Source organism: Paraburkholderia fungorum (genome assembly GCF_046026025.1).
GTDB classification, from domain to species: domain Bacteria; phylum Pseudomonadota; class Gammaproteobacteria; order Burkholderiales; family Burkholderiaceae; genus Paraburkholderia; species Paraburkholderia fungorum_E.
Genome location: NZ_JAQQFL010000014.1, coordinates 1 through 198,972 on the forward strand (window position 1 = coordinate 1; position 198,972 = coordinate 198,972).

The 198,972-nt window shown below is 62.6% G+C and carries 161 protein-coding genes; 46 read left to right on the forward strand and 115 right to left on the reverse strand.

What is annotated here, in order from left to right:
* Positions 1-695 precede the first annotated feature (695 nt).
* The 3 genes from PQR67_RS16905 to PQR67_RS16915 all read right to left on the reverse strand — a co-directional run bounded on the left by PQR67_RS16905 (position 696) and on the right by PQR67_RS16915 (position 3,318).
* Complete coding sequence (locus PQR67_RS16905) at positions 696-1,160, reverse strand: hypothetical protein (protein WP_408461305.1); 465 nt, start codon at positions 1,158-1,160, stop codon at positions 696-698.
* A 109-nt stretch (positions 1,161-1,269) separates the two neighbouring features.
* Positions 1,270-1,827, reverse strand: coding sequence for a peroxiredoxin (locus PQR67_RS16910; RefSeq protein ID WP_408461308.1), 558 nt, complete (start codon positions 1,825-1,827; stop codon positions 1,270-1,272).
* 156 nt (positions 1,828-1,983) lie between these two features.
* Complete coding sequence (locus PQR67_RS16915) at positions 1,984-3,318, reverse strand: EAL and HDOD domain-containing protein (RefSeq protein ID WP_408461311.1); 1,335 nt, start codon at positions 3,316-3,318, stop codon at positions 1,984-1,986.
* A 296-nt stretch (positions 3,319-3,614) separates the two neighbouring features.
* On the opposite strand from PQR67_RS16915, the gene PQR67_RS16920 reads away from it, so the two are divergent.
* The gene (locus PQR67_RS16920; protein WP_408461314.1) at positions 3,615-5,429 is read left to right on the forward strand and encodes a putative bifunctional diguanylate cyclase/phosphodiesterase; all 1,815 of its coding nucleotides are present in this window, start codon (positions 3,615-3,617) and stop codon (positions 5,427-5,429) included.
* Positions 5,430-5,520: 91 nt separating this feature from the next.
* Entirely contained in the window at positions 5,521-6,978 is a 1,458-nt protein-coding gene (locus tag PQR67_RS16925; RefSeq protein ID WP_408461316.1) for an HDOD domain-containing protein, read from the forward strand.
* 147 nt (positions 6,979-7,125) lie between these two features.
* On the opposite strand, the gene PQR67_RS16930 is transcribed toward PQR67_RS16925, so the two are convergent.
* Positions 7,126-8,499, reverse strand: a complete 1,374-nt coding sequence (locus PQR67_RS16930; protein WP_408461319.1) for an EAL and HDOD domain-containing protein — start codon at positions 8,497-8,499, stop codon at positions 7,126-7,128.
* Between the two features lie 288 nt (positions 8,500-8,787).
* Between PQR67_RS16930 and PQR67_RS16935 the strand changes: the two genes are divergently transcribed.
* The gene (locus PQR67_RS16935) at positions 8,788-9,546 is read left to right on the forward strand and encodes an acetoacetate decarboxylase (RefSeq protein WP_408461321.1); all 759 of its coding nucleotides are present in this window, start codon (positions 8,788-8,790) and stop codon (positions 9,544-9,546) included.
* A 184-nt stretch (positions 9,547-9,730) separates the two neighbouring features.
* Here PQR67_RS16935 and PQR67_RS16940 read toward each other — a convergent pair whose 3' ends face one another.
* On the reverse strand, positions 9,731-10,525 hold the full coding sequence (locus tag PQR67_RS16940; protein ID WP_408461324.1) for an ABC transporter substrate-binding protein: 795 nt from the start codon (positions 10,523-10,525) through the stop codon (positions 9,731-9,733).
* A 257-nt stretch (positions 10,526-10,782) separates the two neighbouring features.
* The gene (locus tag PQR67_RS16945) at positions 10,783-11,691 is read right to left on the reverse strand and encodes a LysR family transcriptional regulator (RefSeq protein ID WP_408461327.1); all 909 of its coding nucleotides are present in this window, start codon (positions 11,689-11,691) and stop codon (positions 10,783-10,785) included.
* Positions 11,692-11,819: 128 nt separating this feature from the next.
* On the opposite strand from PQR67_RS16945, the gene gstA reads away from it, so the two are divergent.
* Positions 11,820-12,440 carry a glutathione transferase GstA gene (gene gstA / locus PQR67_RS16950; protein WP_408461330.1) on the forward strand — a complete coding sequence of 207 codons (621 nt, stop codon included), beginning with the start codon at positions 11,820-11,822 and terminating at the stop codon, positions 12,438-12,440.
* A 71-nt stretch (positions 12,441-12,511) separates the two neighbouring features.
* Here the strand turns inward: gstA and astE are convergent, their stop codons facing one another.
* The 14 genes from astE to PQR67_RS17020 all read right to left on the reverse strand — a co-directional run bounded on the left by astE (position 12,512) and on the right by PQR67_RS17020 (position 28,874).
* Complete coding sequence (gene astE / locus PQR67_RS16955; protein WP_408461333.1) at positions 12,512-13,594, reverse strand: succinylglutamate desuccinylase; 1,083 nt, start codon at positions 13,592-13,594, stop codon at positions 12,512-12,514.
* Positions 13,578-14,918 (reverse strand): N-succinylarginine dihydrolase, encoded by a 1,341-nt coding sequence (astB, locus tag PQR67_RS16960; protein WP_408461336.1) that lies wholly within the window; start codon positions 14,916-14,918, stop codon positions 13,578-13,580. Before astB ends, astE begins: the two co-directional genes overlap by 17 nt.
* Positions 14,919-14,927: 9 nt before the next feature.
* Positions 14,928-16,391, reverse strand: a complete 1,464-nt coding sequence (astD, locus tag PQR67_RS16965) for a succinylglutamate-semialdehyde dehydrogenase (RefSeq protein ID WP_408461339.1) — start codon at positions 16,389-16,391, stop codon at positions 14,928-14,930.
* Positions 16,392-16,393: 2 nt separating this feature from the next.
* Positions 16,394-17,431: an arginine N-succinyltransferase gene (astA, locus tag PQR67_RS16970; RefSeq protein ID WP_408461342.1), complete on the reverse strand. Its 1,038-nt coding sequence runs from the start codon at positions 17,429-17,431 to the stop codon at positions 16,394-16,396.
* On the reverse strand, positions 17,428-18,486 hold the full coding sequence (aruF, locus tag PQR67_RS16975) for an arginine/ornithine succinyltransferase subunit alpha (RefSeq protein WP_408461710.1): 1,059 nt from the start codon (positions 18,484-18,486) through the stop codon (positions 17,428-17,430). Before aruF ends, astA begins: the two co-directional genes overlap by 4 nt.
* 55 nt (positions 18,487-18,541) lie before the next feature.
* Positions 18,542-19,777: an aspartate aminotransferase family protein gene (locus tag PQR67_RS16980; protein WP_408461345.1), complete on the reverse strand. Its 1,236-nt coding sequence runs from the start codon at positions 19,775-19,777 to the stop codon at positions 18,542-18,544.
* Positions 19,778-19,998: 221 nt separating this feature from the next.
* Positions 19,999-21,048: a GlxA family transcriptional regulator gene (locus PQR67_RS16985; protein WP_408461348.1), complete on the reverse strand. Its 1,050-nt coding sequence runs from the start codon at positions 21,046-21,048 to the stop codon at positions 19,999-20,001.
* Between the two features lie 37 nt (positions 21,049-21,085).
* On the reverse strand, positions 21,086-21,877 hold the full coding sequence (locus PQR67_RS16990) for an ABC transporter ATP-binding protein (RefSeq protein WP_120343244.1): 792 nt from the start codon (positions 21,875-21,877) through the stop codon (positions 21,086-21,088).
* 79 nt (positions 21,878-21,956) lie between these two features.
* On the reverse strand, positions 21,957-22,670 hold the full coding sequence (locus tag PQR67_RS16995) for an ABC transporter permease (protein ID WP_408461352.1): 714 nt from the start codon (positions 22,668-22,670) through the stop codon (positions 21,957-21,959).
* 4 nt (positions 22,671-22,674) lie between these two features.
* Positions 22,675-23,364 carry an ABC transporter permease gene (locus PQR67_RS17000; RefSeq protein WP_120343413.1) on the reverse strand — a complete coding sequence of 230 codons (690 nt, stop codon included), beginning with the start codon at positions 23,362-23,364 and terminating at the stop codon, positions 22,675-22,677.
* Positions 23,365-24,486: 1,122 nt separating this feature from the next.
* Positions 24,487-25,440 carry a patatin-like phospholipase family protein gene (locus tag PQR67_RS17005; RefSeq protein ID WP_408461355.1) on the reverse strand — a complete coding sequence of 318 codons (954 nt, stop codon included), beginning with the start codon at positions 25,438-25,440 and terminating at the stop codon, positions 24,487-24,489.
* A 19-nt stretch (positions 25,441-25,459) separates the two neighbouring features.
* Entirely contained in the window at positions 25,460-26,011 is a 552-nt protein-coding gene (gene bamE, locus PQR67_RS17010; protein WP_408461358.1) for an outer membrane protein assembly factor BamE domain-containing protein, read from the reverse strand.
* Between the two features lie 639 nt (positions 26,012-26,650).
* The gene (locus PQR67_RS17015; RefSeq protein WP_408461361.1) at positions 26,651-27,841 is read right to left on the reverse strand and encodes an acyl-CoA dehydrogenase family protein; all 1,191 of its coding nucleotides are present in this window, start codon (positions 27,839-27,841) and stop codon (positions 26,651-26,653) included.
* Positions 27,842-27,869: 28 nt separating this feature from the next.
* On the reverse strand, positions 27,870-28,874 hold the full coding sequence (locus PQR67_RS17020) for an ABC transporter substrate-binding protein (protein WP_408461364.1): 1,005 nt from the start codon (positions 28,872-28,874) through the stop codon (positions 27,870-27,872).
* Between the two features lie 197 nt (positions 28,875-29,071).
* Between PQR67_RS17020 and PQR67_RS17025 the strand changes: the two genes are divergently transcribed.
* Complete coding sequence (locus tag PQR67_RS17025) at positions 29,072-29,983, forward strand: LysR family transcriptional regulator (RefSeq protein WP_408461367.1); 912 nt, start codon at positions 29,072-29,074, stop codon at positions 29,981-29,983.
* A gap of 45 nt (positions 29,984-30,028) precedes the next feature.
* On the opposite strand, the gene PQR67_RS17030 is transcribed toward PQR67_RS17025, so the two are convergent.
* The 5 genes from PQR67_RS17030 to PQR67_RS17050 form a co-directional block, all read right to left on the reverse strand.
* The gene (locus tag PQR67_RS17030) at positions 30,029-31,630 is read right to left on the reverse strand and encodes a rhodanese-related sulfurtransferase (protein ID WP_408461370.1); all 1,602 of its coding nucleotides are present in this window, start codon (positions 31,628-31,630) and stop codon (positions 30,029-30,031) included.
* Positions 31,627-32,235 carry a cysteine dioxygenase family protein gene (locus PQR67_RS17035; RefSeq protein ID WP_408461373.1) on the reverse strand — a complete coding sequence of 203 codons (609 nt, stop codon included), beginning with the start codon at positions 32,233-32,235 and terminating at the stop codon, positions 31,627-31,629. Before PQR67_RS17035 ends, PQR67_RS17030 begins: the two co-directional genes overlap by 4 nt.
* Positions 32,236-32,318: 83 nt before the next feature.
* Positions 32,319-33,371 (reverse strand): ABC transporter substrate-binding protein, encoded by a 1,053-nt coding sequence (locus PQR67_RS17040; RefSeq protein ID WP_408461376.1) that lies wholly within the window; start codon positions 33,369-33,371, stop codon positions 32,319-32,321.
* A 13-nt stretch (positions 33,372-33,384) separates the two neighbouring features.
* Positions 33,385-34,248, reverse strand: a complete 864-nt coding sequence (locus PQR67_RS17045) for a class II aldolase/adducin family protein (protein WP_408461379.1) — start codon at positions 34,246-34,248, stop codon at positions 33,385-33,387.
* A gap of 11 nt (positions 34,249-34,259) precedes the next feature.
* Positions 34,260-35,339 (reverse strand): LLM class flavin-dependent oxidoreductase, encoded by a 1,080-nt coding sequence (locus PQR67_RS17050; RefSeq protein ID WP_408461382.1) that lies wholly within the window; start codon positions 35,337-35,339, stop codon positions 34,260-34,262.
* 1,132 nt (positions 35,340-36,471) lie between these two features.
* Between PQR67_RS17050 and PQR67_RS17055 the strand changes: the two genes are divergently transcribed.
* A complete protein-coding gene (locus PQR67_RS17055; protein ID WP_408461385.1) occupies positions 36,472-37,467 on the forward strand; it encodes an LLM class flavin-dependent oxidoreductase in 996 nt (331 codons plus the stop codon).
* Between the two features lie 181 nt (positions 37,468-37,648).
* Here PQR67_RS17055 and PQR67_RS17060 read toward each other — a convergent pair whose 3' ends face one another.
* On the reverse strand, positions 37,649-38,785 hold the full coding sequence (locus PQR67_RS17060; protein ID WP_408461388.1) for an alpha/beta fold hydrolase: 1,137 nt from the start codon (positions 38,783-38,785) through the stop codon (positions 37,649-37,651).
* 511 nt (positions 38,786-39,296) lie between these two features.
* Between PQR67_RS17060 and glgC the strand changes: the two genes are divergently transcribed.
* The 6 genes from glgC to PQR67_RS17090 all read left to right on the forward strand — a co-directional run bounded on the left by glgC (position 39,297) and on the right by PQR67_RS17090 (position 45,537).
* Positions 39,297-40,562, forward strand: a complete 1,266-nt coding sequence (glgC, locus tag PQR67_RS17065) for a glucose-1-phosphate adenylyltransferase (RefSeq protein WP_408461391.1) — start codon at positions 39,297-39,299, stop codon at positions 40,560-40,562.
* A 154-nt stretch (positions 40,563-40,716) separates the two neighbouring features.
* Positions 40,717-42,177 (forward strand): glycogen synthase GlgA, encoded by a 1,461-nt coding sequence (glgA, locus tag PQR67_RS17070; RefSeq protein WP_408461394.1) that lies wholly within the window; start codon positions 40,717-40,719, stop codon positions 42,175-42,177.
* Positions 42,178-42,400: 223 nt separating this feature from the next.
* Positions 42,401-43,267 carry a pyridoxal kinase PdxY gene (pdxY, locus tag PQR67_RS17075; protein ID WP_408461397.1) on the forward strand — a complete coding sequence of 289 codons (867 nt, stop codon included), beginning with the start codon at positions 42,401-42,403 and terminating at the stop codon, positions 43,265-43,267.
* Between the two features lie 228 nt (positions 43,268-43,495).
* On the forward strand, positions 43,496-43,957 hold the full coding sequence (locus PQR67_RS17080) for a hypothetical protein (protein WP_408461400.1): 462 nt from the start codon (positions 43,496-43,498) through the stop codon (positions 43,955-43,957).
* Between the two features lie 222 nt (positions 43,958-44,179).
* Positions 44,180-44,311, forward strand: a complete 132-nt coding sequence (locus tag PQR67_RS17085; RefSeq protein WP_408461403.1) for a hypothetical protein — start codon at positions 44,180-44,182, stop codon at positions 44,309-44,311.
* Between the two features lie 74 nt (positions 44,312-44,385).
* Positions 44,386-45,537: a branched-chain amino acid ABC transporter substrate-binding protein gene (locus PQR67_RS17090; RefSeq protein WP_408461406.1), complete on the forward strand. Its 1,152-nt coding sequence runs from the start codon at positions 44,386-44,388 to the stop codon at positions 45,535-45,537.
* A 115-nt stretch (positions 45,538-45,652) separates the two neighbouring features.
* Here PQR67_RS17090 and PQR67_RS17095 read toward each other — a convergent pair whose 3' ends face one another.
* The gene (locus tag PQR67_RS17095) at positions 45,653-47,587 is read right to left on the reverse strand and encodes a DUF3857 domain-containing transglutaminase family protein (protein WP_408461409.1); all 1,935 of its coding nucleotides are present in this window, start codon (positions 47,585-47,587) and stop codon (positions 45,653-45,655) included.
* On the reverse strand, positions 47,584-48,483 hold the full coding sequence (locus PQR67_RS17100; RefSeq protein WP_408461412.1) for a helix-turn-helix transcriptional regulator: 900 nt from the start codon (positions 48,481-48,483) through the stop codon (positions 47,584-47,586). The genes PQR67_RS17095 and PQR67_RS17100 overlap by 4 nt, the downstream gene beginning before the upstream one ends.
* Positions 48,484-48,592: 109 nt before the next feature.
* Here PQR67_RS17100 and PQR67_RS17105 point away from each other — a divergent pair, with 109 nt between their 5' ends.
* On the forward strand, positions 48,593-49,141 hold the full coding sequence (locus tag PQR67_RS17105) for a hypothetical protein (protein ID WP_408461415.1): 549 nt from the start codon (positions 48,593-48,595) through the stop codon (positions 49,139-49,141).
* 32 nt (positions 49,142-49,173) lie between these two features.
* On the opposite strand, the gene PQR67_RS17110 is transcribed toward PQR67_RS17105, so the two are convergent.
* Complete coding sequence (locus PQR67_RS17110; protein ID WP_408461418.1) at positions 49,174-49,839, reverse strand: hypothetical protein; 666 nt, start codon at positions 49,837-49,839, stop codon at positions 49,174-49,176.
* Between the two features lie 315 nt (positions 49,840-50,154).
* On the opposite strand from PQR67_RS17110, the gene PQR67_RS17115 reads away from it, so the two are divergent.
* Positions 50,155-50,289 (forward strand): hypothetical protein, encoded by a 135-nt coding sequence (locus PQR67_RS17115; protein ID WP_408461421.1) that lies wholly within the window; start codon positions 50,155-50,157, stop codon positions 50,287-50,289.
* Between the two features lie 313 nt (positions 50,290-50,602).
* Here the strand turns inward: PQR67_RS17115 and hutG are convergent, their stop codons facing one another.
* From hutG to hutH, 7 genes are all read right to left on the reverse strand, one after another.
* Positions 50,603-51,424 (reverse strand): N-formylglutamate deformylase, encoded by an 822-nt coding sequence (gene hutG / locus PQR67_RS17120; RefSeq protein ID WP_408461424.1) that lies wholly within the window; start codon positions 51,422-51,424, stop codon positions 50,603-50,605.
* Positions 51,425-51,546: 122 nt separating this feature from the next.
* Positions 51,547-52,932, reverse strand: a complete 1,386-nt coding sequence (locus tag PQR67_RS17125) for a formimidoylglutamate deiminase (RefSeq protein ID WP_408461427.1) — start codon at positions 52,930-52,932, stop codon at positions 51,547-51,549.
* A 10-nt stretch (positions 52,933-52,942) separates the two neighbouring features.
* Entirely contained in the window at positions 52,943-54,166 is a 1,224-nt protein-coding gene (gene hutI / locus PQR67_RS17130) for an imidazolonepropionase (protein WP_408461430.1), read from the reverse strand.
* Between the two features lie 143 nt (positions 54,167-54,309).
* Positions 54,310-54,939, reverse strand: coding sequence for a HutD/Ves family protein (locus PQR67_RS17135; RefSeq protein WP_408461433.1), 630 nt, complete (start codon positions 54,937-54,939; stop codon positions 54,310-54,312).
* A 2-nt stretch (positions 54,940-54,941) separates the two neighbouring features.
* Positions 54,942-56,630, reverse strand: coding sequence for a urocanate hydratase (hutU, locus tag PQR67_RS17140; protein WP_408461436.1), 1,689 nt, complete (start codon positions 56,628-56,630; stop codon positions 54,942-54,944).
* 69 nt (positions 56,631-56,699) lie between these two features.
* Positions 56,700-57,395 carry a histidine utilization transcriptional repressor HutC gene (hutC, locus tag PQR67_RS17145; protein ID WP_408461439.1) on the reverse strand — a complete coding sequence of 232 codons (696 nt, stop codon included), beginning with the start codon at positions 57,393-57,395 and terminating at the stop codon, positions 56,700-56,702.
* Between the two features lie 37 nt (positions 57,396-57,432).
* Positions 57,433-58,956 (reverse strand): histidine ammonia-lyase, encoded by a 1,524-nt coding sequence (hutH, locus tag PQR67_RS17150; protein ID WP_408461442.1) that lies wholly within the window; start codon positions 58,954-58,956, stop codon positions 57,433-57,435.
* A gap of 584 nt (positions 58,957-59,540) precedes the next feature.
* Between hutH and PQR67_RS17155 the strand changes: the two genes are divergently transcribed.
* Together PQR67_RS17155 and PQR67_RS17160 are read left to right on the forward strand one after the other, a co-directional pair.
* A complete protein-coding gene (locus tag PQR67_RS17155) occupies positions 59,541-60,437 on the forward strand; it encodes an NAD-dependent epimerase/dehydratase family protein (RefSeq protein WP_408461444.1) in 897 nt (298 codons plus the stop codon).
* 170 nt (positions 60,438-60,607) lie between these two features.
* Complete coding sequence (locus PQR67_RS17160; protein WP_408461447.1) at positions 60,608-60,790, forward strand: hypothetical protein; 183 nt, start codon at positions 60,608-60,610, stop codon at positions 60,788-60,790.
* 48 nt (positions 60,791-60,838) lie between these two features.
* On the opposite strand, the gene PQR67_RS17165 is transcribed toward PQR67_RS17160, so the two are convergent.
* Both PQR67_RS17165 and PQR67_RS17170 read right to left on the reverse strand, forming a co-directional pair.
* On the reverse strand, positions 60,839-62,206 hold the full coding sequence (locus PQR67_RS17165; protein ID WP_408461450.1) for an APC family permease: 1,368 nt from the start codon (positions 62,204-62,206) through the stop codon (positions 60,839-60,841).
* Between the two features lie 235 nt (positions 62,207-62,441).
* Positions 62,442-63,278, reverse strand: coding sequence for a carbon-nitrogen hydrolase family protein (locus PQR67_RS17170; RefSeq protein ID WP_408461452.1), 837 nt, complete (start codon positions 63,276-63,278; stop codon positions 62,442-62,444).
* A 141-nt stretch (positions 63,279-63,419) separates the two neighbouring features.
* Here PQR67_RS17170 and PQR67_RS17175 point away from each other — a divergent pair, with 141 nt between their 5' ends.
* Positions 63,420-64,277 carry a helix-turn-helix transcriptional regulator gene (locus tag PQR67_RS17175; RefSeq protein WP_408461455.1) on the forward strand — a complete coding sequence of 286 codons (858 nt, stop codon included), beginning with the start codon at positions 63,420-63,422 and terminating at the stop codon, positions 64,275-64,277.
* Between the two features lie 64 nt (positions 64,278-64,341).
* Here PQR67_RS17175 and PQR67_RS17180 read toward each other — a convergent pair whose 3' ends face one another.
* The 4 genes from PQR67_RS17180 to PQR67_RS17195 form a co-directional block, all read right to left on the reverse strand.
* Positions 64,342-65,076, reverse strand: coding sequence for a DUF899 domain-containing protein (locus PQR67_RS17180; RefSeq protein WP_408461458.1), 735 nt, complete (start codon positions 65,074-65,076; stop codon positions 64,342-64,344).
* Between the two features lie 43 nt (positions 65,077-65,119).
* On the reverse strand, positions 65,120-65,287 hold the full coding sequence (locus PQR67_RS17185) for a hypothetical protein (RefSeq protein WP_408461461.1): 168 nt from the start codon (positions 65,285-65,287) through the stop codon (positions 65,120-65,122).
* Positions 65,284-65,709 carry an ArsR/SmtB family transcription factor gene (locus PQR67_RS17190; protein WP_408461464.1) on the reverse strand — a complete coding sequence of 142 codons (426 nt, stop codon included), beginning with the start codon at positions 65,707-65,709 and terminating at the stop codon, positions 65,284-65,286. Before PQR67_RS17190 ends, PQR67_RS17185 begins: the two co-directional genes overlap by 4 nt.
* Positions 65,710-65,960: 251 nt before the next feature.
* On the reverse strand, positions 65,961-67,343 hold the full coding sequence (locus tag PQR67_RS17195) for an NCS2 family permease (protein ID WP_120347684.1): 1,383 nt from the start codon (positions 67,341-67,343) through the stop codon (positions 65,961-65,963).
* Between the two features lie 529 nt (positions 67,344-67,872).
* Here PQR67_RS17195 and PQR67_RS17200 point away from each other — a divergent pair.
* Together PQR67_RS17200 and PQR67_RS17205 are read left to right on the forward strand one after the other, a co-directional pair.
* Positions 67,873-68,838 (forward strand): PRC-barrel domain-containing protein, encoded by a 966-nt coding sequence (locus PQR67_RS17200; protein ID WP_408461713.1) that lies wholly within the window; start codon positions 67,873-67,875, stop codon positions 68,836-68,838.
* Positions 68,835-70,088, forward strand: coding sequence for an MFS transporter (locus PQR67_RS17205; RefSeq protein WP_408461467.1), 1,254 nt, complete (start codon positions 68,835-68,837; stop codon positions 70,086-70,088). Before PQR67_RS17200 ends, PQR67_RS17205 begins: the two co-directional genes overlap by 4 nt.
* 1,049 nt (positions 70,089-71,137) lie before the next feature.
* Here the strand turns inward: PQR67_RS17205 and PQR67_RS17210 are convergent.
* Positions 71,138-72,493 (reverse strand): MFS transporter, encoded by a 1,356-nt coding sequence (locus tag PQR67_RS17210; RefSeq protein ID WP_408461470.1) that lies wholly within the window; start codon positions 72,491-72,493, stop codon positions 71,138-71,140.
* A 67-nt stretch (positions 72,494-72,560) separates the two neighbouring features.
* Complete coding sequence (locus PQR67_RS17215; RefSeq protein WP_408461473.1) at positions 72,561-73,733, reverse strand: M20 aminoacylase family protein; 1,173 nt, start codon at positions 73,731-73,733, stop codon at positions 72,561-72,563.
* Between the two features lie 118 nt (positions 73,734-73,851).
* Here PQR67_RS17215 and PQR67_RS17220 point away from each other — a divergent pair, with 118 nt between their 5' ends.
* Together PQR67_RS17220 and PQR67_RS17225 are read left to right on the forward strand one after the other, a co-directional pair.
* Complete coding sequence (locus tag PQR67_RS17220; protein ID WP_408461476.1) at positions 73,852-74,802, forward strand: LysR family transcriptional regulator; 951 nt, start codon at positions 73,852-73,854, stop codon at positions 74,800-74,802.
* A 178-nt stretch (positions 74,803-74,980) separates the two neighbouring features.
* Entirely contained in the window at positions 74,981-76,318 is a 1,338-nt protein-coding gene (locus PQR67_RS17225) for an ATP-binding protein (RefSeq protein ID WP_408461479.1), read from the forward strand.
* A gap of 19 nt (positions 76,319-76,337) precedes the next feature.
* Here PQR67_RS17225 and PQR67_RS17230 read toward each other — a convergent pair whose 3' ends face one another.
* On the reverse strand, positions 76,338-76,796 hold the full coding sequence (locus tag PQR67_RS17230; protein WP_408461482.1) for a hypothetical protein: 459 nt from the start codon (positions 76,794-76,796) through the stop codon (positions 76,338-76,340).
* Positions 76,797-76,886: 90 nt separating this feature from the next.
* The gene (locus PQR67_RS17235) at positions 76,887-78,344 is read right to left on the reverse strand and encodes an aldehyde dehydrogenase family protein (protein WP_408461484.1); all 1,458 of its coding nucleotides are present in this window, start codon (positions 78,342-78,344) and stop codon (positions 76,887-76,889) included.
* Between the two features lie 210 nt (positions 78,345-78,554).
* Here PQR67_RS17235 and PQR67_RS17240 point away from each other — a divergent pair, with 210 nt between their 5' ends.
* Positions 78,555-78,926, forward strand: a complete 372-nt coding sequence (locus PQR67_RS17240) for a cupin domain-containing protein (protein ID WP_408461487.1) — start codon at positions 78,555-78,557, stop codon at positions 78,924-78,926.
* A 116-nt stretch (positions 78,927-79,042) separates the two neighbouring features.
* On the opposite strand, the gene PQR67_RS17245 is transcribed toward PQR67_RS17240, so the two are convergent.
* The 3 genes from PQR67_RS17245 to PQR67_RS17255 all read right to left on the reverse strand — a co-directional run bounded on the left by PQR67_RS17245 (position 79,043) and on the right by PQR67_RS17255 (position 83,561).
* Positions 79,043-80,434 (reverse strand): NAD(P)/FAD-dependent oxidoreductase, encoded by a 1,392-nt coding sequence (locus tag PQR67_RS17245; RefSeq protein ID WP_408461489.1) that lies wholly within the window; start codon positions 80,432-80,434, stop codon positions 79,043-79,045.
* A 112-nt stretch (positions 80,435-80,546) separates the two neighbouring features.
* The gene (locus PQR67_RS17250) at positions 80,547-82,229 is read right to left on the reverse strand and encodes a purine-cytosine permease family protein (RefSeq protein WP_408461492.1); all 1,683 of its coding nucleotides are present in this window, start codon (positions 82,227-82,229) and stop codon (positions 80,547-80,549) included.
* Between the two features lie 363 nt (positions 82,230-82,592).
* Positions 82,593-83,561, reverse strand: a complete 969-nt coding sequence (locus PQR67_RS17255; RefSeq protein WP_408461495.1) for a LysR family transcriptional regulator — start codon at positions 83,559-83,561, stop codon at positions 82,593-82,595.
* A 227-nt stretch (positions 83,562-83,788) separates the two neighbouring features.
* Between PQR67_RS17255 and PQR67_RS17260 the strand changes: the two genes are divergently transcribed.
* Positions 83,789-85,147: an NAD(P)/FAD-dependent oxidoreductase gene (locus PQR67_RS17260; RefSeq protein ID WP_408461716.1), complete on the forward strand. Its 1,359-nt coding sequence runs from the start codon at positions 83,789-83,791 to the stop codon at positions 85,145-85,147.
* A gap of 73 nt (positions 85,148-85,220) precedes the next feature.
* On the opposite strand, the gene PQR67_RS17265 is transcribed toward PQR67_RS17260, so the two are convergent.
* A complete protein-coding gene (locus PQR67_RS17265; protein WP_408461498.1) occupies positions 85,221-86,114 on the reverse strand; it encodes a LysR family transcriptional regulator ArgP in 894 nt (297 codons plus the stop codon).
* 97 nt (positions 86,115-86,211) lie between these two features.
* On the opposite strand from PQR67_RS17265, the gene PQR67_RS17270 reads away from it, so the two are divergent.
* A complete protein-coding gene (locus tag PQR67_RS17270; RefSeq protein WP_408461501.1) occupies positions 86,212-86,838 on the forward strand; it encodes a LysE/ArgO family amino acid transporter in 627 nt (208 codons plus the stop codon).
* A 75-nt stretch (positions 86,839-86,913) separates the two neighbouring features.
* Here the strand turns inward: PQR67_RS17270 and PQR67_RS17275 are convergent, their stop codons facing one another.
* The 17 genes from PQR67_RS17275 to PQR67_RS17355 all read right to left on the reverse strand — a co-directional run bounded on the left by PQR67_RS17275 (position 86,914) and on the right by PQR67_RS17355 (position 109,434).
* Positions 86,914-87,813, reverse strand: a complete 900-nt coding sequence (locus PQR67_RS17275) for an alpha-amylase family protein (protein ID WP_408461503.1) — start codon at positions 87,811-87,813, stop codon at positions 86,914-86,916.
* A complete protein-coding gene (locus PQR67_RS17280; RefSeq protein ID WP_408461505.1) occupies positions 87,806-89,305 on the reverse strand; it encodes a D-alanine--poly(phosphoribitol) ligase in 1,500 nt (499 codons plus the stop codon). The genes PQR67_RS17275 and PQR67_RS17280 overlap by 8 nt, the downstream gene beginning before the upstream one ends.
* A 7-nt stretch (positions 89,306-89,312) precedes the next feature.
* Positions 89,313-89,549 (reverse strand): acyl carrier protein, encoded by a 237-nt coding sequence (locus tag PQR67_RS17285; protein ID WP_408461508.1) that lies wholly within the window; start codon positions 89,547-89,549, stop codon positions 89,313-89,315.
* 33 nt (positions 89,550-89,582) lie between these two features.
* Positions 89,583-91,256: an MBOAT family O-acyltransferase gene (locus PQR67_RS17290; RefSeq protein WP_408461510.1), complete on the reverse strand. Its 1,674-nt coding sequence runs from the start codon at positions 91,254-91,256 to the stop codon at positions 89,583-89,585.
* A gap of 5 nt (positions 91,257-91,261) precedes the next feature.
* Positions 91,262-92,545, reverse strand: coding sequence for an alginate O-acetyltransferase AlgX-related protein (locus tag PQR67_RS17295; RefSeq protein ID WP_408461513.1), 1,284 nt, complete (start codon positions 92,543-92,545; stop codon positions 91,262-91,264).
* The gene (locus PQR67_RS17300) at positions 92,545-93,573 is read right to left on the reverse strand and encodes an alginate O-acetyltransferase AlgX-related protein (RefSeq protein ID WP_408461516.1); all 1,029 of its coding nucleotides are present in this window, start codon (positions 93,571-93,573) and stop codon (positions 92,545-92,547) included. Before PQR67_RS17300 ends, PQR67_RS17295 begins: the two co-directional genes overlap by 1 nt.
* 111 nt (positions 93,574-93,684) lie before the next feature.
* Positions 93,685-94,398: a cell division protein FtsQ gene (locus PQR67_RS17305; protein WP_408461518.1), complete on the reverse strand. Its 714-nt coding sequence runs from the start codon at positions 94,396-94,398 to the stop codon at positions 93,685-93,687.
* A gap of 15 nt (positions 94,399-94,413) precedes the next feature.
* Positions 94,414-97,014, reverse strand: coding sequence for an NfrA family protein (locus PQR67_RS17310; RefSeq protein WP_408461521.1), 2,601 nt, complete (start codon positions 97,012-97,014; stop codon positions 94,414-94,416).
* Entirely contained in the window at positions 97,011-99,236 is a 2,226-nt protein-coding gene (locus tag PQR67_RS17315; protein ID WP_408461524.1) for a glycosyl transferase family protein, read from the reverse strand. Before PQR67_RS17315 ends, PQR67_RS17310 begins: the two co-directional genes overlap by 4 nt.
* Positions 99,233-101,437 carry a cellulose synthase gene (locus PQR67_RS17320; protein ID WP_408461527.1) on the reverse strand — a complete coding sequence of 735 codons (2,205 nt, stop codon included), beginning with the start codon at positions 101,435-101,437 and terminating at the stop codon, positions 99,233-99,235. Before PQR67_RS17320 ends, PQR67_RS17315 begins: the two co-directional genes overlap by 4 nt.
* A 148-nt stretch (positions 101,438-101,585) precedes the next feature.
* Positions 101,586-102,779 carry a non-hydrolyzing UDP-N-acetylglucosamine 2-epimerase gene (gene wecB / locus PQR67_RS17325; protein WP_408461529.1) on the reverse strand — a complete coding sequence of 398 codons (1,194 nt, stop codon included), beginning with the start codon at positions 102,777-102,779 and terminating at the stop codon, positions 101,586-101,588.
* A gap of 541 nt (positions 102,780-103,320) precedes the next feature.
* The gene (locus PQR67_RS17330) at positions 103,321-103,818 is read right to left on the reverse strand and encodes a 2-thiouracil desulfurase family protein (protein ID WP_408461718.1); all 498 of its coding nucleotides are present in this window, start codon (positions 103,816-103,818) and stop codon (positions 103,321-103,323) included.
* 1,107 nt (positions 103,819-104,925) lie between these two features.
* Positions 104,926-105,777 (reverse strand): ABC transporter ATP-binding protein, encoded by an 852-nt coding sequence (locus PQR67_RS17335; RefSeq protein ID WP_408461532.1) that lies wholly within the window; start codon positions 105,775-105,777, stop codon positions 104,926-104,928.
* On the reverse strand, positions 105,777-106,520 hold the full coding sequence (locus PQR67_RS17340; RefSeq protein ID WP_408461535.1) for an ABC transporter permease: 744 nt from the start codon (positions 106,518-106,520) through the stop codon (positions 105,777-105,779). Before PQR67_RS17340 ends, PQR67_RS17335 begins: the two co-directional genes overlap by 1 nt.
* A 12-nt stretch (positions 106,521-106,532) precedes the next feature.
* A complete protein-coding gene (locus tag PQR67_RS17345; RefSeq protein ID WP_408461538.1) occupies positions 106,533-107,150 on the reverse strand; it encodes a VOC family protein in 618 nt (205 codons plus the stop codon).
* Positions 107,151-107,418: 268 nt separating this feature from the next.
* The gene (locus PQR67_RS17350) at positions 107,419-108,456 is read right to left on the reverse strand and encodes an ABC transporter substrate-binding protein (protein WP_408461541.1); all 1,038 of its coding nucleotides are present in this window, start codon (positions 108,454-108,456) and stop codon (positions 107,419-107,421) included.
* 57 nt (positions 108,457-108,513) lie between these two features.
* On the reverse strand, positions 108,514-109,434 hold the full coding sequence (locus PQR67_RS17355; protein ID WP_408461544.1) for a fumarylacetoacetate hydrolase family protein: 921 nt from the start codon (positions 109,432-109,434) through the stop codon (positions 108,514-108,516).
* Between the two features lie 253 nt (positions 109,435-109,687).
* Between PQR67_RS17355 and PQR67_RS17360 the strand changes: the two genes are divergently transcribed.
* A complete protein-coding gene (locus tag PQR67_RS17360; protein WP_028646313.1) occupies positions 109,688-110,347 on the forward strand; it encodes a GntR family transcriptional regulator in 660 nt (219 codons plus the stop codon).
* A 110-nt stretch (positions 110,348-110,457) separates the two neighbouring features.
* Here the strand turns inward: PQR67_RS17360 and PQR67_RS17365 are convergent, their stop codons facing one another.
* Both PQR67_RS17365 and PQR67_RS17370 read right to left on the reverse strand, forming a co-directional pair.
* Positions 110,458-111,405 carry a dihydrodipicolinate synthase family protein gene (locus tag PQR67_RS17365; RefSeq protein ID WP_408461547.1) on the reverse strand — a complete coding sequence of 316 codons (948 nt, stop codon included), beginning with the start codon at positions 111,403-111,405 and terminating at the stop codon, positions 110,458-110,460.
* 51 nt (positions 111,406-111,456) lie between these two features.
* Positions 111,457-112,413: an alpha/beta hydrolase gene (locus PQR67_RS17370; RefSeq protein ID WP_408461720.1), complete on the reverse strand. Its 957-nt coding sequence runs from the start codon at positions 112,411-112,413 to the stop codon at positions 111,457-111,459.
* A gap of 248 nt (positions 112,414-112,661) precedes the next feature.
* On the opposite strand from PQR67_RS17370, the gene PQR67_RS17375 reads away from it, so the two are divergent.
* The 6 genes from PQR67_RS17375 to PQR67_RS17400 all read left to right on the forward strand — a co-directional run bounded on the left by PQR67_RS17375 (position 112,662) and on the right by PQR67_RS17400 (position 118,749).
* Entirely contained in the window at positions 112,662-113,081 is a 420-nt protein-coding gene (locus PQR67_RS17375; RefSeq protein WP_408461550.1) for a VOC family protein, read from the forward strand.
* The gene (locus tag PQR67_RS17380) at positions 113,078-114,040 is read left to right on the forward strand and encodes a 2-hydroxyacid dehydrogenase (protein ID WP_408461553.1); all 963 of its coding nucleotides are present in this window, start codon (positions 113,078-113,080) and stop codon (positions 114,038-114,040) included. The genes PQR67_RS17375 and PQR67_RS17380 overlap by 4 nt, the downstream gene beginning before the upstream one ends.
* Positions 114,041-114,230: 190 nt before the next feature.
* Positions 114,231-115,256, forward strand: coding sequence for a porin (locus PQR67_RS17385; RefSeq protein WP_408461555.1), 1,026 nt, complete (start codon positions 114,231-114,233; stop codon positions 115,254-115,256).
* A gap of 201 nt (positions 115,257-115,457) precedes the next feature.
* Positions 115,458-116,498, forward strand: coding sequence for a porin (locus PQR67_RS17390; RefSeq protein ID WP_408461558.1), 1,041 nt, complete (start codon positions 115,458-115,460; stop codon positions 116,496-116,498).
* A gap of 19 nt (positions 116,499-116,517) precedes the next feature.
* Positions 116,518-118,311, forward strand: coding sequence for an LVIVD repeat-containing protein (locus PQR67_RS17395; protein WP_408461561.1), 1,794 nt, complete (start codon positions 116,518-116,520; stop codon positions 118,309-118,311).
* 99 nt (positions 118,312-118,410) lie between these two features.
* The gene (locus PQR67_RS17400; RefSeq protein WP_408461723.1) at positions 118,411-118,749 is read left to right on the forward strand and encodes a c-type cytochrome; all 339 of its coding nucleotides are present in this window, start codon (positions 118,411-118,413) and stop codon (positions 118,747-118,749) included.
* An 802-nt stretch (positions 118,750-119,551) separates the two neighbouring features.
* On the opposite strand, the gene PQR67_RS17405 is transcribed toward PQR67_RS17400, so the two are convergent.
* The 11 genes from PQR67_RS17405 to PQR67_RS17455 all read right to left on the reverse strand — a co-directional run bounded on the left by PQR67_RS17405 (position 119,552) and on the right by PQR67_RS17455 (position 131,392).
* Positions 119,552-120,952 carry an amino acid permease gene (locus tag PQR67_RS17405; protein WP_408461564.1) on the reverse strand — a complete coding sequence of 467 codons (1,401 nt, stop codon included), beginning with the start codon at positions 120,950-120,952 and terminating at the stop codon, positions 119,552-119,554.
* Between the two features lie 163 nt (positions 120,953-121,115).
* Positions 121,116-122,345, reverse strand: coding sequence for a kynureninase (gene kynU / locus PQR67_RS17410; protein WP_408461566.1), 1,230 nt, complete (start codon positions 122,343-122,345; stop codon positions 121,116-121,118).
* A gap of 56 nt (positions 122,346-122,401) precedes the next feature.
* The gene (locus PQR67_RS17415; protein WP_408461569.1) at positions 122,402-123,424 is read right to left on the reverse strand and encodes an amidohydrolase family protein; all 1,023 of its coding nucleotides are present in this window, start codon (positions 123,422-123,424) and stop codon (positions 122,402-122,404) included.
* Between the two features lie 15 nt (positions 123,425-123,439).
* Entirely contained in the window at positions 123,440-123,964 is a 525-nt protein-coding gene (locus tag PQR67_RS17420) for a 3-hydroxyanthranilate 3,4-dioxygenase (protein ID WP_408461572.1), read from the reverse strand.
* Between the two features lie 32 nt (positions 123,965-123,996).
* Entirely contained in the window at positions 123,997-124,428 is a 432-nt protein-coding gene (locus PQR67_RS17425; RefSeq protein ID WP_201075509.1) for a RidA family protein, read from the reverse strand.
* Positions 124,425-125,198 (reverse strand): 2-keto-4-pentenoate hydratase, encoded by a 774-nt coding sequence (locus PQR67_RS17430; protein ID WP_408461575.1) that lies wholly within the window; start codon positions 125,196-125,198, stop codon positions 124,425-124,427. Before PQR67_RS17430 ends, PQR67_RS17425 begins: the two co-directional genes overlap by 4 nt.
* Positions 125,195-126,238: a 4-hydroxy-2-oxovalerate aldolase gene (dmpG, locus tag PQR67_RS17435; protein ID WP_408461578.1), complete on the reverse strand. Its 1,044-nt coding sequence runs from the start codon at positions 126,236-126,238 to the stop codon at positions 125,195-125,197. Before dmpG ends, PQR67_RS17430 begins: the two co-directional genes overlap by 4 nt.
* Positions 126,239-126,264: 26 nt before the next feature.
* Positions 126,265-127,209 carry an acetaldehyde dehydrogenase (acetylating) gene (locus PQR67_RS17440; protein WP_408461581.1) on the reverse strand — a complete coding sequence of 315 codons (945 nt, stop codon included), beginning with the start codon at positions 127,207-127,209 and terminating at the stop codon, positions 126,265-126,267.
* A gap of 11 nt (positions 127,210-127,220) precedes the next feature.
* Positions 127,221-128,042 (reverse strand): 2-keto-4-pentenoate hydratase, encoded by an 822-nt coding sequence (gene mhpD, locus PQR67_RS17445; RefSeq protein WP_408461584.1) that lies wholly within the window; start codon positions 128,040-128,042, stop codon positions 127,221-127,223.
* A complete protein-coding gene (locus PQR67_RS17450; RefSeq protein WP_408461587.1) occupies positions 128,039-129,529 on the reverse strand; it encodes a 2-hydroxymuconic semialdehyde dehydrogenase in 1,491 nt (496 codons plus the stop codon). Before PQR67_RS17450 ends, mhpD begins: the two co-directional genes overlap by 4 nt.
* 900 nt (positions 129,530-130,429) lie before the next feature.
* On the reverse strand, positions 130,430-131,392 hold the full coding sequence (locus tag PQR67_RS17455) for a LysR substrate-binding domain-containing protein (RefSeq protein WP_408461590.1): 963 nt from the start codon (positions 131,390-131,392) through the stop codon (positions 130,430-130,432).
* 204 nt (positions 131,393-131,596) lie between these two features.
* Between PQR67_RS17455 and PQR67_RS17460 the strand changes: the two genes are divergently transcribed.
* Positions 131,597-131,758 carry a DUF1328 domain-containing protein gene (locus tag PQR67_RS17460; RefSeq protein ID WP_035551387.1) on the forward strand — a complete coding sequence of 54 codons (162 nt, stop codon included), beginning with the start codon at positions 131,597-131,599 and terminating at the stop codon, positions 131,756-131,758.
* A 131-nt stretch (positions 131,759-131,889) separates the two neighbouring features.
* On the opposite strand, the gene PQR67_RS17465 is transcribed toward PQR67_RS17460, so the two are convergent.
* Both PQR67_RS17465 and PQR67_RS17470 read right to left on the reverse strand, forming a co-directional pair.
* On the reverse strand, positions 131,890-132,519 hold the full coding sequence (locus PQR67_RS17465; protein WP_408461592.1) for a GNAT family N-acetyltransferase: 630 nt from the start codon (positions 132,517-132,519) through the stop codon (positions 131,890-131,892).
* 146 nt (positions 132,520-132,665) lie between these two features.
* The gene (locus PQR67_RS17470) at positions 132,666-133,568 is read right to left on the reverse strand and encodes a LysR substrate-binding domain-containing protein (RefSeq protein WP_408461595.1); all 903 of its coding nucleotides are present in this window, start codon (positions 133,566-133,568) and stop codon (positions 132,666-132,668) included.
* A gap of 102 nt (positions 133,569-133,670) precedes the next feature.
* Between PQR67_RS17470 and PQR67_RS17475 the strand changes: the two genes are divergently transcribed.
* Complete coding sequence (locus PQR67_RS17475; protein WP_408461597.1) at positions 133,671-134,561, forward strand: EamA family transporter; 891 nt, start codon at positions 133,671-133,673, stop codon at positions 134,559-134,561.
* Positions 134,562-134,590: 29 nt separating this feature from the next.
* Here PQR67_RS17475 and rfbC read toward each other — a convergent pair whose 3' ends face one another.
* Both rfbC and PQR67_RS17485 read right to left on the reverse strand, forming a co-directional pair.
* The gene (rfbC, locus tag PQR67_RS17480) at positions 134,591-135,142 is read right to left on the reverse strand and encodes a dTDP-4-dehydrorhamnose 3,5-epimerase (RefSeq protein ID WP_408461725.1); all 552 of its coding nucleotides are present in this window, start codon (positions 135,140-135,142) and stop codon (positions 134,591-134,593) included.
* 54 nt (positions 135,143-135,196) lie between these two features.
* Positions 135,197-136,192 (reverse strand): GlxA family transcriptional regulator, encoded by a 996-nt coding sequence (locus tag PQR67_RS17485; protein WP_408461599.1) that lies wholly within the window; start codon positions 136,190-136,192, stop codon positions 135,197-135,199.
* Positions 136,193-136,955: 763 nt separating this feature from the next.
* Between PQR67_RS17485 and PQR67_RS17490 the strand changes: the two genes are divergently transcribed.
* From PQR67_RS17490 to PQR67_RS17515, 6 genes are all read left to right on the forward strand, one after another.
* Entirely contained in the window at positions 136,956-137,330 is a 375-nt protein-coding gene (locus PQR67_RS17490; RefSeq protein ID WP_408461601.1) for a hypothetical protein, read from the forward strand.
* A gap of 355 nt (positions 137,331-137,685) precedes the next feature.
* Entirely contained in the window at positions 137,686-138,609 is a 924-nt protein-coding gene (locus PQR67_RS17495; protein ID WP_120347792.1) for a LysR family transcriptional regulator, read from the forward strand.
* Positions 138,610-138,625: 16 nt separating this feature from the next.
* Positions 138,626-139,300 (forward strand): response regulator transcription factor, encoded by a 675-nt coding sequence (locus tag PQR67_RS17500; protein WP_408461603.1) that lies wholly within the window; start codon positions 138,626-138,628, stop codon positions 139,298-139,300.
* Positions 139,301-139,549: 249 nt separating this feature from the next.
* Positions 139,550-142,831, forward strand: coding sequence for an efflux RND transporter permease subunit (locus PQR67_RS17505; protein ID WP_408461605.1), 3,282 nt, complete (start codon positions 139,550-139,552; stop codon positions 142,829-142,831).
* Positions 142,821-144,035, forward strand: a complete 1,215-nt coding sequence (locus PQR67_RS17510; protein ID WP_408461607.1) for an efflux RND transporter periplasmic adaptor subunit — start codon at positions 142,821-142,823, stop codon at positions 144,033-144,035. Before PQR67_RS17505 ends, PQR67_RS17510 begins: the two co-directional genes overlap by 11 nt.
* Positions 144,028-145,518 (forward strand): efflux transporter outer membrane subunit, encoded by a 1,491-nt coding sequence (locus PQR67_RS17515; protein ID WP_408461609.1) that lies wholly within the window; start codon positions 144,028-144,030, stop codon positions 145,516-145,518. Before PQR67_RS17510 ends, PQR67_RS17515 begins: the two co-directional genes overlap by 8 nt.
* A gap of 106 nt (positions 145,519-145,624) precedes the next feature.
* On the opposite strand, the gene PQR67_RS17520 is transcribed toward PQR67_RS17515, so the two are convergent.
* Complete coding sequence (locus PQR67_RS17520; RefSeq protein WP_408461611.1) at positions 145,625-146,803, reverse strand: porin; 1,179 nt, start codon at positions 146,801-146,803, stop codon at positions 145,625-145,627.
* A gap of 326 nt (positions 146,804-147,129) precedes the next feature.
* On the opposite strand from PQR67_RS17520, the gene PQR67_RS17525 reads away from it, so the two are divergent.
* Entirely contained in the window at positions 147,130-147,405 is a 276-nt protein-coding gene (locus PQR67_RS17525) for a DUF4148 domain-containing protein (protein ID WP_408461614.1), read from the forward strand.
* Positions 147,406-147,710: 305 nt separating this feature from the next.
* Here the strand turns inward: PQR67_RS17525 and PQR67_RS17530 are convergent, their stop codons facing one another.
* The 4 genes from PQR67_RS17530 to PQR67_RS17545 all read right to left on the reverse strand — a co-directional run bounded on the left by PQR67_RS17530 (position 147,711) and on the right by PQR67_RS17545 (position 152,591).
* Positions 147,711-148,814: a porin gene (locus PQR67_RS17530; RefSeq protein ID WP_408461617.1), complete on the reverse strand. Its 1,104-nt coding sequence runs from the start codon at positions 148,812-148,814 to the stop codon at positions 147,711-147,713.
* A 942-nt stretch (positions 148,815-149,756) separates the two neighbouring features.
* Positions 149,757-150,467, reverse strand: a complete 711-nt coding sequence (locus PQR67_RS17535; protein WP_408461620.1) for a response regulator transcription factor — start codon at positions 150,465-150,467, stop codon at positions 149,757-149,759.
* A 35-nt stretch (positions 150,468-150,502) separates the two neighbouring features.
* A complete protein-coding gene (locus tag PQR67_RS17540; protein WP_408461623.1) occupies positions 150,503-151,900 on the reverse strand; it encodes a HAMP domain-containing sensor histidine kinase in 1,398 nt (465 codons plus the stop codon).
* Between the two features lie 13 nt (positions 151,901-151,913).
* Positions 151,914-152,591: a response regulator transcription factor gene (locus PQR67_RS17545; protein WP_408461727.1), complete on the reverse strand. Its 678-nt coding sequence runs from the start codon at positions 152,589-152,591 to the stop codon at positions 151,914-151,916.
* Positions 152,592-152,949: 358 nt separating this feature from the next.
* Here PQR67_RS17545 and PQR67_RS17550 point away from each other — a divergent pair, with 358 nt between their 5' ends.
* Entirely contained in the window at positions 152,950-153,300 is a 351-nt protein-coding gene (locus PQR67_RS17550) for a DUF4148 domain-containing protein (RefSeq protein WP_408461626.1), read from the forward strand.
* A 57-nt stretch (positions 153,301-153,357) separates the two neighbouring features.
* Here PQR67_RS17550 and PQR67_RS17555 read toward each other — a convergent pair whose 3' ends face one another.
* From PQR67_RS17555 to PQR67_RS17655, 21 genes are all read right to left on the reverse strand, one after another.
* A complete protein-coding gene (locus PQR67_RS17555) occupies positions 153,358-156,558 on the reverse strand; it encodes a multidrug efflux RND transporter permease subunit (RefSeq protein ID WP_408461628.1) in 3,201 nt (1,066 codons plus the stop codon).
* A gap of 12 nt (positions 156,559-156,570) precedes the next feature.
* Complete coding sequence (locus PQR67_RS17560) at positions 156,571-157,119, reverse strand: GNAT family N-acetyltransferase (protein WP_408461631.1); 549 nt, start codon at positions 157,117-157,119, stop codon at positions 156,571-156,573.
* A gap of 4 nt (positions 157,120-157,123) precedes the next feature.
* A complete protein-coding gene (locus PQR67_RS17565; RefSeq protein WP_408461634.1) occupies positions 157,124-157,726 on the reverse strand; it encodes a GNAT family N-acetyltransferase in 603 nt (200 codons plus the stop codon).
* Between the two features lie 4 nt (positions 157,727-157,730).
* Positions 157,731-159,092 carry a TldD/PmbA family protein gene (locus PQR67_RS17570; RefSeq protein ID WP_408461637.1) on the reverse strand — a complete coding sequence of 454 codons (1,362 nt, stop codon included), beginning with the start codon at positions 159,090-159,092 and terminating at the stop codon, positions 157,731-157,733.
* Complete coding sequence (locus tag PQR67_RS17575; RefSeq protein WP_408461639.1) at positions 159,092-160,528, reverse strand: TldD/PmbA family protein; 1,437 nt, start codon at positions 160,526-160,528, stop codon at positions 159,092-159,094. Before PQR67_RS17575 ends, PQR67_RS17570 begins: the two co-directional genes overlap by 1 nt.
* The gene (locus PQR67_RS17580) at positions 160,521-162,182 is read right to left on the reverse strand and encodes an ABC transporter ATP-binding protein (RefSeq protein ID WP_408461641.1); all 1,662 of its coding nucleotides are present in this window, start codon (positions 162,180-162,182) and stop codon (positions 160,521-160,523) included. Before PQR67_RS17580 ends, PQR67_RS17575 begins: the two co-directional genes overlap by 8 nt.
* The gene (locus PQR67_RS17585; RefSeq protein ID WP_408461644.1) at positions 162,179-163,294 is read right to left on the reverse strand and encodes an ABC transporter permease; all 1,116 of its coding nucleotides are present in this window, start codon (positions 163,292-163,294) and stop codon (positions 162,179-162,181) included. Before PQR67_RS17585 ends, PQR67_RS17580 begins: the two co-directional genes overlap by 4 nt.
* Complete coding sequence (locus PQR67_RS17590) at positions 163,248-164,300, reverse strand: microcin C ABC transporter permease YejB (protein WP_408461646.1); 1,053 nt, start codon at positions 164,298-164,300, stop codon at positions 163,248-163,250. Before PQR67_RS17590 ends, PQR67_RS17585 begins: the two co-directional genes overlap by 47 nt.
* An 8-nt stretch (positions 164,301-164,308) precedes the next feature.
* Positions 164,309-166,231, reverse strand: coding sequence for an extracellular solute-binding protein (locus PQR67_RS17595; RefSeq protein ID WP_408461647.1), 1,923 nt, complete (start codon positions 166,229-166,231; stop codon positions 164,309-164,311).
* Between the two features lie 260 nt (positions 166,232-166,491).
* On the reverse strand, positions 166,492-169,281 hold the full coding sequence (locus PQR67_RS17600; protein WP_408461650.1) for a TonB-dependent receptor: 2,790 nt from the start codon (positions 169,279-169,281) through the stop codon (positions 166,492-166,494).
* 377 nt (positions 169,282-169,658) lie between these two features.
* Positions 169,659-170,234: a helix-turn-helix domain-containing protein gene (locus tag PQR67_RS17605; protein ID WP_408461653.1), complete on the reverse strand. Its 576-nt coding sequence runs from the start codon at positions 170,232-170,234 to the stop codon at positions 169,659-169,661.
* A 174-nt stretch (positions 170,235-170,408) separates the two neighbouring features.
* Positions 170,409-171,614, reverse strand: a complete 1,206-nt coding sequence (locus PQR67_RS17610; protein ID WP_408461656.1) for a tetratricopeptide repeat protein — start codon at positions 171,612-171,614, stop codon at positions 170,409-170,411.
* Positions 171,615-171,623: 9 nt separating this feature from the next.
* Positions 171,624-172,052: an ExbD/TolR family protein gene (locus tag PQR67_RS17615; protein ID WP_408461659.1), complete on the reverse strand. Its 429-nt coding sequence runs from the start codon at positions 172,050-172,052 to the stop codon at positions 171,624-171,626.
* Between the two features lie 9 nt (positions 172,053-172,061).
* Entirely contained in the window at positions 172,062-172,484 is a 423-nt protein-coding gene (locus PQR67_RS17620) for an ExbD/TolR family protein (RefSeq protein WP_408461662.1), read from the reverse strand.
* A 12-nt stretch (positions 172,485-172,496) separates the two neighbouring features.
* Positions 172,497-173,402: a MotA/TolQ/ExbB proton channel family protein gene (locus tag PQR67_RS17625; RefSeq protein WP_408461665.1), complete on the reverse strand. Its 906-nt coding sequence runs from the start codon at positions 173,400-173,402 to the stop codon at positions 172,497-172,499.
* Positions 173,403-173,479: 77 nt separating this feature from the next.
* On the reverse strand, positions 173,480-174,142 hold the full coding sequence (locus PQR67_RS17630; RefSeq protein WP_408461730.1) for an energy transducer TonB: 663 nt from the start codon (positions 174,140-174,142) through the stop codon (positions 173,480-173,482).
* A gap of 1,024 nt (positions 174,143-175,166) precedes the next feature.
* Complete coding sequence (uvrA, locus tag PQR67_RS17635) at positions 175,167-181,073, reverse strand: excinuclease ABC subunit UvrA (RefSeq protein WP_408461668.1); 5,907 nt, start codon at positions 181,071-181,073, stop codon at positions 175,167-175,169.
* A 338-nt stretch (positions 181,074-181,411) separates the two neighbouring features.
* Positions 181,412-182,962 carry a cysteate racemase gene (gene cuyB, locus PQR67_RS17640; RefSeq protein ID WP_408461671.1) on the reverse strand — a complete coding sequence of 517 codons (1,551 nt, stop codon included), beginning with the start codon at positions 182,960-182,962 and terminating at the stop codon, positions 181,412-181,414.
* Positions 182,963-183,067: 105 nt separating this feature from the next.
* Positions 183,068-184,387 carry an MFS transporter gene (locus PQR67_RS17645; protein ID WP_408461674.1) on the reverse strand — a complete coding sequence of 440 codons (1,320 nt, stop codon included), beginning with the start codon at positions 184,385-184,387 and terminating at the stop codon, positions 183,068-183,070.
* A gap of 76 nt (positions 184,388-184,463) precedes the next feature.
* The gene (locus PQR67_RS17650; RefSeq protein WP_408461733.1) at positions 184,464-185,651 is read right to left on the reverse strand and encodes a CaiB/BaiF CoA transferase family protein; all 1,188 of its coding nucleotides are present in this window, start codon (positions 185,649-185,651) and stop codon (positions 184,464-184,466) included.
* A gap of 29 nt (positions 185,652-185,680) precedes the next feature.
* On the reverse strand, positions 185,681-187,447 hold the full coding sequence (locus PQR67_RS17655) for an acyl-CoA dehydrogenase family protein (RefSeq protein ID WP_408461677.1): 1,767 nt from the start codon (positions 187,445-187,447) through the stop codon (positions 185,681-185,683).
* A gap of 109 nt (positions 187,448-187,556) precedes the next feature.
* Here PQR67_RS17655 and PQR67_RS17660 point away from each other — a divergent pair, with 109 nt between their 5' ends.
* Entirely contained in the window at positions 187,557-188,429 is an 873-nt protein-coding gene (locus PQR67_RS17660; RefSeq protein WP_408461680.1) for a LysR family transcriptional regulator, read from the forward strand.
* Positions 188,430-189,174: 745 nt separating this feature from the next.
* Here PQR67_RS17660 and PQR67_RS17665 read toward each other — a convergent pair.
* Positions 189,175-189,480 carry a single-stranded DNA-binding protein gene (locus PQR67_RS17665; protein WP_408461683.1) on the reverse strand — a complete coding sequence of 102 codons (306 nt, stop codon included), beginning with the start codon at positions 189,478-189,480 and terminating at the stop codon, positions 189,175-189,177.
* Between the two features lie 175 nt (positions 189,481-189,655).
* Positions 189,656-190,552, reverse strand: a complete 897-nt coding sequence (locus PQR67_RS17670) for a LysR family transcriptional regulator (RefSeq protein WP_408461686.1) — start codon at positions 190,550-190,552, stop codon at positions 189,656-189,658.
* Positions 190,553-190,770: 218 nt separating this feature from the next.
* Between PQR67_RS17670 and PQR67_RS17675 the strand changes: the two genes are divergently transcribed.
* From PQR67_RS17675 to PQR67_RS17685, 3 genes are all read left to right on the forward strand, one after another.
* Positions 190,771-191,514 carry an SDR family oxidoreductase gene (locus PQR67_RS17675; protein WP_408461689.1) on the forward strand — a complete coding sequence of 248 codons (744 nt, stop codon included), beginning with the start codon at positions 190,771-190,773 and terminating at the stop codon, positions 191,512-191,514.
* 84 nt (positions 191,515-191,598) lie between these two features.
* Entirely contained in the window at positions 191,599-192,495 is an 897-nt protein-coding gene (locus PQR67_RS17680; protein ID WP_408461692.1) for an SDR family oxidoreductase, read from the forward strand.
* Between the two features lie 85 nt (positions 192,496-192,580).
* Entirely contained in the window at positions 192,581-193,135 is a 555-nt protein-coding gene (locus PQR67_RS17685) for a cyclic nucleotide-binding domain-containing protein (protein WP_408461695.1), read from the forward strand.
* A 72-nt stretch (positions 193,136-193,207) separates the two neighbouring features.
* Here the strand turns inward: PQR67_RS17685 and PQR67_RS17690 are convergent, their stop codons facing one another.
* From PQR67_RS17690 to PQR67_RS17700, 3 genes are all read right to left on the reverse strand, one after another.
* Positions 193,208-194,233 carry an aldo/keto reductase gene (locus tag PQR67_RS17690; RefSeq protein ID WP_408461698.1) on the reverse strand — a complete coding sequence of 342 codons (1,026 nt, stop codon included), beginning with the start codon at positions 194,231-194,233 and terminating at the stop codon, positions 193,208-193,210.
* 67 nt (positions 194,234-194,300) lie between these two features.
* Positions 194,301-196,010 carry a tetratricopeptide repeat protein gene (locus PQR67_RS17695; RefSeq protein ID WP_408461701.1) on the reverse strand — a complete coding sequence of 570 codons (1,710 nt, stop codon included), beginning with the start codon at positions 196,008-196,010 and terminating at the stop codon, positions 194,301-194,303.
* 305 nt (positions 196,011-196,315) lie between these two features.
* Positions 196,316-196,864 (reverse strand): DUF4142 domain-containing protein, encoded by a 549-nt coding sequence (locus tag PQR67_RS17700; protein WP_408461704.1) that lies wholly within the window; start codon positions 196,862-196,864, stop codon positions 196,316-196,318.
* A 403-nt stretch (positions 196,865-197,267) separates the two neighbouring features.
* Between PQR67_RS17700 and PQR67_RS17705 the strand changes: the two genes are divergently transcribed.
* Positions 197,268-198,251 (forward strand): chemotaxis protein CheV, encoded by a 984-nt coding sequence (locus PQR67_RS17705; protein WP_408461707.1) that lies wholly within the window; start codon positions 197,268-197,270, stop codon positions 198,249-198,251.
* Positions 198,252-198,972 lie beyond the last annotated feature (721 nt).

Sequence of the window (198,972 nt, forward strand, 5' to 3'; positions counted from 1 at the left end):
CTCTTAAGCGGGTCCCCCGCGCAGCCACGGTAGTGGTGCATCTGGAATCCGTGCTCTCGCCCACTCCGCGCTGCTGACAAGGGCGTCATACCTCCCGCCTCGCACCGCGTGCTCGCCGGAAGGGTTCATCCGCACACCCACGGTTTTGCTTTGAGCGGCGGGGGCCGTCGGCTTCGCCTCGGCCAAGCGCCCCTCCACTCATGGGCGAACTCAGCGGAAATGATGTGCGATCAATCACCCACGCAATGAATGCAATGACGAGTGACCACACCGCAGTAAGCACGAGAATCCAACCGCACAAGCGAAAACGCAGCGAGCGGTTTTACGAACTGGGCATCGGCGCGCGCAGCGCCGCCGGAAGTATGACGGCCTTGTCACAAGCGCCGAATGTGCGAGAACACGGATTCCAGATGCACCACTACCGTGGCTGTGCGGGGGACCCGCTTAAGAATTAGCGGTTTGAGCCGCTTTCTTTTGCCTACTTTGCTTTGCGGCAGGCAAAGAAAAGTAGGTGCCCCCCCCGCACAGGGGGAACGCTAATAGACCACCAAGAAAACAAGGAAAGGCCAAAGCCATAAAAGCACAGACAAAACAGACCACTAACAAATCAAGGAAAGGCCAACGCCATAAAAGCACAGCGCAAACAAAGCGCCGCGCAGGCCCACCCCCAGCCTGGACAGGCAAAAAAAACACCATCAAAGCCTCTGCTCAACAGCAAGCAAAAAAACCCGCCTCCACTGCTTAGCCTGCCGCTCGCCCAGCATGGGCAAGACCCAAACCTGATGCCTGGCGTCTTTAACAGTCAAAGCAACCTGCCATTGAGCACCCTGCCCCTGCACTTCAGCACCGAGCAGATCGGCAAAAATATAGGCCCCCTGCTCGCCGCCAAGGCGAATCTCACATAGCCGCTTCCCGGCAGCAAGCCGGACCGTTCCCCAGGTCCCGTTGATCTCATGAGTCCAATCGCCGTCGCGAATATTAGGAGCGACCTCCTTCCGACGCCGCCACCAACGAACAACCGCGGCAATCAAAAGCAAACCAACCAGCACAGCAACGGCAACAGCAACGGCCAAACCCAAAGCCGCCTGCAAGGCATAAAACGCGCGCACAGCGCCATACACCAGCGCGATCAGCGCAATGAACGCAACAAGAATCGGCATCGCTTGCTCGCCAGACAAAAAAATCAGCCTAGCACGGCGCAGCCCCAAACCGGATGGCAAAAAACCATTGCGAAAAATGCACCGCCGCGCAAAGCCCAGGCGTTACGGCTTACTTATGCGCCGCCGCCCAATCCTTCACCGCCTTCAGTGTGTTCTCGACGTGCTTCTCGGGCGACAGGCTCGTGTACTCGTAAATGATCTTGCCGTCCGGCGCGATCACGTATGACACGCGATTGGCCATCGAGTTATGCATCGGCATGCCGGCGTCGTAGGCGCCGATCACCTTCGCGTCGGCGTCGGCCGCCACCGGGAATTTGCTGCGGCATTCGCTTACCGAAAACTTCGTCAACGTGTCGATGTTGTCGTGCGACACACCAATCACCGACGCACCATACTTCTTGTACTCGTCAACGGCCTCGGCAAACTCGTGGGCTTCGATCGTGCAGCCTTTCGTGAAAGCCGCCGGATAGAAATACAGCACCACCGGGCCCTTCTTCAGCTCGTCGGCCAGCGAATACGTGTAGGTGTTGCCGCCGAGCGATGCCTGTGCGGTGAACGGCGGCGCGGTATCGCCCGGCTTGAGCGTGGCCGAGGCCGTCAGCGAATGCAGCGCGAATCCGACCGACAAGACGGCGGCCAGCGCCACGGGTATAAGTTTCCTGTTCATCTGCAGTCCCTCGAAGCGTTAAACCACGTGTGCACGTGTGCGCATGGTTGGCATCATCAGCCAGAAGCCGCGGCGTTCAGCCGGGCCTCCAGCAATCTCCACACGCTATTGGACCACGTACAGACAAGGTACGTCAGAATCCGCCGAAAGGATGCATCAGGCCGCTTCTTCGATATGCGCGCCGAACCACGCCGCGGCAGACAGGTTCAGTTCGGCCAGCACCGCGGCCGTGAGCACCGCGAAACCGGGCGGCGCATCGGGTCCGGCCGCGATCGAGGCGGCATCGCCCCCCTCGCCGGCCGCCTCGGCAATCCGCAACAAGACGCCGAGCGCGCCGCCGCGTGTGACGATCGCATCACGAATCTGCGGCGCCAGACCCAGTTTCTCGAGGACCGTCGAGGGCGTGCTGCCGACCACCACGTGGACCAACGAAAAAATCCCGGTCATAAAAGCGGCATCGGCAAACTCGTCATCGCACGGGCGCATCCAGCCCGCGGCCAGTTCCATGAAGCGCGAACGCGTACCGGCCAGTTGCACCAGCGGATCGGCGCGCCACGGCAGCTCGCCGCTGTCCGCGTACAGCAGCAGTTGCGCCCAGCGGGCGATCTGCCGCGTGCCGGTGGCAATGATGGCTTCGCGCAGCGAGGCGATATTGCGCCCTAGCCCGAACGCGCTCGAATTGACGAGGCGCAGCAGTTGCACCACCACGCTCGGATTCAGCTTGAGTTCCGCTTCGAGTTCGATAATCCCGGCATCGCGCGACAACAACGCCAGCAGGCGCAGCAGGCCGGGCCGCAACGAGCGGTTGCGCGGCGTGGCCAGCACCTGCGGCCGGGCGAAAAAGTACCCCTGAAACAGATCGAAGCCGAGCTCGTGGGCCAGCGCAAAGTCGCCGCGCGTCTCGACCTTCTCCGCAATCAATGTCTTGCCATGGCTACGTATCGTCGACACCAGCGTGGCCAGCGCGGACCGCTCGGTCTGCAGAAAGTCGATTTTGACGATGTCGGCGTACGGCAGCACGGCCAGCAGTTCGTCGGACAGTTCACTGACGTCGTCCAGCGCCATCTGGAACCCGGCGCGACGCAACTCGGCGAGCCGCCGGGCCAGATGCGCGTCGAATTCGACGGTTTCGAGGATCTCGAGCACAAAGCGCTCGGGCGGCATCAGATGAACGATGTCGTTAAAGAGCAGCGCGCGGTCGATGTTGACGAAGCCGCGGTGCTGGCCCAGCACGGCCGCGACGCCAATCCCGCCGATCGCGCGAGCCACGACCTGCGCCGTTGCCTGGGCGTCGTCAGTAACTTCGGCATAGTTATGCGCACTGGCTCGAAACAGCAACTCATAAGCATTGAGCGCGCCGTTGCGATCGAGAATCGGCTGGCGGCCCAGATAGACAAACTGTGCCCCGGCCGCCGGGTCGGCGTCTTCGGCATACGGCTCAAGCACCTCGATGTGCCGGGGGGTGGCCCTGACAAAGTGACGTTCAGACATGGCTCATCGGTGCAAGTGTTCGGAAAGCTGCGCAGCGACGTCACAACCGGCACTGCACAGGGTTTGTCGTATTAACGGACGCGAGGTCGTTGCACTTTAACCGAATCGCCCCCGCCACGACGGCGAGCCTGGTGGCCGTTTCCTTACCATTTGTTTTTTACAGCAGGCGCTAAAGATTTCCGTCCGCGGGTCGTTATCTTGTTCTGATGGGGCGGCCTGATACCGCTTAACCGCCCGGATACGGTGGGCGGCGAGCCGCTCCGCCTGCAGACGAACACAGGTTGCCAGCGACAAACATGGAAGCGAACAGGATCACCGCGCCCCGCCGGGGCTCCTTGCGAACGGTCATCGACCGGTTTCGTGCGCTCGGCCGGCGCGCCTATGGCAAACCGGAAACACGCGCAAGCCGCACGGCGCAACTGGAACAGGTGGTCGGCGCCGTCGACCTGCTGGCGCACGTCGATGAAGAACTGCACTTCCTCTATGTTTCCGACGCCAGCCTGCGCTTCATCGGCTATCACCGGGAGTACCTCGAGACCATCACGCTGCACGACCTCGTGGCGCCCGCCGACGTGCCGCGCCTCGACGCGCTGCTGACGCGCGCCACCGCCACGGGTAACGTCGAGAAAGCCACGCTCGGCCTCATCAAGTCGCTGACCTATCCGATCACAGTCGAGCTGCGCGTGGTGCGCAGCAGCCACGACGGCACCGACGGCTACGCGATCGCCGGCTTCGACGTGTCCGCCTGGCGCGCCACCGAGGAACGCCTGACCCAGGCGTTGCACCTGGACCGCCTGACCAACCTGGCCAATCAGCCGGCGCTGATCCCCGCGCTGCTCGACGCGCAACAGCAGGCCGATGCCCACGGCACGCCGGCCGCCCTGCTGCTGCTCGACCTCGACGACTATCAGCGCGTGAACCGCGCGCTCGGCTACGATGCCGGCGACGAGATGTTGCGCGACACCGCGCGGCGTCTATTGAATATGACGAGCCCGAACGAGACGGTGGCGCGGGTGGCCAGCGACGAGTTCGCGATTCTCGTGAAGCCGGCCGCGAGCCGCACCGACGCGGCCGCCGCGGCCGAAGCACTGGCGCGCCGCCTGTTGACCGCGATCCAGCAGCCGTATGTCTTTAGCGGCCAGCAGGTGCATCTGTCGGCGAGCATCGGTATTGCGCTCTACCCCGACGTGCGCCACGCCAACGACAACGCCGCCCACGACACGCACCTGCTGCGCTGGGCCGACCATGCGTTGCTGCAGGCCAAGGCGGCCGGCGGCAATACGCTCGCCTTCTATGTACCGGACGACAACCCCGCCGACGCCGAGCGCCTGAAGCTGGAGGCCGACCTCTACGACGGCGTGCGCAATGGCGAGTTTTCGCTGCACTTCCAGCCGATCACGAGCAGCCGCACGCACGGCGTGGTCGGCGTCGAAGCGTTGATCCGCTGGTTGCATCCCGTGCATGGCCTCGTTCCCCCTTCGATGTTCATTCCGCTCGCGGAATCGATCGGCCTGATCAACTTCCTCGGCAACTGGGTCCTGAAGGTCGCCTGCATGCAGTTGATCCAGTGGGATGCGCAAGGCATCACGTTGCAATACGTGGCCGTCAACGTGTCGCCGCAGCAGTTCCGCGACCCGCGCTTCAAGGACGCGGTGCGCGAAGCGATCGAGCTGACCGGCATCGATCCGCGCCGCCTCGTGTTCGAGATCACCGAAAGCCTGCTGATGCACGACCCGGCGCATGCCAAGGGTTTGCTCGAAGAGTTGACCGCCATGGGTATCCGATTCGCCGTCGACGACTTCGGCACCGGTTATTCGAGTCTGGCTTACCTGCAACGATTCCCCTTGGCCAAACTCAAGATCGACAGGAGTTTTGTCGAGAATCTGCTAACCTCCCGGAACGATCAGGCAATCGTTAGCGCGGTCGTCGGACTCGCACAAACACTCGATCTCGAGCTGGTTGCCGAGGGCGTCGAAACGGAAGCCCAGCGCGCGCTGCTCACCGAAATGGGTTGTGACCACATACAGGGATGGCTCGTCTGCAAGGCTCTGCCCTCCGACGAACTCGCGCAACGATTCGAAGCACGCACGCTTCACCTGCACACCGCATAGCGATGCAGACAAACCTCGTGCGCAGCGCAAGATGCCGGTCTGACGCCGGCGTGGCACTCTTTGGAACATGTATGGCTTTTGCGGGACTCACATGGTAAAGGCGGCGGTGCTCGACCGGCTCTGGACGCGAATGAGCGAGCGCGGCGATTTCCCCATGCTGTCGCAGTCGTTGCGTACCACCATGGCGGCAATGAATAACGACGACCTCGACTTCACCGGCCTCGTGCAGGTTGTGTTGTCGGATTTCGCCCTGACGCAAAAAGTGCTGCGGCTTGCCAACTCGGCCATGTACATGGCGTTCGGCGGCAACATCACCACCGTGTCGCGCGCCCTGATGGTGCTCGGCATGGACGCGGTCGGCCACCTGGTGGTCGGCCTGAAAATCGTCGATCACTTTCATCACAGCGCGCCGCGCCGCATCGACGCGAAACTCGAATTGAACCGCACGCTGCTGTCGGGTTGCGTCGCGCGCAAGCTGACCGAGCGCGGCGATCTGCGTGCCGGCGAGGAAGCCGTGGTCTGCACGCTAATGCGGCAGATCGGCAAGCTGCTGGTGGTGTTCTACCTCGACGCCGAGTGGGATCAGATCCGCCGCCATATCGACGACGGCACGCTCGAAGCCGATGCCTGCGTGCTGGTGCTCGGCGTCACGTTCGAGGAAATCGGCGCCGAAGCCGCGGTGCGCTGGCGTTTGCCCGACATGATCCGCTCCGGCATGGGCGAGTTCGACCCGCTGGATGTCGAACAGCCTCGCCAGGTGCAATGGCTGCGTGCCATCACCAACTATTCGACGGCCGTCGCCGACGTGCTGACCCAGCAGAACATGCCGGACTGGGAGCGCGAGGAACGCATCGCCGAACTGGCGCAGCAATACAGCCACGCCCTGAATACCGATCCGGACGTGCTGCATCAGATGAGCGTCGCGCTCGCCCGCGAAGAAGGCGGCGACGGCGTGATGGCCGAGATCGTCGAATTGCGCGCCAATGCGGATGCGATCGCACGCGAAGCGCTCAATCCGGAAGCGCGCCTCGCGGCGGGCGTGGGAGACCTGCGCGGCCTGCCCGACGGCAGCCCGCTCGCGCCGGCGCTGGCACTGGCCGCGGAAACGGTATTGGCGGCGCTCGGTTTTGCGCGCACCGTCGTGTTCGTCAAGCACAGTAACGGGACGTTCAAGGCGCGTCTCGGGCTCGGTCCGAAGATCGACGCGGCAATGCCGAAGCTGTCGTTCAACACCGCGTTCGAACCCGATGTGTTTCATCTGGCGATCGCGAACTCGGTCGGCATCTTCATTGAGAACGCGCGCGACCCGAAGATGGTGGCGCGATTACCGGAATGGTTCCGGCGCTCGTTCGACGATGCCCGCGCCTTCGTGCTATTGCCGGTCGTCGACGAAACGGATCAGACAGTGGCGTTGCTATACGGCGACTGGTCGCACACTCACGAGCCTCGACGAATATCGCAGAAGGAAATGAGCGCGTTGAATGAGCTGGCAAGGGAGTTAGGACGTTTTTTCGGCCTGGGGCAGATGCAGGAAATGGAGACGATGTGAAGACGTGGCGTGATCGTTGATCACGTTGCTTCACTCTCACCTGTTTTGTATTTGCCCTAAGTCGCGATGTTCAGCGGTCCAGATGTGCGGAAGCCGGCATGCACAGCATGCCGGCTTCTGATTCAAACCTGGACCCTGCTGCCCTCCTCAATCCTCGATCCGCTCCAGCCCCTCGGCGCTGTGATCCGCAACACCCGCCCAGGCCCCCGCCGCCAACCCAAGCTGCGCGATCTCTTCCACCGTCAACGGTTGCAAACGCGCGCACAAGGCTTCGATCTCCTCCCACGCGCCGCGCTCCAGTGCTTCAACCGCGGTCAGCAGCAAACCCAGCACGCCCTGCCGATGCAGGATGCCCGCCTGAATCGGCCGCGACAGCGTCAACACATTCAGCGTGCTTTCGAGCGAGCCGCCGAACACCGCGTCGACAAACGAAAACACGCCGGTCAGAAACGCCGCATCGGCTTCGTCGCGCCCGGCTTCAGGCAAACGTTCAATCGCCAGTTCCATGAAACGCGCCCGGGTCGCTGCCAGTTGCAGCAGAGGATCGTCCTCGAGCGCAACCTTGCGGCCGTCCGCATACAACAGCAATTGGGTCCAGCGTGCGATCCGGTTCGTGCCGGTCGCGTTGATCGCTTCGCGCAGCGTCGTGACCTTGTGGCCAACTGCGAGACCGCTCGAATTCGCAAGCTTCATCAGGTGCATCACCAGCACCGGATTCAGCTTGAGTTCGGCTTCGAGTTGCGCGACGGTCGGGTCGCCTGATAGTAGCTGCAGCAGATTCAGCAAGGCATGCCGCGGCGCACTGACGCGTCGCGTCGTGGAAGTCTGCGCACGCGCAAAGAAGTAGCCCTGGAAACGATCGAAACCGAGACCGTGCGCCGCTTCAAAATCGGCCTGCGCATCGAGACCCAGCGCGATCAACAGCTTGCCTGCGGACTTCAGCACGCTCGTCAATTTGGGCAACAGCGCTGGCGACGCGTGCGTGAAATCGATCTTGACGACCTCCGCGTAAGGCAGCAGTTTCGCAAACGTTTCATCGGGTTGCGTCACTTCGTCGAGTACGAAGCGATAGCGCCGCCCGTGCAACTGGACGATGCGCGCAATCAGCGCGTCGTCCACGTGCATCGAGGGCGACAATTCAAACATGAAGCGCTCAGCGGGCAGGTGCAGGATCGAATCGTCGAACAGCATCTCGCGGCTTACATCCACGTAAGCCGGATGCCCGGTGAGCGCACTGCGCACATTGCTATGGAGCAGACCGTGAAGCACGGCGCGCGCCACCAGTTGCGCCGGCTCGGGTGCACGGCCCGGCAAGTCACCGGTATCCGCGGCCGGATCAGCGCCATGCGCTGCCGCGTCGGATTCGACGGCCGCGGGCGCATCCGGTGCACGGACTTTGATTTCATATCCGCACAGCATGCCGTCACGATTCAGAATCGGCTGACGCGCGAAGCTGGCATTGAGTTGCGCATCGTCCGAAGCCCTCGACTGCTTCGGATTCTCGATTGCGATGGTGGTCATTCTGCTCCCCCGCTAAGCGCCGCCCTGGCGCTTCCTGCTGTATTTTGGTTTTCGCTGCACCAATGGCGCACATCCAAGGCCTGAGGCCCGTTGCGTGTGCGGTGCGCCCGGCGATTTTAGCGCAGGCCACCGCGCGCGGACATGTCAACGCCGCAATATCTCGAAATAATTGGCAACCGGTCTCGCTGAAGAGAAGGAAAGAATCGACGATACTCTTGTGCAGTGCAAAAGCGCTCCATCAACTGCACCACTTAGCCGCAATCCAGCCTTTAACCACCAAGGAAAATCATGGACGTCAAAAGCGTGCTGTCAAATGCCTTCGCGATGCCGATCACGAGCCCGGCGTTTCCGATGGGTCCGTATCGTTTCGTCGACCGGGAATTCCTGATCATCACTTACCGCACCGATCCGGACAAGCTGCGCGCCGTGGTGCCGGAGCCGCTCCAGATCGGCGAGCCGCTCGTACATTACGAATTCATTCGCATGCCGGATTCGACCGGCTTCGGCGACTACACGGAAAGCGGCCAGGTGATCCCGGTGTCGTACAACGGCGTGGCAGGCGGCTACACGCTGGCGATGTATCTGGACGACCATCCGCCGATCGCCGGCGGCCGCGAACTGTGGGGCTTTCCGAAGAAGCTCGCCTCGCCGGTGCTGCAAGTCCATACCGACACGCTCCTCGGCACGCTCGATTACGGCCCCGTGCGTATCGCCACGGGCACGATGGGTTACAAGCATCGGCAACTGGATCTCGCGCAGCAACAGAAGCGTCTGGAGACGCCGAACTTCCTGCTGAAAGTCATTCCGCACGTGGACGGCACGCCGCGCATTTGCGAACTGGTGCGCTACTACCTGCAAGACATCACCCTGAAAGGCGCATGGACGGGTCCCGCCTCGCTCGAACTGGCACACCATGCGCTCGCGCCGGTCGCGGAATTGCCGGTGCTGGAAATCGTCGAGGCGCGGCATATTCTTGCCGATCTGACGCTAGGACTCGGTGAAGTGGTGTTCGACTATCTCGCTCAGCCTGAAGCGAACGTTCGCTGACCGACTTGTCACGGTGCGGCGTGCGCGATATGCACAATGTGCATCAAGCGCCTGAAACGCACGGCACCCTGCACCCGACGCGCGTCAGGCAGGCGGCGCATTAAACGCCGCCTCAAAAGACAACCGGCCGCATCAAGCGGCCGGTTGTTTCAAGCAAAGCCATTCAGGCAAAACGCACAACGCCTTACTTCAACACCACCTTCACGTCGAAGTACTTGGCGGCGAAGCGGTCGATCGTGCCGTCGGCCTTCAGTTCCTTGAGCGCCTGGTTCAACGCGTCCTTCAACGCCTTGTCACCCTTGCGGACACCGAAACCCACGCCCGCGCCGAGCAGCTTCTCGTCGGTGACGGCCGGACCGGCGAATTCGAAGCCCGCGCCTTGCGGCTTCTTCAGGAAGCCCTTCGAAGCGGCTTCCGCGTCCTGGAATGCGGCGTCCAGACGACCCGAGGCGAGGTCGGCGTAGATCTGGTCCTGCGTCTGATACGGCACGACGTCCACACCCGCCGGCGCCCAGCGCGCCTTCGCATAGGTTTCCTGAATCGTGCCCTGCAGCACGCCAACGTGCTTACCCTTGAGCGAGGCCGGCGTAGGCAGCAGACCGCTGCCCTTCTTCGCGATCATCTGATTGGGGATGGTGTAAATCGGATCAGTGAAATCGATGGCCTGGCGGCGCTGTTCCGTGATCGTCATGTCCGAGTTGATCGCGTTGAATTTACGCGCTTCCAATGCCGGAATCAGGCCGTCGAACGAATTCTCGACCCACACGCACTTGGCCTTCAGCTTCGCACACACGGCATTGCCGATGTCGATATCGAAACCTTGCAGCTCGCCCGACGGCGACTTCGATTCGAACGGCGCATACGACGCCTCGACGCCGAAGCGCACTTCCTTGATATCCGCCGCGGATGCGACGCCTGCCGTTACCGTTGCCGTCGCGAACAGCGCGAGCGCAGCCATGTTTCGCCAATTGATCTTCATTACGGGTGTTCCTCTACGGTATTGAATAAGACGGAGCCGAATCCGGGCCAGCATGATTGCCGCGCCAAAAATGCGATTCAAACTCCGGCGGCCGCAGTGGTGCAGCGCAACAGCCGCGAGGGCGGGATTGTACAGACTTCCCAATGCACGCCTGGCGGGCGCGACGGCGCGCGCCTCGTTTGATGAAGCCGGTACGGCGCGCACAAAGGCGCAATTAGGTGTCGCGCTCAGGCAAAAAAATATCCGCCGGATTGACGTCAGACCGCTCCGTCACCGGCCGCGAAATCATCACCGAGCCGCCGCGACAGATGCGTATAGACCGCCGCGACATGCGGCAAATGGCGCGATTCCGGATGGGCGAGCACCCAGACCTGCGATTCGGCTTCGTCGAGTGGCGGCGTCAATTGCACGAGATCGTCCCGGCCGCGCGCGAGGAAGGTCGGGAAGATGCCAACGCCAAAGCCGCGCGCCACCATCTCGAACACCGCCATCACGCTATTGGTTCGGTAACGCGGCTCGACTGTCGGGCAATGACGCTTGCGCCACAGCACCGAAGGGTGATCGCCGAGCGAGCTGTCCGGTGCCGCCCAATCGCAGCGCGACAGCGCATCGGCGTCGCTCGCGTGAATACCGCTACTCTTCGCGGCAAACACCGCGATGCGCAGCGGGCCGACATGCTTGCCCACCAGATGATCCGGCGCGCGGCGCGTGGCACGCACGGCAATGTCGGCGTCGCGTTTGGTCAGGCTCGCCAGGCTGTTGGTCGCCGTCAATTCGAACGACAACGCGGGGTGCAGTGCCGCGAAATCATGCAGCGCGGGTAGCACGAGGCCATAGAGCACGGTATCCGTGGTCGTCACATGAACACTGCCGGATACGCGATCGCTGCTCGCCTGAACGGTTGAGCGCGCTGCCGCGAGTTCGCTTTCGATGCGCTCGGCATGGCGCGCCAGTTGCGCGCCGAGCGGTGTCGCGCGATAACCGCTGCGCGAGCGCTCGAACAGACGCTGGCCCAGCCCGCGTTCGATCCGCTGCACGGAGCGAAAAATCGTCGACGCGTCGATGCCCAGACGCAGGGCCGCTTCCGCCAGCGTGCCGGCGCGCACCAGCGCGAGAATGGTCTGGGTATCCGCCGAAGTCAGTTCGTATTGCGTTTTTGCACGCATGGTTTGGCAAGCCGCCTGTTTATTCTGAATGCGATCCGGGCTACTTTTACCACATCGACTTGTCGGCCGACGAGCCTCGCCACCGGCGTCTGCCGGACCTTCACTCCTGTTTTATTTGCGGTGACACCATGAAACTCTACTATTCGCCGGGCGCCTGCTCGCTGGCCGTTCACATTGCATTGCGCGAAGCCGGGCTCGACTTCGAAACCGTCAAGGTCAACCTGCAAACGCACAAGCTCGCCAACGGCGACGACTACTACGCGATCTCGCCGCGCGGCTATGTGCCCCTCGTCGAATTCGCCGACGGCTCACGCCACACTGAAGGCGCCGCGCTGCTGCAGCACATCGCCGATCTCGCGCCGGAGCGCGCCCTATTGCCGGCCGCCGGGTCGCCGCAACGGCTCGCGGCGCTCGGATGGCTCACCTATATCAGCACGGAGTTGCACAAGACGTTCAGCCCGTGGCTGTGGCATCAGGAGACCGCCGAATCGACCAAGGCCGAATGCCGCGCGAAGCTCGCCACCCGGTTCAGCGAACTCGAGCGCGTGCTCACGGAACGCGACTATCTGGGCGGACAGTATTCCGTCGCCGATGCGTACGCGTTCACGGTGTTGAGCTGGGCGGGAATGCTGTCGATCGATCTGGGTGCATATCCGCATCTGAACGCGTATCTGGCGCGCGTCGCGGCACGGCCGAAGGTGCGTGAGGCGATGGTAGCGGAAGGGTTGGTGAAGGCGAACGCGGCCTAAACGGCCCGCCGTGCGCGTGGGATGAAACGTTGGGCGCCTTCGGTGCACGACGTTTCACCCACGGTGCGGTGTCAGACCAGGCTGGACAACGTCTCCTGCGTCGTCTCGACCACCATCAGGCCGGCGCGCAAGCCCGGCTTGACCGTCGCGTTCGGAAACACGATGCGCTCTTCTTCGCGGCTCACGACATAGCGATAATCGCCGTCGCAGGCGAGCACCGTACCCTTCACGAACGGCGTGAAATTCGGCACGTCAGTTGCAACCCGCAATTCGAACGCATCGCTTTGTTTGGTGATCTGATCGATCACCGTAAAAGCACGCGGCAGTGTGGCATTCGCATGAATGCCTGTTCCGTCGGCGCCATTGATACCGTCGATACCGGCCAGAAGCTGACGCAGCGCTTGATCCGCGCCGGCAAAACGCGTCAGATCGTTCTCACCGAACGGACGCACCTTGCCGAGTTCCAGCGTACACGCCTCAGCGCCGCACGCCTGCGCGGTGAAGTGCGAATACGTATTGCCCTTGGCCGTATGCAGCAGCACCGCGCTGATGCGTGCCTCGCCGAGCCACTCGAACATCGCGCGCGAAAAAGGCATGCCGGTATGCGGCAGCAGCGCAAACTGCTCGAATGCCGATGCGCGAATCGCCGTATGCATGTCGATATGCCAGCGCGCGCCGCGCGCGGCCGGAGCCTCGGCGAAGAATTGCGTCGCCGCGCGTTCCAGTGCCGCCGCGCGCGGCGCTTCGTGGCTGTGCGGCAGTTGCGCGTGACGTCCGCTGAAGAGGCGATTCAGATCGTCGTCGCGATACCGGCACGCATCGCGCATGGCGTCGACGTTGCCGAGAATCACCAGCAGACGGCAGGTCAGCGCGGCGCTGCCTTGCGCGATATCGCGCACGAGATACGAAAGCAGCTCGATCGGCGCGGTCTCGTCGCCATGCACGCCGGCGGAAGCGAGCACACTGCGCGCGCCCTTCTCCAGCACCGTGGGCTCGAGTTGCAGAACGCCGTCGTCGAGCCACGACCAGCGCACGGCGCCGCCGGCGCATACGCCCTGCGTTTCCAGCGCGCCGGGCCGTGTCCCTGCCAAGGTATAGGCCAGGAAATCGTCGAGCATCGAAACCCGCATGCCGTGCTCAGCGCTGGAAGTCATACAGCGAACCCAGACCGAGAATCTGCGTCAGTTCGTCGAGCGCGGTGCGCGATTCGGCGAGCAGTTGCGGATCGGTCAGATCAGACGGTGCGAGACGATCGCGGTAATGCTTTTCGATCCATGTGTCGAGGCTGCCGAACAGCTTGTCATTGATCCATACGCCAGGTGTCACCGCCGCGCGCTCCGCATCGTTCAGCACCACGCGCAAACGCAAACACGCCGGACCGCCACCGTTCTTCATGCTTTCGCGCAGATCGAACACGAGCACGTCGTCGATCGGACCGGTGTGCGAGGTCAGATCGTCCAGATAGGCAGCGACACGCGCGTTCTCGCGGCATTCCTGCGGCACCACCAGCACCTGCTTGCCGTCCGGGCGCGTCAGCAACTGGCTGTTGAACAGGTACGACGTGACGGCATCCGACACGCTCACTTGCGCGTCGGGCACTTCGATCACGTTGAACCCGGCTTTCAGGCCGGAGAGCTTCGTGCGCAGTTCGTCGTACACCGCGTTCTGCTCGACAAACGCGAGCTGATGGCAGAACAGCGTAGTGCGATTGCCGACCGCGATCACGTCGTTATGGAACACACCGGCGTCGATCACGTCGGGGTTCTGCTGGGCATACACCGTGGCCGATTCTTCCAGACCGTGACGATGCGCGACCGCGCGGCTCGCCTCGAAGGTCTGACGGGCGGGAAAACGCTTCGGCTCCGGTCCCCGGCGATATTCGCTGCGGCCGTACACGAAGAATTCGACACCGCGTGCGTCGTATTCCGCGCAAAAACGCGTATGGTTCGCCGCGCCTTCGTCGCCGAGCGCCGGTGTGCCGGGCAGCGCTTCATGCACCGCGAAACGATCGGCGTCGCTGAACATCGCGCGCAAGGTGCGGCGGGTGGATTGATGCTCGATCGCGCGATGCAACTTGCTGCACAGATTGGCCGGCGTGAAATGCACGCGGCCGTCGTGTGTATCGGCGGAAGGACTCACCGTTGCCGCGTTCGCGGTCCACATCGCCGAAGCCGAACTCGCCGCGGCCAGCAACTCGGGCGCGTCTTTGGCCACACGTGCGATCACTGTCGCGTCGTCGCCCGAAAAACCCAGTTCGCGCAAGAGACGCATCGAAGGACGCTCCTGCGGCGGCAACACGCCTTGATGAAAGCCGAGATCGGCCAACTGCTTCATCTTGCGCAGACCCTGCTTCGCGGCCGCCTTCGGATTCGCAATCGACTTCTCGTTGTTCTGCGACGCGACGTTGCCGAACGAGAGCCCCGCGTAATTGTGGGTCGGGCCGACGAGACCGTCGAAATTGGCTTCAGTGGCTTGCATCGTCGATCCTTAGAATTGAAGGCCCGGCGAGACGCTCGCGGGCATTTGCAGTTGCGCGCTTTCGACGGAGGCCATCGGATACGCGCAGTAGTCGGCGGCATAGAACGCGCTCGGCCGGTGATTGCCCGAACGCCCCGGGCCACCGAATGGCGCGCCCGACGATGCGCCGTTAGTCGGACGGTTCCAGTTGACGATGCCCGCACGGATCGTGCGCTGGAAATGCGTCCACAGCGCTTCGTCGTCGGCGAGCAGGCCGGCGGACAGGCCGAACTCGGTGTCGTTGGCTTTGTCGAGCGCTTCGTCAAACGTGCTGTAGCGGATGATCTGCGCCAGCGGTCCGAAATGCTCTTCGTCCGGCAGGTCCTTCACGTTTGTGACGTCGAGAATCGCGGGCGTGACGAAACCGAGTTCCGGATCGCGCTGCTCCATCTTTAGCAATGCCTTTGCACCGTCGGCCAGCAGACGCTCCTGTGCCGCCACCAGACGCGCAGCCGCCCGCGCGGAAATCACCGCACCCATGAACGGCTGCGGCTCGGCGTTGTATTCGCCGACGCTGATGCGCGACGTGACTTCGGTGAGGCGTGCCACAAAGCGGTCACCGAACGCGTCGTTCGGCACGAAAATACGGCGCGCGCACGTGCAACGCTGCCCTGCCGAGAGAAACGCCGACTGAATCGTGTGATGCACGGCCGCGTCAATATCCGCCACCGGTCCGATCACGAGCGGATTGTTGCCGCCCATCTCCAGCGCGAGGACGATCTCCGGACGGCCGCCAAACTGCTTGTGCAGCAATGTTCCGGTATCCGAACTACCCGTGAAGAACAGGCCGTCGATCTGCCGATGATTGGCAAGCGCAATGCCGGTCTCTTTCTCGCCTTGCACAAGGTTCATCACGCCGGCAGGCAAACCCGCATCGCGCCAGGTCTGCACCGTGAGCGCCGCCACGCCCGGCGCAAGCTCGGACGGCTTGAAGACCACTGCATTACCCGCAATCAACGCCGGCACGATATGCCCGTTCGGCAGATGCCCCGGGAAGTTATACGGCCCGAACACCGCGACCACGCCATGCGGACGATGCCGCAGCACGGCGGTGCCGTCGGCCATCGGCGAACGCTTTTCGCCGGTGCGCTCGTTATAGGCCTGAATCGAAATCTCGACCTTCGCCGCCATCGAAGCCGCCTCCGTGCGCGCTTCCCACAGCGGCTTGCCCGTCTCGCGGCCGATCGCTTCGGCCAGCGCTTCCTTGCGTTCCGTCACGAGCGCAGCAAAGCGGCGCACCACGCCGCAACGCTCGTCGAGGCTCAAGGCCGACCACGCCGCGAACGCACGGCGTGCGCTACGCACAGCGCGATCGACGTCGTCGGCCGACGCGCTGTTGCCTTCCCAAACCGTCGCGCCCGTACCCGGGTTGCGCGATGCGAATGCGGGTCCTGTGCCGGCGGCCCATTCGCCGTCGATGAAAAGCTCACTCATGATCATCCTTGTTTGTGTTTCAGCGGCAGCACCCGTACCGGGTCGCCTGCCTTGACGTCGAGCGCGGCCGCTTCGGCGGCGCTCATGCGGAACACGCCGTCTTGCGGCACGCCCGCTGCCACGCCCACGCGAAAATCGCCCAGCGACGTATTCGATACCATTGAACGTGGCGCATTCTGCGACGCGCCGGCCGGCATATTGGCGATCTCGACCGGCACCACCACGCTTTCGCGCACAGTGTGCAAGTCGGCGATATGGCATTCGAGCACCGGGCCCGCATCGAAGATATCGACGTGATTCTCGTAGCGCAGCCCTTCGGATTCGAGCATGCGGCGCGCCGGAATCGTGTCGTTATGCGTGAGGCCGACGCATTCCTGCGCTTCCTCCGGCAGCAACTCGACATACACCGGATAACGTGGCATCAACTCGGCGAGAAACGCCTTGCGCCCATGCGAACTCAGATAATCCGCCGCGTTGAAATCGATCTGGTAGAAATGCGAACCCACCGCGCGCCAGAACGGCGAGGTGCCGTTCGCATCGAAGTGGCCGCGCAATTCCGCGCACAACCGCTGCGGAAAGCGCTCGCGGAACTGCGCGAGAAACATGAAGCGCGAACGCGACAGCAAACCGCCGACGCCGCTCGTGCGATAACGCGGGCTCAGGAACAGCGAACACACTTCGGCGTAACCCGTCAGGTCATGCGAAATGTTCAGCGCGCGCATGCGCGTCCAGATGCCGAGGTCCTGGCTCGCGTGCACGACCGTGCTCACGCGGTAGTTGTAGAACGGTTGCTGGAGGCCGACCGAGGTTTCGATCCCGCATACGCCGGCCACGTCGCCGGTATCGGTATCTTCCATCACGAAGAAATAGCCGGCTTCGTGCGCCTCGGCCTTGTCTTCCATCGTGCGCCGCGCCCGTTCGACGCGCGCCGCGAGGGCATCGCGATCCGGCTTGAAGGTGGTGAGACCGGGGCCGGTCTCCTGCGCGAGCCGCATGAGCGCGTCCACATCGCCTCGTTGCACAACGCGAACAACGATCATTGTGCGTCTCCCGAAAATACTTCCTGATGCGGCTGATGCAGCGGCACGCAGCGTACCGTGTCGCCCTCCTGCACGCCGAGCGCGGCTCGCGCCGCATGCGACAGCGAGGCACCGCTTGTCTGATCGCCCGGCAAGGTATCGAGCACGCAGCGGAACTCACCGTCCGCGCCGTTATGCGCGATCAGATGCGTCGAGCCGCCGGCCGCCGCGCCGGCTTCCCGCACCACACGGGTTTCATTTCGCGTCACGCAAGCGCTGCGATCCACCTGCGCGGTCAGTACCGGACCCGCATCGAAGATATCGATGAAACGATCCGTCTCGAAGCCCTCTTCGAGGTGAATCTCATACGCGAGCAAGGCCTTCGAGTCCGGCTCGCCGAGCACACGCTGGGCCGCCTCCGGCAGCAACGGCACGTAGATCGGATAGGTCGGCATCACCTCGGCGATAAAGGTACGGCTGCGGCCGCCCGATTCGATTTCGATGTCGGCGAAATTGCGACCGAAGAACTTGCGCCCCACCGCTTCCCAGAACGGCGACACGCCTGAGTCGTCGGTCACGCCGAGCAACAGCGAGAACACTTCCGGCGTGAAGCGTTTGCGATTGGCGGCGATATACATCATGCGCGAGCGCGACATCAGATGCGCGGCCGCGTCGCCACGCAGCGACGGGGCGATATAAAAGCCCGCCAGCCGGCTCTTGCCCGTCAATTCGTGCGACATGGTCAGCGCGTGAATCTTGCGATTCACGTGTAACTCGCGCGACGCATGAATCAGCGCGTCGTTGCGAAACGCGTAGAACGGGTCCGAATAACCGGCCGCGGCGACAATGCTCGCCGTGCCCATCAGCTTGCCGCTCTGCGCATCTTCGAGCACGAACAGATAGAACTCCTCGCCCGGAAAATCGACGTCCGCGCGAAACGAGTCTTCCGACAACGCGACGCGCGCTTCCAGCGCATGCCGGTCGTGCGGCAGCGAATGCAGCACAGGTTGCGCGGTGCGCGCCATGTGTTCGAGCGCGTCGAGATCGGCGAGGCGGCCGGGGCGTACGAAGAGCATCATCGTTCCTGTTGAATGTGACGCATGATTCAGTGCTTTAGCGCGGTGCCGTGGTTCACTTCGACGCCGCTTCAGTCTTGGCGCCGACGATCTCTTCGATGGCCTTTGCCAGACGCGCGAAGCCTTCATACATATCGTCGAGCGGCATGACCAGCGAGGGCACGAAACGCAGCACGTCCGGACCGGCCATCAGCATGATCACGCCGTGCTGACCCGCTGCCGTGACGAAATCTTTCGCGCGGCCCTTGAATGCGTCAGTCAATTCAGCACCGATCAATAGACCCTTGCCGCGCACTTCCTTGAACAGACCAAAGCGGTCGTTCAGCTTCGCGAGTTGACCCTTCAATGCTTCGCTGCGGGTACGCACACCTTCGAGCACCTTCGGATCGCTGATCAGCTCGACCACCTTCTCCGCGATCGCCGCGCCCAGCGGATTGCCGCCGTAAGTCGTGCCATGCACGCCGACCTTGAAGTACGCCGCCAGTTCGTTGGTGGTCAGCATCGCGCCGATCGGGAAACCGTTGCCGAGCGCCTTCGCGGTGGTCAGGATGTCCGGCGTCACGCCCGTGTCCTGGTACGCGTAGAAATAGCCGCTGCGGCCCACCCCCGTTTGTACCTCGTCAAAAATCAGCAGTGCGCCGTGCTGATCGCAGGCTTCGCGCAGCGCTTTCAGGAATGCCGGATCGGCCGGGATCACACCGCCCTCGCCCTGGATCGGCTCGACGATCACCGCGCAGGTTTGCGCGCCGATTGCCTGCTTCGCCGCTTCGATATCGTTGTACGGCAGATGCGTGATGCCGGCCGGCACCGGGCCGAAGCCCTCCGAATACTTCGGTTGACCGCCAACGCTCACGGTGAAAAACGTGCGGCCATGGAACGACTGCGTAAACGAGATGATTTCGGCCTTGTCGGCGCCGTGACGATCGAACGCGACGCGGCGTGCCAGTTTCAGGGCCGCTTCGTTCGCTTCCGCGCCCGAGTTGGCGAAGAACGCGCGGTCGGCGAAGGTCAGGTCTTCGAGACGTTTGGCCAGACGCAGCACCGGCTCATTGGTGTAGCCATTGCCGATGTGCCACAGCTTGCCGCCCTGCTCATGCAGGACTTTCAGCAGTTCAGGATGCGCATGACCGAGCGCGGTGACGGCAATCCCGCCGGCGAAGTCGATATAGTCGCGGCCTTGCGTATCCCAGACGCGCGAGCCAAGACCGCGATCCGGCACGAACGCGGCGGGCGAAAACACCGGCACCATCACTTCGTCGAAGGTCTGGCGTGTCACAGTCAGGTCGTTCATGGCAAATCCTCGTTACAGGTGAGAGGTAATACACGTAGTGTAGGAAACCGCGGGCGATACGTCTTGCGCATACGCGACGCTTTCTATGGGCTTCCGGGCGGATCGCTCGCGCGTGGGCCGCAAATTCCGCGCTTTCCGCATGCCCTTTGTGGGTACTTCATGGGCGCTTCATGGGCGCCTCATGTGTGTTTCGTGTGCGTTTCGCGCACTTCCCGGCGTGCCTAGTCCGCCTCGCCAGGCCGTTCGATCAGCGCGGCAGGTCGCGGCTCACTGGCCGCGGCGCCGCTCGCGCCGGTCTGTTTGTCGATCCAGTTACGACGGTCCTCGCGCGGTGTGACACCAAAGCGTTCGCGGTAAGCATTCGAAAAGTGCGCCGCCGACGAAAACCCGCAAGCCAGGCTGATCTGCACCACCGATTTACTGGTGCGCTGCAATTGCGTGCGCGCTTTCGAAAGCCGCAGGCCCAGGTAGTATTTGGACGGCATCGAGCCGAGATACTGGCGAAACAGTCGTTCCAGTTGACGCCGCGATACGCCGACGAGACCGGCGATGTCATCGGTGGTCAGCGGATCTTCGATATTCGCTTCCATCAGCATCAACGCATCGTTCAGGCGCGGATGCCGCTCGCCCGGCGCGGTCACGAACGGAATGCGCTGCCGCTCTTCGCCCGCGCGCAACACGCCGACGCCCAGCGTATCGGCAATCCGGTCCGCCAACTCCGGCCCATGATCGCGGCCGATCATGGCAAGCATGAAGTCGACCGTTGCCTGACCGCCCGCACAGGTGGCGCGATCACGGTCGATTTCGAAGATCTGCTGGGTGACGATCGAGCGCTCGAACTGCTCGGAGAACTGCTGATAGGTTTCCCAGTTGACGCTCACGCGATAACCGGACAACTGGCCCGCCATGGCGAGCCACCAGACCCCATGATGAATACCCGTGACGAGTGGCGTGCGCTGCCCGACCCGCGAAAGACTTGCGAGAAAGAGCCGATAGTCGGCGAATTGCTGAAACCGTTCGCTGACGATGATCAGCCAGTCGCACGTGATCGCATCGCCGAAGGCGGCATCGGCCGGCCATTGCGCGCCGCCCGACAAGGGCACCGCGCGGCCGTCCCACGAACACACCTGCACGCGGTAGAGCGCACGGCCGTCGATTTCATTGGCGAGATTAAGCGCGTCGACGATCGGCCCGACGCCCGACATCGACACCGGCGGCAAGGCGACGATGGCGACCTGCGTCGTGCGAGCCGGGTTGGACGTGCGAGCCATCACTGATCGGTAGAACACAAAACGCGCGAGCCGCGCGTTACTTCAGGCTGCCGGAGAGGAACTGCTTGAGCCGTTCGCTGCGCGGCGTGGTCAGCACTTCGGCCGGCAAGCCCTCTTCTTCGGTGCGGCCCTGATGCAGGAACATCACATGGTTCGACACGTTGCGCGCGAAACCCATTTCGTGCGTGACGACGATCATGGTGCGGCCTTCTTCGGCGAGCTTCTGCATCACCTTCAGCACTTCGCCGACCAGTTCGGGGTCGAGCGCGGAGGTGGGCTCGTCGAACAGCATCACGTCAGGGTCCATGGCCAGCGCACGCGCAATCGCAACGCGCTGCTGCTGACCGCCCGACAGATGCGACGGATACTGTTTTTCCAGACGCGGCGCGAGGCCCACTTTCTCGAGATATTCGCGCGCCCGGTCTTCGGCTTCGCGACGCGGCAAACCGAGCACATGAATCGGCGCTTCGATAATATTCTCGAGCACATTCATATGCGCCCACAAGTTGAAGTGCTGGAACACCATCGCCAGTTTCGTGCGGATGCGTTGCAGCTGCTTGTGATCGGCCACTTCCAGATTGCCGGCGCGGTCGGCTTTGGTCTTGACCATTTCGCCGTCGACGACGATCTGCCCCGCGTTCGGCCGCTCCAGAAAATTGATGCAGCGCAGGAAGGTGCTCTTGCCCGATCCGCTCGCGCCGATGATGCTGATCACGTCGCCCTTGTTCGCGTTCAGCGAGACGCCCTTGAGCACTTCATTGTCGCCGTAGCGCTTGTGGATGTCCTGAACGGCGAGCTTGCAAGCTTCGGTTTGAGTCGTGTGGAGCAAGATGCTCTCCCTTTGAAAATACGGATCAAGCTACATGACGGCGCGAAACGCACGCGCCGCGCAATCGAAACACGCCTGCTCAGTGCGTACGCACCGCCAGGTAACCGAGCCAGTGACGTTCGGCGCGGCGGAACAGAGCCACCAGCGCGAACGACACCACAAGGTAGATCAGCGCCGCGAGGCCGAACGCATCGAACGACTGATAGGTGGCGGAATTCGCGTCGCGCGCCACCTTCAGGATGTCCGGCACCGTGGCCGTAAACGCGACCGTGGTGGCGTGCAGCATCAGGATCACTTCGTTACTGTACAACGGGAGCGCCCGGCGCAGCGCGGACGGTATCACAATGCGGCGGTACATCGTGAACCAGCTCATGCCGTAGGCACGGGCCGCTTCCACTTCGCCGTGCGACGTCGAGCGGATCGCGCCGGCGAAAATCTCGGTCGTGTACGCGCAGGTGTTCAATGCGAAGGCGAGAATCGCGCAGTGAAAACCGCTGCGGAAGAACGCGTCGAGCAACTCACGCGAGCGCACGAATTCCAGGCTGTACATGCCGGTGTAGATCAGCAGTAGCTGCACATACAACGGCGTGCCGCGAAACACGTAGGTATAGAGACGCACCGGCGTCGACAGCCAGCGTTTCTTCGATACGCGCGCGACCGCGAGCGGAATCGCCATGAAAAAGCCGATCCCGACCGACACCACCAGCAGCCACAAGGTGACGGCCAGACCTGACATACGCTGGCCGTCCCAGTAGAGGAACGCGCGCCAGAATTGATTGAGGATGTCGATCATGGTGTTAGAGCTCCGCGTGGCGCACGCCGATCGAATAGCGCTTTTCCAGCCAGATCAGCACGAGGTTCGACGCGGTGGTGATCGCCAGATAGATCAGCGCGGCGATCAGAATGAAGAAGAACATGTTGAAGGTGCTTTTGCCGGCGTCCTGGGCGGCCTTGACGACATCGGCGAGACCGATGATCGACACCAGCGCCGTGGCCTTGACCAGTACTTGCCAGTTGTTGCCGATGCCGGGCAACGCGAAGCGCATCATTTGCGGAAACAGGATGCGCGTGAACACCCGCGCGCCGCTCATGCCGTAGGCGCTGCCTGCTTCGAGCTGCCCGCGCGGCACCGCGAGAAATGCGCCGCGGAAGGTTTCGGTGAAGTACGCCCCGTAGATGAAACCGAGCGTCAGCACGCCGGCCACGAACGGATCGATATCGAATTGCGGCAGATTGAGCGCGTCGGTGAGATTGTTGACGGCGATCTGGATGCTGTAGAAGAGCAGCAGCATCAGCACGAGATCGGGCACCGAGCGGATCAGCGTCGTATAGCCGGTGGCGATTGCCCGCAGCGGGCGGTTGAACGAGAGTTTTGCCGCCGCGCCCGCGAGGCCGAGCAGCACGGAGGCGGCCAGCGACAGGACGGACAGCTCGATCGTCTGGATCGTGCCGGCCAGCAACACCGGACCAAAGCCGTAAAGGAACACGCGTGTCTCCATCCAGGTTTCATTGAGGATGTCATGGATGGGGGCGGGTCATGCCTGCCCGACTCATCCGGCATGGCGCGGAGTCTCGCAGGCGGAAATTAATTTCTCAAAGGAGACGGTGGGTTGTGCTGCGGCGCAGCAATTGGGTGTTTGGTGGGGCTGGGTGCCCGCAGGGCTTGGTTTTGTGGGGGATATGGTTTTGTAAGGTGCAATGCACGCGGTGAGCGCTGCCGCGATTTAGCAGGTTTTGAGTCGCTTTTTTGATAGGCAATAGGGTGGGTGGTTGCCTCCGGCGGGGGGTTTTTTGACGTTGTTGCCCGTTCCTGTTGCCTGTTGCCTGCGCGGCGCTTGTTCGTCTGTTTGCCTGCGGCGTTGGCCTTTCTCCTTGCCATGTTAGTGGTCTGTTTTGGCTGTGCTTTTATGGCTTTGGCCTCTCCTTGTTTTCTTAGTGGTCTATTAGCGTTGCCCCTGTGCGGGGCGGCACTCACTTCTCTTTGCCTGCCGCAAAGAGAAGTAAGCAAGAGAAAGCGGCTCACACCGCCAGCTCATAAGCGGGTCCCCCGCACAGCCACGGTAGTGGTACATCTGGAATCTGTGCTCTCGCGCACTTCGCGCTAGTGACATGGCGCTCATTCGCTCCCACTCCGCACTGCGTGCGTCGCGGATGGGTCTGCCAGGGAAACCAGGGGCTTCGGTTGGGTGTGGTCGGAGCCACCCCTCGCCGAATGAGGTGTGAACGCGAAAATATGGCAGGCGGTTTGTGAAATGCGCTTCGGCGCGCGCAGCGCCGCTGGAAAAATGAGTGCCTTGTCACTCACGCCAAATGTGCGAGAGCACCGATTCCAGATGCACCACTACCGTGGCTGTGCGGGGGACCCGCTTAAGAGTTAGCGGTTTGAGCCGCTTTCTCTTGCCTACTTCTCTTTGCGGCCGGCAAAGAGAAGTAGGTGCCGCCCCGCACAGGGGCAACGCTAATAGACCACTAATAAAGCAAGGAAAGGCCAACGCCGTAGGCAAACAGACAAAACAGACCACCAACACAGCAAGAAGAAAGGCCAAAGCCGCAGGCATACAACCAGGCGCCGCGAAGGCCCCCCAGCCTGGACAGGCAAAAAAAAACCTTCACCCCATCCCTAACCGAGCCCGAATCGCCGGCAACATAACCTCCACCGCCGCACGGCCCTCTTCAATCGCCGGCCCAGCCCGATGAAAATCAAAAATCCCCATCCCCCCGAGCCGCGGCTGAATCAGAATATCAGCCGGCTCGCCAGCAAGGCGACTCCGCGTAATCCGCACCTGCATGATATCGATACTCTGCGCAATCGAACTCAGCATCGAAGGCACACGCGCACTCGGCGCCGGCGGCACACGCACATCGTCGGAAACACGCCCTTCAGCAGGCGCCAGCCAGCGTGGCCAAGGCTTACCGTTACGCCGCAGTGACCCCGGCGGCGGCCCATCCGGGTCGAGCTCGGGCGTATCAACCACCGCACCGTCAAAATCGCGGCCATTCAGAATGTCGTTGTTCAGATCGACAGCAATCACGCAGTCCGCCCGCATGCCGCGTGCCACCGAAACCGGCACCGGATTGCTCAAGCCACCATCCACCAGCCACACGCCGTTGTGAAACACCGGCGTGAAAATCCCCGGAATCGCGATCGAAGCGCGCACGGCGTCGACCACGCTGCCGTCCTGCAACCAGCACTCGCGCCCCGAGTCGAGTTCGGTGGCCACCGCCGCGAACGGCATGTTCAACTGGGCAATCGAGCAACCATTGAATTTGTCCGCGAATAACTTGATCACCTTGCGCCCACCAAGCAATCCGCCCGACAACCGCAGATCGAGCAGCCGCACCACCGTCTGCCAGGTGAGCCGTGAAACCCACTCCTCCAGCCAGTCGAGGTCGCCATTCGCGTAGATCGCACCCACCAGCGCGCCGATCGACGTGCCGCACACCACATCCGGCTTGATGCCCGCATCGTGCAAGGCGCGAATCGCGCCGATATGCGCCCAGCCGCGTGCCGCCCCGCCCCCCAACACCAGCCCGATCCGGCTGTATCGACGTCGATGTATCATGTTGCCTGCCTTTTATCGGCTATCGCCCACGTATCACATCCGAGCGCGATGTCGTGTACACCTTCTGATATTGATCGAAGTGCACGTTAAAAATGCCCTCTTCGGTCACGCCCCCCTCGCGCCACTTCCAGCTCCATACGGTTTCCGGCTTGAGCGGAAACACAGCAACCTGACCCGGCTTGCCGAGCAGGCGCCGCACCTCGTCTTCGGTCATACCCACGCGAATCTTCGCGAAGTTGTCGGCGGTCAGCACCTGGGTGATCGCCTGCAATTTGCCGTCACGGTCGATGTCGACCATGTACGTGTTCAGCCCCTGCGGGCCACGCGGATATTCGAAACGCCTGGAGCCGTCGGTAAATGTACGCTCGGTCTCCGGTTTGCCCATCTGGTCGCGGACCTGCCCCTCGGTCGTGATCCCCGGCGTCATATTCTTGAGCAGTAATGCATCCGGCTTGACGGCGTTGAAGAAGTCTTTGAGTTTTTGCACGGCGCGATCGCTCTGTTGGTCGTCGCAACCGGTCAGTGCAACGCACGCGGCCAGCATGGCGACAATAAGCAGTTTCAGGCTCACAGCGAGTTTCCTGTACGGACGCGAAGCGGTAATTTCGCCCGCATCCCGTTATGTAGGGTCTACTACAGGATAACCGCGCACGGAAAAAACCGCGAGCGAGGGCGGCACGGGGGTCATGAACCGACGTGCGGTGCGATTTTTTGGCTGGGGGGCACGACCCGCGAAAACGGGCGCCACAAACAAAAAGGCGACGCTGTGCAAAGCGTCGCCAGAGTCGGTCGGTACGGCCGATGGGATTACGCGCGGGTCAGATGCGAAATCAAGCGCAGAGCCAGGCGCAAACATCAGAGCGGCCAGCGCGCCGCCTGAAGCGAAGCACCATGGACGGCGCGCAGCGGTCCGTTTCCGGGCGAAGCGGCGAGAGACCTTGGCCTCTAACCTTGCGCCATCGCCGGAATGGCAGACCGCTGCTTGTCTGGCCGCCCTGGTCCCTCGATAAGCCTTACAGGTGCAGCTAATCTAAACGGATTGGCGGATTTAGACGAGTGCGCGTTTACACCAAATCGGCAGATGATTTGCCCTGCACCGCGCCTTCGGTGCAGCGCCATTTGCACAGCGGTTGCGCGCCTGTTGTGTGCCGATTATGTGCCGATCGTGTATCGGTTATGTACCGGTTGTGCGCCGGTCGCCCAACCCTTTTCAAGCGCGAGCCCACGCAGCGAAACCCGCGCGCCCTGCCCCCTGCAGCACCGAATCGTTCTGTGGCGTATGGATCCGCGCGCACAGCACGTCGCGATAGTGACGCTCGAGCGGATTGTCACGACTCAGGCCGGGATTGCCGCTCGCCTCGAGCGCCAGTTGCACGGCCTCGATGGCCTGATTCGTCACCGTGTATTTGACGAGCGGTGCTTCGTCGAGCGTCACGCGTTCGGCATGCGCGCTTGTGTCGAGCAACACGCGATTGCTGAACAGCAGCGCGTCAATGCGACCGAGCGTCTGCTGGAACGCGGGCAGGCTCGCAAGCGGCGCGCCGAGATTGCCCGGTGTGCGCCCGGCGGCCCATTGCGCGAACCAGTCACGCGCGGCCCGCGCGACGCCGTCATACACCGCGGACAACAGCACGCTCATCCATGCAAAACCGAGCGGGTCGAGTCCGGCACTCGGCGCGCCGGGCAGATGAACGTCGACCGCATGACTGGCCGGCACGAGCACATTGTCGAACACGATTTCATGACTGCCCGTGGCGCGCATGCCGAGATGATTCCATTCGCTGCCGACGCGCACGCCGGGCGTATCGCGATGCACCAGCCACACGCCGACGCGCGGCGGTGTCTCGTCGCTGCGCGCCCATACCGCGAGCCAGGTGAGGCCAGGGCTGCCGGTCGAGTACAGCTTGCTGCCGTCGATGATCCAGCCGTCGGCGCTGCGCTTCGCGATAGTCGACGGCAGACCGCCGCGTGCCGGCGAACCCAGCTCGGGTTCGACGCGCAGTGAGTTGATCAGCGCGCCATCGCGCACCGCGTCATGCGCCACACGTTCACGCAGTTCCGCAGGCCAATGCGGATTGCCCTGCAAACGATGCTGAAACAGGTACTGCATCACCAGCACCAGCGCCGTGGACGGCTCGCCGCGCGCCACTGCACGCACCACCTTCAAGGCTTGCGGCAAGCCGGCACCCGCGCCGCCAAGCGACGCGGGCACCGTCAACGAGAGCAGATCGAGTTCGTGCAAGCGCGCCAGATTGGCGTGCGGAAATTCCGCCGTGCGGTCGTAATGAGCCGCGCTGACCGCGAACTCGCTTGTGAGCCGTGCGAGCACTGCGTCGAACGCAACGCTATCGAGCGGTGGATGACGGCGCGTCACCGCGCTTTCGGCAATCGGGGCATTCATACCAGGACTCCAGGAGAGCGCATCAGCATCAAGGCAGCGGGAAGCTGCGATCGAAACTCGTACGCACGTCGAGATGCGCGCGGATCACGTTGGCGGCTTCATACGTATCGGCAGTGCGCTGCTGGGCGGTGACGACGCTGTCGTCAATCGCGACCGGATGCACCTGGCCACGCTGATAGACGGTTTTCAGCACATCGGTCGGCAGGCCGGTGACTTTCGATTGCATCGCCGCCACTTCGTCGGGATGCGAAAGCGCCCAACGCTGGCCGATCGCCACGCGTCGCAGGAAGTCGGCAAGTTGCGGGCGTTTGTCCGCGATCGCGCGTTCGGTCGCGACCTGATAGCTGAGTCCTTCGGACAGGCCGACACCGTTCGCGATGATGCGATCGTGATCGCGCGCCTCGCCGAGTGCCGTGTACGGGTCCCACACCGACCATGCATCGACGCTGCCCGACGCCAGCGCCGCCTTCGCATCGGCGGGTGCGAGAAAGACGAACGAGACGTCGGTGAGCGGCACATTGGCCTTCTTCAGTGCAGCGAGCGCGAGATAGTGACCGATCGACCCGCGCGTGGTGGCGATGCGTTTGCCCTTCAGACTCGCCGCATCGTACAACGGCGATTGGGCGCCGACGACGATCGCCAGATCCAGCGGATTCGACCGGGTTGCCGCAACGGCCCGGACCCTGGCGCCGGCCGCGAGCGCGAACACCAGCGGTGCATCGCCCAGACCACCGACATCCACCGCGCCGGCATTCAGTGCTTCGCCGAGCGGTTGCGCCGCCGGAAAGTTGAACCACTCGATCTTGTACGGCAGCTCTTTCAACTGACCGGACGCCTCAAGAATGCCGCGCGTTTGCAGGGACTGGTCGCCGACTTTGAGCACCGGCAGATCCGCGGCATGAGACTGCGTTGCGCTAACGCTCGCGCACAGGGCGAAGATTGCCGCGCCGAGCGGTTTGGACACCGCGCGTTGCCAGACGGATAAGGTGGATACGGTGGATAAAGTGGACAAAGACGAGCGGGAAGTCAGCATAGCGGCGGTTGCGTCGGAGCATTCAGATGATGTGCCATCGACGATAAGGCACGCATCTGTATAAGACAAACGCATTATTCTGCTAAGCAAATATGCGAATTTTCTTGAGCGGCCACGCATGCGCGCGCATCGATACGGGTATCATCGAACGCACAAAACTCTGCCTCCATAGCGCACTCATTGAGCCACCGTTCACCATGAAGATCGACGAAATCGACGCATACGTCACCGTCATTCGCTGTCAGTCGTTGCAACAGGCGGCGCTGTCGCTCGGCCTCACGCAACCGGCGATCACGCGCCGCCTGCAGAACTTCGAGGAGGCGCTCGGCGTCGAACTGCTCGACCGCAACACGCGTCCGCTCAAGGCAACGGCAACAGGCCGCATCGTCTACGAACAATGCCGTGTAATCCAGCGCGAACTCGACGTGCTGCGCGAGATCGTCGCCACTGATACGCCGCCGGTCGGCACGCTGCGCCTCGGCGTCGCGCAGACGATTGCCGACATCGCGCTCACCGACGCGATGCGTGGTCTCAAGGCGGCCTATCCCGATCTGCAAGCACGGGCTTCGACCGGTTGGGGCAGCCAGCTACTGCAACGCGTCGAACAGGGCGAGCTCGACGCCGCCGCGATCCTGCTGCCGAGCAACAAGACTTTCGGCGAAACGTTGGCGGCGCGCTCGCTTGGCCGCGTCAAGCTGGCGGTGGTCGCGCGGAAAGGCACGTTGAAAAAGCACGCGCATACGCTGGCGGAATGTCAATCGATCGGGTGGGTGCTGAATCCGGATGGCTGCGGCTTTCGCGACGGACTGCAACGCGCGCTAACGGGCCTGGGGCTCGCGCTCAAGCTCAACCTGGAAACGCTCGGCACCGAACTGCAATTGCAACTGGTGGCCGACGGCAACGGCCTCGGACTCGTGCCGTTGCCGCTGCTGCAAGCGAGCGCTCACGCGGACGCGCTCGACATCGTCTCGATCAGCGACTTCAAGCCGCTCATCGATATCTGGCTCGTGCATCCGCGCGTGCTGGGTAAATTGCAACAGCCGGTCGAGCAGTTCGGCACCGCAATCGAACGGCAGTTCAAGGAAACGCGCGTGCAGCGCGCCGCCTAAGTTGGCACCTAAGTTAGCGCCTAAGTTCGCACCTAAGTCCGCGCCTCAGAGCACGCGAAAGCCATGCGTACCGTCGCGCCCAAGTTGAGCGACGAGCCCGTACTCCCATTCCAGATACGCGTTCATCGCTTCGTGCGCGTTATCGGTTCCCTCATACGGACGACGATAACGATCGATGCGCGGCGATGCCAGACGCGTCTCACCGCTCTCCACGGCGAGCCCCGCTTCGATCCACGCACTCGTGCCGCCGCTTAGCACCTGCACCGGCTTACCCGTCAACGCCGCCAGCTCAGGCGCGGCGAAGCGCGCAAGGAGACTGCTGCCGCACGTCACCACAAACCGTTGCGCATCGGGCAGCTTGCGCAGCGCCTGCGCGAGTTGCCCACGAATTGCGAACCACGCGCCCGGAATATGGCGCTTCACATAGTTGGCGCTGGTCGTGAAATCCAACACGACCGTGCCCGGCGACTGCAGAAGCGCAACGAGTCCGGCGGGCGTGATCTCATCGACTTCGGGCGGCGTGGGCGCATACCGCGCGGCGGGGGCCGGGCCTTTCTCCGCGAAGTCCGCGTTGTTCAAGCCGTCGACGACGTACACCTCGACGTTCATCTGCGCAAGCCACGACGCGGTCATGTTCGCGCGCACGCCGTCGTTGTCGGCGAGGATCACGCGCGCGCCGCGCACCGGCGCGAACATGTCGGTCTCCTGCACGAGTTGGCCGCCGGGCGCATTGCGAAAACCGGGCACGTGCCCCGCTTCGTATTCCTCCGGCGTACGCACGTCGAAACGGTAGACCGTGCGTACCGCTTCGTCGGCCCAGCGGCGCGCTTCGTCGCGCGAGGTGCGTGCCACCCTCGCCCGATCGGCTACCGCGCGCGCGGAATCGGCGGCGGCGAGACGCTGCGTGTCGTCAACGATCGGGTCGAAGCGGCGCGTGCTGCCGTGCGCGAGCGCCTGGCCCGCGAGCGTCCAGCCGATGGTGCCATTGCGCAGCGCCGCGACCGGATTCGGCACGCCCGCATTGATCAGCGACTGCGCGCCGATGATGCTGCGCGTACGCCCCGCGCAGTTGACGACAATTCGCGTGGCGGGGTTCGGCGCGAGTTGCCGTGCGCGCAGCACCAGTTCCGCGCCCGGCACACTAACGCTGCCGGGAATATTCATGGTCTGGTATTCGTCGAAGCGGCGTGCGTCGAGCACCACCACATCGGCTTCATGATCGAGGAGCGCCAGCACCTGTGGCGCGCCAAGAGACGGCGTATGGCGTTCGCTTTCGACCAGTTCACCGAACGCCTTGCTCGGCACGTTGACGTCCTGGAACAATTCGCCGCCCGCCGCGCGCCAGCCTAGCAGCCCGCCGTCGAGCAGCGCGATGTCGGTATAACCCAGCTCGCTCAGACGGTTCGCGGCAGGTTCGGCGAGCCCTTCGCCGTCGTCGAACACGACGAGCGCCACGTCGCGGCGCGGCAAGCGCACCGGCGCGTCCAGTTCGAGTCGCGACAGCGGCAGATTGGCCGCGAACAGCGGATGACTGCGCGCGTGCGGATCTTCCTCGCGCACGTCGACGAGCGCGATTTCTTCGCGTTCGAGCAGTGCGCGGCGCACATCTTTGAATGATCGGATACGGAACTCTTTGGCGATACTCATGAGATCAGGGACTCCCTCGAAACATTCCAGATATTTGGCAACACGTCATTCGAGTAGCCGGAGATAAACGTTTTGCGCCCTCCGCCGGCAGGATAGACGGAGCGCGTCACCGCGCCAATGTTCCCACCGTACACGTGAATGCTGATCGACGTACGGTCGTGAAAAGCATTGCTCACCCGATGGATATCGCCAATGCGCGGCGACACGGCATCCACCGCCCCGGCTTCGAGGCGCTTTGCCGCCCCCGCTTCCTCCAACGCGCCGCCTGGCGTGACGCGAAATCCCTGAGCAATTTCCGCACCACGCAACACGCCGATCAAACCCCATACGGTGTGATCGTGCACCGGCGTCGACTGGCCCGGTCCCCATACAAAACTGACGACTGAAAAACGCTGCTGCGAATCGGCGTGCAGCAGGAATTGCTGATAACGCTCGGGATCGGGCCGCGCGAAGGCGTCGGGCAACCAGTCGTCATGGGCGATCAGTTCGCGCAACGCGGCACCGCCCGCGTCGAGCAGATGGGCTTCGGGCGCATGTTCATCGACGAGCGATGCAATCCGGCCGACGAACGCGCGCAGCCGGTCCGGCCTCAAGGTTTGAGTCATCGAATGATCAGAAGGTAGGTGGGTTTGATTCGATTAGGTTTGGGTACGTGCGGATATGTGCGGATATGTGCGGATACGTTCGGTCACGCACCGCGGGCGAGCGCGGCGTTGAAGGTGTCGGTCCACAACGGTGCAACGTCGACGTGCCGGTCGATGACCGCCGCACGCGCGAAGGTATCGGCAACCAGCTGCTCGCTCGCGATGTCCGCCGCCGTGACGCCGGTCACGCGGCGTGGCTGGCTCTGGTTGCGATACAGCGAGCGAATCGCCTCCTCGGGAACGCGCAACTCCGCGGACAACACCTTCGCATACGCATCCTGATGCTGGCCGAACCACGCGCAGGCGCGTTGCAGCCGTACCAGCAGATCCGCCGATGCGGCGCGCCGTTGCGGGTCGGCAAGCACCGACGGATGACCGTAATACAGGTAATTGCCGGACAGATAGCCGTTGGCGTTTTTCAGCACGCGCGCGCCCGCTTGCGAGATCGCCAGCGGCACGTTGTAACCGTAGATCGCCCAGGCATCGAGCGAACCGGCGTTGAACGCGGCGAAGCCGTCGCGCGGCGCGAGCGAGGTGGCCTGAATATCGTTGAACGAGAGCCCCGCCTCGTCGAGCATGCGCAGCAGGTAGTAATGCGTCGTGGTGGCGCGCAGATAGCCGACGCGTTTGCCCTTCAGATCGGCGATCGAGCGGACCGTGGAGCCCTTCGGGACCAGCACGACCTGATTGTTGACGTCGTCCTTGTAGACGGCGATCACACGCACCTGGGCGTTCTGCAGGCGCGCGAAGATCGGTGGAATCTCGCTGCCCGAGGCGATGTCGAGCGAGCCGCCGTTCATCGCCTCGACCATCGCGTTGCCGGACTGAAACTCGGACCAGTCGATGGTGTAAGGCGTGTTGGCGAGGCCCGCGGTTTTCAGCAGCGTGGCGTCGCCGCCTTTGTAGGTTGCGACGCGCAAACGGACCTTGCTGAGATCGACGTGCGGATCGGCTTTCTCGCCGGCGGCCGGCGCGGCTCCTGCAGCGGCGGTCGAAATCAGGCCTGTGCCGGCCGCGCCAAGCAACGCGGCCGCCGGCAGCGCGGACACGAACCGGCGGCGCCGGAGCGAAACCGGCGAATCGAAACGTTGGGTCATCGTGTGGGGCCGTTCAGGTGAGGACGTCAGGCTCGGCTTCGACCAGCCCTTCCAGCAGGCTCTGGAACGCAAATAGCGCGCCGCCCGGGCGGCCTACCTGCTCGTGCGTGAGCGTGGCGATGTCGTGCGGGATGGCCTGCGGCGTGCCGGCGGCTTCGGCGAGCAATTGCGCGTGGCAGGCGTTATCGAGCGCGATATACCACCAGGCCGCCGCCTCGACGCTCGGACCCGCCGTGAGGATGCCGTGATTCTTCAGGATCACCGCTTTTCGTTCGCCTAGCGCGGCGGCGATACGCGCGCCTTCATCGGTATCGAGCACGACGCCGCGGAAGTCGTCGAACAACGCGTGGTCCTGATAGAACGCGCACGAGTCCTGCGTGAGTGGATCCAGCGTGCGGCCGAGCGTCGACCAGGCCTTGCCGTACAGCGAATGCGTGTGCGCGGCGGCGACCACATCGGGGCGAGCCTCGTGAATCGCCGCGTGGATCGCGAAGGCGGCCTGATTCAACGGCCCCTCGCCGACCACGATCTCGCCTTCTGCATTCACCAGCAGCAGATCGGACACGCGGATGCGGCTGAAATGCTTGCCGAACGGATTGACCCAGAAGTGATCGGGCCACTCCGGGTCGCGCGCGGTGATATGGCCGGCGAGACCCTGATCGAAGCCATAGCGCGCGAACAGGCGGAACGCCACGGCGAGCCGTTCCTGCCGATAGCGCCGTTCCGCCGCGATGCTTTCACGCGGCGCGACGTCGTCGAACCAGAATTTGCGCAGCGGCGCGTGACGCTGGAGCGGCGCCGTATCCGGCGTGGTGTGCAGCCTGGGGGCGCTTTGCGGCGCCGGGGTGTTTTGCAGCGCGGCGGACAGATCGGTCATCGTGGCTCCGTTCAGGCGGCCACGCGCTCGACGCGCGCAATCCGTTCGCGGGTGGCCGGAATCAGTTCACGGCCGTAGTCGATTGCGTCTTCGAGCGGATCGAAGCCGCGCACGAGGAAAGTCGAGACGCCGAGCGCGTAATACTCCGCGAGCGTGTCGGCGACCTGCTCGGGCGTGCCCACCAGTGCGGTCGAATTCGAGCGGCCGCCGATTTCCTTGGCGACGCCGGTCCACAGACGTTCATCGACGCGATCCGATTCACCGGATGCCGCGAGCAAGCGCCGCGCGCCTTCGCTTTGCGCCGGGCCGCCGACGCCGAGCCCTTGCGCCGCGCGTAAGCGCTTCGTTTCTTCGAGGATGTGCTCTGCGCGTTCCCACGCGGCCGCCTCGGTCGCGGCAAGAATGGGCCGGAACGACACCGAGAAGCGCACCGTACGGCCGTGTTTGGCAGCTTCGGCTCGTACGCGGGCGACCTGTTCACGGACTTGCGCTTTCGATTCACCCCATAGCGCGTAGACGTCCGCGTGACGTCCGGCGATTTCGAGCGCGGGTGCCGACGCCCCGCCGAAGTACACGGGGATATGGGGTTGTTGCACCGGTTTCACTTCGGAGAAACCTTGTTCGAAGCGATAGTACTTACCGTTGTGATCGAAGGGTTTCGTCTCGGTCCAGATACGGCGCAGGATGTGCAGGTATTCGTCGGTGCGGGCGTAGCGTTCGTCATGCGACAGGTAGTCGCCATCGCGGCGTTGTTCGGCGTCGTCGCCACCGGAGATGAAGTGGACGGCGAGACGGCCGCCCGAGTAGTGATCGAGCGTTGCCAGTTGACGCGCGGCCAGCGTGGGCGCGACGAAGCCTGGGCGATGCGCGAGCATGAAGTGCACCTTGCTCGTGACGCTGGCCGCGTGGGCGACGGTGAGGAGCGCGTCGGGGCTTGTCGAATGATGCGGCACGAGAATGCGGTCGAAGCCCGCGGCTTCGTGGGCGCGGGCGAATTGTTCGACATAGCCGATGTCGACGACCGGACCTTGCGGTGCGTGGGTTTCAGACACCTTGCGGGTCTGGATCATGCCGATGAATTCTATGGACACGGTGTGTGTCTCCCTAGGTGGTGTTTTTTTGCCCGGCGGGGCTGGGGCTTTTTTTTGCTCCGTTCGAAGGGTTTAAGGTAGCAGCGCTACATGCGGTTGTTAAATATTGATCGGACATATCTATATCGGGTTTGCATGTAACGGGGGGAGTTTTGTTGCTGTGGCGGGGTTGGTGGTTGTTGGCCTGCGGCGTTGGCCTTTCCTTGCTTTGTTAATGGTCTATCTTGTCTGTGAGCCTACGGCGTTGGCCTTTCCTTGTTTTGTTAGTGGTCTATCTTGTCTGTGAGCCTACGGCGTTGGCCTTTCCTCGCTTTGTTAATGGTCTATTAGCGTTGCCCCTGTGCGGGGCGGCACTCACTTCTCTTTGCCTGCCGCAAAGAGAAGTAAGCAAGAGAAAGCGGCTCACACCGCCAGCTCATAAGCGGGTCCCCCGCACAGCCACGGTAGTGGTACATCTGGAATCCGTGTCCTCGCACACTCCGCGCTGGTGACAAGGCGCTCATTCGCTCCCACTCCGCACTACGTGCGTCGCGGATGGGTCTGCCAGGGAAACCAGGGGGATTCGGTTGGGTGTGGTCGGAGCCAGCCCTCGCCGAATGAGGTGTGAACGCGAAAACATAGCAGGCAGCTTGTGAAATGCGCTACGGCGCGCAGCGCCGCCGGAAGAATGAGTGCCTTGTCACTCACGCTAAATGTGCGAGAGCACTGATTCCAGATGCACCACTACCGTGGCTGTGCGGGGGACCCGCTTATGAGCTGGCGGTGTGAGCCGCTTTCTCTTGCTTACTTCTCTTTGCGGCAGGCAAAGAGAAGTAAGTGCCGCCCCGCACAGGGGCAACGCTAATACACCACTAAGAAAACAAGGAAAGGCCAAAAAAGTCAGAGCAAGGAAAGGCCAACGCCATAAAAACACAGCCAAAACAGACCACTAACACGGCAAGAAGAAAGGCCAAAACCGCAGGCATACAACCAGGCGCCGCGAAGGCCCACCCCAGCCTGGACAGGCAAAAACCAAAACCAAAACCAAACCCTTCCACAAACATGGACATACCAGAGCCATCAGCACAAAACCAAAACCTTTGCCAAAATGCCCCATCGCGCGAAAGCGCCCAAAACACCACATGAACAGAAAATGATCCCCTTCTCAGTCCTGGACCTATCGCCGGTCACCCTCGGCGCCACCCCCGCGGACGCGTTCAGAAACACCCTGGACCTCGCCCAGCACGCGGAACGCTGGCACTACCGCCGCTTCTGGCTGGCAGAACACCACAATATGTCCGGCATCGCCAGCGCAGCCACCTCCGTCGTGATCGGCCACGTCGCCGGCGGAACGAAGACCATCCGCGTCGGCTCCGGCGGCATCATGCTGCCGAACCACGCGCCGCTCGTCATCGCGGAACAGTTCGGCACCCTCGCCTCGCTCTATCCAGACCGCATCGACCTGGGCCTCGGCCGCGCACCCGGCACCGATCAAAGCACCGCCCGCGCACTACGCCGCGATCTGCAAAATAGCGCGGAGTCTTTCCCCGATGACGTCGTCGAGTTGCAACGCTATTTCGCCGACCCCGTGCCCGGCCAACGCATTCGCGCAGTCCCAGGCGCAGGGCTGCATGTGCCGCTTTGGTTGCTCGGCTCGTCGCTTTATAGCGCTCAACTGGCCGCGGCACTCGGCCTGCCGTTCGCGTTCGCGTCGCACTTCGCGCCCGACCACATGTTCACCGCGCTAAAGGTCTATCGCGAACAATTCCGTCCGTCGGCAACGCTCGATAAGCCGTACGCCATGGTCGGCGTCAATCTGTTCGCCGCCGATAGCAACGACGAGGCGCGGCATCTGTTCACTTCGCTGCAGCAGCAATTCATCAACCTGCGGCGAGGCACGCCCGGTCAGTTGCAAGCGCCAGTCGAGCGGATCGAAGCATCGGAAGCGGAGTTGAACGGCGTCGCGCATTCGCTCGCCTGCTCCGTGATCGGCGATCGCGATGTGGTACGCGAAGGACTGCTGTCTGTTATCGATCAGACCGGCGCGGATGAGTTGATGCTGACCGCGCTGATCTACGATCACGCGGCGCGCTTGCGCTCGTTCGAGATCGCTGCGCAAGTGCGCGAAGAATTGAGCGCAGGCAAATAGACATCCCGGTAACGAATAAACACACCGGCGCCTGGCAGCACCGGAAACTCGCAAAAAGGGCGGCGCCTCAGCAAAGGACCGCCCTTCTTCTTGTCAGTCGGCTGGCTGCCCCAAGCACGCGAAAATCAGGCTGCCCTGCCGCAATCGTCACCGCGCCCGGTCAAGCCAACCGGGTTCAAACTCACCGATTCGCCGGCAGCGCCGCCAGCCCATGGAGCAGCGCCCGATGAAACGCCTGCGGATCCTGCATCTGCGGCGCGTGCCCCAAATCGGCGAATTCGACCAGCGTCGCATGAGGAATCGCCTTCGCGGCAGCCTTGCCCAACTCGGGATAGTGCCCGATCTTCGCGCGCACCTCGGGGGGCGCCGCGTCCTTGCCGATCGCGGTCGTGTCCTTCTGGCCGATCAGCAAAAGCGTCGGCATGCTCAGGTGGCCCAGTTCGTACACCACCGGCTGCGTGTAAATCATGTCGTACAGCAACGCGGAATTCCACGCGACGATCTGCTTGCCGGGGCCGCGGTACATTCCCGCCAGCATCTGGACCCACGGCTCATAGTCCGCGCGCCACTGGCCGGCGTAATACGTAGCCTGTTCGTAGCGGCGAATGCCGTCCGCCGTTGTCTTCAGCTCGCGCTCGTACCATTGGTCGACCGATAAAGACGGGACGCCCTTCGCTTTCCAGTCCTCAAGGCCGATCGGATTGACCAGCACCAGTTGCTCGGTCTCATGCGGATACATCAGCGCATAGCGTATCGCGAGCATGCCGCCGGTCGAATGGCCAATGATGGTCGCGTCGGTCACGCCGAGCGATTCGAGCAACGCATGCGTATTGCGCGCCAGTTGCTGAAAACTGTACTGGTAGTGTTCCGGCTTGCTCGATTTGCAAAAGCCGATCTGGTCCGGCGCGATCACCCGATAGCCCGCGTCGCTCAGACGATGAATGGTGGTGTCCCACGTCGCCGCGCAAAAATTCTTGCCGTGCAGCAATACGGCTGTACGGCCATTCGCATGCGCCGGCTTGATATCCATGTACGCCATGTGCAGCGCCACGCCTTGCGAGGTGAAGTCGTATTGTCCGACCGGCGCCGGATAGTCGAAGCCCTGCAACTCGGGGCCGTACGCCGGACCGCCATCGCCGGCGGCTGCAACCTGAGCGCCGCCGACGGACGCAGGACCGGGCGAGGCAGCCAAACCACCCGAACTGACCGCACTCCCTGCAACAGCAGCACTGGCCGGCGTAGCGGCGAACACACCTGGCGCGGCAATCAGCGCGCAGACGCTCAGGATGGCAAACAAAGACTGGCGGCGAAAATTCATCGATAGTTTTCTTGCAGAGAGAAATCGGCGTGAAGGAGCGTGAAAGGCGTGCGAACCACGCGAGCCAGCAAGGCAAGGCCCGCGCCCCGTTCAGAGCGGACGATTCTACGACGCGCCGCCGGACTTTGCTGCCGGGCGCGCAAGCCGACGACGGCATCGGCCGGCGTGGCACGCATATTGCGGAGGTTCACCTTACGTTCTATGTGTCGTGGCGCACGGATGCGGTCCGCGCAAGGGTTGATCGTTCGCAAGGCGGCCGCAGGAGTGACGTCCGCGCAATCAACACTATTCACTCGCGGCAAATCGGTGCTAGAACTAGCAAACAGGCCCGCGAAAACAGAGCCGCCTGGCAGCACGAATCAATGACGCCGAACGAGAGCGAAAGACCATCCCGGGCATACAAATCAGCAACCAGGTTGCATGGACCGGAGTAAGCGCTGTGGGGCCGGAGTAAGTGCTAAAGCACTAACCCCGGCCGACGCGCCCACTCCGGCCGACAAAGGAGACAGACATGGAAACTCCGGCACGGCTGAACGATCTGCAACGCACCACCCTCGCCATTGTCCTTGCGGGTGGACGGGGCACGCGGCTCGGGCCGCTCACCAACAAGCGCGTCAAACCGGCGGTGCACTTCGGCGGCAAATACCGGATCATCGACTTCGCGCTCTCCAATTGCCTGAACTCCGGCATCCGCCGCATCGCGGTCGTCACGCAATACAAGGCACACTCGCTATTGCGCCACCTGCAGCGCGGCTGGGGCTTCCTGCGCGGCGAATTCGGCGAATTCATCGATCTGTGGCCGGCGCAGCAACGTGTGGAAGGCGCCCACTGGTACCGCGGCACCGCCGACGCCGTGTTCCAGAATCTCGACATCATCCGCTCGATCCGGCCGAAATACGTGGTGGTGCTGGCGGGCGACCATATCTACAAGATGGACTACACGCGCATGATTGCCGATCACGCGGAAAGCGGCGCGGATTGCACGGTCGGCTGCATCCAGGTGCCACGCATGGACGCCGTGGCTTTCGGCGTCATGGCCGTGGATGAAAACCGCCGCGTGACCGGCTTCGTCGAGAAGCCCGCCGATCCGCCCGCCATGCCGGGCCACCCGGATTCGGCGCTCGCCAGCATGGGCATCTACGTGTTCAGTGCCGATTACCTGTATTCGCTGCTCGAAGAGAACATCTCGAGCCTCGAGACCGAACACGACTTCGGCAAGGACATCCTGCCACGCGTCGTCACGCAAGGCTCGGCGATCGCGCATCCGTTCAGCATGTCGTGCGTGTCGTCGGACCCGACCGTGGAGCCGTACTGGCGCGACGTCGGCACGATCGACGCCTACTGGGCAGCCAACCTCGACCTCGCCTCCACCATCCCGACGCTCGACCTGTACGACCGCAACTGGCCGATCTGGACGTATCAGGAGCAGTTGCCGCCCGCCAAGTTCGTACGCGACATGAAAGGCTTGCAAGGCACCGGCAACAATCTGATCGTGTGCGGCGGCTGCGTGATCTCGGGTTCGCAGATTTCGCGCTCGGTGCTGTCGTCGAATGTGAAAGTGAGCTCGTTCTGTAACATCAATGAGGCAGTCTTGTTGCCACAGGTCACCGTCGGCGCGAGCTGCCGGCTGCAAAAAGTGGTGATTGACCGCGGCTGCACCATTCCGGACGGCACGGTAATCGGCGAAGATCCCACGGCCGACGCCGAACGCTTCTATCGCACCGAGGACGGCGTCGTACTGGTGACGCCCGAGGCGCTGCGGCCAACCGGCAAGTGATGGGCGCGTGAGCTTTGTCCCAACGGCAAAACCAACGGGCGCTCGTTGCCGCCGCCCGTTGCCGCCGCTTATGCCACTGCTTATGCCGCCACTTATGCCGCCACTTATGCCGGCCTGACGGCAAACCCGCCCTAACAGGAACGAGACCGAGCCTATGACGATTCGCGCCCTGCACGTCGCAAGCGAGCTGTATCCCCTCCTCAAAACGGGCGGTCTCGCCGACGTCGCGGGCGCGTTGCCGCCCGCGTTGATCGAGCGCGGCGCCGACGTACGGGTGCTGCTGCCCGGCTTTCCCGCGGTGGTCGCCGGCTTGACCGACTTGCGGCCGGTGGCACAGTTGGGCCGCCGTTTCGACTCACCGGGCGTCACGCTCGAACAGGGCACGGTGCCGTCGAACGGTCTGATCGTCTACGTGATCCGCGCCGGCACCCTGTACGACCGGCCCGGCAACCCCTATCTGAACGACGAACACGTACCGTACGGCGACAACGCGCAACGCTTCGCCCTGCTCGGCTGGGTTGCCGCCCAACTCGCGCAGCACCTCGACCCGGCGTGGGCGCCGCAGATCGTCCATGCGCACGACTGGCACGCCGGACTCGCGCCGGCCTATCTGAAGGCGGCTGAGCGGGAGCACGGCCGCTCATTCGCGCGCAGCGTGTTCACGGTGCACAACCTCGCGTACCAAGGGGTCTTTCCGGCCCATCAGTTCGGCCAGCTGGCACTGCCGGACGACTTCTTCAGCATGCACGGCGTGGAATTCTATGGACAGTTGTCGTTCCTCAAGGCCGGTCTCTACTACAGCGACCGCATCACCACCGTCAGCCCGACCTACGCCCGCGAAATCCAGACTCTCGCCCAGGGCGGCGGGCTCGACGCCCTGCTGCGCCATCGCTCGCACGATCTGAGCGGCATCCTGAACGGCGTCGACTACTCGGTGTGGAATCCCGCCACCGACGCGCTGCTCGACGATCACTACACGGCCACCCGTCTGGCCGGCAAGCTGGCCTGCAAGGAGGCGCTGCAGAAGCGCTTCGGCCTCGCGCAGAAAAGCGACGCACTGCTATTCGGCGTGGTAAGCCGGCTCACCGAACAGAAAGGCCTCGACCTGCTGCTCGAAACCGTCCCCGAGATTGTCAAACGCGGTGGCCAGCTAGTGGTGTTCGGCACCGGCGACCCGGCACTCGAAAACGGTTTGAAACGGGTCGCACAGACGCATCCGGAATCGGTGGCGGTCGAACTGGGTTTCGACGAAACCCTCGCGCATACGATCGTCGCGGGCAGCGACGTGATCGCGGTGCCGTCGCGCTTCGAACCCTGTGGGCTCACGCAACTGTACGCGCTGGCTTATGGATCGCTGCCGCTGGTGCATTGCGTTGGCGGCCTGGCGGACACGGTGGTCGATGCCTCGCTGGAAAATCTCGCCGACGATCTCGCCACCGGCTTCGTGTTCGAACGATTCGAGCCGAAAGGCCTTGCAGCGGCGATCCGCCGCGCGTTTGCGCTGCATGAACGCCGCACCGAATGGAAAGCCACGCAACGCCGTGCGATGCGTCAGGATTTCGGCTGGGGCGCCTCGGCCGAGCGCTATCTGGCGCTGTATCGCGAACTCGCCTGATTTCCTCGTTTGATGGTTCGGCGCAACAACACGGGGACGGATCAACTCGCGCGTGACAAACTCATGTATTGTTTTCTCTCTGTGCAGATCGCACATTTTTCTTGCACTATCTAAAAGAGTAAAAGAGGCACGCCGCTTCGGGCGCCCGGCCAAGACCGGTCCGTCATCGCGGCCGTCCGTCCGTTCTCATTGATCGCGCAGCCCTGCTTGCGTGGGCCACACCATGACGAAAAACGTTCTGAGCATCCAGTCACATGTCGTCTTCGGGCACGCCGGTAACAGCGCGGCCGTGTTTCCGATGCGCCGGCTCGGCGTCAATGTCTGGCCGCTCAACACCGTGCAGTTCTCGAATCACACGCAGTACGGTCATTGGACCGGCAGCGCGATCGAGGCATCGCAAATGGAAGAACTCGTCGAAGGGATTGGCGCAATCGGCGTGCTGCCGCGCTGCGATGCCGTGCTGTCGGGCTATCTGGGCACGCCCGAACAGGCGCAATCCGTGGTGGAGATCGTCAAGGCCGTGAAGGCGGCCAATCCGCGCGCGTGGTACTTCTGCGATCCGGTGATGGGCGCCGTGAGCGGCTGCAAGGTCGAACCGGGCATCCAGGAATTTCTGGTCCGCACCATGCCAACCGTCGCCGATGCCATGGCGCCGAACCACACCGAGTTGCAGCGTCTCGTGGGCCGCGAGATCGAGACCCTTGAAGAAGCCGTGACCGCGTGCCGCGAGGTCATCGCCCGTGGACCGAAGCTCATGCTGGTCAAACATCTGCTCGATCGCAACAGCCCCGCCGACCGTTTCAACATGCTGGTCGTCACGGAGCGTGAGGCATGGATGGGCCAGCGGCCGCTCTACCCGTTCGCGCGGCAGCCGGTGGGCGTCGGCGATCTGACGAGCGCGGTGTTTGTCGCGCGTACGCTGCTGGGCGATTCGATCCGCGCGGCCTTCGAGCACACGCTGGCCGCCGTCAACGCGGTAGTTAAGGCGACCTGGCAGGCCGGGCGCTATGAACTGGAACTGGTGGCCGCGCAGAACGAAATCGCGCAACCGCGTGAATGGTTCGACGCCTGGGTCGCGGAGACGGCCTGAAACGGTGTAGCACGCCTGGCGTGCGGTTGCCCTCAATCTGAACATGCAAGCCCGCACCTCGTGTCACCGGCTCGCCGAAGCTGCACGCGGCACGCAACCCACATTTGTCAATTGAGCGTCCTATAATGCGTGCCGCGTGGGTTCAGGCCGCCAGCCGCCTACGCCACAATTTTTTGGCATCCGGGCGTTCGGCATTCAGGCATCCGGCATTCAGCAGACGAGGCATCGATGGACGGTTATATCCGCAGCGAGCGGGAAGAATTTTTTGAGCAGTTGTGCATGAGCGTCGACGCGGACGAAGCGCACGAGCAGGAAGCGATCGAGTTCTTCGAGAGCCAGTTCGACCAGGCCGACTTCGACCCCGCGCAGTGGCTCGACATCGCGCTTTACTATTCGCCGGCGGTGGCGCGCGGCATCGTCGAGATGGTGACGCCCGACGACAAGGCGCGTAGCAACATCGCCGAAGTCATCGCCGACAATCTCGACATTTCGTACGGCGAGAACGAGTGCCAGCAGTTCGCCGAGACCATCGAATTCGCGTTGAACAACGGCGTGCCGGTGGATCTCGATCTGGTGCTCGACGGCTGCCAGCGCGCGATCGACGATCTCGACACCTGGGCCGACGAAGAAACCAAGGCGCCCCTGCTGCGTCTGCGTGAAGAGTTGCTGCGCCAGCAAGGCGAGCATTGACGGCATCGTTTTAGCTGACGGCCGATCGCATCCGGCGATTCGGCCGCCTCCCGCATTTTTGCCGGTGCTGCGCGGAAGTCTGTTTCCGCGAAGCACCACCGCAGTCAGGCCGGCGCACTCGCGCCGGTTTCCCGAGCGCCTTCTCCGGGCCGCCGCCCCTTCGCTTCTTCGCCTGAACCCGGCTGTCCCCTTTCTTAAGCATATGCAGCAATCCGCACCCGCGTGCTGTCGCTGACCGGCCGCCAGCCCAAGCGCTGCGTGGCCTATGCCGAAATGCTCATTCAAAGCGCCGCGAACTGCCAAGACGGTCGCAAATTGGCTTTCTATATTCGCGCCAGATTGACCGGCAAGTGAACGCCACGGCGTGTCGATCCAGCGTGACCGACTTGCCGCTTTCACACCTGAAACTGTCGATGGAGAGAGAGACCATGAGTCTTCGCAATACGCTGAAACCGCTTGCCCTGTTTGTTGGCGCTACCTTCGCAATCGCGCCGCTGGCCAGTTTCGCCGACGACCTGCCGGTGAAGATCGGCTTCGCCGCGCCGCTGACAGGCGCCAACGCCGGCTACGGGAAAGATCTGGAGAACGGCGTCCGGCTTGCAATCGAAGAAGCCAACGCACAGAAGATCAAGATTGGCGACAAGGTCGCGCAATTCCAGCTCGTCTCCGAGGACGATCAGGCCGATCCGCGCGTCGGCGTGCAGGCCGCGCAGAAGCTGGTCGACGCGGGCGTATCGGCGGTTGTCGGCCACTTCAACTCGGGCACGACGATTCCCGCCTCGCAGGTGTACGAGCAGGCCGGCATTCCGGTGATCGATCCGGCCGCGACCAACCCGATCATTACCGGGCGCGGCTTCGCCAATACCTTCATGGTGATTTCCACCGATGCGCAGAACGCCGGCAACGCGGGGGTCTATGCCGTGGAAGTGTCGAAGGCCAAACGCATTGCGATCATCGACGATCGCACCGCGTTCGGCCAGGGCGAGGCCGATGAGTTCGAAAAGGCGGTGAAGGCGCATGGCGGCAACATCGTGACGCGCGAATACACCGACAATCACGCGGTCGACTTCAGCACGCAGATCACCAAGATCAAGGCGGCCAACGCCGACCTGATTTTCTTCGGCGGTCTGGACACCCAGGCGGCGGGCTTCGCGAAGCGGATGAAGCAATTGGGCGTGAGCGCGCAATTGGTGGGCGGTGGCGGCGTGATGGACGAGGACTTCATCAAGCTCGCTGGCGACCCGGCCGAAGGCGCGATGGCGTGGGAATACGGGCGCCCGCTGGCGCAATTGCCGGGCGGCAAGGACTTCTCCGCGAAGTTCAAGAAGCGCTTTGGGGTGGATATCCTGTCGTACGCGCCGTTCGGCTATGACGGGGCATGGGCCGCGATCAAGGCGATGCAGCAGGCAAAATCCACCTCGCCGGCGGCTTACCGGCCTGCTCTCAAGGCGATCGATTACGACGGCGTAACCGGCAAGATTTCTTTCGACAGCACCGGGGCATTGAAGAGCGGCGCGTCCACGCTGTACCAGGTCAAGAACGGCACCTGGGTTCCGATCGTAACGAAGGGCGGCAGTTAAGCGCCGCATTTCAAACAGCTTGTTTTGCCCTTCAAGGCCTTGTTGTTCGCGCGGCAGAGGCGGTGCTGTTTTACCGCCTCTGCCGATGCCTCCGCCGGATGTATTTCACCCACGCCTATCTGGCCACCTTCACCACCACCTCGGCATCGAGATCCCGCTCGATCCGCACGAGGTCATCCTTCACGCCGGCAAACTCATCGGCAGAACACATCTGATGGCCAAACGCGGCCTGAAGCTGTCGCCTGATCTGCAAGACCCGCGTGGCAGGATCGAACACGTAGTGGGAAGAAAACTCGAAGAAACGATCCTTCACGGCGGCATCCGGCGGCACATCCGTTACACGAACGAACCTCGGCAACGTCAGTTCCAGCGTCTCGTCGAACGAGCCCCCGATACACGCCCAAGGCTGTGTCCTTGAAGGTTCCGCCAGCCACGCCTGCACCTGCCCGGCCATGCCACCGGACAGGCTCGTCAGGGCCGGCACAGCGGTCGTGCCATCGCTCCAGACAAAATGCGGCACGCGTCCCTGCATCGAGGTGGAAAACGGGCCATCCGTGGCGGTCACGTCGCCGCTCTGCAAGTGCGCCGTACCGTGCAGGCCGGTCTGCAACAGACGATTCGCCGCGATCTGCTGCGTCCCCTGCCGCGTGGCCCGTCGAAACAGATTGCGTTCGAGCTCCGCCGTATAGCCGGCATCTTCCACGCGATAAGCGTAGTTCGCCGCGCCATTCTCATCGACGTCGATCTGCAGACGCGCCGTGCGTTGGCGCAACTGGGTGGCCGGCGTGCGCGCCAGTTCGCCCTCGTCGACCAGCAAAACGGGCCGGTCCATCACGCTCGGCGGCAGGTAGCCAAAACTCATGCCGCCCGCCGTGGTGTCGGCAAACAACGATAGATCAGGAATCCAGACGATTGCGTGATTGATCGCGCTGGCTCCATACCCCGGCACGGACGGCAAACTGTAGTACGGCCCGAGATTGAGCAGCACGGCCTCGCTGCGGATGCCGACCGCGGCCAATAGCGCGCTGTACAACGCGACGTGATCCTTGCAGTCGCCATAGCGGTTGTGCAGGATGTCGATCGCCTTATGTGGAATCGCCGCCGTCTCGCCGAGAAACAGCGCGACGTAGCGAATATTCAACCGCATCCAGTCGTACAGTATCCGTGCTTTCGCGCGTGGGTCGGCGGCCTCGCCGGTCAGGCCCTGTGTCAGGCCTTCTGCAAGCCGGACGATTGCCGGGTCGCTCATCGTCGCGTCCACAGCGGGGCCGCGATAACGCGCGGCGAAGTTCGCGAAGTCCGGCACCGTCGACACCATCAGCCGGTCGCCCCAATTTGCATAGCCCACCGCGCCCGCCTCGAGCGGCACATAGGAGCCGTGCCGATAGTCGAACTCATAGCGGGTACGGCCGTTTGCCGTGACGGGCGGCAGCGCGACGTAGCCGCGCGCATCGGCATAAAGCGGCACATCGGCGGGCAGGTCGAAGATCAGGCGCTGCATCTCGACGGGGTCGCGAGTCGGTTCCACCAGATACGCGAACGTGCCCGCTTGCAGCGGCTTCGCGCGGGTCTTGCGAAACGCCAGATGCACGCGCGCGCCGGGTTCGACACCCGGAAAAATCACCGTGCGCAACACCCCGTCTTCGAAACTCGGCGCGCCCGCCGAGCGCGGTTCCTGCACGTCGCGGATCGCCTCGGGGCCGACCGGATGCGCGACGCCGTTCGGATCGATCGTTTCCGCGGCGAGCAATTGCACCTGCTCGATGTCCTTGTTGAACCACACGTAACGTTGCGCGATATCGTCGACGCCGCTCGTCGTGTTGGCACGCAGGATCGTGTCGTCATGTTCTTCGACGGAGCCGTCTTTCTGGATCACGAAGAGATGGACGTCACGCTCGATCGTCGAAGGAGAAAGATCGTCGTTCGGGGCGTTGACGATGCTCGCGGCGTCCGGACCGCTAGCGCGACTAACCTCAGCCTGCGAAGCGCTCGCGCACGCAAACAGCGCCACCACGGCGGCCACCTTCATGAACGCGGCGCACCGGGTCATGCGCGACGCGCCCTGCCCCGCGCCCGCCATGCAAGCGGACTCGACGCGAACTCCGCGCGAAACGCATGATTGAAATTCGACAGGTCATTGAAGCCGCAATCGAGCGCGATATCGACAACCTTCGCGCTGTCGTCGCGAAGCCGCAGCGCCGCCGCCCGCAAACGCGCGCGCAGCACATATTGATGCGGCGTCACGCCGGTCACGCGCTGGAACGTACGCAGGAAGTAGAACTCGCTCAGACCCGCTGCGGCAGCGAGGCTCGTGAGCGTATGCGGCGCGCCAGGCGCGTCGTCGATCAGGCGCACCGTTTGCGCCACGCGCGACCAGGCCGCGGCGCTGGCAGGCGGTTCCGCACGCGTCAATGCGCCCGCTGCCTTGAGCGCCGCGGCGGCCAGTTCAACCGCGAGTTCATCCCACACCGCACCACCCGCATCCAGCGCGCCGGCGCAGGCGCGCGCGATCAGCGGCGACAACGCGGGCAGCGACGGAATGCGCGCGCGCCTGAAGTTCAGATCGCCGCTCGCGATGCCCGCGTCCGCGGCAAGCCGCTCGAAGTACGCCGGCGCATAACGGAAGGCGATGCAGCGATCGCCCGCCGCATGCCGATGGCCGCATTCGAAGCAGTCACCCGGATTGCCGAGCAGCAGCGCGCCGGGGGTCAACAATGCCCGTCCCGTTGCGCTCCGGTAGCCGAACGAGCCGGCGACCACCATGGCGATGCACACGCCCGCGTGCCGCTCTTCGAACGGCTGGTCGCGTGGGCCGAAGGTGCAAAGCATGTCCGCGGCGTCCCAGTTCGCACCCTGGGCCAACGCACGCGCGCGGGTATCGCCGCGTGTGCCTTCCCGTGCGCGTTGCGCGAGCGCCTGCTGCAAAGTGACGGCAATTTTCCCCAAGATGCACCTCGGCTGAGTCCGTATTGTGGTTTTAGCACATCGGCGGGCGACGCGGTTTTGCCTGTTGCCGCGCTGGCGTTTTCACCCGACACCCAAAGGAGCACGCACGATGAACATGCTGGACGACACTGTCGACCGAGGCTTTCACGCCGCCTTGAGCGCCCCGGCGCGCGCCGCGGACATCGATGCCGCCGACGATCTCTACGGCTGGCTGATCGGCAGTTGGGATATGGACGTGCTGCACTACCGCGTCGACCTCGGCCACGCGCGCCGCCGCGGCGAGATTCATTTCGGCTGGGTCCTCGAGGGACGCGCCGTGCAGGACGTGTGGATCATGCCTCCACGCGGCGAGCAGGAACAGGCGGGGCTCGCTCCCGCCGACACCATGTACGGCACCACGCTGCGGGTGTGGGACCCGGCGCTGGGGGCGTGGCGCGTGACTTACATCAATCCGCTGACCGGTCAGCGTGATGAGTTGACCGGCCGGCGTGTGGGCAACGATCTCGTGCAGATCGGCACACATGCCGACGGCACGCCGATTCGCTGGAACTTCACCGATATCACACGGAATTCATTCCGGTGGACCGGCGTCGCACTGGCGCGGGACGGCGTGACGTGGACGCTCGAGGCCGAGTTTCACGCACGGCGCAGGCGGTAGGTTGCGAGGTTGAGGGGTTGCAGCGGCCGGCATCAATCCCCTCCCCCAATCTGCCCAAGCAAAGCCTGCAACCGCTCCACGTGCCTGAGCAGTAAATGCCGGTGTTTTTCGATCTGCTCGAGCCGGCCAGCCAGGTCGGCCTGAATCGGGTCGTCGAGCTCGGCGGCCGCGATCACGTCCTCGACCTTCGATCGCATCGACGCAAGATCCACCGGCGCATGACTCAAATGCCGCTCGAAGCGCCGCACGTCCTGCATCGCCAGATCGCGAACCTTGCGGAAGTGAGCCTGCCGCCGATGCGCCTCAGCGTCGAGCGAGTCTTCTTCCACGCGTTTGGCCGGACTCGCCTGACCGAAAATCGGCTCGGGCGGCCGCAGCACCGTCTTCTTGCGCACCGGATGCGCGGTGCCGCGAAAACGCGCGAGCGGCTGTTCGTTGTCGATCGCTTCGCGCGCATTGGCCGGGATGTCCTGCCCGGTATGCGACACGTTCATCCAGCCATTCGGCAAGCCCGTCACGGCCTCGATACCGCGCACGAACTCCTCGCTGAATTCGCGCTGGCCGGACAACATCAATTTCAGGTAACTGGCGGAAAAGGTCATCATGCGCGCCAGACGCGTCGCCGCGCCGACCTCGCGGGTCAGCAGCACCAGGTTCGCTCGCCAGACCGGGAGCAGCAATTCATCGGAATCTTCCATCGCTGGGTCTTCCATCTTTTTGCCCGATGTATGGATGACGTCACGCCAACACGTCATCGTTCTGAAAGGGTAGCCGCTTCAGCGCCTGGCACGCAATGCCCGCACGCGTATTGCGCGTCGCTCGACGTGTCGGAATGACACGCTATCGCGCGACACTCAGGGATAAAACGCCACGAAGCCCGGCGTTTTGAGTTGACCCATGCATTCAGTCAGCGTTCCCACGCGACACGCGCTATATGTGGCATCCTTTCGCACCGTTGCGGCACGCCATGTGCTGCAGCGTCAGCACCACCATCATGATTTAAGGATTCTGTAATGAAGAAAATTGTTCTCGCCATCGCAGCAACCGTCGTCACCCTCAGCGCGGTCGCTCCTGCTCAAGCTTATGAGCACCACCCCGTATGCCACAAGGTGCGCGTCCACCACCACTGGGAACGTCACTGCCACTGATCGTTGTGCTGCGCCACACACGGCGCGCATCGATAAGCCCCGCCATCAGCGGGGCTTTTTTGTGGCCGCTGCGCCTCGACTGGACGCGCGCTCACGCAGCGCTTCAACGCTCTGACAAAAGCTGCAACGCTCTATACGTTCGGCGCGAAAGCCGCAGCATGCAATCACGGACACATGCTGTTACACCTTTGCGGTGTGAGCCGACGCGGCCGCGGCCTCGCGCAATGCGAAGCGCGGCGAGCCGCGTGGAGAAGATGAGGGGACGTTCCGTGACGGCGGCGCCTTCAAAGCGCCGCCTTCAAACTTGTCGCCTTCAGGCTGCGCTGACGCGCGCCAATGCCGTCGTCAGCAGTTGTTCCAGCAAAGGTTCGACCTTCACGGCCAGGCTTTCGTCATACGCATACGGCATCTGTTCCTCCATATACGTAATCTGCGACAACTCGAGCTGTACCGCATGCACGCCCTGCGACGGCTGCCCGTACTCCCGCGTGATGTAGCCACCCTTGAAGCGCCCGTTGGCAACCGCGGAATAAGCGCCATGCCGCTCGACCATAGCGGCCAGTTCCTCGCCCAATCCCGCCACCGCACTAGCGCCGTTCGACGTGCCGAAATTGAAGTCCGGCAGACGTCCTTCGAAAAAACGCGGTACGTGCGAGCGAATCGAATGCGCTTCCCACAACAGTACGGTGCCGTGCTTCGCCTTCAGCGCCGCGAGCTCGCCCACCAGCGCATCGTGATAGGGTTTCCAGTAAGCATCGCGCCGGCGCGCGACTTCTGCGTCGGTCGGCAAATGGCCTTCCAGGTACAAGGGTTCCTTGTCGAAGGTATCGACCGGCAGCAATCCGGTGGTGTCCTGCCCCGGATACAGATTCGCACCGTCGGGCGGGCGGTTCAGGTCGATCACATAACGCGCGTACGTCGGCGCCAGGATCGACGCGCCCATGCGCTTCGCAAACGCGTAGAGGCGGTCGAGGTGCCAGTCGCAGTCATCGGTGCGCTGCGCGGCCGGCGTCATCGTGGCGGCGATATCGGCGGGGATTTGGGTGCCCAGATGCGGGATCGAAATCAGCAGCGGCAGGCTTCCCTGATGCAGCGATAAAACCGGCGGAGCAGTTGCAATAGACGAAGCAGTCATATCAGTCCGGAATCGATAAAAGTCGAAGGCTCAGCTTACTCGGCTCACGCGGCAATTCACGCAAGCATTTCGCTCAGGCACGTGGCACGTGCCACGTGGCGCGCGCAAGTGGCGTTGGCAACCTAGCTGAGCAGCTCGGCGAGCGCCGCGCGATAGCGAGCGTAAGCGCCCGCCTCGTCGCGATGGCGGCGGTTCTCGACCACCCTGTCGCCGCCCGCATAGACGTCGCGAATGGGCGACTCGCCATGTTCGCAGAATACAACGCCCGAGAGCCACGCGTTCGGAGCATGCTCGGCGATGCTGGAGTGATCGGCATCGAGCACCAGCCAGTCGGCGCGGCGGCCCGCTTGCAATGCGCCGACCGCACGCCCCGTGGCATGTGCGCCGCCTTCCAGCGCGGCATTGAACAAACGGTCCGCCACGTACGTAGCGTGCGGCGAGGCGAGCACGTTGCGCTGCCGGCGCGTGAGGCGCTGGCCGTACTCGAGCAAACGCAATTCCGCTCGCCAGTCGACCCCGATGTGACTATCCGAACCGACGCCGATGCGCCCTTGCGCGTCAAGATAGTCGTGCGCCGGAAAAATGCCGTCGCCGAGATTAGCTTCGGTGGTCAGACACAAACCGGCGACCGCGCCGCTTTTTGCGAGCGCCAGCGTTTCGTTCGCATCCACATGCGTGGCGTGCACGAGGCACCAGCGGCTATCGACATCGAAGCGATCGAGCAGCCACTGCACCGGGCGGGCGCCTTCGGTTTCGAGGCAGGCGTCGACTTCGGCGGTTTGCTCCGCGATATGGATGTGAACCGGCGCGCTTTTATCGATGCCGTTCAGCAACGCATGCAGCGAATCGGCCGATACCGCGCGCAACGAATGCGGCGCAACGCCATAGCGCAACGCGGCACTCTCAGGACGCGCCGCGCGCAACGTACCGAGCAGATCGAGCAGACTCTCCGGCGTATTGATGAAGCGTCGCTGATCTTCGCGCGGTGCGCGCGAACCGAAACCGCTGTACTGATACAGCACGGGCAGCATCGTCATGCCGATGCCGCTTGCCGAAGCCGCATCCACCACACGCTGTGCCAGTTCCGCCTGGTTCGCATAGCGGCCGCCATCCGGCGTGTGGTGCACGTAATGAAATTCGCAGACCGACGTATAGCCCGCCTTCAACATTTCGATGTACAGCCACTGCGCTACCGCAGCGAGTCCTTCCGGCGTGATCCGCGCGGCGAAGCGGTACATCAGATCGCGCCAGCTCCAGAAGTTATCCGTAGCGTTCGCGCGATATTCGGTCAGGCCGGCCATCGCGCGTTGAAACGCATGCGAGTGAAGATTCGGCATGCCAGGCAACACGGGGCCGGCGGCTTTTTGCACGCCATCGGGAACCGCCGCCGTATCGGGCGTCACGGATGTCAGCGTACCGTTTGCGTCCCATTCCAGCAGCACATTGCGGCGCCAGCCATCGGGCAGATAGGCGTGATCGGCGAATAGTGATTGTTTTGATTGCATCATCTCTCAGGCCCTAGCTCAAATCACGCCGCGTATAAACCGTCTCGCCCGCGCGCACGACTTGCGCGCACAACGGACGCCCAATCCAGTAAGCCAGCTCGGCCAGCGTTTCGACCGACCACACCGCGAAATCCGCCGCGCGCCCCACTTCGAGCGAACCATGCCGGTCCGCCTTGCCGAGCGCGCGTGCCGCATGCGAAGTCACGCCTTGCAGCACTTCAGGCACGGTCATGCGGAACAAGGTGGTCGCCATGTTCATCATCAGCAGCAGCGAGGTGGTGGGCGACGTGCCGGGATTGCTGTCGGTGGAAATCGCGATCGGCACCTGATAGCGCCGCAGCAAGTCCAGCGGCGGCAATTGCGTCTCGCGGATGAAGTAGTACGCGCCGGGCAGCAGCACGGCGACCGTGCCGGACGCTTTCATCGCGGCAACGCCCGCTTCGTCGAGAAACTCGAGGTGATCCGCGGACAGCGCATGGTGTCGCGCGGCCAGGGCCGTGCCGCCGCTGTTCGACAACTGCTCCGCGTGCATTTTCACCGGCAGTTTGTAGCGCTCCGCGGCCTCAAACACGCGCTCGCTTTGCTCAAGCGAAAACCCGATACGCTCGCAAAACACGTCGACGGCGTCAACCAGGCCTTCGTCAGCGAGCGCGGGCAGCATCGTATTGCAGACTTCGTCGATGTACGCATCGGCCCTTCCCGCGAATTCCGGCGGCAACGCGTGCGCACCGAGAAATGTCGTGTACACCGATACCGGATAGCGCTCGCCCAACCGCCGCGCGACGCGCAACATCTTGCGCTCGCTGGCGAGATCGAGACCGTAACCGGATTTGATTTCGACCGCCGTGACGCCTTCGGCGAGCAGCGGTTCGAGGCGCGCGGCCGCTTGGCGGAACAACGAGTCTTCGTCGGCGGCGCGCGTGGCGCGCACCGTCGAGACGATACCGCCGCCCTGCCGCGCGATTTCCTCATAACTGACACCGGCAAGGCGCTGCGCGAATTCATCCGCGCGCTGGCCGCCGTACACCAGATGCGTATGGCAATCGACGAGGCCCGGCGTCACCCACGCGCCGTGCAGGTCTTCACGCGGCCACTCGGCGTAGCCGGCGGGTAATTCGGATGCCGCGCCGAGCCACACGATCTTGCCGTTTTCAACGGCAATCGCGGCATTGGGCAGCGTATCGCGGGGATCGCCCTGGGGGCAAAGTTTCAGGTGATGCCAGACGGTTTGCTTCATCGCGTGCTCGTTGCAGCTCGTTGCGTGTCTGTAGTGGTTCGCTGCGCGCTTTTGCCAGCCATTCAGGAAGCAATTGCCCGGCATTTTCCCGGCAACTGCAGTGACTTAAGCGTGCGTGCGAATCGTCGTCATCGTTGCGTTCATCACGTGTAGCGGATGCTGATCGCGAGCAATGCGCCCGTGCCCTTGACCGTGCACGACAGCGCGTTCGGCGTGTCGATGCGCAGTGTGTCGTCAGCCTCGAGCACGTGCGCCCCGGTTTCGTCACCGAGTGTGACCGAAACCGAACCGCTCGCGCAAAACAACAGCACCACGTCGGCGGACAAAGTGCAGTGCGTCGCACCGCGCCACACTTCGGTTTCACCCACCGCCGCGCCACGGCGAACCATCAGGTTGAAGTCGCGCGTGGCGCCGTCAACCAGACGTGCGTCTATTTGCGCTTCACCCGCGAACCGCGCGATGTCGAGCGGCTGGATCAACGCGTGCGTCTTCACGGCCTGCACGCCGGCGTCTGTTTCGTCGAGCAACATGCCCGCGCCCGACAACAACGCCAACGTGCGGTCGATACCCGCAAAACGCGAGAACGGTCCGGCCTGCGCCACGTCGGCGATGCTCACGCGCCACGTGAATGCGTCGAGCCCGGCGCTTACCGGGAACGCCGCCACTTCACGCGTGACGCCGCCGCCGTTCTTCCACGGCGCCGCCACAAGATCGGCGCCGCGAATCAGCGTCGCGGTTGCCCTGTTATCGGCAAGCGTGCTGTGAAGCGCCACGATCAACGGCCCAGCATCGGCAGATTCAGGCCGGCCTCACGCGCCGTTTCCTGCGCGAGTTCATAACCCGCATCCGCGTGACGCATCACACCGGTCGCCGGATCGTTGAACAGCACACGGCCGAGGCGTTCCTTCGCGGCATCCGTGCCGTCAGCGACGATCACGACACCCGAGTGCTGGCTGAAGCCCATGCCGACGCCGCCACCGTGATGCAGGGAGACCCACGACGCGCCGCCTGCCGTGTTCAGCAGTGCGTTGAGCAGCGGCCAGTCGCTGACTGCGTCCGAGCCGTCTTTCATCGATTCGGTTTCACGATTCGGGCTTGCGACCGAACCCGTGTCCAGGTGATCGCGGCCGATCACGATCGGCGCCTTCAACTCGCCGGTCCTGACCATTTCGTTGAACGCCTGGCCCAGACGATAACGATCCTTCACGCCGACCCAGCAGATCCGCGCCGGCAGGCCCTGGAACGCAATACGTTCGCGCGCCATGTCGAGCCAGTTGTGCAGATGCGGATCGTCAGGAATCAGTTCCTTGACCTTGGCGTCGGTCTTGTAGATGTCTTCCGGATCGCCCGACAGCGCGACCCAACGGAACGGGCCCTTGCCTTCGCAGAACAACGGACGGATGTACGCCGGCACGAAACCCGGGAAATCGAACGCGTTTTCCACGCCCATTTCCAGCGCCATCTGACGAATGTTGTTGCCGTAGTCGAGCGTGGCCGCGCCACGTTCCTGCAGCGTCAGCATCGCCTGCACCTGCTTGGCCATCGACTGTTTGGCGGGCAGCACGATGCTGTCCGGCGCCGTCTTCATGCGCTCGCGCCAGTCTTCGACGCTCCAGCCTTGCGGCAGGTAACCGTGAATCGGATCGTGCGCGCTGGTCTGGTCGGTCACGCAATCCGGCGTGATGCCGCGCGTCACGCATTCGGCAAACACATCGGCGGCATTGCCCAGCAGTCCGATCGACACCGGCTTGCCGGTCTTCTTCGCTTCGTCGAGCATGGCAAGCGCTTCGTCGAGCGTTTTCGCTTTCCTGTCGACATAACGGGTCTTGAGACGGAAGTCGATCCGCGTCTCGTCGCATTCCACCGCGATCATCGAGAAACCGGCCATGGTCGCGGCCAGCGGCTGCGCGCCGCCCATGCCGCCGAGACCACCCGTCAGAATCCAGCGGCCCGAAGGGTCGCCGTTGAAATGCTGGTTCGCCACCGAGAAGAACGTCTCGTAGGTGCCCTGCACGATGCCCTGGCTGCCGATGTAGATCCAGCTGCCCGCGGTCATCTGGCCGTACATCATCAGGCCCTTGCGATCGAGTTCGTGGAAATGCTCCCACGTCGCCCAATGCGGCACCAGGTTCGAATTCGCCAGCAGCACGCGCGGAGCGTCCGCATGCGTGCGAAACACGCCGACCGGCTTGCCCGATTGAATCAGGAGCGTCTCGTCTTCATTCAGGTCCTTCAGCGACGCAAGAATCTGATCGAAGCAATCCCAGTTACGCGCGGCACGGCCAATGCCGCCGTACACGACCAGAGCGTGCGGATGCTCGGCGACTTCCGGGTCCAGATTGTTCTGGATCATCCGGTACGCGGCTTCCGCGATCCAGGTCTTGCAGGTCTTTTCCGCGCCGCGCGGTGCGCGGATCGTGCGGGTCGGGTCCAGACGCGGGTCGATGTGTTTCGGGTTGTTCATGGTGGCCCTCGGAATGCGTGAAAATGTTCGGGAAGAAAGCGGGAAAATGAGTCGATAAATGCGGCGAAATCAGAAATGGCCGGTGAAGCGATAGCGGCTGCCGGGATGCCAGAGATTGGCGACCGAAGCGACCTGGCTTTGCGACCACGTGCGCCGATGCAGCACGAGGCACGGTTCGAGTTCATCCATGGTCAGCAGCTCGCGGGTATCCGCATCCGCCGCCAACGCCTCGATGCGGTACTCGACGCGCTGCAGCGGAGCCACGCGCACCAGGTACTGATTCGGCGTGGTGTTCGTGAAGTCCTGCAGCGCGTACTCAGGCGCGACCACCGGGTTGACCCAGCGCTCTTCGAGTTGCACCGGCTCGTCGTTTTCGAAATGCAGCACGCGTGAATGAAACACCGGACTGCCCGCGCTCATCTGCATTTCCTCGGCGAGCGCCTCGTCGGCGATGCTCGCGCCGATGTGCAGCACCTTCGCCTGATAGCGATGACCGCGCGCGACAATTTCGTCGGAGATGCTGCGGATCGCCACCAGCGTCGATTCGTACTTGGGCCGGGCCACGAACGTGCCCGAACCCTGCACCCGCGTGAGAACCTGCTCCGAGGTCAACTCGCGCAACGCGCGGTTGACCGTCATGCGCGCGACGTTGAATTCGCGCGCGAGCTCGTTTTCGGAGGGCACCTGGTCGCCTTCGGCCCATTCGCCCGCATGGATGCGGCCGAGGATGAAGTCCTTGATGCCCTGATAGGCCGGTGCGTTCATTGGCTTGCTTTGCGTGCTTGAAACGGGTTGTCCGAGCTTACTGTTCTGAAGCGAACGAGAACGGGCTCAGCTTCGCGATCGTGCCGTTCTGCACGAGACGCGTAACCGCCTCGATATCGGGCGCGAAGTAATGATCGAGCTCGTAGTGCGCGACATCCTTGCGCACCGTGTCCATCACTTTCTGCAGGCTCGGGCTGGTCTTGTGCGGTGCGCGCAGATCGACGCCTTGCGCCGCAGCGAGCAACTCGATCGACAGGATGTTCGCCACGTTCTCAGCGATATCGCCGAGCTTGCGCGCAGCGAACGTCGCCATCGAAACGTGGTCTTCCTGGTTCGCGGAGGTCGGCAGCGAATCGACCGAAGCCGGATGCGCGAGCGTCTTGTTCTCCGACGCGAGCGCCGCGGCGGTCACGTGAGCGATCATGAAGCCCGAATTGACACCGCCATCACGCACGAGGAACGGCGGCAGACCCGAAAGCGTCGCGTCGATCAGCAGCGCGATGCGGCGTTCAGCCAATGCACCGATTTCGGAGACAGCGATCGCGAGGTTGTCGGCTGCGAACGCAACCGGCTCAGCGTGGAAATTACCGCCCGACAGCACTTCGCCCGTGTCCGGGAAAATCAGCGGATTGTCGGAGACGGCGTTCGCTTCCACCAGCAGCACGTCGGCTGCGTGACGCATCTGGTCCAGACACGCGCCCATCACTTGTGGCTGGCAGCGCAGGCTGTACGGGTCTTGCACCTTGTCGCAATCGGCATGCGAAACATTGATTGCCGAACCATTCAACAGCGAACGGTAGCTAGCAGCCGCGTCGATCTGACCTTGATGGCCGCGCAGTTCGTGAATGCGCGCGTCGAACGGCTTGACCGAACCCGCTGCGGCGTCCACTGACAACGCACCTGCCACCAGTGCGGTGCGGTACAGGTCTTCGATGGCGAACATGTTGTAAAGCGCGAGCGCGGTCGAGGCTTGCGTGCCGTTCAGCAGCGCCAGGCCTTCCTTCGCTTGCAGCGTGAGCGGCTTGAGGCCGACCAGCTTGAGGCCTTCGGTAGCCGGCATGCGCTCGCCCTTCGCGAACACGTCGCCGACCCCCAGCAAGGTGGCCGACATATGCGCGAGCGGCGCGAGGTCGCCCGATGCGCCGACCGAACCCTTGACCGGAATCACCGGCAGCACGTCCGCGTTGTACAGCGTGATCAGCGCTTCCATCACTTCGCGGCGGATACCCGAGTGGCCGCGGCCCAGGCTCGACAGCTTCAACGCGATCAGCAGGCGCACCACCGGACGCGACATCGGCTCACCCACGCCGACCGCGTGCGACAACACCAGATTGCGTTGCAGCAGTTCGAGCTGGTCGTGGGGGATGTGCGTGCTGGCGAGACGCCCGAAACCCGTGTTGATGCCGTACGCCGGCTCGCCCTTCGCGGCGATGTCGGCGACGGCCTTGGCGCAGGCGTCGATGGCGGCGTGGCTGGCGGGATCGAGTTGCAGCGCGACATGTTCGCGTGCGATCTGGCGCAGTTGCGGGAGGGTCAGATAGCCGGGCTTCAGAATCATCATGGTGTCGTCCTGTCTTGTCTATACAATTTGAGAGAAGTCTAGCGTCGCCGCCTTGTATATACAACCTGTTTTTGCAGCTTCGGACCTAGGGGTTTCCATTAGGACTGGTTGCCGGCGGTATCGGTGCCGCATCGGCAGGGGTTTCGGGCGCTTGCGTACACCGCGCCGGAATCGCTCGTCCCGAGGAATGACTTGTATATACACGTCAAAAATACACGACGGCAAGCGGACAAAAAGATTCAACGCGACGGCTGGCGCAATCGGGCCAGCCCATGCCCTTCGCTGAATCATAGGAGAGCCCGCTGAGAGCGCAAAAAAGGCCGCGCACTCGCCGAAGCCGTGGGTTTTGTTCAGCGTATGAGTGGCGAAGGTTTGGCCAACGTCCGACCCACGCCGCCTCATCCCGACAGGCCAACGGGCGCGGAGTCTCGCCGCTCGATGCGGTGATCACGGTCCGCGAGCGTCGTCATTGTTGATTAAAAATCAAGATTGATTTGAGACTAATACGCTTTTTGCGAGAATCAAGACGGCGGATACTGCGTGCATTGCATCGTGTTTCCGGTGTTTCCACCAAGGAGAACGTCTTGAAGATTTTCATTACTGGCGCAAGCGGTTTTATCGGCGGGTCGATCGCGGCGCATCTCGCGCGCGCCGGCCATCAAGTGCGCGGTTTGATCCGCAAGCCTGAGCACAGCGCTGAATTGCAACGCCTCGGTATCGAACCCGTCATCGGCACGCTCGACGAGCGCGAACTGCTGATCGCCGAAGCACACGCCGCCGACGCGGTCATCAACGCCGCGAGCAGCGACCACGAGGGCGCGGTGAAAGCGCTGATCGACGGCCTCGCCGGTTCCGGCAAACCGTTTCTGCATACGAGCGGCTCGAGCATCGTCGGCGATGCGTCGGGCGGCGAGGCCGGCGAGGCACGTATCTATCACGAGGACGCCCTGCCCCAGCCCACCGCGGATAAAGCGGCGCGCGTCGCCATCGATCAGCTCGTGCTCGATGCCGCACAGCAAAACATTCGCTCGGCGGTGTTATGCAACACGCTGATCTATGGCCACGGCGCCGTGCCGGGCAGCGCCAGCGTGCAGTTGCCGCGGCTCGTGCGTCAGGCGCAAAGGAGCGGTGTGGTGCGGCATGTGGGTAGCGGCGGCAATATCTGGTCGAACGTGCATATCGACGACGTCGCCGAGCTCTATCGCCTTGCATTGGAAAAAACGCCGGCGGGTACGTTCTACTTCGTCGAAAGCGGTGAAGCGTCGTTTCGCGACATGAGCGCGGCAATCGCGCATGTGATGAAACTCGGCGAGCCGCAAGACTGGCCACTCGACGCAGCGCAAAAGGAATGGGGCTACGAAATGGCGTCGTATGGACTCGGATCGAACAGCCGTGTGCGCGGTGAGCGCGCACGCAAGCTGCTTGGCTGGCAGCCGAAACACAGTTCGGTGATCGAGTGGATCGAGCACGACATGGTTTGATGTGGTGTCGCCCTGGAGTACTTCTTCCGGGAGCCCCAAGGGGCTCCCGGAAGAAGCGTAAGCAGTGTAAGCCTGGGTGTTGCGAATCCGTAAGCTCACCTCGCTAGAATCCGGCCCACGTTATAGCGTGATTCGACGAAACGAGTCGCGCGTGAGCCCGGATTTGATCGATGACTTTGGCGCTGAATTTCTACTGGCTGACCAACCTGTTGGCGATTCTGTTCGTCATTGCGTGCCTGTACGATGCACGCTACGACGAGTACGGTACGTTGACGCTGGCAGCAGCCGCGATGAGTCTTGTCGTGATGGCGATCGAGGTGTTCCTCAAGCCCGCATTCGACATGGCACTATGAGTTCGACGCTGCGCAATGCAGCGCCATTCGCTTTGACCCGCGCCTGCATCAAACCGCGACTTCCGGCGGCGCCTGGCGGAAACAGCGCGTGATCCAGCCGAGATAGCACAAGCCCAGCACGAACCACACCGCGCCGAGCACGAGTGCGGTTTTCTCGAGACTCACCAGCAACCAGATATCCGCAATCGCACCGGCCAGCGGAAACAGCAGGCCGCCGATCACACCCATCGCATTCGCACTGCCCTTCGCGTTGAAGAACTGGCGGATCACGCACAGATTGACCGCGGTGAACGCGAGAAACGCGCCAAAGTTGATGAACGAGGTCGACGTCGCCACGTCGAGCTTCAACGCAACCAGACCGATTGCACCCGCGATTGCGATGTTCAGCGCCGGGGTCTTGAACTTCGGATGGACGAAACCGAAGATGCGTTTGGGCAATACTTCATCGCGTCCCATTGCATACAGCAAACGTCCCACGCTTGCCTGCGCCGAAATGCCCGAAGCAAACTGCGCGAGAATCAGGCCGGCCAGAAACACCGTGACGAAAATATCGCCGCCCACTTTGCGCGCGACTTCGAAAGCGGCCGAATCCGGGTCCTTGAACACCGCACCCGGGTGTGCAAGCTGCACCGTGTACGCGGCAATCACGAAGATCGCGCCACCGATCAGCGCGATCAGCAGGATCGCGCGCGGCATGGTCTTCTCCGGGGCGATGGTTTCTTCGGTCAACGTCGACACCGCGTCGAAGCCAAGATACGAATAAGCGGCAATCGCGGCACCCGCCATCGTCGCCGAGAGCGGCACATGCGGCTTGAAGAACGGCTCGGCCGAAATCAGGCCACCGGGGCCCGCCGCCGCGGTCACATAGTGGCAGCACAGCACGACGAACAACGCGACGATCGCGAGTTGCACAACCATCAGCACGATGTTGAAGCGGTTCGCGAGTTCAATGCCGAGAATGTTCAGCGCACTCGTCAGCACGATGAATGCGACGATCCAGATCCAGCTCGGAATGTGCGGAAACGCGGCGCTGAGATACGCGGCGCCGATCAGCCAGATCACCATCGGCAGGAAAAAATAATCGAGCAAGGTGGCCCAGCCGATCATGAATCCCAGATGCGGATTGAAAGTTTTGCGCGTGTACGTATAAGCCGAACCCGCTACCGGGAACAGCCGCGCGAGCTTGCCGTAACTGAGCGCGGTGAACACGATCGCGATCAGGGCGATCAGATACGCGAGCGCGGCGGTATCGCTGCTGGCGCTCGCCAGCACACCGTAGGTGCCGTAGACGATCAGCGGCGCCATATAGGCGAGGCCGAACAACAGGACTGAAGGCAGCCCGAGGGTGCGCTTCAGACGCGTGGCTTCGGGCGCGGCAGATGCGCCGGGGCGCTCGGTGGGCGATGTCGGGGTCATGCGGTGTCTCCTCTTGCGAATGGACGAGCGTCGCCGGAGGCGGCGTTGAACGCGCCCCGGTCGAGCGTTGTCGATCAGATGTTCTGGATGCGCGTCTACCGCGCGGATGGTTGTTTGCCTGATGGGTGCGCCGAGGTGCCTGTCAGTTTCCCGGCAGGTGCCGAACGGCGCTTACCTGCGCCTCCAGGCACCTCGCGCGCGAGCCTTAACCCACGTTAGCGCACGTCAAAGCACGTCAAAGCACGCGGATCACACGCGCAGGTTGCCCGTTCTCGCCGTCCTGCGTCGCGAGGTCGAGCGCAATGCGCGCGTCATGCAGGTAACGATAGTGCTCGCGCGCGCCTTCGAGACGCGCCGGATCGAGCGTGGCGCGCAGGACCGTTTCTTCGTGCGCGGCGTCGCACACCACCTCGCCGAACGGATCGATCAGCGCCGATTCGCCGGGAAATGTGAGGTTGTCGTCGCCTGAGCCGATGCGATTCACGAGCGCCGCGAACATCTGATTCTCCATCGCGCGCGCCACGATCGCCCGGCGATGCACCAGCCCGAACGGGTCCATATTGCCGTTCGTCACGATCAACAGATCGGCGCCGAGCGAGGCAACCGCGCGCGCCGTTTCGGGAAACTCGATGTCGTAGCAGATCAGCAGGCCAACAGTCAGGCCCTTGAAACGGCACACGTCGTAACGGTCGCCCGGTTCGAATACGCCGACGTCCGATGCCCATAGATGCGTCTTGCGATAGCGCAGCGCGATCTCGCCGCGTTCGTCGACCAGCACCGTGGTGTTGAAAAAGCGCGTGCCGTCACGCTCGGCGAGACCCACCGCCACCGCGACACCCGCTTCGCGCGCCGCGTTGCGCACGGCGGTGAGCGACGGCCCGTCGATCGGTTCGGCCACCTCGCCGATGGTGTCGCGCGTCGGAAAACCCGACAGCGTGGTCTCCGGAAACACGATCAGATCGGTTCCGGCCGCGCGCTGGCCGATGGTTTGCAGCACGCGTTGCACGTTTGCCCCGCCCACGCCCGTCGCGCCATCCACGATCGATATCTGTGCCAATTCGAGTTGAAGCATTCTGTCTCCTCTGCTTGCCGGTTTGCTTCGCGTTGAATAGCGGCTATTGTCAGGCCGCCCGCGTTTTCAGGTTGGGCCTATTATTACCAGACATATTTTTGTTCGTAATCACCCGGCTGGGTTACCCTCAACGGAGCACGCATGGAACTTGAATGGCGCGATCTGGCCTTTCATCGCGAGATCGGCGCAGTGATCGAAGCGCTCGACAGCACGCAATTCTGGACTCGCCTCACACGGGCGCTCGAACGTTATGTCGTGTTCGACAACTGGGTCGCCCTGCGCTTCACGGCTGGTGTGGCGCCGCTCGTCTGCGCCGAATCGCCCACACCGGACGGCACGGTGGACGTCATGTTCCAGGACTACCTAGCGGCGCTTTATCAGCTCGACCCGTTTTATATCGCCGCGACCGAGAAGCCTGCATCGGGTTTCGTCACGCTTGCGGACGTCGCGCCCGACAACTTCTCGATGACCGATTACTACCAGCGGTACTTCAGGAAAAACATCGTCGGCGACGAGGTGCATTTCAACTACATGATCGATGCGAGGCATACGCTGGCGTTCTCGCTGGGCGCAACGCATCGCTATGGCGAGCGCGACCTGGCCGTGCTCTCGCTTTGCGCGCCATGGGTGATCGCGCTGCTGCGCCAGCGCCTGCCGTATGAGGTGTTCGACGCGATGCCGCTGCCCTCGGGCGAGGCGGCGACGCAAACAGCGATGAGCGCGGCGCTTGAAGCAGCCCCACAAACCGATGCCCCGACTTATGCCGCGCGCTTCGAGCAGGTGTCGTCGGAAAGCGGCCGCTCGGCACTCACCACACGCGAAGTCGAAGTGGCGATGCTGACCTTGAGCGGATTTTCAACGCGCGCCATCGCGGAGAAACTGACAATCTCGTTCGAGACAGTACGCGCGCACAAGAAGCACATCTATACGAAACTCAACGTCAACTCGCAGTCGGAGTTGTTCGCGCTGTTTTATGAAGCGGGACGCAAAGGGGCATGACGTCCCGCTTATCTGGTGTTGGCGCGGGTCGCGAATTTTACGGGCATTACGGGCATTACGGGCATTACGAGCCGCACGCGGCACAACCGCTCGCCTTCTCCTCGTAGCGATCGTGATACTTGAGCCATTCGCCCATATTCTTCTTCTCGTCGCGGCCTTTCGGGGTGACGTCGAAATGCGCGTACGCGCTGAGGAACTGTTCGCCGCCGCGTCCGTAGGTGGAATACGTGTGATAGACGTCGCCCGCCTCGTCCTTGTAGAACACACTGTGACCGGGTAGCTCGTCGATGCCGACATCCTGCTCGGTGAAGTTGTAGAACGCCTTCTTGCTGGCGACTTCCTCCGGCGTGAACGACACGTGATAGTCGAAATTGAAATCGCACTCATTCGACGACACCCACGGAAACGTCCAGCCCATACGCTCCTTGAAAGCCTCGATCTTCGCGAGCGGCCCACGCGAAACCGCCACGTACGATACGTCGTGATGTTCAAGATGGGTCAGGATGCCGCCCACGTGATCCGACAGGAACGAGCAGCCGAAGCAGCCCTCTTCCCAATCCGGGCCGAACATGAAGTGATAGACGATCAACTGACTGCGGCCGCCGAACAGATCGGCGAGCGTCTTGCGGCCTTGCGGCGTATCGAACGCGTAGGTCTTGCCGACCTTCACCCACGGCAGTTCGCGACGTTTGCGGGCAAGCTCATCGCCGGCGCGCGTGTACGCTTTCTCTTCGACCAATAGCGCCCTGCTGGCCGCCAGCCATTCCTCTCTCGTGCCGATCCGGTGTTGCGGGTCCATGTGCGTCTCCTTGTCTGCGTCGCGCAGGTTAGATAGAGCAAAATCAGGCGAAATAGCGTTCCAGGGCATCGGGCCCATGGCGCCAGCCAAACTGATGCAGGTCACGCGTTGCTTCGTCGATGAACTGTCCGTGAGTGAGCGTCCGCCCGTCGACGCGCGCGTCCACTTCCGCGCGAATCACGTCGGCGCTGCCCGGATGCATCCACTTCATGAACTGCGCCGCTTCCGTCCCGGCACGGACGACCTGAGCGGGCGTGGCGTCGACGCACCTCTGGAAGGTGAGGCTGGACCTGGTGGACGCGGAGTTTCCTCTTCGACGAAAGCAGCCAGACGATCGAGTGATTCGGACCAGAAGCGTTGATAGCGCGTGAGCCACTCCATGGCTTCCTCCATGGGTCCGGCGGACAAACGGCACGCGACTGTGCGGCCGGTTTTGCTGCGCGTGATGAGACCGGCCTCGGACAATACGTCGAGGTGTTTCATCACCGCGGGCAACGACATCGCAAACGGCTCGGCGAGTTCGCTGACCGACAGATCGCTCAGTTCGGACAGACGCGCGAGCAACGCACGCCGCGTCGGATCGGACAGCGCGGCGAAAGTGCGATCGAGTAACGTTTCATTAAACTTAACCATGAGGTTAAGTATAGAAACGCGCGTAAGAATGTCAAGCACAGGTGCGTGCTTTTTTCTCAGCGCAGGGCGCACGAGATGACAGGAGCGAAGGGAGTGCTGCAAAAAAGATACGCGGCGAGTCGCAGATAATGCCCTGCAACACGTCGCGTCAAGGTGGAGAACAACCGACTACACGTTCGAGCAAAGCGGCACGGAAAACCCGCCCTGCTCTCGCGTTACAGCAAAACCGCGTAAAGTGTCGTGCGAGGCAATCAGATCGCCCAACCGCCGAGGTAGAAGCCGACCAGCACGACAGCGATGACAACCGTACCCACGTTCAGCTTGCGGTACTCGCCGCTCACCACGCGGCCGATCACCAGCGTCGCGAAGCCGAGCATGATGCCGGTCACGATGTTGGCGGTCAGCACGATGAACACGGCGCACATCAGGCCCGACATCGCATCGACCATGTCGTCCATGTGCAGCTTGCTCACGTTCGAGAGCATCATCAGACCGACGTACATCAACGCCGGTGCCGTTGCATACGACGGCACGAGACTCGCCAACGGCGAGAAGAACATCACCACCAGGAACAGCAGACCGACCACAGCCGCCGCCATCCCCGTCTTCGCGCCAGCAGCAACGCCGACCGTCGATTCGATGTAGGCAGCCGCCGGTGCACCACCGAGCAGGCCCGAGAAAATCGAACTCAACGAATCCGCCGTCAACGCACGGCCACCGTTGATGATGCGACCGTTTTCGTCGAGTTGGCCCGCCTGGCCTGCAACGGCGCGAATCGTGCCGGTTGCGTCGAACACGGCGGTCATCACGAGTGCCAGCACGCTAGGCAGAACCGCCATCGACAGCGCGCCCTTGATGTCCATCGCGCCGATCAGCGAAGCGTGGCCCGGTGCGCTCAGCGCAGGCAATGCGAACACGCCGTGGAACACCACCGTCGGATCGATCACGAGCGCAATCCCGGAGATCGCGACGATCACGATCAAAATCGAACCCGGCACGCGACGGCGCACCAGACCGAAGATCGCAGCCAGACCCGCCACCGACATGATCGCCGGCAATGCCGTGATGTTGCCGAGCGCCACCGGCAGGCCGGCACCCGGGTTCTTGACGACCAGACCCACGTCGTTCGCGGCGATCAGCAGCAGGAACAGGCCGATGCCGATCCCCGTGCCGTGCGCGATACCCGTCGGCAGATTGCGCAGAATCCACGAACGCACGCCCGTCACCGAGATCCCGGTGAAAACGACCCCCATCAGGAACACTGCGCCGAGCGCGACGTTCGGATGCAGACCTTTACCGAGCACGAGACCGAACGCGGTGAACGCGGTCAGCGAGATCGCGCAACCGATCGCGATCGGCAGACGCGCCCACACACCCATCAGCAACGAGCCGAAGGCAGTGGTCAGGCACACGGCAACGAACACCGCGCTGGTATCGAAGCCCGCTTTGCCGAACATGCCAGGCACGACGAACACGGAGTAGACCATCGCGAGGAAGGTCGTGATGCCCGCGACGATTTCCGTACGCTGCGAACTGCCGCGTGAAGAGATTTCGAAGTAGCGGTCGAGAAAGCCCTTTCCGTCGAATGATTCGGCGCCGACTTCAGAAATCGGTTGGGCGTGGGGTTCCATCATGATGAGTGCCTCCTTTATCAGCGTGCTGAAACGGCCCGTTTTCCGGCCGCCATCAGGTTCGTCTCGTTGCGTTGATCTATTGTGGTGTGGCAAGGTTTGAACGTCGGCTTGCGATGCGTCCGGACAACCCGCATGCTCCGTTCTTGTTTTGCTGTCTCGAAATGTAGGGCAACACAAATATATCTCCCATCGCATGGATGGCATGCCCGACATGTCACGCTGCTTATATCGTTTAAGGGACGGCAAATCGTGAGGACGCTCCGCGCGTTTACACCTACGGTTTGTCATGAAGTTGTGGAAGAGTTTTAGGGGTCCGGATTGAGAAAACCGGCGATAGACCGGGGTTTATCACGCTCAATGACCGCGCAATGCGACATGAGCCGGACCCTTGCGACACCTGTCAAAAAGCCTGCAAAACCGGGCCGCCGCGGCGCCGCGGGTTACACTCTGGCCCTTACCTGACTTAATTGCGTGACATACAGCGGCGCTCCACAGCGCCCGTGCGCATTGGCCCATGGAGTCCTTCTTGATGAGCGGCGGTTTTTCGCGTCCTGCCTGGCGTCTTCCGATTCTTGCTGTGTTCGCGCTGTTCGCGCTGTCCGGTTGCAGCCTGCTGTGGGGCCCACAACAGGCGCCGATCGTCGATGCCACGGTGATGCCCGTCGAGCCCGCCAGCGCCCCTGTGGCCGCCTCTGCGCCGGAACCCGTCGAGACTGAGGCGGCCGAGCCCGAGCAGCCCAGGAAGCCGAAGAAGCCGGTTATCAAGCCGCACAAGGTCGAACCCCCGCCGCCGGTCGCCACGCCTGCGCCGCCGCCCCCCGCGCCCGCGCCGCTGATCGTGCTGCGCACGATCGAGCGTAGCGACGCGCGCACCTTGCTCGATAGCGAAGTGCAGAAACCCGATGGCAAGGTCGTGGGCCGCGCGGTCGATCTGATCGCGGATGCGAGCGGCAAGCCGCGCGAAATGGTGGTCAATCTGCAGGGCTTCCTCGGCGTCGGCGACCGCAAGGTCAATTTTCCGTGGAGCGTGTTTCACTTCACGCCCACGGCGAAGGCCGCGCCGATCACGCTCAACGCGGGGGCCGTGCCGGCTCCCGCGGTGAAATCCGCCACCTTGCAATTGCCGCTGATCGACGCCGATGTCGAGCGCTCGAACGGCGCCAAGGTCGGCCGCGTGATCGACGTGCTGATCGACGCCAACGCGCAACCCCAGGCGGTCGTGCTCGACGTCAACGGCATGGTCAGCACCGAGCGGCGCACGATTGCCGCCAACTGGTCGGCACTGCGCTTCGTCACGAAAGACAAGGAACTGCATCCGCAGATCGATTTGAGCGACGCGCAAATCAACGCGACGCCGCCGTACGCCAGCGGCAAGCCGGTCCGTGCGGTGTCCCCAGCGCCCCCTCCGGCGCCTGCCCCTGCCCCTGCTGCTGCTGCGGCATCTGCCGCGCCGGCCAATGTCACTGCGAGTTCCAACGCAAGGGCGGCCCGATGATAGGCCGCACTTTGGTCACCACGCGAAGCCTGCGCGCACTCGATTGGCTGAATTTCTTCGTCGCCAACGTGCAGACGGGTTTCGGGCCGTTCATCGCGTCGTACCTCGCCTCGCACAAATGGACCCAGGGCGAGATCGGCATGGCGCTGTCTGTCGGCACCATTAGTGCGATGGTGAGCCAGGTGCCGGGCGGCGCCGCCGTCGACGCGTTGCGCAACAAAAAAGGCGCCGCCGCCTGGGCGATCGCGGCGATCATTCTCAGCGCGGTGCTGCTGGCCACGAGCCCGACGGTGCTGCCCGTGTTCGCCGCCGAGGTGTTCCACGGCTTTGCCAGTTGCATGCTGACGCCTGCATTGGCCGCGATCTCGTTCGCTCTCGTGGGGCGCGCGAATCTGGGCGACCGGCTGGGACGCAATGCGCGCTGGGCTTCGATTGGCAGTGCCGTCGCGGCTGGGCTGATGGGGATCTTCGGCGAATACTATTCGCCTCGCGCGGTGTTCTGGCTGACTGCGGCGCTTGCCGTGCCGGCGCTGTTTGCGCTGACGATGATTCAGCGGACCGATACGATCGAGCTGCCCAAAACCGGACCGACGCCGGAGCAGATCGAACGTCGCGAGAGTTTGCGCGAGTTGTTGCGTGACAAGCGGATGTTGCTGTTCGCGGCTTGTATTGTGCTGTTCCACTTGTCGAATGCGGCGATGCTGAATCTCGCCGCTGGCGAAGTGACGGCCGGCATGGGCGACAACGTGCAGCTTGTGATTGCCGCGTGCATTATCGTGCCGCAGGCGATTGTGGCGATGATGTCGCCATGGGTTGGGCGCTCTGCCGAGCGGTGGGGACGCCGGCCGATTCTGCTGCTGGGGTTTTCGGCGCTGCCGATACGGGCGTTGTTGTTTGCTGGAATCAGCAGCCCTTACTTGCTGGTGCCGGTGCAGATGCTGGACGGCCTGAGCGCTGCGGTGTTCGGCGTGATGCTGCCGTTGATTGCCGCCGATGTTGCTGGCGGCAAGGGGCGGTATAACCTTTGTATCGGATTGTTCGGGTTGGCTGCCGGGATCGGGGCTACTTTGAGCACGACTGCTGCTGGGTTTGTGGCGGATCATTTCGGTAATGCTGTGAGTTTTTTTGGGCTTGCTGCTGCGGGCGCGTTGGCTGTTCTGCTCGTGTGGGCGGCTATGCCCGAGACGCGGGATGCTGCTTCTGGTGAGGAGGCTGCGCCTTTGGGGGATGGGAAGTCGGCGGCCAGATAGGTTTGTTTTTTGCCTTCGCGGCGCTTTGGTGTTTGTGTGCCTGTGGTAGGGGCCTTTTCTTGAGTTGTTTGCCTTCGCGGCGCTTAGTTGTATGCCTACGGCGTTGGCCTTTCCTTGATTTGTTAGTGGTCTATTAGCGTTCCCCCTGTGCGGGGGGGCACCTACTTTTCTTTGCCTGCCGCAAAGAAAAGTAGGCAAAAGAAAGCGGCTCAAACCGCTAATTCTTAAGCGGGTCCCCCGCACAGCCACGGTAGTGGTGCATCTGGAATCCGTGCTTTCGCACATTCAGCTTTAGTGACAAGGCGCTCATTCGCTCCCACTCCGCACTACGTGCGTCGCGGACGGGTCTGCCAGGGAAACCGAGGGCTTCGGTTGGGCTCGGTGGGAGGCTTCGGTCGGGAGTGGTAGGGCCTATCGGCCTCGGCTGGGCGTGGTGTGGCCATCGGCTGCGCCTCGGCGAGGCGTCAAATGTGCAAATGCGCCGTACTTCCTGGAATGCCCTTGCCTCACTCGGATCCACGGGCAAGTCGTCCCAGTTCGTACAGTTAGAAGTCCGTACTTCGAGCAGATGCGATAAAACCGATATCGACCGAGTCGCCGAGCCGAATGAGGCGTGAGCGCGAAAACGCACAGAGCGGCTTACAAAATGGGCTTCGGCGCGCGCAGCGCCGCCGGAAGTATGACGGCCTTGTCACTCACGCCGAATGTGCGAGAACACCGATTCCAGATGCACCACAACCCCCTCCAAGCCAGGGGACCCACTTATGAGCTGGCGGTGTGAGCCGCTTTCTTTTGCCTACTTTTCTTTGCGGCAGGCAAAGAAAAGTAGGTGCCCGCCCCGCACAGGGGCGACGCTAATACACCACTAACAAATCAAGGAAAGGCCAAAGAACTCACATCAAGCACAGGGCAACGCCAATAGACCACTAAGAAAGCAAGGAAAGGCCAACGCCATGGGCATACAGCCAAGCGCCGCGCAGGCAATCAGAACAAGAAAAGCCCAACACCACAAAACCACAACCCAAACAGCGCTGCGCGACCAAAACACCTCAATCTATAGCCCTTCCAGCCGTCTCCCGCATAAACGGCAACGGCAACAACGACACAACCCCACACCCGATCAGATACCACGCAGGAGCCAGATGGCTCCCGGTAAGCTGAATCAGCCAGGTAGCAAAAAACTGCGCAAACCCACCAAAAATAGACACCCCTAAACAATAAACAATCGACATCCCGGTAGCGCGAATCGCGCGAGGAAACAACTCGGGCAGCATGACGATATTGGGCACGGCCGTAAAAGCGACAAACACCGCCAACACAGCAACAACAGAAAGCAAAACCGGCACCGTAGGCGAAGCATTGATCATCATGAAAGCCGGATACACGGCAACAATCAGCATCACCCGCGAAATCCACAAAACACGCTTACGCCCCACGCGATCGGATAACGCGCCCGCCAAAGGCGAACAGATCACCGTCACGATCGCCGCGGTCCACGCGGCCCACAGCGCCGACGACATCGGTAAATGCAAAATCTGAATCGCGTACGTAGACAGATAAAACAGCACGATGTAGTTCGCCGCCGTGCCGCCAATGGTCGTCAACACACCCGTCGTAATCACGCGCGAATGTTCACGAAACAGCCTGCGAACCGGCTGCGCATCAGGCGCCTGCGCCGCGGAAACCGTGCCGTCTTCCACGCCCGGTAACGTTTCTTCCAGATGCCGCCGGATGTAAATGCCAATCGGCCCCATCGCCATGCCGATCACAAACGGCACACGCCACCCCCAGCTCTCAAGCGCGGCAGTGGACAGCGCCGCCGCCAACGCAACACCCAGCAGCGAGCCGCATACGGTATTCAATCCCTGACTCACGAATTGCCAGCTTCCGTAGAATCCACGCGTCTTGTCACTGCCATATTCGAGCAGCAACGAAGTCGATGCACCGACTTCGCCACCCAGCGCAAACCCCTGAATCAATCGCGCCAGGATCACCAGCATGGGCGCGGCTATGCCAATCATCGCGTACGTCGGCGCAAACGCGATGATCGCCGAGCCCAGCGTCATCAACCACAGCGTGAGGCTCATCGCGGCCTTGCGCCCGGCGCGATCGGCATACCCGCCGAGCACAATACCGCCCACCGGCCGCATGATGAAACCAACCCCGAAGGTGCCGGCCGCCAGCATCAATTGCGCGAGCTGCCCCTCCACCGGGAAATACAGCTTGCCGATGATTGTCGCGAAGAAGCTGTAAATCGTGAAATCAAAAAATTCGAGGCCATTGCCGAGCGTGATCGCGGCAATCGCTTTAGCGTGGCTCGTGCGTTTGGCGGGCTGCGTGGCCGATGCGTCCGCGAGATGCAGCGCCTCGGCGCCCGCGGGTTGCGGTGTAGCGGAATAGTCCATCTGTGTCTCCATGTGTCACCTGCCGACGCGCGGTTCTGCGCCCGCCTTGCTCAATGTCCGGCCAGCCTCAGACGAGGAAAGTCTGCGCGAGGCGCACCCAGTAGGCCGCGCCGGTAGCGAGGCAATCGTCGTTGAAGTCGTAGCCCGGGTTATGGACCATGCAGCCGCCCTCGCCGTCGCCATTGCCGATGATCAGGTAGCTGCCCGGGCAACGCTCCAGCAGGAACGCAAAGTCTTCACTGCCGGTCAACGGTTGCATCTCGGCGATCAAGCCATCTTCGCCGAGCCAGTCGAGCGCGACCTGCCGTGCGAGGCCGGTCATCTCTGCGTCGTTGACAAGCACCGGATAACGCCGCTGATAGTCCACATGCGCCCGCGCGCCGAATACCGCCGCCTGTCCACAGGCAACCGCGGTGATGCGCTCCTGCAAATAGTTGCGGACCTCGGGCTTCAGCGCACGCACGGACAGGCGCATCTCGGCGGTTTCAGGAATCACGTTCGGCGCTTCGCCGGCGTGAATCGCCCCCACCGTGATGATCGCCATGTCGAGCGGCGCAATGTTGCGCGATACGATCGACTGCAACGCCAGCACGATCTGCGCGCACACCACGACGGGATCGACCGCCTTGTGCGGCACCGCGCCATGACCGCCGCGGCCGGTCACCTTGATGATCACCGTATCCGACGAAGCCATGAAGGAGCCCGGCAGGAAACCGAACTTGCCGGTCGGAAAGCCCGGCATGTTGTGCATCGCGAATACGGCGTCGCACGGAAATTTGTCGAACAGTCCGTCTTCGAGCATTTTTTTCGCGCCGGCCTGGCCTTCTTCAGCAGGCTGGAAAATCAGATTCAACGTGCCGTCGAAACTCTTTTCCTGCGCGAGGTGCTTGGCGGCCGCCAGCAGGATTGCCGTGTGGCCGTCGTGGCCGCATGCGTGCATCTTGCCCGGCACGGTGCTCGCATAGGGCAGGCCGGTGGTTTCGTGAATCGGCAGCGCGTCCATGTCGGCGCGCAAGCCCAGCTTGCGCGTGCCGTTGCCAACTTTCAGTTGCCCGACAACGCCGGTTTGGCCCAGCCCGCGATGCACGGTGTAGCCCCATTCCTGCAAGCGCTCGGCAACCAGATCGCCGGTGGCGAACTCTTCATAAGCCAGTTCCGGCTGCGCGTGGATGCGGCGGCGCAGCGCGATCATTTCGTCTTCGAGTTCGGCGATGCCCGCCGGGATGGTCATGGTGTTCACGATGTCGTCTCCGTCTATGAAAGCGTGGACCGAGCATAACGACGCCGATTTTCCAGCGGCAGACGTAGAATCGTTGCAGCAGCAACCAGCGGTTGCCACCTTTCTACGGGTTTTCCAGATGAAACTTCATCAACTCAGCACCTTAGCGGCCATTGCGGATACCGGCAGTATCCGGGCCGCCGCCCGTTCGCTCGACCTTTCACCGGCCGCCGTCACCAAGGCCATGCGTGAACTGGAGGCTGATCTGCACGCGCCATTGCTGGTGCGCGGCGCGAGCGGCGTTGCGTTCACGGAGTTCGGCCGCGCGCTGGTCGTGCATGCCCGGCTGGTGCTGGGCCAGTTGCAACGCGCCGAGGCGGAGATCGAGGCGATGCGCGGCGCGGCGGCCGGCAAACTGTCGATCGGCGTCACGCCGTGGGTAGCGCTGACGTTTCTGCCACCCACGGTGCAGCGGTTCCGGCAACGCATGCCGGAAGTCCAGCTGGAATTCTTCGACGGGCTGCTGGGTGTCGTGCAACCGCGCCTGCGCGATGGCAGCCTCGACTTCTCGATCGGCCGTCCGCCGCCCGCCTCGCCGCAATCGGAGTTTCACAACGTCCCGCTGTTTTCAACGCATTCGGCGGTGTGCGCACGGCGCGATCATCCGAAGGCGGGTTGCCGCACGCTGCTCGAACTGGAAGACGCCGAATGGGTGCTGAACTGGGACCCGGCAAGCCGCGAGTCGATCTCGGACAATCTGTTCCGCAAGCGCGGCATGAAGGTGCCGCACACGATCCATCTCGCGCATTCGCTTTCGGTCGTGCTCGGCCTGCTCGCACGCACGGACATGGTCAGCATCTTTCCGTGGCCGCTCGTCGAGGTGCTCATCGCGAAGGAGAACCTGTGGGCGCTGCCCTTGCGCGAAACGGTGGACGAAACCATCGTCAGCATCACCTCGCGGCGCGGGGCGCCGGCCAGTCCGGCGGCCACGTGTTTCCTCGACTGTTTGCGCGAAGTAATCGACGAAGGTGCGCGCTCGCCAGACCCCGACATGCGCCGCCTGTTTCATTCGATCGAATTGCTGCTGTAGAGGTGTGACCGAGTAGCTTGACCGGGTGGCCCGGTTAAGCGCTGTCACGGGCTCGTGGCGCTGTAAGCCGAATCGCAGACACGCCCGCTATGCTTCGGGTGCGCAATAGCGCGCCGCCCCGCAGCTATCTCGACCGACCGTGACCCAGAGCCCCCACCACGAAGCCGTCCGCCAAGGAATGCCTCCGGGCACGGCAACCGCACATGCCGGCGACAGCGCGCCGCTCGATCCGGCCCGTCATCGCGCCCTTGCCGAAACCCGGCGCGGCGATGGCGACGAACTGGGCGCGCTTGCGCATCTGATTGCCGCCCACACGCTGGACGCCTACGCAGCCGCTGCACCCGACGCCAGCGCCGCGAATCTCTGCGACGTCGCGACCGGCTACTTCATGAAAGGCGATCACGCGATCGCTGAGTATTGGTACCGCCTCGTTCTGACACTCGACCCGCATGTCGCGGCCGCCTGCCAGAATCTGGCTGCCATCCTCGCAAGCGCTGGACAGGTGAATGAAGCCGCTGAGTACCGGGAGCGTGCCTACCGGATTCAACGTGTCTTTGTCGAGGGAAGCGGCGCGGAGCAGCACCGGGTGCTGGTCCTCTGCGCGGCGCGCACTGCCGGCAATGTGCCATTCGACGCGCTGCTCTCCGGCGCGCGGTGGTGCCGCATCAAGTACGCGATCGACTACGCCGCCGACGAAGAAGACGATCACTTGCCCGCCTACAATCTCGTGTTCAACGCGATTGGCGATGCCGACATCGCCGCCCCGCTCGCCCGTCGGCTTGCGCGCTTCGTCTCGCGCTGTGCGAGCCCCCTGCTCAATCCGCCCGCTGTTGTCGCCCGAACTCAACGGCACCTCACCGCGAGCCTGCTCAGCGAGCTGCGGGACGTACACGTAGCGCCGTGCGTGCAGAGCACTGCCGCTCCAGCTTCACGCGCCGCGCTTGACGCCTTGCTCGCGCAAGGTGGCATCGACTTCCCGGTTCTGGCGCGCCCCGCCGCTACCCATGGTGGAGACGGACTGACGCTATGCGAGAACCCCGCAGCGCTCGAAACGTGGAGTTCGGCACAAACGGGGGCGGCCTATCTGACGGCGTTTCGCGACTACCGCAGCGCCGACGGCTTCTACCGCAAATACCGGATCATTTTTGTCGACCGGGAGCCGTTTGCCTACCATCTGGCGATTTCACCGCACTGGATGGTGCATTACTACTCCGCCGACATGGAACAGCATGCGTGGAAACTGGACGAGGAGCGGCGCTTTCTCGACGATCCGCGCGCCGCGCTCGGCGAGCGCGCGATGAATGCCATCACGGCAATCGGCAGGCGGCTCGATCTCGACTACGGCGGAATCGACTTCACGTTACTGCCAGGCGGACAGGTGCTGGTCTTCGAAGCAAACGCGACCATGCTGGCGCACTTCGAGCGCGAGACCGGCCTGCTCGCGCACAAGAATCCCTACGTGCAACGCATCGTCGACGCGTTCGAACAGATGATGACGCGCCGCACGCCGGCCTGAAGGTTGGTCGTTACTGGCTTTACTGGCTGGACAAATGCTGACGCAGATACGGTACGAAGCCATTCTGCGTCGGGCCGATCTGCTTGACACAATCATCGTAGTCAGAGCCCATCGCGCGATCCTGGCCGTACATGCCGCGGCACTGCGCATAGAGCGTGATCGTCGCGCCGCTACCCTTGGCCACCCGCGTGGCCGAATAGACCGCCTTCCCCGAGCGGCTCGGCACGTCGGTCTCGATCGACACCGCATCCGCGCGGACAATCGACGTGGACGAATGCGCCGCCACGTAGTCTTTCGTGACCGACCAGGCCTTGTCGCACTGCGCCTGATCCGCGCACGCAATGGCCGCATTACGCTGCGCGGCATCGAGCAGGTTCTCGGAGCGGGTGAAGTCGCGCTCCTGCGCCTCCTGTTTCTCGGCGGACATACAGCCACTCAGGGTAAGCGCGGCAAGCGCAATAGCGATAGTTGTTTTCACGGGTTGAAGATCCGATGGCAAATTCCGGTGAAGATTATAGACGCCCTCAACCCGCGCCTACAGGTTTGGAACGACCATCGGAAACCCGTCTCAGCTCGCGTAGCCGACCACGCCCTTGATCTCCAGGAAGTCCTCGAGACCGAACTCGCCATACTCGCGGCCGTTGCCCGATTGCTTGAAGCCGCCGAACGGCGCATCGGGACTATAGTCCGAGTAGTTCAGGTAGATCGTGCCGGTACGCAGGCGCTTCGCCACGGCATACGCACGCTCGATCGACGCGGATTGCACATAGCCCGCGAGACCGTAGAGACTGTCGTTGGCCATCGCGACCGCTTCGTCCTCCGACTCGTAGCCGAGGATCGACAGCACCGGCCCGAAAATCTCCTCACGCGCGATCGTCATGTTCGGCGTGACATTGCCGAATACCGTCGGGCGGACGAAGTAGCCGTCCTTCAAGCCCTCGGGACGGCCCAGCCCGCCGGCCACCAGCGTCGCCCCCTCTTCGATGCCCACGCCGATCAGCCGCTGGATCTTGTCGAACTGCTGCTCGCTGATGACAGGTCCAAGATCGACACCCTTCGCATCTGCGGGGCCGACGACCAATGCTTCAGCCGCTTCCTTCGCATACGCCAACGCGTCGGCCAGGTGAGCGCGCGGCACGAACATACGGGTGGGCGCATCGCACGACTGGCCGCTGTTGTCGAAACATGCACGTGCGCCGCGCATCACCGCCTGCTTCAGATCGGCGTCTTCAAGAATCAGGTTGGCCGATTTGCCGCCCAGCTCCTGATGCACGCGTTTGACGGTATCCGCCGCGGCTTTCGCAACCAGCACGCCCGCGCGCGTCGAACCGGTGAACGACATCATGTCGATGTCCGGATGACGCGACATCGCCTCGCCCACCGTCGCGCCCTCGCCGTTCACGAGATTGAACACGCCCGCCGGCACGCCCGCTTCGTCGAGGATCTCGGCGAAGAGGATGCCGGAGAGCGGTGCCAGTTCCGAGGGCTTGAGCACCATCGTGCAGCCGGCCGCCAGCGCGGGCACGACCTTGGTGGCGATCTGCAGGGCCGGCCAGTTCCACGGTGTAATCAGCCCGCACACGCCGACCGCTTCCTTGCGGATCAGAATGCTGCTCTTCACGTACTCGAATTCGAACGTGTCGAGCGTGCGGATCATCGTCTCGAGATGCGCGACGCCGGTCCACGCCTGCGCGTCGTTCGCATATTGCAGCGGCGCGCCCATCTCGCGGCTGATCGCATGCACCATGTCGTCGTAGCGCTTGCGGTAGACGTCGAGGATCGCTTGCAGCAGATCGATTCGCTGCGCGATCGTCGTCTCGCTGTAGCTTGCAAAGGCACGCTTCGCCGCCGCCACCGCGCGGTCCACGTCGGCCGCGCTGCCGAGCGAAATCTGCGTGAATGCAGCGGCCGTGGACGGATCGATCACGTCGAGTGTGGCGGCGCCGGCCGTGTTTTGCGGGTCGACCCATTGGCCGTCGATATAAAACTGCCTGGCATGTTGGGCAAGTTGGAATTGCGATTGCATGGCTTAGTCCTTTACATGAATGGTGTTAGGTCAGACCGCGGGCCGCGGATCGCACCCGTAGCGGTATCGAAGGCTTTACATCGACGCCGCTCAATCTGAATGTCTTCAAATCGAAATTCATCGCTACGCAGCTTTGGCTCAGACTCCGGTTCTGCTTCGATTTCTTCATCGAATTCCTTGTCTTTGAATCACATCAACCTGGAGAGACACATGAGCACCATCACTTTCACCCGCATCGACGCTAAAGGCCCTGGCGCTTCCGGCCTGAACCCGGCCCTGCACGATCCCGCCGACGTCATTCTGGACGGCGCCAGGGCGCCGCACGCCCTCAACGCCTTCTCCGACGCGACCAACATGCTGTCCGCCGGCGTATGGCAATGCGACGCGGGCACACTGAAGCTGGCCGACCTGCCGATCCACGAAGTCTGCGTGCTGATCGAAGGCGAAGTCGTCATCACCAGCGACGACGGCCGCAGCGAACGCTATGCCGCCGGCGACGCCTTCATCCTGCACAAGGGCTTCTCGGGCACGTGGCACATGCCGGTGGCGACCAAGAAGTACAGCATCGTGTACTGCGGCTGATTCATACTGCGTCACACCGTTGCTTCAACAGGAACCGCACCCCCGCACCTCAAGGTGCGGTACCCCTTAAGGTGCGGTTTTTTTATTGCGGCGGCAATGAATAAAAAACGCCGCCACTACATCGGAAAACCCAGCGCCTTGATCGAATTGATCCACAGACGGCGCCAGCCGCCGCGATCGTCGGCGCCGTCGAATGCGTTGAAGGTAATCTTTGCGGCGATCCAGCGCAGCGGTTCCGGCGGAATGTACGACGGCCCTTTGCGCGAGATATCCAGCGACGTGATCACAGTATCGCGATTCCACAGCATATCGAGGCCCATCTTCGCACCAAAGCGGCTACCCGCCACGCCAAAGCCCGTGTAGCCCGCGACGAACACGCTCTTGCCGCCGTGATAGCGGCGCGCAAACACGGCGCCGCGCGAGCAGTAGTCGATCGGGCCGCCCCATGCGTGGGTGAAGCGCACGTCGTCCAGTTGCGGGAACGTGCGATAAAACGCTTCGGCGAGCTTGTAGTAGGTGCTCTCGTCACGATCCGCGGCCGGATTCGGATCGCCGCCGAAGTGATAGCTCACCCGGCCGCCGAAGATAATCCGGTTGTCTTTGGTGAGACGGAAATAATTGAGCTGGGTACGCGTATCGTAAATGCCCTGGCGATTGCTCCAGCCAATGCGCGCCATCTGCTCCTCGCTCAAGGGGGCGGTCGCGACGATGTGATCGCGCACCTGCATCACGCGGCGCTTGATGTCGCTCACACCCACATCCGCCGTGCCGGTCCCGAGCAGCACGCGTGGCGTTTCGATGCGGCCCGCCTGCGTATGCACGATCAGCGTCGCGCCGAGATCTTCCAGGCGCGTGATCGGCGAGTGTTCATGCAAGCGCACGCCGAGTTTAAGCGCAGCCGCCTTCAGGCCCCACGCGAGCTTGGCGGGATGAATCGTGCCGCTGCGATGACGCGACCACATTGCGCCCGCGAACAGCGGTGAATCGAGTTGTTCTCTGGCGCCTTTGCTGTCGAGCAACACCACGTCGTGCCCGTGGGACACGTGCAAGTCGTAATCGCCCTTCAGATGATCGAGGTGACCCGGGTCGACCGCGACCGTCATCTCGCCATTCCATTCGACGTCCGCTTCAATGCCGTAACGTGTCAACGATTCCTTGAAACCGTCGAGATTCTCCTGGCCCAGCTTTTCCAGCACATCGAGGTCTTGCGGAAAGACCCGCGTCGCATTCGGCAGACCGTGCATCACCGACGTGGAGATGATCCCGCCCGGACGGCCCGATGCGCCGTAGGCCACCTTGCCCGCTTCGACCAGCACGACGTCGAGCGACGGGTCTGCTTCTTTCGCCTGAATCGCGGCCCACAGTCCGGTAAAACCACCGCCGACCACCACCAGATCCGCGCAAGTCGGACCGATCAATTCCCGTTCGACAGCCGGCGCGCGCGGATTGTCCAGCCAGAACGGAAACAGTTTTACCCCTTCAAACGCGCGCTTTACTGACTCGCTCATCATGTTTGCCTACTCAACTTGAATACCATTGCGTTTACTGCGTGACTGTTGTTTCGGTACGGCCTGCGCGCAGCCTGAGCACGCCTCGCGGCTCAACCTCGAACCGGACGATTCAACCGGCGTCCTGCGTCTCCAGCGCTTCTTCGCGTTCGCGTCGCGCGGCATGCTGGCCCGCTGGTGACGCCGCTTGCGACGCCGCTTGCGCTGGCGCTTGCGCTGGCGCTTGCGCTGGCGCTGGCGCTTGCCCCTTCGTTTGCGGCCTGATCTGCGCGCCACCCGCTTTAAGCTTAGTCGCCGGCACCACCGGATGCACCATCACATTGCGCCGCGAACCGCTACGCAACCAGCGCCGGCCAAGCGGCCCATACACGCCATCCGGTTCAGGAAAGCACTGCAGCAACGCGATATACAAGCCGCAGGCCAGCGTCAGCGAAACCGGCATGCTGATGTCGAGACCCCCGGCGAGTTCGCCGAGCGGACCGACAAACTGATCCGGCAGGTTGACGAAGCACAGGCCGATCACCGCGCTCGGAATCCATGCGCCCATTGCGCGCCAGTTCCAGCCGTGCTTGAACCAGTAGTGGCCGCCGCGGCCGCCGCGATTGAATACCTGCAGATCGTCGGACAGATAGAAACCGCGCCGCGTCACGAAGCCAATGATCATGATCACCATCCACGGGCAACTGCAGACGTTGATCAGCACCGAGAACGTCGACACGCTTTCGACCAGGTTGAAGGCGAAGCGGCCAAGAAAAATGAAACCGATGGCGAGGCTGCCGATCAGCAAGGTGGCGCGCACGCGGTTCAGAAACCTGGGAAACATGCTCGACATATCGAGCCCGGTGCCGTACAGCGCCGTGGTGCCCGTCGACATCCCGCCGATGATCGCAATCAGGCACACAGGCAGAAAGAACCAGTTCGGCGAAATCGCCAGCAAACCGCCCACGTAGTTATTCGAGGCGATGAACTCCGGCGCCTTGCTGGCGATGATCGTCGCGGTGGCGAGACCGAAAAAGAACGGCACGAAGGTGGCCAGTTGCGCGAGCATCACCGCCAGAATCGTGCGTTTCTTCGGTGTGTTCTGCGGAATGTAGCGGGCCCAGTCGCCGAGCGTGCAGGCGAACGAAACCGGATTGCTCATCGCGACCAGCACGGCGCTCACGAACGCCGGCCAGAAACCTACCGAACCGAGCGCGACCTTGCCGGCGTACGCGCTATTGAACGGCCCGGCGAACGCCACGATGCCGACCACGAACAGCAGACTCGCCGCCCACACGGCAATCTTGTTGACCCACAGCATGAAACGGAAACCGTAGACGCAGACGGTCAGCACCAGCACGGCGAAGAGACCGTATGCGAAACTCAGCGTCATCCAGTTGACCGGCAGGCCGAGCAGATGATTCGCGCCGCCCACCAGCGCATCGCCCGAACTCCACACCGCCAGCGAGAAAAAGGCAACCGCGGTCAACACCGCCAGAAAGGAGCCGACGATCCGGCCATGAATGCCGAAATGCGCGCCTGAAGAAACCGGGTCGCTCGTACCGTTACGCGGACCAAACAGGCCCATCGGCGCAAGAATGCAGGAACCGATCAGCACGCCGAGCACGATCGAATAAACGCCCGCCTTGAACGACAAACCGAGCAGCACCGGAAAGCTGCCGAGCACCGAGGTGGAAAAAGTATTGCATCCGCCGAACAGCAAGCGGAACAGATCGATCGGCCGCGCATAACGCGAGCGGTCCGGAATGCGCTCAAAACCGAATGTTTCGACTTGGGTGATGCTGTTGCTGCTCATTGTCTCCAACTCCTGTGACGGCCAGGTCTCAATCACGATGGCTCGCCACGGGGGATGTGGCGTCCACTTTTTTCAGATATCTGGACGTCACTGTAAAGACAATCAGCGTGGGCAAAAATACCGGCCGCCCAACCTTTACTTCGATCTTGGACGATGTAACCCGAAAGCCCTGTCAAATAAGGCTCTGCGAGGCAACGAAGGTGCGCGCGGGGACTTCCATCGGGCCTGGTGGCGCGCAAACGTCGAAGCGAATCGCGAGAATCCACGTCTCAGCGCGGGGCGGCTTCACGCCTCTGCCTCACGCCCCTCCTTCACGCCTCTGGTTCATGCGTCTGCTTCACGTCCCTGCTTCTCGTCCCCGCCTCACATCCCTGCCTCACGCCCCTGACGGCGCCGCTTCGCCGCCGCAACGGTCGGCAGCGGCACCGGCACCGCGCCGGACATGCCGTGCTCGAGCAGAAAATCGCGGAACAACCCGGCGACGTGCGGCAGGCGTTTGTCGGACACATGCATCACATACCAGTCGCGCTCGATCGGATTGGCGGGCAAGGGCAGCAAGGCCAGCAAGCCGGCCTGAAATTCCAGCGAACACGCATGCAACGACAGAAACGCAATGCCCAAACCCGCCTCGACCAGTTGCTTGATCGCCTCGTTGCTCGAGAGTTCGGAGCCGATATGCAGCTTGTGGCCGGCGAGCCGAAACAGATTCTCGACGGTCGAGCGCGTGCCGGAACCCCGCTCCCGCACGAACAGATTCGCGGTTTGCAAATCGTCCAGCGACAGGCGTTTTTTCTTCATCAACGCATGGGCGGGCGAGGCGACGAAGGCCATCGGATGCTTCGCGAACGCCGTCGCCACCGTGCGCAATTCGCGCGGCGCGCTGCCCATCACCGCAAGATCGATCTCGTGCGTAGCCAGCATGCGGATGATGTCGGCACGATTGCCGACCTTGAACTGCACTTTCACTTGCGGGCGCAACTCGGTGAAGCGCACGAGGAACGGCGGAATCAGATATTCGGCGGTGGTGATCGCGCCGATGCGCAGCGTGCCGCCCTGCTCGCCGTGCAAAGCGGCGAGATCGTCCGCCGCGCCGTTCCATAGATCGAGGATTTCCAGCGCATAGCGCGCGAGGATTTCGCCCGCCGCGGTCAACTGCACGCCACGGCCCACCCGCTGCAGCAGCGGTGCCCCGGCGGCCTCTTCGAGCAGACGCACCTGAAGCGACACCGCCGGTTGCGTGAGCTTCAATTCCTCGGCCGCGCGCGACACGCTGCCGAGCTTCGCGACCGTATGCAAAGCTTTCAATTGACGGAACGTGGCGACTTTTAACATAAGTGAAAACCTATATGTTCAGCAGAAACATTAAATTGTGCTGCGGTTTTAGCCGATTCTATACTGGCCCTGACAGATCAGACCGATGAATTCCGGGTATAGCCCGCCAGACCTTTCATCGGCCGGGCACGGATCACCACGGATCACGCACGAATAACTTCAGGAGGATAAGGATCATGGCCGCAATCGATCAGCAAGCAACCTCTGACGCGCAAGCTACACAGTCCATGTGGCAGACGAAGCAAACGCCGCACACAGCACAGACGGCGGCGCATCGTGTCGTGATCGTCGGTGGCGGAGTCGGCGGCCTTGGGCTTGCCACGCGGCTGTCGGAAACACTCGGACGCGCCGGTCTCGCGCAGATCGTGCTGGTGGATCGCTGGCCAACGCATTTCTGGAAGCCCTTGCTGCACGAAGCCGCGTCGGGCCAACTCGACCCGGCCACGCATCAGTTGCAATATGCGGTGCAGGCGCAACGGCACGGCTTCGAATTCGAACAGGGCGAACTCGCCGCGCTCGATCGCAGCAACCGGCACATCACGCTGAGTGCATTCCACGACGCCGACGGCCGCGAAATCCTGCCGTCACGGCAGCTTGCATTCGATACCCTGGTGCTGGCGATGGGCAGCGTCACACAGTATTTCGGCGTGCCCGGCGCGGCGGAACACGCGTTGCCACTCGAATCGGTCGCGCATGCGGAAGCGTTTCGCCGCAAGCTGCTCGACGCCTGCCTGCGTGCTAACCATGCGCGCCGCACGCGGACCGCTCAGGCGGACACGCCGGTGTCGATCAACATCATCGGCGCCGGAGCAACGGGCGTTGAACTCGCCGCTGCGGTACGCGATACGGTGCGTCTGCTGAACCGCTACAGCCCGTTTTCGCTCGACCCCGAACGCGACTTCCGTATCCGTCTGATCGAAAGCAGCGAGCGTGTGTTGCCCGCATTGTCGGAAACGATTTCGGCGCGCGCGCAGAAAATGCTCGGCAGTCTCGGCGTCGACGTGCTGAACGCAACGCGCGTCACCGAAGTGCGCGCCGACGCCGTGCTGACGAATCAAGGCGCGCCGCTCCCCAGCGACATCTCGATCTGGACCGCCGGCATTGCGGGGCCGCCGGTGTTGCGCTCGCTGGACGGCATCGCGGTCAATCGCAACGCCCAGGTGCAGGTGAACCGCACGCTGCAATGCACGAACGACGCGAACATCTTCGGACTCGGCGATTGCGCGGCCTGCCCTTGCGCCGACAACCCGGACGCGTTTCTGGCACCACGCGCTCAGGTCGCGCACCAACAGGCGCTGTTTCTGGCGCGCGCGCTGAAGTGCAGAATTGCGGGCGAACCCTTACCGGCGTTCGTCTATCGCGATGCCGGCACGCTGGTCGGTTTTGGCCGCGAAGGCACGATCGGCAGCTTGAGCAACGGCTTGCTGACGCAGCCGATGTTCGTCGACGGTTGGCTCGCGACGGCCGTCTACAAGCTGATCTATCGCCGCCACGTGATGACGCTGACCGGCTTCGCACGCATGGCGCTCGATTCGGCGAGCCACTGGTTGCGCCGGCGCGTGCATCCGGTGATCCGCCTGCATTGAATCAGGCCAACGCAACTCGACCAACTTGGCCAACCCGGGCGGCACGCTTCAGAACGTGCCGCCCGCGTGGCGTTCAATCGAGAAACTCCGTCGCCCGCTTACGCAGCACGGCGCTGAAATCGTCGAGCCAGCCGATCGACAAGCGCCAGCTCTGCCAGTAGAGATCGATGTCGATGTGCTTGCCGGGTGCCATATCCACCAGCTCGCCGCTGGCCAGATGCGGCGCGATCATGCGCTCCGGGCACATACCCCAACCGAGACCCGTCACGCAGGCGCGCAAAAAACCGGCCACGTGCGGAATCCAGTGCAAGGGCGGGTCCAGATCCGCCCGCGTGATGCGCCGCATGAAGCGCTTCTGCAACTGATCCTTCGGATTGAAATCGACGCACGGTGCGCGCCGCAGCGACTCGCGCGTGACGCCATCGGCAAAATGGCGCGCACGAAACGCCGGCGTGCAGACCGCCAGATAGCGCATCCGCCCGAGCCGCGTCGAGCGGCAGCCCTGCACCGGCTCGGCCTGCGTGGTGACCGCGCCTTGCACGCTGCCATCGCGAATCCGCTGCGCGGTGTGGTCCTGGTCGTCGATCACCAGATCGAGCAGCATCTCCCGTTCAACGCAGAATTGCGCCACCGCGTCGATAAACCAGGTGCCCACGCTGTCGTCGTTGACCGCCACGCGCAACGCCGGCCATGGCTCCACCAGCGCGCCGGGCAGCGCCGGCAACCGGCCGGTGAGTTCAGCTTCCAGCAACAGCACGCGTTCGGTATGGCGGCACAACAGCGCCCCGGAGGTGGTCGCGACACACGGCTGGCCTCGCTTCACGAGCACGCTCCCCACCCGCTCCTCCAGCAGCTTGACCCGCTGGGAGACGGCTGACGGCGTCACATTCAGTTCGCTGGCAGCACGGTCGAACGAACCGTGCCGCACCACGGCGGCCAGTGCATCGAGCAACGCATAGTCGAGCATTAGCGTTCCTTAATTGGCATTAAGTAAATTAGCTTCTCTTATGAGAAGCAACCCCGCAGACTAGCCTCGTTCGCCTCCCCCGTCTACTGGACCGATTATGAACTGGCTGTCTTTTTCCCACGGCGCCGCCCTGTGCGCGTCGCTGATCGTGACGATCGGCGCACAGAACGCCTTTGTACTGCGTCAGGGCATCATGCGCTCGCACGTCGGCAAGATCGTCGCGCTGTGCGCGCTGTCGGACTTCATCCTGATCGGCGCCGGTGTGGGTGGCGCGTCGGTGCTGGTGGAGCGCTACCCGGTCTTCGTCCACACCATGCTGTATGTCGGGCTCGCTTATCTGGCCTGGTTCGGCATCAATGCGCTGCGCCGCGCGGTGCGGCCCGGCCACGCGGTACTGGACGCCAATGCGAAAGATGCGGCGGGCACGGCAGCACCGCAGCGCGCGATGCCGATCATTCTGATGACCCTGGCCTTCACGTGGCTCAATCCGCACGTGTACCTCGACACCTTTCTGCTGATCGGCACGGCGGGTGCGCGCGAACCCGACGGCGCACGGGTGGCGTTCGCACTCGGCGCGATGGCGGTGAGCGGGGTCTGGTTTATCGGTCTGGGTTACGGCGCCCGTGCGCTGGCGCCCCTGTTTCGCAGGGCAACCGCGTGGCGCGTGCTGGATGGTGCGATCGGCAGCATGGTGCTGCTGCTGGCAGTGACGCAGTTGCGCTAACGCGGGCCTTCGGGCAATTTATTTCTTACATGCAGGCACGCGGCGCGCTGCCTGCATGTCCGCGAGGCAAGCGCCCTACTTCTGCGCCTGCTGCATGCCCAGCAAATCCTGCACGAGTTGCTCCGACACATAATGCGGCCCGTCGAACAGATAGGTCCGGTAGCCGCGGTACGCAAGCAATTGCGGCGACAGTTCAGCCGCCGTCGCCGCGCGGAATGCGCCGCTTTGGGCCGGACGGAATGCCTCGGCGATGATCCGCACACGGTCTTTACCGAGCCGCGCGGCCAGCGCGTCCGCATACTCGCGCGCAGCCGCCGGGCCGCGTGCATAAACACCGCAGCCATCCTGCAGGAACACGCCGACATCCTTCGGCAGCCAGCCGTCCAGCCAGGCGGCAAGTGCCTGCCCCCCGACATTCGAATTGTCGTAGACGCTGATCCACAATGGCCGCGGCAGCTTGTCGAGCAAAGGTGCGAGCGTGGCGGCGTCCTTCCAGGTCGGATCGACTTCAACCGGAAAGTAATAACCGTCGATGTGAACCGCCGGCCGCACCGCCGCCAACTGCTTCGATTGCTCGACCAGTTGCGCCGCCTGCGCGCGGGCCGTGGTTTCGTCGAAACGTCCGGCGAGGCCGACGATCACATTGCGCGCCCACGGCTCGCCGCCAATCCGCGTCCAGTCCGGCGGACGTTGGGCCGTTTGCAGCGTGGTGCCGGGCAGAAACGAAATATCGTCCACCGCGGTCCATTGCACCAGCAGGTCCGTCACGCCGAGACGATTCCAGTCGCCGTGCGGGTTGACATGATCCTCGTCGAGCTGCCAGACCACACCCTGCGCCAACGCGGCGGCGTCTGCGGAACCCGGCGCCGAGCAGCCGTACAGGAGCGCCGCGTACGCGCCCGCGGCGAGCAGCGTGCGTCGGCGGGGCGAGACTGGCTCACCTGCCCGGGTCTGAGCGTCGTGTGAATTACCCATTGTGGTGGCGCTGTGCCTTGAGATGAACGTCACGATAATCCTGAGCGAGTTGCGCGCGGTCGATCTTGAAGTTGACCGATACCGGCAAGCTCCGGCACGCGAGCAATTCTGACGGGATCATATACGACGGCAGGCGGGCGGCGAGCAGCACCTTCCAGTCGCGCAGCACATCGGGCAGACGGCCATCGTCGCTGCCGGTCGCCACGAACGCGACGATCCGCGCGACGGAGCCATCCGGGCGCCGCAATGGCACGGCGGCGGCACTGGCCGCACCAGGCAGCCCACGCAAGCCCGCATCGATCTCCATCAGTTCGATCCGGTAGCCGCCCATCTTGATCTGGTCGTCGATCCGTCCGTGGCAAAACAGCAGCCCGTCGGCATCGACCGCGCCCAGATCGCCGGTGCGAAACGCCCGTTCGCCGTGATGCGTGAACATGCGCGCCACGTTCAGGTCGTCGCGATTCAGATAGCCGCGCATCACGTGCGCGCCGGCAATGCACAGCTCGCCGTCATCGACGAAAACCTCGGCGTCGCGCTTGGCGCGGCCAATCGGCAGGCGCGCGTGATGGGCCAGCACCGCATCGTCGACGACGATCCAGGTGGTCGCCACCGTCGCTTCGGTCGGCCCGTAGGTGTTAATGATCCGCGCGGCCGGAAACCGCTGGCGCAGTTGCCGCGCGAGAGCGACCGGCAACACTTCGCCGCAGAACAGGAAGGTGCCGAGCGCCGGCAAACCCTCGTGCGAAAACTGTGGATTGAGCAATTGCTGCTGCGCGAACGACGGCGTCGATACCCAGGTCGTCACGCCGTGCCGTGCGAGGCCGGCGAGAAACGTCGCGCCCTGTGCGGTCAGCGCGCGTGAAGCGAGAACAGCGGTGCCGCCGAGTGCGAGGGTGCCGAACACTTCGTACATCGACAGATCGAAGCTGAACGGCGCCTGATTCAGGAACACCGGTGCGTCACCGAGTCCGAAGTCGGCTGCCATCCAGTCCACCAGCGCGGCGACGCTTTCGCGGCCGATCTGCACGCCCTTCGGCTCGCCGGTCGTGCCCGAGGTGAACAACACGTACGCGAGATTCTTCTCGTGCAAGACCGGCGCTGCCGATGCCGCGACCGGCTTCGCCTCCGCCTGCGCACCCTGCCCGTTCAAGCGCACGAAGCGGCCACTCTGCGCGTCGAAGTACATCCGCGCGCCGAGCGTGCTCGCGATGCGCCGCATCCGTTCATCCGGGTAAATCGTGTCGACCGGCACGAACGGCGCGCCAAGCAGTAACGCCCCCGCCATCGCCACAAAGAATCCGGCTTCCTTGTGCCCGCGCACGATCACCGGCACATCCACGGCAAAACCGTGCTCGCGCGCCAGTGCGGCCCATGCCTGTGCCTGCTCCGCTAATTCGTGCCAGCGCAGCGCGCGATCGGCGCCGATCACCGCCCACGCGTCGGCGCGCACATCGGTATCGACAAAGCGGCTCGCGCTCAGATCGAATCGCATGATGTGCCTAACGATTGGCGGCGATGAACGCGCAAAGCGCATTCACGGATGCCAGATGCTCGGGGATCTCGGTGGGCGGAATGCGCACACCGAATTGCATCTCGACACCCATCACGATTTCGACGGCCAGCACCGAATCGATCAGCCCCGTTTCGAGCAGCAGTTCATCATCGCGCACGAGGCGCAGTACGACGGATTCGACCAGCGCCGCTACGTCGGCGTGCAGCGTTTCGTTTTGAGTCATGGTGGTGTCCTTGTGCAAAGGTCGTTACGGCAATCAGAACTGGAAATAGAGAAAACGCACTTCGCCGTGCAACTGCGCGACGCAGAACACGAGCACGCCAAGCATTGCGACGGTCCAGCGCAGCGACGGCCGCCAGGTCAGCGCGGCGGGCAGGCCCTCGGCCGCGCGTTCGAGCGCCGGCGAGAAGCGGCCCATCAACTGATGTGAATTCGGCGTGCACCAGACGATCGCCAGCAACGCGGCGATCTGCAATGCGAGCGTCGAGCGGCCCGCGACCAGATGCAGCCACTCGGCGAGGCCCATGTTCGCCGTGTCCCACGCGGGCCAGTCGAGTGCTTCGATACCGTGCAGCCCCGCCATGCCTTGCAGTAACGCAAACGCATCGCCAACGCCATGGGCGCGGAAAAACGCGAACGCGACCAGCGCGGCCACGAAGGTCAGCAACACGTTGCCCACATGGCGAAGGCGGGCCTTGACGCGCATGGCGAATGCCGCTGCAGTTCCTGCCGTTTCGATCGTGTGTACTGACGTTGCTGCTATCCCCGTTGCCGGCCCCGCCGCCGGCCCGCGCGCCGCCCGCCACGCGCGATAGGCGTGATTCACGGTGAGATAGGCCGCGTGCAGCAAGCCGTAAATCAGATACTGCAAGCCCGCGCCGTGCCAGATGCCGGCCAGCGCCATCGTGTAGAACGTCGGCACGGCGACCGTCGAGAGAAAGCCGCGCGTCGAACGTTGCGCGAGACGGCCGATCGGCATGCCACGCAGCGCACGGCTGCGGTTGATCCGCATCGCCATCGGGTAGTACAGATAAGCCGTGAGATAACGCGTGAGCGTCATGTGCCAGCGCTGCCAGAAATCGATGATGCTGGCCGCCTTGAACGGCGAATTGAAGTTCAACGGAAAGCGCACGCCGAACATCCTGGCAAGGCCCATCGCCATATCCGAGTAGCCGGAGAAATCGAAGTAAAGCTGCAGCGCGTACGCAAGACAGGTGCCCCACGCCGCCAGCCACTGCAATTCGTGCGGCGCGGCAAATCCGGCGTCGGCAAACGGCGCGATGGTATCAGCGAACAGCACCTTCTTCGCGAGGCCGATGGTGAACACGAATGCGCCGATCGAGAGATTCTCCGCGCGCAGCTTGTACGTGGCCGGTTGCGCGAACTGCGTCATCATTTCCTTGTGATGCAGGATCGGCCCCGCGATCAGATGCGGAAAGAATGTGACGAACTGCACGTAGCCGAGCGGGTCGCGCTCCTTGACGATCCCCGCATTGCAATCGAGCAGATAGCCGATCTGCGTGAAGGTGAAGAACGACACGCCGAGCGGCAGGATCACGTCCTGCATGCCGTGCGCGAGCCAATCGGCGGGCGCCACGCCGCTGGCATGCACGAGCGCGGTGAGCAGCGTCGCCAGATACTTGTAGCGCACCAGCAGCGCGAGATCGACGGCAATCGCGAGACCGAGCAGCCAGCGGCGCCGTGCCGACTGCGCGGGCGCCGCGACGATCGCGCAACTCATTGCGTAGTTGAACGCGATCGACACCACCAGCAAGCTGACAAACGCCGGATTCCACCAGCCGTAAAACACGATCGACGCACCGCATAGCCATGCCGCCGCGGCGCGCGGCATGCGTTGGCCAAGCAGGTAGTAGCCGGCCAGCGCGGGCGGCAGGAACAACGTGAGGAAGATGAATGAATTGAATAGCATCGCGCTCAGTCCTGCCTGGTCGGTGCGGCAACGGGGGTGACAGGCACGGCGGCGTTGGCGGCCGTTGCCTCGGCGGGCGCCGATGCCGATGCCGACGTATCGACCGGCATCGACAGCGCGTCTTCCGACATTTCCCAGATCACCACGCGCACGCTCTTGGGCCACGTGGCGCGTGCGTGCCAGACCGCCTGCAACGCGCGATCGAACTGGCCGTCGTCGAGGCTGACGTTCCAGACTTCGCGGCCGAGCTGCTCGCCGAGTCGCTCGGCAAATGCGCTGCGGCGCGAGAACGAGCTGCCCGCGAGCAGCACGTCAGCGGCCGGGCCGTCGTCGAGCAGGCCGCCGCTGCGTTGGGCCTGCAACGTTTCCTCCGCAACGACATCGGGCGCCGGCCGCCAGGCGTTGGGCACGTCGTTCAGGTTCGCGAGCGTCAGCAGATCGCCGACGCGTGGCGCGGCTTGCGCCATCGTATGCGTGAATCTTGTGTCGCCGGGCTTACCGAGCAAGGGCAACACCGCGGCGCCGACCACCTGGGCGGCGGCTTGCGCGCCTTGCGCATTCCAGTGCACGTCGGTACGGAAAAACGCCGGACGCGCGGCTTGCAACGCCGGCAGCAATTCGACGTGCGCGACCTTGCTCGTGCTCAGCGCGCGGTTCCAGACGTTCAGACGCTGCGTCATTCGCGCGTCCTGACGCAGGCCGCACAGCGCCTCGCTTTCCGCGCGCGCTTTGTCGGGCACGGTCACGACCACCAGTTGAATCCCGGCGCCGCGTAGTGCGTCCGCGTAACGGTGCAGCGTGGCGATACGCGCATCGGTCAACGCATCGCCGCCGTCGGCGCGTTCGACGGGATCATGTCCGGGTTGCACTGGCGCGCGCAGACCGTCGGCATAGAACAGCCAGCCCGGGCAGCCCTCGCGCACCTCGTGCCCGAGGTCGCCGAACAGGCGGTAACGCGCCGCCGCCTGCCAGCGATGCAGCGACCGCGCGTACGGCACGTCGATCGCGCGATCGAGGCTGTGCCCGAGGCTGCCGTCGCGCCAGCCATGCAACTCGAACGACGCGCCGTTGAGCGACTGCATGACGAGCGATGCAACCGCGCCGGCCCAACCTAGCCCAAGCAGCAGCGCGATCAGCCATGCGATACGCCGATGCGCGCGCGCAAACGACGGCGCAAGCTCAGGCGCCGCTGCCGCATGGCCGTGCGCGGCGCCGCCGTCCCTGGCCGGCGTGTCTGCCGCAGAGCGGGCCGCCGCGCGCTCCGTCGCGCGTCCGACTGACTCGCTCATCAGGCGATTGCCTTGGTGAGGCGCGCGAGAAACGCGTCGTCGGCCATCACCGACGCCGCGTCCCATTGGCCGGCCGCGCCCGGCAGATTCATCATCTGCCCTTCATTGAATTGCCAGACGATCGCCTGCGGCGGATTGGCCTTGAACTCCGGCGATTCCAGATAGTTGAGCAGCGTCTTCCACGGACCGGTGTCGCCGAAGGTCCACGTCAAACCGACCTGGCGATCGATTGAATTCGAGAGCTTTTGCGGAAAACCTAGGTACGGCTGAACCATGCTGTTGCCGACCACCTGCACGACCGGCGGCCCGCTGTCGACGAGCCCCGCCGACGCCACCACCGTGCGCACGATAAAGTGATCCTTGCCGACCGCCTTCTTGCGCTCCGGCGACAGCAACGCAGCAAGGTCGCCATAGCGAACTTCCTCGTTCCACGTGCCGAGCCGGCTGCCCGCACCGGCCGCGCCCTTCAGCGGACCTGCCGCAACCAGGCGTTCGGCGACGCGCGCCGCGACCGCTTCGGCGGAATGGCCGCTCCAGTGGTAGTCGGCGCGAATGTACTTTTCCTGCGCCGGGTCGACCGCGGCGATTGCGGCGTCGCCATCGACCAGTTGCAGACCCAGCGAATCGGCGCGCGCGCGAATCGCGGCGTAGCGGCCCGCGACACCCGCGGACAGCGCGGTGCCGTCCGGCAGATTTTGCGGACACGAACGGGCTTTCAACGGCGCGATCACGATCACGCTGCGAATGCCGCGTGCCGAGAGCTTGTCCGTCGCCTGATGAATCAGATCGACGGCTTTCAGACAGGCGGGCGTCGCGTCATCGGTGAGACTTTCCCAGCCGGGATAGAGCCACAGATTGCGACCTTCAATGACGCTGGTCGAGGCCGCTGCGAAAGCGCGGCGCGGCAGCAGCGACAGCACGCCGCCGAGCGGCGCCGCGGCCAGCGCGAGCAGCAAACGGCGGCGCACGCGGTCGGACGGTTGCGGTTGGGCAGATGCCTGGATGAACGAACGGCTGGAATCGGTCATTGTGTTGGTTCCCCGTGATTTATATGAAGCGTGTGCTGCAGATACAGCCGGTCAAGCGATAAGCGAAGCGGCAGGCGAACCGCGCGCGGCGAACCACAGCACGCGCAGCGCTCAATTGGCGGCCGGCGGCCACGCGAGCGCGTCGCGCGCGCCGCTCAACACCGGCTTTGCGGCATCGCCGGTGACGAACAGGCTGTAGCTATCGCCAGCAGCGAGCGCCGGCAGCGGCAGCGCCGCACTGGCCGCCGCACCGCACTGCCCCACGAGCTTCGCGCTGACCGGATTGATGGCGCGCGCGTCCTGCGCGCCCGCAGCCACCTGCGCGAATACCGTCGGACCGTTACCGTCCACACCGATCTTCGCGCTGCAACCCGGCGCGAAATTGAACGCGCGCAAGGTTGCCTTCAAACCGTCGACGCGCTCATAGCGGCCGACGATCCGCGCCGCATGCCAGCCCTTCGTGTCATGACGCAGCGCGACGGTGACGGCGTCGCCTGCGCCGCTGGTTCCATTGGTTGTTCCATTAGCTGTTGCATCGGCCACGACCTTGCCGTCGGCCGTGACGCGCGCCGGCGTGCCAGGCGTCAGCACGCTGAAGCGCGTGACCGCGCCCGGCGCGAGCGTCTGTGGCGCTTCGCTGCCGGCGAGCGCGACGCGCACCGCTTGCGACGACGCGTTCAACACGCGCAGATACGACGCGTTGGCGGGCGGTTGCAGTCCATACAGACTCGCGACGTCGTCCGCCGCCGCGTGCGCCATACCTGCCGATAGCAGCGTGACCAGGAGAACTGCCACCCTCGAATTAGTCAGATTATTTTTTTTCATTTGATTCGTCCGGATTCAATACGAATAGATCGCGCCGAAGAACACGCCGCGCGCGCGATCGTCGCCGCTAATCTTCCAGCGGTACTGCACCGACAGATCGACATACGAGCGCGGCGAGTCGTATTTGCTGTCGCGAAACCAGTAGCGCGTCGAAATCCCCACCCCCGCGCCAAGCGGAATGCTGTGATCGATGCTCGAGTCGTAGTCCGCGCCGATCACCGCATACGGGAACACGGTCCACTTCGGGCTGTAGCGATCCATGCGGTAGGTGCGGCCCACTTCGAGATTGGTGGTCGCGTAGACCGACCCCGCGTTCAGATAGGCCCCCGTCTCGGCATAGACCTGCGCGGTCCACCACGACGGCACGTCCACCCGTCGCTCGATGCCGTAACCACCCGAATACGCGAGCCGCGCGAGCCAGTCGGGGTTGACCTGCGAGCCGATCGGAATGATCCGTTCGAAGGCGACGATCGCGTCGATCTGCGAGAACGGCTTGGCGCGCGCGCCGACGGTGGCCTGCAAGGTATCCACGCCGCTCGCGCCGCCGTTTTTCACGCCGAAACTCTCATAGCCACGCGCGTAGAGCTCGAACATCCGGTCGCCGAGGCTGCCGAATGGACGCCAGTAGGCTTCCACGCCGGCCTGCCAATTGTTTGACGTGCCAGGTGTCGGTGAAGACGCATAGCCCGGCTGCATGCCCGCACCGCGATAGTTGAGCGACGCGTCGAAGCCCCAGTTGCGGGTGGCCTCCGCGTGCGCGCTGCGCATCTCGTTCAGTTGCGCCGGGGTGGCCGGCGTGGTGTCTTCGGCCGGTTTGGCGCTCGCGTCGATCGCGCGCTCGAAGTACTGCGCGGCTTCGCGATTGCGGGTCGCGTTCACGGCCGCATAGCCGGCGTCGGCGTAGGCGCTGGCCGGCAGCGTGCCCGCCTTGTCAGCCATGCTGAAACGCTGGTACGCGACCTTGTTGTCGCCGGCCCGTTGCGCGATGTACGCGGCGGTCATGTCAGGCATCGCGTCGAGCATGCCGGCGTCGATCATCTTCTGCGCTTCGCGCGACGCAGCGGAGTCGTTGCCGGCCGTGCTGAGCGCGTTGATCAACTCGACCCGGTGTTGCGGATCGTCCGGCGCGGCTTTGACCGCTTCGCTGGCGTAGCCGACCGCACCGGTTTTGTCGTTCGCGGCGGCGGCGGTGGCTGCGGCTCGCGCCGCCGCGAAGCCGCGATCGGCGGCGTACACGTCGCAGCTCGCGCCGAACTGATCGACCACACAGTCGATCACCGGACGGCGCGCGGGGTCGATCGGCGTGACGGCGGCGAGTGAAGCGCCTGGAGTCGTCGAAGTGGCTGAGGTGGCTGAGGTGGCTGAGGTGGCCGAAGTGCCTGACGTGGCCGCCGCCGCGCTCACAGCATTCGCCCCAAGCGCCGCCGCGCTCGCCAGCAACCGCCGCGCTTGCGCGCGCCGCAGCGCGATCGGCGGATCGGTGTCGTCACCATTCATCTTGAGCGGCGCGAGCAGATCGAGCGCGCGCTGCGGCTGTCCTTCGGCGATCCATACATCGGCGATGATCACGCGCGCCACGCGCTTGTTGCGCTGGGTTGCATCGTTGGCCTGCAGCGCCTTGGCGAAGTCAGCCTCGGCCTGGGCCGTCCGGCCCTGCGCGGCCAGCACGTAGCCACGCAGCGTGAGCGGCATGATTTCCGTGTCGTCGGCGGCAATCGCGTCGCTCGCTGCCGCTTGCACGCCCGCCAGATCGTTCACGGCGAACAGCACGTCCATCAACTGAATCCGGTAGCCGACCTGATCCGGCGCGTAGGCAACCGTCTCACGCGCGAGCGCGGCGGCCTGCGCGTAGTCGCCCTTCCTGAATGCCTCATACGACGCCGCGGACGACTTCGGCGCCAGCCGGTTGCCGATGAAGCTGCGCCTCAGGCGCAGTTCGTCGCTGTCGCCAAAGCGCTTGCTTGCATCGAGATCGGCGCTCCATGCTTCGGCATCCTGACCAGCCGCGCTCGCCGCGTCGATCAGCAACAGACGCAAGCGCAGCAGATCGGGGCGCAGCGAGATCGCCTCGTTCGCGTATTTGACCGTGCCCGTGAAATCCTTCGCCGCGTAGGCCTTGTAGGCCTGCTGCGCGGCCGTCAACGCGGCGCCGGTCAGCGCGTCCGGGTCGCTGGGCTGCTGGCGGCCCGCGCGTGCCACCGAGCGGGTCGAGACGCTCAGCGCGTCGATCTGCTTGCGACGCGAGACCAGCGCCGGATCGCGGCCAATCTGCGCAATCGCATCGCCGAGCGAGCGGCTCGCCTCGCCATAGCGGCGAAGTGCGGCGAGCGAGTTGGCGAGCAACACCCGCAGCGACACAACGTCGGGGCGCTGGCGGATCGCTTCGCGTGAGCGCGCAACCGCGCCGGCGTAGTCGCCGCGTTCATAGGCGGCATACGCAGCCTGCGCGACCCGATAGGCGGCGCCGCTCAACGGCAACGCATTCAGTCCGGAAACGGCCGGCTGCGGCGCAGACGCATTGCTCTGCGCATAGGCTGCCGCACTGCTCAGGCACAACGCGCCCGTCATGGTTGCGGCGGCAACGGCACGCAGGCTGAAGAAAAATGAATCGCTCATTCGGATGCCGCCAGAGCGCCCTGCAGGCGGCGCTGTTGCTGGATTACGTTCTCGAGTGCGGCACGCGAGATCACGCCGCGCGCCACCATATAGTCGCCGATACGGCCATGTCGATCGGGGCGGTAGTCCTGCATGGCCGCTTCGAAAGCTTCGCGGCGCACGTGACCGTTCTCGATCAGCAGGTCGCCGATCAACGGCACGCTGCGTGCCGGCGCGGATGCGGCGCCCTCACCCGGCAATGCATCCGCTAAAGCACCCACTGAAGCACCTTCCACCGTGCCTGCTGGCTCGCCCTCGCCCGCCGGCGCCGCAGTCCCGACACCGCGCAACACACGCAGGCCCGCCGCGATCTCGCCCTCACGGACGATCTGCTGGACAACCGGTCCCTTGATCGACGCGCTCAGTTCCGCGAATGCCGTGTCGGCAAGCGGACTCGCGGTCAGCAAAATCGTCTGGCCACCTGCGGCGTCGATCTGCGGCAATACCCGGTGACGCACAATCGCATCGAGCGGCAAGCGCTCCGCGTCATCCTTGATGCGTTCGAGCACCATGCGTCCACGCGGCAAATCCGACTGAAAGGCAATCGCTTCCGCGAGGGTTTCCTCGTCGAGCCAGCCCTTGGCCATCAGCACGCGGCCAAGCGGCGCCTCACGCGCATGACTCTCGCCAAGCGCCTGTTCGAGCTTGTCCGGATCGATGGCTTGCCATGACAGCAGCAGTTCGCCCAGACGCTGACGGCGATTGTTGAAACCGTCAGCGGAGGGGAAGTCGTGCATGGTCTTGTCCCATGCCAGACGCTTGCCGGTGACGAGGTGCGTGAGGAACATCTTCCACGCCCGCGACACGGCCATGAAGTTGATGAAGTTGCCCACCACCATGCGCGGCACCGACAGCACGCCGTGTTCCCAACCATACAGGCGGGTCACGAAATAGATTCGCTGCGCGACGCGCAACAGCAAGGCACAACCATTGGCCCACAGCAGCGCTTGCAGCCACGGCGAATCGGAGAACGGCGAAGCGATCAGATCCGGCATCCAGCCAAGCAGATCGGCGCCGGCGAAAAGCAGAAACTGGATCACCAGCCCATAAGCGATGATGCCGACGAACGCGGTGACGATGCCCTTGCGGTCACGGAACAGCAGATAGCGATTGGCGAACGAGCCGGTCCATCCGGTCTGCTTCCAGCCTTGCAGGCCAATGCCGAGCGTCCAGCGCGCTCTCTGCCTGTAAGCAGTGCGGAAGGTGTCGGGGAAAAACTCGCGCACGCACAGCGGCATCGTCACGGTGATGTCGCGCTCCTTGCCGAGGCCAAACCATGCCTTGCGGCGCGTGGCGAACTGCACCGGAAAGCGCGCGAAAATCGACTGCATGCCCATCTTGCCCAGGCGCGCGCCGACGTCGTAGTCCTCGGTCAGGCTTTCGGTATTGAACGGCTGGTTATCGGTTTCGGCGATCAGCGCCAGCAGCGCGCGCCGCGAGAAGCACGTGCCCACTCCCGCGGACGGCACCGAGCCCACCAGGCTCTCGCGCACCACCAGATCCTTCGCGTGCCATTCGGCGAACTCGTCCATGTAGGTGCCGGCCACGAGTTCGAACCAGTTGCGCTCGAGCGAGGCGACCGGCAACTGGATCATGTCCTTACGCGGCAGCAGATAATTGAAAAAGCGCAGCTCGAGCGGATGCAGCACGTCTTCGCTATCGTGCAGCACGACGCCCGCGAACTCGATGTCCGCCTCACTCTCGTACTTGAAGATCGCCTGAATCACCCAGTTCAGACAGTCGGCCTTGCAGGTCGGACCGTCGTGCGGCACTTCCACGCGACGCAACTGTTTGTAGCGGCGCCGCATCCGTTCGACTTCGGCGATGGTCTGCGGATCGTTCTGATAGGTGCCGACGAACACCACATAGTTGCGGTAGTCCATCACCCGCACCATGTCCTCGATCATCGCCGCGACCACGTCGTATTCGTGCCACGCGGGCACCATGATCGCGATCGGCTGCTCGTCGCGCTGATACAACTGCAGGCTGGTGAGCGGCTTGTGGGCGCGCTGCACCGTGAAGCGGCGATAAAGCGTGCGGGTCCAATACCAGATGTCGATGAACAGATCGTCGATGCTGGACAGCAGAATGATGAACGCCACCAGCGCCGCGACGTATTCGAGCCCCAGGTAGTAGTGGGCTACCGCGTAGCCCGCATACCATTTGATCAGCGCGATGCTCACGACCTGTCCTTATTCCTGCGGCGCGCCACGTTGGCAACCAGCAGCAATACGATCAGCAAGCCAACGAGGGCGGCCGGGATGCCCCAGCGCACCCAGTTCTGCATGAACCACGGACCCTCTGCGTCTTCTGCATCGATGACTTCGCCCGGATGACGCGAATCGAACTGGCGCAGCGTGCCGCTGCCGTCGACGATCGCGACGTCGCCGCGTGAGAGTTGCAACGACGCCGGCAAGACCGCCGCCGTGTCGCCCACCGTGCGATACGCAATGCCCGGGACGTTGCCCGACTTCACCGCTTCGATCACGCCGACGCGGTTCAGGCCCGACACGTCCGCGAGAACCTTGCCGGATGCATCGGTCAGCGACAGACGGTCTTTCGACAAACGCGCGAGGCTCTTCTCATCGGCGAGCGTGACGTCGGCCGCGAGGAAAGCGCCCTTCGGGTTCACCGCTTCGCCATCACGGGCGACGCTGAAGGCCGCGCCCGTCGGCGAAATGCCGCTCGCGTTCGCCAGTCGTGCGACGCGCGGCAGAGCCTGGGTTGGGTCGTTCAGGTACGCGGCCGGCACCAGCACATTCGCTTCCGACGCGAAACGCGCCACCATGCCGGTGAAATCGTCGCCGATCTTCGCGCTGGCGAGCGTCAGATGACTGCTCGGCAACACGGCGATCGGATGACCCTGGCCGCGCGGCTGGCAGCCGCCTTCCGGCTGACGCTGGAACACTACGCGCAGCAGGTTGTTCGGCGCGAGCGCGTAATGCGGCACGCGTGCGGTGATGCGCTGCGGCTTGCCATTGGCGTTCAGCAATTGCGAACCGATCAGCACGTCGTTGAAATAGATCGAGGCGGTCTGCGCGGCGTTGTTCAGCGTCGGCGACGCGGCCACGTCTAGAACCACGCTGCCAGGCAGCTTGCCGTTGCCCGACACCGCACCCAGATCGAAATTCGCGTCCCAGGTGGCGCGGCCTTGCACGTCGAGCGTGCGCGGCTGGCCGCCTAGCAGCGACAGCGCGATTTCGTCGCCACGGGTGTTCGGCGCGGTATCGATCTGATGCACGACGAGACGGCTCGTCACATCAATCGGACGCCACGTGCGCGCGAGGATCGCGACGCCGTCGTTGTCGCCGACCACGATCGCGGTTTGACCGCCGAGGTGGGCCAGGCGCACCTCGCCCGAAACGAGCGGCTTCGCGATCGGATCGATCGCGCGGGCGCGCCACGCGTCGAACGCGTCGGCGGCACCCGGCGCCGCGCTCACAACCTGTTCGCGCAACGCATCGAGCGACGTCTTCAGTGTGTTGCGCAGCGTGTCGTCGGCGACGATTACGTCCGGCGCGAATGCCGCGCGCGGCGTCAACGCGATCAAGGCGCCTGCTTCCGCCGGGTTCGCCAGCTTGTGCGAACCGCCCGTGGCCAGCGCGGCAAATGCCGGAACCGCGCGCAGCGGCGCCGGCACCTCGATATCGCTAAGATCGACGGTATCGCCCGCCGTCGGCCATGTCCGCGTAGCCGGCGTGCGGCCTTCGCGTTGCAGCAGCGCTTCGACGCGCCAGCCGGCATCGAAAGCCGGTGCGGCCACCGTGCGCGCACCGAGCATGACCACCGGTTTGGTCGGCAACGCGCCCCACGCACTGCGCAGATCGACGATCGCGTCAGGATCGTAGCGATAGGTCAGGCGCGAAGTCGGCGCGATGCGCCAGACATTGCCGATCGCGGTCTGATCGCTGCAGACGTTTTCGCTCAGCACCGACGACCAGTCGAGACCCACGCGCACGAAACCGCTCGGCCGCGCCGCGCCGTCCACGCCGAGACTCGCCGAGGCGTCGCCCTGGTCCTGTGCCGGACTGCGCGACAGTACCGGCGAGCCGTCGAGCGACACGAGCATCGTCGTGCGGCCGCCATTGCCGCGCAGATAGCTGCCGTCGATCTGCAAAGCCGCATCGCTCAATGGCACGCCGGCCGGCACCGGCAGATACAGTTCCTGACGACCGTCCGGCGCACGCAGCACGACCGGATCGCGCATGCCCAGTTCGGCCAGCGACACCGTGCGCGTCGCGAGACGGCCGCTGCCGAACTGCGCGAAGCTGCCGGCGACGTCGGCCGGCTGTTGGGCATAGGCCGTCGACGCAAGCATCAGCAGCGCAGCAAGAACCTTCAGTTGAGGACGCGCGAGGCGGCGCATGAGCGAATGGGTGGTCACGTTATCTTGTCTCGAAATTAGAGCGCAAACGGTGAGGCAATTTCGCGCTGCATGGATTGTCTGGAACTGCGATCCCGCTTGTGACGGGCGGCCTTGCCGGAGGCTTTGCCGGCATGTCGCAATCGACGGCCGCCCGCGAACCCTTGCGCTACAGTGCGCGCGAATCCGGTGCGTGTGCAACCTGAGCGGACGCACTGACGCCGCCGCTCACGAACTCGTCGAACGGGCGCCCGGTCAGCGCCGCGACGATCCGTTGCGAGGCGTGGCCGTCGCCGTACGGATTGACGCGCTGCGCAAAATCGTCGCGCTCGCCCGCGTTTTCGAGCAAGCCGGTCACCGCGCGCACGATCGCTTCGCGCTCCGTGCCGACGAGACGCACCGTGCCGGCCGCCACCGCTTCCGGACGCTCGGTCACGTCGCGCATCACCAGCACCGGCTTGCCGAGCGCGGGCGCTTCTTCCTGCACGCCGCCCGAGTCGGTGAGAATGATCGACGCGCGCTGCATCAGACGTACGAAACCGAGGTAGTCCAGCGGCTCGATCAGATGAACGTTGCGCGCCGTGCCAAGGGTTTCCTGCACCGGGCCGCGCACATTCGGATTCAGGTGGACCGGATAGACGATCTGCACCGTGTTGGTTTTCGCGAGCTCGGCGAGCGCCGCGCAGATGTTCGCGAAGCCCGCGCCGAAGCTCTCACGACGATGGCCCGTGACGAGCAGCACGGGCAGCGCGCCGTCGAGGAACGGCAGGCGCGCGTCGAGTTCGGCACGCAATGCCGCGTCATGGTCGATGCGCGCGGTGGTGAGGTTCAATGCGTCGATCACGGTGTTGCCGGTCACGATGATCTTGCCGTGCAGCGTCTCGTGCGCGAGGTTGGCTTTCGAACTCGCGGTGGGCGCGAACATCAGATCGCTCATCACGTCGACCACGCGACGGTTCATCTCTTCCGGCCACGGCTGCATCAGATTGCCGGTACGCAGCCCCGCTTCCACGTGACCGATCGGAATGCGCCGGTGGAACGAAGCCAGCGCCGCCGCGCATGCGGTGGTCGTATCGCCGTGTACCAGCACGCGATCGGGCTGTACGGCCGCGAGCACGTCGTCGAGCGATGCAATGAGGCGTGACGCCAGACCGTTGAGCGTCTGATTACCGGTCATCAGGGCAAGATTGTGATGCGGCTCGATCTGAAACAGTTCAAGCACCTGATCGAGCATCTGCTGATGCTGCCCGGTGACGCAAACAATCGACTCGATGCCGGCATCGGCTTCCAGTTGTTTGACTAACGGCGCCATTTTGATGGCTTCCGGCCGTGTGCCGAAAATCGACAGAATCCTCATTGGCATATGTCCCGCATCTCTCTCAAATGTTTTATTGGCGGCTGGCAATGCGGAGCGCGCGTTAATATCGCACGCTCATATTTACCGATCTGACTTGCCCGTAGCCGATAATTCCGGCGATTCCCATCTGCGTGGGAAACGATTCGATCGGATGCAATTACTGCCGACTGGATTCACACGAGCATCGTTTGAACGATTGGCCATTGGCGGTGAATCGACACGCATTCTAGCGCGTATCGCCGGCAATTCTACAACGGATTTTCCCTATATTCGCATTCAGGGCAACGACTTACGGGCTTGAAACCGCGAGTTTTGCCGACGAAGCCGGGTGATTAAAGTAACGCAAACGTTTTCCCAATAGTTATGGGAACGTTAAATTCAGGTCAATCATTTTCAGATTTTGTAAATGTCAAATCCGAATTAACAATTGTCCCATTTCACTCGCTCAATTTGAATTTCCCGCTGATTAAGGCTGCGCAAACGTTACCGGCGGATTCGAATACCCTGGGCAATATCACCAATTGTTAGCTCGAATTGACAGTGCGTCTCACTTGCTGGATTCGCGTTCGATTTCTGCGGCCAGTTCGGCGATCTGCGATTCTGCGAACACGCGGATGCCGTGCTGTTGCAACAACGCGACAGTGACGCCGGTAGCGGGATGGGTTTGGCCGTTGAACGTGCCGGTGTAGATGAAGGTGCTGCCGCAGGAGGGGCTGCCGTCGGCGAGCAGCGCATAGCGGCAGTTTTCTGCCTTCGCGCGGTTTAGCGCGTGCTGGGCGCCCGCGATGAAGAGCGCGGTGACGTCCGCGCCGGTGTTGTCGTTGATGGTGGCGTGGTGTGCGAGGACGTCGGCGCCGGTGCGGCGCAGTTGTATTTCGGCCGGCGGCCGCGGGGTCGGGAAGCCGGCGGCCACTTCGGGGCAAACGGTGACAAGGCGGCCTTCGTCACGCCAGCGGGCCAGCCATGTGTCATGGGTGGGTTTGGCTTTGCCGTTGTAACGGACCGGGTGGCCGGCCAGGCAGGCGCTGATCAGGATCTTCAGCATGGGAGTTGGGGGGTTGGGTTGGGTTGGTTTTGCCCTGCGGGCTGCTTTTTTGGGGGTGTTGGGATTGTAATGGGGTTTGTTCGTTTGTTCGTTTGTTCGTTTTTGGTGTGCTTTTGGTTTTTTTGTTATTCCATTAGGGATGCTGATTTTTTCCATTCGGCAATGATCCTGTCGGATTGCTTGCTCAGTGCCTCGTTCCTCCGTTTGCCTATGGTTTTAGCCTTTTCTTGGTTTGGCTTCTTTGGCCTCTCCTTGATTTGATAGCGGTCTGTTTTTCTGTGCTTTTATGGCTTTGGCCTCTCCTTGTTTTCCTGGTGGTCTATTAGCGTTCCCCCTGTGCGGGGGGGCACCTACTTTTCTTTGCCTGCCGCAAAGCAAAGTAGGCAAAAGAAAGCGGCTCACACCGCCAGCTCATAAGCGGGTCCCCTGGCTTGGAGGGGGCAGTGGTGCATCTGGAATCCGTGTCCTCGCACACTCCGCGCAAGTGACAAAGGATTCATTCGCTCCCACTCCGCACTGCGTGCGTCGCGGACGGGTCTGCAAGGGAAACCCCCGGGCTTCGGTTGGGCTCGGTTGGGCGTGATAGAGGACATCGGCCTCGGCTAGACGATGGTGGGGTCATCGGCTGCGTCTCGGCGAGGCGTCAAATGTGCAAATGCGCCGTACTTCCTGGAATGCTCTTGCCTCACCTTGACCCACGGGCAAGTCACCCCGGCTCGTACAGTTAGAAGTCCGTACTTCGAGAAGAGGCGATAAAACCGGTATCGACCGAATTGCCGAGCCGAACGAGTCGTGAGCGCGAATGGGCAGCGGGCGGTTTGCGAAATGGGCGTCGGCGCGCGCAGCGCCGCCGGAAGTATGATGGCCTTGTCACCAGGGCGGAATGTGCGAGAACACGGATTCCAGATGCACCACTACCGTGGCTGTGCGGGGGACCCGCTTAAGAGTTAGCGGTTTGAGCCGCTTTCTTTTGCCTACTTTGCTTTGCGGCAGGCAAAGAAAAGTAGGTGCCCCCCCGCACAGGGGGAACGCTAATAGACCACCAAAAAATCAAGGAGAGGCCAACGCCGCACGCATACAACCAAGCGCCGCACAGGCAAAAAAAACCTAAAACACCCCCATCAACCTGGAAAGCACCGAAACATACTCCCCGTAAAGGGGATCACTCTTAACCTGATCAGGTTCCCTCGGCCTCACCAACTCAATCTTCACATCGTGAATCACCCTCCCTGGTCGCTCCGACATCACCAGCACCCGGTCAGACAAAAACACCGCCTCATGAATACTGTGAGTCACCAGCAAAACAGTCAGCGTACTCCGCTGCCAGATTCTCAAAAGCTCAACATTCAACCGATCCCGCGTCAACGCATCCAGCGCGCCAAACGGTTCATCCATCAACATCACCCGTGGCTCGAGCAGCAGAATCTGCCCAATCGCGGCCCGCTGCCTCATCCCACCAGACAACTCATGCGGATACCGGTCGGCAAATGCCGTCAATCCCAAGGTCTCGAGCAATCCAGGAAGCCGCTCATCGACCTGCGCCCGCGGCACATTCCGCAACTTCGCGCCCAACCGGATATTCGCCCCGACGGTCAGCCAGGGCAGCATATTGCTGGTCTGAAACACCACGCCAATATCCGGCACCGGCGCGACAATCGGCTCGGCGCCAAGCAGAATCCGTCCACCGTCGGAGGGCACCAGCCCCGCCACCATCCTCAGTAAGGTGCTCTTGCCGCAACCGCTCGGCCCAAGAATCGAGACGAACTCGCCCTGGCGAATCTGCATCGACACATCGTCAAGCGCGCTGAACGCCTCCGCCCCACCCCGCGCGGCGAATCGCTTGCTGACCTGCTCGACGGAAATCAGTGCGGGCGCCGCTTCGTCGCGATGCAATGGATGAACCTGTGCGCCGGTTGCCGCGGCGCGCTGCACAATACGCAACTTGTCGACCAGTGCCATCAGACCGTCACTCCTCTCCACCACACGCCGCGCGAAACCAGTTCGACGGCCCAGTAAAACAGCATCGCCAGTACGGTCACCATCAAAATCGCGGCGAACGACAACGCAGTCTGCGCATTCGATGTCGCAAACACGATCAGATGCCCCAGCCCCGACTCCGAACCAATGAACTCGCCGACAATCGCCCCAATGACCGCCAACGGCATCGCAATCTTCAAACCGTCGATCAGCGCCGGTAAGGCAGCGGGCAAACGCAAATACCAGAAGGTCTTCGCCTGTGAGGCGCCGAGCGCCCGAAAATGCTCGTCCAGATTGCGTGGCACACCGGCAAGCCCCCCCATCGTCGCGATCACGATCGGGAAGAACGCGAACAGCACGGCCGCCGCCAGCTTCGACGCAAACCCGTACCCGAACCATACGATCAGCAACGGCGCGAGCGCGATCTTCGGCATGCTCTGCAACGCGGTGACAAGCGGAAACAAGGTGCGCCGCGCAATGCTCGACATGCTCGCGAGCAAGCCGATCGTCAAGCCGCCAATAAGCGCCAGCGCAAAGCCGGCGAACACTTCCCACGCGGTGGCAAGCGTATCGGAGAGCAACTGCCCACGCATCTCCCAACCGGCTGCAAAAACCTGCGACAACGCCGGCAGCACATAGTCGCGCGTGCCCGTCCAACGCACGCCAAACTCCCAGATCAGGCCAATCACGATCCAGAACGAGACAGTTTCGATCAATCGCTTCATGAGGGTTCCGAATTATTCGTGATCTGGCGAGCCGGTTTTCGCGTCGTTCCCTGAATCTTGCGGAGCGCTCGATGCCGTACCCTGCCCCGCTGCCTGCGCCGTTTTTTGCGCCACCAGATGTGGTGGCGGCGGCACCACAAAGCGTTCGAAGCGGTACTGATCGAACGATTCGATCGTGCGCTCCCACACCTGCGGCTCGTGCGCATCGCGCTCGCCGATCTGCGTCATCTCGCAGTACACCTCGACGTTGTTGCCGTCCGGGTCCTTGAAAACGAGGAACAGATTGTTGCCCGGACCGTGCCGGCCGATGCCACGCACAATCTCGACACCATGCTCCTGCAGGACTTTCACCGAGCGCTCCATCTCCTCGTAGCTGTCGATGAGATACGAAAAATGCTCGAGGCCGGGGCGCGAATAGCGCGGCAGATCGTTGAAGTCGGCGGAGTCTTTCGGCAGTTGCGCGAGCGCGAGATCGTGATGATCGCTGCCGGCGCGCAGAAACACCATCTGGTCGCCGATCCAGTCCGATACTTTGAGGCCCAGCACGTCGGTATAAAACTGCGCGGACTTCTTGATGTCGCGCACCATCAGCACCATGTGCCCAAGCCGCTTGGGCCGCAAACTGTTCATTGTCTGTCTCCTATGTCGACCAGAGTTGGCGCTTTAGCGCCTTACTCTGGTCCTATGCAACTGCGGTCGACGGGAGTTGGTGCTTTAGCACTTACTCCTGTCCCATGCACCGTATGTCGACCAGAGTTGGCGCTTTAGCGCCTTACTCTGGTCCCATGCAACTGCGGTCGACGGGAGTTGGTGCTTTAGCACTTACTCTGGTCCCCTGCCACGTAGTGGCGCTGCGCCAGCGCCTCGTTCTCCGAAGGCGCCGGCTCCCGAATAGCGTTTACTCGACAAACTGATTCGTATAAAGATCGCCCGCCTTCACCTTCGCGCCGGTGCCGAACGCACGCGACACGAACGCGGCGGTGGCATCCATGCGCGCGGGACGCAGCCAGCCGGTCTTGTGCTGCGCGGGATCGTCGGCGATCAGCCCATTGGTTTCGACGATCTGCTGCAACAGGATCGCCTTGTCGAGCACTGGATAGAGCCCGGCAATCGCATCGGCCGCTTCCTGCGGATGCTCGCGCATCAGCGCATAACCGCGATACGTCGCGGCGACAAACCGCTTGACCACATCCGGATGCTGCGCCACGAAGGTATCGGTGGTGACAATACCGTTGCCCATCATGTCCAGACCAAAGTCCCGGTAGTAAACCTTGCCGAGCTGCTGTCCGGCCCGCTTTGCCAACGCGGCCTGCACCGGCAGGCTCGCGCCTTCCCAGCACTCCGACAGGTCGATGCGCTTTTGCAGCAGCGCGGTATTGATCACAGCCGGGTCGAGGCGCACGGTCTTGATCGCGTCAGGCGCCATGCCGTTCTGCTTGAGCCACGCGGGCATGATGTTCTGCACCGGCGACGCCCCGCCACCGCCAAGCGTCATCCCCGAGAGATCCTTCAGCGTGTTCACCTTGAAACCGGGCCGCTCGAGATAACACATCGCGCCTGGCCAGCGCGTATTGATCGCACCGACCATCACCGCATGGCCGCCATGCGCGCGATTCAGCATCACGCTGACGGGGTCGCCGTAGCCGAATTCGAACAGACCTTCATCCACTTCATTGACGGTGCGCTGGCCGCCATATCCACGCATCACACTGACGTCGAGACCCGCGTCGCGGTAGTAGCCCTTCGCCTGTGCGAGCAGAATGCCGCCGGTGCTTCCTTGCGGCAGCCACGCCAGATTGACGCGCACTTTGTCGGCCGCGTGGGCACTCGTGAACGGCGCCGTTGCGGCCAACGCCAAAGCCAGCGCGCTCAATACCGCCTGCCGTTTGAGTGGCCGAACCACCTGTCCTACCGCGCGCCGTATCCGCTGCAACATGTCGTGTTTCCCGTCTATGAGTGGAGTGAGTCGATCGCTCCGCGAGCGTGCTGACGCTCAGCCGGCAACCAGCGGATTCTCGATCGACCCGATCCCGTCGATCGAAGCGACCATCACATCACCCGCCTTCAGGTAAATGCCGCGCCCCATGCCGACGCCGGTCGGCGTGCCCGTTGCGATCAGATCGCCCGGTTGCAGCGTGAGGATCGTCGATAGATATTCGATCTGCTCGGCGATGTTGAAAATCATCCCGGAGGTGTTGCCGTCCTGCATCATTTCGCCATTCACCGCGAGACGCATGCGCAGATTCTGCGGCTCGGCGATACACGCGCGCGGCACGAACCAGGGGCCGAGTGGACCAAAGGTATCGAAACTCTTGCCGCGAAACCAGTCGTGTTTGAACGGATAGTCGGAGCGGCGATTCAGGTCGCGCGCGCTGACGTCGTTGAGTATCGTGTAGCCGGCAATGTAGTCGTAAGCGTCTTCTTTCGCGATATGGCGGCCGGTCCTGCCGATCACCACGGCCAGTTCCACTTCCCAATCGACCCGCTCCGCGTGCGGCGGAATCACCACGTTGGCAAGCGTCGGCACCACGCTCGTTTCGGCCTTCATGAACATGTATGGCGTGCTCTCCTCGCGCGGCGCCAACTCGGTTCCCATCTCCTGCGCGTGTTCGTAGTAGTTCGACGCCGCCGCGAAAATACGCCGCGGCTGGTACGGCACACACAGCGTATGGCCATCGAGCGGCGCGACATCGAGCGTGCCCGCCTCGATTGCCCGCGCCGCGGCTTCGAGCCGTTCGACGGCCGCCGCGCCGCCCGTCTCCCACCCGGCGATCAACGTGCCGACGTCGCCAAGCGGCAGCGCCGAAGCGGTTTGCTTCAACACCGCCTGGGCGTCGTACAGCATGTCGCCGACCGCCAGACCGGTGGCCGTGCGGCCGTTCAATTCATAAGTTGCGATACCAAACCAGGTCACGTATTGCCTCGCTTTTTGTGTTTGTAGGGGGTTAGTTAGCTGCCGTCGAGGATTCAATATTTCGTATACATTCAGTCATTTGTGTATTTTTATCGAAATTCTCGTATACACCAATCGGGGCATGAACACGTTCGCGCGTACACTGCATGGGCCTGCAGAGGCCGGATATGCGCGGTGGCGATTGAGGCGGTTGGGCCGCTGGCGCATAATGGGGCCGCTTGCTCACGGTTTCGCTCAACCCACAACCATCACGATGACGACGCTCTCCTCCAAGATTTACCGCCTGCTGTGCGACGAGATCATCGAGGGCACGCTTGAACCGGGCCAGAAGCTCGAAGAAGCGGCACTCGCCGAACGCTTCAACGCCTCGCGCACACCGATCCGCGAAGCGCTGCGCGAACTCGCCGCGCGCGGCCTCGTCGAACTGACGCCCCGCAAAGGCGTGGTGGTCGCGCAGTTCAGCATCGACGAACTGGCCGACATGCTCGAAGCGATGTGCGAACTCGAAGCGTTGTGCTGCCGGTTGAGCGCGCAGCGTATGAGCCTCGTCGAGAAGAAACAGCTCGAAGAGCTCCAGACCGAAATGAACGCCGCGATCGCGCGCGGCGACGAAACGGAGTACTTCCAGCTCAATCGCGAATTCCACGAACTGATCTGCAAGGGCGCGCAAAGCAAATCGCTGGCGTCGATCATGTCCGTTCAGCGGCAGCGTCTGGCGGGTTTTCGCGCCGCGCAGCCGGCTTCGCCGTCGCGCTTCGAGGCGGCAACCGACGAGCATCGCGAGATCGTCTCCGCGATCCTCAACTCCGAACCGGAACGTGCGTATAACGCGATGCGCGACCACACCGCACGGCTGTCGATCGTCGTGCTCGGCCGGCTCAAGCGCCAGCGCACCGAGCGCGAAAGCGCCTGACACACGGCGCACGGCGCGACCCTGCTCGCGCGGCAGACACTGCGCCGGTTGCGTAGGCGGCACGTGCTGCATCGGGCGCCGGCCATGCGCCGGCTGAGATCGCTGCCGGTTCACGCGGCCACCGCCGCGAGCGACGCCACCGACGGCATCGAAAAATCCAAGGCCTGAAGCTGCTGCAACAGCGCGGCGGACTGCGCCGGATTCATCGGCGTGAGCGGCGGACGCACCCGCGTCCATTCAGCATCGTGTGCAAAGTGCGCGACGATGCTTTTCAACGCAGGGATCATCGGTTGCGCCTGCACCGCGAGGCGCACCGTCGCGACCTTGCCTTCCCACATCACCCTTTCTTCCAGCGTCGCCGCATTCAGCAGGCTGGCGATCGCATGCGGCTGAATATTCGCGGTGGCCGAAATGCAGCCGGCCGCGCCCAGCGGCAGCGCTTTACCGAGCAAAGCCTCGGACGCGGGAAACACCGCGAAGCCGGGAAACTTCTCGAGCATCGCCGCGGTGTTGGCCCAGTCGCCTGAACTATCCTTGACGCCCACCACGGTTTGCGGATACGCCGCGATCAGCCGCTCGATCAGCGTGTGCGTGATCGGCACGCCGGTGAACTGCGGAATGTGATACAGCAGCACGCGCAATTGATCCGAGCCGACGGCCTGGATCACGTCGGAGTAGTACGCGAACAGACCGTCTTCGCTCACGCCTTTGTAGAAGAACGGCGGCAGCATCAACGCGCCGGCGCAACCAGCCTCGGCAGCGTGACGCGTCAATGCAATCGCATCGGGCAGCGCGCATGCGCCGGTGCCCGGCAATAGCTGCGCTGGGTCGATGCCGGCTTCGAGCACCTGATCCAGCAACGCGTGACGTTCGGCAAGACTCAGCGAGTTGGCTTCGCTATTCGTGCCGAACAGCGCGAGCCCGGCGCCCTGCCCGACCAGCCACCGGCAAAACGCGACGAAGCGCGGCGCATCGACATCCAGCCCGGCCGCGAACGGCGTGACGACCGGCGCGAATACACGTGGCCTGGAAAAAGCGGACGGACGACTGACGGACATGCGGATCTCCTGATTAACTGGACGGATAGACGTAGACGTGGAGGTGGAAGATCACGCGCTGAAAAAGTCGAGCATCGCGTCGCCCAACAATGTCTCGCCCGAATCGAAATGCGCGACCACCGATGTGTGGTTGTGCCGCAGCATCTGCATGAAGCGCGCTGCGCGTTTGGGCGCGGCGTCACCGGCACGCTGACGCGCTTGCAGGACACGCTCGAAGAAAGCCGCACCGTAGGCGTCCAGATAAGGGTTCTCGTATTCGGCGACGACCACCATCAGCGGCGTGTCGAAATGCGCCGCATGGGTCAGCGGCGAACGCTCGGCGTAGCGGGTTTCGTCCGCGCCGAAATAGGCGCGCACGCCGGCTGCGTTCGGGTTATCGGCAAGCACGTCGGCAGCCAGCCGCGCGCTGATCAGCACCGCACCCGCGACGGCCGAAGCACCTTCACGCAGCCCGGCATACAGCGGATCGCATAAATACGTGGCGACATGCGCGCCGCCCGCCGAATGCCCGACCAGAAAGATCCTTCGTGGATCGCCGCCGAATCCCGCGACGTGTTGCTGTGCCCACGCCAGGGCGGCGGCGACGTCATCCGCGCCGGCCGGATAAGGCGCCTCGGGCGCGAGCCGGTATTCGACGTTCAGTGCGACGCAGCCCTGCCGCGCGAACCAGCGGGACACGTTGTCGTAAATGAGTCCGTTGAAGCTCTTGCTGCCGCGCAAAAACGCACCGCCGTGGACGAACAGTACGACGTCGGCGTTGCCCTTCTCCCGCGTCCGCGCGGCGGCAAACACATCCAGACGTTGCCGCTCATGGTCGCCGTACGCGATATCGCGCGCCACCTCGAGCGGCTCGCCCGCATCGCGCGCCGCCGCCACCAGCGGCGAATACGCGTCGATCACCAGATCGCGATGCGCATTGATATCGCGCCCCCAGACCGGTCCGATCTGCGCGAAGCGCTGCCTGAGCGTGGCGGAAAGACTGCCCAGCGGTTCCTGCAAGGTGTGCATCGGTGGTCCTAATACGGTGCGGCGGATCGGCGCCAATGGCGCAAACGGCGCAAACGGCATCGACCCGCGGATGAGAACCATTCTGGTATATCAATTCGTTTTTGTGTATACATTTGTTATACGTAGTATACCTGGTGAAGTTGCGGACACACTTGATTCAAAGTCACGGCAAGCCTCTCTACGCCGGCGGGCGATTCATTCGCAAGAAAACCGGAACAACCCAAGCCGGCCCAACCCAAGGACATCTCATGGACAAGCTCCGCCACATCGCGCTTTCGGTCGACGATCCCGAAGCCGCCGCGCAATTCTTCGAACAGGCATTCGGCATGCGCCGCGCGGGCAACGCGATGCGCGGCATCTATATGACGGACGGCACGATGAACGTGGCGCTCCTCAACTTCAAGGACGAGACCGTCCCCGGTTATGCGGGTCTGAAGGACGTGCGCGGCGTGATCCACTTCGGCATGTGGGTGGACAGCGTCGAAGACACCGCGGCGCGCGTGGTCGCGGCGGGCGGCACATATCTGACGGGACGCCACGAAAAAGATCCGAACGTGTTCTACGAAGTGAAGTACCGCATGCCGGACGGCACCGTGTTCGATATCACCGAAAACGGCTGGAAAGGCGCGGTCAAGGAAGTCGCGCCAGCGGCCGATCCACAAGCATGAGCGCGGTCACAGGCGCGAGCGGCACCCATGTGCTGGCGCTGATCCCGCTGCCCGACGCGACGCTCGATGCGCTACGGCGCAACTACACGCTTCACTATCACCCCGGCGGTTGGGACGCGGCGCTGTCGGCCGGCGTCGATCCGGCGAACGTGCGCGCGGTGGTGACCAACGGCTCGAGCGGTTTGTCCGGCGCGCAGATGGCCGCGCTGCCCGCGTTGGAGATCGTCAGCGCGTTCGGTGCGGGCTACGAGAACGTCGACGTGGCCACCGCCACGCGACGCGGCATCGCGGTGACCCATGCGCCCGGCGCGAATGCGGCGACCGTCGCCGATCATGCCATCGGGCTGCTGCTCGCACTCGCACGCGGCTATGCGCCGCTCACCGACGCGGTGCGCGCCGGGCGTTGGCATGCCTCGCGCGCCGAGCGGCCCACGCTGACGGGCGCGCGCCTGGGGCTGGTCGGGATGGGACGCATCGGCCGGCTGATCGCGGCGCGCGCACAGGGCTTCGACATGACGCTCGGCTATCACGGACGCCAACCGCATGCCGACGCGCCAGGCCGCTACTACCCGGCGCTCACCGAACTGGCCGCCGACAGCGATTTTCTGGTGATCGCCTGCAACGGCGGCGCCGCGACCCGGCATCTGGTCAACCGCGAGGTACTGCAAGCGCTGGGGCCGAACGGCTACGTGGTGAACGTATCGCGTGGTTCGGTGCTCGACACGCAGGCGTTAATCGACGCGCTGGCTCACGCCGCGATCGCCGGCGCGGGACTCGACGTGATCGAAGACGAACCCGAGGTGCCGGCCGCGCTGCTCGATCATCCGGGCGTGCTGATCACGCCGCACATCGCGGGCCGCTCGCCCGCTTCGTTGATCGCGCAGCGAGACGCATTGCTCGCCAGTCTGTCCCAGCACTTCGCGCACGCCCCCATCGAATTCGCGGTGCGTACGGCCTGAAACGTGACGGCGCAGCGTCGCGCCGTCGCTTGACGCTTGACTGCTGTATCGCCGTCGCCTCGCTGTTTTCCCGCTCTCGCGTTACTGCTCTGGCGCCGTCGCGTCGCTGCTGTCCTGCTGTCGACTCACTGTTGTCCCGCTGTTTTCCCGTTGCCTGCTCGTTGTTCCCAACTGCACAAGAGAATTCGCCATGAACGTTCGATCGTTGGGCGCGCTCGCGCTCAGTTGCGCCGCCGCATGGGGACTCGCGTCCCACGCCGTGAAAGCGCAAACCTCCGTCACGCTGTATGGGCTCGTCGGTCTCGACATCGCCAGCACCAAACGCAGCAACGGGCCGCCCGCCGCTATCGCCGAACAGAGTCCGGGATTGACGGCGCCTTACTGGGGCATCCGCGTCAACGAGGAACTCGGCGCCGGCTACCGCGCGATCGCCGTGCTCGAGAGCTTCTTCCAGCCGACTAACGGCGGCATCGGCCGCACCGCCGCCGATCCGTTCTGGGGACGCAATTCGTATGTCGGTATCGCCGGGCCATTCGGACGCGTGACGCTCGGGCGGCACACCAACCTGCTCTACCTCGCCGAGCAGGCGGTCAATCCGTTCCAGGCCTCGATCCTGTTCTCGCCGCTGGTCATGCAGACCTTCACCGCGCCTTATGGCGGCGCGATCGTGGGCGATACCGTCTGGAACAACGGCATTCAGTACACCAGCCCCAATCTGAACGGGCTGACCACCACCGCGGTGTATGCGCCGGGCGGTTTCGTGGGCGCGAACGGCACGTACAACGCCGCACTCTCGACGCTCTATGCAGGCGGTTCGCTCACGGCTGTCGCGACCGTACAACGCACGCGCGTGGTCGCCGGTGTGGCGTCGCCGACACAGAACGCGTACATCGTCGGCGCCGCCTATGATTTTTCCCTCTTCAAACTATATGGCGCGCTGCAAGGCCTGCGTACCGATTCGACCGACGTTGGCGCGCACACCTACGAAGCCGGCCTCTCGGTGCCGCTGACCTCGCAACTCAGCGCCCTCGCCGAATGGGCGTACACACGCCGCAGCGCGCCGAAAAACGCTGTCACCGGCCGCAATACCGGCTCCGCGGGTCTCGACTACTTCCTGTCCAAACGCACCGATGTTTACCTGCTGACCGTCTACGACAAGCTCTCCGGCTCCGGTACCGCGATGACCTATGCAGCCGGAATCCGGCATCTGTTTTGACGCGAGATGCCATCAGGGTCAACCCGCTATAACTAAACCGCTGTTTTGTATAAAAAAAAAGCTCGGAATCCAAATTTTGCCGTGGGTATAATTTTCTACAGTTTGTGTATACACGACAAAAAAGGACGTACCCGCGGCTGTCGCGCGCGACGACAGCATTCTTTATCACACGAAAAAAACAACGATCTGTTTGGAGACTGAATGAAAAAGAAAGCACTCGTGTCCGGCGCCCTCATGCTTGCATGCGCCGGCGCATACGCGCAGTCGAGCGTCTGGCTGTCGGGCTATGTCGATATGAACATCGAACATCTGATCTCTTCCGGTTCCGGCGGAAACGTGACCCGCATGTCGAGCGGCGGTCTGAACAACTCGCGCTTCAACTTGAGCGGCGTCGAAGATCTGGGCGGCGGCAACAAGGCCGTGTTCACGGTCGAGCCGATGTTCTCCGCGAACACCGGCGTGCAGTCGACGCAGTTCCGCCAGTCGTTCGTGGGCCTGAAAGGCAACTGGGGTGAAGTGACGATGGGGCGCCAATTCACGCCCTCGTACTGGATTGCGGGCTACGCCGATCCGAGCTGGGCCGCCGACTTCAGTATGGTCAACAACATGGAGTTCTTCTACGCCTCGTATCGCGTGGACAACGCGATCCAGTACAAGACGCCGACCTTCTACGGTTTCACCGGCCGGATCATGGCGACCACCGGCGTGGGCGACAGCACGCGCGCGGGGCGTTTCCTGAGCACCAGTATCGACTATCGGCACGGGCCGATTTTCCTTGGTGCGGTGAGCGAGCTGCAGTACACGCGCGATATCTTCAAGTCGTCGCAAATCCATTCGTCGCGCGACAATTATTTCTCCGCCGTCTACAAGTTCGGCGGATTCGAACCGACGTTTATCTATCACACGTACAACGGCTACTACGCGTATCCGCCTTACGTCGCATTCAATTCGCAGGGGTGGGACGCGCAGATCGGTGCGCGCTGGAATATCGACGGACGCAATCGTCTGTACGTGAGCGTGGTGCATCGTCACGACGACAACAATACGAGCATTTCCAGCGCGACCGGCGGCGTGATCGGCTACATCTACGGTTTGTCGAAACGCACCGACCTGTATGCGACTTTCGCGCATGTGAAGAGCCAGCACGACGTGCCTATCCCTTATCCGGTCACGTTCCAGGTGTATCCGAACGGTGGACAGAATCCGAGCGGTTTCCAGTTCGGGATTCGTCACGCGTTCTAATATAAAAAGGAGGAAGCTAATGCTTCGCAAACGCAATCTTCAATCCACTCTCGCAACAGGCGTCCTGTTGACTTTCGTGTCCGCGGCGGCTTGTGCGGCCTCGGAAAATGCGCCGGCTGCCTCGGCGCCGGACGCTGTGGCCTCCGCTGCGCAAGTGACGCCTGGCACGCCGAATGTCAAGGACCCCTACCTTGCCCAATGGCTGCGCCTCACGCCGGACCGCCGGCCTGCCCCGCTCAAGCCGGGTGTCGATTACGGCATGGACCCCGCGACCGGCCAGTTCGTGTGGCCGAAGGCCACCCCCGAAGTGCATCAAGGCCAGCATTTCCCGGGTGAAATGACCACGTGGGACAAGAAGAGCTATGCCAAGGACGTCAAGGTTCTGGCCTTCTACCCGCTCGTCGATTCGCCCTTCCACGCCTGGAACAATATTGCCGACTTCGACGGACACCGCTACCTCTATATCCACGACCGCGACTATTTGCGGATCATGGACGTCACCGATCCCGCCAACGGCAAGGTCGTATTTTCGCAGGGTGGCACGTGGGGACCGAAGGGGCCCACCGAGAAGTTCGACCCGAACAATGTGCACGACTACCTCGGCGGCGCCACTATTGTGTGGAGCAAGAAGCTCGGCAAACCGGTGCTGGTCGCCTCGTTCGAAATCGGCCGCTACGGCCTGATGACCGACAAGAGCGAGCAGCCGGATAAGGTCGAAGCGCAGCGTCACTACAACTCGCTCAAGGGTTTCAAAGTCTTCGAAATGGACGGTCCGCTGCCGAGCCAATGGAAGCTGATCGCCACCCGCACCACCGATTACAAGCATCCTGATGCGCCTATCGGTCAGCAGCAGGGTTCAGGCTCGCTCGATGCGCCTGAATACTACGGCGGCAAATACATGATCCTGTCGGCCGCGCCGGACGACAGCTACGCCTTGACCGAGTACCCGAACTATCTGTATTCGCCGGGCTATCAGGTCTGGGACATGTCGGATCCCGCCGATCCGAAGTTCGTTTCGCAGATCTCGGTGCCGGGGCAAAAACTCGGCAACGACGCCGACGAACAGGCTTATCTGACGAATCCCCGTGCCGGCAACCGCACCTCGTGGATGGGTTCGCGGATTCCTATCTTCCTGCCGAAGCCTTTGGAACAAGGCGGCAAGATCGGCTTCGGCGCGATGGGCGGCCTGGGTCTTTATTCATTCGACCTGTCCAACCCGGCGAAGCCGAAAGTACTCGGCAACGTGAATACCGCGCCGAGCTTCGCGGGCACTGAGTACGACAATGCCGACGTCAGCCAGTACGAGCGCACGGGTTTCGTGCTGACGAGCGGCTATCCGATGAACCGCGATTGCTATGAACCGTACAAGGACATTTTCGTTGTCGATGCGCGCGATCCGTCGCATCTGAAGGTAGCCGGCAAGTTGCCGCAGCCGACACCGCCTGAGGGCGCGCCGTTCACGAGTTTCTGCCAGCGCGGCGGCAACTTCGGTCCGAAGCGGTCGAACGCGATTGGTCAGCCGGGGGGTTCACGTCAGGGTGTGATTCCGTATTCGTTCTATAACGCCGGCGTGCAGATTTTCGACGTGCGCAATCCGGAGAAGCCGACGATTGCCGGGTACTTCGTGCCGGCTTTGGCGGATGAGAGCGAGTTGCCGAGTTATACCCTTGGCAAGGGTGTGCTGGCGATTTATACCGAGTACGACCGCAACATCATCTGGGCTTTTACGGAGAATGGGGCGTATGCGTTGTCGACGCCGCTGTTGGGTAAGCCGGTGACTGGCGCGCCGGCCAAGGCGTGGCCGCCGCGGTAATCCGATTGGGTTTGCTGCTTTCTTCATGATGGTTTCTTGAGCGCTTTGCCCTGCCGGCGGTTTTCGTCGGTGGGGTTTTTTGTTTTTTACTGGGGTGAAATGGTGAGAGGGATTCTGGTTTTTGCCGCGCTGGCCGGGGGTTTTTGTGGGGGTGCTTTTGCTGCGGCGCCGGGGGGTGGCATTGCTACTGCGAGTGGTGTTTCTGCTAGCGAGCAGACTTGCCGCGCTTGTCATTCGATTGATACGACTAAGGTCGGGCCGGCGTTTCGGGCTGTCGCTGAACGGTATCGAGGGGATTCTGATGCTGTCGCGAAGCTTAAGAAGAGTATGTTGGAAGGGAGTTCAGGAAAGTGGAATACCGGGGCGGTGATGCCCGCTAATGCGATTTCGGATGCTGATGCTGAGAGGTTTGCCCGGTGGGTTTTGGGGATTAAATGAGGGAAGGGTTTGGAGGGGGGGGTGCCTGCGCGGCGCTTTGGGTGTGGTCTTTATGGCGTTGGTCTTTCCTTGATCTGGATTCTTTGGCCTCTCCTTGAATTGATATCGGTTTACTAGCGTTCCCCCTGTGCGGGGGGGCACCTACTTTTCTTTGCCTGCCGCAAAGCAAAGTAGGCAAAAGAAAGCGGCTCAAACCGCTAATTCTTAAGCGGGTCCCCCGCACAGCCACGGTAGTGGTGCATCTGGAATCCGTGCTCTCGCACACTCCGCGCTGGTGACAAGGCGCTCATCAGCTCCCACTCCGCACTGCGTGCGTCGCGGACGGGTCTGCCAGGGAAACCTGGAGTTTCGGTTGGGTGTGGTGGGAGCTGTCGGCTTCGCCTCGGCAAAACGCCGAATACATAGATAGCGGTAGAAGCGGCCAGCATGGTACTGGCCAGGGCCGCGCCGAATGCGGCGTGAGCGCGAATGCGCAGCGGGCGGTTTGCGAAATGGGCTTCGGCGCGCGTAGCGCCGCCGGAAGTATGAGTGCCTTGTCACTCACGCCGAATGTGCGAGAACACCGATTCCAGATGCACCACTACCCCCTCCAAGCCAGGGGGCCCACTTAAGAGTTAGCGGTGTGAGCCGCTTTCTTTTGCCTACTTTTCTTTGCGGCAGGCAAAGAAAAGTAGGTGCCCCCCCGCACAGGGGGAACGCTAATAAACCAATATCAATTCAAGGAGAGGCCAAAGAATCCAGATCAAGGAAAGGCCAACGCCGCAGGCATACAACCAAGCGCCGCGAAGGCAAAAACCCCCGCCTACACCAATTCGGCCCGGGCCTCCGCCCCAACCTTCCCCCGATACCAAACAAAATAAACCACCAACAACACAACAACAAACGGCACCCCAATCACCAAAGTCATCCGAAACTCGCGAGTAAACCAGGTAGTAACAAGCGCACTCACCATCAGCCCTGCGCCAAGCAGCGAAGTAACCGGAAACCCCCACATCCTGAACGCCAGCGGCACACCCTTATGCCGATGGCGAAAAAAGAAGTGCGTAACAAAAATCATCAACCAGGTGAACATGGCACCAAACATGGACACCGACATCATCAACACAAACGAAGCATCCGGATAAACCACATTCAGCACCGTCGCCAACGCAATCCCAATCGTCGAAAGCCAAAGCGCCGCAACCGGCACCCCCTTGCCACTCAAAGCCCCAAGCCGCCGCGGCGCATAACCGGCCCGCGATAAACTGAACATCATCCGCGTCGTGATATAGAGCTGGCTATTCATCGCCGACAACGCCGCCACCAGAATCACAAAATTAATCACACCCGCAGCCCCCGGCACATGCGTCGCCGCCATCACCCTCACGAACGGGCTCTCATCCGTACCCGCCGCGTTCCACGGCACAATCGCCAGCATCAACGCCAAGGTCAGCAAATAAAAGAACACCAGCCGGAACATCGTCGCGCGAAATGCCCGCGTAATCGCCTTCTGCGGATCGCGTGCCTCGCCCGCCGCCACCGCAATCATCTCGATACTCAGATAGCTGAAAATCGATACGATCACCGCCACCCACATGCCCCATACACCCTTCGGAAAGAAGCCGCCGTGCGACGTGTAATTGCCAAACCCAATCCCCGAGTTCGCCGGCGCGCCGAACACCACATAAGCACCCAACAGGATAAAACCGACAATCGCCACGATCTTCAACATGGAGAACACATACTCGACCGCGCCGAATACCTTTACGCTCACTGAGTTGATGCCGATCAGCGCCGCGGAAAACCCCACAATCCAGTACCAACCAGGCACGGCGGGAAACCAGTACTTCATGTACACGGCAATCGCCGTTACCTCAGTACCGACCGCGAACACAATCGACGACCAGTACGCATAGCGCACCAGAAATCCCGCCCACGGCGCGATGTAGTGCTCGGCATACGCGCCGAACGACCCCGATGTCGGATGCGCCACGGTCATCTCGGCAAGGCAGCCCATCAGCAACAGCGCGATCAGCGCGCCAATCGCGTAACTCACCAGCACGCTCGGGCCGGCAAAGCCGATTGCGAATCCGCTGCCAAGAAACAGGCCCGTGCCGATCGCGCCGCCAATCGCAATCATCGATAACTGCCCCGTCGATAAGCCACGGTGCAACCCCTTCTCGCGTTCGACAATCGTGTCGAAGCCTCGCTGTTCTTGCGTCATTTTTTCTGTCTCCTCCTGGAATGCGGTTGCGTCCATTGACGCAACCGCCGGTGCCGCGCTGTCGTGTTACCGGGTCTGCTCGAATCGCGGCGCTTGTCTGTTCACCGAGTGATCATTCTCGCCGTCGAATCGATGTGCTCACATCCTTCTCTGGCGTCGTCCATTACGTCACCGATTTACGCGCCTTGAATTCTTCGGTGTCCCATGCGTCGGTCGCGATGATGTCCTTGAGTTGCGCGATGGTGTCCCAGATATCGACATAACGCACGTACAACGGCGCAAAACCGAAGCGCAGAATGTCCGGCGCGCGGAAGTCGCCGATCACGTTGCGTGCGATCAACGCCTGCATGATCGCGTAGCCTTGTGCATGACCCAGTGATACCTGGCTGCCGCGTTGCTCGGCAGCGCGTGGCGTGGCGAGCGTGCAACCGAGGCCCTGCAATTCCTGATCGGTCAGCTCGATAAACAGATTGCCGAGCGCCACGCTTTTATCGCGCAACACGTCGAGATCGACGCCCTCGAATGCTTCCAGCGCACTCTCCAGCGCGATCACGCCGAGTTGCGGCGCGGTGCCGGTCAACATACGGTCGATACCGGGATGCGCCGCGTAGTCGTGGGTGAACTCGAACGGTTTCGCATGGCCGTGCCAACCCGTTAGCGGCTGACGCACTGCCTCGATATGGCGCGACGCGACGAACACGAAAGCCGGTGCCCCCGGACCGCCATTCAGATACTTGTAGCCGCAACCCACCGCGAAGTCGGCGTCGCAACGGTTCAGGTTCACCGGCATCGCACCCGCCGAGTGACAGAGGTCCCATACGATCAACGCACCGGCTTCGTGCGCGAGACGCGTCACGGCTTCCATGTCGTAGCGCTTACCGGTTTTGTAGTTGACGTGCGTAAGCGACACGATCGCCACGCTATCGTCGATCGCCGCGACGATGTCGTCCGGATCGACACAACGCAACTCGCAACCCGTCATTTCGGCGACGCTCGAAGCGATATACACATCAGTCGGAAAATTGGTGCGCTCGGCGAGGATCACGTTGCGGCCCGGACGCATGCGCGTAGCCGCAATCAGCACCTTGAACAGATTCACCGAAGTCGAATCGGCAACGATCACTTCGTCCTGTCCCGCGCCGATCAGTTGGGCAATCTTGTTGCCGGTGCGCTGCGGCGCCGGATACCAGTCGGCGTCGTTCCACGAACGGATCAAACCGTGCGCCCATTCCTGTTTCAGGGCCCGTTCGATGCGCGCGGGCACATTGGCGGGCATCGCGCCCAACGAGTTGCCGTCGAGGTAAATCGTATCGGCAGGCAGATCGAAGCGCGCGCGGCAGTGAGCCAACGTATCGGCGGCGTCGAGCGCGACGCAGTGTTCCCGGGTGATCATCTGGCTAATTTCCTGTGTGTTCGTGTTGCTATTGCAAAGTCAGCGGTCTTTGCCGCTTAAGCGGCGTGTGCAACCGTCATCGGCAAATCGAAAAAGCGCTGTGCATTGGCGCCGAGAATCTTTGCTTTCGCCGTGTCGCTCAGTTGCGGATGATTGGCGACCAGGTCGCCAATCTTCTGCTCGCCGAGCGGGAACGGGTAGTCGGAACCGAGCAGCACATGGTCCTCGCCCATCGTCTCGACCAGCAGGCGCAGTGCCCCCTGGTCGAACACCGCGCTATCCACGTAAAAGCGCTCGAGATACGACAGCGGCGGATTCGGACAATCCTCTCGCACGATGTCGCGTTGCTCCCACGCGTTCTGCACCCGGCCTAGCAAAAAGGCGAAGCTACCGCCGCCATGCGCGAAGCACAGCTTCAACGATTTCGGAATCCTCTCGAATGCGCCCGACAAAATCAGCGACACCATGCTCAATTGCGTTTCCGCCGGCATCGCGACCAGCCACGGCAGCATCCATTTCTTCATGCGGCCGTCGGTCATCATGTCCCACGGATGCACGAGCACTGGAATGTCGTCGTTCGCGCAGTGCGCAAGAAACGTCACCAGGTGTTCGTCGTCGAGATCGCGCGGACCGAGGTGATTGCCGATCTGTACGCCTCGATGTCCCGCGCGATGGGCACGCGTTGCCTCACGGCACGCGAGGTCGATGTCCTGCAACGGCACTTGCGCCAGCGCCATCAGCCGATGCGGCGCATGCGCGCAAAGTTCGAGCGCGTGGTCGTTCATCCGCTCGGCCCAGTCGTGCGCGGCGGCCGCGTCGTAGCGATAGCCGAACATCACTGGTGTCGCGCACATCAACTGGATGTCGACGCCGAGTGCATCCATTTCAGCGATACGTGCGGCGGGATCCCACAGCGCGCGATACACCGGGCGGAAGCTCTTCTCGCCGGTCATGATCATGCCGCGTTCGCCGTCCGCGTCGATCTTCAGCCACGGCGCGTGTTCCGCGTCGAGGCGTGCGGCCTCTTCTCGCGCGATCGGCGGGAAGAAGTGGGAATGCATGTCGATTCGAAGTGTCATCGTGATTCTGTTTGTTTAGACGGCGCGGCCGGGGTGGACATGACCGCAATGCGCGCAACGGCGTTTCTCTTCGGAGGCGTAAAAAGCGTTGAAAAGCGGCGGCAAATCGCTGACGATGCTTTTCAGTTGCACCTCGACGCGGTAGACGAGATGGCCACAGTCATCGCAATACCATTCGAAGCCGTCCACCATGCCTTGCGGGCGTTGCCGCTCGATCACGAGGCAAACGCTACCCGCCTCCGGCCGTTGCGGCGAATGACGTACATGCGGCGGCAGCAGAAAAACGTCCCCTTCCTTAAGATCGACGCGTTCGCGCTTGCCGTCGATCCACAGATGCAGATACGCGTTGCCGCGCAGCTGATAGAAAAATTCCTCGAGCGGATCGTCGTGGTAGTCGGTACGGTGGTTCGGACCACCCACCACGGTGACGATGAAATCGCTGTCCTGCCACACCTGCTGATTGCCGACGGGCGGCTTCAGCAGATGCGCGTGATCGTCGATCCAGCGCTGGAAATTGAACGGTTTGCCGTACGTGAGCATGGCTGTCTCTGTCGTTAGTTTTCTATGCGTGATTACTTTTTCGGCGCGTACGCAATCGCCTTCATCTCGATCAGCAGATGCGGATGGGGCAACTGATGCACGGCAACGGTCGTGCGCGTCGGACCGGTTTCGTCGAAATACTCGCCGTATACGGCGTTGTAACCGCCAAAATCGTTCATATTGACAAGGAACGACGAGATTTCGACCAGGTTCGACAGGTCCGCGCCTTCACTCTGGAGAATATCGCGAATGTTCTCGATCACCACGCGCGTCTGCTCACGAATGTCGAGTTGCACCGTGCCGAGCTCATCGGCAGAGGCGCCCGCAATCGTATTGTCCGGGCGACGCGAACTCGTGCCGGAGACGAACAGAAAGTCGCCGGCCCGCGTCACGTGCGGAAAACGGCCACGCGGTTTGGCTTTGCCGGGCACCACGCGCCCCTGAATGGTCGGTTCGTTGGTCATGAGAGTCGATAGGTTGTGAATTCGGTGCTGCCGAGACCGTTGACGACGCAATGCACGTGCGCATCGGCGGGCAGCGGATGAGCGGCGGTAGCGGCCCCCGCCATGATCAGCGAGCCGGCCGGCAAAACCAGCCCGCTCTGCGCGATCAGGCGCGAGGCCTGCACGATCGAGCGCAACGGATCGCCGAGAATCGCCGCGGTCGAGCCGGCCTGCACGACGCGGCCGTCGACTCGCATCGTTACACCCGCATTGCGCAGGCCACCGAAACGTTGGCTCCACGGGCCGATCACCAGCCCCGCCGACGAACAGTTATCGGCAACCACGTCCTCGAGCGTGAACTTGAAATCCCGGTAGCGCGAATCGATGATCTCCATCGCCGGCGCAACCGCTTCCAGATAGCGCGACGCTTCCAGCAGGGTTAGCGGACGGTCGATCTCGCGGCTCGTCAGAAAGCAGACTTCCGGCTCGACGCGCGGATGAATGAAGCGGTCAAGTGCAACCCGGCCGCCGTCTTCATCCAGCATCGCGTCGGTGAGCCAGCCCCAGATCAGGCTATCCACGCCCATCTGAATCATCTTCGCGCGGCTCGTGAAACCCAGCTTCACGCCGACCATGCTTTCACCACGATGAATGCGCCGCTCGATCGACGCGCGCTGAATCGCGTACGCGTCGTCCAGCGAAAACGGCGTGGACGTGGTGAGTTGCGCGACCGGTTCCGCGTGGCGCGCGGCGTCGTCGATACGTTGCGCAAGCCCGTCGAGGTCGATCATGCGGCCTCCTGCTGCGCGAGCTCGCGTGCCTTCAGCATGTCCAGCGCGACGTCGACGATCATGTCTTCCTGCCCGCCCACCATGCGGCGGCGGCCGAGCTCGACCATGATGTCGAAGGCCGACAACCCGTATTTCGCCGCGGCCGCTTCCGTGTGGCGCAGGAAGCTCGAATACACGCCGGCATAACCGAGCGCCAGCGTTTCGCGGTCCACGCGTACCGGCCGCTCCTGCAACGGACGCACGATATCCTCCGCGGCGTCGATCAGTTTCTTCACGTCGCAACCGTGATTGAGTTTCATCCGGTCCACCGCGGCGATGAACACTTCGAGCGGCGCGTTGCCTGCGCCTGCTCCCATGCCGGTCAGCGATGCATCGATGCGGTCGCAACCGTGTTCGAGCGCGACCACGGAATTCGCCACACCGAGCGACAGATTATGGTGCGCGTGCATGCCCGTTTGCGTCGCCGGATCGAGCACCGCCTTGAAGGCGTCGAAACGTTCGGCGACGTCGCGCATATTCAACGCGCCGCCCGAATCGACCACGTAGACGCATTGCGCGCCGTAGCTTTCCATCAGCTTCGCCTGCTTCGCCAATGCGTCGGGCGTGGTCATATGCGACATCATCAGGAAGCCGACGGTATCCATGCCGAGTGAGCGCGCGTACTCGATGTGCTGCTTCGAGATATCCGCCTCGGTGCAGTGCGTGGCAATCCGCACGATACGCGCGCCGGCGTCGTACGCCGCCCGCAGATCGTGGACGGTGCCAATGCCGGGCAGCAGCAGCGTCGCTACTTGTGCGCGCTTCACCGTGCCCGCCACCGCCGCGATCCACTCGAGATCAGTGTGCGCGCCGAAGCCGTAATTGAAACTCGAACCTGAAAGACCATCGCCGTGCGCGACTTCAATACTGTCGACGCCGGCTTCATCAAGCGCTTGCGCGATCGCCACTGCGTCGCCCAACGAATACTGATGGCGAATCGCATGCATGCCGTCGCGCAGCGTCACGTCCGACACGTAGATTTTCTTGTTGCTACCGGTCATTGCGTGTTTCCTTTAGCGTGTTGCTCTTACGCCGCCACGCGGCTCGCCGCGATCTGCTCGGCCGCGGCCAGCGCAGCCGAAGTCATGATGTCCAGATTCCCCGCGTAGGAAGGCAGATAATGCGCGGCGCCCTCCACTTCAAGGAACACGCTCACCTTCAGGCCCGCGCGGCGCTCGTTCGCGTGCAAGGCGAGCGGATTCTCCGCCGTGTAACGATCGAACTGCACCGCCTGCTTCAGACGATAACCGGGCACGTAGCTCGCCACCGCTGCGACCATTGCGTGAATCGAGCTTTCGATTTCATCGATATCGGCGTCTTCTTCGGTCAGACAGTAGACCGTGTCGCGCATCATCAGCGGCGGCTCGGCCGGGTTGAGCACGATGATGGCCTTGCCACGCGCCGCGCCGCCGACTGTTTCGATCGCCTTCGACGTGGTCTCGGTGAATTCGTCGATATTGGCGCGCGTACCGGGACCTGCCGAACGGCTGGCAATCGACGCGACGATTTCCGCGTACCGCACCGGCGCCACACGCGATACCGCATGAACGACTGGAATCGTCGCCTGACCGCCGCATGTGACCATGTTCAGGTTCGGTGCATCCAGATGCGCGAACAGATTCACCACCGGCACCACGAACGGCCCGATCGCGGCCGGCGTCAGATCGATCACGGTGACGCCGTGTTCACGCAGTACGGCCGCATGGCGATGATGCGCGCCTGCCGAAGTCGCGTCGAACGCGATGCGAATGTCGCCAAAGTTCGGCATGCTCACGAGTCCGTCGATCCCGTGCGCGGTGGTGGGCACGCCGAGCCGTTCGGCGCGCGCCAGGCCGTCCGAAGCCGGGTCGATACCGACCATCGCCCCCATTTCGAGGTGCTTCGCGTTACGCAACACCTTGATCATCAGATCGGTGCCGATATTGCCGGAGCCGATGATGGCGACGGCCTCTTTGTCTTGCTTCTCGTGCATGGCATTCCCTGTCACGATGCGGATTCCGCGTGGTGGGCAAAACTCGCGCTCACAGAGCCGAGTCCTTCGATATGGGCAGTGAAGACATCGCCGGCGCTGACGCCGACCATCGGTCCGAGCGCACCGGTCAACACGATGTCGCCCGCTTTCAGCGGCGCGCCGACGCGGCTCATCGTGTTGGCGAGCCACACGGCGGCATACAACGGATTGCCGAGACAGGCCGCGCCAACGCCGACGCTCACCTGATCGCCGCGCCGCTCCATGACCATGCCGCAGTGGATTGCGTCGAAAGCATCGAGCTTGACGGGGCGGTTGCCGAGCACGAACAGACCGCTCGACGCGTTGTCGGCCACGGTGTCCGTCAAACGGATATCCCAGTTGGCAATCCGGCTGCCGACGATCTCGATGGCGGGCAACGCATACGCCGTGGCATCGATCAGGTCGGCCATCGTGTTCAGTTGGTGCGGCAGATCGCGTGCGAGCACCAGCGCGATCTCCGCCTCCACTTTGGGCTGCTGCGTGCGCGACATGGCGATTTCTTCGCCGTCGGCTATCGACATATCGTCGAACAGCATGCCGAAGTCCGGTTGATCGACACCGAGTTGCGCCTGCACCGCTTTCGACGTCAGGCCGATCTTGCGGCCCACGAGGCGCCGGCCGGCCGCCAGCTTGCGTTCGGTATTCAAACGCTGCACGGCGTAAGCGGCTTCGAGCGCATTGCCGCCGAGCTCCGCGATGGCGGTGCGTACCGGCGCAACCGGTATGCCGTTTTGCTGCGCCTGCCAGAGTGCGTCAGCGATCTGTTGCGCGGCGTTCAGGTCAATCTCGCTCATGCGATCCTCACGCAAACGTTGGTCAGTTCCGAATAGAAATCGAGTGAATGACGCCCGCCTTCACGACCGATTCCCGAGAGCTTCGTGCCGCCAAACGGTGTGCGCAGATCGCGCACGAACCACGCGTTGACCCAGACGATGCCGGTTTCGATCTGCCGAGCCACGCGATGACCACGCGAGAGTTGCGTCGTCCAGATGCTCGCGGCGAGGCCGTAGGCACTGTCGTTCACGCGGTCGATCACTTCGTCTTCGCTGTCGAACGGCGCGATGTGGCATACGGGTCCGAAGATTTCTTCCTTGACGCAGCGTGCCGTATCGGACAGACCGGTCCAGATGGTCGGCATCACGAAGGCCCCCTGATCGCGCGCATCGCCGAATTGCGGAACATTGCCACCGGTCACGACCGTTGCGCCCTCTTCGACTGCCAGGCGGAAATACGACAGCACCTTCTCACGATGACCACGCGAGATCAGCGGACCCATCGTGGTGGCGGGGTCGTCGGGCGCGCCAACTTGCAGCGCCTCGGTTTTCTCTTTCAATGCCGCGACGAAGCGCTCGAAGATCGGCCGCTCCACGTACACGCGCTCGCTGCACAGGCAGACCTGGCCCGCATTCGTGAAGCTCGACTTCAGCACCCCGGCGAGCGCCGCGTCGAAGTCCGCATCGGCGAACACCACCGCGGCGTTCTTGCCGCCGAGTTCGAACGAGATTTCTTTCACGCCGTCGGCCACGGTCTTCATGATCGTGCTGCCGGTCCGCGATTCGCCGGTGAACGTGATCGCGCTGATGTCTGGATGACGCGTCAGGAACTCGCCGGCCGCGTTCGGCCCATGACCGTGAATCAGGTTGAACACACCTGGCGGCAGGCCGATGTCGTGCATGACTTCCGCGAGCAGCGTGGCCGAGCTGGGTGTTTCTTCCGAGGGCTTGGCGACGACGCAGTTGCCCATGGCGAGGGCCGGTGCGACTTTCCACGTAAACAGTAGCAGCGGCAGGTTCCAGGGCGAGATGATGCCCACTACGCCGAGCGGTTTGCGCGTGACGTAGTTGATCAGTTCGCTGCCGTCGGCTGCATGGGTTTCGAAGAATTCGCTGTTCGCGGTACGGATGAGATCCGCGAAGGTGCGGAAGTTTGCGATGCCGCGGGCGATATCGAGCTTGCGGGCCTGTTCGAGGGGGCGGCCGGTATCGGCCACTTCTGCCGCGACAAAATCGTCGAAGCGGGCTTCGATGCCGTTGGCGATTTTATGCAGCCAGTCCGCCCGCTCCGCCGGTTTGGTGTTGCGCCAGCCGGCGCGTTGAGCGGCGGCGGCGGCGCGGACGGCGGCATCGACGGTGGCGGCGTCGGCTTCGCAGACTTGCGCGAGTTCGCGGCCGTCGACCGGGCTGATATTAGGGAAAGTGTTCGCGGTCGCGATGAATTCGCCGTTGATGTAATGGCGAAGCAAGGGTTGAGCGCGCTGCGCGGCGGCCGGGGTGAGAGTCACAACGTCTCCTGCTCGATTGAGGTGTTTGCAGGAGTCTAAAGGGGGGGCTTGCTGGGGCGGTAATCAAAGATTGGGTGGTGGGTATGCTAAAGGGGAATACCAGAGGGAGGTGGTGGGGGTTTTGCCTGCGCGGCGCTTTGGGTGTTTGCTTTTGGTGTTGGCCTTTTCTTGCTCTGGATTCTTTGGCCTTTTCTTGCTCTGGCTTCTTTGGCCTTTTCTTGCTCTGGCTTCTTTGGCCTTTTCTTGCTCTGGCTTCTTTGGCCTCTCCTTGAATTGATATTGGTTTATTGGCGTTCCCCCTGTGCGGGGGGGCACCTACTTTTCTTTGCCTGCCGCAAAGAAAAGTAGGCAAAAGAAAGCGGCTCACACCGCTAATTCTTAAGTGGGTCCCCTGGCTTGGAGGGGGCAGTGGTGCATCTGGAATCCGTGCCCCCGCACACTCCGCGTTAGTGACAAAGCACTCATCGGCTCCCACTCCGCACTGCGTGCGTCGCGGACGGGTCTGCATGGGAAACCAGAGGCTTCGTTTGAGTTCGGTGGGGACCATTGGCTTCGCCTCGGCAAAATGCTGAATGCGGCGTGAGCGCGAATGGGCAGCGGGGGGTTTGCGAAATGGGCGTCGGTGCGCGCAGCGCCGCCGGAAGTATGACGGCCTTGTCACTAGAGCGGAGTGTGCGAGAACACGGATTCCAGATGCACCACTACCGTGGCTGCGCGGGGGACCCGCTTATAAGCTGGCGGTGTGAGCCGCTTTCTTTTGCCTACTTTTCTTTGCGGCAGGCAAAGAAAAGTAGGTGCCCCCCCGCACAGGGGGAACGCTAATAGACCGATAAGAAATCAAGGAAAGGCCAAAGCCACAAGTACACAGACAAGCGCCGCACAGGCAAAAAAACCCAAAAATCACCCTCTATCAGCCCCCGCAACCACCTCCCGTAAACACTCCACAAAAGCCAGACAAGCCGCACTAAGTTCCTTGTGCGACCGCACAGAAAACCCAACCGTCCCAAACGCCCCACTCTCAGGCAAATCCAGAATCCGCACCAACCCCGCATCCTCAAACTGCCGCGCCGCGACTCGCGGCATCAACGCGATCCTCGGCGTATCGAGCAGCAATCCAATATTCGTCAACAACGACAACGACTCCACAATATCCGTGGGCAACGGTAACCCGGCCGCCCGAAAGAGATGTTCCGCGGACAACCGCGCCGGTGAATCAGGCGTCGGCAGAATCCACGGCGAGCCGACCAGGTCAGACAGATGCGTCACGCCGGCCGGCGCCGGTCCATAGCCTTTGCCCACCACCACACACAACGACTCGTCGAACAACGCCTCGTGCGTCAACGGAAAAGCACTCGCAATCGGCAACTCGCGCTCAGGCAAGCGCCCAACGACAATATCGAGGTCCCCCGTCGCCAGCGCCGGAAACAGATGCGCCGTCGTGCCCTCGCGCACCGTCACCAGAACATTCGGCGTACGCGCCTTCAACATGGCGATCGCAGCAGGCAACAGCCGCGCCGATGCCGAGATCAGCGTGCCGACAATCACATGGCCGCTTGTGCCGAGCCGGAAGTCGTTGAGCTCGTCGGTCATATAGCGCAACTCCGCCATCAGCGACTTGACCCGCCGGCCAAGCAGCAAACCCAGCTCCGTCGGCACGACACCGCGATTCGAGCGCGCAAACAGCGCGCCGTCGAAGCAGGATTCGAGTTCGTGGATGACCTTGGTGACGGCCGGCTGCGTCAGGCGCATCTCGTTGGCCGCACGCACGACGGAACGCGTCTCCAGCACGCGTTCGAAGATCATCAGCTGATTGAGCTTGAGCTTGCGGATCAGGGAGATCTCGCTGAGCGGATTGTGTTGCATCGCAAGGGTGGCCGGGAATCGATGATCCGCGATGGTAACAGCACGGAATCAACTGGCCGATTAGGGGGCAGCCCCTGCTCACCCCGCCCTGGGCACGCCTATTGCTGTATATCGCTCGCCGGCGTAGACCCGTCAAAGCACGCTGTGCCCACAACGAGCGGCCGTTTTCAACTTCGATCCAGCAATCCATCGGTGGGAGGCCCCATGCTTCGATACGCTGTAATCTTCTTCATCATTGCGATCATCGCCGCGGTATTCGGCTTCGGCGGCATCGCCGCAGGCGCAACGGAAATCGCCAAGGTCCTGTTCTTCATCTTCGTGGTGATTTTCCTCGTCACCTTGCTGATGGGCGTGATGCGACGCTGACCATCAAGTCAGTCAGGCAAACGAAGAAACACCCGCCCCGGCGCGAGGATTCGCAGCGTGTTGCAATACTTGCCGCACGGTATTGCAATAGTTGCTGCCCGCTCCGGGGGTTTGACCGCCGCGCCGTCACCTCACGCCGCGCGCGCAACCCTTGCCGGCACAGTCAACCGATGCGACCAGTTCGCGAGTGTGCGCGTGGCCACCGGCGGCTTGCTCAAGATCGCGCTGTCGTACTGCTTGCCGTCGAAGTGCACGAAATCGGCGATGCGAAACCCCTGCCCTCGATAAAACGCAATCAGATGCGCAGCCGGTTGCGGCGTATCGAGCGCGAGTTCCGCATAACCACGCGTCGCGGCCCAATGGTCGGCGAAAGCGATCAACAGGGTGCCGATGCCGCGCGCCTGCCAGACAGGCTCCACGCCGAACTGGCGCAAGCTGGCTATATCGTCACGGCGGTATAGATCGCACGGCGAGTCATGATCCGGTGCATGCAATGTCATCGTGCCGACAATGCGCCCCTCGCAGACCGCCACGTAGCAATCGCCGCGCGTCGCGCGTGAATGTGTCGTCTCCACCGTTTGATCCACGCACGTGCAATTCAAACCCATCTCGCCGAGCCGGGCGAAAGCCCGATGCAGCAGCGCGGTCAACGCGACGTATGAATCGCGCGACGGATCGAAGCGGCGCAGTTCGACACGGCCCACGCCGTGATACACGTAGTCGATACGGACAGATTGCTGCGTCGTTGCACGTTGCTTCACGTTGAACACCTCGCGCTATCAAGATGCACGAAGTGTAGGTTTGGCGACCAGGCGTCTCAAGCAAAAATGTCGTAAAAACTCACATGGGATGTGATGCGCGCATGCATGCGCGGGGGCCGCCGCGTTACCCACACGTTACCCACGCACTACCCCGCCGATACGACGCATGGCTCGTTTTCCCGCAAGCCGAGATGCAATTCCTCGCAAAGGAACGTCTGCAAGGTCTCCACGGCGGCCGCCTGGGCGCCCGGCACGGGGCGCATGAAAAGCCCGAAATCGGCGGTGGGCGCATCGGGTAACCCGTCGGCCTGGCCGAGCACGCGCATCGACTCCGAACGGATATTGCCGTCGAGCAGCACCGACACACCGAGCCCGGCTTCCACGGCCGACTGCACCGCCGGCAAGCTCGTGCTGGTGCAGACGATGCGCCACGCAATGCCCGCGCGCCGCAGCGCCGCCAACACCTGTTGCTGCCAAAGACACGCGCCACCGAACGTCACCACCGGCAACGCCGTGTCAGCATCGCGGCTGAACCCGCGCGCGCCGACCCAGAAGAGCGGCTGCGTCCAGGTCAGGAGCGGCACCGCGTCGACTAGTGCGGGGTCCCCCACGACTACGTCGAGGCCACCGTCCGCAAGCCGCTTCGACAACGCCGAACTGGTATCGACGACGATCTCCAGCGCGACCTGCGGATAAGCGATCGAAAAGCGCCGCAGCGCGCGCGGCAGCCGGCCGACCGCGATGTCCTCCAGCATGCCGAGTCGCACCGTGCCGGAGACCTGCCCCGCGCTCAAGGCCCGCCGCGCATCGGCGCCCGCGCCGAGGATCGTATGCGCGAACGGCAGCAGCAGGTGCCCCGCTTCGGTCAGTTGCACGCCACGCGGCGAGCGGTCGAGCAAGCGCTGCCCGAGTTCTTCTTCGAGCCTGCGCAATTGCATGCTCACCGCCGCCTGGGTACGCGCAAGGCGTGCCGCCGCCACACCCACGGCGCCGGTCTCCGCCACGGTAACGAACGCCCGCAGAAGACTACTGTCGAGATCTCGGGTCATCACGTTTCTTGAAGTGGTCATAAGAAATATCAACTTATCTTAATACCGCTTACCCCGATAAGATAGCGTCCAATGATTCCGAAGAGCGGCAACGAGGCCCCCATGCAGGACACCACCATCAAACCGGCGCTGAATCCCGCGCCAATGCCAGTGAAGCCCGCCAGCGCCGCAGCCGGTGCCGCGCTCCTGTGCGTGCTGTCGATGTCGAGCGTGCAGTTCGGCGCGGCGCTCTCCGCACCGACGATGGCAACGTACGGCTCGCTCAGCACCACGTGGTTGCGTCTGTGCTGGGCGGCCGTCGTGCTTGCGTTGCTGGTGCGCCCACGGCTGTTTACCTACTCGCGCTCGCACTGGCTCGCCGCAGGTGCGCTGGGGGCGGCAATGGCCGGCATGACGCTATGTTTTTTCGCGGCTCTTCAGCGCATTCCGCTGGGTCTCGCCGTCGCGATCGATTTTCTCGGGCCGCTCGCCGTCGCGACGCTTGCGGTGCGCCGCGCGCGCGCATTACTGTGGCCCGTATTGGCGATTGCCGGTGTGCTGCTGCTCTCGCGCGATCGGGCGGGCTGGATCGGTGAACCGCTCGGCGTGCTGCTCGCGTTGGGGGCCGCAGTCGGCTGGGGCAGCTACATCGTGCTGATGAAAAAGACCGGCGCCCTGTTCGCCGGACTCGAAGGATTATCGGTTTCGCTGATCGCAGCGGCGCTGGTCGCCACGCCATTCGGCTTCGCGCAAACCGGCATGCACATCGCCGCGGGGCAGATCGCCGCTACCGCAGGTCTCGCGCTGCTGGTTCCGTTGCTACCCTACGCTCTGGAAATGGTGGCGTTGCGGCACATGCCGGCCTCATCGTTTGGAATCCTGATGAGTGTCGAGCCCGCGATCGGCGCGCTGGCCGGATTCGTGGTGCTGCATCAGCCGATGGGGGGCGTGCAGATAGCAGGCACGCTTCTGGTGGTCGCCGCGAGCGTGGGCGCCGTGGTGGCCACGCGCTGAACGGCGCTGGACCGCCGCATGCGCAGCGCTCAGGCGAAATTTTCGGCTTCGTAAAGATGCCGGCCCGCGGCGTCCTTCGCGCCGAGGATCGGCTCGATTTCGATCGGCCACTCGATGCCGATATCCGGATCGTTCCACAAGATGCAGCGCTCGAGTTCGGGGAACCAGTATTCCGTGGTCTTCCACAGGCATTCGGCAACGTCGGACAGCACGACGAAACCGTGCGCGAAGCCCGGCGGCACCCACACCTGCCGATAGTTGTCCGCGCTCAGACGGGCACCGCTCCACTTGCCGAAGTTCGGCGAATTGAGCCGCAAGTCCACGGCGACGTCGAACACTTCCCCCACCACCACCCGAACGAGCCGGCCCTGCGGACGTTGCACCTGGTAATGCAGTCCGCGCAACACACCACGCACCGCGCGCAAATGGCGGTCTTGCACGAAGTTGAAGCCTTGCGCGATGTCGCCGGTAAACTCATCGGCACTGAAGCTCTCGAAGCAGAACCCGAATTCGTCGCAGAACACCTCGGGCTCGATGAGCCTAACCTCCGGCAGCACCGTCGCCATTGCCTTGTTGCCCATCATGGCCACTGTGCTCGCAAGAAGCCTGCCCCGAAAAAACGCGACCGCCGACGCTCACGCCTCAGTCGCGACCCGGCTGCGCGCGCGATATTCGGTAGGCGACAACGCCATGCGCTTGCGGAATATCTTCGCGAGGCGATCGCCGTTGCCGGTGCCGCTGCGGCGCGCGATCTTGTCGACCGGCAGTTCAGTTTCGGTCAGGAAGTTGCAGGCAATCCGCAGGCGCACCTGCAGCAGATAGTCAGAAGGCGTGACCTGCATTTCATGCTTGAAGCGCCGCAGGAAATTGCGCTCGCTCATCGCCGCCACTTGCGCGGCGTCGGCAACCGACACTGGACGATCGCAATTCGCCTCCATCCAGCGCGCGGCGGCACGGATTTTCTCGGCTACGCTGAGCGTGCCGCCTTCGGCCGGCAGCGGCACCCAGCTAGCGGCCATCCCTGGCATGACCCGATCGGCGACGCTGCGTGCGAGTTCCGCGCCGAGGTCGCGCTTGATGAACATCAGCGCACTGCGCGCACAGTCGTTACGATCATTGGCGGCGCTGCGCGCGGCATCGGCCGTGGCGCTGCCCAGATAGCGGTTCACCTGCTGGCCGTCATGCTCCGCCGGACCTGCGGCTTCCAGCACGAGATGGCCCTCGCCGATCGTTTCGATCGCACGGGTACGCGTTTGCACCGAACGCAGCCAGCCCAGCAGCCGTTCGTCCAGCGCGGCCTCGTGTGCGCCGTAGCCGCCGGCAATGAACAGCACGTCAAAACCGCTGCCGTAACGGGTGTCGATGCGGTCAGTCCAGATTCGCGCCGACGAGGAACTCGCAACGCTGCCGCCGTCCATCGACAAAAACTGGACTTCATAGGGCGGCTCTTCGCCTGCCCGCGAGCCCGAAAGTTCGTTGGCGGTCTGAAACATCTCGACCACCGTGCCAGGTCCGAGCAGCCAGAAGCCGTCGAACAGCAACACGCCGATTCGCCGCGCTGCACTCCGTACGTTCAGCATTGGCGTATGTAGCCAGGTAATCCTCGCAGTATCCAGATGCATGTGCGGCATGATCTTTCCCCAAACTGTCGTACGTTGTGGACCCCGCTGCCCGTTGACCGGCCGGTACAGTCGAATTTAAATAACGGCGGATGAAAACCGCCGGCAACGCCGTTTAACGGATTATGCGTGATGTTAGCGGAATGCCTCGTCATAGTAAATTTTAAAAACAAATCTACATCGAGAAACGCAACGTATGAAGAAAACCATTATTTCGCGTTTCATATGAGTGCCGGCATACGATCCGGCATACCACTGGATGATACCGGAAGCACATCTGCCCAGCGGCCGAAAAACCTTACACAGACTTGCTCTGAAGCCTTTCATCGCAGCGCGCGGATTTATTTCGGATCGTGAGATTCGCAGCCGACATTCATCACGATCGCATCCAGAAACGTTTCAAACATGAACTCCAGACATCGCAAATAATGAACATTTAATCGGACTTTTATTCGCAAATTGGGAATTTATCGGCAGTGGCAATGTGGCGAACCGCACATTTAATGAAACAATCAGGATCAGGCATTTACATGCACCATTTTCAATCGACTAAAAATGTTTCCATAATGAAACATCCGGCCATCCTTTCCTATGACGAATACACCGGTCATTCGCCCCTCAATCGTGAAAACGTCAGACCATTCAGCGCCGTGGCGGAAATCGTGCCAGCGGCTTCCTTAAACAAAGTTTCATCCCAGGATCGTGCTCTTTAAGACTTGGTTAAGTGAAGCGGCACCATAATTTGCCTACCGTGAGAGCAGGAAGGAGCAAAGACATGTCGCGCCCCATGAGCATCGAGAGAGTCAACGAGTATGGACAGAACGCGGTTCGCATCGCCATCGAGGACCGCGCGGTATTGCTCGAAGCAGCCGATCTGGACGCCGTGATCGAACACCTCGGCGCGCTGCGCGCCATGATGCGCCCGGAAGTACCGAAAGAACCGCTGCGCACCCATCAGTACGTGATTGAAATCGATCCGTGCTGGCACACCGAAAAACATCCGCTGCATGACGGCGCCGTGCTGTTCCTGCGGCACTCCGGCCTGGGCTGGGCCGGCTTCGCGCTTCCCACCGAAAGCCTCGCCAGGCTGCATCACGCATTGACCCAGCAACTGGAAGCATCGCTCGAAGTGCACGGCATGCTCAACTGAACCGGCTGGGCCGGCTGGTCCGGTTGACTCGCGAAACGCACGCGCCTTGTTGCGTTTCGCGCAGCACTGCATTTCAGATTGCACGCGCACCTCGCCCCAGGTCCCACCTATACTTGTCTTGCCGCGTCATCGCGGCTACTTTCAATCAGGTCTCTTTCCGAAGCGCGGCTCTGGCCGCGCTCTTTTTTTGCCCATCGCTTAGGATTACTGTCTGTGTTCGCGAGCACTCGATAGACGAGGCCTCTTGCAGTTCATGAACATTGCACAAAGTTAAAAAAGACTTAATCCACCTAGCAGTTCCGTTTTACCTGAGATCGCCGATGATGCGCTCATCGTCCTTCTCTACTGTTCCAACATGAACCAGCTACAAGCGATGCGTGTCTTCACACGAGTGGTCGATCTCGCCAGCTTCAATCTCGCGGCGAGACAGTTAGGGATGTCCGCGGCGGCCGTCACGCGCAGCGTCGGCACATTGGAAGCGCATCTGAACATGCGCCTGCTGAACCGCACCACGCGCAGTCTATCTCTGACCGATGTGGGCCGCGAGTATCTCGACGGTTGCCGCACGATCATCGAGAAACTCGACGAGATGGAATCGAACCTGCTGGAGACGACACGTGACCCTCAGGGCACGCTGCGGATCGCGACACCAATGACGTTCGCGACGGCCGGGTTGGGCACATTGCTGGCCGCGTATCGCACACTGCATCCCCGCGTCGACTTCGACGTGACGACGTTCGATACGCATATCGATCTGGTGGAAGGCGGTTTCGATGTATGTTTCTCCGACGACCGGCGGCTTGCCAACTCCTCCCTGGTGAGCCGCACGCTGACCAGCATCGATGAAATGACGGTCGCCTCCCCTGCCTATCTGGCACGCCACGGCACCCCTCGCGATCCCGCCGCGTTGAACCGCCATGGCCTGCTGACGGTCTCCGACGGCTCGTCCCGCGCATGGGAGTTCTCGGATGCCGACGGCATCTACCGCGTCAATACCGGCAGCGCGCTCACCGCAACGAGCAGTGCAATGGTGCGCGTGGCCGCGCTCAATCACATGGGCATCGCCTTGCTGCCGCAACCGATCATTGCCGGCGATCTCGCGCAAGGCACGCTCTTGCCCGTGCTCGAGCAGTTCGAAATCAACGGCGGCCCGCGTCAGGTGTCGATTCTCTACTCCGGCCGCAATTACCTGTCGATGCGCGTGCGCAGTTTCATCGACTTCGCGGTCAGCCAGTATCGTGCGCCGGACCGCCCGGTTGCCCTGCGGGCAGTAGCCTGAGCCGGGCTCGCGCATCATGCCAAAAATACTGACGATCGAAGATGACGAGCTGATCGCCCACGACATCGTGCGTACGCTCAGCGCGAGCGGTTTCGCGGTCGACGTGGCACGCACCGGCCGCGAAGGCATGGCGAAAGTGATGGCGGGCGACTATGACGTCGTCACACTCGACCGCATGTTGCCCGACCTCGACGGCCTGACCATCGTGGCGACGATGCGGGGCGTCGGCATGGAAACGCCGGTGCTCGTCATGAGTGCGATGTCCGATGTCGATCAGCGCATTCAAGGTTTGCGCGCCGGTGGCGACGACTATCTGACCAAGCCGTTCTCACCCGAGGAAATGTTTGCGCGCGTCGAAGTGCTGTTGCGGCGCCGGCCTCGTCACGCCAAAGCTGAAACGCTGCTGCGCAACGGTGCGCTGGAGCTCGATCTGGTACGCCGCAAAGTCACTTACCGGCAGCGCGAACTCGATCTGCAACCCACAGAATTCCGCGTGCTCGAATTCATGATGCGCCACGCCGGCCAGGTGCTCACGCGCACCATGATTTTTGAAGCCGTGTGGGGCTGCCGCTTCGATCCCGGCACCAACCTGATCGACGTGCATGTAGGCCGTTTGCGCAAAAAAGTCGAGACGCCCGGCGAGCGTCCGTTGATTCGCACCATTCGCGGTTCGGGCTATCTGTTCGGCTGACACCGCTCTACTTGCAAATTTTCTGACGAAGCTTTAGCGCTGCATGCAGCGCTAAAGCCGTTGCAACGCGCGTATCGCCGCACCCGCGCACACCGCTTCGGCTTCCTAAAACTAGTTTCATTTGTTTAGTCCACGACTGTTAGGACCCGCTCTCCAGAATGCCGTTACCGGGCCCGCGCAATCGGTGCGCGCCCTAACCGCCACACGCCCGCGCAGATTCAATCGCGCCTCTGAACGGAGCAGCCTTCGATGTTAAAAATAGTCCGGTTAGCTTTGACCCGGCCCTACACGTTCATCGTGCTTGCGATGCTGATCCTGTTGATCGGCCCGCTTGCCGCGTTGCGCACGCCGACGGATATCTTTCCCGACATCCGCATTCCCGTGATCAGCGTGGTCTGGAACTACGCCGGCCTGCAACCGGACGACATGTCCGGGCGCATCGTCACCTACTACGAACGCACGCTCGGCACGACGGTTAACGACGTCGCGCATATCGAGTCGCAATCGTTTCGCGGCTACGGCATCGTCAAGATCTTCTTTCAGCCGACCGTGGATATCCGCACCGCCACCGCGCAGGTGACCTCGGTCTCGCAGACGGTGCTCAAGCAGATGCCACCCGGCACCACGCCCCCGCAGATCCTGAACTACAACGCGTCCACCGTGCCGGTTCTGCAACTGGCGTTGACCAGCAACACGCTCGACGAGCAGAAGCTCGCCGACTACGCAACCAACTTCATTCGTCCGCAATTGCTGAGCGTGCCCGGCGTGGCGATTCCAACGCCGTACGGCGGCAAGACCCGCGAAGTGCAGATCGATCTCGATCCGCAAGCCCTGCAAGCGAAAAAGCTCTCGGCCAACGATGTCGCCACCGCCCTCGCGCAGCAGAATCAGATTATCCCGGCGGGGACCGAGAAAATTGGCCGCTTCGAATACAACATCAAGCTGAACAACAGCCCGCTCGCGCTCGACGAACTGAATGCGTTGCCGATCAAGACCGTAGACGGCGCAACGATCTATATCCGCGACGTGGCTCACGTGCGCGACGGCTATCCGCCGCAAGGCAACGTGGTGCGCGTGGACGGTCATCGTGCGGTGTTGATGAGCATTCTGAAAAATGGCTCCGCGTCGACGCTCGACATCATCGCCGGCGTCAAGGCGCAATTGCCGCGCATTGAAGCGACGCTGCCGCCCGGACTGAAACTCGTGACGATGGGCGATCAATCGACCTTTGTGAAGGGCGCCGTCAGCGGCGTGGCGCGTGAAGGCGTCATCGCCGCGGCGCTCACTTCGCTGATGATTCTGCTGTTCCTCGGCAGTTGGCGCTCGACGCTGATCATCGCGGCGTCGATTCCGCTGGCGGTGCTGGCGGCCATTGCGGGTCTCGCCGCAATGGGCGAAACACTCAACGTGATGACGCTCGGCGGCCTTGCGCTCGCGGTCGGGATTCTGGTCGACGACGCCACGGTCACGATCGAAAACATCAACTGGCATCTCGAACAAGGCAAGGACGTACGCAGTGCGATTATGGACGGTGCCGCGCAGATCGTCGCGCCCGCATTCGTCTCGCTGCTGTGCATCTGCATCGTGTTCGTGCCGATGTTGCTGCTCGACGGCATCGCGCGCTTCCTGTTCGTTCCGATGGCCGAAGCGGTGATCTTCGCGATGATCGCGTCGTTCATTCTCTCGCGCACGTTCGTGCCGATGATGGCGCAATACCTGTTGCGCCCCCATGCATCGGGCGGCCATGCCTCCGGTGAACTGGCGGCGCTGATGGACCCGCATGGCGGCCGCTCGCATGCCGCGCCGTCGCGCAACCCACTGGTGCGTTTTCAGCGTGGCTTCGAGCATCGTTTCGAACGCGTGCGCAGCGTGTACCGGATCATGCTCGGTCTCGCGCTGACGCATCGCAAGCGTTTCGTGACGGGCTTCCTGCTCGTGGTCGGCGCGTCTTTCCTGCTCGCGCCGTGGCTCGGCCGCAATTTCTTCCCGAGTATCGACTCCGGCGAAATCGCGATCCATGTGCGCGCCCCGATCGGCACGCGGATCGAAGACACCGCCGCGCAATTCGATCTGATCGAGAACGCCGTGCGCCGCGCGATTCCGCCAGACCAGTTGCGCAGCATTGTCGACAACATCGGTTTGCCCAATAGCGGCATCAACCTCACCTATAACAACAGCGGTACGATCGGACCGCAGGACGGCGATATTCTGATCTCGCTGAACGAGGACCATCAACCCACGGCCGGGTTCGTGCGCACGCTGCGTGAAACGCTGCCCCGCCAGTTTCCGGGCACCACCTTCGCGTTCCTGCCGGCCGATATCGTCAGCCAGATTCTGAATTTCGGCGCACCGGCGCCGATCGATTTACAAGTGGCCGGGCCGAACCAGGCGGCCAATCATCGCTACGCCAGCGAAGTGATGCGGCGCATGCGCCTGATTCCCGGCATTGCCGATACACGCATCCAGCAGGCGTCGACCTATCCGCAATTCACGGTATCGGTGGACCGCTCGCGCGCCGATCAACTCGGCATCACCGAACAGGACGTGACCAATTCAGTGGTGGCGAGCCTCTCTGGCACAAGCCAGGTGTCGCCGACGTACTGGCTGAATCCGAAGAACGGTGTGTCATATCCGATCGTCGCGCAGACGCCGCAATACGACATGACGTCCCTGTCGAATCTCAGCAACCTGCCGGTGACGAGCAAGGGAGGTCAGGCGCAGATTCTCGGCGGCATCGCGACCATCTCGCGCGGCGTCGGCGATGCCGTGGTGTCGCACTACAACATCGAGCCGCTTTACGATGTGTTCGCGACTACCCAAGGTCAGGATCTCGGCGCCGTCGCGGCGAAGATTCAGAACATCGTCCATGCGACCGCGAAAGATGTACCGAAGGGTTCTATCGTCACGCTGCGTGGTCAGGTCCAGACGATGAATAGCGCGTTCCTCGGTTTGTCGCTGGGTCTGGCCGGTGCGATTCTGCTGATCTATCTGCTGATTGTCGTGAACTTCCACTCGTGGAGCGACGCGTTCGTGATCGTCACGGCCTTGCCCGCGGCTCTCGCCGGCATCGTGTGGATGCTCTTCACTACGCACACCCCGCTCTCGGTGCCCGCACTGACCGGCGCGATTCTCTGCATGGGCGTCGCGACCGCCAACAGCATTCTGGTGGTGAGCTTCGCCCGCGAACGGCTGGCGGTGACCGGTAACGCACTGGTTGCGGCGATGGAAGCCGGCTTCACGCGCTTTCGCCCGGTGCTGATGACGGCGCTCGCGATGATCATCGGCATGGCGCCGATGGCGCTCGGCCTCGGCGATGGGGGCGAACAGAACGCGCCGCTCGGCCGCGCCGTGATTGGCGGTCTGATCTGCGCGACTTTCGCCACGCTGCTGTTCGTACCGGTCGTGTTCAGCCTCGTACATCGGCGCGATGCGGCAGGTCACGATGCGTCGCACGATCCATCCCATCGCTCATCAAACGATCCCTCGCACGATCACTCATCATCCGAACCCGGAGTCCAACATGTCCACTGAGATCGAGATCAATTCGCCGAAGCGGCTGCGTCATCTGAAGCTGGCCGGTATCGTCGCGCTGCTGGCGGCGGCGGGCATCGTGACGAGCGGCATTGCCAGCCGCGTGCACGCGAAACAGGAACTCACCGCCTGGTCGGCCCAGCAAGCCGTGCCCACGGTGGTGGCGTACACCCCAAAACACGACCTCGACGCCCAGGCGCTGGTGCTGCCCGGACGGCTCTCCGCCTTCGTCAACGCACCGATCTACGCGCGCGTCTCGGGTTATCTGCATGCGTGGTACGCGGATATCGGCACACACGTCAAAGCCGGCCAGTTGCTAGGCGTGATCGACACGCCCGATCTCGATCAGCAACTGCTGCAGGCGCGCGCCGATTTGCAGAATTCAGTGGCGAACGAAAAACTCGCGGCATCCACGGCAAGCCGCTGGACGAAAATGCTGCAGCAGGATTCGGTTTCGCAACAGGATGCCGATGAGAAAACGAGCGATCTCGTTGCCAAGCAGGCAACGGTAGCGGCCGCACAAGCCAACGTGCGGCGTCTCGAAGCGCTCGAATCGTTCAAGCGCATCACCGCGCCGTTCGACGGGATCGTCACCGCGCGCACCACCGATATCGGCGCGCTCATCAATGCGGGCGGCGGCAACGGGCCTGACCTGTTCACGGTCTCCGACGCGCGCCAGTTGCGCGTCTACGTGAGCGTGCCACAGGACGAGGCGGCCGCCATCAAGCCCGGCATGACCGCGACTCTCACCGTGCCCGAACGGCCCGGCGTGAAGTTCAACGCCAAACTCGTCGACACCGACGACGCGATCACGCCCTCCTCGGGCACCTTGCTCGTGCAACTCGCCGTCGACAATCAGGACGGCTTGCTGATCCCCGGCGAATACACCGAGGTGCATTTCGCGCTGCCGACCAACTCGCATGCGCTATCGATCCCCGCCAGTTCGCTCATCTTCCGGCAAGCCGGCTTGCAGGTCGCGGTGGTCGGCAACGACAACCGCGCGGTGCTGAAATCGGTCTCGATCGCTACCGATCTCGGCACGCACGTCGAAATCGCGTCGGGCCTGAATCCAACCGACCGCGTGATCGACAATCCGCCCGACTCGCTCGCTTCCGGCGACGAGGTACGGCTCGACAACAATCCGGCCGGTACGACGGACACGTCGCTCGCCGAACGGCGGCCGGCGGAGCGCGCTCATGGATAAACGCCGCATCTGCATCGCGTTGGCGGCCGCGGCGCTGGTGAGCGGCTGCTCGTTCGCACCGACCTACCAGGCACCCGCAACCAGCATCCCGACGACCTTCAAGGAGGGCGGCGCCTGGCAGCTCGCGAGACCCGCCGACCGCGTACCGCGCGACGCGTGGTGGAGCGTATATCGCGATCCCGTACTCGACCATCTCGAAGTTCAGGTAGCGGCCGCCAATCCGGACGTGGCCGCGGCGATGGCGCGCCACGACGAGGCCACCGCCTATCTGTCGCAAGCCCGTTCGGGTCTGTTTCCGACCATCGGCGCCGAAGCCTCGGTCGAGCGCCAGCGGCAGTCGGATAACCGCCCGCTGCGCGGCGCGGGTCAGCCTTCAGTGTACGGAACGAATACGGTCGATGTGGGCATCGGTTACGACCTCGACCTGTGGGGCAAGATCCGCAACGAGGTTTCGGCGGGCCGCTCGGCGATGCAGGCGAGCGAGGCCGATCTCGAATCGGTGCGTTTGAGCTTGCAGGCGAATCTGGCCAGTGCGTACTTCAATCTGCGCGGGCTCGACGAACAACAGCAACTGCTCAACGATACGATCGACACCTATCAGCACGCACTCAAACTCACGCTGAGCCGCCACGCGGGTGGTATTGCATCCGATCTCGACGTCTCGCGCGCGCAAACGCAACTCGACACCGCGCGCGCGTCCGCCGACGACATCGCCGCGCGCCGCGCGCTGTACGAGCATGCGATCGCCAGCCTGACCGGCACGCCCGCGTCATCATTCACACTCGCACCGGAGATCGAAACGGCGTACCTGCCGTCGATTCCAGCGGGCGTGCCTGCGGCACTGCTGCAACGGCGCCCCGACATCGCGGCCGCCGAGCGGCGCGTCGCCGAGGCCAATGCGAAGATCGGCGTGGCGAAGGCCGCGTTCTTCCCCGATATTTCCCTCGGTCTCGACGGTGGCTATCAAAGCGACACGCTTTCGCCCTGGCTGATGGCGCCGAACGAAATCTGGTCCGTCGGGCCAAGCCTGGTGCTCACGCTATTCGACGGCGGCCGCCGTGAAGCGATTACGCAACAGGCGCGCGCGAAGCTCGCCGAGAACGGCGCGAAGTACAAGGCCGCCGTGCTGCTCGCGTTCCAGCAAGTCGAAGACAACCTGGCCCAGCTGCATCATCTCGGCGACGAGGCCACGCAGCAAAACAAGGCGCTGGTTGCCGCGCAACGCACGTTGACGCTTTCGATGTCGCGCTATCGTGACGGCGTGGTCAGCTATCTGGACGTGGTAACCGCGCAGACCACCGAACTCACCACGCAGATCGACGCATTGAACCTCACTACGCGGCGCCTGCTGGCCTCGGTGGGGTTGATCGAGGCGTTGGGTGGCGGTTGGTCGCCGGACGGCGCCACGGGCACGCCTGCCGTTCAGGCGGCCGGCGCGCAAGTGACGCATCCCGGTCCCAGCGTACTCGCGTCCGCGGATTGAATCTGTCACTGGGTCGGGCAAAACCATAAAAAACGTCGCCGGTTCATCACCGGCGACGTTTTTGTTTCGGGCAAACCTAACGCAGCTTGCGGTGTGCCTGCACCGCTTAGAACCGATGTCGCATGCCCAGTGCCACCACGGCTTGCCGATCGCTCGACGAAGCCGCCAGCGAATAGATCGACGCATTGCCCAGCACCGCGATACCGTCCGCGCCCGACACATGCTGATACACGCCTTCCAGATACACATCGGTTCGGCGCGACAACGCGTAGTCCGCCTGCAACATGAACTGGTTCCACTTCGGCGCGACGCTCTTGCCGTCATCGCTGAAATGTCCGTCGGTGAATGTGTACGAACCGCCCAGCGTGAATGCCGGCGTAATCGCGTAACGCGCGTTCAGTTCATAGTTATTGAAGGTCAGCATATCGCCGTTGAGCGTGGAGTACGCACCGCCCTGGGTGATCTGATGCGGATCGTCGAGCATCGTGCGCGTGAAGACCAGACCGACGCTCGCCGCGCCGTACGCATAGCGGCCCGCCGCACCGAGGATACGTTGGCGCGCGCCGGTAAAGGTCGCATCGCCGTCGCTGCTGCTCACCGCGCCGCCGGTATTGCTGGGTTGATTGACCCCGCCCGGCTGGTTCACCTGCAGATAGGCGAGCGCCAGATTGAACGGACCGCCCGCCCATTGCGCGCCGAAGCTATAGGCATTGTTGTTGCTGACACCGCCGGCCGCATTACTGAAGGCATAGGCGGCGCCGACCGTGACGCCGTCATACGTTGCGCTGCGGAATTTCAGCGCGTTGTTCATGCGCAGATCGTTGTTCAGGTTGTCGTTATCGAACGGATGGTCGGCGATATTGCCGCCGAAGCCCGAGCCCGTCGCCGACAGCGGTGCGACGAAATCGACGAGGAAGTCGTATTGTCGGCCCATCGTCACGGTGCCCCACTGTTTGCTGGCGATACCGACCCACGCCTGGCGGCCGAACTCGTCGCCGCCGTTGGAGAGCTTGCCGCTGTCGATATTAAAACCGTTTTCCAGATCGAAGACCGCGCTCAGGCCACCGCCCAGATCCTCGTTACCACGCAGGCCCCAGCGGTCAGTACTGACATTGCCGCTCTCCATCATCCAGTTGCTTTTTCCGCCAGAGGCCGTTTTCTGATTGCTGATGTAGTCGATGCCCGTATCGAGGGTTCCGTAGAGCGTGACGCTGCTTTGCGCGTGCGCCGCCGCGCCCAGGGTGCTTGCCAATGCGACGAGTGTGGTTGCCAATGCTTTGTTCATGTTTGATTCCGGGTAAGAGAAGGCGCCGGTCCGCGCATTGACGGACCGATCCCGCACACCGTGCGGGTAGCCGCAATGTAGATTTGCGCGATGACATACCCGTGATCAAAACCGGCCGATTCATGAAACGTTTTTTATGTTCATGACATGTCGCCGAAGGACCCTTAAAACATTGCCATGCCGACGCTCGGACGGATAAATATCTTTTCATGCATACACCGCCGAACCGCTAAAGCCAGGTGACTATCCTTCTCATCAACCGATCCACGAATGCATTGCGGTTCGCGTATCGGCCCCAACCAATCTGATTTGTGAGGATTACGAACATGAAATCTCTGACGCTCGCCATCGTTTTCATCGGTGCAACCGCAACGGCTTCCGCTTTCGCTCAATCGACCACGGCCCCGGCGCAACAGAACGCCATGCCGGCGATGCAGGTGGCGCAGAACAGCACCTCCGCGGTTACCGCTGGGGGATCGTGGGTGGCGCCTTACGGTCAGGCGACTGCCGGAAAGACACGCGCGCAGGTTTATCAGGAACTGGTGCATGCGGAGAAGGACGGCCAGCTTGCGTATCTGAACTCGACTCTTTACGCACACTGATTCAGGTGGACGACGATGGCCGGATGAATGATTTCAGCCGGCTCTATCGTTGACCGCTCCGCCCCGTCTTCTCGCCCTGAAAACATCAATGACCCTGCGCACCGCGATCAAACGATCTGTCTCCTTCGCCGTTGCCGCTGTCGCAGCCGGACTGCTGTTATCCGGCTGCGCAACGTCGACGACACCTACCAGCGCCGACAACTGTGTCGGTCCACCGAGTTACTGCAACGTTTATTTTGGTTCATGAACAAAAAAGAGCGCGCTACCCTTTCGGGCAGCGCGCTCTTTCACTTGATGCGGGTACTTTAGAACGAGTGTCGAATACCTACCCGGCCGACCACCTGCTTGCCGTCGGATGACGGATCGAAGCCGGCAATCTGCGCGACGGCGCCGCCGCTGGCCTTCTGCAACGCCGCGAGCGCGTAGATGGCAGTGCGCTTGGACAACTCATACTCCGCGCTCAGGTTGAGCTGTTGATACTTCGGCTCCTGATTCGTTGCGTGATCGCGGCCATCCGTGTAGGTGTAGCCGGCTGCGAGATTGAGCTGACTGGTAGCCGCAAAGGTACCGGCAATTTCATAGTTCTGGAATTTGACGTCTTGTCCCGCATCGCCTTGCTGGAAATCGACGTTGGTGAAGTTGCCCATCACCTTGAACTTGCCGACCTGATAGGAAGCACCGGCGGCAAAGATGCCCTGGCTACGCGCATTGGCCAGATAGTTGCCGTACACCGCGTTGGTGTAACCCGAGCCGTTCTGATAACTCTGCACCGACTGTTCCGGATCGTTGACACGCAGATAGCCCGCCCCCATCGAGAATGGTCCATTCGTATACGATGCGGCCGCGCTGTAGGCGGAGTTATTCGAGAACTGCCCGGCCTGGCCACCAAACGAATAGAGTGCTTCGCCCGTGAAGCCACCGATGGTGGGACTCGTGTACTTCACCGAATTGCTGACAGCGAAGCCGTTATCGAGGTTATCCATGTCATTGGGGTGGGAGAAATACCAACCACCGTAGCTATCGTTGAGCGAGAACGGCTCGATGAGATCGACGACCGGATCCCACTGCCGCCCGAGCGTGACGGTACCGGCCGTTTGACTGGCGAGGCCGACGTAGGCGTTACGCGAGAAGGCGAGGCCACTGCCCAGGCTACCGTTTGTCGAATTGAAGCCGCTTTCCAGATCGAACACGGCGGAGAGACCTGAGCCTAGATCTTCCTTTCCTCTGAGACCCCAGCGGCTCCCTGCGCTGACGCCGCTGGCCATTTGATAGAGATGGTTACCGTTGACGTTGCTGGCGAAGTCGATACCTGTGTCGAGCAGACCGTAGAGCGTGACGCTGCTTTGCGCATGCGCGGCGGAAACGGCACCGGCGCATAGGAGTGCTCCGGCCAAGTGTGTCAGCTTCATCTTTTGTTTCATGAATCACCTTTCATTTAAATAAGGATGCCTTGAGGAATTGTGTGACCACGGGGTGAATATATCGAGGTCAGAAATGGGCGTGGCTGCAAGACAGAATTTCAGATTTTTTGTTGGGTTTTCATTGGGGAGTGTTGACCCCAAGGGGATGGATGCCTGCGGCGCTTCGGTTTGGTTTTTTGCTTATGGCGTTGGGGGGGCCTTGTTCTGGATTCTTTGGCCTTTCCTTGATTTGATATTGGTGTGTTGGCGTTGCCTTGTTCTGACCTCTCTGGCCTTTCCTTGTTTTCTTAGTGGTCTATTAGCGTTCCCCCTGTGCGGGGGGGCACCTACTTTTCTTTGCCTGCCGCAAAGCAAAGTAGGCAAAAGAAAGCGGCTCACACCGCTAGTTCTTAAGCGGGTCCCCTGGCTTGGAGGAGGCAGTGGTGCATCTGGAATCCGTGTCCCCCGCACACTCCGCGTGAGCGACAAGGCACTCATCAGCTCCCACTCCGCACTACGTGCGTCGCGGACGGGTCTGCATGGGAAACCAGAGGCTTCGTTGCGCGAGGCGGGAACCATCGGCTTCGCCTCGGCAAAATGCCGAATGCGGCGTGAGCGCGAATGGGCAGCGGGCGGTTTGCGAAATGGGCGTCGGTGCGCGCAGCGCCGCCGGAAGTATGACGGCCTTGTCACTAGAGCGGAGTGTGCGAGAGCACGGATTCCAGATGCACCACTACCGTGGCTGTGCGGGGGACCCGCTTATGAGCTGGCGGGTTGAGCCGCTTTCTTTTGCCTACTTTTCTTTGCGGCAGGCAAAGAAAAGTAGGTGCCCCCCGCACAGGGGGAACGCTAATAAACCAATATCAATTCAAGGAAAGGCCAAAAAAACCAGAACAACGAAAGACCAGCACCATAAGCCCACAAACAAACGCCGCACAGGCAAAAAAGACATCAAGAAACAGAAACCTGATACCCAAACCGACTAACAGTCTCAATCCTCACCTCAGGCACATCCTCCGAAAGCTTACGCCGCAACCTCGAAACAACAAGGTTGACACTGGAAGGATCCACATCTTCCTTCTCAGGCCACGCATAGCGAATCAACTGATCCCGAGCCACCGGCGCATTAACCTGCCTCATCAAACATTCAAGCAAAAGAAACTCACGCCGGGTAACGGCAACCCGCCTAACACCACAGACCAGCTCACGCGTAGCCGCATCCAAAGCAGGCCCCCCAACAGCAGACAAAACAGAAGCAGCAGAAGCGGTAGCAGAAACAGAGCCACCACTCCTCGCCCCCCCAACCCGCTGCAAGGCAGCCATCCTCTCATGCATTTCAATGAACGAATAAGGCTGGCAAAAACACGCATCCGCGCCGGCGCGCAAAATCCTGGTGCGATCCTGAGCGGTAGCCGCACCCAGCACGGCAACAATCGCCGCACCACTCCCAGCAGCAGCAAACTCCCCAATAAACCCCTGCAAGGAAGAATAAGACCCAACCTCAAGCACCATCAGAACAACCGCATCGAACGGTTCCTGCGAAGCAAGAAAAACCCCATCCCGCAGATCATCGGCCCGTTGCAGACTATGGGCGCTCTCTTGCAGCGCCTTGAAAAGCCATGCAGCTTCCGGATGAGAAGGCCCAACGAACAGAACGCGCATTCACCACCCTGTCAGGATAAAGAGAGCGCACAAGCTCATGCCAGCGTCCTCGACCAGCATTCGATCGAGATCCTCGTGCCAGGCTGCGCATTACCGATCTTCATCGTGAAGTCATGCACCCGCATCACAGCCGAAACAATGCTCAACCCGAGCCCCGATCCGGCCAGGTGCCGCGTACTCTCGCCACGATAAAACCGCTGTAAAACCGCATCGCGTTCATCCGCGGCAATGCCCGGCCCGTTATCGACAATGTCCACCTGGGGCCCCGCCGAAGTCTGCCGAAGCTCCATACGCACCAAGCCACCTTCAGGTGTGAACTTGATCGCGTTATCCATCAGATTGCTCAGCGCTTCGAACAGCAACGCACGATCGCCATGAATCGCATCGACCGATTGCGTGTGCACGGATAACTGAATCAAACGGCTCTCGGCGAGCGGTTCGTATAGCTCTGCCACTTCCTGCACCAGCGTCTCCAGTTGCACCTCACCGAATCCACCGCGCCGTTGCAGCGTGCCGATCTCGGAGATACGCAACATCGCGCGAAACCGGTCGAGCAATCCATCGGTCTCGATCCGCGCACGCTCCACCAGTTGCGATAGCGCGGGCGCGTCGAGCGCATCGGTGTGCTCCGCCGCATGCGCGAGCAAGGTTCGCACATGCGCGAGCGGCGTGCGCAGATCGTGGGCGATGCCATCGCACGCGCCTTTGACTTCGTTCATGAGGCGCTCGACTTCCGCGAGCATGTGGTTCACCAGATGCGCGAGCATATCCACTTCGTCGCGTCCGCCAATCGGCAGTCGCTGCGCGAGATCGCCTTGTGCAATGCGCTGCGTGACGCGCCGGATCGCTTTCAGCCGGCGCATCTGCCGCACACTCAGTGCGAGCCCGCCTGCCACACCCGCCAGCAGGCACACAATGCCGCCGCCCACCAGCGCGTTGATGATGGTCTCGCGAATCCGCAGGATGTGCGTCAGATCGCGGCCGATCACCAGCGTCGACCCGTCCTTACGCCGCTCGGCCATGGCGCGGACTACCGGCACCTGGTCGTTGCGTCCCTTCGCGAGCGCGAGATCGAGTGTCTTGCCGGTGCGATTGGTCGGCAGTTGCGTCGGATAGGCGAGTACGTCGCCCGCCAGCAGGCGGCCGTCGGCCGAGAACAGGCCGTAGTAGTTGGTGTGCATGCGCTCGTGTTCGATACGCCGATGAATCGCGTCGGCAAGGCCGGAATCCGGCACTGAATCGAAATAGACCAGTTGCCAGTCCATCACCACGTCGGTCTCGCGCTCCATGTCGCCGGTCACGGCCCAGCCGATGTAGCCCAGCAACAGCATCACCGAAAGCGAAAAGATAACCGCGTAGATCGATAGCAGGCGAAAGGTGGTGGAATGCCAGCGCCGCCCGAGCGCAGATTGAGCCGGGAAGGTTGTGTCCATCAAAAGGGTCTGCTCATGCGAGGATATAACCCGAGCCGCGCACGGTCTGAATCATCGGCGTAACGCCGGGTGGGTCGACTTTTTTGCGCAGACGGCCCATGTGCACGTCGATCAGATTGGTGCCCGGGTCGAAGTGGTAGCCCCACACCGCCTCGAACAGCATGGTGCGCGTGATGGTTTGTCCCGCGTGCCGCATCATGAATTCAAGCACGCGATATTCGGTGGGCAGCAAGACGATCTCTTCGCCGTCGCGCTGCACCTTGCGGGAAATCAGATCGAGTTCGAGCGGACCAACCCGCAGATGCGTTTCGAGCGGCGTGGCCGGGGTCTGACTGCGGCGCAACAGAACTTCGAGACGCGCGGTCATTTCCTCGGGATCGAACGGCTTGGTCAGATAATCGTCGCCGCCGGCACGCAGGCCGCGCACTCTTTCGTCCACATCGCCCAGCGCGCTCAGCATCAGCACCGGCGTTTGAATACCGATGCTGCGCATGGTGGTGAGGATCGTCAAACCGTCCACACCCGGCAACATGCGGTCGAGCGTGATCACGTCGTAGTCCTCGCTGATCGCGCGCGCCATGCCGTCGCGGCCGTTGGCCACCCAATCCACGGTGAAGCCGCGACTTTTCAGCTCCCCGACAATTTCATTCGCGGTAATTTCATCGTCTTCGATCGTCAATACTCGCGACATGATCATTGCACGCGCCACCAGCTCTGCCGATGCAAGCGGTGGGCGCGACCGGTTATCAGTAGGAAGACATGATGCCATATTCGGCTTGCGCGTTCAGAGTACGGGCGTGCGATTCGACGGGTGTCGCCGCTTTGCCTCAGTGCCTGCCAGCAGGCTACGCGCGCTCGCATGGCGGATGAACATCCGCTTCATGAAGAAAAATTTAAGTTCGCCGCCGGGTCGCTGAAAACGGGTGGCCGAACGATAAAACATATTTCATTTTCCCGACGCCGCTTCGGTAGGCGGCCTCAACTAGCCTACTGCCATCCCGCTGTTTTCCCTGCGGTCCGACTCGAAACTTATCGTGGATGGTATGAAAATGAAACTCGCAACCAGAACACTCGTCTCCACTCTTCTGCTGATCGGCAGTGCATCAGCGATGGCCGCGCCGGGTCTCACACAACAGCAATGCAACGACTACCCGTTCAGGCAGCTCAAAAGCGAAGTCACGCACAAGCAGTTGATGAACGAACTCGGTGAACTGGAAGCAGTCGGCTACAGCCCGAGCAACGACGACGACGAATACCCAAGCGATCTTGAGCAGGCTGAGCAGAAACTGCAGGCCGAATATCGCGCGGACTGCGCGCCGGCCGCGCATGCGTCCACAACCGCTGCGCAAACGCCGGGCGGCGCAGCGCCCACGGCGGCAGCAAATCAGCCGGCTGGCTGAACGCCACGTTCGACGCTGACGGCGGCAGCGCTCTCGCGCCACGTGGCCGCCGTCGCGTCACCGGCCATTCGTCAGCTGGCCGCTTTCGCTCGCCGCCCGCCGTGCGCGCCGGTCGTGACGCTTGCGGCGCAGTTCCGCGAGCCGCCGTCTGCTATATGTGAGCGAGGCGACCGCATGAAACGCAACCGGTGCAAATACGAGGCCGAACAGCGTGGCGGCCAGCACGCCGCCGAACACGCCGGTGCCGATCGAGCGGCGGCTTTCGGCACCCGCTCCGCTCGACACCACCAAGGGCACGACGCCGAGCAGGAACGCCGCCGAGGTCATGACGATCGGCCGGAAGCGCGCGGCCGCGGCCTCGGTCACGGCACGCGTCAACGGCAAACCCCGGCGATATAGATCGCCTGCGAACTGCACGATCAGAATCGCGTTTTTCGCCGCGAGGCCAATGACGGTAATCATGCCGACCTTGAAATACACGTCGTTTGGCATGCCGCGCAGCAGCACGGCCGCAACTGCGCCAATCAAACCGAGCGGCACGACCATCAGCACGGCAAGCGGGATCGTCCAGCTTTCGTACAAGGCAGCCAGCGCCATGAACACGGCCAGCAGCGACAAGCCGATCAGCAACGGGGTCAGTTGTGCCGCAGCGGTTTCTTCACGCGCCGCGTCAACCCAGTCATACGAGACCCCGATTGGCAGCGAAGCGGCGAGCCGCGCCATCTCGGCCATGGCCGCGCCCGAACTGTAGCCAGGCGCCGCGTGACCGCTCACGTCGAGCGAGGGGTAACCGTTGTAGCGGCTCAGCATCACCGGGCCGATGGACCAATGGCGCGATGCGATCGCCGACAGCGGCACCATGCCGCCCGTCGAGTTCGGCACGGAGAGCGCCATCAGATCGTCTTCGGTCATGCGGGTGGCGGCGTCGGCGGAAATCATCACCCGGCGCATCCGCCCACCGGCAGGAAAGTCGTCGATATACGTCGAGCCGAAGGTGCTGCCCAGCACATCGGAGATACGCTCAAACGGTACGCCGAGCGCGTACGCTTTTGCACGGTCGATGATGAGTTCGACGCGCGGCGCATCCGGCAGATCCTCCGAATGCACCGACGCCAGCACCGGGCTCGCCTTGGCCTGTGCGAACAGTTGCTCGCGCGCGGCTTTCAGCGCATCCAGCCCGACCCCGCCGCGATCTTCGAGGCGGAACACGAAACCGTCCGAATGCCCGAGCCCCGGCACGGAAGGCGGCAATTGCGCCTCCACATCGCCGTCGAGAATCTTGTCGAACTTGTCGTTGAGCCGGTCACGCAAAGCCATCGCATCCGTGTCGCGCTTGCCCCAGTCTTTCAGTTCGACGAAACCCATCGCCACGTTCTGGCCGCTGCCGGTAAAACTCCAGCCGATCACACTGGTGACGTGCGCAATCGCGGGCTCCGTGTGCAGGATATTTTCCATCCGCTGGACCACGGCAAGCGTACGCGCCTGCGTCGCACCGGCCGGCAATTGCACCATCACCTGCAACTGGCCCTGGTCCTCGCTCGGCAGAAAACCGCCGGGCATTTGCCAGTAGAGCACCCCACACAGCCCGACCAGCACGACATAAACGGCCAGCATGGGTCCGATCCGGCGCAGCATACGCGCGGTCAGCCCCCGATAGCCGCTCGCGGCGCGATCGAATCCCAACGTGAAGCGGCTCGCCGCGCGCGCCGCGAAACCGAGCGGGCCGCGGCGGGCATCGCGTTCGCGTACCGGATGCTTATGCGCTTTCAGCAGATTCGCGCACAGCGCGGGCGTCAACGACAAAGCCATGAACGATGAGATCAGCATCGATGCGATCATCGACACCGCAAATTGCCGGTAAATGCCACCCACCCCGCCGGGGAAAAACGCCATCGGCACGAACACCGCCGTCAACACCGCGGTCACGCCAATGATCGCGCTGCCGATTTGCGACATCGCTTTGCGGGTCGCCTCACGCGGCGGCAAACCCTCCTCTTCCATCACGCGGTGCACGCTTTCCACCACCACGATCGCATCGTCGACAAGGATGCCGATGGCGAGCACAAGGCCGAACATCGTAAACACGTTGATCGACAGGCCGCAGGCATACATCGCGAGAAACGCGCCCATCAGCGTGACCGGAATCACCACCGTCGGCACCAGCGTGTAGCGCAGATCGCGCAGGAACAGCCACATCACGAAGAACACCAGCACCACCGCTTCTGCCAGCGTGGCGAGCACTTCCCGAATCGCGATCTGCACGAAATGCGCGTTGTCGAACGGAATTTCGACGGCTACGCCGGGCGGCAGGGTTCTGGATAGTTCGGCCAGGCGCGCGCGGATCGCGTTGGAGGTCTCCAGCGCATTGCCGCGCGGCCCGAGTTGAATACCGACGGTCGCCGCGGCCTTGCCGTTCAGGCGGGAATAGTACGAGTAGTTGTCGCGCCCGAGTTCGACCCGCGCGACGTCCCGCAATCGCACGGCCGATCCGTCGGGTAGAGCCTTCAACACGATCTGTCCAAATTCGGCGGGCGAGATGAGTTGCCCCTTCACACTCACCGAGGCCGTCAATTGCTGCCCGGGAACAAACGGCGCGTCGCCCAGCGTGCCGGCGGTTACCGTGGCGTTCTGTGCGGCGATCGCGGCGTTCACTTCCGTGGCGCCGAGACCGTATTCGCGCAGCTTCATCGGATCGAGCCAGATGCGCAGCGCTTCGTCGGCGTCCCACAACTCAGCCGCACCGACGCCCGGCGCGCGCTTCAGTTCGCGCAATACGTAGCGGCTCAGGTAGTCGCTCAGTTGCACGGAATCGCGCGAGCCATCCGTCGACGTCAGCGCGACCAGCATCAGGAACGTATTGGCCGCCTTGAAGACGCTAATGCCCTGCTGCACGACCTGTTGCGGCAAGCGCGGCTCGACCTGCTTGAGACGGTTCTGGATGTCGACCAGCGCGAGATCCGGGTTGGTGCCCGGCGCAAAGGTCGCGTCGATCTCGAGGTTGCCGAGGTTATCGCTGGTCGTTTCGTAGTACAGCATATTGTCGGCGCCATCGAGACTTTCCTCGATGATGCTGCCGACGTTGCCATCGACCACTTCCGTCGCCGCCCCCGGATAGGTCGCGCTGATCACGATACGCGGCGGCGCGAGACGCGGATACTGCGCGACAGGCAACTGCGGAATGGCAAGTGCGCCCGCCACCACGATGGCGAGCGCAACAATCCATGCGAAGACCGGGCGGTCGATGAAAAAAAATGGCACGCAATAGTCCGTTCAGATTGACTGGAGGCGCGGCGCGTCAACGAGGCGGGCCATATGCAACACGTCGGCCAGTATGCCGTCGCGCATGGCAAAACCGCGCGAGCGGCCTTCTTCGACAAAGCCGAACTTGCGATACAGCGCAATCGCCGACACATTGTCGGAAAACACCGTGAGGTCGATACGGCGCAAACCGAGCGAGGCATCCGCGCAATCGGTCAGCCCTTGCAGAAGCGCCGAGCCGACACCGCGCCCATGATACGCGTCATGCACCGCCAGGCCTAAGTGCGCGCAATGCGCGCGGCTGGGTCGATGAACCTCCAATCCCGCGTGGCCGACCATGCGCCCGCCAACAGTCGCGCACACGTTCACGCCGTCTTTGAGACGCCGCTCGTACCATGCCTTGAGTTGCTCTGTGCCGCGGTAACCAACCGACAACGTGCCGCGCCGCACGCCGGGCAAGCTCATGATGTCGGCGAACGCGTCCATGTCGGACGATTCGAGCGCGCGAATCGTAATACGATTATCGAGTGCGGCGTCATGCTGAACCGGTTCTTCTTTCATGATCTTATTCCGCTGCGATGTGGGCGGCGGCTGGCTCGATGCCGGCTGTCGATGCCGTCGTCATCCACGGCGGCGCCTCGCGCAGCCGCGCCATGAAATAGCAGTCGATCAGCACGCCACGGCGCAACACCGCGCCACGTTGATGCGCTTCGATCTCAAATCCAAACTTGCGATAGAGCGCGAGCGCCGCATGGTTGTCGGTGAAGACATGCAACTCGAGACGGCGCAGACCGAGCCAGTTGTCCGCCAGATCGAGCAGTTCGGTCATCAACGCATTACCGATGCCGCGCCGCTGCCATGCGTCGTGCACGCCAATGCCGAGCGATGCGGCATGCGCGCGGCGCCCTTTAAACGGCGTGAGCTCCGCTTCGCCGACCAGCGTGTCGCCGAGCGTCGCCGCGATCGCGATCTCGGGCGGCGCGAGTTTTTCGAGGTATTCGCGCGTGCTGGCAAGCGTCTGAAACGGCACGTGCGGGTTGCCGTTCACCACGCCCGGCAACTGCAGCATGGCATGAAATTGCTCCACGTCCGAAACACGCAATGCGCGCAGCTTCAAACCTCCGGGTAAGCCCTCCGAACTGCTTGTTGTTCTTATGTCTTGATTCATAGGCTCATAACGTCAATTCGAATGACCTCGCCAGGATGCCGGGCAATTGCATGCCGCCCGTGGCGCGCTCGCCCCATGTCGAGTCGCTCAATAGCAATTGCGCTTGCGAGCCGAGTTGTTCGAGTTCGCTGCCGAGCAGGCGGTACAAACTATCGTCGAAACGCATGGCCTCAAGCGGCGCAACGATCTGCCCGTTCTCGACCCAGAAGGTCGCGAAGCGCGTCATGCCGGTCAGGCGGCAATTCATCCGGTCGGAGAAATTCACATACCAGAGATTGCCGATATAAAGACCGGTATCGAGTTTCGCCAGCACGTCCTCTTCCCGCAGATCGCCCGCTTGCATCGAGAGCGCCGCCGGCGACTCGCTCGCCAGTGCACCGTTGGGCGTCAATCCGTACTCGCGCGCGCTGCGTGCACTGGTGAGGCGTTCGGCGCTGCGGCCGGCCTGAATCAACGGGACGCTTTCGCGCAGGTAGCCGTCGTCGTTGAAGCCGGGTGTAATGCCGAGATTCAGATCTTCGCTGATCGTGACGCGCGGGTCGACTACGATTTCTCCCACATGCAGCTTGTACAACTCGCTGCGCGAACTCGCCTGGGCGCGGGCGGAGAAACCGCTCCATGCGGTCACGCCGAGCAGTTCAGCCAGCGCTTCGGGCGCCAGATACGAGCGATAACGCCCCGGCGCCAGGGTGCGTGGCGTGCGCGCGAGCACGGACAGGCGCACGGCGGCCTGCTCAACCTTGTGAGCAAAAACAGCGTCGCTCCAGTCGTCGCCGGCGTAAGTTGTTTTGATCGCCCGGCCGCTCGGGTCGTAGAGCGACCAGCTGAAATTGAAGTTATCGACTTCGTACCAGCCACGGCTGCCGCCCGTGGACGCGAAGCCGCGCACGATCGTGCCACCCGCGTAAAAACCCACGAAATCCAGCCCGTGCGCGCATTCGGCAACGGTGCGCAACAAGCTGCCCGGCTCCGGCAGCTTGCCCGAGCGTTGCGTGGCGCGCTGCCACTGCGACGTGTCGATCAACAGATGCGGGTCGTCCGCCGCACCGCGCAGACTTTCACGCAAGGTGGCGAGCGCCGTGCTCACATCGTCCAGATCCTGTTGCAGTTCGCCGCAGACGGTCAGCGTCGAATAGGCCTGCCGTGCGCCGTCGATCAACCGCAAGGTCAGCTTGCCTTGCGACACACTGCCGATCTGCCGCACCCGGCCTACGTTGAAGCGGATAAAGTCGGACTGCTCGCCCGCAAATGAACTCAGCGTGGTTTCGGCGCCTTGCTGCAAGCGCTCGATAGCATCGGCCAGCGCGGTGAAATGCTGCTGCCAGTCGATCGACGCAGCGGCGCGCGAGGAGATGAATTGACTCATCAGGCGCCTCCGAACACGTCGATGTTGCTGAACACACAAGCCGGCGAGGCGTGACCGACGCGAATGATCTGCGCCGGTTCGCCCTTGCCGCACATGGACGTGCCGTACACCTCGCGCGTATCGGCGTTGCCCACCGCGCTCAGGCTACGCCAGAAATTCGCCGAAATGCCGCGGTAATTCGGCTGTTTGACGACCTGGGTGAGCTTGCCGTTTTCGATCAACTGGCCGAACTCGCAGCCGAACTGGAATTTGTTGCGATGGTCGTCGATCGACCAGGACGTATTGGTGCGCATCAGAATGCCGTGTTCGATGTTGCCGATCATCTGTTCCAGCGAACGCTCGCCGGGTTCGATGTTCAGATTCGCCATCCGGTCGATCGGCGGGCGGTTCCAGTTCGACGCGCGCGAATTCGCCACGCCCGCCATGTGCGCGCGTTGCTGCGAAAGCGCGCCGCCGAGCGGACGTTCGAGCACACCGTCGCGAATCAGGTATTGCTTGTGCGCTTCGGTGCCGTCGTCGTCGAATGCGTACGCGGCGGCTTCCTCGCGCAAATCCGGGTCGAAGGTCACGTTCAGCAGTTCCGAACCGTAGCGGTACGAGCCGAACATTTCTTTCTTGACGAAGCTCCAGCCGGCGAAGTTGCGCTCGTCGCCGAGAATGCGATCGAGTTCGAGCGGATGGCCGATCGATTCGTGAATTTGCAGCATCATCTGATCGGGCATCAGCAGCAAATCGCGCTTGCCCGACGGGCAATTCGGCGCGGCCAGCAATTGCAGCGCTTCGTTCGCCACACGTGCGCCCGAGCCGTCGAAGCCGAAGCGCGCCAGCACTTCCATGCCACCCTGCCCCAGCGTGCCGTAGTTGCCACCGAGGGTACGCACTTGCGTATCGCCGTCCGCGTGGGCAGCCACGCTCAACTGCGGCATCACGAACTGGAACCGTTGCTCGATCCGCACGCCGTCGCCGGTCATGTAAAGCTGATCGGTATGCGTGATCTGCACGGCCGCGACGCGCTCGACAATGCGGGCATCGAGATTCGCGCCCGCGCATTCCACACTGAGACGATCCAGCCATTCGGCGCGGCCCGGCAACGCATGCTGCGCATTCGGCGACACATAGTGGCCGCTCACGGCAGGGCGCGCCACCTCGCGATGGTCGATCAACGACAAGGCAGCGCTTGCCTCAGCACGAGCCGTGGCGAGATCCAGCGCCTGCTGCAAACCGGCGGCACTCAGGTTCGCGGTAGCCGCATAGCCGGCTCCAGCGCCCACCCAGGCAATCAGCATCGCGCCACGATCGCGCACCGTACGCATGGGTTGCGCGATATCGTTGCGAATCTCATGATCGTCGATCTGTTCGTCGACAATGCGCAGCGACCAGAACGCCGCGCGGCTCGTAAGCGATCGGGCGGCTTGCGCCCAACGTTCGTCAATCATTAGCGGTTCCCGTAGGAGTCTCGGTTGCACCCGCCGGCGACACGATCAGCGACGACGCGAGCAACGACTGGGTATAAGGATGCGACGGCGCGTGCAACACATCGAGTGTGTCGCCCGCTTCAACGATGCGTCCTGACTTCATCACGATCACGCGATGCGCCATGGCCCGCATCACCGCCAGATCGTGCGTAATGAACAAATAGCTAAGCTTGTACTTTTTCTGCAGATTTGTCAGCAGATTCAGCACCTGTTTCTGGATGGATACGTCAAGCGCGCTGGTGGGCTCGTCGAGCACCAGCAATTCCGGCTCGACCGCCAACGCGCGCGCAATCGCGATACGCTGGCGCTGGCCGCCGGAGAACTCGTGTGGATAGCGCAGCATGGCGTCCGCGGGCATGCCCACTTCTTCCAGCAAGCCACCCACACGCGCGCGCCGCGCCCGGGCGTCCATGTCGGGCTGATGCATGGTCAGGCCTTCGCCGACGATCTGTTCGACCGTCATGCGCGGCGACAATGAGCCGAACGGGTCCTGAAACACGACCTGCATGCGCGAATACAAGGCCCGGCGGGAACGCGCGGTTTTCAGGCTGGCAAGCGGCAAACCGTCGATGTGGATATGACCGGCCGCCGGTTGCTGCAAGCCGAGCACGGTTGCCGCCAGCGTCGATTTACCCGAGCCCGACTCGCCGACGATGCCCAGCGTCTCGCCGCGCCGCAAGCTCAGGTCGACGTCGTGCACCGCCCGGAACCGCGAGCGCCCGAACAGTGACCGCCAGCCCTTCGCGGACGTGCTGTAGTCAACGGCGAGTCCCTGCACATCGAGCAAACACCGCGCACCCGGTTCGACCGGCGCCACAGCACGCTGCGGTTCGCTGTCGAGCAGGCGTCGGGTGTAGGGATGCTGCGGGTTGGAGAACAGGGCTTCGGTTGTATTGGTTTCGACCAGCACGCCCTTTTCCATCACCGCGACGCGCTGCGCGAAGCGCTTCACCAGATTCAGGTCATGCGTGATCAGCAGCACGGCCATGCCGCGCTCGGCGGCCTCCTGCTCCTGCAATGCGATCAATAGATCGACGATCTGCTGACGCACGGTGACGTCGAGCGCAGTGGTCGGCTCATCGGCGAGCAGCAGCCGTGGCCGGCACGCCAGCGCCATCGCGATCATCGCGCGCTGCCGCTGTCCGCCGGACAGTTGATGCGGAAAACTGTCGATGCGCCGTTCCGGCTCGGGGATACCCGTGCGCCTGAGCAACTCGATACCGCGCCTGCGCGCCGCATTCGGCCTCAAGCCCTCATGCAGGCGCAAACTTTCGGCGATCTGCTTGCCGATGGTAAAGAGCGGATTGAGCGCCGTCATCGGTTCCTGGAACACCATCGCCACGTCGGCGCCGCGCAGGCCGCGCATCTGCTGCTCGGTTTTCTGCAGCAGATCCTCGCCGTCCAGCAGCATGCGGCCGCTCAGATCGGCATGCTCGACAAGGCGCAGGATCGACAACGCGGTGACGCTCTTGCCGGAGCCCGACTCGCCAACGAGCGCGACGCGCTCACCTCGCGCGATCGAGAGGCTGAGTTCATGCACCGCGATCGTGTCGCCGAAACGCACCGAGAATCGATCGATCTCGAGCAGCGGCCGGTTGGGTTTGACTTCGTTCATCGCGGACCTCCACCGAACGCCGAGCCGCGCTTGCGGGTGTCGAGCGCATTGCGCAATGCATCGCCCATGAAGGTCAACAGCAGCAAGGTAATCACCAAGGCGGCGAAGGCCGAAATCGAAATCCACCAGGCGTCGAGATTATTCTTGCCTTCCTGAAGCAATTCGCCAAGGCTCGGCGTCGGCGGCGGCACGCCCAGCCCGAGGAAGTCGAGACTGGTCAGCGAGAGAATCGCCGCGCTCATGCGGAACGGCAGAAACGTGATCACCGGCGTCAGGCTGTTCGGCAGCACATGGCGCCACATGATCTGCCAGTTCGAAAGACCCATGGTGCGTGCCGCTTTCACATAGTCCAACGAGCGGTTGCGCAGGAACTCGGCGCGCACGTAGTCGGACAGCACGAGCCAGCCGAACATCGAAAGAAGAATAAAGAGCAGCCAGAGCGTCGGCTCGAAAATCGACGCGAAGATGATCAACAGGTACAGATCCGGCATCGAACTCCAGATTTCGATCAGGCGCTGGCCGATCAGATCGGTGCGTCCGCCGTAAAAACCCTGCACCGCGCCCGTCAATACGCCGATCACGACGCCGGATACCGTGAGCGCCAACGCCATCAGCACCGAGAGCCGGAACCCGTACAGCAGCCGCGCAAGCACGTCGCGCCCGTACTGGTCCGTGCCGAGCCAGTTGCTCCTGGTGGGCGGTGCCGGGTAGGGATGAGCGGCGAAGTAGTCGATCGTGTCGTAGTGAAAATGATTCGGCGGATAGATCGCAAAGTTACCGTTCGATTCGAGCCGTGAACGGATATACGGATCGAGGTAATTCGCGCGGGCCGGAAAATCGCCGCCGAAAATCTTCTCCGAATAGTCTTTCGCAATCGGAAAGTAATAGTGCCCGTCGTAACGGACGAGCAACGGACGATCGTTGGACAGCACCTCGCCGAACAGGCTGATCACGAACAGCGTGACGAAGATCACGAGGCTCCAGTAACCGAGCCGCTGCCCCTTGAAGCGCAGCCATGTACGCCGCCAGGGAGACGGCGACGCCACGTGCGCCGCGCCGGACAGCTCAGCGGTCCAGGCGGTTGAATTGGATGCGGGGGTCGACGAGGACATAGCAGACGTCAGCAATGAGTTTGGTTACGAGAGCGATCAGCGTGAACAGAAACAGTGAGCCGAGCACGACCGGATAGTCACGGCGAATCACCGAGTCGTACGAAAGTTGGCCCATGCCGTCGAGCGAGAACAAGGTTTCAATCAACAGATTGCCGTTCAGGAAGGCGCCCACGAATGCCGCCGGCAAACCGGTCAGCAAAGGAATCGCGGCATTGCGCAGCACGTGTTTCCACAGCACGTCACGCTCCGGTGCGCCTTTGGCGCGCGCGGTCAGGACGTATTGGCGTCCAATCTCCTCGAGGAAGGTGTTCTTGGTCAGGATCGTGACAATCGCGAAGTTGCCGACCACCGAAGCCGTGACCGGCAGCACGATGTGCCAGAGGTAATCCAGCAACTTGCCGAAGGTACTGAGGTCGCTAAAGTTATCCGAGGTGAGGCCGCGCATTGGAAACACCTGCCAGAAGGTGCCGCCGCCGAACAGCATTAGCAGCAGCACACCCAGCACGAAACCAGGAATCGCATAGCCGGCCAGCACCAGCACGCTGGTCACCGTATCGAAGCGCGAGCCGTTGCGCACCGCTTTCGCAATACCCAACGGCACCGATATCAGATACGTGAGCATCACCGTCCATAAGCCGAGCGTGATCGACACAGGCAGCTTCGATTTGATGACGTCCCATACGCTGTCGTGCTGGTAGTAGGACCGGCCGAGATCGAAACTCGCGTAGCGCCTGAGCATCAGGACGTAACGCTCGAGCGGCGGTTTGTCGAAGCCGAATTGCTTCTTGATCTGCTCGATCTGCTGCGGATCGACACCCTGGCTGCCGTGATAACCACCGCCACCCGCCCCCGCCTCTCCGCCACGGCCAGCGCCGTGGCGGAGTTGCGTCATCACCTGTTCGACCGGCCCACCCGGCACGAATTGCGTGACGACAAAAGTGAGCGTGACCACGCCGAGCAAGGTCGGCACCATCAACAGTAATCGTCTGAGAATGTAGGCAAGCATGCTGTTCCTCAGTGCGCAAGCGCCGTGGTTGAGTCGGCGGACTGCGCCGTCTGGAGTTTCTGTGCCGTCTGTGCGCTCGACTGTGTACTCGTCTGCGCGCCCGGCGCTTTTACGTACCAGTAATTGATGACCCAGTCTTCGTATTGATAGGAATTCGGCACGGTCTTCGGAAAGCCGAGGGTGGTCTTGTAGCCGATGCGCGCACCTGGTGCGTAATACTCCGGCACCAGGTAGAACGAATAGATCAACACGCGATCAAGCGCACGAGTTGCAGCTTCCAGATCGTCGAGGTTGGTGGCGGAAAGCGCGCTGTGAATCAGCGAATCGACCGCCTTCGAACGGATCCCCGTATAGTTTTCCGAGCCGACTTCGGACGCAGCCGCACTGCCGAAGCGGCGCGTCAATTCAGAACCCGGAATCGTGACCGGCGGATAGATGAAGGTGGTCATGTCGTACTCGAAATTGTCCAGACGCTTCTCGTACAACGCGCTGTCGATTTCGCGCATATGGGCCTGAATGCCTAGCATGTCGAGCGCCTGCATATACGGCAGGATCAGACGATCCATGCCGGGCTGGTCGTCCATGATTTCGATCGTCATCGCCGTACCGTTGGCGTCGCGCAATGCACCGTCGCGATAGTGCCAACCGGCTTGCGCCAGCAGATCGCGTGCGACGCGTAAATTGCCGCGCAAGGAATTCGGTGGAATCGTGTCGGGTTGCTTGAGCATCGGACCGAACACTTCCAGCGGGACACTGCCGCGCAGCGGTTCGAGCAGCGCCAGTTCCTTGGGGCTCGGCATGCCGGTCGCGCCGAACGGACTAGCCTCGAAAAAGCTGTTCGTACGCCGGTATTGGCCGTAGAACATCATCCGGTTCATCCAGTCGTAGTCGAGCGCCAGCGTCAGCGCGTGGCGCACGCGTGGATCCTGAAACATCGGCTTGCGCATATTCATCAGCATGCCCTGCATCTGCGCGGGGCCGTCGGCAAACTCGCCCTTCTTCAAGAGCCCGTTGTCGAAGTTCTTGCCAACGTATTTGCGCGCCCACTGCGTCGCGCTGTATTCGACGATAACGTCCGCATCGCCCGCCTTGAAGGCTTCGAGTTGCGTGTAATGGTCGCGATACAGATTGAAGGTGATCCGCTCGAAGCGGAACATGCCGCGTCGCGACGGCAGATTCGCTGCCCAGTAATCTGGATTGCGGCGATACGTGATCTGCTTGTCGTTCTTGCGTCCTTCGATCAGATAAGGCCCGCTGCTGATCGGTGGCGCGGAAGATATCTGATCGAATGGCGGACGTTTGCCATCTGGCTGCATCCCCCACTTCGGCGAGAAGATCGGCAGGTCGCCGGCAATCAGTGGCGCATCGCGTTGCGCACGCTTGAAGTCGAAGCGGATCGTGCTCCTGTCGATCACCGTCGCGCTCTTGATGATCGAGAACTGCGCGTTGAAGAGCGGCGATGCGTGCGAACTCTCCAACGTGTCGTACGAATATTTGACGTCGGCGGCGGTGATCGGATCGCCGTTCGAAAAGCGCGCGGCAGGATTGATATGGAATGTCGCTGACGTCAGATCCGGTGCGACTTCTACATCGTCGGCGATCAACGGATATTCGGAAGCCAGTTCGTCCCAGCTACGCTGCATCAGCGTATCGAACATCAGATTCTGGATGTCCGGCGCAGGTGCGCCGCGCAGAAGAAACGGATTCAGTGAATCGTAGGTTTGCAGTTCGTTGTAGTTTTCAAAACTCAGCGAGCCGTTGGCCGGCGCGTCGGGATTCGCATAGTCGAAATGCGTGAAATCGGCGGGATATTTCGGTTGATCGTACTGAGCAATCGAAGGGTGTGCCTGCACCGGTGCGGCGAATATGCCGAGCAGCGCGAGAAGCGTCGCGACTGTCAGCGCGGCTCTTGAGTTGAGGCGGGCAAGCATGGTTGTCCTCATTGAACCAGGTTGGCCGCAAGCAATTGCGCAATGACGCCAGCAAGCGCCCGCGAATGCTGGAACATCACTTGTTGCGTCATCGCTCGGTACGGATGCTCCGGTTTATGACCAAAGGCACGATTCATCCAGTCGAGGTAGCGAACCGGTTGAATACGTCCGAAAGACTTGCATTTTCAGGAAACCCGCTCCGGTTTTCAACAGTGAAAGACCGGAGCGGGACCGTTCGTCAGGCGTGAGGGATCAGGCGATCAGAACTTGTAAGTCGCACCGATCTGCGCGTAACGGCCGATAAAGTTGTAGAGCGACGTGTCGTAGCCCGTCTGGTAGTACGGGTACTGCACGAAGTTCGGGTCATACGGCGGCGCACGGTTGAAGATGTTGTTGATGCCCCCATACAACGTCCAGTTCTTGAAGCCCGTATAGCTTGCCGTCAGGTTGAATACGCTGAACGAGCCGATTTCCGTCGGGACGCCTGCCGTGGTGCCGAACAACGATTCCATCGTGGTATTGGCATACGGCCCCGTGTAATTCCAGGTCAGCGCGGTATTCCACTTGCGATTAGGCGACTGCCAGCTGACGGTCGTGTTGCCCTTCCAACGCGGGAACGAACCGCCGAACGACAGGGACAGGGAACTGTTGTTACCTGCGGCATCGGTTGCGCCGTTAGCAAGACCCGGGGTCTGGAAGTGCCAGATGTAGCCCCAGTCGGTCGACAGCGCGAAGGTACCGACCTTGGTCGGCAATGCCTGATGGAAGTTCGCCTCGAAACCGTCAGTATGCAGATACGAGAAATTGACCAACTGCGAGTTGACGTAGTCGATCACGCCCGAATTCGGATTGCGAACCACGTTTGCCGGGTTGTTCGCATTCACCGTCGGTTGAAGCGGCGCAATACCGATCACGTTTGACACGTCGATCTTGTACCAGTCGAAACCCAAGTCCGTGTTACGCGCGGGCGACAGCTCAAAACCGATGTTGTAGTTCTTCGTACGCTCCGGTTGCAGATTCGGGTTCCCGTGCATCAGTTCGGCAACGTTGACGTTCTGGCCGGACTGCGCGCTAGCCGGATCGGTATCGATCGCCGCCTGATTCCCCAGAGACGCGCCAGGAGAGGATTCGACCAGCGTCGGTGCGCGGAACCCGCGGTTGTACGACGCATAGGCCGTGAATGCCTGCACCGGTTGATAGCGCAGGGCAAAGCGCGGCGAGAACGCGCCACCGAACTGGTTGTAATGGTCGTATCGGCCGGCCTGGCTAAACGTCAGGTTCTTGATGATAGGAATATCGATCTGGTAGTAAACCGCCGCCACGTTCCGGCTCGCGTCGGCCGATTGCAGAGGAATGCCGGCAATCAGCGTCTGGCCCGTATCCACGCCCGTCGGATTCGAGATGGTTTCGCTTTGATGCTGGAACTGCGTACCGAAACCAACGCCCACATCGCCTGTCGGCAGGTGGAACAGATTCGGCGTCGAAATCGTCGCGTCGACTACGTCGAGCTTCGATATAGCCAGGTATTCCGTGTTGTTGAACAGACCATTGAGTCCGTTCGGCGTTGCCGAAGGATTGGCAAAATCATAGCCCCCAGCCAGAACGTTCTGATACGCCTGTACGTTCATCGCATTCGTATCGGTCACTGCAACGACGCTCTGCGAATGGCCGTAGCTGGTCGCCCAGTTCCAGCTACCCCACTTCGACGTGTCGAACTGACCTTTCAGGCCCGTCGAAAAGGCCCAGAAATTCGAGGTCGACTGCACCCCCACCGGCGTGTTCGGAAAGGTGTAGTTAAGGGGCGTTGCGACGCCGAACGGATTGTACGGATTGCTTGCGGCAACCGTGTTGTTGTTGGCCACCAGACCCGTTGCAGGCGAATACGAAAGCGGCGAACTCAGGCCGCTGAAGTAGGCCGCGCCGGTTACGATCGAGCTCGTGGCGTAGCTGTCCCAAATGTCAGCGTAAGCCTGAACGTCGTCGTTGATCTTGAAATCGCCGTGAATCTTCACGTTGGCGTGCTGGTTTTCCGGCGCCAGCGAATCGAGACCGGCGGTGTTGTAGCCGCAAGCTGTGCCGGGCTGGAAAGCAGCCGTGGTCGAGGTCGCGGTCGAAATCGTCTTGCCGCCGGCGCAATTGCCCACGGCTGTCGGGCCGTTGCCCGTTAGCCAGTAGGACGTCGACTGGTTGTTGCCGTACGGGAAGATCTGACTGGAGGTCGTATCGCGCTGCGAGAGATCGATACCACTCGTGTGGGAGTAGCTGGCGGCGGCCGTGATGTTGTAGCCATCGGAGACCAGGTTGCCGAAGCCGCCCAGAATGTTGAATTTGTCCGTGCCCGCGCCGCCGTGCTGCGCGCCACCCAGGCTGCCGTCCAGTTGCAGACCCTGATAGTCATGCTTGGTGATGATGTTCACCACGCCCGCGATTGCGTCCGAACCATACTGCGACACTGCGCCCGTCTTCACGATCTCGATGCGGTCGATCATGTTGACCGGCAGAGAGTTCAGGTCGACGAACGAATCGGTAAAGTTCGTGTTGAGCGCGTAAGGCGCCACGCGCTGACCGTCGATCAGCACCAGCGTGTACTTTTCGCTCAGGCCTCGCAGCGCGATACCCGCGCCACCCGGTGCGGTGCTATACGTGTAGTTGTCGCCCCAGCTGCTTGCCGAGTTGGCGGCCGTCGAACGCAGGAAGTCCGACACCGTGGCCGCCCCGCTCGCCTGGATATCTTTCTGCGAAACGACCTGCATCGCCTGGAAGCCGGTCTTGTCGGTTTGACGGATCAGCGAACCGGTGACTTCGAACTTCTTCAACTGCTGGACGTTCCCTTTGCCCGTCGTTGTCGTGGCGTTATCCGCCGACGATGTTGCGGCAGCGCCCGACGCCGCTGCCGCAGGCGCGGGCGTGCTCGTCGTCGCCGTGCCCGCCGGCGTGCCCGTTGTGGCCGGCTGGCTTTGCGCAAACGCCGGTACGGCGATTGCGGCTGACAACGCCAGTTCAGCCCAGATTATTCTTTTGATGGCCAGCGCCAATGCCCTTTGTTTCATTTTTCCCCTTCCCGCTCGTCAAAAAGGCCACACCTGTGTGTGAAGAGAGGTCTTATGAACCTCTCCACTCGATATACGGCGATCGTGCGCCGCGCTCCGTTAAAGCTGCCCCGGATTTCCGCCCTGGCAAACCGGTCAATAACGCACCGGATTGCAAATACAGACAGAAAGACAGGGCACTTCATATCCATTAATATCGGACTACTTATTTATTACAAACGAAATGCGCAGCGCTTACTAATTGTTTTCACTTCTATTGTCACGGGTGGCGGCGGTCGGGCAATGCGTTTCCCATCTCACCAAACCATAATCACACATTAAGTTATGCTTACAAATACTGAGAAATTGCTTTCAGCGAAAACACAGAGCAAAGACATCTAAAACAGTCTTGGTGTACCCACCCACACCACCACCGCTTCTTCGCGGGCCGTATTGGACCAGGAATGAGGCACGGTGGACTCGTAATGCGCGGTGTCACCTGCCTGCAATACGAACGTTGTACCTTCCAACGTGAGGGAGATCTGGCCGCTCATCACGTACAAGAACTCTTCCCCTGCATGCGTCGTGACTTCCGATGGGTTCTGCCCCACCGGCATCCTGACGAGAATCACTTCCAGCTTGCTGCCCACCGACAGGTTCGTCAGCCTTCCAAAGCGATTCGCGGTTCCGTCGAACCCGAAGTACTTCAGTTCACTCCCCCTGCGCACCGACTTGTCTTCGGTTGGCGTGTCGACGAAGTACTGCACCGTCACACCTAAAGCCCGGGCAATGCCCACTAGCGATGTGATCGAAGGCGTTGCATGACCTCGTTCCACTTGCGACAAAAAAGGCTTGGAAATTCCCGCAATCGTTGCCACTTCATCCAGCGTGCGCTTGAGTCGTTGCCGAAGCGCGCGGACTTTACTTCCTATAGAAACTGCGACTTGTGCCTTGTTATCGAGTGGCAAAACCATAGCAAGACAGAATCCCGTAGTCAAAATTAGTTTGATAAAACTAAACTATGTTTCATTGAGTGCTGCGTCCTCCCTAAGACACGCGCCATGTGTCTGATCAGGTGGCGCGAAACGTGACTCGATCGCAGCGCGGCAGCACGTCGCAAGATGGGACATAGTGGAATCAGAATGCCGTTACTTTGACGCCACCAGCACCCACAAACGGGCGAGGTCCGCCGAACCGTCACTGCCCTTCACTGCGCGGAAGGTTTGCACTGCGCGCGCTTTATCGCCCGCCATGTAGTACGCCTCGCCGAGATGCAGTTGCGCCTGATCCGGGTGATCAATACCGCCCTTCGCGATCGCAGCGTCCATGGCTGTCAGACCCTGCTTGGCCTGCCCCGCGAAAACCTGGTTGAAACCAACGTCGACCGGCGCGACGGGATTCGCGGGATCAGCCGGCGCTTGCGCCCGTTTCGCAGCCAGCGCTTGCAGCCGCTTCTCGCGATCCGTTTGTGCATCGTGGCCGAGAACGCCTGACGCAAAACCTTGATCGATGACCTGTTTGCCTTCAGCCGTCGTGCCGGCCACGATCGCGAGTTGCGTCATCTCCATGTAATCGTCGGCGGTGCCGAGCGAACCGGTCGCCCGGCGCAAGCGATAGGTGTCGATATCGAGCGCCGACGAATAGCCGGGTTTGTTGCGAATCGCGTTGAACAGATCGTCCCAGTACGACTGCTTCGGATGATAGGCAACCAGCTTCTCGAGCGTGCTGCGGTATGTCGCGTCGTCTTTCACGCGCTGCGCGCACGTACCGAGCAATTGCAATTGCGACTCGTCGGGTGCATGACCTGCGTGTACTTGCGCATCGACCGCCGGTTTGAGCGAGCTCACCACATCGCCGCAATCGTTCGCCAGGTAGTAAGACTGAACAAGCAACGTACGCATATCAGGATCGCTGCCGCCTGCCTTCAGATAGCGCTGCGCGACCTTCGCGGCCTGTACGTAGTTTTTCTCCTGAAAGTAGATACCCGCGAGCGCGGCGGTCGTGCGTTGCTCGTCAGCACCGCTCAGGCGTCCTGAACTCAATAAGGTTTCATAGGCCTGGGCGGCTACACCCGATTCGCCGGCCGCCGCTGCCGCGGCGCCCCGCATCTCCTGAATCATGTAACTTTCATAGGGCGTCTTGCCGGGCACGGCGTCGGCCTGATCGATCTTGGTCAACGCATCCTTGTACTTGTGCGCGCGGTACAGATCCTGCGCGGCGTTCAGCGGCTTCGCCACATCCGGCCGCAAGCTGTCGGCCGCCTGAGACGTGACCGGCAGCACGACGAGCGAAGACAGCCCGCCGATAGCGGCCGCGATGACGGCGCGTTTGAACCGTTGATGGATCGTTAGCATGGCACTTCCTTATTGCATGTACTGCTCATTACCGATCAGGCCGATTTTCGTCGCGCCCAGCCGTTGCGCGGACGCCATCACTGCCGCGACATCCCTGTACGGCACCAGCTTGTTAGGCCGCAGATGGATTTCCGCCTGCACCGGTTCGGCCGCCACCTGCGCAAGCCTGGACTCCAGCGCCGCACGGTCCGGGACCGGCTGGCCATTCCAGGTCGTGGTGCCGTCGAAGTCGATATCGATCTGCACCACTTCCGGCTGCGTGATCGGCGGCGGCGGATTGCCGACCGGCAGGTTCATCTTGATGGCATGCGTCTGGATCGGAATCGTGATGATCAGCATGATCAGCAACACCAGCATCACGTCGATCAACGGTGTGGTGTTGATATCGACCATCACATCCGGTTCGCTGCTACCGCCGGAAGATACGTTCATTCCCATGGTGAGCCTTTAGCCGCCGCGCGCCGGCGGCTCAGTAATAAACGAAACCTTCGCGATACCGGCGCGTTCGCACTCGGTAATGACCCGGCCGATGAATTCATAACGCGTGCTCTGGTCACCGCGAACATGCACTTCCGGTTGCGGCGTCATGACCGACACGGTTTTCAGGCGTGTCAGCAGCGTCGGCGCATCGACCTGTTTCTCGTTCCAGAAGAAATCGCCGTCACGATTGACCGCAATGACGATGCTTTTTGGCGTGGTCTGCAGCGGCTGGATCGTCTCCTTCGGCAGTTGCACCGGCACCGTATGCGTCACCACCGGAATCGTGATCAGGAAGATGATCAGCAGGACCAGCATCACATCGACGAGCGGCGTGGTGTTGATACTCGAGATGACTTCGTCGTTATCATCCTGCCCAACGCTCATAGCCATGACGGACTCCGCTTATTGGACCAGCGATGCTTGACGAGCCGAAGCGCGTGCCGAGCGCCGGCTGCCGGCGAGCAGGACGGTATGCAGTTGTGCGCCGAAAGCACGCACACGCTCCATCACCGATTTGTTGCGGCGAACCAGGAAGTTGTAGCCGAGCACCGCCGGCACAGCCACCGCAAGGCCGATCGCGGTCATGATCAGCGCCTCGCCCACCGGCCCCGCGACCTTATCGATCGAAGCCTGGCCGGCGATACCGATTGCCGTCAGCGCGTGATAAATCCCCCACACCGTCCCGAACAGACCGACGAACGGCGCTGTTGAGCCGACCGTGCCGAGGAAAGCCAGGCCGTCCTGCAAACGATTCGACACATTGGTGATCGCACGCTCAACCGAGGTATCGATCCACGTGTTGCGGTCCACGGCTTCGAGCAATGCTTCGTCGTGGTGTTCACCGGCCTCGATCGCAGTTTCGGCGATGAAGCGGAACGGCGACGACTCGTCGAGCAGCCTGGCGCCTTCGACCAGCGACGGTGCGGTCCACAACTGTTCGTCGGCGCTCTTCGCACGACGGTTCGCGCGGAACTGCTCGAGGAACTTGGTGATCATGATGTACCAGCTACTCATTGACATGAGCACCAGCAGAATCAGCACGAAACGGGCAACGAAGTCGCCGTTCTTCCAGAGCGCACCGAGACCGTACGGGTTATTGACGGTTTCGGACGTGGCCGGCTGCGGCGGCGGCACGGCTTGATCGGCCGCCGGGGCTGCCGTCAGCGGTGCGGCGGTGGCGGGCGCGGCAGCCGACGCGGTGGCGTCGCTAGCTTGCGCATGCGCCATGTGCGGCGCCACAAAGGTATCCACCGTGGTTACGGCGAACAACAGGGTTGCCGCCAATGCGGCGAGAGTACGCTTCTTCATGCCTGCTCCAAGTTCATTAGTACAACTTCTAAACCAAGACTGATAAATCGCTACCGGTACCGAACAGCCCGTGGGTTTCAGTTCAGATTAAACGAGAACGGAACTTGCACACGGACAGCCTGGCCTTGGGAAACGCACGTGAACTGCTTGACCGCGTTGAACGCAGCGCGATCGAGTGAGGAATCCTCCGACGACTTGGCAACCCGCTCATTCGTAATATGACCCTGCGCATCAACCACGAATTCGATCAGCACATCACCCGTCACGTTGTTTTCCTGCGCTTCCTTCGGGTAGTGAATCGACGAGCGGATCTGATCCGAGTTCGGGCATGCCACCCCTACTTCGGCGCTCACGGGCTTGGCAGGCGCGGGCGCCGGCGGTGCGGGAGGCGCCACGGCCGGTGCCGACACGACCGGCGCGGCCTGGTGCGAAATAGTCGGCTGAGGCGGCGTTTGCACCTGCACTTCCGGCGGCGGCACGAACGGCGGCGGCGGCGGTGCGAACTTCGGCGGCGGCAATTGCACGGTCGGCAAAGGCGGCGGAGGCGGCGGCTTCACCGGCTCGATGATTTTCGTCTCGATGGGATGCTGGATGACCTGCACGACCTTGGTGGCGAGACCGTTGATAAGCGCGTAGATCAACACGATGTGCAGGAGCAGAACAACTGCGATACCGCCGAAGCGGCGTACTGGGTTTTGCTGCTTGCGCCCAAACTCACGCGGGCGTCCTGGCCTTTCCATACGGGCCGTTACTGCCGGAAATTGCCCTTCGACTTTCGTACCCACCTTTGCTCCTCCGGCGTGAACTGTCCATTTCTGTTGCTGCAGCGCATCTACAGCCGTCAACCAACGCTCACCTCGGACAATCTCGCTGATCGTCCTGAGTTTTTGATTTGCAGTCCAAAATTTATGCTGCAGTGCCCAAGCCCGACGTAATGGCACGAATGCGGTTGTGAGATGCCACGGCGGCACTTCACACTAACTGAACAGCCATCTAGGTAGAACTACTAATAGATTAAATTCGGCCTGTCCATTTTCGTCTGGCGTGAACCACTGGGGACAATTTGATCGACGCGCGCTGCCGCTCTCGAACTTTTTGCGCGATTGTCACCTGCGTTTCATGGGAGGCAACAATAGCAGGACAAAAAATGCGGGGTCAAACTTTTTTTGATAGCAGCATACTAAGTTTAGAGAGGTCACTCTAACTAATGCCGTATTCGCGACGTTTTAAAAGAATAAGCGTGTGCCGAGCAGATGCGAGCGCACTTTTCGTGGCTCACAAATTGGGACGCGGCCGCCATAGCGGCGCTCCGGTGCACGCCAGAAACGGTCGACGGATGATTTGCGGCACGTGACGCAAAAGCCCGCCGGGCGGGCGTTTCGCGATGGTTGCGTGGCAACCGGTGCGAACCGTGGACAGGTCATCTAACGTGATGATCGAGCTTCGACCCAAGGCCGACGTCGACGGCGAGAAGATAGCAGAAGGGGAACAGCGTTTGAAATTCTTTTTCGCGGTATTTACGACACTCTAAATACACATTTCAATTACGCTATTTATAAAATTACAAATTCACTCGCATTAATTACATATAGCCGACGATGATGATATTGCCGTGTCTCTGATATGGCGGGCACCTCGACAACACACTCATGGGATTCACATGGCCGTTCAGGCAGTGGGCTGCGAATAAGCCGGACACGCGCGATCCACAAACCGAACGAGCAGAACGGAGTGGCGCAAAGTCCGCTGCGCCACTCGCCTGCGTCAACCGTTGGTTCCCTCGCCTGCGCTCACTGCCGTGTCGTTCTGCGCCCGCGCCAGCACGGGACGCAATGCCGCACCCGTGTGGCTGGCGGCGACGCGAGATAATCCTTCGGGGTCCGTAGCGGCGACAATCATGCCGCCCCCCACGCCGCCTTCCGGACCGAGATCGATGATCCAGTCCGCCTCGGCAATCACGTCGAGATCGTGCTCGATGACGACGACGCTATGGCCGCCGTCCGCGAGACGATGCAGCACGCGAATCAGCTTGGCGACGTCCGCCATATGCAAGCCGACGGTCGGTTCATCCAGCACGTACAGCGTGTGAGGCGGCTTCTGACCACGCCGCGTAATGTCGTCACGCACCTTGCTCAACTCGGTAACGAGCTTGATACGCTGTGCCTCGCCACCCGACAGCGTAGGCGATGGTTGCCCAAGTGTCAGGTATCCGAGGCCGACATCTTTCATCAATTGCAATGGATGCGCGATATTCGAAATGGGCGCGAAGAACTCGACAGCTTCGTCGATTTCCATGGTCAGCACGTCGCCGATATTCTTGCCGCGCCACGTGACCGCAAGCGTCTCAGGATTGAAGCGCTGCCCGTGGCAAACGTCGCACGGCACCTTCACGTCGGGCAGAAAACTCATGCCGATGGTGCGCACGCCCTGCCCTTCGCATGCGGGACAACGCCCCTCGCCCGTGTTGAACGAGAAACGCGATGCGGTATAGCCGCGCGCGCGCGCTTCGAGCGTGCCGGCGAACAGCTTGCGAATCGCATCCCACACGCCGATGTAGGTTGCCGGACAGGAGCGCGGTGTCTTGCCGATCGGTGTCTGATCGACTTCGAGTACGCGGTCGATGGTTTCCCAGCCGGTGATCGAATCGCACCCCTGCCAGGCATGTGTGACGTTCAGCGGCGCACGCGGCGCCGTGCGCGCCAGCACGCTTGAACGCCGGTTCGCCGCCGGTTGGGTCTCGGCCGCCGCGCGCGCACGCCGCGTGGCCGGCGACGACAGCACCGAGCGCCCCACCGCATCCAGCAAGTTGGTCATCAGCACGTCGCGCGCGAGCGTCGACTTGCCCGAGCCGCTCACGCCCGTCACCGCGACCAGCCGCGAAAGCGGAATGCCGACGGTGACGTTCTGCAGGTTGTGCAGTTTGCCGCCGTGCACGGTCAACCAATTCTCCGGCACCGCGGCTGCGCGTTTGGTCGGTGCGACCACCTTGCGGCGCGGCTGCAGCGGATGCACGATCGGATGGGCGAGGAACTGTCCAGTCAGCGAATCGGGCTGCGCCGACAGATCGGCCACGCTGCCCTGCGCAACCAGCGTGCCGCCGCGCTTGCCCGCGCCCGGTCCGATATCGATGATGTGATCAGCACGCCGAATCGTATCCTCGTCGTGCTCGACCACCACCAGCGTATTGCCCTTTTCTCCCAGTTTGCGCAAGGCGTTGAGCAGAATCTGGTTGTCGCGCGGATGCAGACCGATGGTCGGTTCGTCGAGCACGTAGCACACGTCTTGCAGGTTGCTGCCGAGTTGCGCGGCCAGCCGGATGCGCTGCGCTTCGCCACCCGAAAGGCTCGGCGCCGCGCGATCGAGACTCAGATAACCGAGCCCGACTTCTTCCAGAAATTGCAGGCGACTACCGATTTCGCTGACCACGTCGCGCGCGATTTCCGCGTCCCGGCCGGTCATTTCCAACGTGTCGATCCACGCACGCGTGTCCGACACGGTCCATTGCGCGACGTCGACAATGGCCTGCTCGCCGAACTTGACCGCGCGCGCGGTGGGGTTCAAACGCGTGCCGCCGCAATCCGCACACGGTTCGTCAACGAGACCTTCCGGTTCCTGTTCCTCGGAAGGCAAGCTCTGCTCGCGGCCGCGGTTGTCGTCGACGATCACGGTGTCGTCGTACGCCGCGCGTTGTTCGCGCGTCAGTGCGAGACCCGTGCCGACGCACGTGGTACACCAGCCATGCTTGCTGTTATACGAGAACATGCGTGGGTCGAGTTCGGGGTAACTCGTGCCGCATACGGGACAAGCACGCTTGGTGGACAGTACCTTCACTGCACCGAGTTTCGCCGTGGAGCGGCCGCCGCTAATTGCGTTGTGCAAGCCGTCGAGCGGCGCCAACAGATGCATGACGCCTTTGCCGATTTCCAGCGTCTGGTCGAGCGCCTGGCGCAGCTCTGTTTCGTGATCCGGCGACACGACAAGGTCGGTCACGGGCAATTCGATGGTGTGCTCGCGGAACCGATCGAGCTTCGGCCACGGGTCGACCGGCACGAACTCGCCGTCCACGCGCAGATGCGTATTGCCGCGCGCTTTCGCCCACTTCGCGAGATCGGTATAGACGCCCTTCCGGTTCACGACCAGCGGTGCGAGGAAGCCCACGTGCTGCCCTTTGTGATCGCGCAGCAACTGCGCCGCGATGGATTCGACGCTTTGCGACGTGACCGGCGTGCCGTCGTGGATGCAATGCTGCAGACCCAGCTTCACATACAGCAGGCGCAGGAAGTGCCACACTTCCGACGTGGTCGCCACGGTACTCTTGCGGCCACCGCGCGACAAACGCTGTTCGATCGCGACCGTGGGCGGAATGCCATACACCGCGTCGACCTCGGGACGCCCGGCCGGTTGCACGATGGAACGTGCATACGCGTTCAGCGATTCGAGGTAACGGCGCTGCCCTTCGTGGAACAGAATGTCGAAGGCCAGCGTGGACTTGCCCGACCCGGACACACCGGTAATCACGTTGAATTTGCCGTGCGGGATATCCACGTCCAGCGCTTTCAGATTGTGTTCGCGCGCATTGACGATGCGCACCACGTCCTCACCTTCGATTGCCCGCCGCGCACGCGCCGCACTCAACGCCTTTTGCAGTGGAATGCCTTGCGAAGCCGGTTCGGCCGCGGCGTTCATGGCCCGGTCGTACTGCAGCAGCGCCTCGCCGGTATGCGATTCCGCGCACAGCTTGACGTCTTCCGGTGAGCCGGCGCACAGCACCCTGCCGCCGCCATCGCCGCCTTCAGGGCCGAGGTCGATCAGCCAGTCGGCCGCACGAATCACGTCGAGATTGTGTTCGATCACGATCAGCGAATGTCCGCTCGACAGCAGCTTGCCGAACGCCTGCATCAGCTTCGCGATGTCGTCGAAATGCAGGCCGGTGGTCGGCTCGTCGAACATGAACAGGCGTTTTGCGAGCGGCTGCTTCGTGCTGCGCGCGGTACGCGCCTGCGCCGATTCCGCGAGGAAGCCGGCGAGCTTGAGCCGCTGCGCTTCGCCGCCTGACAGCGTAGGCACCGGCTGACCCAGCTTCACGTATTCGAGACCCACGTCGACGATCGGCTGCAGCACGCGCAGTACTTCAGCATCTTTCGCGAAGTAGGCGGTGGCTTCGCTCACCGTCAATTCCAGCACGTCGGCAATGCTCAACGCACGCGCCGGCTCGCCGCGCTCGATTTTCACTTCGAGCAGTTCCGCGCGATAACGGCGCCCATCGCAATCCGGGCAGCGCAAGTAGACGTCGCTCAGGAACTGCATTTCGATGTGTTCGAAACCCGATCCGCCGCAGGTCGGGCAGCGCCCGTCGCCGGAGTTGAAGCTGAACATGCCAGGACCGTAACCGCGTTGCTGCGCGAGTGGCGCCTTGGCGAAGAGCTTGCGAATCTCGTCGAATGCGCCGACGTAGCTGGCCGGGTTCGAGCGCGCGGTCTTGCCGATCGGCGACTGGTCGACGAAGACCACGTCTGTGACCTGGTCGGCGCCCGTCAGGCTTCTGAATGCGCCGGGCGATTCGGTGGCGAGGCCGAAGTGCCGCGCCATGGCCGGATACAAAACGTCCTGCAGCAAGGTGGATTTGCCGGAGCCCGACACGCCGGTCACGCAGACGAGCCGCTGCAGCGGAATCTCGACCGTGACGTCGCGCAGATTATGCTCGGTTGCGCCTTCGAGCACGATGCGCGGGGTGCTGTCATCTACCGGACGTTGTGACCAGTGCGCCGCATCCGCCACATGCCGGCGACCACCCAGGTACTCGCCGGTCAGCGTACCGGACGAACGGATGGCCTCAGGCGCGCCGTCGTAAATGATCGAACCGCCCCGCTCGCCCGGCCCCGGGCCCATGTCGATCAGACGATCCGCCGCGAGCATCACCGAAGGATCGTGCTCGACCACCACCAGCGTATTGCCCGCGTCGCGCAGCCGATGCATCGCCTCGACGATCCGGTTCAGATCGCGCGGATGCAGGCCGATGCTCGGTTCGTCGAGCACGAACAGGGTTTTGGTCAGCGACGTGCCGAGCGCCGTGGTCAGGTTGATCCGCTGCACCTCGCCACCCGACAGCGTGCGGCTCTGGCGATCCAACGTCAGATAGCCGAGGCCGACGTCGCACAGATATTTGAGGCGCGTGCGCACCTCGGCGAGCAGCAGCTTGAGTGCGTCGTCAAGCAATGCGCTTGGCAGGCTGATCTCGTCGAAAAAACGCCGGATGCGCTCGATCGGCATCAGCATCAGATCGTGCACGGTCAGACCGGGCAAGGACTCGAGCTGCGCCCGCTGCCACTCGACGCCACGCGGCAGAAAGCGCTTCCCGGGCGCCAGCACCTCGTCCGCATTCTGCTTGCTGCCGAGGCGCCATAGCAGCGACTCCGTTTTCAGACGCGCGCCGCCACAGGTTTCGCACGGCGTGTAGCTGCGGTACTTCGACAGCAGCACGCGGATGTGCATCTTGTACGCTTTCGACTCGAGATATTCGAAGAAACGTTTGACGCCGTACCAATGGCTTTGCCACTTGCCGTCCCAGTCCGGCGAACCGTTGATGACCCAGTCGCGCTCGGCGTCCGTGAGTTCGCCCCATGGCGTGCCGCGGCGGATCTCGGCTTTCGCCGCGTAGCGCATGAGGTCGTCCTGACACTCCTTCCAGGCGGGGGTTTGCATCGGCTTGATCGCGCCGTCGCGCAGCGTCTTGCGCGCGTCGGGAATCACCAGACCAAGGTCAACGCCGATCACACGGCCGAAACCGCGGCAGGTTTCGCACGCGCCGTAAGCCGAGTTGAACGAGAACAGCGCCGGCTGCGGGTCCGCATAGCGCAGATCGCTCTCCGGGCTGTGCAGGCCGGTGGAGAAACGCCAGATTTGCGGCTCGGCGGAATTCGCGGCGAGCGTCGCCCCGGCTGCGTTCGCCACGTCTGGCGCGGCAGGCAACACGTAAATATTGACGCGGCCACCGCCGCGCTTGAGCGACGCCTCGATGGCTTCGACCACGCGCGGTTTGTCGACCGCGCTCAAGCGGAAACGATCGGCCACCACGTCGAGCAGCTTGCGCTTGCCGGTGGGCGAATCGACTTCGCGCTGCGCCTGTACGCGCGTGTAGCCGCTCGCGGAAAGCCATTGCTCCACTTCCTGTTCGGACGCCGTTTCCGGCAGTTCGACCGGAAACGTGACGACCAGCCGCGGGTCATGCTCCGCGGTGCGCGCGAGCAATTCGGCGTAGATCGTTTCGGGCGTATCGTGGCGCACCTGCTGCGCGGTCTTACGGTCGAACAGTTCGGCCGCGCGCGCGTACAGCAACTTCAGGTGATCGTTGAGCTCCGTCATGGTGCCGACGGTGGAACGCGAACTGCGCACCGGGTTGGTCTGGTCGATCGCGATGGCGGGCGGCACGCCGTCGACCCGATCGACTTGCGGCCGGTCCATACGGTCGAGAAACTGCCGGGCGTAGGCGCTGAAGGTTTCGACGTAGCGCCGCTGCCCTTCCGCGTACAGGGTGTCGAACACGAGGCTCGATTTGCCGGAGCCGGACGGCCCTGTGACGACCGTCATTTCGCCGGTTCGCACGTCAAGATCGACGTTCTTCAGGTTGTGCTGGCGCGCGCCGCGAATGCGGATAGTTCCGTTAGATGCCAATTTTTCCGACCGTCTGAATGAGTGGACCAGCTCTCACGGACGCCTCGCGACCGCGCAAGTTCGGGACACCCGGCCGGCGGAAAGGCTCGCGCAAGACCGGGTTGTAGGGGGATACTATACTGTATATTTATACAGTTTTCCACGACACGGCACGGTTGCGCCGTGGCAGCGCCGCAGGGCATGAATGGCGATGCCGGGCACGCCCCGATCAGCCGGTCAGCAGGCGTTGGGCTGTTTCAGACGGGAGCGCGCCGCGCTCAGGACATGGCGGCGGAAGGTGGGAATTGCAAGCTTTCCTGGGCGACGCGGCGCCGCACGCGCAGGTGTTCCGGCCGGCCCTAGCCAAAGACGCTTTCCGCGCTATGGCGGCCCGCGGCCGACGCCGGTGCCGCCGATGCCGCCGATGCCGCCGGTTCCGCCGGTTCCGAAGCGGTCTGCGTCGCGGCGGTATTGCCCAGCGCATAAGCCACGCAGCGTTTTGCCAGCACGTCGGTCGGATCGACAAGCCGCATCGCCGGCCCGCCTGGGCGCGCCAGCGTCGAACCGCGCAGCAGCAGCGGCAATTCGGTGCAGCCCAGCACGACGACCTGCACGCCTTGCGCGGCGAGGTCGTCCACGGCAGCGACGACATCGTCGTAACACTCGCCCGACAGGTAACCCGCCTTCGCCCCGCCCGGTCCGTAAATCGCGTTCATAAGGCGGGCTTGGGCGGCCTCGGCCGGCGCGATCTGCACGAAGCCGCGCGCTTCGAGCGCTTTCTCGTAGACGCGACTGGCCAGCGTGCCCGAGGTGGCCAACACGCCCACTTCGCGCAGATCAGGAAAGGTCTCGCGCAGATAATCCGCGGTACAGGTCAGCATATTGACGATCGGAACGGCCAACGACGGCTGAATCCGTTCGACAAATGCATGCGCCGTATTGCACGGAATCGCGATGAGATCGGCGCCGCCCTCTTCGAGGGTCTTGCAGGCCGCGTAGAGCGCGAGCGTCGGATCGTCGCCGTTGCCGAGCAGGGCCTCGGTGCGATCCGGAATCTGCGGATTCTGCTCGACCATCACCTTGACATGGTCCTGATCGCGCGCGGCCGGCGTGTTGCGCACCAGCTTCGCCATGAAATCGACCGTCGCCGCCGGGCCGACCCCGCCCAGCACACCCACCTTGAAGTGCCGCGCCGGTTGCGCATATTGCGCGGCCGCGACGTAACGCGCGTAGACCAGATTGGTATCGACGAACGGCACTTCCAGCGCGCCGAGCACGCGCGCCACCAAGGGGATTTCGGCGAGTCCGGGCACGATGATCTCCGCGCCTTGCGCAATGAGATCCGCGCACGCCGCGCGCAACAACTCGACGGGCTGGCCGCTCAGGTGTCCGCTTTTGATGCCCGTGTCGCCATACACGGCGCGCGTGACGCGATCGCCGCCCTCGTCGTCTTCGTTATGCGGATAGAGCACGTCGAACCGCGCACCGTCGAAATGGCGTTCAAAGAGACCGTTGGCGCGAATCGTGTCCGAAGTGAGCACGCCGATGCGGCGCACCGACGGAAACGCTTGCCGCACATGCACGACGAGCGCGGCCATGATGTTGGCGATCGGCAACGCTACGTTCGCCGAGAGTTCGTCGATGAAGGTATGGCTGAGGAAACACGGCAAGACGATCGCGTCGACACCGCGTTTCTCGAAGGTGCGAATCGTGTCGAACACGTGAATCTTGAACGGCGCACTCGCGACGCCTGGCGAAGCCGGTCCCGGCCACGCTTGCTGTTCGAGAACGAAGTCGAACGGCTTGCCCGCACCGGGACGGCGCCAGGCCGCGCTCATCCTGCTCAACACGTCGACGCTGGCGAGCGGCGACGCCCCTGTCACGACACCCAGCGACCGATGACGAACCATGATGACTTCCCCCGTCGTTTTTCATTTCGTCTAGATATTAGGACGCTTTTGGGGATTCAGGATGACGTTAACCACGAAATAGCGGGTTTATGCCTGGCAATGCGTTCAAACCTCGATCATGTCGGCAACACCTCTCGCCGTGCCTCGCTTACGACGCTCCAACGTACTGATGCAAACCAGCGAAATCCCGGCGAGACAACTGTAGAACACAGCCAACGGCCACCATGCGCCCGGATACCGATGCGCGAGCAACGTGCCGATCAAGGGCGTCAATCCGCCGGCCAGTGCAGCGCACACCTGGTAAGACAAGGAAATAGCCGAGTACCGGACTCTCACTGCGAATGCAGTCGACATAAATCCGGCCATCACGGCGTAAGAACTCGACATGCACATCACCGCCAGCGCGATGCCCACCACAATCGCCGCCGGCCGGCCGGTCGATACCAGCGCGAACATCGGATAAGGCGAAAGCATCGCCAACGCCGCTGCGCCCTTCAAAAACCTTCCAGTGCCGACGCGTTGCGCGAACCACCCCGAGCCCAGTTGCGTGAACAACTGAATAAACGCCACCACGAACAGACAATCGAGAATCAGCGAACGATCGAGCCCGAGCGTCTGCGTCGTGTAGTTCAGCATGAACGTATTGACGAACCACGCGCCGGCCACGCCGATCACATTCGCGCCAAGACACAACAACACCGTGCGCCACGCGTCGCGCACAACCTCGGCAACCGGCAGCGCCGCCACTTGCCGCTGCGCTTTGAGCGCCTTGAATTCCGGCGATTCGTCGACACCCGCGCGGATCAGCAAACCCACCACCAGCAGCACCGCGCTCGCGAGAAACGGCAGGCGCCAGCCCCAACTGAGAAACGCGTCCTTGTCCATCGACGCCACGGCGCGAAACGCGAGCAGCGACAGGATCAACCCCGCCGGACTGCCCAACTGCGCGAACGAGGCGAAGAAAGTACGCCGCCCCTGGGGCGCATGTTCGCTTGCCATCAGCACCGCGCCGCCCCACTCGCCGCCGATCGCAATGCCCTGCGCGACGCGCAGCAGCACCAGCAACACCGGCGCCCATACGCCGGCATCCGCATAGGTCGGCAGGAAACCGATACCGACCGTGCCGACGCCCATGATCGCCAGCGTTGCCACGAGGGCCTTCTTGCGACCGATACGGTCGCCGAGGTGGCCGAACACGAGGCCGCCGAACGGTCGCGCGAAAAAGCCCACCGCGAAGGTGCCAAACGAAGCCAGTGTCGCAAAGAACGGATCGCTACCGGGGAAGAACAGCTTGCCGAAAATCAGCGCGGACGCCGTGGCGTAAATATAAAAGTCGTACCACTCGATCGTAGTACCGACAAATGCCGCTGCCGCGGCGCGGGTGGGTTGCCGGCCTGCGGCGAGGTTGTCTGGCTCGCGATTCATGTCTTTCGTCTCCAAGGTCGTTCTTCTGGACGGCGCGGCTTCTTTGTGCCGTCACCGGAACACTGCTTTCTTGCGCTCAGGCTTTGAGTACGCCCGCCTCGAGCAAACGTTGCTGGGTTGCCGCGTCGATGCCCAATGCGTCGAGTACGTCGCGTGTGTCGCCGCCCAGCGTCGGCGGCGCGCTGCGATACGTGGCCGGCGTGCGCGACAACTTGATCGGCGACGCCGTGCCGCGATACTCGCCCATCTCGATCACCATGCCGCGATGCAGCGTATGCGGATGACGCGCAACGACGTCGACGGTTAGCACGGGTCCGCACGGCACACCTGCGTTGATCAACGCCTGCGCAAGCGGCTCGCAATCGTGGGCAGCAAGCAGTTCCTCGAGCGCGGCCTTGAGCGGCTCGCGATGCGCGCAGCGGCTGCGGTTGTCCACGTAGCGCGAATCGTCCGCGAGTTCCGGCGCGCCGAGATGCGCGCACAGTCGCGCGAACTGCCGGTCGTTGCCGACGGCAAGAAAGATCGGCGCGGTCGCCGTGCGATAGCTGTCGTACGGCGTGATGTTCGGGTGCGCGTTGCCGCTGCGCTGGGGCGTGCGGCCCGAGCCGAAATAGTTCGGCAGATGCGGATGCAGAAGCGACACGCCGCAGTCGTACAGCGCGATATCGATCGATTGGCCTTGCCCGCTTTTCGTGCGCTCGGCGAGCGCCAGCAGAATGCCGGCCAGCGCATTCAAACCCGTCACCATGTCGACGACCGGCAAGCCGACGCGCGTCGCCGGCCCGTCGCGTTCACCGTTGACGCTCATTAAACCGGTCATCGCCTGAATCGCTGCGTCGTAGCCGGGCAAGCCACCGAGCGGGCCGTCCGGACCGAAACCCGATACCGCGCAATGAATCAGCTTCGGGAAACGCGCGCGCAAATCGCGCTCGTAGTCCATGCCCCAGCGCGCGAGCGTGCCGGGTTTGAAATTTTCGACCAGCACGTCGGCGTCTTCGAGCAGCTTCCACAGAATGTCACGGCCCGCTTCGCACGACAGATCGACCGCGATGCCCTGCTTGTTGCGGTTCACGCCAGCGAAGTACCACGCGGTGTCGCCGTAAAACGGCGGCCCCCAGCCGCGCGTTTCGTCGCCGCCGGGGGGCTCCAGTTTGATGACCTGGGCGCCGTGATCGGCCAGCGCTTGCGTGCAGTAGGGGCCGCCGAGTACGCGGCTCAGGTCGATGACCTTGATGCCTTGCAACGCGCCTTGCGTGTTGTGCATATCCTGCGTGTCATGGCTCACGGATGCGGTCATTGCACGCTCCCTGACGGCAGAAGTTGCAGCGCCTGGTCGAGCGTCACGTTGCGGGCGTTGACCAGCGCATCGATCACGTCGCTCTCGCCCGAAGCCGTCTGCACGTCGAGTGGATCGAACGGCAGCAGCTTTTCCCGCAACACCAGATGACTCAGCGCGAGACGCTGGAAATCCGGTGCGAGGCGCGCGCCTTCGCAGGCCATGAGTACCGCCGTGCTTGCGTGATACAAGGCGGTGCCCGCCTGGCGGACCGATTCATCGCGGCCGCACTCGGCCACGCTCGCCAGGGTATCGCAAGCGCGCGTCAAGGTCGAACGAAGCACGCTGAGACTCGCGGCGGGTAATCCTGCGGCGCCGAGCAAATCCTGCAGATACGCGCGCAGCGGTTCGAGCGCGCCGTCCCGTTTGGCCGCGCGCGCGACATCGAGCGCGACAATATTGCTGGTGCCTTCCCAGATCGAACCGAGATGGGCGTCACGCACAAGACGCGCGTCGCTCCACTCCTCGATGTAGCCCGTGCCGCCGCGCACTTCCATCGCGTCGCCGGTCACGCGGCGGGCATCGCGGCACGCGCGGAATTTGATCAACGGTGTGAGGATACGCACGCATTTCGCCGCTTGCCGATCGCCGGCGTCCGCCTTTTCGAGCAGCAGCGCGATCTGCATGAACATCGAGCGAGCCTGCTCTGCGGGCAGCATCATCTTGAGCAATTGCCGCTGCATCAGGGGCATATCGATCAGCTTGCGGCCGAACGCTTCGCGATTGCGCGCGATGTGCAGCGCTTCGGTCAGCGCACGGCGCATCAAACCCGCCGCACGCACGCCGTTCGACAGACGCGACATGTTGATCATGTCGGCCATCTGATGAAAGCCGCGTCCCACTTCACCGATCAGATACGCGACGGCCCCTTCCAGCACGATCTCGCCGCTCGCCATCGAACGGCTGCCGAGCTTGTCCTTCAGACGCACGATCCGATAGCTGTTGCGCGAGCCGTCCGGCAAGTTCTTCGGCAGCAGGAACAAGCCAAGGCCGTTGATGCCCGCCGGCGCATGGTCCACGCGCGCGAGCACCATCGCGAGATCGGCGTCGGCGTTCGAGCAGAACCATTTATCGCCGTACAGACGCCACGTGTCTTCACCGTTCACGCCGGGTTCGAGCGCGGCACGCGTCGCGATACGCGCAACGTCCGAACCGGCCGCCTGTTCGGTCATGAACATCGCGCCCTGAAAGAGCGTGTCGAAATCGCGCGACGCCAGCATCGGCAGAAAGCGCGCGACCAGTTCGGGCGCGCCGAATTTGCGCAGAGTACGCGTGAGGGAGTCGGTCATGCTGACGGGACAGCACAGACCGAATTCCGCTTGCACGAACAGGAACGTCAGCGCGTATTTGACCAGCGGCGGCGGCGTTTTCTGACCTTCGCGGATGTCATGGCTCATCGAGGCCAGACCCAATTCCGCGTAGGCCACCCGTTCGAGCGCGACGTAATCGGGATGCTTGTCGATGCTTTGCAGCGCTTCACCGCGCCGCGTGCGCTGCCGCAATTGCGGCGGATTCTTGTCGGCGGACAGCGCCCAGATGTCGAGCTCACCGGACGCCCGCTGACCTAACGAAACGAGTTGGCTTTCGAGTTCCTGATACAGCGCGTCGCCGAGATGCAGTTTAAGCAAACCGGCGAAGTCGGGATCGCTGTTGAAGAAGTTGATGCCCCGGCTGTCGGGAATATTGGACGAGCCGTGTGCCGGCTGCGCGGTGATTTCGCTCATGCGTGTCTCCTTTGTGGAAGGAGCATAGAAGCGGCTTCGATAATCGTCTAATACAACTTATATCCGGTACGATAGACAGAGCTTATCGATCAAAGAACCGGAGACTGCCGTGGACCTGAAGCAACTACGCTATTTCGTGGCGGTCGCCGAGGAATTGCATTTCGGCCGCGCGGCCAAGCGGCTGTTCATTTCGCAGCCGGCGCTCAGTTTCGACATCCGCAAGTTCGAGGACCAACTGGGGGTGCAGTTATTGGCGCGCACCAACAAGACGGTTGCGTTGACGAACGCGGGGCAGGTTCTGCTTGGCGAGGCTCGCCGCTTGTTGCTACAGGCGAGCGAGGCCGAACGCATCACGGTTCGATCGGCGCACGGGCTGGCTGGCCGCCTGCGGATCGGTTTCGTGAATTCGATGTTGTATCGCGGCATGCCGCAGGCGGTGAGCCGCTTCGAGGCCGACTACCCGGGAGTCGAAATCGTCCTCAAGGAGATGAACACCAGCGAACAGGTGCATGCGATCCAGCGGATGCAGATCGACATGGGCTGCGCGCATTGGGGCAATTTTCCGTCGGATGTGATTTCCACGCCGATTTTTTCGGAGCCGTTTTTGTGTTGTTTGCCGATTGATCATCCGTTGGCGCGAAAGCGCAAGGTCGATCTGCGGGCGTTGGCGCAGGAGCCGTTTATTCTGTTTCCGCGCACGGTGTCGCCGCATTATCACGATCTCATCATCGCGCAGTGTGTGGGGGCGGGGTTTAGTCCTTTGATTCGCCATGAGGCGCGGTTGTGGCAGACCGTTGTGACGATGGTCGGGTTTGGGATGGGGGTGGCGTTGGTGCCTTTTACCTTACGGCAGGTGCGGGATCCAAGGGTTTGCTTTTTGCCCTTGCAGGGGGAGACGCTTTTGTCTGAAGTTTTGTTGTTGCGGCGTGGTGGGGAGGTGGAGCCTGTTGCGGAGCGGTTTGTTGAGTATTTGGGGAGGTGATTTTTTTTGCCTGGGCGGCGCTGGGTTGTTTGTGTGCCTGTGGTGTTGGATTTTTGTTGTTCTGATTGCCTGTGTTGCGCTTGGTTGTATGCCTGCGGTGTTGGCCTTTCCTTGCTTTGATATTGGTTTATTAGCGTTGCCCCTGTGCGGGGCGGCACCTACTTCTCTTTGCCTGCCGCAAAGAGAAGTAGGCAAGAGAAAGCGGCTCAAACCGCTAATTCTTAAGCGGGTCCCCTGGCTTGGAGGGGGTAGTGGTGCATCTGGAATCCGTGTCCTCGCACATTTAGCTTTAGTGACAAGGCGCTCATCAGCGCCCACTCCGCACTGCGTGCGTCGCGGACGGGTCTGCATGGGAAACCGGAGGTTTCGTTTCGCGCGGCGGGGGCCATCGGCTTCGCCTCGGCGAGGCGCCAGAAAACGCGAGGGTTTTATGAACTGCGCGTCGGCGCGCGCAGCGCCGCCGGAAGAATGACTGCTGTGTCACTGACGCCGAATGTGCGAGAGCACAGATTCCAGATGCACCACTACCGCAACTGCGCGGGGGCCCCGCTTAAGAATTAGCGGTTTGAGCCGCTTTCTCTTGCTTACTTCTCTTTGCGGCAGGCAAAGAGAAGTGAGTGCCGCCCCGCACAGGGGCAACGCTAATAGACCACTAACAAATCAAGGAGAGGCCAAAAAAGCCAGAACAAGGAAAGGCCAACACCACAGGCATACAACCAAGCGCCGCGCAGGCAAAAAAAAACTTCTACCCCTCCCCCCGATACCCCACCAGCACCTTATGCGCAACCATATCCACAGCAGGCTTAACCAACCCATTCTTGTCGGTCCAAACCTTGGGCGTCAACGCCCCACTCAGCGCAACGCTATCTGCATCACTCAGCGCAAGCAACGCCCCCTGCACTTCATCATCAAACGCAATCACATTGACAAAAATCGTATCGCCATCATTGGTGGTCGCCCGGACCTTGCAGGTCACAAAGCGTTTGCCATTCTGCCCCGTGCGAATCTGCGCCTCGCCATACAAGCGTCCACCCACCAGTCCATCTATCATCGTCCTGCTCCTCTAATTCCGTACCGTGCAAAAAAGCAATATCGCTCAGCGTGGCCCGTATGATCCCACGATACGCAGCGCGGCTAACGCAAAAGCACAGACCGCTCGCGCCAGAGCACCACAGACCACCACAAACCACACGCAGCGCGCCCATGCCAGCCCCGCACGCTTGCCGCTAACCCGCTCCCGCCGCCTCGAAAATATCGCGCAACCATTGCGCAAAAACCCGCACCCGTGACGACAACTGCCGGTTGTGCGGATAGAGCACCGAAACCGGCATCGGCGGCGGCGGATAGTCCGCGAGAATGATCTTCAGCCGCCCCGACGACAATTCACCCGCCACGCGATATTGCGGAACTTGCACGATGCCAAGCCCCGCCACCGCCGAGCCCGTGTAGAGATCGGCGCCTGTCACCGATACCGCCGACGGCAGGTACATAGCCGTCTCGCGCCCATCGACGCTGAATTCGAGCGGCACTGGCTTGCCAGTCGCGCTGGACAGATAGTTGACCGCACGATGCGCGGACAAGGCCGAGGGGTCGGCCGGTTCGCCGTAAGCCGCCAGATAGGCCGGACTCGCCACCGTCACTTGCGGCAACTGCGCCACGCGCCGTCCAACCATCGACGAATCCTGCAGATTACCCGCCCGCAACACGCAATCGACCCCCTCGCGCACCAGATCGATCAGCCGGTCGTCCTCGCCGATCGTCAATTCAATGTCGGGAAACCGGGCGAGAAATGCCGGCAACGCCGGCACGACAAAGTGCCGGGCCAACGTGCCCTGCAAATTCACGCGCAATAGCCCCTTCGGCGCAAGGTTGGAAAACGAGCCCTCCGCCTCCTCCATGTCCGCGATCAGTCGCACGCAGCGGCGGTAGTACGCCTCGCCGTCGTGCGTCAGGCGCACCGAACGCGTAGTGCGCTCGAGAAGCCGCGCGCCAAGCCGCTGCTCCATGCGCTTCATCAGATTGGTGACGGTGGCCCGCGGAATCTGCAAGTCGTCCGAAGCGCGCGTGAAACTTTGCCGCTCGGCGATTCGTATGAACACCCGCATTTCCTCGAAACGATCCATGGTTGACGCCTTTGTGCCCGGCCAGCAATCCGGCTGCCTGCCTGCCTGCCTGCCTGCCTGCCTGCCTGCCTGCCTGCCTGCCTGCCTGCCTGCCTGCCTGCCTGCCTGCCAATTATTAATGCAAATGGAATGATGATGGCAAGTTTAGCCAGATTATCTCAGCGTTGAAAGCGACCATGATTCGTTTCACCAACCCACCACACAGAAGGAAACGAATCATGAACACGATCAAAAACGCTCAGGTCGCCATCGTTACCGGCGCATCCCGTGGCATCGGCGCAGCGGTTGCGCAACGCCTCGCGAACGACGGCTTCGCGGTTGCCGTCAACTATGCATCGAGCTCGTCGGAGGCCGATGCGCTGGTCGCGCAACTCACGGCGGCGGGCGCCAAAGCCATTGCGGTGAAGGCCGACGTTTCGAACGCCGACGACGTGCGCCGCATGTTCGCGACCACCGAACAGCAACTCGGCAAAGTGGACGTGCTGGTCAACAACGCCGGCGTGCTCAAGACGGTGCCGCTCGCCGACACCAGCGACGCGCTGTATGACCAGACCTTCGACATCAACGTGCGCGGCACCTTCAACACCCTGCGCGAAGCGGCCGCACGGATGAACAACGGCGGACGCATCGTCAACTTTTCGAGCACGACGCTGGCGCTGAACATGCCGGGCTACGCGATCTACAACGGCACCAAAGCCGCCGTCGAAGCATTCACGCACGTGTTCGCCAAGGAATTGCGCGGCCGCAACATCACCGTCAACGCTGTTGCACCGGGCCCGATCGCGACCTCGCTGTTTCTCGACGGCAAGACCGAAGAACAGATTCAGACCTTCGCGAAGATGCCGCCGCTGCAACGTCTCGGTCAGCCGGACGACATCGCTTCGGTGGTGTCCTTCCTCGCCGGTCCGGATGCCGCGTGGGTCAATGGACAGATCCTGCGCGCCAACGGCGGTGTGGCCTAACGCTCGCCTGAAAACGCGGAAAGCGCCTTTCTCACGGCACGATTGAACATCACATCACTTTCACGAAACCAATCGGAGAACACAATGCAAAAGAACATCATTCTGGTGACGGGCGCCGGTACGGGCATCGGCAAGCTCACCGCGCAATCGTTGGCCGAAGCCGGCCATATTGTCTACGCGACGATGCGCGATGTCGAAGGGCGCAACAAGCCACGCGCCGACGAAATGCGCTCGCTCGCCAAAGCGAAGAACCTCCAGCTGCATCCGCTCGAACTCGATGTGTTGTCGCAAGAATCCGCCGATGCCGCCGCCGCGGCAATCGTGCGCGAGCAAGGACGGCTCGACGTGGTGATGCAGAACGCGGGACATCTGGTGGTCGGTCCGAGTGAAGCGTTCACGCCGGAGGAAATGATCAAGGTGTTCGACACCAACCTGTTCGGCGCGCAGCGTGTGAACCGTGCGGTGCTGCCGTACCTGCGCCAGCAGGAAGCCGGTCTGATGTTGTGGATCAGCAGCACGACCACCAAGGGCGGCTTTCCTCCATTCCTCGGCCCTTACGGTGCGGCGAAGGCTGCAATGGATTCGCTTGCGGTCACCCTTGCCTACGAAATCGCGCGCTTCGGTATCGAAACCTCGATCGTGGTGCCGGGCGCGTTCACGCGTGGCACCGCTCACTTTCCGAGCGCCGGCAAAGCTGCCGATGTGGAACGCGCCGCCGCGTACGCACGCTATGACGGCGTGATGGATCAGATCGGCGAACGCCTGTCCGAACTCACCCCGGACGACGCGGATCCGCAGGCCGTGGCCGATGAGATCGTACGGATCGTCGCGTTGCCTTCGGGTGAACGGCCAATGCGCTCAGTGATCGATTTCGTCGGCGACGGCGCGCGTGAAGTGCTCGAGGTCTATGAGCGTGTGCGCATCGAGTTCGCCAAGCGGATCGGCATGGGCGATCTGCTCGAAGCGAAGGTCAAGCGCTAACCATGCGTAATCGTAAGGAACGCCAAGGATCATTGAACAAGCCTGGCGTCCTGGCACTCCTTTTCCGCCTTGAACCTACGCGCTCATGAAACCGTCAATCCTGGTCGCCTGCGCCGTGCTGCTGCCGTTCCTGATCGCCGCTTGCGATGCAAAACCGCAGTCGCAGGATGCATTCGTCGCCACGCGGAGTACGAATATGAAACCCTCTGTGACTTACCTTCATCTGTTGAAGCACACGCCCTTTTTCACGAGCCTGACGACCGAACAATTGCGTTGGGTGATTGCGCATTCACACGAATGGGAAGCGCAATCGGGCACGGTGATCGAACAAAGCGACGGCAGCATGCACGGCGCCGAAAACGATCAAGGCATGTGGATTCTTCTGGACGGCGGCTGGCAAATCGAATCCGGCCAACGGTCGTATCCGTCGGGCCATGCGAGCGCGGGGAAATGGTTCAGCGCGGCGGTGACCGATCAAGCCTGGCGTCTAGTTACGACCGAACACAGCTATGTGATGAAGATCGAACGCGCCGACTTCGACGCAATGTTCGAACAAGGTTTCGCGTTCGACCAACACCTCGATGCGGGCCGCCACTATTACAGCGAACTGTTCACCGCCCCGGTCGAACTGGTCAAATAGCAGTCGAGCTGGAGCGGGTTGTTACTCTGCTTACGCCGTGCCAACGCAAACGCCAACGCAAACGAAGCGTGCTCAAACCTCCGCCGGATTACGCTCCGCAAATCCTTCCTGATGCCAATACGGATACGCGGGACGTACTGAGCTGGCAGCATCGAGCTTCGCCATCTGTTCGGGTGTCAGATTCCAGCCCACTGCACCGAGGTTCTGCCGCAACTGCTCTTCATTGCGCGCACCGATCAGCACCGTCGAGACGGTAGGCCGCTGCAGCAGCCAGTTCAGTGCGATTTGCGGCACGGTCTTGCCGGTTTCGGCCGCAACCTCGTCGATTGCGTCGAGCACACGGAACAGATACTCGTCTGGCACCGGCGGCCCCATGTCGGCGGTTTTATGCAGCCGGCTCGTTTCCGGCAACGCTTGACCGCGCTTGATCTTGCCGGTGAGACGCCCCCAGCCGAGCGGACTCCACACCACCGCGCCCACACCTTGATCGACGCCGAGCGGCATCAACTCCCATTCGTAATCGCGGCCGATCAGCGAGTAGTAAGTCTGATTCGCAACATAGCGCGGATAGCCGTAACGATCCGCAGTGTCTTGCGATTTCATCAGATGCCAGCCGGAGAAATTCGACACGCCGGTGTAGCGGATCTTGCCGGCGCGCACGAGATCGTCGAGCGTCGACATGACTTCGACAATCGGTGTCTTCGCGTCGAAGCCGTGCAACTGGAACAGGTCGATGTAGTCGGTTTGCAAGCGCTTGAGCGCCGCGTCCACCGCCTGGATCAGATGAAAGCGCGACGAGCCGACACTGTTCGGACCATCATCGAAACGGAAGGTCGCCTTGGTGGAGATAATCGCTTTATCGCGCTTGCCCTTGAGCGCTTCACCAAGCACCGACTCGGAAGCGCCGCTCGAATAGATGTCCGCGCTGTCGAACATCGTGACGCCCGCATCGAAACAGATGTCGATCAGGCGACGCGCTTCCGCCACGTCGGTGGCACCCCACGCCTGAAAAATTTCACCCTTGCCGCCGAATGTGCCGGTGCCGAAACTCAATACCGGCACCTTGAAACCTGATGCACCCAGATGTCTATATTCCATTGCTGAATCTCCGTGGCCTGACCGTCGATAAGCGGACGTTCAGCCTACGCGTGTCCGGGAAAACGTGTCAGACGGCGCTCAACGTGGCCAGCGCGTCGCGCGCGCTTCGAATCACGCTGTCCCAATCACCCAGCGACGGTTGCCGGAACAGTTTCGCTTGCGCGTACCAGGGTGTATCGGTGCGCTCCAGCATCCAGCGCCAGCATGTGTCGAAGCGGTTCAGAATCCAGACCGGCTTATCCAGCGCACCGGCCAGATGCGCGGTGGACGTGTCGACCGAAATTACCAGATCGAGGTTTGCCACCAGCGCGGCCGTGTCGGCGAAGTCTTCGAGTTCGTCGGTGTAGTCGACAACACCGAGGTGCGAATCGCCGCGCGGCAATTGCTGCGCAGCCGCTCCTTTTTGCAGGCTGAAGAACTGCACGTTCGACACATCGAGAATCGGCGCGAGCCGCTCGAATGTGATCGAACGGCGCGCGTCGTTCTTGCGAAGCTCGGCGACATGCGGCCGATTTCCGCCAGCCCAGACGAGCCCGACTTTCAAGCGCCCTTCCGCTTGCGCAGCAATACGCTCGTGCCACTCACGCGTCGCTCGCGGATCGGCGAACAGATAGGGCGTCTTTGACGGAATACTGGCGAGATCGGTCCTGAACGCAAGCGGCAGACTCAGCAAGGGGCAGTGACAATCGAACGGCGGGAGTGCCTGGCCCGCTTCGATCAATTGGTCCACACCGTCGAGCGTGGACATAAGCCGCATCAACTCGCGCGGCACCTCCAGCACGACCTTTGCGCCGAGCTTCGACACCATCCCGGCATAGCGGCAAAATTGCAGCGTGTCACCGAGGCCTTGCTCAGCGTGCAGCAGAATCGTTTTACCGTCGATCGAAAAATCGCCTAGCCAAAGCGGCTGCGCAAAGGTGCGCCTGCCCGCCCTGATCCGGCTACGCTCCCAGCGCCATTCGTACTCCGTCCATCCTGCTTCCAGGTCCCCCAGTTGCAGCAGACACAACGACCGGTTCCAATGCGTCTCAGCAGCGGCGGGACTCACGGCCAGCGCGCGCTCATAGCTTTGCAGCGCTTGCGCGTGCTCATTGAGATCGACCTGAGTCAGGCCGAGGTTGTTCCAGGCATCGGCAAATGCGGGGGCGAGTTCGAGCGCGCGCTGATAGCTTTGCCGCGCTTCGTGCGGCTGGTTCAGATCGCTAAGCGCATTGCCGCGATTGCTCCATGCGTCGGGATAGTTCGGCTGCAGGGCGAGCGCGTGATCGCAGCTTGCCAGGGCATCGGCGGGGCGACCCAGATCGCGCAGCACGCAGGCACGATTGTTCCAGGCTTGCGCGAAATCCGGCGTCAAGGCGAGCGCGCGATCGAAGCTGCCGAGCGCTTCAAGCGGCAAGTTCAGACCGGCTTGCGCATTGCCCCGATTGTTGAGTGCGTCCGGAAATCTGGACTGCAAGGCAAGCGCGCGATCGGCACTCACCAGCGCTTCGTCGAAACGTTGCAAGGTATTGAGTGCATAGGCGAGATTCGAATGCAGCGGTGCCTGTTTCGCGTTGACAGCGAGCGCCTTTTTGAGGAACTCGATACCCTCCTGGATACGCCCGGCTTGCAGCGCGAGCGAACCCAACAATTGCAGCGCGTCGAAATGGCGTGGCTTGAGTTCAAGAATCTCACGGTAGAGTTCTTCGGCCTCGGCAAATGCGCCGTTCTGCTGCAGCGCGACGGCTTGCCGAAGCATATGGTCCAACTGTTGTGGGAGATTGGCAGGCTTGCCCATGCGGTGAGCTTTGATTGAATGCGCGTGAAATCGGGAAATTGCTTTCGAGCCTGCCTGAGTCACGCCGGAAAGCGCGCAGGTCGGGCCCAAAGAATGAAGCCGATTATCGCCGAAAAGAATGCATTCGGCCTGCTGTGTGCAAGCGACCCGAGATTGGGAACGAGCGGAAGGGCTACCGCAGATTCTGGAGGTGGTTCTTGAGGGTGGCTCTTGAGCGCGTTTGTACCGCCTGGTGGCGCGCGTCGCGTCTCAACGCGACGCGCGCTTGATGCTCAGACTATGTGCGACTCTGGTCCGGGTATGGCTTACTGAGCGAAATGCTTACGCCTGGCGAGATCCTGCGCCATTGCGTAATGCTCCTGGATGGTCGGGAGTGCCTTCTTCGCTACGTCTTTCAGTTGTTCGTCGCGGCCCGAGGCGATTTCAGCCTGGAATGCCGACAACGCTTTCTGTTCGCCGGCCAGTGCGACCTGCTCGATATAGGTCTTGTCGAAGTCGGCGCCGCGCAGGTTGTTGATGCTTGCGAGTACCGCGGTATTCGGATCGTTCTTCGGCACGTCGACGCCACGTGGGCTCGCGGCGCGCAGGGCGTCCGAGATTTTCGCATTGTCGTTCGACACGCGCTCGGCGAATGCTTTCACATCGCGGTCGGTGGAGCGTGAGGTGGCGATGCGTGCGGCGTCGCGTTGCGTGGCGACGGCCGTAGTGGCGTCGGTGATGAAGGCCTGGTCGGCGGCATGAAGACGAGCAGCGTCCGGCGCTGCCGGTGCGGTCTGTGCACTGGCAGCAGTAGCGACGACCATCAGGCCGGCCACGCAGGCGCTGGTAAGGGTGGCGAGAGGCAAGCGGATCATACGTTCTCCTTGGAGTGGAAGCGAGACGACAGCGATGCGCGTGCGCCCTGGTGACTGCGTGCGATTGCATGGATACCTTGCAAGTCGCTTGCAATTGACTAACGACGCCGCGCTTTTATCGCTGTGCATTCTAGGAGGCGCTTTGTCCAGCATGTGAAACCATGCTGTCGCTTCTGTAACGTTAGGTAACCTTCATACAAATTATCTGGCTGTGCCTTAGTGCCACGGCCCTCCTCCTGTTTTGAATATCCACCGGGTGTTAACCAGAATGCATCAGTAAACCGCGTGAATTCACTGAATTTTCCTGCCGATACGCCGATAACGAAAAGATAGGGCACGCGCCAGGGCAGAACGACCGATATGCCTCGCGCACCACTCGCACCGCAATCCCTGGAGAGTTTCAATGGCAGTCGATCACCGCGCGAACGACGAACGCAGCAACCTGACGAGTTCCAACAAATTCGAGTTGTTGCTGTATCGGCTGGGATCCGTTCCTGGCAGCGACGCGCATGAGCTTTACGGCATCAACGTCTTCAAGGTGCGTGAAATCTCGACGATGCCGACGGTGACGCCGATTGCGGGGTCATCGCCGTATGTCATGGGGGCGGTGGACATTCGCGGGCAGATTATTCCCGTGATCGATTTGCCGCGCCTGATGGGTTGCGAGCCGACGCGCGGCTTGAACATATTGCTGGTGACGGAGTTCGCGCGTTCGACGCAGGCTTTTGCGGTCGAGGAAGTGGACGACATTGTGCGGCTCGAGTGGAATCAGGTGTTGTCCGCCGAAGGGGCGGCTGGTGGCAATCTGGTGACGAGCATTGCGCGTATCGACGGCAACACGGGCGACTCGCGGCTTGCCCAGGTGATCGACGTGGAGCAGGTATTGCGCGACGTGTTTCCGTCACAGCATCCGAGCGTCGACCCGACCTCCGTGGGTGAAGCGCTTGGCATCCGCCGGGGCGCGAAGATTCTCGCCGCTGACGATTCCGGTTTTGCTCGCAAGCTGATTGAGCAGGCGTTGACCGCGATCGGTGCGGACTACGTGATGACCAAGACCGGCGAGGAAGCGTGGAATACGTTGCAGCAGGTTGCGCGTGAAGCGCAGGCTAGCGGCGCTAGAGCGAAGGACAGTATTGCACTGGTGTTGACCGATCTCGAGATGCCGGAGATGGATGGGTTTATGTTGACCCGTCAGATCAAGGCTGACGAGCGGACCCGGGATATTCCGGTGATTATTCATTCGTCTTTGACTGGCGCCGCTAATGAGGCGCATGTGAAGAATGCTGGGGCGAATGGGTATGTGGCGAAGTTTGCAGCCGCTGAGCTGGCTAATGCTATTCGCAATGCGCTTGGGGGGGTGGAGTTGGTGGAGGGGGTTGTTGGTTAAAGGGTGGGGTTTTGCCTGTCCAGGCTGGGAGGGCTGGGCGGCGCCTGGTTGGGTGTGTGGCTGTGGTGTTTGCCTTTCCTTGTTCTGGCTTTTTTGGCCTCTCCTTGATTTGTTAGTGGTCTATTAGCGTTGCCCCTGTGCGGGGCGGCACTCACTTCTCTTTGCCGGCCGCAAAGAGAAGTAAGCAAGAGAAAGCGGCTCAAACCGCTAACCCTTAAGCGGGTCCCCCGCACAGCCACGGTAGTGGTGCATCTGGAATCCGTGTTCTCGCACATTCGGCGTGAGTGACAAGGCATTCATACTTCCGGCGGCGCTGCGCGCGCCGACGCGCAGTTCATAAAGCCACCCGCTGCGTTTTCGCGCTCGCGCCGTCCATCCTTCGTATAACCACCCGCCAAGCGTTCGCTCCCGCGGTTTGCCTGGTTCCCTGACTCGTCGTTGCATCGCTGCGGCGAGCACAACTACGGCCGTGCAGTGAATGCGCGCATCGGCATTTCATTTGAAGTGGGGTTCGCCAGTAAGCGCGGAAGCGTCTCGCCGAGGCGAAGCCGATGGCCCCCGCCGCGCGAAACGAAGCCCGCGGGTTTCCCTGGCAGACCCGTCCGCGACGCACGCAGTGCGGAGTGGGAGCGAATGAGCGCCTTGTCACCAGCGCGAAGTGTGCGGGGGCACGGATTCCAGATGCACCACTACCGTGGCTGCGCGGGGGACCCGCTTAAGA

Excerpts from the sequence above, each read along its gene's own strand:
- PQR67_RS16905 (WP_408461305.1), bottom strand. The coding sequence starts at position 1,160 with ATGCCGATTCTTGTTGCGTTCATTGCGCTGATCGCGCTGGTGTATGGC.
- PQR67_RS16910 (WP_408461308.1), bottom strand. The coding sequence starts at position 1,827 with ATGAACAGGAAACTTATACCCGTGGCGCTGGCCGCCGTCTTGTCGGTC.
- PQR67_RS16915 (WP_408461311.1), bottom strand. The coding sequence starts at position 3,318 with ATGTCTGAACGTCACTTTGTCAGGGCCACCCCCCGGCACATCGAGGTG.
- PQR67_RS16920 (WP_408461314.1), top strand. The coding sequence starts at position 3,615 with ATGGAAGCGAACAGGATCACCGCGCCCCGCCGGGGCTCCTTGCGAACG.
- PQR67_RS16925 (WP_408461316.1), top strand. The coding sequence starts at position 5,521 with ATGGTAAAGGCGGCGGTGCTCGACCGGCTCTGGACGCGAATGAGCGAG.
- PQR67_RS16930 (WP_408461319.1), bottom strand. The coding sequence starts at position 8,499 with ATGACCACCATCGCAATCGAGAATCCGAAGCAGTCGAGGGCTTCGGAC.
- PQR67_RS16935 (WP_408461321.1), top strand. The coding sequence starts at position 8,788 with ATGGACGTCAAAAGCGTGCTGTCAAATGCCTTCGCGATGCCGATCACG.
- PQR67_RS16940 (WP_408461324.1), bottom strand. The coding sequence starts at position 10,525 with ATGAAGATCAATTGGCGAAACATGGCTGCGCTCGCGCTGTTCGCGACG.
- PQR67_RS16945 (WP_408461327.1), bottom strand. The coding sequence starts at position 11,691 with ATGCGTGCAAAAACGCAATACGAACTGACTTCGGCGGATACCCAGACC.
- gstA (WP_408461330.1), top strand. The coding sequence starts at position 11,820 with ATGAAACTCTACTATTCGCCGGGCGCCTGCTCGCTGGCCGTTCACATT.
- astE (WP_408461333.1), bottom strand. The coding sequence starts at position 13,594 with ATGACTTCCAGCGCTGAGCACGGCATGCGGGTTTCGATGCTCGACGAT.
- astB (WP_408461336.1), bottom strand. The coding sequence starts at position 14,918 with ATGCAAGCCACTGAAGCCAATTTCGACGGTCTCGTCGGCCCGACCCAC.
- astD (WP_408461339.1), bottom strand. The coding sequence starts at position 16,391 with ATGAGTGAGCTTTTCATCGACGGCGAATGGGCCGCCGGCACAGGACCC.
- astA (WP_408461342.1), bottom strand. The coding sequence starts at position 17,431 with ATGATCGTTGTTCGCGTTGTGCAACGAGGCGATGTGGACGCGCTCATG.
- aruF (WP_408461710.1), bottom strand. The coding sequence starts at position 18,486 with ATGCTCTTCGTACGCCCCGGCCGCCTCGCCGATCTCGACGCGCTCGAA.
- PQR67_RS16980 (WP_408461345.1), bottom strand. The coding sequence starts at position 19,777 with ATGAACGACCTGACTGTGACACGCCAGACCTTCGACGAAGTGATGGTG.
- PQR67_RS16985 (WP_408461348.1), bottom strand. The coding sequence starts at position 21,048 with ATGGCTCGCACGTCCAACCCGGCTCGCACGACGCAGGTCGCCATCGTC.
- PQR67_RS16995 (WP_408461352.1), bottom strand. The coding sequence starts at position 22,670 with ATGATCGACATCCTCAATCAATTCTGGCGCGCGTTCCTCTACTGGGAC.
- PQR67_RS17005 (WP_408461355.1), bottom strand. The coding sequence starts at position 25,440 with ATGATACATCGACGTCGATACAGCCGGATCGGGCTGGTGTTGGGGGGC.
- PQR67_RS17015 (WP_408461361.1), bottom strand. The coding sequence starts at position 27,841 with ATGAATGCCCCGATTGCCGAAAGCGCGGTGACGCGCCGTCATCCACCG.
- PQR67_RS17020 (WP_408461364.1), bottom strand. The coding sequence starts at position 28,874 with ATGCTGACTTCCCGCTCGTCTTTGTCCACTTTATCCACCGTATCCACC.
- PQR67_RS17025 (WP_408461367.1), top strand. The coding sequence starts at position 29,072 with ATGAAGATCGACGAAATCGACGCATACGTCACCGTCATTCGCTGTCAG.
- PQR67_RS17030 (WP_408461370.1), bottom strand. The coding sequence starts at position 31,630 with ATGAGTATCGCCAAAGAGTTCCGTATCCGATCATTCAAAGATGTGCGC.
- PQR67_RS17035 (WP_408461373.1), bottom strand. The coding sequence starts at position 32,235 with ATGACTCAAACCTTGAGGCCGGACCGGCTGCGCGCGTTCGTCGGCCGG.
- PQR67_RS17040 (WP_408461376.1), bottom strand. The coding sequence starts at position 33,371 with ATGACCCAACGTTTCGATTCGCCGGTTTCGCTCCGGCGCCGCCGGTTC.
- PQR67_RS17045 (WP_408461379.1), bottom strand. The coding sequence starts at position 34,248 with ATGACCGATCTGTCCGCCGCGCTGCAAAACACCCCGGCGCCGCAAAGC.
- PQR67_RS17055 (WP_408461385.1), top strand. The coding sequence starts at position 36,472 with ATGATCCCCTTCTCAGTCCTGGACCTATCGCCGGTCACCCTCGGCGCC.
- PQR67_RS17060 (WP_408461388.1), bottom strand. The coding sequence starts at position 38,785 with ATGAATTTTCGCCGCCAGTCTTTGTTTGCCATCCTGAGCGTCTGCGCG.
- glgC (WP_408461391.1), top strand. The coding sequence starts at position 39,297 with ATGGAAACTCCGGCACGGCTGAACGATCTGCAACGCACCACCCTCGCC.
- glgA (WP_408461394.1), top strand. The coding sequence starts at position 40,717 with ATGACGATTCGCGCCCTGCACGTCGCAAGCGAGCTGTATCCCCTCCTC.
- pdxY (WP_408461397.1), top strand. The coding sequence starts at position 42,401 with ATGACGAAAAACGTTCTGAGCATCCAGTCACATGTCGTCTTCGGGCAC.
- PQR67_RS17080 (WP_408461400.1), top strand. The coding sequence starts at position 43,496 with ATGGACGGTTATATCCGCAGCGAGCGGGAAGAATTTTTTGAGCAGTTG.
- PQR67_RS17090 (WP_408461406.1), top strand. The coding sequence starts at position 44,386 with ATGAGTCTTCGCAATACGCTGAAACCGCTTGCCCTGTTTGTTGGCGCT.
- PQR67_RS17095 (WP_408461409.1), bottom strand. The coding sequence starts at position 47,587 with ATGACCCGGTGCGCCGCGTTCATGAAGGTGGCCGCCGTGGTGGCGCTG.
- PQR67_RS17105 (WP_408461415.1), top strand. The coding sequence starts at position 48,593 with ATGAACATGCTGGACGACACTGTCGACCGAGGCTTTCACGCCGCCTTG.
- PQR67_RS17110 (WP_408461418.1), bottom strand. The coding sequence starts at position 49,839 with ATGGAAGATTCCGATGAATTGCTGCTCCCGGTCTGGCGAGCGAACCTG.
- PQR67_RS17115 (WP_408461421.1), top strand. The coding sequence starts at position 50,155 with ATGAAGAAAATTGTTCTCGCCATCGCAGCAACCGTCGTCACCCTCAGC.
- hutG (WP_408461424.1), bottom strand. The coding sequence starts at position 51,424 with ATGACTGCTTCGTCTATTGCAACTGCTCCGCCGGTTTTATCGCTGCAT.
- PQR67_RS17125 (WP_408461427.1), bottom strand. The coding sequence starts at position 52,932 with ATGATGCAATCAAAACAATCACTATTCGCCGATCACGCCTATCTGCCC.
- hutI (WP_408461430.1), bottom strand. The coding sequence starts at position 54,166 with ATGAAGCAAACCGTCTGGCATCACCTGAAACTTTGCCCCCAGGGCGAT.
- hutU (WP_408461436.1), bottom strand. The coding sequence starts at position 56,630 with ATGAACAACCCGAAACACATCGACCCGCGTCTGGACCCGACCCGCACG.
- hutC (WP_408461439.1), bottom strand. The coding sequence starts at position 57,395 with ATGAACGCACCGGCCTATCAGGGCATCAAGGACTTCATCCTCGGCCGC.
- hutH (WP_408461442.1), bottom strand. The coding sequence starts at position 58,956 with ATGATGATTCTGAAGCCCGGCTATCTGACCCTCCCGCAACTGCGCCAG.
- PQR67_RS17160 (WP_408461447.1), top strand. The coding sequence starts at position 60,608 with ATGACTTTGGCGCTGAATTTCTACTGGCTGACCAACCTGTTGGCGATT.
- PQR67_RS17165 (WP_408461450.1), bottom strand. The coding sequence starts at position 62,206 with ATGACCCCGACATCGCCCACCGAGCGCCCCGGCGCATCTGCCGCGCCC.
- PQR67_RS17170 (WP_408461452.1), bottom strand. The coding sequence starts at position 63,278 with ATGCTTCAACTCGAATTGGCACAGATATCGATCGTGGATGGCGCGACG.
- PQR67_RS17175 (WP_408461455.1), top strand. The coding sequence starts at position 63,420 with ATGGAACTTGAATGGCGCGATCTGGCCTTTCATCGCGAGATCGGCGCA.
- PQR67_RS17180 (WP_408461458.1), bottom strand. The coding sequence starts at position 65,076 with ATGGACCCGCAACACCGGATCGGCACGAGAGAGGAATGGCTGGCGGCC.
- PQR67_RS17185 (WP_408461461.1), bottom strand. The coding sequence starts at position 65,287 with ATGAAGTGGATGCATCCGGGCAGCGCCGACGTGATTCGCGCGGAAGTG.
- PQR67_RS17190 (WP_408461464.1), bottom strand. The coding sequence starts at position 65,709 with ATGGTTAAGTTTAATGAAACGTTACTCGATCGCACTTTCGCCGCGCTG.
- PQR67_RS17195 (WP_120347684.1), bottom strand. The coding sequence starts at position 67,343 with ATGATGGAACCCCACGCCCAACCGATTTCTGAAGTCGGCGCCGAATCA.
- PQR67_RS17200 (WP_408461713.1), top strand. The coding sequence starts at position 67,873 with ATGAGCGGCGGTTTTTCGCGTCCTGCCTGGCGTCTTCCGATTCTTGCT.
- PQR67_RS17205 (WP_408461467.1), top strand. The coding sequence starts at position 68,835 with ATGATAGGCCGCACTTTGGTCACCACGCGAAGCCTGCGCGCACTCGAT.
- PQR67_RS17210 (WP_408461470.1), bottom strand. The coding sequence starts at position 72,493 with ATGGACTATTCCGCTACACCGCAACCCGCGGGCGCCGAGGCGCTGCAT.
- PQR67_RS17220 (WP_408461476.1), top strand. The coding sequence starts at position 73,852 with ATGAAACTTCATCAACTCAGCACCTTAGCGGCCATTGCGGATACCGGC.
- PQR67_RS17225 (WP_408461479.1), top strand. The coding sequence starts at position 74,981 with ATGCCTCCGGGCACGGCAACCGCACATGCCGGCGACAGCGCGCCGCTC.
- PQR67_RS17235 (WP_408461484.1), bottom strand. The coding sequence starts at position 78,344 with ATGCAATCGCAATTCCAACTTGCCCAACATGCCAGGCAGTTTTATATC.
- PQR67_RS17240 (WP_408461487.1), top strand. The coding sequence starts at position 78,555 with ATGAGCACCATCACTTTCACCCGCATCGACGCTAAAGGCCCTGGCGCT.
- PQR67_RS17245 (WP_408461489.1), bottom strand. The coding sequence starts at position 80,434 with ATGAGCGAGTCAGTAAAGCGCGCGTTTGAAGGGGTAAAACTGTTTCCG.
- PQR67_RS17250 (WP_408461492.1), bottom strand. The coding sequence starts at position 82,229 with ATGAGCAGCAACAGCATCACCCAAGTCGAAACATTCGGTTTTGAGCGC.
- PQR67_RS17255 (WP_408461495.1), bottom strand. The coding sequence starts at position 83,561 with ATGTTAAAAGTCGCCACGTTCCGTCAATTGAAAGCTTTGCATACGGTC.
- PQR67_RS17260 (WP_408461716.1), top strand. The coding sequence starts at position 83,789 with ATGTGGCAGACGAAGCAAACGCCGCACACAGCACAGACGGCGGCGCAT.
- PQR67_RS17265 (WP_408461498.1), bottom strand. The coding sequence starts at position 86,114 with ATGCTCGACTATGCGTTGCTCGATGCACTGGCCGCCGTGGTGCGGCAC.
- PQR67_RS17270 (WP_408461501.1), top strand. The coding sequence starts at position 86,212 with ATGAACTGGCTGTCTTTTTCCCACGGCGCCGCCCTGTGCGCGTCGCTG.
- PQR67_RS17275 (WP_408461503.1), bottom strand. The coding sequence starts at position 87,813 with ATGGGTAATTCACACGACGCTCAGACCCGGGCAGGTGAGCCAGTCTCG.
- PQR67_RS17280 (WP_408461505.1), bottom strand. The coding sequence starts at position 89,305 with ATGCGATTCGATCTGAGCGCGAGCCGCTTTGTCGATACCGATGTGCGC.
- PQR67_RS17285 (WP_408461508.1), bottom strand. The coding sequence starts at position 89,549 with ATGACTCAAAACGAAACGCTGCACGCCGACGTAGCGGCGCTGGTCGAA.
- PQR67_RS17290 (WP_408461510.1), bottom strand. The coding sequence starts at position 91,256 with ATGCTATTCAATTCATTCATCTTCCTCACGTTGTTCCTGCCGCCCGCG.
- PQR67_RS17295 (WP_408461513.1), bottom strand. The coding sequence starts at position 92,545 with ATGAGCGAGTCAGTCGGACGCGCGACGGAGCGCGCGGCGGCCCGCTCT.
- PQR67_RS17300 (WP_408461516.1), bottom strand. The coding sequence starts at position 93,573 with ATGACCGATTCCAGCCGTTCGTTCATCCAGGCATCTGCCCAACCGCAA.
- PQR67_RS17305 (WP_408461518.1), bottom strand. The coding sequence starts at position 94,398 with ATGAAAAAAAATAATCTGACTAATTCGAGGGTGGCAGTTCTCCTGGTC.
- PQR67_RS17310 (WP_408461521.1), bottom strand. The coding sequence starts at position 97,014 with ATGAGCGATTCATTTTTCTTCAGCCTGCGTGCCGTTGCCGCCGCAACC.
- wecB (WP_408461529.1), bottom strand. The coding sequence starts at position 102,779 with ATGCCAATGAGGATTCTGTCGATTTTCGGCACACGGCCGGAAGCCATC.
- PQR67_RS17330 (WP_408461718.1), bottom strand. The coding sequence starts at position 103,818 with ATGCTGAAGATCCTGATCAGCGCCTGCCTGGCCGGCCACCCGGTCCGT.
- PQR67_RS17335 (WP_408461532.1), bottom strand. The coding sequence starts at position 105,777 with ATGGCACTGGTCGACAAGTTGCGTATTGTGCAGCGCGCCGCGGCAACC.
- PQR67_RS17340 (WP_408461535.1), bottom strand. The coding sequence starts at position 106,520 with ATGAAGCGATTGATCGAAACTGTCTCGTTCTGGATCGTGATTGGCCTG.
- PQR67_RS17345 (WP_408461538.1), bottom strand. The coding sequence starts at position 107,150 with ATGAACAGTTTGCGGCCCAAGCGGCTTGGGCACATGGTGCTGATGGTG.
- PQR67_RS17350 (WP_408461541.1), bottom strand. The coding sequence starts at position 108,456 with ATGTTGCAGCGGATACGGCGCGCGGTAGGACAGGTGGTTCGGCCACTC.
- PQR67_RS17360 (WP_028646313.1), top strand. The coding sequence starts at position 109,688 with ATGACGACGCTCTCCTCCAAGATTTACCGCCTGCTGTGCGACGAGATC.
- PQR67_RS17365 (WP_408461547.1), bottom strand. The coding sequence starts at position 111,405 with ATGTCCGTCAGTCGTCCGTCCGCTTTTTCCAGGCCACGTGTATTCGCG.
- PQR67_RS17370 (WP_408461720.1), bottom strand. The coding sequence starts at position 112,413 with ATGCACACCTTGCAGGAACCGCTGGGCAGTCTTTCCGCCACGCTCAGG.
- PQR67_RS17375 (WP_408461550.1), top strand. The coding sequence starts at position 112,662 with ATGGACAAGCTCCGCCACATCGCGCTTTCGGTCGACGATCCCGAAGCC.
- PQR67_RS17380 (WP_408461553.1), top strand. The coding sequence starts at position 113,078 with ATGAGCGCGGTCACAGGCGCGAGCGGCACCCATGTGCTGGCGCTGATC.
- PQR67_RS17385 (WP_408461555.1), top strand. The coding sequence starts at position 114,231 with ATGAACGTTCGATCGTTGGGCGCGCTCGCGCTCAGTTGCGCCGCCGCA.
- PQR67_RS17390 (WP_408461558.1), top strand. The coding sequence starts at position 115,458 with ATGAAAAAGAAAGCACTCGTGTCCGGCGCCCTCATGCTTGCATGCGCC.
- PQR67_RS17395 (WP_408461561.1), top strand. The coding sequence starts at position 116,518 with ATGCTTCGCAAACGCAATCTTCAATCCACTCTCGCAACAGGCGTCCTG.
- PQR67_RS17400 (WP_408461723.1), top strand. The coding sequence starts at position 118,411 with ATGGTGAGAGGGATTCTGGTTTTTGCCGCGCTGGCCGGGGGTTTTTGT.
- PQR67_RS17405 (WP_408461564.1), bottom strand. The coding sequence starts at position 120,952 with ATGACGCAAGAACAGCGAGGCTTCGACACGATTGTCGAACGCGAGAAG.
- kynU (WP_408461566.1), bottom strand. The coding sequence starts at position 122,345 with ATGATCACCCGGGAACACTGCGTCGCGCTCGACGCCGCCGATACGTTG.
- PQR67_RS17415 (WP_408461569.1), bottom strand. The coding sequence starts at position 123,424 with ATGACACTTCGAATCGACATGCATTCCCACTTCTTCCCGCCGATCGCG.
- PQR67_RS17420 (WP_408461572.1), bottom strand. The coding sequence starts at position 123,964 with ATGCTCACGTACGGCAAACCGTTCAATTTCCAGCGCTGGATCGACGAT.
- PQR67_RS17425 (WP_201075509.1), bottom strand. The coding sequence starts at position 124,428 with ATGACCAACGAACCGACCATTCAGGGGCGCGTGGTGCCCGGCAAAGCC.
- PQR67_RS17430 (WP_408461575.1), bottom strand. The coding sequence starts at position 125,198 with ATGATCGACCTCGACGGGCTTGCGCAACGTATCGACGACGCCGCGCGC.
- dmpG (WP_408461578.1), bottom strand. The coding sequence starts at position 126,238 with ATGACCGGTAGCAACAAGAAAATCTACGTGTCGGACGTGACGCTGCGC.
- PQR67_RS17440 (WP_408461581.1), bottom strand. The coding sequence starts at position 127,209 with ATGCACGAGAAGCAAGACAAAGAGGCCGTCGCCATCATCGGCTCCGGC.
- mhpD (WP_408461584.1), bottom strand. The coding sequence starts at position 128,042 with ATGAGCGAGATTGACCTGAACGCCGCGCAACAGATCGCTGACGCACTC.
- PQR67_RS17455 (WP_408461590.1), bottom strand. The coding sequence starts at position 131,392 with ATGCAACACAATCCGCTCAGCGAGATCTCCCTGATCCGCAAGCTCAAG.
- PQR67_RS17460 (WP_035551387.1), top strand. The coding sequence starts at position 131,597 with ATGCTTCGATACGCTGTAATCTTCTTCATCATTGCGATCATCGCCGCG.
- PQR67_RS17470 (WP_408461595.1), bottom strand. The coding sequence starts at position 133,568 with ATGACCCGAGATCTCGACAGTAGTCTTCTGCGGGCGTTCGTTACCGTG.
- PQR67_RS17475 (WP_408461597.1), top strand. The coding sequence starts at position 133,671 with ATGCAGGACACCACCATCAAACCGGCGCTGAATCCCGCGCCAATGCCA.
- rfbC (WP_408461725.1), bottom strand. The coding sequence starts at position 135,142 with ATGGGCAACAAGGCAATGGCGACGGTGCTGCCGGAGGTTAGGCTCATC.
- PQR67_RS17485 (WP_408461599.1), bottom strand. The coding sequence starts at position 136,192 with ATGCCGCACATGCATCTGGATACTGCGAGGATTACCTGGCTACATACG.
- PQR67_RS17490 (WP_408461601.1), top strand. The coding sequence starts at position 136,956 with ATGTCGCGCCCCATGAGCATCGAGAGAGTCAACGAGTATGGACAGAAC.
- PQR67_RS17495 (WP_120347792.1), top strand. The coding sequence starts at position 137,686 with ATGAACCAGCTACAAGCGATGCGTGTCTTCACACGAGTGGTCGATCTC.
- PQR67_RS17500 (WP_408461603.1), top strand. The coding sequence starts at position 138,626 with ATGCCAAAAATACTGACGATCGAAGATGACGAGCTGATCGCCCACGAC.
- PQR67_RS17505 (WP_408461605.1), top strand. The coding sequence starts at position 139,550 with ATGTTAAAAATAGTCCGGTTAGCTTTGACCCGGCCCTACACGTTCATC.
- PQR67_RS17510 (WP_408461607.1), top strand. The coding sequence starts at position 142,821 with ATGTCCACTGAGATCGAGATCAATTCGCCGAAGCGGCTGCGTCATCTG.
- PQR67_RS17515 (WP_408461609.1), top strand. The coding sequence starts at position 144,028 with ATGGATAAACGCCGCATCTGCATCGCGTTGGCGGCCGCGGCGCTGGTG.
- PQR67_RS17520 (WP_408461611.1), bottom strand. The coding sequence starts at position 146,803 with ATGAACAAAGCATTGGCAACCACACTCGTCGCATTGGCAAGCACCCTG.
- PQR67_RS17525 (WP_408461614.1), top strand. The coding sequence starts at position 147,130 with ATGAAATCTCTGACGCTCGCCATCGTTTTCATCGGTGCAACCGCAACG.
- PQR67_RS17530 (WP_408461617.1), bottom strand. The coding sequence starts at position 148,814 with ATGAAGCTGACACACTTGGCCGGAGCACTCCTATGCGCCGGTGCCGTT.
- PQR67_RS17535 (WP_408461620.1), bottom strand. The coding sequence starts at position 150,467 with ATGCGCGTTCTGTTCGTTGGGCCTTCTCATCCGGAAGCTGCATGGCTT.
- PQR67_RS17540 (WP_408461623.1), bottom strand. The coding sequence starts at position 151,900 with ATGGACACAACCTTCCCGGCTCAATCTGCGCTCGGGCGGCGCTGGCAT.
- PQR67_RS17545 (WP_408461727.1), bottom strand. The coding sequence starts at position 152,591 with ATGTCGCGAGTATTGACGATCGAAGACGATGAAATTACCGCGAATGAA.
- PQR67_RS17550 (WP_408461626.1), top strand. The coding sequence starts at position 152,950 with ATGAAACTCGCAACCAGAACACTCGTCTCCACTCTTCTGCTGATCGGC.
- PQR67_RS17560 (WP_408461631.1), bottom strand. The coding sequence starts at position 157,119 with ATGAAAGAAGAACCGGTTCAGCATGACGCCGCACTCGATAATCGTATT.
- PQR67_RS17565 (WP_408461634.1), bottom strand. The coding sequence starts at position 157,726 with ATGAATCAAGACATAAGAACAACAAGCAGTTCGGAGGGCTTACCCGGA.
- PQR67_RS17570 (WP_408461637.1), bottom strand. The coding sequence starts at position 159,092 with ATGAGTCAATTCATCTCCTCGCGCGCCGCTGCGTCGATCGACTGGCAG.
- PQR67_RS17575 (WP_408461639.1), bottom strand. The coding sequence starts at position 160,528 with ATGATTGACGAACGTTGGGCGCAAGCCGCCCGATCGCTTACGAGCCGC.
- PQR67_RS17580 (WP_408461641.1), bottom strand. The coding sequence starts at position 162,182 with ATGAACGAAGTCAAACCCAACCGGCCGCTGCTCGAGATCGATCGATTC.
- PQR67_RS17585 (WP_408461644.1), bottom strand. The coding sequence starts at position 163,294 with ATGTCCTCGTCGACCCCCGCATCCAATTCAACCGCCTGGACCGCTGAG.
- PQR67_RS17590 (WP_408461646.1), bottom strand. The coding sequence starts at position 164,300 with ATGCTTGCCTACATTCTCAGACGATTACTGTTGATGGTGCCGACCTTG.
- PQR67_RS17595 (WP_408461647.1), bottom strand. The coding sequence starts at position 166,231 with ATGCTTGCCCGCCTCAACTCAAGAGCCGCGCTGACAGTCGCGACGCTT.
- PQR67_RS17600 (WP_408461650.1), bottom strand. The coding sequence starts at position 169,281 with ATGAAACAAAGGGCATTGGCGCTGGCCATCAAAAGAATAATCTGGGCT.
- PQR67_RS17605 (WP_408461653.1), bottom strand. The coding sequence starts at position 170,234 with ATGGTTTTGCCACTCGATAACAAGGCACAAGTCGCAGTTTCTATAGGA.
- PQR67_RS17610 (WP_408461656.1), bottom strand. The coding sequence starts at position 171,614 with ATGCTAACGATCCATCAACGGTTCAAACGCGCCGTCATCGCGGCCGCT.
- PQR67_RS17615 (WP_408461659.1), bottom strand. The coding sequence starts at position 172,052 with ATGGGAATGAACGTATCTTCCGGCGGTAGCAGCGAACCGGATGTGATG.
- PQR67_RS17620 (WP_408461662.1), bottom strand. The coding sequence starts at position 172,484 with ATGGCTATGAGCGTTGGGCAGGATGATAACGACGAAGTCATCTCGAGT.
- PQR67_RS17625 (WP_408461665.1), bottom strand. The coding sequence starts at position 173,402 with ATGAAGAAGCGTACTCTCGCCGCATTGGCGGCAACCCTGTTGTTCGCC.
- PQR67_RS17630 (WP_408461730.1), bottom strand. The coding sequence starts at position 174,142 with ATGGAAAGGCCAGGACGCCCGCGTGAGTTTGGGCGCAAGCAGCAAAAC.
- cuyB (WP_408461671.1), bottom strand. The coding sequence starts at position 182,962 with ATGGTTCGTCATCGGTCGCTGGGTGTCGTGACAGGGGCGTCGCCGCTC.
- PQR67_RS17645 (WP_408461674.1), bottom strand. The coding sequence starts at position 184,387 with ATGAATCGCGAGCCAGACAACCTCGCCGCAGGCCGGCAACCCACCCGC.
- PQR67_RS17650 (WP_408461733.1), bottom strand. The coding sequence starts at position 185,651 with ATGCACAACACGCAAGGCGCGTTGCAAGGCATCAAGGTCATCGACCTG.
- PQR67_RS17655 (WP_408461677.1), bottom strand. The coding sequence starts at position 187,447 with ATGAGCGAAATCACCGCGCAGCCGGCACACGGCTCGTCCAATATTCCC.
- PQR67_RS17665 (WP_408461683.1), bottom strand. The coding sequence starts at position 189,480 with ATGATAGATGGACTGGTGGGTGGACGCTTGTATGGCGAGGCGCAGATT.
- PQR67_RS17670 (WP_408461686.1), bottom strand. The coding sequence starts at position 190,552 with ATGGATCGTTTCGAGGAAATGCGGGTGTTCATACGAATCGCCGAGCGG.
- PQR67_RS17675 (WP_408461689.1), top strand. The coding sequence starts at position 190,771 with ATGAACACGATCAAAAACGCTCAGGTCGCCATCGTTACCGGCGCATCC.
- PQR67_RS17680 (WP_408461692.1), top strand. The coding sequence starts at position 191,599 with ATGCAAAAGAACATCATTCTGGTGACGGGCGCCGGTACGGGCATCGGC.
- PQR67_RS17685 (WP_408461695.1), top strand. The coding sequence starts at position 192,581 with ATGAAACCGTCAATCCTGGTCGCCTGCGCCGTGCTGCTGCCGTTCCTG.
- PQR67_RS17690 (WP_408461698.1), bottom strand. The coding sequence starts at position 194,233 with ATGGAATATAGACATCTGGGTGCATCAGGTTTCAAGGTGCCGGTATTG.
- PQR67_RS17695 (WP_408461701.1), bottom strand. The coding sequence starts at position 196,010 with ATGGGCAAGCCTGCCAATCTCCCACAACAGTTGGACCATATGCTTCGG.
- PQR67_RS17700 (WP_408461704.1), bottom strand. The coding sequence starts at position 196,864 with ATGATCCGCTTGCCTCTCGCCACCCTTACCAGCGCCTGCGTGGCCGGC.
- PQR67_RS17705 (WP_408461707.1), top strand. The coding sequence starts at position 197,268 with ATGGCAGTCGATCACCGCGCGAACGACGAACGCAGCAACCTGACGAGT.